Origin of the sequence: Pseudoxanthomonas spadix BD-a59 (assembly GCF_000233915.3) — a bacterium.
Taxonomy (GTDB): domain Bacteria; phylum Pseudomonadota; class Gammaproteobacteria; order Xanthomonadales; family Xanthomonadaceae; genus Pseudoxanthomonas_A; species Pseudoxanthomonas_A spadix.
The window spans coordinates 2668150-2898835 of record NC_016147.2; the positions used below are offsets into that span (position 1 = coordinate 2668150).

Genomic DNA, 230686 nt, shown 5'->3' on the forward strand with positions numbered 1-230686 from the left:
TCCTCGCCGGTGATTTCGTCCACGGCCGCGACGATGGCCTCGTTGGTCGTCAGGCCAGGACCGGGGACTCGGGACTGGGGACCCGAAGAAGCGCGAGAATCCGAAAATTCCTCGCTTTCTGCTGTTCCGAGTCCCGAGTCCCGGGTCCCGGGTCCCGGTTCCAACGGCCGGTACCGCACTTCCACCGGATAGGTGCGCCCTTCCACGCTGACCACCGGGGCATCGCCGAAATGCGCGGCAAAGCGGGCGGTGTCGATGGTGGCCGAGGTGACGATCACCTTCAGGTCCTGGCGCCTGGCCAGCAGCTGCTTCAGGTAGCCCAGCAGGAAGTCGATGTTGAGGCTGCGTTCGTGGGCCTCGTCGACGATGATCGTGTCGTAGTTGGACAGCCAGCGGTCACTGGCGATTTCCGCCAGCAGGATGCCGTCGGTCATGAACTTGATGCGGGTGTCCGGGCCGAGGTTGTCGTTGAAGCGCACCTGATAACCGACTGCCCCGCCCATCGGCACGGCCAGTTCCTCGGCCACGCGCCTGGCCACCGCACGCGCGGCGATCCGGCGCGGCTGGGTGCAGCCGATCATCCCGGCCACCCCGCGCCCGGCCGCCAGGCACAGCTTGGGCAGCTGGGTGGTCTTGCCCGAGCCGGTTTCGCCGGCGATCACCACCACCTGGTGGCTACGGATCAGTTCGACGATCCGCCCGCCCTCGCGGGCGATGGGAAGCGAGTCGTCCAGCGTGATCGCGGGCAGCGAAGCGGCGCGCTGCTCGAAGGCCTGGACCGAGGCCTGCAGCGCCTGGCCGAAGCGTTCGCGCAGCTGGGCATCGTCGGGCCTGGCCTTCCAGCGCGCCCACAGGCCATGCAGGCGGCCACGGTCGCGGCTCAGCGCGCCATCGATGGCACGCCGGGCGGCGTCAGGATGTTGGGGGATCGCTGCGATTGGATGCATGAATCGATTGAACGGAGTCTTTTGATTACCAAACTTCATCCACAGCGTTTATTGTGACCCATCGCCACTGACCAGGAGCCCGACATGGCCAAGACCAAGACCAAGACCCCGTCCAAGAAGCAGTCCACCCCGCTGGCCGCGGCTGCTGCCAGTGCGCCGAACGTGGATATCGGCATCACCGCCGGCGCCCGCAAGGAGATCGCCCAGGCCCTGTCGCACTTTCTGGCCGACGCCTACACGCTGTACCTGAAGACCCACAACTTCCACTGGAACGTCACCGGGCCGATGTTCAACTCGCTGCACCTGATGTTCGAGACCCAGTACACCGAGCAGTGGGGCGCCCTGGACGAGGTGGCCGAGCGCATCCGCGCGCTGGGTTTCAACGCGCCGGGCTCGTACCGCGAGTTCGTCGCCCTGACCTCGATCCCGGAAGAGCCTGGCCTGTCCGACAGCGCCGACTGGAAGGAAATGGTCCGCCAGCTGGTGGTTGGCAACGAGGCGGTGTGCCGCACCGCCCGGGCCACGCTCAAGACCGCCGACAACGGCAGCGACGACCCGACCGTGGACCTGATGACCCAGCGCCTGAACACCCACGAAAAGTACGCCTGGATGCTGCGCTCGCTGCTGCAGTAGGCTTCGGCGCGGCGGGGGCGCTGCCGTGCCCCTTCTCCCCCGCCTGCGGGGGAGAAGATGCCCGCAGGGCAGATGAGGGGGGCTTTTCGCGCGTGCCGCGATGGTGGGTCCAGCGATGGTGGGTCAAGACCCACCCTACCGGGTCCGGCGGCCTTGCCGATGGCCCGGTATCCTGTGCGCATGCAAGCACGTGCGTTGGAAATCCTGCACCGGGTCTTTGGACACCCGGGTTTTCGCGGTGAACAGGCCGCCATCGTCGAGCATGTCGCCAGCGGCCACGACGCCCTGGTGCTGATGCCCACCGGCGGCGGCAAGTCGCTGTGCTACCAGGTCCCGGCGCTGCTGCGCGAAGGCACCGCGATCGTGGTCTCGCCGCTGATCGCGCTGATGCAGGACCAGGTCGAGGCGCTGCGCCAGCTCGGCGTGCGCGCCGAATTCCTCAACTCCTCGCTCGAATCGGGGGAGGCGGCGCGGGTGGAGCGCGAACTGCTGGCCGGGCAGATCGACCTGCTCTACGTGGCGCCCGAGCGCCTGCTCACGCCGCGCTTGCTGTCGCTGCTGGACCGCGCCCGGATCGCCCTGTTCGCCATCGACGAGGCGCACTGCGTGTCGCAGTGGGGCCACGACTTCCGCCCCGAATACCGCCAGCTGACCGTGCTGCACGAGCGCTGGCCCAACATCCCGCGCATCGCCCTGACCGCCACCGCCGATCCGCCGACCCAGGCCGAGATCGCCGAACGCCTGCAGCTGCAGGGCGCGCGCCGCTTCGTCAGTTCCTTCGACCGGCCCAACATCCGCTACACCGTGGTCCAGAAGGACAACGGCCGCCGCCAGCTGCAGGACTTCCTGCAGGACCACAAGGGTTCGGCCGGCATCGTCTACTGCATGTCGCGCAGGAAGGTCGAGCAGACCGCCCAGTTCCTGTGCGAGAAGGGCTTCAATGCCCTGCCCTATCACGCCGGCCTGGACGCGCAGGTGCGGGCCAGCAACCAGCGCCGGTTCCTGCGCGAGGACGGCATCGTCATGTGCGCCACGATCGCCTTCGGCATGGGCATCGACAAGCCGGACGTGCGCTTCGTGGCCCATACCGACCTGCCCAAGTCGCTGGAGGGCTACTACCAGGAAACCGGCCGCGCCGGCCGCGATGGCGAACCCGCGCAGGCCTGGCTGGCCTACGGCCTGGGCGATGTGGTCCTGCTCAAGCAGATGATCGAACAGGGCGAGGCGTCCGAGGAGCGCAAGCGCCTGGAACGGCGCAAGCTCGACCAGCTGCTGGGCTACTGCGAATCGATGCAATGCCGGCGCCAGGTGCTGCTGGCCGGGTTCGGCGAGAACTATCCAAAGCCGTGCGGCAACTGCGACAACTGCCTGACTCCAGCGGCCAGCTGGGATGCGACCGATGCGGCGCGCAAGGCGCTCAGCTGCGTCTATCGCAGCGGCCAGCGTTTCGGTGCCGCGCACCTGATCGATGTGCTGCGCGGCGCCGACACCGAGCGCATCCGCCAGCTCGGCCACGACAAGCTCTCCACCTACGGCATCGGCGCGGACCTGGACGCGGCGATGTGGCGCGGCGTGTTCCGCCAGCTGGTCGCCGCCAGCGTGCTGGAGGTCGATGCCGAAGGCTACGGCGGCCTGCGCCTGACCGCTTCAGCCAAGCCGATCCTGCAGGGCCAGCAGACGGTCATGCTGCGCAAGGATTCGCCCCGGCTGCGCCAGCGCGAACGTGGCGGCAGCCCGGCCGCGGCGGAAGTGGCCGAGCTCGACCTGCCGCTGTTCCAGGCCCTGCGCCAGCTGCGCGCACAACTGGCCAAGGAACAGAACGTGCCGGCCTACGTGATCTTCCACGATGCCACCCTGCGCAACATCGCCCAGCAGCGCCCGGCCGACCTGCGCGCCCTGGCCAGGGTCGGCGGCGTCGGCGGCAGCAAGCTGGAGCGCTACGGCCCGGCGCTGCTGGACGTGGTCCGCCAGGCGGGTTGAGCAAGCGGCCGGACTGTTTTGAACCCCACCCTTTCCGGAGCTGACGCTTGAGCGGCTACTGCGCCATCGCCCCCGGCCACCCGGTCCACGGCCCTTACCACGACACCGAATACGGCTTCCCGCAGCGCGAGGAAGCGGTGTTGTTCGAACGCCTGCTGCTGGAGATCAACCAGGCCGGGCTGAGCTGGGAAACCATCCTGAAAAAGCGCGAAGGTTTGCGCGCCGCATACGGCGGCTTCGAGGTGGACACCGTCGCCGGCTACGGCCAGGCCGACATCGCCCGGCTGATGGGCGATGCCGGCATCATCCGCAACCGGCTCAAGGTGCTGGCGGCGATCCACAACGCCCAGGTCATCCAGACCCTGCGCGCCTCGCACGGCGGCTTCGCCGGGTGGCTGGATGCGCACCATCCGCTGGAAAAGGCCGACTGGGTGAAGCTGTTCAAGCAAACCTTCCGCTTCACCGGCGGTCAGATCACCGGCGAGTTCCTGATGAGCCTGGGCTATCTGCCGGGGGCGCATCATCAAGGGTGTCCTGCGTTCGCCCTGGTCGCATGCCGGCAGCCGGCCTGGATGCAGGCGCGCTGACGCCTCCGTCCGGCCGCGCTGCCCGCCGGCACCCGCCTTCAGACCCGGCTGCGCCGCAGGCGCAGCGAATTGCCGACCACCGAGGCCGAGCTCAGGCTCATGGCCAGTGCCGCGATCATCGGCGAGAGCAGCCAGCCGGTGAACGGGTACAGCACCCCGGCGGCCAGGGGGATGCCCAGCCCGTTGTAGAGGAAGGCGAACATCAGGTTCTGCTTCATGTTGCGGACCGTCCCCACCGACAGCGCGCGCGCGGTGGCAATACCGCGCAGGTCGCCCTTGACCAGGGTGATCTGGGCGCTGTTCATGGCCACGTCGGTGCCGGTGCCCATGGCGATGCCGACATCGGCCCGGGCCAGCGCCGGGGCGTCGTTGATGCCATCGCCGGCCATGGCCACCACCCGCCCTTCGCGCTGCAGGCGCTCGATCAGGGCCAGCTTGTCGGCCGGTTTGACCTCGCCGTGGACCTCGTCGATGCCCAGCCGCGTGCCCACCGCCTGGGCGGTGGTCAGGCCATCGCCGGTGGCCATGATCACGCGCAGGCCGGCGGCCTTGAGCGCGGCCAGCGCCTCGGGCGTGCTCGCCTTCACCGGGTCGGAGACCGCCAGCAGGCCGGCCAGTTGGCCGTCCACCGCCAGGTACATCACGCTTGCCCCTTGGCCGCGCAGGGACTCGGCCTGCGCCACCAGCGGCTGGACCGTGACCCCTGCCTGTTCCATCAAGGCGGTGTTGCCCAGGGCCAGCTGGTGGCCGGCCACCTGCCCGCGCACGCCGACGCCGGAGCCGGACTCGAAGTTCTCCGGCTTGTCCAGCGCCAGCCCCTGGGCGCGCGCGGCCTGCACGATGGCATCGGCCAGCGGATGTTCGCTGCCCTGGTCCAGGCTGGCCGCCAGGCGCAGCACATCGGCCTCACTGAAGCCTGCGACCGGCACTGCGCGCTCGAACGTCGGCCGTCCTTCGGTCAGCGTCCCGGTCTTGTCGATCACCAGGGTATCGACCTTGCGCAGGTTCTCGATCGCCGCCGCGTCACGGAACAGCACGCCCAAGGTCGCCCCGCGGCCGGTGGCGACCATGATCGACATCGGCGTGGCCAGCCCCAGCGCGCACGGGCAGGCGATGATCAGCACCGACACGGCGTTGATCAGGCCGTAGACCCAGGAGGGCGCCGGCCCGAACAGGCCCCAGGCAAGGAAACTGGCGATCGCGATGGCGACCACGATGATCACGAAATAACCCGCCACCACGTCGGCCATGCGCTGCATGGGGGCCTTGGAACGCTGGGCCTGGACCACCATCTGCACGATCTGCGAGAGCACGGTGTCCGCGCCGATGCGCTCGGAGCGCATGACCAGCGCGCCGCTGGTGTTGAGCGTGGCGCCGATGACCTTGTCGCCCTCGCGCTTGCCGACCGGCAGCGGCTCGCCGGTCAGCATCGACTCGTCCACCGAGCTTGTGCCCTCGACCACCACCCCGTCGACCGGCACTTTTTCGCCCGGGCGGATGCGCAGCAGGTCGCCGACGTGGACATGGGTCAGCGGCACGTCTTCCTCGCCACCGTCGGCGCGGATGCGGCGGGCGGTCTTGGGCGCCAGGCCCAGCAGTGACTTGATCGCCGCCGAGGTCTGCGAACGCGCCTTGAGTTCCAGCAATTGCCCCAGCAGGGTCAGCGAGATGATGACCGCGGCGGCCTCGAAGTAGACGCCAACCCGGCCCATCGACACGAACGAGGCGGGAAACACCCCCGGCGCGACGGTCGCCACCACGCTGTAGACAAAAGCCGCGCCGGTGCCCAGGCTGATCAGCGTCCACATGTTCGGACTGCGGTGCAGCAGCGAGCGCCAGCCGCGCACGAAGAACGGCCAGCCGGCCCACAGCACGATCGGCAGGGACAGCACCAGCTCCACCCAGCTCTGGGTGGCCATGTCCATCAGTTGCAGGCGTTCACCGAACATGGCCAGGGCGAGCACCACCAGGGTCAGCGGCAAGGTCCACCAGAACCGCCGGGTGAAGTCGCGCAGTTCCGGGTTGTCTTCCTCCAGGTCCGGCAGCAGCGGCTCCAGGCTCATGCCGCACTTGGGACAGCTGCCGGGGTGATCCTGGCGGATTTCCGGATGCATCGGGCAGGTGTAGATCGTGCCGGCGGGCGCGGCCTGGGCCGGGCTCGCCGCCGCTGCCGACTCGGTCTGCCCGTGGTCGTGCCCCTGGTGCTGGTCGTGGCCGGGCACTGTGCCGCCGCCGGCCGATGCCTGGTCGTGCGTCTGCCCCGCGGGCACCGGCTCGAGTGCCATGTTGCACTTGGGACAGCGCCCCGGGTGATCCTGGCGGATTTCCGGATGCATCGGGCAGCTGTAGACAGGGCCGGCCGAAGCCTGCGGCCCGGCCGACTCGGCACTCGCGTAGCGGGCCGGGTCGGCCTCGAACCTGGCCTTGCAGCCTGCGCTGCAGAACGCATAGGTCCGCCCCTGGTAGGAGGCCCGGTGCGCCGCGTCCGGGCCGACCCGCATGCCGCAGACCGGATCGGTCAGCGCGGCGCCGGCCGGCGCGGCCGGGGCCTGCCCGTGCCGGTCATGATCGTCGCCCGATGCTGGCGCTGGCTGCCGGGGCTGATCCGGTGCGGACGGTGTTGCCGGTGGCTGATGCATGGTCTATCTCCGAATGCTTGGGGGCAGGCATGACATTGGCGATGCGCAAACCGGCACACTCTTCGCCGTTGCGCTCGCGCATGCCAACCGGGCCTTATCCGCCGCGGCGGCGCCGATGATGGTCGCCGCCGCCGCGCCTGCCCGGCCCGTGGTCAGGGTTTACGTCGCTGCCTTCACTTGGCTGGTGTGGCCGGCAGGCGGTCCATCATCATCTGCATCATGGTTTCCATCATCTCCATGCGCTTGGCCATCATCTGGTGATGGGCCGCCATGTCCGAGGGCATCTTGCCGTTCATGCCGCCCTTGCCGGCTCCACCCATGCTGCCCATGCCAGCCATGCCGCCCTTGCCGGCTCCACCCATGCTGCCCATGCCAGCCATGCCGCTCATGCTGCTCATCATCGCCATGCCGTCCTGCATGGTTTTCATGTGTTCGGCCATGAGCGCCTGGCGCGCTTCGGGTGTCTTGGCGTCCATCATCTTCTGGTGCATCTGGCGCATGGCCGCGATCTGCGCGTCCATGCGCTGGCTGTTGTCCCCGGCCGTCGCGGCGCCGGAGTCGGGGGTGGCGTTGGCCGGGGTCGTCTGGGTGGGAGCGGGATTGGCTTGCGCGGCCGGCTGGGCGGCCCAGGCGGTGGCGCCGGTGAGGGCGGCGGTCGAAGCCAGGACGAGGGAATGAAGGAATTTCATGATGTAGGTCCTCTCAAGGATTGAAGTTGAACCAGTCACCGACTCGGCGATCCGGCGTGGCTGACGCATTCCCCGGTTGCTGCCTGGCCGGCGGCAGCCGGTCGAGCTGGCGGCCTCCTTCACCGCCTGGGTCTGGATGACCAGTGGATGTGGACGATGCGCCAGCCGTCCGCGGTGCGTCGCAGCACCATGGTTTCGGTGGCCAGCAGGGTCAGCGGCTTGCCGTCCCGGCTCACGTGGACCTCGCTCTCGCTGCCAACCCAGGCCAGATCGCCCGATGCACGGGCCGTGCGCTGCTTCGGCTGGACCTGCGCGTCCTTGAGGAACTGCGCGTCGTGCCTGGCGTGGCCTTGCAGGTATTGGGCCCTGGAGCGCTCGGCGCCGCCGCTTTCCAGGACCAGCACGTCATCGGCCAACCAGCGACCGGCAGCGCTCAGGTCGCCGGCCTGCAGCGCAGCGGAAAAGGCATCGACGGCATCGACGGCCGGCTGGGCTGCAACCGCGACGGCAGGGGCAGCTGCCCCGGCAGGCGGCGCCGGAGCCTGTCCCTGCGAAGCCAGCGGCAGCCATAGCAGGCCGAAAAACACGATTGGACGCAGGATCGGGGTTGCCATCAGTGCTTCCTCAGAACCAGGTGCGCAGGCCGACGACGATGCGGGTGTCATCGCGCGGTTCGGCTGCGTCGCGACGCAGCTCGGCGGTATTGCCGAAGGCGCGCTCGTGGACCAGGCCAACGTAGGGGGCAAACCTGCGGGTGAATTCGTAGCGCAGGCGCAGGCCCAGCTCGGCCGTGGCCAGGCCCGAGCCGATGCCGCGGGAGGCATCGCCCTTGCCCCAGGCAGTGACTTCCAGGCGCGGCTGCAGGATCAGCCGGTTGCTGAACAATAGCTCGTACTCGCCCTCCGCCCGGGCCGCGCTCTGGCCCCGTTCGCCAAGATAGGCCGTGGCCCGCACCTCGAACTTCTGCGGCGCCAGGCCCTGCACGCCGATGGCGGCAAAGTTCTGCGACTGGCCGGGCTTGAAGTCGTGGCGCAGCCCGCCGACCAGGTCCCACCACCTGCTCACGCTGCGGCCGTAGAGCAGCTCCAGATCGGCACTTTCGGTGCGCCCATCGCTGCGCTCGCCCTCGGTACGCCACCAGAAGCGGTCCAGGTCGGTCCCGATCCAGCCTTCGCCCTCCCACGCCAGCGCCGTGCCGGGATCGGCATCCCAGGCTTCCAGGCGGTTGAGCAAGCTGTAGCTGTGGATCGCATTGTCGGTGGTGGCATGGACCATCGAAGGCGGCACGGCGGCGGCGCGATCGGCCTCGGTCAGCGCCGGGATCGGCGTGCGCGGCGCGGCGGGCGCCATCGACATGCCGGCGTGGCCGGGCTGCGGGTGGTCGCTGCCTGCCATCGGCTGCGGCGCGCGACCGGGCACGGTGCCCATGTCGTGTCCCATCGCCGAATGGTCCATGCCCTGCATCGGCGCATCGTGGCCCATGGCGGCGTGGTCAACCGCTGGCGCGGACGATCCTGATCCTGCAGGCCGCTGGTGTCCGGCATGCGAAGGTGTCGCCGCTGGCCCGGCCTGTTCCTTGGCCGCGGCGGGCCTGGCGTCGGTGGGCGTTTCCACCGCAGGCGTCTGCGCCCCGGGCGGCGGCATGTCCATCGACATGGACATCTTCGAATGGTCCATTTGCTGTGCCATCGCCACGGGCAGGGCCGAACCCAATGCCAGGGCCAGCATCCCGATCCGCACCGGCAGGACGCTCATGCTCATGACTTGCCCTCCTCGACCTGCACCGCCCGCATCATCCCGGCTTCCATGTGCATCAACAGGTGGCAGTGGTAGGCCCAGCGGCCCAGCGCATCGGCGCGCACCCGATAGCTGCGCCTGCTGCCCGGCGGCATGTCCAGCGTGTGCTTGCGCAGCATGAAGCGGCCGTGGTCGTCTTCCAGGTCGCTCCACATGCCGTGCAGATGGATCGGATGGGCCATCATCGTGTCGTTGACCAGCACGATGCGCACGCGCTCGCCGTAGCTGAGCCGGATCGGTTCGGCCGCGGAGAACTTCACGCCATTGAATGACCAGGCGAACTTCTCCATGTGCCCGGTCAGGTGCAGCTCCAGGTCGCGGGAAGGATCGCGCCCGTCCGGATCCTCGAACAGGTTGCGCAGCATCGAATAGCTGAGCACCTGGCGGCCGTTGCCGCGCAGGCCGTTGCCCGGGTCGTCCAGCCGCGAGCGCGGTGACATCGCCTGGTTGTCCACCAGGGGATTGCCCCGTTCGCTGGCCGGGTGCGCCTGCATGCCGCCGCCGGCGTCCATGCCGGGCATGCCCATGCCCGGCATCTCGTGGCCGGCATGTCCGTCGGCCGGCTGGCCGTGCTCCATCCCGGCCGTGCCCTGGACCGGGCCGGCGTCATGGCCGTCATGGCCGCTGCCGGGCTGGCCTTGGTCCATGCCCATGTCGGCCATGGTCAGGATGGGCCGCGGATCGACCGGCGGAACCGGCGCGCGCAGTCCCTCGCGCACCGCCAGCGTGCCACTGACGTAGCCGGTGCGCGCGGCGTCCTGGGCGAAGAGGGTGAAGGCGTCCTGCCCCGACGGCTGAACGACCACATCGAAGGTTTCGGCGACCGCAATCCGGAACTCCTCGACCGTCACCGGATGCACGTACTGGCCATCGACGGCGACCACGGTCATCTTCAGGCCGGGGATGCGGACATCGAAGTAGGTCATGGCGGCACTGTTGATGAAGCGCAGGCGCAGCTTCTCGCCCGGCCTGAACAGCGCGGTCCAGTTGCCCAGCGCGGTCGTGCCATTGATCAGGTAGGTGTAGGTGTGGGCGTTGACGTCGGACAGGTCGGTTGGCGACATCCGCATCGCACCCCACATCCGGCGGTCGGCCAGGGTCGCCTTCAGGCCGTCCTCGCGCACGTCCTGAAGGAAGTCACCGACGGTACGCTTGTAGTAGTTGTCATGGCTGGACATCTTCTTCAGCCGCGCAAACAGCGCCTGGCCGCTCAGATCGGTCCAGTCCGAGAGCTGCACCACGTAGTCGCGGTCGTAGGCGAACGGCTCGGGCTCGATCGGATCGATGATCAGCGCCCCGTACAGCCCGTCCTGCTCCTGGAACCCGGAGTGGCTGTGGTACCAGTAGGTGCCGGCCTGGCGGACGTGGAAGCGGTACAGATAACGCTCGCCACGGCCGATGCCGTTGAAGCTCATCCCCGGCACGCCGTCCATGTTGGCCGGCAGCAACACGCCATGCCAGTGGATCGAGGTCTCCGCGCCATGGATCGAACCGGCCGGCAGCGCGTTGGAGACGCGAAGGTTGACCGTGCTGCCTTCGCGCCAGCGCAGGATCGGCGCCGGCAGCGAGCCGTTGACGGTGATCGCAGGCCGGGTGCGGCCAGTGAAATTCACCGGGGTTTGGCCGATGACCAGGTCGAACTCGGTCCCGGCCAGGACGTTGGCGTTGCCGGGGCCCTTCAGCGCCCAACTGGGCCTGGGCCACAGCCCCAGACCCAGCGCCGTACCGCCGGCGGCCAGGCCCTGCACGAAACGGCGTCGCGACAGCCCGCCCGGGGCGCCGAAGCCGAAGGAATCGGATGACATGCAAACTCCATTGAAAGCGTCAACAACGGCCGGCGCAAGGATGCCGGCCCTGGCCGATGCCCTGACACGGCCAAGGCCGTTGGTCGGGCACGGGAAGATCGGCATCGCAGGGACGCCGATGGGGACGCTTAGCCGATGGGAGGTCGAATCAGATGCGGCACGGCCGGGTTGGGATGCCCGACCGCCAGGGCGCCGATGCCGGGCGCAAGCAGCCCCACCACCGGAGCCTGGGACCGCAGCGGCAAGGCGGCACAAGGGCCTTGCGCGCAGCCGCAGTGGCAGGCACCGGACTTGCAGCAATCGGCGCCGTCCGCGGCTTTGTCCTTGTCCGGCGCCTGCGGCACGGCAGCGCCGGGTTCGCTGCCCGCGCCATGCATGGATGCCATCGCCTCATGGCAGGAGGCATCAGCGGCGGCGGCCATTGGCTGCCCGTCCATGGCCGCCATCTCCTGACCCGTCGCATGGACCAACGCCGCCGCCGACCCCGCCCCGTTGAAGACCAGGGCAAGGATCAGGAACAGTCGCAGCAGGACGGATCCGGTGGGCATGCGCATACTCTACTCCGTCGGCCACCGCGCAGGTAACGCACACTGGCGCCGGCGGCACCAAGTCCCAGAACCATCGGCAACCGGGGAGTCACTCCCCCCGGTACCGGTGCGGCCGATGGTTGAACATCGACACCAGACCCGGCACCACCGCACCCGGCGCCGAAGACCGCGGCGCCATGTGCGTGTCGTCGGCCCAGCGCCGCAGCAGGGAGCACGCCTGGGAGCCGATGCACTGCCCAGGCGATGCGGGCATCGCCGGCAAGGCCGGGGAATCGCGGCCGCAACGGTCCCGGCAAGATGCCGGTCCGCCCCGCGCGCGCCGCCGGTCGGCGGCTTTTGTCTGGACCTGACGATGCGGCGCTCGATCAGCGCATTTCGGCCACTTCGACCCCGTCCAGGCCCTGCGCCAGGGTGCGGGCATCGCCGCCCTGGGCCAGCTTGATGCGCAGGCGCACCTCGTTCTGCGAGTCGGCATGGCGCAGCGCGTCCTCGTAGGAGATCTCGCCGGCCTGGTAGAGCTCGAACAGGCTCTGGTCGAAGGTCTTCATGCCCAAGTTGGTCGATTCCTTCATGACCTCCTTGAGCTTGTGGATCTCCCCTTCGCGGATGTAGTCCTGGATCAGCGGCGTGCCCAGCATGATCTCCATCGCCACCCGGCGGCCCTTGCCGTCCGGCGTGGGCACCAGCTGCTGGGCGACCACGCCCTTGAGGTTCAGCGACAGGTCCATCAGCAGCTGGTTGCGGCGGTCTTCGGGGAAGAAATTGATGATCCGGTCCATCGCCTGGTTGGCGTTGTTGGCATGCAGCGTGCACAGCACCAGGTGGCCGGTTTCGGCGAAGGAGATCGCATGGTCCATGCCTTCGCGGGTGCGCACCTCGCCGATCATGATCACGTCCGGCGCCTGGCGCAGGGTGTTCTTCAGCGCGTTCTCCCAGCTGTCGGTATCGATGCCGACCTCGCGCTGGGTGATGATGCAGCCCTCGTGCTTGTGCACGAATTCGATCGGGTCCTCGATGGTGATGATGTGGCCGGTCGAGTTCTGGTTGCGGTAGCCGATCATCGCCGCCAGCGAGGTCGACTTGCCGGTGCCGGTGGCGCCCACGAACAGGATGATGCCGCGCTTGGTCATGGCCAGGGTCTTGACCACCGGCGGCAGGTTCAGCTCGTCGATGCTGGGGATCCTGGTCTCGATCCGGCGCAGCACCATGCCGACCTGGTTGCGCTGGTAGAAGCAGCTGACGCGGAAGCGGCCGACGCCGGCCACGCCGATGGCGAAGTTGCACTCGTGGGTCTTTTCGAACTCCTCGCGCTGGGCCGGGGTCATCACGTTGAGCACCAGGTCGCGCGACTGCTGCGGGGTCAGCGGCGTCTGGGTGATCGGCGAGAGCTTGCCGTGCACCTTGATCGAGGGCGGCATGCCCGAGGTGATGAACAGGTCCGACGCCTTCTGGTGCGCCATCAGCTTGAGGAACGAGGTGAAGTCGATGGTGCTCATCTGGGAGTCTCCGGGACCCGGGACCCGGGACCCGGGACCCGGCTCAGCCACAGCTGACACCGCTCTCGGATCCGGGATCATCCTCGTCCCTGTCGTGTGGGAAATCTCGCAAAAATCCGTTGGTCGCCTTTGCCGGTCGCAGGTCCACGCCCGGCCTCACTCGAACAACCGCTTGTCCTTGGCGTATTCCCTGGCCTGGTTGCGGGTGACTTGGCTGCGCTTGACCAGGTCCTGCAGGTGCTGGTCCAGGGTCATCATGCCGTACTGCTGGCCGGTCTGGATCGCCGAATACATCTGCGCCACCTTGTCCTCGCGGATCAGGTTACGGATCGCCGGGGTGCCGACCATGATCTCCCAGGCCGCGGTGCGGCCGCCGCCGACCTTCTTCAGCAGCGCCTGGGAGATCACCGAGCGCAGCGACTCGGACAGCATCGAGCGGACCATCGGCTTTTCGCCGGCAGGAAAGACGTCGATGATGCGGTCGATGGTCTTGGCCGCCGACGAGGTGTGCAAGGTGCCGAACACCAGGTGGCCGGTTTCGGCGGCGGTCAGCGCCAGGCGGATGGTCTCCAGGTCGCGCAGCTCGCCGACCAGGATGTAGTCGGGGTCCTCGCGCAGGGCCGAGCGCAGCGCCTCGTTGAAGCCGTGGGTGTCGCGGTGCACCTCGCGCTGGTTGATCAGGCACTTCTGCGAGGTGTGGACGAATTCGATCGGGTCCTCGACGGTGAGGATGTGGCCGTATTCGTTCTTGTTGATGAAGTCGATCATCGCCGCCAGGGTGGTCGACTTGCCCGAACCGGTCGGGCCGGTGACCAGGATCAGGCCCTGCGGCTGCTGGATCATCTCGCGGAACAGCGGCGGGCAGCCCAAGTCCTCCAGGCTCAGCACCTCGGAGGGGATGGTCCGGAACACCGCGCCGGCGCCGCGGTTCTGGTTGAACGCGTTGACCCGGAAGCGGGCCAGCGAGGGAATCTCGAAGGAGAAGTCGACCTCGAGGAACTCTTCATAATCGCGGCGCTGCTTGTCGGACATGATGTCGTAGACAAGGGCGTGGACCTGCTTGTGGTCCAGCGCGGGGATGTTGATGCGGCGAACGTCGCCGTCCACCCGGATCATCGGTGGCAGGCCGGCGGACAGATGCAGGTCCGAGGCCTTGTTCTTGACCGAGAAGGCCAGTAGTTCGGCGATATCCATGCGCTGGGTATTCCCCCTGAAAGGTGCTGCCAACTGGAACCGTACATCCCCAAAAGGCAGTATAGCCTCCTTCCCGCAGCAGCCAACGGCCCTGTTTACGTGCTTTCCCAGCGTCTTGCCGAGCTCCGCAACGCACTGCGCAAGGCCGCCGCCGCGGCCGGCCGGCCCATGCCCACGCTGGTGGCGGTGTCCAAGTTCCAGCCGGCCGCGGCCGTGGCCGAGCTGGCCGACGCCGGCCAGCGGGCGTTCGGAGAGAACTACGTCCAGGAAGCGCAGGCCAAGCGGGCCGAACTGGACAGGCCGGGACTGGAGTGGCACCTGATCGGCCACCTGCAGTCCAACAAGGCCGCGCTGGCGGCCGAGCTGTTCGACTGGGTGCAAAGCGTGGACCGGACCAAGCTGGTGGACGCGCTGGCCGCGGCCCGCCCGCCCGGGCGCGCACCGCTGAACGTGCTGCTCCAGGTCAACATCGATGACGAAGCCGGCAAGCACGGCTGCGCGCCGGAGCAGGTCCAGGCGCTGGCGGCATGGGTGGCGGCCCGACCGACCCTGGCCCTGCGCGGGCTGATGGCCATTCCCGCCCCGCATGCAGATCCGGCGCTGCGGCGCGCGGCCTTTGCCCGCATGAAGGCGCTGTTCGACGCGCTGGCGGCCGCGCATCCGGGCGTGGACACCTTGTCGATGGGCATGAGCGGGGACTTCGCCCTGGCCGTGGCCGAAGGCGCGACGATGGTCCGCATCGGCACGGCGTTGTTCGGAAGCCGCCCGGCGCCGGGGAGCCGGGACCGGGCCAAGGCCGGATGACCCGCTGGCGCCTGCTATTTTTGCCCACCCTTTAGCCGCTGCAGATCGCCATGACCGCCCCGAGTCCCCCATCCCCGGTCCCCACGTCCGAATCCACGATCGCCTTCATCGGCGGCGGCAACATGGCCCGCAGCCTGATCGGCGGACTGATCGCGCGCGGCACCGACCCGGCCACGATCCGGGTGGCCGAACCGGTGGCCGAGCTGCGCCAGGCACTGGCCGGCCAGTTCGGCGTGCAGGTGTTCGATGCGGCGGCCGAGGCGGTGCAAGGCGCGGGGCTGTGGCTGTTCGCGGTCAAGCCGCAGGTGATGCGCGCGGTGTGCCAGGCGCTGGCTTGGGCAGCCTCGCAGGACAGGCCGCTGCTGGTGTCGATCGCCGCCGGGATCACCGCCGCCCAGCTCACGCGCTGGCTGGGCGGCCAGGCGGCGGTGGTGCGGGCCATGCCCAATACGCCGGCCATGCTGGGCGCGGGTGTGACCGGGCTGTTCGCCACCGCGCAGGTGGACCAGGCCGGCCGTGCGCGCACCGAGGCGCTGCTGTCCAGCGTCGGCGAGACGGTATGGATCGAGCAGGAGGCACAGATGGACGCGGTCACCGCCGTGTCCGGCAGTGGCCCGGCCTACGTGTTCCTGCTGGCCGAGGCGATGGAGGCGGCCGGCATCGCCCAGGGCCTGCCGGCCGAAGCCGCGCGCGCCCTGACCCTGCAGACGGTGCTCGGCGCGGCGCGGATGCTGACCGAATCGGGCCAGGCCCCGGCCGAACTGCGCCGCCAGGTCACCTCGCCGGGCGGCACCACCCAGGCCGCGATCGAGGTGTTCCAGGCCGGCGGTTTCGAAACGCTCACCGCTGCGGCCATCGCCGCGGCCACCGCCCGCGGCAGGGCGCTGTCGGCGGCCAACGATTGAGGCCATGGCCGCGTGCGATGGCGCATGGGCGGGTGGCCCGCCGCGCTTGCCATCCGGGTGCTGCTGGTCGGGTGTTCAGTCCATACGCGCGCGGTGATGTACCGCGATGGCGGGTCAAGACCCGCCCTATGGTTTTCCTGCGAGGTGGGGTGGGATCCCGTGTCGACGCCGTTGCACGCGGCAGTGCGGCCATACCGAACCGTCGCCACGCCCGGGGCACCGTTTTCGCTGGCTTCGATCCGTGGGTGCGTGGGGAGCCGGCTCGGCGCCGGCGCCTAGGAGCCTGTCGGACTTTGGCCGGCCGGGCTGCAAATTCGGCTGTGCGGTCCATATTTCCGTCGCTTCTTGCCCCATAGAACCACTATGGGGCGGCGAATCGGCGAAAATCTGTCCTCGCACAGCCGAATTTTCGCCTCGACCGCCAAAGCCCGACAGACTCCTAGGGAAACAGCATCCGCTTGGACCAGGCGCCGTCCGGGGCGCGTTCGTAGCGCCAGCGCTGGTGCAGGCGGAACCTGGCGCCGTACCAGAACTCGAAACTGTCCGGCACCACGCGAAATCCGGTCCAGCCGTCCGGGCGCGGCACCTGCATGCCGGCGAACTCGGCCTCGACCTGGGCCAGGCGCTTGTGGAAATCCTCGATGTGCTCCAGCGTGTGCGACTGCGCCGAGGCCCAGGTGCCGAGCTGGCTTTCGCGCGGCCGGGTGGCGAAGTAGGCATCGGCCTCGGCGTCGCTGACCTGCTGCACCGCGCCTTCGACCCGCACCTGGACACCGGCCTCGCGCAAGGTGCGCCACAGCAGCAGCAAGGCCGCGCGCGGATTGGCCTGCAACTCGCGGCCCTTCTGGCTGTCCAGGTGGCTGTAGAAGACCAGGCCGCGGGCGTCATGCGACTTCAGCAGCACCGTGCGCAGCGAAGGATGGCCGGCCAGGGTCGCGGTGGCCAGGTTCATCGCGTTGTATTCGGGCTCGGCCGTGCTGCGGCTGGCTTCCTCGTACAGCGCGGAGAAGGTGGCCAGGGCTTCGGCGTACAGATCGACGTCGGTCATCATCGGTGGATGCGCAAGGCGCCCGCGGGCGGTGCGCTATTGTCGCCCGATGGGCACACCCGCGCAGCAACCGCGCCCCGGCTTTCCGCACACCCTGGTCCAGGAGGCGCTGGCCTGCGCCCGCGCGCTGCCGCAGGCGGTGCCGGTGTGGGGCCTGTCGGCGCTGCAGGGCACCGGCAAGTCCACCTTCGCCGCGCAGCTGGCCCAGGCCGCGCAGGACGCCGGGCTGCCTGCGGCGGTGTTGTCGCTGGACGATTTCTACCTGACCGGCGATGCGCGCCGAACGCTGGCCCGGCAGGTGCATCCGCTGCTGGAAACCCGCGGCCCGCCCGGCACCCATGACCTGCCATTGGCACTGGCGACGCTGGATGCACTGGGTGCGGGTGAACCGGTCAAGCTGCCGCGCTTTGACAAGCTGGCCGACGAGCGCGTGCCCGAGTCGCAGTGGCCCACGCTGGACGCGCCGGCGCGGCTGGTGATCTTCGAGGGCTGGTGCCTGGGCACACCGGCCCAGGAGCCGGGCGAGCTGGCACTGCCGATCAACACGCTGGAGCGCGAGGAAGACCCCGACGGCACCTGGCGCACCTTCTGCAATGACGCGCTGGCGCGCGACTACCCCGCGCTGTGGAACACCTGCCACGCACTGTGGTTCATCCAGCCGCCGGGGTTCGCGAACGTGCTGGCCTGGCGCTGGCAGGCCGAGCAGCAGCTCCAGGCCGCCCATCCCGGCCGCACCGGCATGAGCTGGCCGCAGCTGGAGCGCTTCGTCCAGCACTACGAACGGGTCAGCCGCCAGGCGCTGCGGACCCTGCCCGCGCTGGCCGACCGGGTGGTGCGCGTGGATGCGCAGCGTCGGCTGCTGGCAGATTGAAGCCGGTTTCAGCGGCACTTGCGATACGGCGAGCCGTCGACCAGCGCGCGGTACTGCGCAGGCAGCCTCGGCCCGCCGCGATAGTCGTAATCGTGGGCCTGGATGGTGACCTCGCCGGGTTTTTCGTCGGCATTGAAGACCACCGAGATCGGATCCTGGCCCTGGCCCTGGAACCAGGGCGCGAACCACACCGCGATGCCGCTGTAGCCGTCACCGAAGTAGCTGGCGCCATATTCGGGGCGGTCGGCCAGCAGGGGGCCGCCGGGCAGCTCGAAACGCATCCCCGCCCGGTCCACGGTGAACTGCGGATGGCGCGCGCATTGCCCGCCCGGCGCGTAGGTCCCAAACAGCGCGGGAAACTCGCTCATGCCCGTCAGGGTCACCGCACCGGCACCAGCCGCTGCCGGCAACGCCAGCACCAGCAGCAGGCGCAGGCCAACAGCACGCATCAGCCCGGCACCACCAGTGATGCCCCACCGGAGGTGAACTCCCGGTAGGCACCGTCGATCACCTTGAGGTTGGCGCGCGCTTTCCACTGCACCCAGCCGGCGATGGCCAGCATCGGCAACCCGACGAACGCGCCGATCACTGAGATGGTCATGATCGCCCCGATGACCAGGAAGGCCAGCGAGCCCAGCTTGAGCGGCTGTTGTTGCTGGATCAGTTGCTGGCGGCGCGATTCCAGGACCTGCGGGTCCTGGCTGGCCAAGGCCTTGAGCTGGCCGATGACGAAGTCGTGGGTGACGGTCAGCATTGCGGACTCCTGGTGGGAATGAAGGGACCGCCGCGCCTGCTGGCGCGGCTTGAATCGCTGTCAGCATGGCCGGGGCGGCAGTGAAGGTCCTCACCGAATGCTCAAGAAACCTTCAAGGATCATCCACGGCCGGCGGTCGCTGCGACGCACAGGCTGCTGCGAGGTGTCCTGACCTATGATTCAGGCCCACACCCCGCATGTCACCGGCATGAGCCTGCCCCTTTATCGCTGGCGTTTTGGTCTGGTCGAGTACAACGAAGCCCGGCGCGAACTGCGCGTGGCCGGGCTGGTGGTGGAGGTGGAGAACCGGCCGCTGGATGTGCTCTCGCTGCTGCTGCGCCACGCCGGCCAGGTGGTGACCAAGCAGCAGCTGTTCGACCAGGTCTGGGCCGGACGGATCACCGTGGACCACGTCCTGGCCACCGCCGTGGGCAAGCTGCGCAAGGCCCTGGACGCGGCCGGGGAAAGCCGGATCGTCACCGTGCCCCGGCTGGGCTACCGCTTCGACGGACCGGTCGAACGCAGCGCGGCCGGCGGCCTTGACGACCATCGGCTGGCGCTGAAGCCGGGGCAGCCGGTGCCTGGGCGCCCCCGGATGCTGCTCGAACAGCAGCTCGGGCGCACCCTGGGCAGCGAGGTATGGCTGGCCCGGCATCCGCGCAGCGGCCAGGTGCGGGTGTTCAAGTTTGCCCTGGACAGCGACTGCGTGGCGGCGATCAAGCGCGAGGCCACCTTGTCGCGGGTGCTGCGCGACAGCCTGGGCGAACGCCCCGACTTGGTCCGGGTGACCGACTGGAACTTCGAATCGGCGCCGTTCTTCCTGGAATGCGAATACGGCGGCCAGGCGATGCCCGCATGGGCCGCCGCGGCGCTGGAGCGGCTCGACCGCGCGGCCCGGATCGACCTGTTCCTGCAGGTGGCCGACGTGGTGGACGCAGCGCACGGCGTGGGCGTGCTGCATCGCGACTTGAAGCCCTCCAACATCCTGCTGTCGGCGCGGGCCGATGGCTGGCAGGTCCGCCTGACCGACTTCGGCAGTAGCCGCCTGCTGCAGCCCGAACAGCTGGCAGCCCCGGACATCAGTCTGCTTGGCTTCACCCGACCAGACCAGACGGCCGACAGCGCCGGCACGCTGCTGTACCTGGCGCCGGAACTGCTGGCTGGGCATGCCTCCACCGTGCGCAGCGACCTGTATGCGCTGGGCCTGCTGCTGTACCAGCTGCTGGTGGGCGACCTGCAACGTCCGCTCGCACCGGGCTGGGAGCGCGAGGTGGGCGACCCGCTGCTGTGCGAGGACATCGCCCTGGCCACCGACACCGATCCGGCGCGGCGCCTGGCCACCGCCGGCGAGCTGGCCACGCGCCTGCGCAGCCTGCAGGCACGCCGCGCGGCGCTGGCCGAACGCCAGGCGGCCGAACGGGCCACGGCGGCACTGCACCGATCGCTGGACCGCGCCCAGGCCCGCCGCCCCTGGATGATCGCCGCCGTCGCGGTGCTGGCTTGCGGCGCGGTGGCCTGCGCAGGCCTGTGGTACCGCAGCGAGCACCAGCGGCAGGCCGCCCTGCGCCAGGCTGCGCGGGCCGAGGCGGTGGTGCGGTTCCTCAGTGACGACCTGATCGGCGGGCTGAGCCCGGGCGGCGGTGGCTTCGAGCGCAACCCCAGCATCCGCGACATGCTCCAGTACGCCTCCGAACACCTAGACGCGCGCTTCGGCGACGATCCGGCCACCCGCGGCAGCGTCGAGGCGGCATTGGGAAGCGCCTGGCGCACGCTGGGCCAGTACGACCGCGCCACCTTCCATCTGCGCCGGGCCGTGGCCGAGGACACACGCGCCTTCGGCGCCGACGACCCGCTGACGCTCAAGACCCGCTACAGCCTGGTCCGCAGCCTGGCCTACGCCGGCAGCGCCGATGCCTTCCAGGAAGCTGCGCGCCTGATTGATGCCACCGACAGGGCCGCGGCCGCGCACCTGCAGGCCGAGGACGAGATCGCCCTGTATGCGGCCATCGCCCGGGGCCAGTTCCATTTCCAGCAGCTGCAGATCGCGCCGGCGCTGCAGGCCTTTGCCCAAGCCGACCGCCTGCAGCGCCGCTGGCGGCCGCAGGACGGACAGATGGCCGGGGTCATCCGCGCCAGCATCGCCGATGCCACCCTGCGCCAGGGCAAAGTCCAGCAGGGCATCGGCCAGCTGAAGGCCCTGCTGGCCGATCCACTGCTGGCGCCCGCCCGGATCGGCGAAGCAACCGTGGCAGGCTACCAGGCAACGTTGGCCCGCGCCCTGCGCAACGATGCGCGCTACGCCCAGGCACTACCCCTGGCGCAGCAAGCCGTGGCCACCAGCGCGCGCGTGCTGGGCCAGGACGATTACCTCACGCTCACCCGGCTCTCGATCGTGGCCAGCATCCAGGACCTGGCCGGCGACTGCGCCGGTTCGCTGGCTACCATGCGCACGGTGCGCGCGCGCATGGCCGCTCGTTACGGCGCCGAGCGCCAGTTCACCCTGGTGGAAACCGGCAACCTGGGGCTGAAGGAATACGACTGCGGCGACCGCGCCGCTGGCCTGGCCTACCTGCAGCAGGCCGAGCGCGAACTGCGGGCGCGCTATGGCCAGGGCAACGTGGCCGCGCACAGTTTCCGCTATGCCCTGGCCGGGGCGCTGGCCGACCAGGGCCGCTACCGGCAGGCCCTGGACATGGTCGATGGCCTGGACCTGGCGGCACTGGTGGCAGGGGATTCCTCGCCCGCCTGGTCCGACCGCATCCGCGCACTCAGAGGCCGGGTCCTGGTGCTGTCCGGACAGGTCGAACCGGGCCGCGCCCTGCTGCGCCAAGCACTTCCCCGCCTGGCCACCTCCGGCACCGAACCTGCGGACCAGCTGCGCCGCCTGCAGGCCCTGGCCGGCCTGGAACCGCAACCAGCCGCGCCTGCGCCAACCCCGGCCACCCTGATCGCCGGCCAGCAGCGCCCGACACCCTGAACGCTTGCGCCGCCGCCTGCTGCCAGGCCACGGCAAACCCCTGGCGTGCCAGCGTGCTGCGGGCCGTTGCGCCTGCAACCGCGTTGGCGGCGTGCGAGCGCGCACGGCTATCATCGGCGGCGATGAATCCCGCCCCCAATCTCGTGATGGTCGGCCCGATGGGCGCCGGCAAGACCTCCATCGGCCGCCGCATCGCCGAGCGCTTCAGCCTGAAGTTCGCCGATGTCGACCAGGCGGTGGTCCAGACCTGCGGGATCAGCATTCCGGCCATTTTCGAGCAGGTCGGCCAGGCCGGGTTCCGCGAACGCGAGCGCGCCGCGCTGGCCACGCTGCTGGCCGGCCAGGGCCAGGTGGTGGCCAGCGGCGGCGGCGCGGTGCTCGATGCCGACAGCCGTGCGCTGATGAAGGCACGCGGCTTTGTGATCTACCTGAAGGTGGACGTGGAGACCCAGCTCAGACGGGTGGCCCGCGACCGCAACCGTCCGCTGCTGCTGACCGGCGACCGCCGCCAGGTCCTGACCGAGCTGATGGAGGTGCGCGAGCCCCTGTACCTGGAGGTGGCCGACCTGGTCCTGCAAGCCGATGAGCTGACCCCGGGCGAGGCCACCGCCGCGCTGGTCGGCCGGCTGGCCCGGCAATGGCAGCGCAGCGGGGTCAGCGCGGCATGAGCCAAGCGATGCAGACCGTCCATGTTGGCGGCGACACCCCCTACCAGATCCGCATCGGCGCCGGCCTGCTCGGCGATGGCGCGGCGCTGGCCGCGCACGTGCGCGGCCGCCACGTGCTGCTGGTCAGCGATGCGCATGTCGCCCCGCTCTACGCCGACACGGTCGAGCAGGCGCTGCGCGCGGCCAGGCCGCAGATCGAGCTGGCGCGCCTGGTGCTGCCGGCCGGCGAGCAGTCCAAGACCCTGGCCAGCTTCGGCGCCGCGATCGAGGCGCTGGCCACGCTGGGCGCCAGCCGCGATGCCTGCGTGTTCGCCCTGGGCGGTGGCGTGGTCGGTGACCTGGCCGGTTTCGCCGCGGCCTGCTGGATGCGCGGGGTGGATGTGGTGCAGCTGCCGACCACGCTGCTGTCGATGGTCGATTCCTCGGTCGGCGGCAAGACCGCAGTGGACATCCCGCAGGGCAAGAACCTGGTCGGCGCGTTCCACCCGCCGCGCGCGGTGTTCGCCGATACCGCGGTGCTGGCCACGCTGCCGCCGCGCGAGCTGCGCGCCGGGCTGGCCGAGGTGATCAAGTACGGCGCGCTGGGTGACCGGCTGTTCTTCGAGTGGCTCCAAACCCAGCACCAGCCGCTGCTGGCCGGCGACGCGCACGCCCTGACCACGGCCATCGCCCGCAGCTGCGAGGCCAAGGCCGCCATCGTCGCCCGCGATCCGCTGGAAAAGGGCGAACGCGCCCTGCTCAACTTCGGCCATACCTTCGGCCACGCCATCGAGACCGAACAGGGCTATGCCGCGGTGGCCAATGACAACCTCAACCACGGTGAAGCGGTGGCCGTGGGCATGGTCCTGGCCGCGCGGCTGTCCGCGCGCCTGGGCCTGAGCGCGGCGCAGGACACCCAGCGCCTGATCGACCTGCTGGACGCCTGCGGCCTGCCCACGCAACTGCCCGCCGGCCTGTCGCCGCATGCCCTGTTGGGGCGCATGCGCCTGGACAAGAAGAACCTCGCCGGCCGCCTGCGCCTGGTGCTGTGGCGCGGCATCGGCCAGGCCGAAGTGGTGCCCGACGTGGATGAAGCGCAGGTGCTGCAGGTACTGGCCGATATGCCCTGAGCGCATGGGCGGGACGCGGGCGCCACACCGGGCTGGGATAAACTTCCGGCCATGCGCCTGTTCCTGCAACAACATCCCAGCGCCGGCGAACCGCCCCGCTACCTGCAGCTGACCCTGCAACCGGACCTGTTCGGCGGTTGGGAGCTGCTGCGCGAGACCGGCCAGATCGGCGGCCGCGGCCAGCTGCGCCGCGAGCAGTACCCGGCCCAGCCCGAGGCGACCGCGGCATTCGAGAAAGTCCGCGACGCGCACCTCAAGCGCGGCTTCCAGGTGATGTTCGTGCGCGGCGCCGACGCCCCGCGCTGAGCTGCGCGCTTCCCCTTCCTTACCCTCGAAACCTGCCATGACTGCGCTCAAGAACGATCGCCTGCTGCGCGCGCTGCGCCGCCAGCCCACCGACCGCACGCCGGTATGGCTGATGCGCCAGGCTGGCCGCTACCTGCCCGAGTACCGCGCCACCCGAGCCAGGGCCGGCAGCTTCCTGGGCATGGCCAAGAACCCCGAAATCGCCTGCGAGGTGACCCTGCAGCCGCTGGCGCGCTTCCCGCTGGATGCGGCGATCCTGTTCTCCGACATCCTGACCATCCCCGATGCGATGGGCCTGGGGCTGTATTTCGTCGATGGGGAAGGCCCCAGGTTCCGCCACACCGTGCGCAGCGCGGCCGAGGCGGCCAGGCTGGCGGTGCCGGACATGGAAACCGAGCTGCGCTATGTGATGGACGCGGTGCGCCTGATCCGCCGCGAGCTGGACGGCAGCGTGCCGCTGATCGGCTTTTCCGGCAGCCCGTGGACCCTGGCCTGCTACATGGTCGAAGGCGGCGGCAGCAAGGACTTCGCCCGGATCAAGGCGATGGCGCTCAACGATCCGGACACACTGCACGCGCTGCTGAAGGTCAACACCGACGCGGTGATCGCGTACCTGTCGGCGCAGCGCGCCGCCGGCGCGCAGGCGCTGCAGGTGTTCGACACCTGGGGCGGCGTGCTGAGCCCGGCGATGTACCGCGCCTTCTCGTTGCCCTACCTGCAGCGCATCGCCGCCGAGCTGGAGCGCGGCGAAGGCGACGATCGCACGCCGCTGATCCTGTTCGGCAAGGGCAACGCGGCGCACCTGGAAGCCCTGGCCGCCACCGGCACCGACGCGGTCGGCGTGGACTGGCTGGTGGAGCTGTCCGATGCCGCGCGCCGCACCGGCGGCAAGGTTGCCCTGCAGGGCAACCTGGATCCGGCGGTGCTGTACGGCTCGCCGGCGGCCGTCGATGCGCAGGTCAGGCAGGTGCTGGACAGCTACGCCTGTGGCACCGGTGGCAGCCGCGAGGGACACGTGTTCAACCTGGGCCACGGAATGTCGCCGGACATGGATCCGGACCACGTCGCCGCGCTGGTCGAGGCGGTGCATCGCCACAGCGCGCGCTGAGCGTCGAAACACGCGTGCTCCAGCGGCATGCGCAGGCCTTTGGGCCGGCGCCGCGTTTCAGGCCTGGCGCTGTTGCGCGGCGGCGATCGCCGCGGTGATCGCCTCGGCCAGCATCTGGCCGGTGACCGGCTTGCGCAGGAAGCCGTCGAAGCCGGCCGCCTGCGCCAGCGCCTCGGCATCGCCATCGGCGCGGGCGGTCACCGCAAGCATCGGCAAGGTCAGGCCCTGGGCGCGCAGCTGGCGGGCCAGCGCCAGGCCATCGATGCCCGGCAGGTCCAGGTCCAGCAGGGCGATGTCGAAGTGTTCCAATGCCAGGGCCGTCAGCGCGGCCAGCCCGTGCGACACCGCCTGCACCGCATGTCCGCGTGCCTGCAGCAGGCCGGTCACCACCTCGGCGATGGTGGCATCGTCCTCCACCAGCAGCACCGACAGGGGCGAGCCTTCGCCTGGGGCCGGCGCGCTCGGCAACGCTGGAACGGCGCCGTTGCCGGCCGGCAACGGCAGCGATACCAGAAAGCGCGTGCCCTGCCCCGGGGTGCTTTCCACGCTGATCGTGCCGCCCATGGCCACGGCCAGTTCCTGGCAGATCGCCAGGCCCAGGCCGCTGCCGCCATAACGCGAGGCGGTGCGTGCACCTTCGGCCTGCTCGAAGCGCTGGAACAGCCTTGCCTGCTGCTCGGCATTCATGCCCGGGCCGGTGTCGCTGACCACCAGCATCACGCCTGCCTCGGCCAGCGGCAGCGCCTGCAGGCGCACCGCGCCGCGCTCGGTGAACTTGACCGCGTTGCCCAACAGATTGAGCACGATCTGACGGATCCGCAGCGGGTCGCCACGCAGGGCAGGCGGCACGCCGTCGGCGACGTGGCACGAGAACGCCAGCCCGCGCTGCTGCGCACTCGGCGCGATCAGCGCGGCCACGCCATCGAGCAGCTCGCGCAGATCGAAGTCCTGCGCGTCCATTTCAAGTCGGCCAGCCTCGATGCGGGCCAGGTCCAGGGCATCGTTGACCAGCCGCAGCAGGTGGCTGCCGGCGTTCTGGATCGCGCGGGTGTAGCGGCGCTGGCGCTCGTCCAGCGGCGTGGCCAGCAGCAGTTCGCTCATGCCCAGCACGCCGGTCATCGGCGTGCGCACCTCGTGGCCGAGCGTGGCCAGGAAGTGGGTCTTGGCCTGCGAGGCCTGTTCGGCCAACTCGCGCTTGTGCTGGGCCAGCTGCCAGGCGCTGCGGCGGCGCAGCCGCAGGCGGTACAGGTGCAGCGATCCACCGGTCAGCAGCAATGCCAGCAACGCCCACGACGCCAGCCCCCAGGGGCTGCGCCACCACGGTGGCAACACGCGAAAGTGCAGGGTCTTGACCGGCGACCACACCCCGTCGCTGCTGCGGCCCTGGACCTCCAGTGCGTAGCGTCCGGCCGGCAGGCGCGAGAACAACCGCTCGCCGCTCACGCCCACCTCCACCCAGTCCGGGTCGTAGCCGCCCAGTCGGAAGCGATAACTGCTGTCGTCCGCGCCGGAAAATGACAGCAGCCGCGCCGCCACGTGCAGGTCGCGGTCCTGGCTGTCCAGCACCGGCTCTGCAAGGTGGGTCAGGTCCAGGCCATCGTCGCCGCGACGCACGCCGACAAATTCGATCTGCAGCGCCGGTTGCCGCCTGGACGGCGTCAGCAGCCCCGGGTCGAACAGCACCAGTCCGTCGGGGGTGGCGCCGGAGATCTGCCCGGTGCTGGCCTGGACCAGGCTGTGCTCGCGGATCTCCGGGCTTGGCAGGCCATCACGCACGCCATACTGGCGCAGCTGCCGGCTTTTGGGATCGGTGCGCGTCAGGCCGCGCGAGGAGCCGGTCCAGACGATGCCCTGACGGTCGACCAACAGACTGGTGGGCGCCGTGGCAGGGAAATCCTGATCGGCACCGATCCGCTGCAGCAGGCGCAGACGCTGGCCATCCCAGCGGTAATGCCGGAGCTGGCCCATCGCGCCCAGCCAGAGGCCATGGTCACCATCGAAGGCCATCGAGAACAACGCATCGCCCGAAGCGCCCGGGATGGGTTCGACCCGTTGCTCCTGTTCGCGCCACCGCATCAACCCGCGGTCGGTCACCAGCCATGGCTGTCCGTCCGGACCACACTGCAGATCCTGCACGAAGACGTCTCGGGGAAAGGCCGGAGAACCTGCCGGCACGCGCCGCACCACGTGGCCGTCCAGGTCGCGCACCTGCAGGCCCACGGTGCGCACGTAGAGCCACAGCTGCGCGCCACAGGCCCTGGCCAGAGACACGCCGCCCGGATCGACCGCATCGACCGCATCCTTCTCGCTCCAGCGCTGGAGCTGGCCATTGGCCGGGTCGTAGCGGTAGAGCAGGCCGTTGAGCCCGATCCAGACCCGGCCCTGGTCGTCCTCGGTCATGCTCTGCGGCCAGAACACGGGGTCGATCACCTTGAGGTGGTGCTTGACCTGGCCGGTGGCCGGGTCCAGCCAGTCCAGCGCACCGCGGGTGCCGGTCAGCCACAGGCCGCCCTGGCTGGAAGGAGCGGTGGCCAGCACGTAGGGGTTGCGCATCGTGGCCGGGTCGCTGTCGTCGTTGCTCAGCACCGCGAACTGCCGCCAGTTGGCAGGCAGGTGCCACAGGTTGGCGTTCATGCTGGCAAACCACAGTCCGCCGTCGCGATCCTGGTAGGCGGTGACCCAGTTGGGCTTGACCAGGCCATGGGCCGAGACGCTGTACAGCGGCACATTGCGGACAGTGGCCTGGTCCTGGTAGCCCAGGCCCGAGGCGGTGTCGAGCCAGTAGGTGCCGGCGCTGTCGTGCAGCAGGGTCTGCAGCACCGGGATCGCAGAGGCGCTGCGCCAGGGCTGGTTGACGAAGCTGCCATCGGGCTTGCGCAACACCACGCCCAGGTTGGTGGCAATCCACAGGCCGCCATCGGGTTCGGGCGTGAGCCGGTTGACGTCGACGCGCTGCAGGGCCTGGTTGGGCGCCCGTTCGAAGTCATGGCCGGTCCAGCGCGCGAGCCCACGCTTGGTGCCGATCCACAGGCTGCCGTCGGCGGTGGTGGCCATGTGCACCACGCTGCTGTTGGGCAGGCTGCGCGGATCGCCTGCGATGGGCATGTAGCGCTGGAAATGCCCGTCAGCAAACCGCCGGGTCAGGCCGCCGCCGGCGGTGCCAAACCACAGGCTGCCGTCGGCCGTGGCGGCGATCGACCAGATCGTGTCGCTGCCCAGCGCCGGCGTGTTGCGGCGGTTGTAGAAGGTAAAGCTCTTGCGGTTGGCGTCCATCACCGCGACGCCGGCGTTCTCCGTGCCAACCCACAGCCGGTTGTCCGCATCCACGTACAGCGCCCAGGTCAGGTTGTCGCGCAGACCATCTTCGGTCCGCCAGATCCGGAACCCGCGGCCGTCATAGCGGGCCAGGCCATCGTAAGTGGCCATCCATAGATACCCCAACCTGTCTTCGGCAAAGGCGTTGACCCGGCCGCTGGGCAGACCGTCGGCCACGCCCATCTGGCGGGGCTGCGGGGTCAGCGGCACGGCCGCCGCGGCCAGGCCGGTCCAGCCCAGCAGGCTCCACAGGAACAATCGTCGTGCCCACATCTGCTGTTGCCCTCATGGCATTGGCGCATGCACGGCTGCGGCCGTCCGGGGCGTGCGGCCTGTGCGCAGCGCCATCGTGCAAGCAAGCATGGAGGCCTGGCAACCGTTGCATGGCGTGTGCGAACCCCGCGCCGGCGACCGCGGCACGCCGCCGTGGGCGTGGACCGTGTGCAGCTTCGGCAGCGCCAGCGGGCAGGGCTGGCAGGTGTCTACAATCCGCGCCATGCCTCGATCCGCCACCCTGCTGCGCCTGATTCCCGCCGCCTGGCTGTGGGCCGCGCTGTTGCCCTGCGGCCCGGCCTGGGCGACGCCTGCGGCCTACCAGCTCGATCCGGTCCATACCCGGGTGCTGTTCGCCGTCCCCCATGCGGGGTTCTCGCAAGCGATGGGCACGATCTCGGGCAGCACCGGCGTGCTGGAATTCGACCCGGACGACTGGTCCAGCGCGCGGGTGGAAGTGGCCGTGCCACTGGACCGCGCCGACCTGGGCGATGCGGCCTGGAACAAGGCCGTGGCCGCCGGCAACCTGCTCGACAGCGACGACCATCGGCAGGCGCGCTTCGTCTCCACCGGGGTGGTCGCCCACGATGCCAGGCGCGCGCAGGTCACCGGCAACCTGACCCTGCGCGGGGTGACCCGGCCGGTCACCCTGGAGGTGGTCTTCAACCAGCTCAAGCGCCATCCGCTGCCGCCATTCCGGCGCACCGCCGGGTTTTCGGCCACCGCCACGATCAGCCGCGCCGACTTCGGCATCACCGCATGGAAATCGGTGATCGGCGACACCGTGCAGCTGATTATCCAGGCCGAGGCCACCCGCACCGGCCAGGACCTGGACACGCCGATGCCCGATGCCACGCAGATGCCGGCCACCGCTGCCGCCGAACCCGGCGTAGACTCACAGCCAGCACAGTCCACGCCACAGGATTCCACGCCATGACCAGACCCAACGCCGAACGCTGGGGCGCCGTCAGCCAGGCCCTGCACTGGCTCATCGTGCTGATGATCTTCGGGCTGGCGGTGGTCGGCCTGACCCTGGACGAGCTGCCCAGGACGCCGAGCTACTTCTGGGTGTACACCGCGCACAAGTCGATGGGCATCACCGTGCTGGCGCTGGTGCTGGTGCGCCTGGCCTGGCGCCTGTACGCCGGTGCGCCGCGGCCGGTGCCGGGCACGCCCGGCTGGCAGCACGCCACCGCCGTGGTCACCCACGTGCTGCTGTACGCGGTCATGTTCGCCATGCCGCTGTCGGGCTGGCTGTACGACTCGGCCAGCGGGCTGCGTCCGTTCAAGCTGTTCGGCCTGTTGGAGATGCCCAAGCTGGTCGCGCCCGATGAGGCCATCGCCGCGACCGCCCACGAGATCCACGAATGGGGCCTGTACGTGCTGATCGTGCTGGTGATGGTGCATGCCGGCGCCGCGCTGTACCACCACCTGTTCCTGGGCGATGCCACCCTCGCCCGCATGCTGCCGCGCGGCTGGCTGCGCGCGTCCGCTCCCGCGGCGCCGGGCAAGGAGCCCTGACCATGTCCGGCAAGTTGCTCTCCCCCGCGCTGACCGCTGCCGCGCTGGTGGTGATGTTCTGCACCGCTGCGGCCAGGGCCGCCGACTACGTGCAGGCGCCGGGCTCGACCCTGGCATTCGCCAGCAGCTACGACGGCGAGGCCTTCACCGGCACGTTCGGCAAGTTCGACACCACGGTCAGTTTCGACCCGATGCGCCCGGACCAGGGCTCGATCGAGGTCACCATCGGCCTGGCCAGCACCAATACCGGCAACGGTGACCGCGACGCGACCCTGGCCGGCGCGGACTTCTTCGACGTGGCCAGGTTCGCCCAGGCCACCTACAGGGCCAAGGGCTTCAAGGCGCTCGGCGGCAATCGCTACAGCACCGACGGCACCCTGACCCTGCGCGGGGTGTCCAGGCCGGTGACGCTGACCTTCCTGTGGACGCCCGGCCCGCAGCCGACGCTGGCCGGCAAGGCCGCGCTCAAGCGCCTGGACTTCGGCGTGGGTGGCGGCGACTGGAAAGACACCGACACCATCCCCGATGCGGTGGCAGTGAGCACCAGGGTCATCCTGAAGCCAGCCAGCTGATTGCCGCGCTGATCCGGGATCGTGCGCAGGCGCCGGGCGCGCGACACTCGCGCACGGCCGCTCAGCGGCCCAGGAACGCGGCCACCGCCTGCACATCGAACGGCCAGTCCAGCTCACGGCCGCTGCGTGGATCGCACAGCACCGGGACACGCGTGCCATAGCGCGCTTCCAGGGTGGGGTCCTCGTCGATGAACACACTCTCCAATGCCGGCGCGCGTGCCGTGGCCAGCACCTCCAGCGCCAGGTCGCACAGGTGGCAGTCATCGCGCTGGTAGAGGATCAGGGACATGCGGCAAGCCTGCACGAAAACCGGTCTGTTGCGCCGCGCAGCAAGCCTGACGGGCGCGGCTAGAATAGGCCCATGGCGGTCAGCACCTTTGATTTGTTCAAGATCGGCATCGGGCCCAGTTCTTCGCACACGGTCGGCCCGATGCGGGCCGCGGCGCGTTTTGTCTCGCGCTGGCTGGGCGAGCCCGGGCGCCTGCCCGAGGTGGCCCGGATCCGCGCCGAAGTCTACGGCTCGCTGGCGCTGACCGGCCGCGGCCACGGCACCGACAAGGCCGTGCTGATGGGCCTGGAAGGGCACCTGCCGCAGCTGATCGATCCGGACATCATCCCGGCCACGCTGGCGCGCGTGCGCGGTGAACAGCGCCTCATGCTGGGCGGCAGCCACGCCATCGCCTTCGAGGAAAAGCGCGACCTGGTGATGAACAAGCGCCAGAAGCTGCCCTTCCACAGCAACGGCATGCGCTTTACCGCCTTCGATGCAGCCGACCAGGTGATCGCCACGCGCGACTACTACTCGGTTGGCGGCGGCTTCGTGGTCAATGCCGATGAAGCCGCCGATGACCGCATCGTCGCCGACCAGACGCCGCTGCCGTATCCATTCCACAGTGGCGATCAATTGATCGCACGCAGCGCGCACAGCGGCCTGTCGATCGCCCAGCTGATGTTCGAGAACGAAAAGAGCTGGCGCAGCGAGGCGCAGATCCGCGCCGGCCTGCGCCAGATCTGGACTGCGATGCAGGCCTGCGTGGCCCGCGGCATCGTCCAGGAGGGCACCCTGCCCGGCGGCCTGCAGGTGTCGCGGCGCGCCCCGGCGCTGCATCGCGAACTGTCGGCCAAGCCCGAGGCGGCCATGCGCGACCCGCTGACCACCCTGGACTGGGTCAACCTGTACGCGCTGGCGGTGAACGAGGAAAACGCCGCCGGCGGGCGCGTGGTCACCGCCCCCACCAACGGCGCGGCCGGAATCATTCCCGCGGTGCTGCATTACTTCGACCGGTTCTGCGCCGGCAGCGACGAGCAGAGGATCTTCGATTTCCTGCTGACCGCCGCGGCGGTGGGCATCCTGTACAAGGAGAACGCCAGCATCTCCGGCGCCGAGGTCGGCTGCCAGGGCGAGGTCGGCGTGGCCTGTTCGATGGCCGCCGCCGGCCTGACCGCCGCCCTGGGCGGCAGCACCAGCCAGATCGAGAACGCCGCCGAGATCGGCATGGAGCACAACCTGGGTCTGACCTGCGACCCGATCGGCGGGCTGGTGCAGATCCCGTGCATCGAGCGCAACGCCATGGGTTCGGTGAAGGCCATCAACGCCAGTCGCATGGCCATGCGCGGCGACGGCAAGCACAAGGTTTCCCTGGACAAGGTGATCCGCACCATGCGTGACACCGGCCGCGATATGCGTGACAAATACAAGGAAACCAGCCGGGGAGGCTTGGCGGTCAACGTCATCGAATGCTGAGTCGCTTCAGCCACTGACATCGCCGCCGTTAACCGGATCAGGGGAAAAGGCGACGTCAGCATGGGCGAGGCGGTTCCGGGATTGCATCAGCGCACGCGCGGCGGCCACTGGCTGCGGCGCAGCTTGCTGTGCGCGTTGGCCGCCTGCGCCCTGCCCGGGCACGCGCTGCAGCCGGACAAGCGCTTCCAGGACTACGTCACCAGCAACTGGTCGGTCGAACAGGGCCTGCCGCAGCTGAGCGTCACCGCGCTGGCCCAGGACAGCACCGGCTATGTGTGGATGGGCACCCAGGCCGGACTGGCGCGTTTCGACGGCATCCAGTTCACCAGCTACGACGGCCACGCCTGGCCGGGCCTGAACAGCGGCGACATCCGCGCGCTGCTGCCCGAGGCCGATGGCCGGCTGTGGGTCGGCACCAGCCGGGGGCTGGCGGTGTTCGCACAGGCCCGCTTCCGCCAGCTCGATCCGCAGCCGGCGCCGGGCGGCCCGTTCGAAGTCACCGCCCTGTCCCACGACCCGCAGGGCCGGGTGCTGGTGGCCTCCAACCAGGGCGTGTACCGGGTCGACGGCGACCACCTCACCCGCCTGCCCGGCCTGGAAAAACCCGCCACCGCCCTGTTGCACGAGACCGGCACGCTGTGGGTCGGCGGAGTCGGTCAGGTCCAGCGGATCGACGCGCAGGGCCAGCGCACCACCCTGGCCCTGCCCGATCCGGCCACCACGGCCTCGGTGCACCTGCTGCAGCGCGCGCAGGACCGGCTGTGGGCCGGCACCAGCGCCGGGTTGTATGTCCTGCAGGCCGGGCGCTGGCAGCCGTATACGGCCGATCCGCTGCTGCGGCGCGCGCCGGTGGAGGCCATGCTGCTGGACCGCGACGACAACCTGTGGATCGGCACGGCCGATCACCTGATGCGCCTGCGCGCAGGCCAGGTGGTCGAACGGATCACCGGCGATGTGCGCCTGGCCGCGCGCAGCCTGATGCAGGACCGCGAGGGCAACCTGTGGATCGGCACCCTCACCTCTGGCGCCACCCGGGTGTGGAATGGCACCACGCGCCGCTATTCGCGCAGCGACGGGCTGAGCGACCCGCTGCTGTGGTCGGTTGCACCCGGCCGCGATGGTCAGATCTGGGTGGGCAGCAACGATGGCGTGTCGCTGTTTGACCAGGGCCGCTTCCGCACCCTGGTCACCGGCCGCCAGCTGCCACATCCGGCCGCCTACACGCTGCTGGTGGAAAGCGAGCGCACCTGGATCGGCACCCGCGCCGGGGTGGCGGTGCTGCGCCAGGGCGTGGTCCAGCGCCCTGCCGAGCTGACCCCGATGGACGGCGCGCAGATCAACGGCATCATTCGCGACGGCCGGGGCACGCTGTGGTTTGCCACCTCCAACGGGCTGTTCCGGCTCAGGGGCCAGGCCCTGACCCGCTACGGCATCGCCCAGGGCCTGGCCGACCCGCGCGTGCGGGTGCTCCATGTCACCGGCGACGGGCGCCTGCTGGTCGGCACCTACAGCGGCCTGTACCAGTGGCGCGACGAGCGCCTGGTGCCGCTGGGGCGCGACACCGGCTTTCCGGCCCAGACCCACGTCACCGCCCTGTACGAGCTGCCCAACCACCAGCTGCTGGTCGGCAACCTCTCGCGCGAAACGCTGCTGCTGTTCGACGGCCGGCGCTGGATCGAGCTGGGCCGCGAGCGCGGCGTGCCGGCCAATCCGGTGTTCGCCATCGCCGCCGATGCGCGCGGCCAGCTGTGGCTGGCCGGCCTGCGCGGCATCTACCGCTTCCCGTTGAGCGAGATCGCCAGGGTCCAGGCCTCGCCCAGCGCCAGCCTGCAGATCCGGCAGCTGCTCAACGAACGCGGCGACCGCCACGGCGGCCAGAAGGGCGACTGCTGCAACGGCGCCGGCAACGCCCGCGGCCTGCTGCGCGATGGCGCGTTCTGGCTGCCCACGCGCGATGGCCTGCTGGCCATGGAGACGGCCCGGGACCACAGCAACCCGGTGCCGCCGACGCCGCGCGTGGAGCGCGTGCAGGTGCAGGGCCAGTGGCGCGATGTGGAAGCCGGCGGCGACTGGACCCTGCCGGCGCAGGCCCGCGACCTGCGCTTCCAGTTCACCGCGCTGAGCTTCCAGGCGCCCGAGCACATCGACATCCGCTACCGCCTGCGCGGCTACGACGCGCAGTGGATGACCCTGGAGAACATCGCCCAGCGCAGCGTCAACTACACCAACCTGCCGGCCGGGCAGTACGTGTTCGAAGTGATCGGCGTGAACAACAGCGGGGTGCAGAGCCTGCAGCCGGCGCAGCTGGCCTTCCGGATCCAGCCGTTCTTCTACGAGCAGCTCTGGTTCGGCCTGGGCGCCGGGCTGGGCGTGCTGCTGCTGATCGCGCTGGGCTACGGCTGGCTCTCGCGCCGCCACGCGCGCCAGCGCGCGGTGCTGGAAGCCCTGGTCCAGCGGCGTACCCAGGCCCTGCAGGATGCAAACCAGCGACTGGAGGCGCTGACCGTCACCGACCCGCTGACCGGCCTGCACAACCGCCGCTACCTGGGGCGGCAGATCCCGCTGGACCTGGCCTTCTACGAGCGCGACACCGGCGTGGACATGCAGCGCGACGCGCTGATGTTCGGCCTTCTGGACCTGGACCACTTCAAGCAGATCAACGACCGCTTCGGCCACGACGCCGGCGACCGGGTCCTGCAGCAGGCGGCCCAGTGCCTGCGCCAGCTCACCCGCGAGGGCGACTACGTGGTGCGCTGGGGCGGCGAGGAATTCCTGCTGGTGTTCCGGCCGATGCCGCGCGCGCAGCTGCATGCGCTGGGCGAACGGGTCTGCCAGGCCATCGCGCAAAAGCCCTTCGCGATCGGCCAGGGCCGGACGCTGCAGGTCACCGTGTCACTGGGGCTGATGGAGTACCCGCCCTTCCCCGAGGCGCCGCACCTGCTGGGCTGGGAACAGATGGTCACCCTGGCCGACCGCGCGCTCTACCACGTCAAGACGCATGGCCGCAACGGCTGGGCCGCGTATCGGCGCGCCCCGCACGCCACCCAGGCCGGCATTGAAGCGTGCAATGGCAATCCCGCGCAGCTGGTTGAAACCGGGCAGCTGGTGCTGGTCGGGTCCAGCCCGCAGGTGGACCAAGCAGCCCCGCCAAGTTAGCCATCGGCGGGATCAAGCCGCCCGCCGCTGCGCCCATGCACGGCGCAGCCTGCGTTGCGCAGCGCGGCGTGTAACCGCTTCCAATCGCCGCTAGTGTAGTGTTCCATTCTGTTTGGAACTTAAGCGCTGATTGGCGCGGATCACCTTCTGCAGGATGTCGCGGGCGCTTCTGGTCCAGATGAACGGCTTGGGTTTGGTGTTGTGATGCGCCAGGTACTCATCGATGGCGGCGATCAGTTCGGGCACGCTGGTGAACACCCCGCGGCGCAGCCGCTCGGTGGTGATGTCGCGGAAGAAGCGCTCAACCATGTTCAGCCACGAGGCGGAGGTGGGCGTGAAGTGCATGGTGAAGCGCGGGTGCTTGGCTCACGCCCAGCTCGGCGGCCATCTTGCGCGTACTCCAGTGCGTGGCCGCCGCCGGCTGGCTCTGCGTGGTCAACTCCACCAGCCGCGCCGCGTCGACCTTGGCCGGCGGCGCTCCGCGCGGCAAGTCGCGCTCGATCCCGGCCATCCGCGACTGCGCATATCGCGCGCGCCAGCGCGAGACCTGTACGCGCCCCACCCCTACTTGCTCGGCGATCTCCTTGTTCTGCATGCCGTCCGCAGCCAGCAGCACCATGCGGGCGCGCTGCGCCAGCCTCACGCTCGTGCGCTTGGAGCGAACCAGTCTCGTCAACTCCGCTCGCTCCTCGTCGCTCAGCACAATCTCAGGGGCAACTCGCACTTGCACTCTCCACACTTCGCCCTCGTAGAGTGTTGGAACGATGGATTTCATATAAGTTCCATCAAGAATAGAACAGTACACCTAGGATGGACAGCCCCCCGCGCGGTCACGCCGACGGCCGCGCCCACACCCGGGAGCCGCCCATGCCTTCACGCTTCAACCGTCGCACCGCCCTGCAGCTGCTCGGCGCCGGCACCGTCCTGCCGCTGGCCGCGCGTCTGGCCGCCGGCACGCCGGCCGACGACGCGCCGCGGCGTAGCGCGCCCAAGGGCGCGCCGAACATCATCTTCATCATGACCGACGACCAGGCGCAGGACGCGCTGGGCATCTATGGCAATCCCATCCTCAAGACGCCGAACATGGACCGGATCGGCCGCGAGGGCATCCGCTTCAACCGGGCCTTCGTCACCACCTCGGTGTGCGCGCCCAGCCGCGCCTCCTACCTGACCGGGCTGTACGCCCACAGCCACGGGGTGACCAGCAACGGCGAGGAGCCGGGCTGGTACCAGCAGATGGGCCTGCGCCACGACCAGATCACCTACCCCATGCTGCTGCGCCGGGCCGGCTATCACACCGCGATGGTGGGCAAGTGGCACATCAAGTCGATGCCGACCGGCTTCGACCATTGGGCCATCCTCCAGGGCCAGGGCAGCTACTTCGACCCGCAGTTCATCGTCAACGGTGCGCCGGTGCGCTTCCGCGGTCACACCGACGATGTGATCGGCGACCAGGCCATGGCCTATCTGCAGCAACGCCCCACCGACCGGCCGTTCTGCCTGTGCTACCAGTTCAAGGCCCCGCACGGGCCGTGGGAGCCGGACGCGCGCTTCTACGATGCCTTCAAGGACGTGCAGATGCCGATCCCGCCGGGCTTCGGCCAGCCGCAGCCCGAAGGCGCCCCGGAGGCCTTTTCCAGGACCACCCAGCAGGTCATCCCCAACATGCGCGACTTCTTCCACAAGGCCGAGCGCAGGCCGCCGCAGGTGGACCAGAACCTGCCGCGCCCCGAGCGCGACCACGCGGTGCTGCAGGCCTTCCTGCGCAACTACTACCGGGTGCTGCTGGGCGTGGACGAGAACGTCGGCCGGGTCCTGGATTTCCTGGACCAGAACGGGCTGGCCGAGAACACCATCGTGATCTACACCTCCGACAACGGCATGTTCCTGGGCGAGCACGGCTTCTACGACAAGCGGATGATGCTGGAGCCCTCGATCCGCGTGCCGATGCTGGTGCGCTGGCCGGCCCGGATTCATCCTGGCCGGGTCAATGACCAGGACATGGTGCTCAACATCGACGTGGCTCCCACCCTGCTGGACATGGCCGGGCTGACGCCGCCGGACTGGATGCAGGGCCGCAGCTGGCAGAAGATCGCCCTGGACCAGGGCAACGCCGGCTGGCGCCAGGATTTCCTGTACGAGTGGTTCAAGTACCCGGCCGTGCACTGCGCACGCAAGCACCGTGGTGTGCGCACCCAGCGCTGGAAGCTGATCCACTTCTGGGAAACGCCGGAGGAATGGGCGCTGTACGACCTGCACGCCGATCCGGGCGAATTCCACAACGTGGTCGACGAACCCCAGCACGCCGAGCTGGTCGCCCAACTCAAACAGCGCATCACCCAGTTGCGCGCACAGACCGGCGATGTCGACCCACCCGGCGACGTGCCGCCCCGGCGTGAAACCGGCAAGTGCCCGGCCTGAGAGGCTGAGTCGGCTCACTGCGACAGCACGAACACCCCGCGCTGCTGGCGCTTGGCCTGGCGCTTGGCGCTGGCCGCCAGCGAGGCGATCTCCTCTGCACTGGTGAATTGCCCCGGCAGTGGATACACCACGCCGATGGCCAGCGTGGTCAGGGCAAAGGTCGCATAGCGGCCGCTGCGGTCCTCGCCTTCCAGCGAACCGCGCGCGGCATCTTCCGGGTCGAACAGCGCTATGGCCGCGGCGTTGAACTCGGCCACGATGCGCTCGCAGCGCACCTGCCAGTCCTCGCTCTGCAGCAGCACCACGAAATCATCGCCACCCACATGGCCGACGAAATCCCAGCGCGGGTCAGTGTGCCGGGCCAGGGTCGTGGCGACCAGCTGGATCATGCGGTCGCCACGGAAATAGCCGTACTGGTCGTTGAACGGCTTGAAGCTGTTGAGGTCGCAGTAGGCCGCGGCAAAACTCTGCCCGCTCTCCAGCAGCCGGCCGATGTGCTCGGTGATCGGGATGTTGCCCGGCAGCAGGGTCAGCGGATTGGCGTAGCGCGCCGCCTCGATGCGCAGCTCGGTGACCCGGCGCACCAGTGCCTCGGACGCGCCCACGCCCCGGTACCTGCCGTCCTCGACGATGATGAAACCGTCGGACAGGTAACGCTGGTCCTCGCCCAGCAGGATCTCGGACATCGCATCGATGCTCTGGCCGATATCGCACACCACTGGCGCGCTATGCATGTACATCGTGCAGGGCTTGCGCCCGCTCAGCTCGCGGGCGAAGGGCATCGCCATGCGCTCGTTGAACACGCGCCGGTTGAGCAGGCCCAGCGGGATGCCCTGGCTGTCCACGACCGGTAGCGCCGGCAGCTGCGGGTTGTTGCGAAACAGCTGCTCGGCCTCGGCATTGCACGCATCGTGCAGCAGGTATGGCGCCTCGATCATCAGGTGCTCGGCGGTGATCCGGCGGAAACTGCTGTTGCGCGTACTGCGCGGCAGCACCGGCAGCTTGCCGCCCTCGGTATCGAAGGCGCCACTGCTGACCTGGGTAGCCACCTGCACGTGCGGGCGGCCGAGCAGATAGCCCTGCGCGTAGGGAATCCCCAGGTCCTGGAGGATGCGCAGGTCCTGCACGTCTTCCACCCCTTCGGCCACCAGCTCGGTGCCCAGGCTTTCGGCGACCTGGACCAGCGCCTTGACGATGCTCAGGCGGCCGGCGCTTTCGTGGATGCGATGGACCAGGTAGCGATCGAGCTTGACGAATTCCGGCGCCAGCTCGTGCCACAGCTCGAAGTTGGAATGTCCGTTGCCGAAATCATCCAGCGCGATGCGCACGCCGGCCGCGCGCAGGAACCCCAGCGCATGCGCCAGCCGGGCCGAATCCTCGACGATGTCGCGCTCGGTGATCTCGATGACGAACCGGCGCAGGTCGTAGCCGCAGGACTGCAGGCTTTCCAGCACCTGCTGCGGGCGACGTGGACTGTGCAGCACGGCGTGCGCACTGAGGTTCAGGAACAGCAGCCCGCCGTGGGCGAAATCGAAACAGGACGTCGCCCGGCGCACCGCCAGGGTTTCCAGCTCACCCAGGCGGCCGACATCGCGCGCCGCATCCAGCAGCGCCAGCGGCGACTGGCCATCGTGCGGCCGCATCAGGGCTTCATGCGCAATCACCCGCTGGCTGTCCAGGCGCACGATCGGCTGGAACACCATGCCGAATGCCTGCGCGCCCGGTTCCAGCGGCGACGCGGTGGTCTGCAGCTCAAGCACGGCGACCTCCGCCCATGGCATGGGCAGCGAACAGGACATCGTTGAATGGCGCGAACAACTTCGCGCGAGGGCAGGCAGAGGCAGGCATTGCAGGTTCCAGGCAGGTAGAGGAAACGCGCCGACCTGGCCGGGGGATGTTTCAGGCCCGGGGCATCCCGCCCCCGCAATGCGGTCCGTTGCAATCGCGCGATTAGACATGTTCAACATGACGCCCGCAAGACACTCCTCCCTGACCGTGGCCTCACCCGAGCTCGGCGCCGACGCCGCTAGCCTGAAGGCCCTCCGCCGTTGCAAGGAATCCCCGTGCGTCCGATCCTCACCGCCCTGGCACTGGCCATCGCCCTGCCCGCCTCCGCCGCCGAACAGCCCGCCTATGGTCCGCGCCTGGAAGGCTTCGACTATCCGCATCCGGTCAGGACCCATGCGTTCAGCTCGCAGCGGCAGGACCTGGAAATGGCCTACATGGACATCGCCCCGACCGGTCCGGCCAATGGCCGCACCGCGCTGCTGCTGCACGGCAAGAACTTCTGCGCGGCCACCTGGAAGGACACCATCACCGCGCTGGCCGGGGCCGGCTACCGGGTGATCGCGCCGGACCAGGTCGGCTTCTGCAAGTCCTCCAAGCCTGCCCATTACCAGTTCTCGCTGGCGGGGCTGGCCGACAACACCCATGCGCTGCTGAAGGCGCTGGGCATCGACAAGCCGGTGGTCATCGGCCATTCGATGGGCGGCATGCTGGCGATCCGCTACGCGCTGATGTTCCCGCAGGAGGTGCAGCACCTGGCGCTGGTCAACCCGATTGGACTGGAAGACTGGAAATCAGTCGGGGTGCCCTACCAGAGCGTGGACCAGTGGTACGCCAGCGAGCTGAAGACCAGCTTCGAGCGCATCAGGCAGTACCAGATGGACGTCTACTACGCCGGCACCTGGAGGCCGGAATTCGAACGCTGGGCGCGCATGCAGGCCGGGCTGTACGCCGGTGCCGGCAAGCAGGTCAATGCCTGGGACCAGGCGCTGACCGACGACATGGTCTACAGCCAGCCGGTGGTCTACGAGTTCCCCCGGATCGCGGTGCCCACCACGCTGTTGATCGGGCAGCTGGACCGTACCGCCATCGGCAAGGCCGCCGCGCCGGCCCAGATCCGGCCCACGCTGGGCAACTATCCGGTGCTGGGCAAGCGTGCGGCCCGGGCGATCCCGGGCGCGCGGCTGGTCGAGTTCGCCGAGCTGGGCCACTCGCCGCAGGTCCAGGACCCGGCGCGGTTCAACGCCGCCCTGCTGCAGGCGCTGGCCACGCCGTGACGGCGGGCGCGGCGTGGGCCCACGCCGCGCCAAACCGTGGCTGTCACGGCGTCACGGACGATTTTTCAGGCGAGGTCACAGTTTCACAGGCGGATTTGGCACGCACCATGCGCCAGGGTATTGCAGGCATCTGCAATTCCAGGGAAACACCCGTCATGCAACCCGAATCACTGACCGCCGCATGCTTCTGCTGCGACACAAAACTGCATTTCACGCCAGATTCTGACGCCGGGCAGGTCATCGAACGCTACGGCGTCGTCGTCTGCACGCCGTGTTTCCAGGCCAATGCCGCCGGCTGGGCGCCCAAGTACGAGGAAAAACTGCTGCGCCAGCTGCAGCGCAGCCACATTGCGCCGCCGGCGCGCAACCGGTCCGGCCGGCTGCCGCTCGACTGAACAGGACGGCTGTCAATTCCACACCGTTGCCGTCCCGCATCGAGCCGGACCACGCGCTTCATGCATCGACCAGCTTCCGCTGCCCCTGGACCTGCACCGCGCGCGCGCGGGCCAGGCCGGCCTGCAGATCGGCGACCAAATCGGAGGTGTGCTCGATGCCCACCGACAGGCGCAGCAAGCCATCGCCGATGCCGGCCTTGGCGCGCGCCTGGGCACTCATCGCCGCGTGGGTCATGGTGGCCGGGTGGGCGACCAGGCTTTCCACGCCGCCCAGCGACTCGGCCAGGGTGAAGTACTTCAGGCCATCGACAAAGGCGCGCACGGCCGCCTGGCCGCCGTCCAGCTCGAAGGAGATCATCGCGCCGAAGCCACGCTGCTGGCGCGCGGCCACGGCGTGGCCCGGATGCGCGGCCAGACCGGGGTAGTAGACCTGCGACACCGCTTCATGGCCGTCCAGCAGCGAGACGATGGCCGCGGCGTTTTCCTGGTGCACGCGCAGGCGCGCATCCAGCGTGCGCAGGCCACGCAGGGTCAGGAACGCATCGAACGGCGATCCGGTCAGGCCCAATGCATTGGCCCACCACACCAGCTGCTCGTGCAGCCCGGCATCGCGCGCGATCACCGCGCCGCCGACCACGTCGCTGTGGCCGTTGACGTACTTGGTGGTCGAGTGCAGCACCAGGTCGGCACCGAATTCGATCGGCCGCTGCAGCGCCGGCGACAGGAAAGTGTTGTCCACCACCACCAGTGCGCCGACCTTGTGCGCGGCCTCGATGACAAAGCGCAGGTCGGTGATGCGCAGCAGCGGGTTGGACGGGGTTTCGATCAGCACCAGCCTGGGCGAGGCGGCCAGCGCATCAGCCAGCGAGCGCGGATCGGTCAGGTCGGCGGTGATCAGTTCGAAGTGGCCCTTGTCTGCCAGCGCGTTGAACAGGCGCCAGCTGCCGCCATAGGCATCGTGCGGCACCACCAGCTTCTGGCCCGGCTGCAGCAGCGCGTTGAGTACCAGGTTGATCGCGCCCATGCCGGTGGCGGTGATCACCCCGCCAGCGCCGCCTTCCAGCTGCGCCAGCGCCTCACCCAGCAGGTCGCGGGTGGGATTGCCGCTGCGCGTGTAGTCGTACTGGCGCTTGTTGTTGAAGCCGTCGAAGGAGAAGTTGGACGACAGCACGATCGGCGGGGTGACCGCGCCGTAGGCGGGATCGCAGTCGATGCCCGCGCGCACCGCGGTGGTGGCAGCGCTGCAGGGGATGTCGTGGTGGCTGGAACGGCTCATGCGGTGTCTCCGGTGGAGCGAAGGGCAGTGGCGAGGATCGCGTCGATGCGATCGGTTTCTTTCAGGAAGGCGTCGTGGCCGTACGGCGAGCGCAGCACGCGCAGGTGGCCGTTGGGCCCCAGGCCTTCGACCAGCGTGACCAGGTCGGCCAGCGGCACCAGCCGGTCGCCTTCGACGGCCACCACGGTGGTGGGCACGGCAATCGTGGCCGGGTCGATGCGGTGCAGGTCGATCGATTCGGACAGGCGCAAAAAGGCGGTGACCGGGGTGCGCGCCACGTACTGCGCGCCGGCGGCATCCAGATAATCCTCGGCGGCCACGCGCACCCGGCCGTTGACCAGTTCCGGCGCGGCGTCGAAGCGCTCGCCGAATTCTTCCGGGGTGCGGTAGCTGAGCATTGCGAACTGGCGCGCCAGCGACAGGCCCTGCTGCTCGGCGCACTGGAGCTGGCCCAGCGCCACCGCGTGGCGCTGCAGCGCGCGCCAGGCCGAAGCGAACGGATGCGGGCGATGTGCGCCGCTGACTGCGACCAGGCGCTCCAGGCGCTGCCGATGGCGCGCGGCCAGGTGCTGGCCGACCAACGCACCGTAGGAGTAACCGACGAAGGCGCGCAGCCGCGGGATGTCCAGCGCATCGAGCAGGGCGGCGATCGCGTCGGCCTGGTCGGCCGGATCGATCGGTGCATCCAGGGTCCCGTCGGCGCCGATGAAATCGAACGCCAGCACGCGCACGCGCGCCGGGTCCAGGGTGCGGCCGGCGCCGACCAGCGCGTTGGCCCAGCCGGCTTCGGGGAACTCGACGCTGGCGGCGGCATGGCGATGGGCGGAGATGCCGCCGGCCAGGAACACCACCGGCGCATCGCCCGGCCCCTGCAGCTCGTAGCGCAGGGTCAGCGTGTGCACGCCGGCATGGCGCAGCGCCAGCGCCACCGGCAGCTCGCCGCGCATCGCGCGGGCACGGCTGGCCGGCGTCGGCGACGCGGCTTCATCGAAGCGGGGGGCAGTGGCGGTGGCGGTGTTCACGAGGCGCATGGCGGATCCGGGAGGAACGGCCATCGAGCCTTCGCGGGGAAGCTCGCGTTCGTCGTGCAGGCAATCCACTGCTGCGCGGGACGAACCATCTTTCGGTCAAAACGCAAACGCGTCGCCGCAGGATTTGGCACCGACACGACACGCTGGACTGGGTCGCTGGCTGCCCCGGCTTCAAAGGGCCTGTCCCTCTGCCGGTCTCGATGGTGGCGCAAGGTTGCCAGCCTCCGGGGGTGATGTCAATCGCTCCATCAAGATGGAGCGATGGTTGCTGCAGAAACCGCTGTCAGGCCCGTGCCAGGTGCACTTGGCGGCGACATGGCACGCGCATAATCGTGTTCCATGATCCGCCTTTCCTCGTTCAGCACCGCCGCCGCGCTCCTGCTGCTGGCCGGCTGCGCCAGCCTCGCCCCACCGGCCGCCGCGCCGGTTGCCGGTCCCGCCCTGCCCGCTGCGCGCGCCGACGCGGTGGTCGAGGAGGCCTGGATCTCCGAGCAGATCCCGGACGCCGGGCTGGACTCGCTGGCGGTCTGGCCGACCGAGGACGGCGGTGCCTGGCTGATCGCCACGGCCAAGGCTGCCGACCAGCTGGTCGTGTTCGACGCCGACACCGGCCAGCATCTGCGCACCGTCGGTGGGCCAGGCGAGCAGCCCGGGCAGTTCAGGCGGCCCAACGGGATCGCGGTGTGGGGCGACCTGGCGTTCGTGGTCGAGCGCGACAACCACCGCGTGCAGGTACTTGGGCTGCCCGACTTGCGCCCGCGCGGCTTCATTGGCGCCGACACGCTCAGGGTGCCCTATGGCCTGTGGCTGCAGGAGACCGCGCCGGGCGAACTGGAACTGCTGGTCACCGACAGCTTCATGACCGATGTCCAGGCCGGCGTGCTGCCGCCGCGCGCGCAGATGGACCAGCGCGTGCGCCGCTTCAAGGTGCAGCTGGACCAGGACGGGTCGATCACCGGCACCGACGCGGGCAGCTTCGGCGACACCGGCGAGGCGGGCATGTTGCGCCTGGTCGAATCGATCGGCGGCGACCCGGCCCACGACCGCCTGCTGATTGCCGACGAAGACCGGCGGGTCGGCTCGACCCTGCGCGACTACACCCTGGCCGGGCGCTTCCGCGGCGGCAGCCTGCCGGTCTTCAGCGCCGATGCCGAAGGGGTCGCGCTGTGGGACTGCGACATGGACAGCGGCTGGTGGATCGCGGTGGATCAGCTGACCCCGACCCTGTTCCGGGTCTACGACCGGGTCAGCCTGGCGCCGCTGGGCACCTTCACCGGCGAGCGGGTCAGCCAGACCGATGGGATCGTGCTTTACGCCGCGGGCACGCCGCGGTTTCCCGCCGGGGCGCTGTTCGCCCAGCACGACGATCGGGCCGTGGCCGCCTTCGACCTGCGCGATGTGGCCCGCGCCCTGCAGCTGCACGGCCACTGCCTGCCGTGACTCCACGCGCGGCCGCCGCGCTGGCGCTGGGCGCGCTGCTGCTGATGGCCGGGATGTCCGGCGCGCAGGCCCAGTGGCTTGAGCGGTGGAAGCCGGCCCGGCAGGCCGCAGGCCCGCCTGCGCGCCAGCCCGGCAGGGCCGGCGATGCCATCGCGTTTCCATCCGCCGCCGGCGCGCTGGTGCGGCTGCGTCTGGAGAAGACCCCGACCCGCTACCGGGCCTGGGCCGACAACCCGCTGCCCGGTCCGGTCCAGGTCGAACTGCGCGCCATGCGCAGCAGCGGCGTGGTGGCCTCGCCGGCGCTGCCGGTGCGCACACGGGTGCCGGCGCGCGGCAGCGTGCTGCTGGCCACGCTGATCCTGGCCGATCCACGCGCCGCCAGCGACTTCCAGCTGCAGCTCGACGCCGTGCCCGGCGAGCCCGGCGCCAAGCCGCTGGGGGTGCGCTACCAGCTGCCGTTTGCCGCGCCGGTGCGGGTGGACCAGGGGCCGGGCGGGCATTTCAGCCACGACGATGCGCAGAACCGGGACGCGGTCGATTTCGCCCTGGCCGAAGGCACGCCGGTGCTGGCCGCGCGCGATGGCGTGGTACTGCAGGTCGAAGGCGACTTCAACCAGGCCGGCCTGGACCGGGAAGCGTTCGGCGGGCGCAGCAACTTTATCCGCATCCTGCACGGTGACGGCAGCATGGCGCTCTATGCCCACCTGCAGCCCGACGGGGTGCTGGTCCGCCCGGGCCAGTCGGTGCGCGCCGGCGAGCGCATTGGCCGCTCGGGCAACACCGGGTTTTCCAGCGCGCCGCACCTGCACTTCGTGGTCCAGATCAATGCAGGGATGCGCCTGGTGTCGGTGCCGTTCCAGCTGCGCGGGCCGTTGGGCACCCTGCACTTGCCGCGCTGAGTTGGCCCGCAGATCGCAGGCCGGCCGGCATCTTGTTGCGATTGCCAGCTGCGAAATTTATTACACAAGTGTAATATCGGCCGGTGAATCGACCCGCCCCTGCCGCCAGCCGCTTCGATGCGACCCAATTGCGCCTGCAGGCCACCTGCCGCAAGCACCGCAACTTTCCCAGGCCGGCGGCCACGCTGGTGCGGTTGGTCAAACTCCTGCACCGGCTCGCCGTGGACCATGGCAACGAGCTGCTGCGCGCACACGGGCTGGGCTACCCCGAATACAACGTGCTGATGATGATCGATGCCAGCCCGGACGGCGCGCTGAGTCCGTCACTGATCGCCGAGGCCGCCGGCGAAAAATTCGCCAACGTCACCCGCCTGACCAACCAGCTCGTCGACAAGGGCCTGCTCGCGCGCGCGGCCAGCGCGCACGACCGGCGGATGTCGCTGCTGCGGCTCACCCCGGCCGGCCATTCGCTGATCGCCGCGTTCCTGCCCCAGGTCAGCCGCCAGCTGCGCCACTACACCCGGCACCTGGACCCCAGTGAACAGGCCCAGCTACAGGCCCTGATGCTCAAGCTGCTGCGTGGCATGGAGGAGCCGCTGTGAATGCCACCAGCCCGCAGGCCGCCGCGGCCGCGCGCGTGTCCTGGCCTGACCAGGTGCGCCAGGCCCTGCGCGGCGAAGGCGCGGCGTGGATGTTCGTGTTCAAGGTGCTGCTGTCGATCTACCTGGCCGGGATGATCGCCATGCGCATGGGCTTCTCCTCGCCGTCCACCGCGATGATCACGGTGATCGTGGTGATGAACCGGCAAAGCGGCATGGTCCTGGCCAAGGCGTTCTATCGCATCCTTGGCACCATCGTGGGCAGCATCGCGGCGGTGGTCATTACCGCGCTGTTCCCGCAGCAGCCGGTGTTGCTGCTGCTGGCCACATCGATCTGGGTGGGCCTGTGCGCCGGCGGGGCGCTGATGTTCCGCAATTTCCTCTCGTATGGCTTCGTGCTGTCCGGCTACACGGTGGCCATCATCGCCCTGCCCGCGGTCAACCAACCCACCGAGGTGTTCGACCTTGCCGTCTCGCGCCTGACCGAGGTGCTGCTGGGTCTGTTGGTCAGTGCGGCGGTGTTCGACGTGGTGTTCCCGGCGCGCCTGCGCAACAGCCTGCGCACGACCACCGAAGGCCTGATCGCAGGCTTCCTGGATTTCGTCCGTGACGGCACGCGCGGTGCGCTGCCGCGCGAGAAGATGGAGCAGGCGCACCTGCGCTTCGTGCGTGGGTCGATGGCGCTGGAGGACCTGCGCGCGTCGGTGGTGTTCGAAGACCCGGAGGCACGGGTGCGCAGCCGGCGCATGCGTCTGCTCAACCAGCGCTTCATGGCCGCCTCGACCCGCTTCCAGTCACTGCACCACCTGATCAACCGCCTGCTGCGCGGCGATCCGGATGATGCCGTGGCCGGCGCACTGATGCAGCTGTACCGGCCACTGGGTGATGCCCTGGCCGCGCGCCAGGCCGGCGACCACGACGATGTGACCGTACGCCTGGACGCGGTGCTCGCCGCCCAGCCGGCACGGGCGGCGGCGCTGCGCGCGACGCTGCCGGCGGTGCGTCTGGACGACTTCGAGACCGGCGCCTCGCTGCTGCTGCGTTTTACCAGCGAACTGCGCGACATGACCCATACCGCCGCCGCATTGCGGCGCCCGGGACTGAGTGGCCCGTTGGCGCGGGCCAGCGAGAAGGTGCGCTTCAGCTATGCCACCGACTACTTTTCGGTGGGCGTGACCGTGCTGCGCAGCTTCCTGGTGTCGCTGATCCTGGGCCTGGCGTGGATCCAGAGCGGCTGGGCCAGCGGCGCCAACGCGATGGCCAACGTCATCGCCTTGACCGCGATCCTGGCGGCGGTGCCAAACCCCCACGTGACCGCTGCACAGATCGCCAAGGGCTTTTCGATCGGCCTGGTCTTCGCCTTCCTGTGCCTGACCCTGGTGATGCCGCGCATCGACAGCTATCCGATGCTGGTGCTGGGCACTGCGCCGTTCCTGATGCTGTCGGTGTACCTGTCCACGCGTCCGCCGCTGTTCGGCCTCAGCCTGGGAATGTGCCTGGGCACGCTGGTCCCGCTGGGGGTGGGGCTGGAGCCCAATTTCGACGTGGCTGCCTTTCTCAACAACGGCGTGGCGTTCCTGGTCGGCGCGGTGCTGGCGCTGGTGGCCTTCCAGCTGATCCCCTCGGTGATCGGCACGCTGGGCCAGCGCCGTCGCCTGCTCACCGAACTGCGCCACCAGGTGGCCCTGGCCGCGCGCGCGCCGCTGGACGGCCTGGCACCGCGCTTTGAGAGTGTCAGCCGCGACCTGTTCCTGCAGGTGGTCAACCACACCCCGCCGGGCAGCGCCGAATCACGCACCCTGCTGGCCTGGGCGCTGGCCGTGCACGAAATCGGCCGGACCCTGATCGAACTGCGCCACGACAGCATCGACGCCGCAGTGCCGCGCGCGATCGAGGCGCACATCGACGCGGCGGTTTCGGCGATCGCCCGCCTCTACGAGCACCTGGATCCCGCCGACCACGAAGCAGCGCTGTCGCACCTGGACGCGGCCCTGGCCGACACGCTCGTCCAGGGCGCGGTGCCGGCGGCGCTGCGCGCCGTGCGCCAGCACCTGCACCTGCTGCGCAGCGCACTGCGCGATGCCGACTCGGTCCTGGCCGTCGCTGCCGGCGGCGACATTCATCTCCCCGCGGAGCCATCGCATGCTGCCTCCTGAAATTTCCATCGGCGGCGTCTACGCGCCGGGCCTGCTGATCCTGGCCATCGCGGTGTTCGTCCTGTTCTGGATCCTGGACGGCATCGCCGGCCACATCGGCCTGTACCGCCACGCCTGGCATCCCCCCCTTTTCCGCCTGGCCCTGTATGTCTGCGTGTTCGGGCTGCTTGGCCTGACCCTGCTCAACTGAACGATGACCATGAACCCCCAGTCCCTGATCCGCATTGCACTGACCACGGTCGTGGTGGCCGCCGCCGCCCTGATCGGCTATGCGCTGTGGAAGCACTACATGTATTCGCCCTGGACCCGTGATGGCCGCGTGCGCGCCGAAATCGTGCACGTGGCACCGGATGTCTCCGGCCTGGTGGCGGAGGTCCAGGTGCATGACAACCAGCTGGTGAAGGCCGGCCAGGTGCTGTTCCGCATAGACCCGCGCCGGTTCCAGCTGGCCCTGGCCCGTGCCGAGGCCGACCTCGGTGCGGCGCAGGCCGCCGCACGCGCCGCTGGCGCCAGCATCTTCGCCGCCAGTGCCGGCACCGCTGCCAGTCAGGCCGACTACGAGAAATACCGGGCCCAGGCCGAACGCCGCGAGCGCGCGGCCTCGGTGATCTCCGCCGAGGCCCGCGCCGATGCCGTGGCCACCGCGCGTGCAGCCCAGGCCGCGGTCGAGCGTGCCCGCGCCAACCGCGATGCCGCCACCGCTTCGCAGGCCCAGGCCCTGGCGGCAGTCGAACAGGCCCAGGCCGCACTGGAGCTGGCCAAGCTCAACCTGGAGCGCGCCACCGTGCGCGCCAGCGCACCGGGCTATATCACCAACTTGAACCTGCGCGTGGGTGACTACGCCAGCGCCGGCAGCGCGCGCCTGGCGTTGGTGCGCAGCGACAGCCTGTGGGTCTACGGCTACTTCGAGGAAACCAAGCTGCCGCGGATCCACACCGGCGACGCGGCCGAGGTGCGCCTGATGAGCGGTGGCCGCGCGCTGCACGGGGTGGTGGAAGGCATCGCCCGTGGCATCACCGATGCCGACAACCCCACCAGCAGCGATGACCTGCTGGCCTCGGTCAGCCCGACCTTCAACTGGATCCGCCTGGCCCAGCGGGTACCGGTGCGGGTCCGGATTGACCCGGCCAGCATCCCCCAGGACATGGTCCTGGCCGCCGGCATGACCGTCTCGGTCAGCGTGCATCCGGCAGACAGGAGCACCAGCGGCACCAAGGCGGACTGACCGCCTGTCAGGAGCAACCTCGTGGAGCGGTCGAGCCCCTTCACTTCTTTCATCGCAAGCTTCGACCAGCCCCGCAGGAGCGGCCCACGGCCGCATCGCTGGGATTTGCCCCCTCTCCCCCGCTCGCGGGGCGAGAAGGCACGGCTTGCGCGCCACTGGCGCGCAAGCCTTGGAGCGCCCGCGCCGCTGGCGCGGGCCGGGGTGCGAAGCAGAGGGTCGGGGTGAGGGGGATAGGGGTGACGGCGATGCCGACGACGACACATCAACGTTCCGGAGCCGGCTGCGGTTTGCTGGGCTTCAAGCAAAAGCCCCCCTCACCCCAGCCCTCTCCCCCGCAAGCGGGAGAGAGGGAGCCCCCGAACGCGTCGAGCAGAAAGTTGCTCCCACCCAGCCAGGCTGCGATCAGCCCCTGGTGTAGTCGCGGCTCGGCGAGCCGGTGTAGATCTGGCGCGGACGGCCGATGCGCGCTTCCGGATCGGTCTGCTGTTCCAGCCAGTGCGCCACCCAGCCCGGGGTGCGGCCGATGGCAAACATCACCGTGAACATCTCGGTCGGGATCTTCAGCGCCTTGTAGATGATGCCGCTGTAGAAATCCACGTTCGGGTAGAGCTTGCGCTGGACGAAGTAATCGTCCTGCAGCGCGGCTTCTTCCAGCTTCATCGCCACTTCCAGCAGCGGATCGTTGACGCCCAGCTCGCCCAGCACCTTGTGGGTCATCTCGCGGATGATCTTGGCGCGCGGGTCGAAGTTCTTGTACACCCGATGGCCGAAACCCATCAGGCGGAACGGGTCGTTCTTGTCCTTGGCGCGCTCGACCGCCTTGGCCACGTGCCTGGCATCGCCGATCTCGGCCAGCTGCTTGAGCACGGCCTCGTTGGCGCCGCCATGGGCCGGGCCCCACAGCGCGGTGATCCCGGCGGCGACCGAGGCGTACGGGTTGGCGCCGGTGGACCCGACCAGGCGCACGGTCGAGGTCGAGGCGTTCTGCTCGTGATCGGCGTGCAGGATGAACAACAGGTCCATGGCCTTGGCCACCACCGGGCTCAGCTCCAGCTCCTCGCTCGGCACCTCGAACATCATGTGCAGGAAGCGCTCGACGTAGCCCAGGCTGTTGCGCGGATAGCGGATCGGCTGACCGGCGGTATAGCGGTGCGCGGCGGCGGCCAGGGTCGGCATCTTGGCGATCAGGCGGATCGCGGCCAGGCGGCGCTGCTCGGGATCGTTCAGGTCGAGCGTGTCGTGGTAGAACGCCGAGAGCGAGGCGACCGAGGCGGCCAGCATGGCCATCGGATGCGCATCGTGGCGGAAGCCCTGCAGGAAGCTCTTGAGCGACTCGTGCATCATCGTGTGATGGGTCACTTCGTCTTCGAACTTGCCCAGCTCCGCTGCGCTGGGCAGCTCGCCGTGCATGAGCAGGTAGGACACCTCGGTGAAGCTCGACCTGGCGGCCAGCTGGTCGATGGGATAGCCGCGATACAGCAGCACACCCTGGTCGCCGTCGATATAGGTGATGGCCGATTTGCAGCTGGCGGTCGCGCCAAAACCGGGGTCGTAGGTAAACAGCCCCGTTTCCTTGGTCAGCTTGGAAATATCGACACAGTCGTTGCCAAGGGTGGGTTTCAGTACAGGCAGGGCCACCGCTTTTTCGCCGGCGGTCAGCGTGACCTGGTCAAGTTCGGACACAGTGCACTCCTTCGTGGGGAAGCGCCAAAGCCTGTCGGCCGTGGCACAGGACAGGATCCGCAGCAACAGCCGCTACGGAGTCCGAGAATTATCGCATACGGCCCCGCAGCGATGCCTGTCTTGAAAGACCGGCAGCAAGCCCCCCGATGACGTTCCGGCCACGATGGGCAAACGAAAACGGCCGCGCCCCAAGGGGACGCAGCCGTGGTCCGGACTGCGGGAATGAACCGTTCGCTCAGCGCGCGTAGCGCTTCTGGAACTTGTCGATGCGCCCGCCAGTGTCCATGACCTTGTGCTTGCCGGTGTAGAACGGGTGCGAGGCGGAGGACACTTCAACCTTGACCAGCGGGTATTCGTTGCCGTCTTCCCACTTGATGGTGTCCTTGCTGGCAAGGGTCGAGCGGGTCAGGATCTTGAAGTCGGAAGTGACATCGTGGAAGACGACGTCACGGTACTGCGGATGGATGTCGGCTTTCATGCGGCACCAGGAAGATGGAAAATTCGAGCCGGGCATTCTAGCGGCCTGGCCGAGCCCGTGCAAGCCAAAGCCAACGCTCAGGTCGCGGCCAGGGCCGCCTGGACCAGCGCCTCGAAGCGCCTGCGATCGTAGGCCAGCAGCAGCCGCGCGTTGTCCGGACGTCCGGTCTGGCGATTCCAGTCGGTGACGGTGGCGCCGCGGGTCAAGATGCCGGCCAGTTCCACCGCCAGCGGGCGCTCGGCCAGCGAGCTCGCGCCTTCCGGGTGCAGGGCCAGCGCCATGGCCAATGCATCGGCGCTGTGCCAGTGGTCGCCGCGGCGGTCGGCCGACCACAGCCGGGTCTGGCGCGAGATCTGCTCGTAGAAGGCCGCCCGCGGTGAGGGCGCAGCCAGCCACTGCTCGACGCTGGCATGGGGCAGGCCGTGGGCCAGGGTCGCCTCCCAATCGACCACGTCGAATGTGGGAAAGGCATCGAAGACCAGGTGCGCCGCCTCCGGATCGAAGGCCACGTTGAACTCGGCCGCCGGGGTCAGGTTGCCGTGCGCCGACACCGCCCCGCCCATCACCACCAGCCGTGCCACGCGATGGGGCAGGGTCGGGTCCAGCTTCAGCGCAAGCGCCAGATTGGTCAGCGGACCCAGGGTCACCAGCAGCAGCCTGCCGGCGTGCACGTGCGAGAGGCGCAGGATCGCCAGCGCCGCATGCTCGGCCTGGGTGCCATGGGCGGCCGGCGCGTAGCCGACATCGCCAAAACCGTCGCGCCCGTGCACGTCGGCCGCATCCGGGGAGGGATGCAGCAGCGGGCCGGGACAGCCGGCGTAGACCGGCACGTCGCTGCGGCCGGCAACTTCGCACAGCTTCAAGGCATTGCGCACGGTGCGGCCCAGGCCGACGTTGCCGGCGGCCACGGTCAGGCCCACCACTTCGTGCGCGGTGTCGTTGAAGGCCATCAGCAGGGCGAGCGCGTCATCCACGCCTGGGTCGGTATCGATCAACAGCGGAATCTTTTCGGTCATTGCCCATTATCGCCGGTCACGCGCCACCACTGTCCAACGCCGCGGGCATGCGCCGCCAGGGCGGCAACTGGCGCTTGGCCGCGGCCAGTGAGGCATGGGCGGGTCGGCCCCGGCTCAGGCGCTGGCATAACGCGCGGCGCCGCCGGTCCAGCGCTCGCTGATGCGCTCGGCCAGGGCAGGTGATGAAGCCAGCAGCGTGTCGGCCAGCGCGTGCACCTGCGGCAACAGGTCCGCATCCCGTGCCAGGTCGGCGACACGGAACGCTGCCAGGCCGGTCTGGCGGGTGCCGAGCAGCTCGCCGGGGCCGCGCAGTTCCAGGTCCTTTTCGGCGATGACGAAGCCGTCGTTGGTCTGGCGCATGGTGTCCAGGCGCTGACGGGCCAGCGCAGACAGCGGCCCCTGGTAGAGCAGCACGCACGAGGAAGCCGCCGCACCGCGCCCGACCCGGCCGCGCAGCTGGTGCAGCTGGGCCAGGCCCAGACGCTCGGCGTTTTCCACCACCATCAGCGAGGCGTTGGGCACGTCCACGCCGACCTCGATGACGGTGGTGGCCACCAGCAGATCGGCCCGACCGTCCTTGAAGGCGCGCATCACGGCCTGCTTCTCGGCCGGCTTCATGCGCCCGTGCACCAGCGCCACGCGCGCCTGCGGCAGCGCCTGGGTGAGCTGCTCGAAGGTGGTCTGCGCGGCCTGGGCTTCGATCCGCATCGCAGGACCACCGCGCGTAGCGGGTGCGGCCTTGGGGTCGTCCTCGGCTTCTTCGATCAGGGTGCAGACCCAGTAGACCTGGCGGCCTTCGGCGCAGGCGGCGCGGATGCGCTCGATCAGCTCGGGCCGGCGCTCGGCGCTGAGCGCGATGGTCTGTACCGGCGTGCGGCCCGGTGGCAGTTCGTCGATCGCCGAGACATCCAGGTCGGCGTAGGCGGCCATCGCCAGGGTGCGCGGAATCGGGGTGGCGGTCATCACCAGCTGGTGCGGAAACAGACGCCGAACGGATGCTTGATCACCGTCCCCGGCGCTTTGTCGCTCGCCCTCCATGGCACCCGGTGCTGAAGTCGACGCACCGCCTGCCAAACCTTCTGTGGGGCATGGCCGCTCGCCTTCCATGGCGCTCGGTGCTGAAGTCGACGCATCGCGTGCCAAACCTTCCGTGGTGCATTGCCGCTCGCCATCCATGGCACTCGGTGCTGAAGTCGACGCATTGCCTGCCAAACCCTCCGTGGTGCATGGCCGCTCGCCCTCCATGGCACCCGGTGCTGAAGTCGACGCATCGCGTGCCAAACCTTCCGTGGTGCATGGCCGCTCGCCATCCATGGCTCGCCCGGACGGTGCCTGCGGCTCCGCCCGACCCTTGTCGCGCAGCGCCAGGCGCTGGTGCACGCCGAAGCGGTGCTGCTCGTCGACGATCACCAGGGCCAGGTCGTGAAAGGCGACCGATTCCTGCATCAGCGCATGGGTGCCGACCACCACCTGGGCATGACCGCAGGCCACTTCCTCCAGCACCCTGGCCCGGGCCTTGCCGGTGACCTTGCCGGCCAGCCAGGCCACGCGCACGCCCAGCGGTTCCAGCCAGCCGCGCAGGGTGACCAGGTGCTGCTCGGCCAGCAGCTCGGTGGGTGCGGCAAGTGCCACCTGCTTGCCGGCTTCCACCGCCAGCATCGCGGCCAGCGCGGCGACCACGGTCTTGCCACTGCCCACATCGCCCTGCACCAGCCGCAGCATCGGCCGCGGCCGGGCCAGGTCGGCGCGGATCTGGGCGAAGACCTTCTGCTGGGCGCCGGTGAGCTGGAATGGCAGCGCCTGCAGCAGTTGCGCCACCAGCCTGCCCGGCCCGGCCAGGGCATGGGCGCCGTGCTGCTGCAGGGCGATGCGCTGGCGACGCAGGCTCAGGTGATGGGCCAGCAGTTCCTCCAGCGCCAGACGCCGCTGCGCCGGATGGGTGCCGGCCGCGAGCGCGGCGACATCGGCATCGCGCGCGGGCCGATGCATGGTGAGCAGCGCCTCGCGCAGGGTCGGCAGCTGCAGCGCGCGCAGCAGGTGCTCGGGCAGCAGCTCCAGCGTGGCCTGGTCGGGCAGCCGATCCAGCGCCTGGGCAATCAGCTTGCGCAGGATCGCCGCAGGCACGCCTTCGATCGCCGGATAGACCGGCTCCAGCGTGTCGGCCAGCGGCGCCTGGCCAGCGGCGCCGATCAGCTTGTAGTCCGGATGGACGATCTCCAGGCCCTGCTGCCCTGGCCGCGGCGTGCCGTAGACGCGGATCCGCGCGCCCGGCGTGAACTGCCCGACCTGCGCGGGGCGGAAATGGAAGAAGCGCAGCACCAGCGTGCCGCGCGCGTCATCGCCGATGGCCACGCGCAACACCGGCCGATAGCGGAAGCCACGCTCGACCGCCTCGATCGTGCCTTCCACCTGCGCCGCCACGCCGGGCCGCAGCTGGGCGATGGGCGTGAGCCAGGTGCGGTCCCGGTAGCGCAGCGGCAACTGCAGCCACAGGTCCTGCAGGGTCGAAAGGCCGCGCGCGGCGAGTTTTTCGGCAATCTTCGGGCCCACCCCGGACAGGCTGGTGATGGGCTGACCGAAGGTGGATTGCAGGCTGCGGACGAGCGCGGGCATGCCACTAGTACCGCAACCCGAAGATATCGAAACGTGAAAGCGCGGCTTCAAGCCCAGGGCGGCGTTGCAAGCCTTGCCAAGGCGGCCAGCCTTGGCGGCAGCTTGCGCCTTGCCCTGGACTTGAATCCATCACTTTCACCATGTTCCGTTATCTCCGGGCTACGGTACTAGGATGCCGGCCGTGCCGCGGCTTTGCCACTCAATCCAGCGCATGTGGTTGTCGGAAAACACCGCGCACGGCCTCGCTCGCGGCTCGATCGCTCCGCCGGCCCGCGGGATCGGCAGGCAAGGACCGACGTCGATTTCATTGATCCTGATCAAGGCCGGCCGGCGCGCGCGCCCCGACACTGTCGGCCGGGGATCCTGACCATGGCATTGCCCAATCCCAGGAGAGGACCATGATCGGTACTGGACGCACGGATCTGATTCGGCACGCGGCCTGCGCCGCGCAACGGGCTTCCACCATGCAGGCGGCACTGCGCAGCAGCGCCAATCGGCTCGGCCACGCCAACGCGCGCGAACCCATGCCGGCCAGGCTCCTGGTCATCGTGGATGACTTCCGCAGGCGGATGCTCGATGCGCTGGGCCAACTCACCGTTGCCGATGCGGCCCAGCTGGATTCGGCGTGGTGCCGGTTCCTGGTGCGCTATGAAGACCACATCGAAGCAATTCGACAGGCCCGCTGCGAACTGGCCCAGGATGAATATGGCCAGATGCCCGCGCCCGGTTCGCGCGCGGAGTGCCGACGCGACTGAGCCCGGGCTTCACTGCATGCGGGTGCCTGATGAGAGACACCGCGCACGTCGGCCGTGGCCCAGGCTCAGCCCAGCACCATCACCGCATCGACCTCGAACAGCGCGCCCTTGGGCAGGCCGGAGACCTCGATGGTGGAACGGGCCGGGAACGGGGCGATGAAGTATTCCTGCATCACCGCGTTGACCGCGGCGAACTGGCCCAGGTCGGTCAGGTACAGGCCCAGACGCACGATCTCGCCCAGCGAACCACCGGCGGCTTCGGCCACCGCCTTGAGGTTGTCGAACGAGCGGCGCGCCTGCGCACTGATGTCGCCTTCGACCAGATTGCCGGTGGCCGGGTCCAGCGGGATCTGGCCGGAAAAATACACGGTGTTGCCGGCGCGCACGGCCTGCGAATACGGGCCGATCGCGGCTGGTGCCTGGGTGGTGTGGATGATCTGGCGGGACATTGAGGCTCCGGGTAAGGGAAATGGCCGTGCATTGTAGGGCGGGTCTTGACCCGCCATTGCGACGCCGGCTGGACCGGCGCGGCGGGCTTGGACCTGCCTATGTTCCTGTCCCGCCAGGCATGGCCGTGCCGAAGACCATGGCAATGGCGGGTCAAGACCCGCCCTACGCCCGTCGTACCCCCAGCACCGCCGGCAGGCGGCGCAGGCGACGCATCACCGCGGCCAGATGGCTGCGGTCGCGCACCTGGATGTTGAAGCGCATCACCGCCGCGTTGATGTCGCGCTCCAGGTATTCCACCCGCTCGATATTGGACTGGGCCTGCGCAACGGCCGCGGCCACCTGGGCCAGCGCGCCGGGGCGGTTTTCCACTTCGATCAGCAGGCTGGCGTCGTAGTCGCCGCTGACGCTGGAATCCCAGTCGATCGGCACCCAGCGATCGGGCGACTTGCGGAACTCGACCACGTTGGGACAGTCCAGCCGGTGCACCACGATGCCCTTGCCGGCGGTGTGGAAGCCCATGATCTCATCGCCCGGAATCGGCTGGCAGCAGTTGGCGAAGCTGATCACGCCGCGCTCGCCGCCGGTGATCAGGATCTTTTCCTGCGAGTGTTTGGAATGACCGCCGCCGCGCAGCTCGGCGAAGGCCATCATCGCCTGCGCGGCCTGGGCCGGCATCCAGTTGCCCAGCGCCACGTCTTCCAGCAGGGCCTCAAGGCGCGGGTATTTGTGTTCGCTCAGGAACGCCTCCATGCGCTGTGCCGGCATGCCGTCCAGCGAGCTGTCGAGCTCTTCCAGCGCGCGGTCGAGCATGCGATGGCCCAGCTGCACCGCATCTTCGTGGCCGAGCTGTTTGAGCTGGTGGCGGATGGCGGTGCGCGCCTTGCTGGTGACCACAAATTCCAGCCACTGCGGCTTGGGTGCGGCCGACTTGGCGGTGATGATCTCCACGCTCTGGCCACTGCTGAGCTTGGTGCGCAGCGGCACCAATTTCTTGTCCACGCGTGAGGCCACGGCCTGGTTGCCCACGTCGGTATGCACCGCGTAGGCAAAATCCAGCGCGGTGGAATTGCGCGGCAGCGAGAGGATCTTGCCCTTGGGCGTGAACAGGTAGACCTCGTCGGGGAACAGGTCGATCTTGACGTTGTCCAGGAATTCCAGCGACGAGCCGGCCGATCGCTGGTTTTCGATCAGTTCGGAAATCCACGCGTGGGCCTTGCTCTGCGCGCTGCTGGGCATCTGCGTGCCGAACTTGTAGGTCCAGTGTGCGGCGATGCCGCGTTCGGCCACCAGGTCCATCTCCTCGGTGCGGATCTGCACCTCGATCGGCGAGCCATAGGGACCAAACAACACCGTGTGCAGCGACTGGTAGCCGTTGGCCTTGGGGATGGCGATGAAATCGCGGAAGCGCCCGTCCAGCGGCTTGTACTGCGCGTGCACGGCGCCCAGGGCGTGATATGCCTCCGGCACCGAAGCCACCACCACCCGAAAGCCGAACATGTCCATCACCTGGTCGAAGCTTTTCCCCTCGCTGCGCATCTTGGTGTAGATGCTCCAGGCGGTCTTGACCCGGCCGACCAGGCGGTGGGGGATGCCCTCGCGGTTCAGGCGCTGGGACAGCTCGGTCTCGATCTGGGCCAGCGCCTCGCGGCGCATCACCGGCTGGCTCTGGATGTGCTTGCGGATGACCGCATGGCGCCACGGATACATCGCGGCGAAGCTCAGGTCCTGCAGTTCGGACTTAACCAGGCTCATCCCGAGGCGCTGGGCAATGGGCGCGTAGATGTCCAGCGTCTCGCGGGCGATGCGCGCGCGCGCCTCCGGACTCTGCGCACCCAGGGTGCGCATGTTGTGCAGGCGGTCGGCCAGCTTGATCATGATCACGCGCAGGTCGCGCGACATGGCCAGCAGCATCTTGCGGAACGATTCGGCCGCCGCTTCCTTGCGGTCGCGGAACTTGAGCTTGTCCAGCTTGGTGACGCCATCGACCAGCTCGGCCACCGCCTCGCCGAATGCGCCGGCGATCTCCTCGCGGGTCAGCGGGGTGTCTTCCATGGTGTCATGCAGGACCGCGGCGATCAGCGTCTCCACGTCCATGCCCAGCTCGGCCAGCACCTGGGCCACGGCCACCGGATGGGTGATGTAGGGCTCGCCCGACTTGCGGGTCTGGCCTGCGTGCGCGGCCGCGCCGACTTCCCAGGCCCGGCGCAGCAAAGGCCGCTGGTCGGCAGGCAGGTAGCTGGCAGCGGCCTCGAAACGGCGCACGTACTCTGGCACCTCGTCCTGTGGCGGCGGGGTGCGGATGGCCTTGCGGGAACGCCCGGGGTTCATTGTCGAAGCCTATGCCAGTGGCGTGATTGCGGCAACGCGGCAACGCCACGGTGGCGTGGCCTGCCCAGCCGCGAACGCCCGCGGCTAGCGCTGCCAGGCGATCAGAGGCAGCTCCAGCGGCACCGCCAGCCCGCAGGCGTCGGACGGGATGACCCGCGCGGTGTAGTGCTCCACAGGGCGGTCGCCGGGGATGCTGCCGCGGTAGCGCGTCGGCGCACCGGCCTGGCCGCCCGGCACCGCCTCCAGCGCCAGCACCCGTGCCGGCTGCCCGGCGATGCCGTCCGCATACATCTGCACCTGCAGCCACTCCGGCGCGATTGCGCCGGTCTCGAGCGACAGTTCGACCTGGTGGGCCGAGGCGCCCGGCTGCACCTGCACCGATCCGAACCGGATCTGCGGCCAGTGCTGGCGCAGCTGCTCGGACACCTGTGCCAGCCGGCCGGCCCGCCCGGGATCGAGCCTGGTCCGGGCGAGATAGGCGCTGGCCCCGGGCAGGTAATAGCGCTCGGTGTAGTCGCGCACCGCGCGTTCGGCGGTGAAGCGTGGGACCAGTTCGGACATGCTGTGGCGCATCCGTCGCAACCATGCCTGCGGCAGGCCCTCGGCATCGCGCTGGTAGAAGGCCGGGACGACCTCCTCCTCCAGCACCGTATAGAGCTGCTCGGCATCGATGGCGTCGTGGGAAGCGTCGTGCTCCTCGCCGTCGCCGATGCTCCAGCCGACTTCTCCTTCGCAGGCCTCGGCCCACCAGCCATCGCGCTGGGACAGGTTGAGCCCGCCATTGGCCAGGACCTTCATGCCGCTGGTCCCGCTGGCCTCCCAGGGCCGGCGCGGCGTGTTCAGCCACAGGTCCACGCCCTGGATCAGATGCCGGGCCAGGCGCACCTCGTAATCCTGCAGCAACACGACCCGACCCTGGGTCTGGGCCTGACGGGTGAATGCATGCCAACGCTGCAGCATCTGCTGACCTTCGAGATCTGCCGGGTGGGCCTTGCCCGCCACCAGCAGTTGCAGCGGACGCTTGGGGTGGTTGAGCAGGCGCAGCAGGCGCTCCGGATCGGACAGCAGCAGGTTGGGCCGCTTGTAGCTGGCAAAGCGGCGGGCAAAGCCGACGGTCAGGCGATGCGGATCCAGCCCCTGCCCGGCCGAGGCAATGCGTTCGGGCGTGTCGCCGTGTGCGGCCCGGCTCCGGGCCTGATGGGCCCGGGCGAACACGATCAGCCGGGTCCGCGCCTGGTTGCGCAGGTCCCAGAGCCGCCCGTCGCTGGCCTGCGCCACGGCATTGGGGACATCCACCGCCCCGTCCCCGATGCAGTCCTCGGCCTGCGCCCCGGGGGACAGCGCGGCGCGCATCCGCCAGGACATCCACATCGGCAGGTGGACACCGTTGGTGACATGGCCCACCGGGACTTCCGGCGTCGGCCAGCGCGGGAACAGACCCTGGAAGATATCCCGGCTGGTCTGCCCGTGCAGGCTGCTGACCGCATTGACCGCCCCGGCGCAGCGCACCGCCAGATAGGCCATGTTGAACGGCTCGGCGTCGGCCTCGGCGTGCTGGCGGCCCAACGCCAGCAATGCCGGCAGCGACAGGCCCAGTTCCTGCTCGGCGTAGCCGCCCAGGTAACGGGCGATCAACGCCGGCGCGAACCGGTCGAAGCCGGCCGCCACCGGGGTATGGGTGGTGAACAGGTTGCCGGGCCGGGTCGCGGCCAGGGCCACCTGGAAGGACACGTCGTGGGCCTGCATGTAGCTGCGGGCGCGTTCGAGCACCGCCAGCGCCGCATGGCCATCGTTGAGGTGGCAGATGTCCGGCTCCACGCCGGCCGCCAGGAGCATCCGCCAACCGCCAATCCCCAGGACCAGTTCCTGGCGCAGGCGCATCTCGCTGTCGCCGCCGTACAGCTGGCCGGTGGTCAGACGGATCGGCACCGGATTGGCCGGGTCGTTGGTATCCAGCAGCAACAGCCGGGTGCGACCGACCCGGGCCTGCCAGCCGCGGATCCAGATGTCCAGGCCGCGCAGGTGCATGGTCAGGCGCACCCGGTTGCCGTTGGCATCCAGCAATGGCTCGACCGCCATCTCGTGCGCATCGTTGACCGGATACAGGGCGTGCTGGCGACCCTCGCCGTCGATCTCCTGGCGGAAATAGCCCTGCTGCCAGAGGATCCCCACCGCGGTCACCGGGACGCCCAGTTCGCTGGCGGCCTTGAGCTGGTCGCCGGCGACATTGCCCAGGCCGCCCGAATAGATCGGCAGCGACTCGCCGAGCATGTACTCCATCGAGAAGTAGGCCACCGACCGCAGCGCCGGGGCCGCCGGCAGCCCCTGCAACCAGGATGGCGCCGCCAGCGCGCGCTGGCGCCCGGCCATCATGGCCTGGACCAGGGCGCGGAATTCGGGAACCTCGCATTGCACCCGCAACGCCGATGCCGAAATGGTGTTCAACACCAGGGTAGGATTGCGCGTGAGTCGCCACAGCTGCTGGTCCAGGGTGCGCCAGATGCCGTCGTTGGCACCGGTCCAGTGAATGGACAAGTCGCCGGCCAACTCACGCAGGCACAGGCTGATGTCGTCGAAGTTGCTGCCTGGAACGTGGGCCATGCGGATCGCTCATGTAGGGAGGGGACGGATGCCGGGCCGGGCTGCCGGTCCGGCCGCACTGGATCCTCGTCCAGCCGGTTGCCCTCTTCGGGCCATTGTCGGCGATGTTCTTGACAGGTGGGCAGATGCCGGCATGGGCAGTGTGCTGCAAACCTGCCCACGGATGCACCCGGTCCCGGGCGCACCAACGCAAACGGCCCGCACAAGGCGGGCCGTCGGCTCAGGCAGCGCGGAAGGGTCCGCCAGCGATCAGTCGTCGCCCTTGGACATGTCATCGTCGGCGACCACTTCGGCGGCGGCCCATTCCAGCGCTTCGCGTTCGGCGCGCTCACGCTCGGCCTTCTCGACGCGGTCGATCAGCGCGTTGTCGATCTTGCGGGCGGCAATCTCGCGCAGCGCCAGCACGGTGGGCTTGTCGTCGGTGTCGTTCTCGATGGTCGGTTCGACGCCGTTGGCCAGCTGGCGGGCGCGCTTGGCGGCCATCATGACCAGCTCGAAACGGTTGTCGACGACTTGCAGGCAATCTTCTACGGTGATGCGGGCCATGTGGGGCTCCAGGCGGACTGCCACCGGCAAGGTGGGCCGCACGACTAGCGAAAGGGACCGGCGATTGTAGGCCTGTGCTGGCCAGCTTGCAATCCGTTCCTTTGAAATCAACCGGTTAAGCAGGCCGGGCGCCCATCTGCCCCCCGCTGGTAACGCGGCATGGGCACAAGCGGTTCGACGGCCAAGCCCGATGCAGACGGACAGCAACGTTCAACGCGTGGGGCCGGTGGGTCGGCTTCAATCGTCCAGCAGCGCCTGGATCAGGTCGCGATGCTCGGCCGCCTGCCGCTCACGGCGCAGGCGGCTGGCGGTGAAGATCGCGCACATCTCATCCACGGCCGTATCGAACACCTCGTTGACGATCAGGTAGTCGAACTCGTCGTAATGGGACATCTCCTCGCGCGCGGCGGCCAGGCGCCGGGCGATGACCTCCTCGCTGTCCTGGCCGCGCTTGCGCATGCGCTGCTCCAGCGCCTGGCGCGAGGGCGGCAGGATGAACACGCTGACCGCATCGGGCACCTTCTCGCGCACCTGGCGCGCGCCCTGCCAGTCGATCTCCAGCAGCACGTCCTGGCCGGCGGCCAGCTGCGGTTCCACCGACTGGCCGGCGGTGCCTTTCCAGTCGCCGTGGACGAGCGCGTACTCGAAGAAATCGCCCGCCTCGATCATGCGCCGAAACTCCTGCGCGCTGACGAAGTGATAGTGCTGGGCGTGGCGCTCGCCCGGACGTGCCGGGCGCGAGGTGAACGAGATCGACAGGCTGATGCGCGGATCGCGCGCCAGGGTGGCGTTGACGATGCTGCTCTTGCCGGCGCCCGAAGGGGCCGCGACGATATAGAGGGTGCCGCGCATGGACGAAGGTGGCCTTGGCATCGCCGCGCGAAAGCGGCGGTTGCGGAAAAAGGCGGGCAAGTCTAGCAAAGCCGCACCGGGCCGCCAGCCCCCACTCCCGCAAGACGCACATGCCCCCAAGAGTTCGACTGTTTTAATTACGCCTGCCGTGAAAGCAAACCAAGGCAGATTGATTGGTGAGCCGACACTTCACAGAGCACGTCGGACCCCACCGGCACCTTCGGGGCGATGACGACACACGTAGTCCGATAGCCGAGATTTTCGCCGTGAGAGGCCCGGAGGTGATCCTTCAGTGCGTGCGTTGCATCGCAGCGCCTGAACGCAGGGGTTCCCGACATTCTTTCAGGCGCTCTCCGACACGTGTATCTGCCAGAGGCCATTGACCTTGCCGCGGACACGACGCGAGAAATACTTTGCTTCGATAACCAACGTCGGGGGAATCGGTGGCGACCAGAAAATCAATCTGGCGGCCACCGATGTGGATGTTGGCAAAGATGGCTGCCCAGCCGCCGATATTCGACAGGTGCTCGATGGGCACGGCCAGCACCTCTCGCTCCGATGCCTGCTCTATGGCCGTGCCGACATTGAGTCGATCGCAGCGGCGCCCATCATTTCCATCTCGCCTTAGCTGCGGCCGGTTTTACGTCGGACAAGATAGCGGCATGGCACGCCGCTGATGCCCACCATCGGTTCCGCCTCTTCGAACTCCTGCGCCTTGCCCCCTTGCAGATGGCGGCCTCATGCAACTCCCTGGCGGCCGTGACCCTGCCTTGAGGGGCTTAAAACCGCATTGATAGGCAACGCAGACGAGCGCGTCTCGCATCTCGCTTGGGGCGTCCTGCCGGATGGTAATTTCCGCGTCGGGCCGAGAGAGTCCATGCCTTGTCGAGAATGTAGTCATGGCGCCGGTCTCACCTGTCAGATGGTTTCCGCATCACGCATTCATTGGAATGTGCCGGCGTCAGGATTCCAGGCCTGCCTGCAATACCCGCATTCGGCGCTGGACGCCTGCGTTGACGGATTCATGCAACGCTGGTGGGAACCCCGCTGGCAACTGGCCTTCGAGCGATGCCAATGCACCCTCCATGCGGGCAGCGATGTCCTCGATGGCGCCCCTGACCAGCGAAGGCGGAAGGCCCGCTGCTTCACCTGTCTGGAAGAAGTGCCGGGTCTGAATTTCATCGATGCGATAGTGATTGTTGTTGCCGACCGACATGGCAAGCTTCATTTTTTTTCGTTCGATCTGGCGTGCATCGAGGCTGGGCTGCGCGCTCAGCACATCGTACAGCGGCGTCAGCGCGTAGCCTCCACCAGGATGCAGGAAGACGCTGAAGTTCTTGGCATGTCCATCGGCCGCGCCGATCAGCCAGAAGACCACTTGCGCCCGGAGCAATGTGCGGTGATCGTCGGCGGGCGAGTCGGCACCCTTGAGAAGTTCCGCGATTTCCCGAATGCCGGGGCCGCCGTGGCTCTGGTACTTGCGCGCCGGCGGCACGGACAACGCTTGGCAGCAATCCTCCTGCGGCAGGCGGATCAAACGGCCATTGCTCCAGACCCGGTCGAAGCGCTCCACGACCAGCACCTTGGCCTGGCCGAACGTCGCGATCTCGGCGTGGTTCACTGGCAGGCCGAGGTGCCTCAGCAGTTGCAGGCAATAGAACTCGTTCTCGACGCTGTTGGAGAGGTCGATGCCGTTGGGCAATTTGCCGATCTGCGGTTTGAACAAATGCGTTGTCGGGGTCGTGCCATGTGGCTTGAGCCATTGGCCGTCCAGCCAGAGCAACGCGGTCTTTTCCTGAGCACCTGCGATCGAAATCCTGAAGTCGTCGTCCCGGCTCAAGCCCAGCGGGGCCTGGGCCAGCGATTTGAGCAGTCGTTCGATGGCCTCGTCGTCGACCGGCTCTCCGGAGAGAGTCGACGTGCCTTCCGGCGCCGCATCGCCGGCGATGAATTGCAAGGCACCGATGCAGTCCCTGCCAATGGCAGCCAACAAGCTGTAGGCGTCGGCGCCGGCCGCGCCGACCTTCTCGGCCACGCGTTTTCGCAGGTCATCCGAGTCCGGCAACAGGTTCTCGAAGACCGCGACGACCGGCTCGCCCCGCCAGGGTTCCTCGCGCAGCGGAAGCGACAGCGACACCGGAAACGCCCTGCTGCGCTCCAGCCACTGGCGGTCGTAACGGAACTCGATCGCACCGCTGCGCTCCTTCAGCAGATGCCCGACCAACCGATCATTCTGGTACACGCGCAGCGGCGGATGTCGACGCGTCCTGGCCATGATCAGATCAGGTCCTGGGGATCGGAACCGCGGCTGCGGGCGGCGATCTGGAATTCCAGCTCAAGAGCAGCCAACACCGACAGCATCGTGTCCAGCCGGGTTGCCGGATTGCCGGTTTCGATCAACGAGATCGTTTCCTGTCGCAAGCCGACGCGATCGCCCAGCTCGCTCTGGCTCATGCCCAGGCGCTTGCGGTTGCGGCGGATAATGGTGCCGATCTGCTTGGGCGTGCGGGCAAGGTCATGCATGACTATCTCCTCGCCGACGAATATGCGCCAATTCTTATAATCGGTCAATATGGAATTTGGCACATATTTCTTTCTCATGCGCCATCCTCGATGAATGTACTTTATAGGCTTTGGCGCATAAATCTCACCACGCCCTCCGCCTGCCAAGGCGCGCCTACCGGCCCCGGGACGCGATGACGCCGCTGGACAAGCCCTCAAGCATGCCCGAGGCGGCCAAGTTCCTGCGCACGGGCGTCACGCTCCAAGACCTGCAGCAGCTCGCCCGAGCGCACAGCGACGTGGAGGCGGCCCAGGCACTCAACCAGGCGCGCGCAGCGCTGTTCCGGCGCCTGGCCGCTCGCGCGTAGCCAACGCGCAACAGCATCGGGCCGCGCAGGACCGCAGCAGGCTGCAGGCAATGCATGGGCTGCTGCGCAGCAGGGCCAACGAGCAGGGGGAAAGCCTTCCCCCGCCTGGCGCCACTCACAAGGTGGGCGGCGGTGGACAAAGCTCAAGCAGGCCTGCCCGACGCTGGGATCGCCTGCTACATGACGAGATAAAAAGCCACTGTAAAAAAGGATTTTTCTCGTGTATTCCGGATGGCATGCGCCCCCGTGAAGCACTACTCCAGGTTCTGGACCTGCTCGCGGATCTGGTCGATCAGCACCTTCAGCTCCACCGCAATGTTGGTGGTGCGGATGTCCACCGACTTGGAGCCCAGGGTGTTGGCCTCGCGGTTGAACTCCTGCAGCAGGAAGTCCAGGCGCCGGCCGACTGCACCGTCCTGCTTCAGGGCGCGGCGGATCTCCTTGATGTGGCTGCCCAGGCGGTCCAGTTCCTCGTCCACATCGAGTTTTTGCAGCGACAGCACCAGCTCCTGTTCCAGCCGGCCCGGGTCGGCCGGCTGGGCCAGCTCGGCCAGGCGCGCTTCCAACTTCTGGCGCTGGCTGCTGCGGATCTGCGGAATCAGTTCGCGCGCCTGCGCGGCGCAGGCCTCGATGGCGTCCACGCGCTCGGCAATGGCTTCGGCCAGCTTGCTGCCTTCGCGTTCGCGGGCAGCGGTGAACTGGTCCAGCAGCGCCTCCAGCAACACCAGCGCCTGGGCCTGCAGCACCTGCGGATCGATGTCGCGGCTGCGCAACACGCCGGGGAACTGCAGCAGTTCGGTCAGGCTGGTGGACAGGCCGGGAAAGCGCGCGGCCAGGCCGGCATTGACTTGCGCAAGTTGCTCGACCATCGCCTGGTCCAGATGCAATCCGCCCTCGCCTTCGGCCGCGCGCAGGCGCACCACCAGCTCCAGCTTGCCGCGCGCCACCCGGGCGGCGACCCGCTCGCGCAGCGCCGGTTCCAGGGCGCGCAGTTCATCGGGCAGGCGCAGGCCCAGTTCCAGGAAGCGGTGGTTGACCGCGCGCAGTTCGGCGCTGAGCGCGCCGCCTTCGATCGGGCGCTCGACGGTGGCGTAGGCGGTCATGCTGCGGATCACGGCGGGCGGCTTTCCGGGGGAAAAAGGGGCGTGGATGGTACCCTAGGAGCCTGTCGGACCGGCACCTCACGCCGACGCGACCCACTCCTGCAAGCGATCCTCCATGACCTTTTCCCGTCCCAGCGGTCGCGCTGCCGACCAGCTTCGTCCCGTGTCGATCCAGCGCGGTTTCACCCGCCATGCCGAGGGCTCGGTGCTGGTGTGCTTCGGCGAGACCCGCGTGCTGTGCACGGCCAGCGTGGAAAACCGCGTGCCGGCCTTCCTGCGCGGCAAGGGCGAGGGCTGGGTGACGGCCGAGTACGGCATGCTGCCGCGCTCGACCCATACCCGCAGCGACCGCGAAGCCGCGCGCGGCAAGCAGGGCGGGCGCACCCTGGAGATCCAGCGCCTGATCGGCCGCTCGCTGCGCGCCTGCGTGGATCGCGGCGCCCTGGGCGAACGCACCATCACCCTGGACTGCGACGTGCTGCAGGCCGATGGCGGCACCCGCACCGCCGCGATCACCGGCGCCTATGTGGCCCTGGCCGATGCGGTCAACGGCCTCAAGGCCCGCCGCGAGATCAAGCGCGATCCGATCTTCGGCGCGATCGCCGCGGTGTCGGTGGGCATCTACAAGGGCGTGCCGGTGCTGGATCTGGACTATGCCGAAGACAGCGACTGCGACACCGACATGAACGTGGTCATGAACGATGGCGGCGGCTTCATCGAGGTCCAGGGCACCGCCGAAGGGCACGCCTTCCGCCGCGAGGAAATGGACGCGCTGCTGGGCCTGGCCCAGGCCGGCATCGACCAGCTGGTGCAGGCCCAGCGCGACGCACTGGCTGACTGAAGCCTTGGGCATGCTGGCGATCAGACGCACCTTTGCCGATCACCCCGCACGCGGCGTGCAGACCGAGCAGGCACCGCGCCATGCATGCTGCGCCGCGCTCGCGGTGTTCGGCGATGCCTACGCAAACCAGTGGGACCTGCTGGAGCCCGGGAGATGAAACGTCTTGTCCTGGCCAGCGGCAACGCCGGCAAGCTGGCCGAATTCAACGCCCTGCTCGCCCATCTGCACTGTGAAATCCTCGCGCAGAGCACCCTCGGCGTTGAAGAGGTGGCCGAGACCGGCCTGAGCTTCGTCGAGAACGCGCTGATCAAGGCGCGCCACGCCTGCACGGTGACCGGATTGCCGGCGCTGGCCGACGATTCGGGCCTGATCGTCGATGCCCTGAACGGCGCGCCGGGCCTGTACAGCGCACGCTATGCCGGCCAACCCGGCGACGATGCAGCCAACAACGCCAGGCTGCTCGAGGCGATGCGCGATGTGCCCGATGGCCAGCGCCACGCGCGCTTCTACGCGGTGATCGTGCTGCTGCGCCACCGCGAAGATCCGCAGCCGCTGATCGCCCAAGGCGTCTGGGAAGGCCAGCTCCTGCGCGAACTGCGTGGCGATGTCGGCTTCGGCTACGACCCGTTGTTCCTGGACCCCGACTACGGCCTGACCGCGGCGCAGATGGACACCGCGCTGAAGAACCGCCTGAGCCACCGCGCGCGTGCCCTGGCAACGCTCAGGGATTCGCTGGCGGCGCTGTTCGCCCACGCCTGAACCGCCAGGCGGTCACGCCGCCACAGCCCCTCATGTCCGTCGCCCTCATCCCGCCTCCTTTATCGCTGTACGTGCACCTGCCCTGGTGCGTGCGCAAGTGCCCGTACTGCGACTTCAACTCGCATGAAGCCAAGGGTCCGCTGCCTTTCGATGAGTACGTGGATGCGCTGATCCGCGACCTGGACCAGGACCTGCCGCTGGTCTGGGGCCGCAGCGTGCACAGCGTGTTCTTCGGTGGCGGCACGCCCAGCCTGTTCCCGGCCGACCAGATCGACCGCTTCCTGCAGGCGGCCAGCGCGCGGCTGCGCTTCGCGCCCGGCTGCGAGATCACCCTGGAGACCAATCCTGGCACCGCCGAGCACGGGCGCTTCGATGGCTATCGCGCGGCCGGCGTGAACCGGCTGAGCTTCGGCATCCAGAGTTTCGATGATGGTTGCCTCAAGCGGCTGGGCCGGATCCACGACAGCGCCCAGGCGCAGGCCGCGGTCAAGCTGGCCCAGGACGCCGGTCTGGACAACCTCAACCTGGACCTGATGTACGCCCTGCCCGGCCAGGACCTGGACATGGCCCTGGCCGATCTGGAGCGCGCCCTGGCCCTGCAACCGGCGCACATTTCGCACTACCAGCTCACCCTGGAACCGAACACGGTGTTCTTCGCCCGCCCACCGCAGGGCCTGCCTGACCAAGACGCCGCCTGGGACATCCAGGAAGCCTGCCAGGCGCGCCTGGCCCAGGCTGGCTATGGCCACTACGAAGTCAGCGCCTACGCCAAGCCGGGCCGCCAGTGCGCGCACAACCTGGGTTACTGGCGCTACGGCGACTACCTGGGCCTGGGCGCCGGCGCCCACGGCAAGATCACCTCCGGCGGCGAGCAGACCATCCTGCGCCGCTGGAAGGTCAAGCACCCGACCCGCTACCTGGCCAGCGCCGGCACCGCGGCCAGCATCGGGGGTGACGAGCTGATCGCCCCGCAGCGGCGCCCGTTCGAGTACATGCTCAACCTGCTGCGGCTGCGCGAAGGCTTTGCCCTGCGCGATTTCCAGGTGCGCACCGGCGTGCCAGCCGCGCACATCGCCCCGACGCTGGAGCAGGCCGCCGAACGCGGCTGGCTGCAAGTCACCGACCGCCAGGTGACCCCCACCGCGCTGGGATTACGTTTTGCCAACGACGTGATGGAGCTGTTCCTGGACGCGTGAGCGCGCCACCACGCCGGTGCTGCACCTCGGTGCAATTGACAAGTGTGTTAGAAATCGGTGGCAGAGCATCAAGGCCGAAACGGAATCCAATGGCTGCTTCAGGGGCTGCTTCACCCATCGACACCACCACCGATACGCTGGCCGCGTCGTCGCTGCCGGCGCGCGTGCGCCACATCCTGGAGAGCCTGCTGGCCCGGCTGCAGCCGCATCTGGCCACGCGTCTGGAAGCGACGGCCGATGCCTTGGAGCAGGAATTGTTCGCGCAGGCCGAACGCGCCCGCAGCAACGAGCTGCAGGGCACCCACATGGCCAACCTGCAGCAGCTGCGCAAGCACCGCGCGCGCCTGCTGCCGCGCATGGCGGCGGTGCTGGAGAGCGAGCTGGCCAACCTGCGCAGCCCGCGCCAGGCGCCGCAGGAGCCGGCCGGGATTCCCTCGATGCTGACCCTGGTGGCCGACGAGGACATCGACCAGGACATCGTCCTGCAGGACATCGCCCGCCGCCTCGAAAACCGCCACCACCAGGCGCTGCACCTGTTCTCGCAGCGCCTGGGCGTGCTGGCCGGGAGCCCGGCGCTGGAGGAAACCCTGCAGCCGCTGTCGCCGCAGTCGCTGTGCCGTGCCCTGCGGGCGGCCTCGGCCGAACTGGACCTGGACCTGCCGACCCAGCTGCAGCTGTATCGCAACTTCGAACAGCGCGGCATGGCCAGCTACGGCCGGATGCTGGAGGAGCTGAACGATCTGCTCGGCCAGCAGGGCGTGCTGCCCGGCCTGGTGTTCGCGCCGCAGCGTGCCCGCACGCCGTCCGGCCGCGTGCCGGTGACCCGCGACACCCAGTCGCCGGAAGTGGCCGCATCGCAGGCGCCCCCCACCCGGCCGCCGCCGGGACAGGACAGCACGCCCAGCTGGGCGCGTCCGCCTGCGCCGGCGCGCCCGCAGCAGGCCCCTGCCACCTTTGCCTCGCTGCAGCGCCTGCTCTCGGCCGGGCACGCGCGGGCCCGGGGGAACTCGCAGGGACAGGCCGATGGCAGCATTCCCGGGTGGCCGGCTGATCCGGCCAGGACCGGGCCTGCCGCTGCTTTTCCCGCATCGGCGCCTGTCGGCGGCGCGCATCCGGCAGCCGGACCGGGCTCGGCTTCGCCGGCACCGGGCGCAGCCGGGCCGGGGGCCAGCCCCGGTGCCGTCGGCGCGCACGCCACGCCACTGCCCACCGGCAAGCTGCTCGACACCTTGCAGGTGCTGCAGCTGCAGGTCGCCCAGGGCCAGGTGCCGCTAGCACCGACCTCGCTGGCGGAGGTGCGCGAGCGCACCCTGGCCGGCCTGCGCCGCGCTCACGGCCCCGATGCGGCCCTGACGCGCGAGGACCAAGACACCTTCGAACTGCTGGACCTGCTCTACCACGAGATCGGCCGCGAGGTGCGCAAGGGGCCGGCCTCGGACCTGCTCGGCCAGCTGCAGGTGCCGGTGGTCCAGGCCGCGTTGAAGGACCGCGAATTCTTCCTGCGTCCACAGCATCCGGCGCGCGAACTGCTCAACGCGGTGGCCGAATCCGGGGCCAGCTGGCTGGGCGAGGACGAGATCGATCCGGTCCTGCTGCACAAGCTGCGCGCGGCGGTGGCCAAGGTGCTGGCCGAATATACCGGCGAGGAGGCCGTGTTCGAGCAGGCCCAGCGCGAGGTCCAGGACCACTTCCAGGTGGCCGCGCGCAAGGCCGAGGTCGCCGAACGCCGACACGTGGAGGCCGCCCGTGGCCGCGACCGGCTGGAGCTGGCCAAGCGCAGCGCCACGGATCTGATCGCCAGCACCCTGGACGGACGCCAGCCGGCGCCGTTCGTGCAGGCCCTGCTGACCCAGGCCTGGGCCGATGTGCTCACCCTGACCCACCTGCGCAATGGCCAGGACTCGGCCCAATGGCAGGAAGTGGCCAGCATCACCGGCCGGATCGCGCAGGCCATCGGCGGCGCCGACGCCACGCCCGAACCGGCGCTCTCGCCACGGATCGAACGGGCGCTGGTGCAGCTGGGCTACCACGGCGACGAGGCGGCGGTGATCGCCCAGCGCCTGTCCGGTGCCGATGTCGAACCGCCCGGCGCCGCCGACCTGGCCGCGCGCCTGCAGGCCCGCGCCAGGACCGCCGCGGCCGAAGCCTCGGTCAAGGTGGCGCTGCCGCCACGCACCCTTGCCGAACAGGCCAGCTACGACACCCTGCGCAAGCAGCCATTCGGCACCTGGTTCGAATTCGTCCACAACCAGCAGGGCGACGTGCGCCGGCTGCGCCTGTCCTGGTTCAACCCGACCAGCGACCATGCCCTGTTCGTCAACCAGCGTGGCCAGAAGGTCGGCGAGCACACCCTGGACAGCGTGGCCCGGCTGATGGCGCGCGACCAGGCACGGGTGCTCACCGAGGACCGCGGGCGCCTGATCGACCGCGCCTGGCAGGCCACGGTGGGCCGGCTGCGCGAGATGGCGGGGATGGCATGAGCATCACCGACGCCCGCCGCGCCCAGCGGCGCAATCCGACCGGGGTCATCGTCGTCAGCGACGTGATGACCGCGCAGGTGATCGGCCGGATCGGCAACGTCTCCGAGACCGGCATGCTGCTGGTGGCCAGCGAGCACCTGCGCGAGGACGCGCTGTACCAGTTGCAGTTCACCCTGCCCGGCAGCAGCAGCACGCGCGAGGCCAGCATCGACGTCGGCGCGCACCTGCTGTGGACCGGCGCGGCGCACACCCCCGGGCAATCACTGGCCGGGCTGCGCTTCCTCACCATTTCGCCGGCACACTTGGCCGCGTTGCGGGACTGGTTGGGGCGCTGATCCAGCGCTGCACAAGCGATCCTTCGACGAAGCGCAGCGCCCGAAGCCCTCATCGCCTCGTTCGTGGCACCGAGGGGCCTGCACGGCGCGCGCAGGCCGGCACCAGACCAACGCCAGCATGGCGATTGCGGCAAGATTGCAGGCTCATCCTCACTACGAGCCTTCGCCATGACCTCCCTGCCCGATCCCGCCGCGTTGTATGCCGCCCACCTGGCCGGGTTGAAGGCGCACGCGGACCAGGCCCTGGCCCGTGGCGGCCTGGATCACCTGGTCATCCCCAGCGGCCGCCTGCACTACCAGGCCTTCGACGACCAGGCCTATCCGTTCCAGGTCAGCCCGCAGTTCAAGGCCTGGCTGCCGCTGACCCGGGTGCCGGACAGCTGGATCGCGTACACGCCGGGGAAGCGCCCGCAGCTGATCTTCCTGCAGCCGCGCGACTACTGGCACGCGGTGCCGGACGCGCCCGGCGGCTGGTGGCTCGAGCACTTCGACATCCACATCATCCGCACGCCCGATCAGGCCCTGGCCCTGCTGCCCAAGCCGGCCCGCCTGTGCGCAATCCTGGGCGAGGCACACAGCGCGCTGGGCGAATATGCCCCCAACAATCCAGAAGCGGTGATCGATTACCTGGCCTGGCAGCGCTCGTACAAGACCCCCTACGAAATCGCCCTGATGCGCCAGGCACAGGCGCGGGCGGTGCGCGGCCATCGCGCAGCCGAGGCCGCCTTCCAAGGCGGTGCCAGCGAATTCGACATCCACCTGGCCTACTGCGGCGCGGCCGGCCAGGATGCCAGCCAGCTGCCCTACGCCAACATCGTCGGCCTCAACCAACACGCCGCGGTGCTGCACTACACCGAGCTGGAGCGCAGCGCGCCGGCGCAGCGGCGCAGCCTGTTGATCGACGCCGGTGCCAGCGCGGCCGGCTATGCCAGCGACATCACCCGCACCCATGCGGCCGAGGTCGGCAGCGAGTTCCAGGCGATGATCGAGGCGGTCGATGCGGCCCAGATCGCGATGGCGCAGGCCGTGGCCCCCGGCGTGGACTACAGGCAGCTGCACCTGGATGCACACCTGGCGCTGATGGGCATCCTCAGGGACTTCGGCCTGATCACCGTCTCGCCCGAAGCGGCCCTGGAAAGCGGCGTGTCGGCCGCGTTCTTCCCGCACGGCCTGGGCCATCTGCTGGGCCTGCAGGTGCACGATGTGGCCGGCTTGGCCGAATCGGACCGCGGCGGCCGGATCCCGCGCCCGGCCGGACATCCCTACCTGCGCATGACCCGCGTGCTGGAACCGGGGATGGTGGTGACCATCGAGCCGGGCCTGTACTTCATCGACATGCTGCTGGACCAGGCCAGGGCAAACGGTCACGGCGCCGCCATCGACTGGGACCGGGTGGCGCAGTTCAGGCCCTTCGGCGGCATCCGCATCGAGGACAACGTGCTGTGCACCAACGACGGCGCCGACAACCTGACCCGTCCGGCGTTCGCAGCGGCGTGAGCGGCTGCTGCTCGCGCCCGGGCTGAAGGTCCACCGCTGCGCGCATGGCAGCGGCCCCGGGTCAGTCCTGGGGCGCCAGCACCAGCACCCCCAGCGGTGGCAGCACCAGCGGCAATGACGTCGATTGGCCATGCAGCGCCTGCGGCTCGGCCATCACCGCGCCGCCATTGCCGACGTTGGAGCCGCCGTAGCACGCTGCATCGCTGTTGAACAGTTCGCGCCACAGTCCGGCCCGCGGCACGCCGACGCGATAGTCGCGGTACACCACCGGGGTGAAATTGATCAGCACCAGCAGCGGCGCATCATCGCCGCCGCCCTTGCGCAGGTACGCCACCACGCTCTGCGCGGCGGCATCGCCGATCACCCAGGAAAAGCCGGAGGGATCGTCGTCGTGCGCGTGCAGTGCCGGGTATTCGGTGTACAGCCGATTGAGGTCGCGCACCAGGCGCTGCACGCCCCGGTGCGCGGGCGCATCGAGCAGGTGCCAGGGGATGCCGATGTCATGGTTCCACTCGCTGGGCTGGCCGATCTCGCAGCCCATGAACAGCAGCTTGCGTCCCGGATGGGTGAACATGAAACCCAGGTAGGCGCGCAGGTTGGCGAAGCGCTGCCACTCATCGCCGGGCATGCGCCCGAGCAGCGAACCCTTGCCGTGCACCACCTCGTCGTGCGAGATCGGCAGCACGAAGCGCTCCGAATACGCATAGATCATGCTGAAGGTCAGTTCGCCGTGGTGGTAGCGGCGATAGATCGGGTCCAGCGCGATGTAGTGCAGGGTGTCGTGCATCCAGCCCATGTTCCACTTGTAGTGGAAGCCCAGCCCGCCATGGGCCACATCGGCGGTGACGCCCGGCCAGGCAGTGGATTCCTCGGCGAGGGTGACCGCACCAACGGAGTGCTCACGCACCACCTGGTTGAGCCGGCGCAGGAAGGCGATGCTCTCGTAGTTCTCCCGGCCGCCATGAATGTTGGGCACCCATTCGCCGGCATTGCGGCTGTAGTCGCGGTACAGCATCGAGGCCACCGCATCCACGCGCAGCCCATCGACGTGATAGCGCTGCAGCAGTTCCAGTGCGCTGGCGATCAGGAAGCCGGACACTTCGCGCCGGCCGTGGTTGTAGACCAGCGTGTTCCAGTCGCGATGGAAGCCTTCGCGCGGGTCGGCATGCTCGTACAGGGCGGTGCCGTCGAAGTGCGCCAGCCCGTGTGCGTCGGTGGGGAAATGCGCCGGCACCCAGTCGACGATGACGCCGATGCCTTCGCGGTGGCAGCGGTCGACGAAGCGGGCAAAACCCTCCGGCGCACCGAAGCGCGCGGTCGGCGCGAACAGCCCCAGTGGCTGGTAGCCCCAGGAGCCGCCGAACGGGTGCTCGGCGATCGGCAGCAGCTCCACGTGGGTAAAGCCCATGTCGACCACGTACGGGATCAGCCGCTCGGCCAGCCCATCCCAGTCCAGGTGCACGCCGTCCTCGCGCAGCCAGGAGCCGGCGTGGACCTCGTAGATGCTCATCGGCGCGTCGGTGGCCTGGCGCCGCGCGCGCATGGTCATCCAGCCATCGTCGTTCCACCTGTACGGCGTCGGGTCGGCGACGATGGAGGCGGTGCCAGGCGCCAGCTCGGCTTGGCGCGCCACCGGATCGGCCTTGGCCGGCAACTCCTGGCCATGTGGCCCGCGCAGCGCGTACTTGTAGCGCGCACCCGGCGCAACGTCGGGGATGAAGATCTCCCACACCCCGGCCTGGTGGCGCAGCCGCATCGGGTGGCGGCGCCCATCCCAGCTGTTGAAGTCGCCGATCACCGCCACGCGCGCGGCGTTGGGCGCCCATACCGCGAAGCGGGTGCCACCCACCCCGTCGATTTCCATGGGATTTGCGCCCAGCGCATCGGCCAGCTGCAGGTGATGGCCCTCGGCGATCAGGTGCAGGTCGAAGTCGCTCAGCAGCGGCCCGAAAGCGTACGGGTCCGCGGTTTCCTGCACCCCGCCGGGCCAGTGGATGCGCAGCCGGTAGCCACCGGTGGCCGGCAGCATCGCGGCGAACAGGCCCGGTTCCGGGCCCGGCTCCAGCGCGATCTCGCGCCCGTCCTCGAGCACCGCGCTCACCGCGCTGGCGCCTGGCTGATAGCTGCGCAGCAGGCGCCCGCCTTCCATCGGGTGCGGACCGAGCAGGGCGAACGGATCGCCGTGGCGCGCCTCCACCAGGGCACGTACCGCGCCGGGATCCCATCGACTGGTCACCGCATTCACCGCTTCGTTCATCATCCATCCCCTGCTTCGGTGTCCGAACCCTGCAAGAGGCGCAGCAGGCCCTGGACGGGCACCAGCAACCAGGTCGGCCGGTTGGCCGCTTCGTAGCGCACCTCGTAGCAGGCCTTCTCGACCAGGAACAGCAGGATCGCCGCGTCCAGCGCCGCCGGCGCGATCCACGGATGGGCGCTGGCCTGGAGCACCTTGCGGTAGGCGTCGAGGAACGCGGCGGTGGCACGGCGACGGAACCGCGCCAGGAACTCCTCCAGGTGCGCATCCACGCCCACGCCCGAGCGCGCGGCGGTGCCTTCCTCGCCGCGCGCGGCCACCACGCTGGCGTAGTCGAGCGAGCGCAGGAAACCGGCCACGTCGCGCAGCGGACTGGCCTTGGCGCGACGTTCGGCCAGCGGCTTGGCCGGTTCGCCCTCGAAGTCGATCAGCACCACGTCATCGAACGCCACCAGGATCTGGCCCAGGTGGAAGTCGCCGTGCACGCGGGTCAGCAGCGAGCCGGTGAGCGCTTCGGGCGCATGCGCCAACAGCGCATCCAGCTGTGCGCGCCCGGCCAGCAGGGCCTCCAGCGCAGTGCGCTCGGCGGCGTCCTCGCTGCTTTGCAGCCGCGCCGACAGCGTCGCCCACGTCTCCTCCACCTGCCGCGCCACCGCCTGGGCCACCGCCCTGGCGGTGGCCGGCTCGACCTGCTGTGGCGCGAAGTCGGGATCGTCGGTTGGACCCGACAGCACCTCGTGCAGCTCGGCCAGGCGCTTGCCGACCACAGCGGCGAAGGTGCCATAACCGTCCACGCTCTCGGCGCGGGCCTGGTCGCTTGGGGCGGTGGCGAACTCATCGAAGCTGCGCGCCAGGTGGTCCAGGGTCCAGCGCCAGGCATCGCCCTGGTTGCGCACGAAGCCTTGCAGCAGCGCGATCGTGGTGACGTTGCCTTGGGCATCGACGTGGCTGACGCTGCCCAGCAGCGGTGCGGCATTGGCGTAGCCGGCCTCGGTCAGGCGCCGGCCGATCTCGATTTCCGGATTGATCCCGGAGACCGCGCGCCGCAGCAGCTTGAACACGGCCTTGTCGGCGACCACCAGCGAACTGTTGCTCTGCTCGGCCGACAGCCAGCGCACCTCCGGATCGTCGGCGATCTCCACCGCCGCCAGCGCCGCGGTCGCCTCGAAGCGGATCTGCCCCTGCGACGCGGCATCCTGCTCGCCCTGGACCTCCAGCACGGCGTTCTGCCGCAGCGCCGCGATGATCCCGCGCACCATTGCCTTGAGCGCGAATGCATCGGTCAGGTAGCCGACCTCGCGGCCCTGCCGCACCCGCGCCAGCGCCAGCTGCTCGGCCAGCGTGCTGGGCTGCTCGCGCTCCCAGACGATGCCCACCGGCAGCATGTAGCACTCGTGATGGCCGTCCTCCAGCTCCACATCCAGCTCCAGCAGGGTGATCGGCTCATCGCCTGGCAACGGCGTGCGTCGCCACACCCGCACCCGCTTGACCGCCCGGTCCTTGGCCGAGAACCAGCGTCGCGCAGCCAGCCAGGCCGGCAGGATCTCCCGTTCCAGGGTCGCCAGGTGCGGCAGCAGCGCGCTGCTTTCGTCCACGCCGCTGCGCAGCACCAGGGTGCGGTAGTCCGGCAGCGGCACCGGGCTGGGCACGTGCCAGTCAGGCATGGCGCCCTCGCTGACCAGTTGAAATGCGTAGAAGCCAAATGCGGGCACGGTGAGCAGATAGGTGAGCCGCCCGATCGGCGGGAAACTGCCACCACCGACGAGGTCCACCGGCACCCGACCCTCGAATTCGGACAGGTCCAGCTCGACCGCCTGCAGCGTGTGCGAGAGGCTGGCCACGCACAGCACGATCTCGTCCTGGTAACAGCGCAGATAGGCCAGCATGCGGCGGTTGCCCGGGTAGAGGAATCGCAGCGAACCGCGGCCGAAGGCGTGGTAGCGCTTGCGCACGCTGAGCACCCGCCGGGTCCAGGTCAGCAGCGAATGCTGGTCGCGCATCTGCGCCTCGACATTGACCGCCTGGAAGCCGTACAGCGGATCCATGATCGGCGGCAGCACCAGCGCCGCCGGGTCGGCGCGCGAGAAGCCACCGTTGCGGTCGATCGACCACTGCATCGGCGTGCGCACGCCGTCGCGGTCGCCCAGGTGGATGTTGTCGCCCATCCCGATCTCATCGCCGTAGTACAGCACCGGGGTGCCGGGCATGGTCAGCAGCAGCGAGGTCATCAGTTCGATGCGGCGGCGGTCACGCTCCAGCAGCGGGGCCAGGCGCCGGCGGATGCCCAGGTTGATGCGGGCGCGACGATCCGAGGCGTAGGTCTGCCACAGGTAGTCGCGCTCGGAGTCGGTGACCATCTCCAGGGTCAGCTCGTCGTGGTTGCGCAGGAAGATCGCCCACTGGCAGGACTCCGGGATTTCCGGCGTCTGGCGCATGATGTCGGTGATCGGGAAGCGGTCCTCGCGCGCGATGGCCATGTACATGCGCGGCATCAGCGGGAAGTGGAACGCCATGTGGCATTCGTCACCATTGGCGCCGAAATACTGCTGGGTGTCCTCCGGCCACATGTTGGCCTCGGCCAGCAGCATGCGGTCGGGATATTCGGCGTCCACGGTGGCACGGATCCGACGCAGGATCGCGTGGGTTTCAGGCAGGTTCTCGTTGGAGGTGCCGGGGCGCTCGATCAGGTACGGCACCGCGTCCAGGCGCAGCCCGTCCACGCCCATGTCCAGCCAGAAGCGCATCACCTCCAGCACTGCTTCCAGCACTGCCGGGTTGTCGAAGTTCAGGTCCGGCTGGTGCGAATAGAAACGGTGCCAGAAGTACTGCCCGGCGACCGGATCCCAGGTCCAGTTGGACTTCTCGGTATCGCAGAAGATGATCCGGGTGCCGGCGTATTCCTGGTCGGTGTCCGACCACACGTAGAAGGCGCGCTCCGGCGATCCCGCCGGCGCATTGCGCGCGCGCTGGAACCAGGGATGCTGGTCGGAGGTGTGGTTGATCACCAGTTCGGTGACCACGCGGATCCCGCGCGCGTGCGCCTGCTCGACGAAGCGCTGGAAGTCGGCGATGCCGCCGTAGTCGGGGTGCACCGCCATGTACTCGGCAATGTCGTAGCCGTCATCGCGACGCGGGCTGGGATAGAACGGCAGCAGCCAGACCGTGTCCACGCCCAATTCGGCGATGTAGTCCAGCTTGGAGATCAGCCCGGGAAAATCGCCGATGCCATCGTCGTTGGAGTCGAAGAACGACTTGACGTGCACCTGGTAGATGATCGCGTCCTTGTACCAGAGCGCATCGGCCACGAGCGCGGAAGTCTCCGCCTCGGGCGCAAGGGAGCGAACCGCGTTCATGCCTGGTCTCCGGCGCGGATGCGCCATATCGCGAAGGGCCGCGCAGCCTCGAGCCGGATGCGCTGGAATTTTCCGTGCCAGTGGAAGCTGTGCCCGTCCCACAAATCCTCTGCCGCCACCGCCGCGTGGTCGGGCAGGCCCAGCTCCCACAACGGGATCTCCACGTCCGCTTCCTGCGGCGCATGCGGGTCCAGGTTGATCGCCACCAGCACCATGCTGCGGCTGCGCGCCAGATAGCCGGCATCGAGCAGCTTGCCGAAGTACAGCACCTGGTCGTTGTGCGCCAGATAAAAGCGCGTGCCCAGGTGCGACTGCAGCTCCGGGTGCAGGCGGCGCAGCTGGTTGAGCCGGGTGATCTCGTCGACGATGTCGCCCGGTGCACGTTCGGGCCAGCTGCGCAGCTGGTATTTGTCCGAATCCAGGTATTCCTCCTTGCCCGGCTGCAGCGCGGTGGCCTCGCACAGCTCGAAGCCCTGGTACATGCCCCACAGCCCGGACAGGGTGGTGGCCAGCGCGGCGCGGATCAGGTGCCCGTTGCGCCCGCCGGTCTGCAGGAACGGCGGATTGATGTCCGGGGTGTTGACGAAGAAGTGCGGGCGGAAGCACTCGCGCGGCACACCCTGGTTGAGCTCCTCGACATAGGCCTGCAGCTCGGCCTTGTGGTTGCGCCAGGTGAAGTAGGTGTAGGACTGGGAAAAGCCGCACTTGGCCAGGCGATACATCATCTTCGGCCGGGTGAAGGCCTCGGACAGGAACACCACGTCCGGACGACGTCCACGCACCTCGGCGATCATCCACTCCCAGAACGGGAACGGCTTGGTGTGCGGATTGTCCACGCGGAACAGGCTCACCCCCTCGGCGACCCAGAACAGCACCACGTCGCGCAGCGCGATCCACAGGTCGGGCACCGCGCCGCTGGCGTAGAAGTCGACGTTGACGATGTCCTGGTACTTCTTCGGCGGGTTCTCGGCGTAGGGGATCGAACCATCGGCGCGCCAGGTGAACCAGTCCGGATGCTCGCGCAGCCACGGGTGGTCGGGCGCGCACTGGATCGCAAAGTCCAGCGCCACCTCCAGGCCCTGATCGCGGGCGGCACGGACCAGCCGGCGGAACGCCTCCAGCCCGCCCAGCTCGGGGTGGACCGTGGTGTGACCGCCCTCGGGCCCACCGATTGCATACGGGCTGCCCGGCTCGCCCTCGGTGGCAGCGACCGCGTTGTTGCGGCCCTTGCGGTTGCGGTGCCCGATCGGGTGGATCGGCGGCATGTACAGCACGTCAAAGCCCATCGCGCGGATGTGCGGCAGCCGGCCAACGACGTCGTCGAAGGTGCCATGGCGCTGCGGATCAGGGCTCTGCGAGCGCGGGAACAGCTCGTACCAGCTGGCAAAATGCGCCGCGCGGCGCTCGGACTCGACCCGGAAGGTCACCGGATACTCGGACCGAAATGGCTTGTCATCGGCCAGCGCCATCACCTGCGCAGTGTCCGGTTCCAGCACCACGGCCAGTCGCTGCAGCGGGTCGGTGTGCGCGTCGATGCGCGCCAGCAGCGCCTGCAGCCGTTCGCGCAGCTCGCCCTGGCTGCGCGCCTGCGCGCGCTCGATCAGGGCGAGCGCCTCCTGTACGTCCACCGGCACCACCGTGTCGGCGGCGCGCTTCTTTTCCAGGTCCTCGTGCAGGGTGGCGAACACGTCGCGCCAGGCCTCGATGCGGAACTGGTAGGTGCCGATCCGCTCAAGCGGGAACTCGGCCCGCCAGCGGTCATTGCCCAGCGCCCGCATTGGCGCGCTGGACCAGTCGCGGGTATCGGCCGCACGCCACAGCACCGCCATCGCGATGCGGTCGTGGCCGTCGCAGAACGCGTCGGCCTCCACGCACACGCGCTCGCCCACCGTGCGCTTGACCGGGAAGCGGCCGTTGTCCACCGCCGGGCTCACCGACTCGATGCACACCCGTGGCCAGGCGGCCGCGCTCGCCGCACGCACGCGCATCCGCGGCGCGGTGAGCACGTGGCGCGCCGGCACGGCCCGATACGTCCGCACCTGGCCCGGGTCCAGCGACTCGAACGCGGCGCCGGGCAGCAGCTGCTGCCCGTCCTCGTCGATCAGCGCCTCGGCATCACCGAGCAGCCGCAACAGGTCGGTGGCCGGAACCGGCACCACGTGATCGGCATTGCTGTTGATCAACACCAGCGAGGCGGGACCTGCCACCGGCTCGATCGCCAGCGCGGTCAGCCCGGTGGCCTCGCGCAGCAGCGGCCGCATGCGCAGCAGGCCGGCCTCGGCCTGGTCGGGGGCGGCCTGGCGCAGGCCGCCGGGCACCCCACCAAGCTGTCGTTCCCCGACCAGCCAGGCATCGCCCAGTGCCACTGCCAGCCTCCAGTGCCCGGGCCGCGGCGCGGTGGCACCCTCGTCGGCATCGACCACCGCCACCACGCGCTGGGCCAGCGAACGCAGCGCCGCATCCTCGTCGAAGAACCAGCTGGCCTGGCCGTCCCACCATGCCAGCGAGGAGAACGCAGCATCAAACCCAGCGCCGGCCAGCCCGTGCAGCCCCTCACGGCCCACACCCGGGGTCCAGGCCGCGAACACCGTGCCCGGTGCCTGGGCATGCACCCGCGCGATCAGCTCGCGCCAGCGCGGTGCCGGCACCTGCTGCGGCTGCAGGATGCGAAAGCCGGCCACGCCCAGCGCGGCCCATTCAAGCAGGCGCCCGGCCCACCATTGCACCAGCGCCGCGCCTTCCTGCGCGTAGGCAAACCGCGCCTGGGCCACCTCGCCGGTGGCGCGCGGCATGCGCGGATCGGGCACCGCTGAACTGCGCGCGCGGAACCAGTGCGGATTGTCCTGCGCCACCGGGCTGGCGCCGCCGATTTCGTCCAGGCGCAGGTCGATCAACAGCTTCAGCCCCGCCTGCTGTGCGGCCTGCACCTGTTGACGCAGGCGCTGGACCTGCTCGTCGCTGCCGCTGGGCGGCTCCAGCAGGCGATCCTCGCTGTCGCGCGCGAACGGCGGCGCGATCAACACGTAGTTGCAGCCGGCCTCGCGCGCCGCAGCGCAGCGCGCCTGCAGCCCGTCCAGTGGGCCGGCGCCGTCCTGGTGCAACCGGCAGATCCGCATGGCGCTCACTGCTGGCCTGCCGCGGCGCGTGCCGGGCAGCGGGAGCTGCGGCCGCGCACGTACTGGCGGCCACGGCCGTGCATGCGCCCATCGCTCCCGGTATTCCGGAGCCGGGGATGCAGGAGCGTTCCTGCCCTGACTGTACTCATTACGCGCCTCCGCCTCGATGGCTCTGGGCCACTACCCAAGCACCAAGCCTGCGAACACCGCGTGTCGGCCGCATTGACGCTGCGCGAACATGTAGCGCCACGCGCGGGCCGGATGGCCATGCAGCGCGCCAACATGAGGGTTCCCGCATCTGCGCAGCCCGCCACCCGCACCCAACAGCCACCGTCGCCGCCGAGGTGATCGACACACCTGCGCGTTCAGCCGTTTGCCGACATCACCGCTTCGATCTCGTCGGCACTGCGCGCCAGCGCCCCGGTCAGCACCCGATGGCCCTCGGCGGTGATCACCACGTTGTCCTCGGTGCGGATGCCGATGCCGCGCCACCTGGCGTCCACGCTGGTGTCATCGGCGCCGATGTACAGGCCCGGTTCGATGGTGAACACCATGCCCGGCTCGAGCAGGCGCGACTGGCCATCGATGCGGTAGTCGCCCACATCGTGCACGTCCAGGCCCAGCCAGTGGCCGGTCTTGTGCCGATAGAAGCGCCTGTAGCTGCCATCGGCGATCCGCGCCTCCAGCTTGCCCTTGAGCAGGCCCAGCCGCAGCAGGCCCTCGGTCAGGGTTTCCACCGCGGCGTCATGGCCGGCTTCGTATGCCAGGCCCGGGCGCGTCTGCGCCATGGCCGCAGCCTGCGCTGCGCCGACCAGGTCGTGCAGCGCGCGCTGGGCCGGACTGAAGCGGCCATCGACCGGAAAGGTGCGGGTGATGTCGGCGGCATAGTTGCGGTATTCGGCACCGGCATCGATCAGTACCAGCTCGCCGGCCCGGGCCTGGGCATTGTTGGCCACGTAGTGCAGGGTCACCGCATTGGCGCCGGCACCGACGATGCTGCCGTAGGCCGGCCACGCATCCTGGCTGCGGAACACCCATTCCATCAACGCCTGCAGCTGGTATTCGTGCATGCCGGCGCGCACGCCACGCATGGCGGCCAGATGCGCCTGGACGCTGATGTCGGCCGCGCGCTGCATCAGCTTGAGCTCGTCCCTGGACTTGAACAGGCGCTGCTCGTGCAGCAGATGGCCCAGTTCCAGGAACTCGTGCGGCGCCTGCGCGCCGCTGCGCACCTGCGCGCGGACCTGGTTCACCCAGCCGATCAGCTTGAGGTCGAACTCGGTATCGCGGCCGAAGTGGTAGTAGACCCGCGAGCGGCCTTCCAGCATTCCCGGCAGGATCTCGTCCATGTCCTCGATCGGATAGGCATCGTCCATGCCGTAGTGGTCCACCGCGCCCTGCTGGCCTGCACGCGGGCCGTCGTAGACCTCGCGCGCCGGGTCGCGATCGCGGTTGAACAGGATCGCCTCGCCATGGCGGCGGCCCGGGATCAGCACCAGCACCGCATCGGGCTCGGGGAACCCGCTCAGGTACCAGAAATCCGAGTCCTGCCGGTAGGGGTAGTGCGTGTCGTTGCTGCGCACGCGCTCGGGTGCGGCGCGCAACACCAGGATGGCGTCCTCGCCGGCCATGCGCATGAGCTGCTTGCGCCGGCGTGCGAACTCGGCGGCGCTGATCCCGCTCGCCGCCCGCATCAGTTCAGGCTCTTGCGGTGTCTGGGGCCCAGCACGCAGTCGCCATGCAGCAGCAGCACGGCCACGCGCACGAATTCCTCGATCTCGGCCAGGGCGTCTTCGTCCTCCTCGCCCTCGCTCAGCTCCGGGCTGGCCTGGGCCAGCCTGGCCAGGTCGGCCAGGGCTTCCTGGCCATCCTCGGACAGCGGCGGGCTTGCGCCGGCGGCCAGACCGAAGCCGCCCAGGAACGCCCGGCACCAGTCGAACAGGCCCTGGGCGCGCTCATCCAGGCCGGCATCGCCCTGCGGCAGCAGCAGGTCGAAGCCGAAGCCACGGTCCTCCAGCTGCGCGGAAGTGGCGCTGCGCAGCTGCTCCAGCGGGCTGTCGGCGGCAGGCGTGGCCGCCGCCCGATCGGCCAGCACCCGCGCGGGCCAGTCGGTGACATTCTCGCCACCGCCGGCCAGCCAGCCACACAGGCCGCCATGGAGTTCGAAGGGCGTGGCGCCAAGGCCCAGGCCGCGCGCGGCCTGGTCGACGTCTTCGGGGGTCGGCAAGGTCATCGCCAGGCGGCCTGCGGGCGGTCAAAGGCATCAGGGTGCATGGCCAAAATTGTAGAACGAAAGCCGTGCAACCGCTTGTTGGGTGACGCTTGGCACGCCTACACTCGGGCGCATTCCCGACGCTGGCGAACGGGGCGGAGCCGTTCCGACAGTCATGCCAACGTTCCCCCCTTCCCTGCTGCTGGGCGCCGTGCAGATACCGCCCAGCATGCGCCTGGCGCTGCTCGCCGTGGCCGGCGTGGTCCTGGCCGGGGTGGTGGTGGCCGCCTTGCGCCGTCACTGGCTGCCGCTGCTGCGCCGGCGCCTGCCGCGCGCCGCGCCGGTGCGCGAAGCCGACGACCACCTCAAACTGGCGCTGTGGGGCTCGGGCGAAGTGTTCTGGGACTATGACCTGATCGGCCGGCGCATGCACCAGATGCGCGCCGACGAGCAGTCGCCGTCGAGCAACGCCATCACCATGCTCACTGGCGTGGGGCAAATGCCGGCGATCCATCCGCAGGACCTGCCGCTGGTGGTCCAGCGCCTGCGCAGCCACCTGCGCGGCGATGCGCCCCAGTTCACCTCCGAACACCGCATGGACATGGCCGGCGACGGCACCTGGTCGTGGGTGCGCGCACGCGGGCGGGTGGTCGAATCCGACGCCAGCGGCCGCGCCCTGCGCCTGGCCGGCACCGCGCGCGACATCACCGCCAGCCGCAACGCCGAGTACGAGCACCGCGTGGCCAGCCAGGTCATGCGCAGCATGAGCGAGGCGGTGGCGGTGCTGGATTCGGAATACCGCTTCATCACCGTCAACCCTTCCTTCAGCCGCATGACCGGCTACGACGGCGCCGAAGTGGCCGGCCAGCCGCTGTCGCTGCTGGACGGCCGTCAGCACCCCGGCGACGGCGCCGCGGGCATGAGCGCCCAGCTGCAGCGCGAGGGCCGCTGGTCGGGCGAAGCCTGGAAGGTGCGCAAGGACGGCGAGGAAATCCTCTGCCGGATCGAGGCCAATATGGTGCCCGATGCCAGCGAGCAGCGGCTGATGGTGGTGCTGGTGCTCAACGACATTACCGAGCACAAGCGCGTCGAGCAGGAGCTGCGCTACCTGGCCAACTACGACACCCTGACCAGCCTGCCCAATCGCTCGCTGCTGTTCGAGCGCCTGGCACGCGCGGTGGTGCGTGCGCGTCGCGAACGCAGCCGCGTGGCGGTGCTGTTCATCGACCTGGACCGCTTCAAGGACATCAATGACTCGCTGGGCCATGCCACCGGTGACCGGATCCTGCGCGCGGCCGCCGCGCGCGTGCAGCAGACCGTGGGCACCCAGCACACCGTGGCACGGCTGAGCGGCGATGAATTCACCGTGGTGCTCGAAGGCATCGCCTCGCCGGCCGATGCCGAGCGGGTGGCCGAACGCATCATCCAGGCCTTCACCCAGCCGCTGTCCTTCGGCGACCGGCTGGAACTGGCGGTATCGCCTTCGATCGGCATCAGCCTGTATCCCGACCATGCCCAGGTCCCGACCGAACTGCTCAAGCACGCCGACACGGCCATGTACCAGGCCAAGGCCGCCGGGCGTCACACCTGGGCGGTGTATTCCGAAGCAATGGACGAAAAGACCCGCCATCGCGCGATCCTGGCCAGCGCCCTGCGCCGGGCCCTGGAGCGCGACGAACTGCGCGTGGTCTACCAGCCCCGCCTGTCGCTGGCCAACAACCGGATCACCGGCACCGAGGCGCTGCTGCGCTGGGACAGCCACGAGCTGGGCGAGATCTCGCCCGCCCAGTTCATCCCGCTGGCCGAGGAAAGCGGCCTGATCGTGGATATCGGCATCTGGACCCTGCGCCAGGCCTGCCAGACGCTGCGCCAGTGGCACGCGGCCGGGCTGGATCACCTGAACGTAGCGGTCAACGTCTCCTCGTTGCAGCTGCAGCGCGGCGACCTGGCCGACGTGGTCGCGCGGGTGCTGGCCGAGACCGGGATCGACGCTTCGCTGCTGGAACTGGAACTGACCGAAAGCGTGCTGATGGCCAACCCCGACCACGCCAGCGGCGTGCTGCGCGACTGCCGCGCGCTGGGGGTGTCGATCGCGATCGACGACTTCGGCACCGGCTATTCCTCGCTGGCCTACCTCAAGCGGCTGCCGCTGAACACGCTGAAGATCGACCAGGCATTCGTCCGCGACATCGACCACGACCTCGAGGACGAGGCCATCACCAGCGCCATCATCGCCATGGCCCGGTCGCTGGACCTCAAGGTGGTCGCCGAAGGCGTGGAGACCTCCGCGCAGCTGGCCTTCCTGCGCCAGCGCGGCTGCGAGGAGGTGCAGGGCCATCATGTCTCGCGTGCGCTGGAGCCTGCGCAGTGCATGGCCTTCATCCGCGATTTCGACCCGCGGCCGGCCACCCTGGCCAAGGCCTGAACCGGCACCCCCGGCCGGCCCTTGCGCCGCGCTTGACCGGCCGCCGGGCGCGTGCCTATCGTGCCGCTCATGGACCCGTCCTCGATCGAACAGCTACGCGCCCTGGCCGCACGCCTGCAGGAACTGGGCGATCGCTGCCAACGGCTGTCCGAGGAGAACCGCAGCCTGCGCGTGCAGCAGGAACAGCTGGCCAGCGAGCGCTCGCAGCTGCTGGCCAAGAACGAACTGGCCCGCTCGCGCGTGGAAGCCATGATCACCCGACTGCGCTCGCTGGAGCAGCACACGTGAGCAGCAGTGAACCGGTCAACGTCCACATCCTGGACCGCGAATACACCATCGGCGTGGAACCGGGCGAACGCGGCAGCCTGATGGCCGCCGCCAAGCTGCTGGACACCCGCATGCGCGCAGTACGCGGCGCGCACCGCATGGCCTCGGCCGATCGCATCGCGGTCCTGGCCGCGCTCAACCTGGCCCACGAGCTGCAGCAGCTGCGCGACCAGCAGGCCGCGCAGGACAGCGAGCTCGCGCGCACGCTGGGCGATCTGCATCGCCGGCTCGACGGCTGGCTGGGCTAGCGATCCCCCGGTCGGAGCGGCCGCATCGCGAGGATTTTGCCCCCTCTCCCCCGCAAACGGGAGAGAGGGGGCCCCGAATGCGTCGAGCAGACAGTTGCTCCTACGGCGGCGAACCCGTGCACGCCATCCTCGTTTTCACCACCGCGCACTGAACCGCGCCGACAGACGGGCTAGGCAAGAAAAGAGCCAGGGCTATACTGGCCGCACATCCTCTGCTGTGTGCGACAGCGTCAAAACATTCGCCTTGTCCCTTAATGACGACTACGGGGCATCAACGGAAGCCGGGAGCGCAAGTCCGCCTCGCAGCGGGAAGCCCGATGGCCCCCAAGGTGTCCCACTTGAACCCCGGGTTCAAGGTCGTTTCGAAGCATCGCCATTGGCGGAGGATGTCTTGTATCTTCTAGAATGCCGCGCCCTGCACCAGGACGCGGCATTGTTTTTTTCATGAGCGAAAACGACGCCCGCGCAGGCCTGCGCCGCGACCTGCGCCAGCGCCGCCGCGCATTGCCGGCTGCCCAGCGCATCGCCGCGGCCGAGGCCCTGGCCCAACGCCTGCTCGCCCTGCCGTTCCTGCCCGCCAGCGGCCATGTGGCCGGCTACTGGGCGATGGATGGCGAGATCGGCCTGCACGTCTTCCAGCTCAGGCTGCCGGCCGGGCTGGTGTACTGCCTGCCGGTGCTGCATGGCGAGGAACTGCGCTTTGCACCCTGGCGCGCCGGCGATGGCCTGGTCACCAACCGCTTCGGCATTCCCGAACCCGACGTGGCGCCGTCCTCGGCGCTGGCGCCGGAACAGATGGCGCTGGTGGTGATGCCGCTGGTGGGCTTCGATGACCAGGGACACAGGCTGGGCATGGGCGGCGGCTGGTACGATCGCAGCTTCGCCTGGCGCATCGCCGCGCCCGCGCCGCCCTGGCTGGTGGGGGTGGGCTTCGAGGTCCAGCGCACCAGTGCCCTGGACGTCCAGGACTGGGACGTGCGCCCCGATGCGATCTGCACCGAATCGGACACCTTGCTGGCATACCTTCGATGAGCACGCGCACCCGCTACTGGTTGATGAAGTCCGAGCCTGGCGACTTCTCCATCGACGACCTGGCGCGCGTGGGCACCGAGCCGTGGACCGGCGTGCGCAACTACCAGGCGCGCAACTTCATGAAGGACGGCATGCAGGTCGGCGATGGCGTGCTGTTCTACCACTCCAACACGCAGGTCCCAGGCATCTACGGCATCGCGCGGGTGGCCAGCACGCCGTATCCGGACCCGACCCAGTTCCAGAAGACCTCCAAGTACTTCGACCCCAAGGCCACGCCCGAGCAGCCACGCTGGTTCCTGGTGGACGTGGCCTTCGAGCGCAAGCTCGCTGGCGGCATCGCGCTGGACACCATCCGCCAGCATGCCGAGCAGCTGGGCGAGGACTTCGCCCTGATCCGCAAGGGCACGCGCCTGTCGGTGCTGCCGGTGAGCGCGGCGCAATGGAAGCTGCTGCTGTCGCTTGAGACCCCGTAGGAGCGCACCGCAGGGGCGCGATGGGGCTCTGCCAGGAAAGCCCCTGCGCCAACGGGGCAAGTGCGCCAAGGTCGCCATCACCGCCTGCATGCGGGTGCTGCTCACCCGCCTCAACGCCATGGCCAGAGACCAAACTGAATGGAGAATGACAGGCGCCTGAGAAGACAGTTGCTCCTACCCAACCGAGAACGATGTCCATGCCCCAGAACGAACACAAGCGCCTGGCCGCCGAGAAAGCCATGGATTACCTCGAAGACGGCATGATCGTCGGAGTGGGCACCGGCTCGACCGTGGCCTGGTTCATCGATGCGCTGGGCCGCGAACCGGGGCGCATCAAGGGCGCGGTGTCCAGCTCCGAGCAGAGCACCCAGCGGCTGAAGTCGCACGGCATCGAGGTGCTGGACCTCAACTACGCCGGCACCCTGTCGCTGTATGTGGACGGGGCCGATGAGTGCGACCCGCACAAGCGCCTGATCAAGGGCGGTGGCGCGGCGCTCACCCGCGAGAAGATCATCGCCCAGGCCAGCCGGCAGTTCGTGTGCATCATCGATGCCAGCAAGCAGGTGCCGGTGCTGGGCAAGTTCCCGCTGCCGGTGGAAGTGATTCCGATGGCGCGCAGCCTGGTGGCGCGCGAGATCCTGACGCTGACCGGCGGGCAGCCGGTCTGGCGCGACGGGGTGACCACCGACAACGGCAACCTGATCCTGGACGTGCACAACCTGACCATCACCGATCCGGTGGCGATGGAAACCGCGCTCAACCAGATCCCCGGCGTGGTCACCGTGGGCCTGTTCGCCCGTCGCCCGGCCGACGTGGTGATCGTCGGCGGCGACACGATCCAGGTGCTGTAACCGGCTTCGGTCCCTCCACGCGCCGCCATTGAAGGAAACGTCCATGTCCGCACGCTGCCTTGCCCTCACCGCCCTGCTGCTGGTCAGTGCCAGCGCCTGCGCACGCACGCCGTGGGTGGAGCTGGACGGCCACCGCTACAGCATCGAGATCGCCGACGAGCAAGCCGAGCGCCAGCGCGGGCTGATGTTCCGCGAGCAGATGGCCGCCGACCACGGCATGCTGTTCATCCACGAGCAGGAAGAACCGCTGGCGTACTGGATGAAGAACACCCGCATCCCGCTGGACATCCTGTATTTCGACCACGACCTGAAGCTGGTCTCGCAGCAGCGCGACGTGCCGCCGTGCACTGCCGGTGATGCATGTCCCAGCTACCCCAGCAACGCCCCGGCGCTGTACGTGCTGGAACTCAACGCCGGCCAGGCGGCCGCGCTCGGCGTGGAAACCGGCGATGCGCTGAAGGTAGATCCCAAGGTCGCGTTGAAGGCCAAGGCGCCGTAGCGCGCCAGGGCTTGATCGGGCGCCCGAATCCCTGCAGTCTTGGGTCATGGGGGCGCGACTGACATTGCCGGCGTGGAGCGAGTTGGCCAGCCAGGCCGACGAGGCCGTGCCGCTGCTGGGCACCGCGTTGCTGATCGCGCGCGATGAGTATCCCGAGCTGGATGCGGACCTGTACGAGGCGCTGGTGCAGGGTCATGTCGAGCACCTGCGCCAGGAGACCGACCGGATCGACGCCTGGCCGCTGAAGATGGCGGCCATCAACCGGCATCTGTTCGAGGAGCTGGGCTACGCCGGCGACCACGACCAGTACTACGACCCGCGCAACAGCTACCTCAACGAGGTCTTCGAGCGGCGCCTGGGCAATCCCATTTCGCTGGCGGTGGTGCAGATCGAAGTCGCGCGCCGGCTGGGCGTTCCGCTGGACGGGGTGTCTTTTCCCGGACACTTCCTGGTGCGCCTGCCGGTGGATGACGGGATCCTGGTGATGGATCCGTTCAACGGCGGTCGCCCGCTGGGTGCCGACGAACTGCGCGAACGGGTCAAGCCGCACCTGGGTGGCGATGTGCCCGACGACAACGCCCTGCTGCAGATCCTCGATCCGGCCCCGCACCGCGCGATCCTGGTGCGCGTGCTGCGCAACCTGTACGGCGTCTACGCCGAGCGCGAGGAATGGGACCGTGCCGCACGCAGCGCCGACCGGGTGCTCAAGCTGGTGCCCGACCAGCCCGATGCGCTGCGCGACCGCGGCCTGGCCTACCTGAAGATCGACTACCGCCGGGGCGCGCTGGCCGACCTGTCGCGCTACCTGCACCTGGCGCCCAGGGCCGCCGACGCCGAAGCCATGCGCCAGTCCCTGATCGGGCTCAACCTGGGCCGCACCCACACGCACTGAACTTCAGCGCCTGGCCGGGCCCTGCGTTGCCGGCCGCAGGTCCTGCGCCAGCATCGCCATCGTGCGGGCCAGCGCACCACGGCCGCGTTCGACCAGCAGCCGGCCTTCTGCGGCCATGTGCGCGCGGCGCGCGCGGTCGGCCAGCAGCGCCTGGATCATCGTGCCCACCTCGTCGGCGTTGCGGCCGATCTCCAGCGCCCCGGCCTCGCGCAGGCGGCGCGCGATTTCGACGAAATTGTGCAGGTGCGGACCGGTGACCATCGCCGTGCCCACCGCGGCCGGCTCGAGCAGGTTGTGTCCGCCGATGGCCTGCAGGCTGCCGCCGACGAAGGCCACCTCCGCGCAGGCGTAGAAGGGCATCAGTTCGCCCAGCGTATCGAGCACGAACACCGCATCGCCGGCTTGCGGCCAGCCGGCGCTGCTGCGCCGTCCCACCTGCCAGCCGGTGGACCTGGCCAGTTCCACCACGCGGCCGAAGCGCTCGGGGTGGCGCGGCGCCCACACCATCAGCAGGTCGGGAAAGCGCGCCAGCAGCCGCTGGTGGATCTCCACCACCAGCGCTTCCTCGTCCGGATGGGTGCTGGCCGCGATCCACACCGGGCGCGAGCCGACGTGTCGGCGAAACTGTGCGACCAGCGCCTCCAGTCCGGCGGGCACGGCGATGTCGAACTTCAGGTTGCCGGTGTCCACGATCGCCTCCGGCGCCGCCCCCAGTTGCACGAAGCGCTCGCCGTCGGCCACCGACTGGGCACCGATCCGGTGCACGCTGGCCACCACGCGCCGGATCAGCGGCGCCAGCACCCGGTAGCCGCGCAGCGAGCGCGCCGACAGCCGCGCGTTGAGGAGATAGCTGCGGATGCCGCGCGCCTTGCAGCCCAGCAGCAGGTTGGGCCACAGCTCGGTTTCCATCACCAGCGCCACCCCGGGGCGGAAATGGTCCAGGAATCGCCCGACCGCGCCAGGCAGGTCATAGGGCGCATACACGTGCAGCAGCGAATCACCCCACAACGCGCGCACGCGGTCCGAACCGGTGGGGGTGATGGTGGTGATCAGCAGCTGCAGGTGCGGATGGTCGCGGCGCAGCGCATCGACCACCGGCGCGGCGGCATTGACCTCGCCCACCGACACCGCATGCACCCACACATCCACCTGGTGCGGCGCACCGCGCCAGGCCGCGTAGCGCTCGCCCCAACGCTGGAAATAGCCCGGTACGCGGAAGCCGCGCCAGATCAGGTGGTAGACCGTGGCCGGCGTCAGCACGTAGAGCACGGCCGAATACAGGGCACGCAACCAGGTTTCAGTCAGGTCACGACGCATTGCGCGCAAGGATACGAAAAAGGCGGCTGCCAAGGGCATGGCATCGCTCCCGGCAGGGTCGCGGGTTGGACCTGAAGGCCTGATGCGAGCGGCCGGTGATGTGGTGACACGCCCTACAATGCCGGCATGACCGATCGCCCCGCACGGGCCGCTGCGCGCCAGGCCACGCCCTTCGATCCCGGCCCTGCGCCGATCCAGCCCTCGACCTGGCCGGTCTGGCTGGGCGTGGGCGTTGCCGCGCTGGCCGCGCGCCTGCCGTGGTCGGCCCAACGCGCGCTGGGCCGGCCACTTGGCGCGGTGCTCAAAGTGGTGCTGGGCACGCGCCGTAAGGTGGCTGCGCGCAACCTGGCGCTGTGTTTCCCGGACATGTCCACCGCCGAGCGTGCACGCCTGCTGGACCAGGCCTTCACCGCGCTGGGCGTGGCGCTGTTCGAGTTCGCCCGCGCCTGGTGGGGCGATGTGGCGCCGATGCGCAAGGGCCTGCGCGTGGAAGGCCTGGAGCACCTGAAAGCGGCGCAGGCGGGCGGACGCGGGGTGATCGTGATCTCCGGCCACTTCACCACCCTGGAGCTGTCGGCACGGCTGATGTGCGATTACGCGCCGCTGGCCGGCATGTACCGCCCGCATGCGACCAGCGCGATGGAATGGGCGGTCAAGCGCGGCCGGCTGCGCTATGCCACGGCGATGTTCGGCCGCGACGAACTGCGCCCGGCGCTCAAGCACCTCAAGCAGGGCGGGCTGCTGTGGTTCGCACCCGACCAGGACACGCGCCGCGGGGAGAGCGTGTTCGTCCCGTTCTTCGGCCGGCCGGCCTACAGCCTGACCTCCACCCACCAGCTGGCGCGGTTGTCCGGCGCGGCGGTGGTCACCTTCGCCCACGAGCGCCGACCCGATGGCGGCTACACCCTGCGGCTGTCGCCGGCGCTGGAGGATTTCCCGTCCAATGACGCCACCGCCGACACCGCGCGGGTGATGGCGGCGATCGAGGCGATGGTGCGCGCGGTCCCGGCGCAGTACCTGTGGATCCACCGGCGCTTCAAACGCCAGCCCGAGGGGCGAGGACAGCTATACAAGTAGCCACCTGGAAGTGGTCACCTGCCGGAGGTCAACCGCTCCGAAAAAACGGCATCGTCGCCGCGCGCCGGCTAACGTTTAAATTTAGCCGACCGGCGAAGCCAGGTCGGCTTGAAGGAATTGGTAGGTCCCCATCGAGCCTGAGGACGCCATGAAAAACGGAGCCACATTGTCACCATGCCGAACCTACCGCTACGACCTGTGGCGCACATGGATCGGAGGGAATGGCTATGCAATGTTTGTGGGCCTTAACCCAAGCACAGCCGATGAAACGCAGGATGACCCAACAATCAGGCGTTGCATTGCGTTTGCCAAATCTTGGGGATACGCCGGGCTCTGCATGACCAACTTGTTCGCGTTTCGGACAACAAACCCAGGGGACATGAAGCGAGCAGCTGATCCCATAGGGCCGCAGAACGACTATGTGTTGAAAGAACGGGCGAGCCGCGCGGGCATAGTGATCGCTGCATGGGGTCGGCATGGAACCCACAAGGATCGCGCGTGGTGGGTTCGGATGATGTTGCCGCAATTGCACTACCTACGCCTGACGAAAGACGGTCATCCAGGCCATCCGCTATACCTGCCAAAGGAACTGGTGCCAGTCGAGTGGGCATGGAGGTCTAACGCAGATATGGCGAAACCTGGCCTTCAGGGCGGGTCTTGAAGCGCCGGTGCCACCACAGGTACTGCGCAGGCGCCTGGCGGATCGCCGCTTCCAGTTCGCGCATGTAGCGCGCGGCGAAGGCGGCCGGGTCCTGGCCACTGGACTCCGGCCACGGCGCCTCCACGCGCACGCGGTAACGGCCATCGGCCAGGCGCTGGCACCAGTACGGCACGATCGCCACGCCGGCCCGGCGCGCCAGCTCCGGCGGCGTGGTCAGGGTGGCTGCCTGGACCCCGAAGAACGGCACGAAGGCGCTGTTGTAGGTGAAGTTCTGGTCGGCCAGGTAGACCACCAGGCGGCCGCGCGACAGCGCGCGCAGCAGGCCGCGCACGTCCTTCTTGCCGATCACCTCGGCAAACACCCGCCGCCGGCCGGCCTGCATGAACCGCTCGCCGCAGTTGCCGCCCACGCGCCGGACCATGCACGACAGCGGCTGGCCCAGCGCCTGGCCCAGCAGGCGCGCGCCCAGGTCCATGTGCGGAAAGTGCGCGGTGAGCAGCAGCACGCCCCGGCCCTGCGCCTGGGCTGCGCGCAGATGGTCCAGGCCTTCGATCTCGGCCAGCCCGGCCAGCGCCGGGGAAGGTGCGTACCAGGCCCGGGCCATCTCCAGCAGGCCGATGACGCTGGCGCGGGTGTTGGCGCGGACCAGGGCCTGGCGCGCCGTAGCGTCCAGTTCCGGGAAGCACAGCGCCAGGTTGATGCGGGCGATGCGCCGGCGACTGGCCAGCAGCGGCGTCAGCAGCCAGGCCAGCGCCGCGCCCAGTGCCAGCAACCGTCGCTGCGGCAGCCGGGCGATGCGCGCGCAGGCCCAGCGCAGCGGCGCGGCCAACCAGCAGCCTGGCTCAGGGGGCGAGGGCATCGTGGCGGGCCAGCAGGCTGCCGGAATAGAGCGCGGCCAGCAGCAGGGTCAGCCCGCCCCAGAACGTGGAATAGAAAGCCAGATGGGTGTTGAACGGGAACACCGTCACTGCCAGCGCCAGCATCGCCGGCCGCGCACGCTCGCGCGCTTGCGGCGACGCATAGCGCCAGGCGCGCCAGGCCAGCGCCGCGCCGGCCAGCCACAGCAGCAGGCCGACCACGCCGGTCTCGGCCAGGATCTCCAGCACGATCTGGTGCGCATGCAGCGCCGGGCCGTGGCCCCAGGCCGGGGCGACGGCCGGGGTGGGATCGCACTGGGGAAACACGTCGCGGAAATTGCGCACCCCCACCCCGTTGATGGGGTGCTTGCCGATCATGCAGCCGGCGGCCTGCCAGATGCGCGCGCGCCCGGACAGGGCGACATCCAGGCCGGCCTCGTCGGCGGCCATCGCCACGGTGGTCAGCTGCACGCGCCTGGCCAGCTGCGGCGAGGCCAGCGCCAGGCCGACCAGCAGGATCGCGGCGCTGGCGAACACGCCCAACAGCTGTTTCCAGCCCAGCAGGCGCCAGCCGGAAAACACCAGCACCAGCGCATAGGTGAGCCAGGCCGCGCGCGCGCCGGCCAGCAGGATCACGATCCCGATCGCAGCGGCGGCGAGCAACCAACCGACCAGGCCGAAGCGGCGCCCGGCGGAGAACAACCCGAACGGCGACAGACTCGCCAGCACCAGGCCGAGCTTGAGGTTGCACGGCCCCAGAAAGCCGCTGAGCCGATCGACCGAGGCCGCTTCTGCGGCCGAACACATCGAGTGGCCGCTGATGGCCTGCTTGAGCATGTCGATGCCGAAGAACAGCGGGCTGGTGCCTGACACCGCCTGGGCCAGGGCGTCGAGCGTCCACACCGCCACGATGATCGCCAGGCCGCCGAAGGTGACCCGGCGGCCGCGTTCGTTGGCCACCGCCGAGGCGACCAGCCACAGAAACGGCAGGTAGCGCAGGTCGGTGGCGGCCTCGCCCCAGGCCCGGCCATGGTCGAGCGCATCGAAGGCCGAGATCAGTTCCGGCATCCAGTAGGCGAAGAACATCACGCTGGTCAGGGCCCAGGCCTGGTTGCTGAGCAGCTGCTCGCCACCGCGGAACCGGCGCAGGACCAGCTGGAACAACGCCGCCAGCGCGCCCAGCGCCAGCACCCCTTCGGCATAGCCCGGCGCCGGCCACAGCGCCACGAACAGCAGGATCCACGCCGGTGCCCAGCGCCAGCCTTCGGCGCGCGGTGCAGGGCGGAATTCGGCAGCAGGCAGGCTCATGGGCGGGCAAGTTCCTGGTAGAGCGACAGCGTGGCGGCCTGCATGGCCGCCAGCGTGTAGGGCATGGTAGCCGGCGGGGCGGGCGGGGCGGCCAGCAGCGCGCGGGCGGTGCCGGCCAGCGCGACTTCATCGAACGGGGCCACCGCGCCGCACGGCTGCAGCTGCGCCAGCAGTTCGCCGACCCCGCCATGGGCCCAGCCCAGCACCGGCCGGCCCACCGACAAGGCCTCGATCACGGTGCGGCCGAACGACTCGGGCTTGCGCGAGAGCTGCAGGACCAGATCGCTGGCGGCATAGGCCTGGACCATCTGCGCGGTCGGCGCGGTGAAGGCCACCGCATCGGCGATGCCCAGGCCGGCGGCCAGCGCCTGGAGCTCGGCGATGTAGGCTTCGCGCCCGGGCTGGCGCGCGCCGGGCAGCCACAGGCGCGCATCCAGGCCATCGCCGCGCAGGGCCGCAAGCAAGCGCAGGCCATCGGCATGGCCTTTCAGGCGCGTGCCGCGGCCCGGCAGCAGCAGCAGCGGGCCGGCGCCATCGAGTTGCGGGAATCGTTCGGCAACCTGGCTGCGCATGCCCGGATCAGGCCACGGCCTGCGTGGGAATTGGGTGGGATCCAGCCCGCGCGCAATCACCCGCAGGCGTGCCGGATCGGTCCCGGGATAATGCTCGAGCACATGCCGGCGCACGGTCTCGGACACGCAGATCACCCGCTCGCCGCCGGTCATGATGGCGCTGTAGCGCCCCGGCGAATTGAGCCCGTGCACGGTGGTGACCCAGTGCGGCCGCGCCTGCGCGGGCAGGCTGCGCAGCGCGGCCCAGCCCAGCCAGGCCGGCAGCCGCGAACGCGCATGGACGATGTCCGGCCGCTCGCGTTGCAACAGCCGGCGCAGCGGCAGCAGCTGGCCGAGCGTGCGCGGCGACTTGCGGCCGATGTCCAGGGTCACATGGACCGCGCCGCAGGCTTCCAGGGTCGGCACCAGCCGCCCACCGGCCGAGACCACGATGGCCCGGTGTCCGGCCGCGACCAGCGCCGCGGCGATCTCCAGGGTGGAACGCTCGACGCCGCCGGACTGCAGCGCCGGCAGCAGTTGCACCACCGTCAGCCGGCGATGCACTGCCGCGGACTGCTCAGTCGGCAAGGACGAAGTGCGCGCCGCAGTACGGGCAGTCGGCCTCGCCGTTGGGCTCGTCTTCGATGGGCAGGTAGACCCGCGGATGCGAGTTCCACAGCGCCATCGACGGCAGCGGGCAGCTCAGCGGCAGGTCGGCGCGGGTGACGGTGTAGCGCTTTTCGGCATTGGCCGGCGCGGTGGCGATTTGGCTCATGGCGGTGGATGCACGCAGACCGTGGGAGCGCGCAAGTCTAACAGCCACACCCGCCCGTTCTAAGCATCCACGCGCCTGTGTCCACGCGTCCCGACCCCGGGGCACGTGGGCGCCGCCATGGCGGCGATGTCGATGTGGCACGCCACGAAAACGCCCTTGGCCGCCGTGGCGGCCCCGCCTTGCCGATCAGCGCGCGGCCAGCCAGGCGCGCAAGGCCTGCTCCAGGCGCCAGAGGCCTTCGGCCAGCTCCTCGCCGGTGATGTTCAGGGCCGGCACGAAGCGCAGCACGTCCGGGCCGGCCTGCAGCAGCAGCAGGCCATGGGCAGCGCACTGGTCCAGGATCACGCCGGCCTGGCCGGCGTATTGCGGACGCAGCACCGCGCCCAGCATCAGGCCGCGCCCGCGCAGCTCGGAAAACAGGCCCAGTTCGGCATCCAGCCGGGCCAGCGCCGCACGCAGGGCCGCGGCCTGGCGCTGGACGTTTTCGGCGATCGCCTCCGAGCCCAGCTTGGCCAGGGCCACGCGGGCCACGGCCGCGGCCAGCGGATTGCCGCCGAAGGTGGTGCCGTGCGCGCCGAACTGCATGACCTCGGCCACGCGCGGGCCGGCCAGCATCGCCCCGATCGGCATGCCGCCGCCCAGCGCCTTGGCCAGGGTCACGATGTCCGGGCTCACCCCGTCCTGCCAATGGGCAAACAGTGTGCCGGTGCGGCCCATGCCGCACTGGATCTCGTCCAGCACCAGCAGCGCATCGTGCTTGCGGCACAGCGCCTGGATGGCCTGCAGGTACCCCGGCGCGGCCGGCACCACCCCGCCCTCGCCCTGCACCGGCTCGATCATCACCGCGGCCACGTCGCCGGCCGCCATCGCCGCTTCCAGCGCGGCAATGTCGTTGAAGTCGACGTAGCGGAAACCGCCGGGCAGCGGCTCATAGCCTTCCTGGTACTTGGGCTGGGCGGTGGCGGTGACCGTGGCCAGGGTGCGGCCGTGGAAGCTGCCGCGAAAGGTGACGATCACGCGGTTGTCCGCGCTGCGGCCCTGGTCGGCGGCCCACTTGCGCACCAGCTTGATCGCCGCCTCGTTGGCCTCGGCGCCGGAGTTGCACAGGAACGCGCGGCTGGCAAAGCGCGAGGATTCCACCAGTTCCTGCGCCAGGCGCAGCGGCGGTTCGCTGTAGAAGATATTGCTGGTGTGCCACAGCTTGCCGGCCTGTTCGACCAGCGCGGCGACCAGGTCCGGATCGTTGTGGCCCAGGCTGCACACGGCGATGCCGGCCGACAGGTCCACGTACTGGCGTCCTTCGGTGTCCCACACGCGCACGCCCTGGCCTCGCTCCAGCACCAGTTCGCGCTGGCGGTACACCGACAATGTGTAGCGCTTGGCACAGGCGATGAGCTCGGAAGCGGCGGTCATGAGGGCAAACCCTGGGTGGCAGGCGAGCCTTGCATTGTCGCCCATTGCCGCGGCCGGTGGGTGGCATCACCCTGGCCGCGTCCTGCCGCCGGCCTTGGCCCGCGTCCAGGGCGGGCGGGCATGTGCCGGGATTCCAGGCTGGATGGATCAAGCCGGTGTGAGGTGACGCCTCCACTTCCCTCGCGCCACAATGCCCGGATGCGACTGCTCTCCAATCCCCAGCTCAATCCCGCCTGCGACGCCGGCTGGCGCAGGCGCTGGTTCGACATCATCTACCGCCACGATGATGCGCCTTCGCGCAACTTCGACCTGCTGCTGGTGGTGGCCATCATCGCCAGCGTGGTGGTGATCATGCTCGACAGCGTGCAGGACCTGCATCGCCGCCACGCCCAGACGCTGTACGTGATGGAGTGGGTGTTTACCGCGCTGTTCACCGCCGAATACCTGCTGCGGCTGGCGGTGGTGCGCCGGCCGCTGCGCTATGCAACGAGCATCTGGGGGGTGATCGACCTGCTGTCGATCCTGCCCAGCTATGTCTCGCTGCTGGTGCCCGGGGCGCAGAGCCTGCTGGTGGTGCGGGTGCTGCGTATCCTGCGTCTGTTCCGCATCCTCAAGCTGACCCGGTACGTGGAAGAGTCCGGGGTGCTGATGAGCGCGCTGTGGCGCAGCCGACGCAAGGTCCTGGTGTTCATCACCACGGTGCTGACCCTGGTGGTGATCTTCGGCGCGCTGATGTACCTGGTGGAAGGCCCCGAGCACGGCTTCACCAGCATCCCCACCAGCATGTACTGGGCCATCGTCACCATGGCCACTGTCGGCTTTGGCGACATCGCCCCGCAAACCACGCTGGGACGCGCCATCACCTCGCTGCTGATCCTGATCGGCTACAGCATCATCGCCGTGCCCACCGGCATCTATACCGCCGAGCTGGCTGCCGGCCTGCGCGAGGCCGGCAACCCCCACGACCAGCGCGCCTGTCCGCAATGCCGCCTGGAAGGCCACGAACCCGACGCCAGCCACTGCCGCGGCTGCGGCCATGTCCTGCACGCACCGATACCCTGACGGCAGCCGCGCCAGCTTCACCTGCTGCCGGTGCCGATTGCAGGCGCGATGTGGCCGCGCCGGATCGGACATTGCACACGCGCGCCGGCTCCGCTCAGAGGCTGAGAAAAATTCGACCGCCGTAGCGAGAGCGCCGCCAAGCGTTCGTGACAAGGTGCGTTGGGGGCAAATCCGGGGAGTTTGGTGAGCCAAATGACCCGGATTTGCCCGCAGCGCGCCGCCGGCACGGGCGTTTGGCGACGGTCGCAGTAGGCGGGCGATTTTTTCTCAGCCTCTCAGTCCAGGAACAGGTCCGGCAGAAGCGGCTGCGAAGGCTCGATGGCATAGCCGGACAGGTCGGTGATGCCGGCCTGCGCCAGGACCTGGTCATCGATCAGGAACTGTCCACTGAAGCCGGCCGCCTGGCGCACCAGCACCGCGTGCGCCGCATCGGCCATCACCTCCGGCTTGCGGCCGTTGGCCATGGACACGCCGGGGATCATGTTCAGGGCGTCGGTGGCGATCAGGGTGCGCGGCCACAGCCCGTTGACCGCCACGCCCTGCGGGCCGAACTCGGCCGCCAGCCCCAGTGTCACCAGGCTCATCCCCATCTTGGCCAGTGTGTAGCCCAGGTGCGGACCCCACCACTTGGGGTCCAGCGACGGCGGCGGGCACAGGGTGAGGATGTGCGGGTTGGGCGCCTGCAGCAGGTGCGGCAGGCAGGCCTGCGCGCACAGGAAGCTGCCGCGGGCGTTGACCTGCTGCATCAGGTCGAAGCGCTTGATCGGCGTGTCCAGGGTGCCGCGCAGCCAGATCGCGCTGGCGTTGTTGACCAGGATGTCGATGCCGCCAAAGGTGTCCACGGTGGCGGCCACGGCGGCACGCACCTGGTCTTCCTCGCGAATGTCGCATTGCAGGGCCAGGCCCTGGCCACCGGCCTCGGTCACCGCGCGGGCGGCGGTGTGGATGGTCCCCGGCAGCTTGGGGTTGGGCACGGCCGACTTGGCGGCGATGGCCACGTTGGCGCCGTCGCGCGCCGCGCGCAGGGCGATGGCCAGGCCGATGCCGCGCGAGGCGCCAGTGATGAAGAGGGTCTTGCCTGACAAGGTCGTCATGGGGCGTGCCTGGTAGCGCGGGCGCGGGGTTTGGCCGCAGGGGCTGGAAGTCTAACGGCCAGACAGGCGCCGGTTCCTATAATGCCGGCGATGAATTCCTGGTTCGATGGCCTGCTGGACTGGTTCACCGCCCATCCGGTTGCCGCCGGCGCGGTGGTGTTCCTGATCGCATTGTCCGACGCGTTGATCCTGGTCGGGGCGATCGTGCCGGCGCTGCCGCTGCTGATCGGCGTGGGCGTGCTGATCGGCCTGGGCCAACTGTCCGGCCCCTACGCGGTCGCCTGCGCGGCGCTGGGGGCCTTCGTCGGTGACGGGGTGAGCTTCTGGGTCGGCCGGCGCTGGGGCAGCCAGCTGCGCGGGCACTGGCCCTTCAGCCGTTATCCGCAACTGCTGGAGCGCGGCGAGCGGCTGTTCCGGCGCGACAGCGTCAAGGCCATCTTCGTGGCCCGCTACGTCGGGCCGATCCGGCCGTTCGTGCCGGCCGTGGCCGGGATGCTGCACATGCCGCTGCGGCGCTATCTGCCGGCCAGCGCCGCAGCGGCCCTGTCCTGGGCGGTGCTGTTCCTGCTGCCGGGCTGGGCGCTGGGCCAGGCCTATGACGCGGTGGCCGCGGTGGCCGGGCGCCTGTTGATCGTGCTGGCACTGCTGCTGCTGGTGCTGGCGCTGATCTGGGCGGTGGTGCTGTACAGCTATCGCTGGTTCGCCGCCCATGCCGATGCGCTGCTGGCCCGCGCGCTGGCCTGGTCGCGTGCGCATCCGGTGCTGGGCCGGCATTCGGTGGCCATCTTCGACCCCAACCGCCGGGAAACCGTCCCGCTTGCCCTGCTGGCGGCGGTCTTGCTGGTGCTGGCCTGGGTGCTGTTCGGCTTCCTGGCGCTGGTGGTGGGTCATGGCCAGCCGCTGGCGCTGGACCTGTGGCTGTTCGAACTGATGCACAGCCTGCGCAACCCGCTGGCCGATCGCCCGCTGGCCGCGCTGGCCGCGATCGGCGACGCCCAGGTGCTCACCCCGGCCACACTGGCGGTGCTGGGCTACCTGGCCTGGCGCAGGCGCTGGCTGGCCGCCGGCCACTGGCTTGCGGCGATCGCCTTCGGCCTGGCCCTGACCGCCTGGCTGGGCGCGGTGATCGACATTCCCAAGCCGCCCACGGTCGCAAGCGGCTTCGGCTTTCCCTCGATCGCGGTGACCATGACCACGATCATCTTCGGCTTCTTCGCAGTGCTGATCGCGCGCGAGCTGCCGGGACGCGACCGGGCCTGGCCATACCTGGTGGCCGGCGCGGTAGTGGCGGTGATCGGCTTTGCCCGCGTCTACCTGGGCGCGCACTGGCTGAGCGATGTGGTCGGCGGGACCTTGCTGGGCGTGGTCTGGCTGCTGATCCTGGGCGTGGCCTATCGCCGGCGCAGCGCGCGCTCGATGTGGGTCAAGCCGCTGGGATGGATGTTCTATGGCGTGTTTGCCCTGGCCGCGCTGTGGCATGGGCCGCGCGCAGTGGACCGCATGCTGTCGCAGTTCGAGGCGCCCATTTCCAGCGCCTCGCAACCTCTGGACGCGTGGTGGAACGAAACCTGGCGCCTGCTGCCGGCCACCCGCAACGAATTCGACGACAAACAGCGCTGGCCGCTGGATGTGCAGCTGGCCGGCCCGCTGCAGCCGCTGGTCCGCAGGCTCCAGGCCGATGGCTGGCGCCTGCAGCCCCAGGCCGGCTGGGAACGCGCCCTGCGGCTGCTCGATGCGGGGGTGCCGCCGCAGCAACATCCGGTGCTGCCGGCCACCCTGGACACGCGCGCCGAGAGCCTGTTGATGCTCAAGCCCGGACCCCGCCCCGACCAGCAGTACGCCTTGCGCCTGTGGGCCACCCCGCTGCTGCTGCAGCCCAACCAGACGCCACTGTGGATCGGCGGTGCGCAGACCCTGCGCCACCAGAGCCTGTTTGGCCTGATCGGGATCTGGCGACCGCTTGCCGATGCCGACGCCTCGCTCGACGTGGTCCGGGCCGGCGCGGGCGACCTGCCGCAGGCGCTGAGTCCGCATCCAGCCACCGGCCTGCCGGTGCTGCGCCTGCGCACCGACCAGGGCGTGCTGGCGCCGGAACCGCAGCGCGTGATGCCGGTGAGGCCGCCGTCTTCGCCGCCCTCGCCCTGATCGGCGACGTCCAGGCGTTGGGCGAAGTCGCCGGTGGGCACTGCGCCGAATCGAGTGGGGCTGCATGGCCCCCGCAGGCAAGCCGCCGCTGCGGCCGGCGCGCAGGCCCGAGGTCAGGCCATCATGGCCAGCAGGCGATCCAGGCGCGCATGCGGGTCGTCTTCCTGCAGCACCGCCAGGCGCTGGGCGTCGCTGAGCGGCAGCAGTTCGGCCAGGCGCCAGCCAACCCAGGACGCACTGTCCAGGTCACTGCTGCGCATGCCGGGCGGGGTCGCACCGGCCTTCTCGAAGATCTTCTCCAGCACCGTGGCCAGCAGGCTGTGCTCGGGGCGCAGTTCGTCGTCTTGCTCGGGTGGGCACCAGTCCACCTCGCCCATCACCACGCCGTTGTCGCGCACGCGCGTGCGCTGCACGTGGAAGCGGCGACCGCCGCGCAGGCGCAGGTTGAGCAGGCCGTCCTCGCCGGTGGCGAAATCCTCGATGGTCGCCTCGGTGCCGTAGGCCGCGGGCGTGGCCGGCCGGCCGCTTTCCTCGCCTTCCAGGATCAGGCACACGCCGAAGCCGCCGCCGCTGCGGCCGCATTCGCGGATCAGGTCCAGGTAACGGCGTTCGAATACACGCAGGCCCAGGCCGGCACCGGGCAACAGCACGGTGTGCAGCGGGAACAGCGGCAGGGTTTCGGAAGCGGGCATGGCGGCAGTGTAAACACGGCCGTGCGGGCGGGCCTGCACACGATTTACACGTCTTGCGGTCAGTCCTGCAGCGCCGCCAGGAAGCGCCGCGGCGCGCCGTCGAAGCCGCCGTTGGACATGAAGACCACCTGGTCGCCGCTGCGCACCAGCGCCCGCAGCGCCGCGATCAGCGCATCGGTGTCGGCCACCGCGCGCGCATCGCCACGCACCTGCGCGATCACCTTGCCCGCATCCCAGGCCAGTTCCGGGCGATGCAGGAACACCACCGCATCGGCGCCGGCCAGCGACGGCGCCAGCGCGTCGGCGTGTGCGCCCAGGCGCATCGAATTGCTGCGCGGCTCCATCGCCACCACGATTCGCGCATCGCCCACCTTGGCGCGCAAGCCTTCCAGCGTGGTCGCGATTGCGGTGGGGTGATGGGCGAAGTCGTCGTACACCGTGATCCCCCGACGGGTGCCGATCACTTCCAGCCGGCGCTTGACGCTGCGGAAGTGCGCAAGCGCGGGCATCACGCTGGCGATCTCCACGCCGACCGCATTGGCCGCGGCCAGTGCGGCCAGGCCGTTGAGCACGTTGTGCCGGCCGACCAGCGGCCAGTGCACTTGACCTAGCTCAACCCCTTTTTTGCGCACTGCAAATGCACTGCCATCGGCGCTGAGCAGGCGCGCACTCCAGTCCAGCGACGCATCGAAACCAAAGCGCTCCACCGGCGTCCAGCAGCCCATCGCCAGCACTTCCTCCAGGCGCGGATCGGCACCGTTGACGATCAGCCGGCCATTGCCGGGCACGGTGCGCACCAGATGATGGAACTGGCGCTGGATCGCGGCCACGTCCGGAAAGATGTCGGCGTGGTCGTATTCGAGATTGTTGAGGATCGCCACGCTCGGGCGGTAATGCACGAACTTGCTGCGCTTGTCGAAGAACGCGGTGTCGTATTCGTCGGCCTCGACCACAAATTCGGCACCCTGTCCCAGCCGCGCCGAGACGCCGAAATCCTCGGCCACCCCGCCGATCAAAAAGCCTGGCGCACGGCCAGCGGCTTGCAGCAGATAGGTCAGGATCGTGGTGGTGGTGGTCTTGCCGTGGGTGCCGGCCACCGCCAGCGTGGTCCGCCCGGGCAGCACGGCATCGCTCAGCCACTGCGCCCCGGAGGTATAGCGGCGGCCGTCGCTCAGGACCGCTTCCACCGCCGCGTTGCCACGCGAGAGCGCATTGCCGATGATCACCGCATCGCAGTCGGGCGAAATATTCTGCGGCAGGTAGCCCTGCGCCAGGGCGATGCCCAGCTGCTCGAGCTGGATGGACATGGGCGGATAGATGGCCTGGTCGCTGCCTTCGACGGTGTGGCCCAGCTCGCGGGCCAGGGCGGCCACCCCGCCCATGAAGGTGCCGGCGATGCCCAGGATATGCAGTTTGCTCATGGGCGCAGATTGTCGCCGATCACGCCGCCGCACACGACCGGCAGACACGAACAAGGCGCCCGCAGGCGCCTTGCTCGGTCACCGCCTGGCACGGCAGCTCAGGCCTTGGCCGGGGCCAGGGCCTTGATCAGGCGATCGGTGACCTCGTCCAGCTCGCCCACCCCGTCGACCACGGTCAGGCGGCCCTGCTGCTTGTAGAAGTTGATCACCGGCGCGGTGCTGTCTTCGTACACCTGCAGGCGCTTGCGCACCGACTCGGGATTGTCGTCGGCGCGGCCCTCGGCCTTGGCCCGGCCGGCGATGCGTTCAACCAGCAGCTCAGTCGGCACCTCCAGCTGCACGGCCGCGTCCATCGGCTGGCCAATGCGCTGCAGCAGCTGGCCCAGCGCGTCGGCCTGGGCCAGGTTGCGCGGATAGCCGTCCAGGATGAAGCCATTGGCGACATCGGCCTGCGCCAGGCGCGATTCCAGCATGCCCAGCAGGATTTCATCGGACACCAGGTTGCCGGCATCCATCACCGCCTTGGCCTGCTTGCCCAGCTCCGTGCCGGCGGCCACTTCGCCACGCAGCAGGTCGCCGGTGGAGATGTGCGGGACCTTGAGGAAGTCCTTCAGCCGGGTGGCCTGCGTGCCCTTGCCCGAGCCGGGCGGTCCCAGAAGTACCAGTCGCATCGTGTCACTCCAAAGCATTCAATGAGGAAACCGTGGGGAGCGGGCCGGGCTGCCAGCCTGACGGCGGCGCCGACGCGGCCATCGCATCGATATGGGAAGCTTACCCCATCCGGTCCAGACCCCAAGGCGAGACGATGGTGCAATCCACGCTTCTGTATGCCCAGTCCGGCGGCGTCACCGCCGTGATCAATGCCACCGCTTCTGCCGTGATCAGCGAGGCGAGGCGCCGCAAGGTCAAGGTCCTGGCCGCCCGCAACGGCATCCTCGGCGCGCTGCGCGAGGAACTGATCGATACCTCCAGGGAGTCCATCTCCGCGATCAGGGCGCTGGCCCACACCCCGGGCGGTGCGTTTGGTTCGTGCCGGGTCAAGCTCAAGTCGCTGGAAGCCGACCGCGACCGCTATGCGCGCCTGCTGGAGGTCTTCAAGGCGCACAACGTGCGCTGGTTCCTCTACAACGGCGGCAACGATTCGGCCGACACGGCGTGGAAGGTCTCGCAGCTGGCCCAGGCCTTCGACTATCCGCTGACCTGCGTGGGCGTGCCCAAGACCATCGACAACGACCTGGCGGTGACCGATACCTGTCCGGGCTTCGGTTCGGCGGCCAAGTACACGGCCGTGTCGGTGCGCGAATGCGCGCTGGACGTGGCGGCGATGGCGCAGACCTCGACCAAGGTGTTCGTCTACGAGGCCATGGGCCGCCACGCCGGCTGGCTGGCCGCTGCCGCCGGCCTGGCGGGCGCAGCGGCCGATGAGGCCCCGCACATCATCCTGTTTCCCGAGCGTGCCTATGACCAGGCCGCGTTCCTGGCCCAGGTCGACAAGGTGGTCAAGCAGGTCGGCTACTGCGTGGTGGTCGCCAGCGAAGGCATCCGCAACGCCGATGGCACTTTCGTGGCCGATGCCGGGGGTGCCGCCGACGCCTTCGGCCATGCCCAGTTGGGCGGCGTGGCGGCGTCTCTGGCCGGCACGGTCAAGGCTTCGCTGGGCTACAAGGTGCACTGGGCGCTGCCGGACTACCTGCAGCGCTCGGCACGGCACATCGCCTCCAAGACCGACTGGGCCCAGGCCCAGGCCGTGGGCAAGGCCGCGGTGCAGTACGCGCTGAAGGGCATGAACGCGGTGATGCCGGTGATCGTGCGCAGCGCCGACGCGCCGTACCGCTGGAAGATCGCGCCGGCGCCGCTGTCCAAGGTCGCCAACCACGAGAAGACCATGCCGGCCAGCTTCATCCGCAAGGACGGCTTCGGCATCACCGCCAACGCGCGCAAGTACCTGGCCCCGTTGATCAAGGGCGAAGCGCCGCTGCCCTACGGCGCCGACGGCCTGCCCAGATATGTGACGCTCAAGAACGTGGCGGTCAAGAAGAAGCTTCCGGCCTGGGAAGACTGAACAGCTTCACGCCAAGGGCGCAGGCGCGATCGTGCCTGCCCTGCAGCGTCAGCTCAGCGGCAGGCGTTGCCTTCCACTTCCAGCACCGCCGCATAGGCAGGCAGTGCCGCCAGCCTGCCGGCGGCGGCCTGCTGCCTGGCATCTTCCAGATAGATGCGGGCCCGGTCCTGGCCATCGCGCTGCATGGCCGCTCCGGCCGGCTTGCGCCACACGTGCACGATCGCCTGCTGACCACTGCAGCTGGCCGAAGGCACGCGGATGATGTCGTTGAGCTTCCAGCCCATCGCCGCGCTCGGCTGGATTTTGGCGTCAGCCATGAACACCGCCCGCGCCGGGCAGCTGGGGCTGGTCCGCACCGGCTTCATGTCATAGGGCTTGGCCGGATCGCCGGTGAAGGTGCCTTCCAGCCGGGTGCAGGCCTCGGGAATCTGCCGCAGCGTGTGCACCACGCCCACTGCCTGGGCGATGCCCACCGGGCGCTGGATCTCGGGCTGTTGCTGGGCCAGCGCCGCCAACGGCAACCAGACCAGGCAGGCGAGGGCAAGACGGGCGACATTGACGCACATGGCGATTTCCTGGCGGCTGAAGACGGGCGGGAGGGTGCCACTTTCTTGCTGAACCGGCCGCCTGCGCCGTTGGTCAGCGCGCAAGCCGTGAACGCGAAAATCACACTGTACTGCCGTTTTTTTTGTGACCGGTTGCAGATGAATCCTGCGTAACAGGGACAAACAGGGCGGCCCCGGCGCGCAAACGCTGCCGGAGCCGAGCCCGGTTGAATCCCTCAAGACTCCAGGCAGGCGGTGCGCAGTGAAGATCGTAATGTTGACGGTGCACGAGGCCACATCGGCCCGCAAGGTGGACTTCCATTTCTGGGCCGAGGTGCTGGCCCAAGCGGGGAACCAGGTCGACTTCGTCACCATCGGCATGAGCCCGCTGACCCGGCTCAAGCCCCAGGCCCGCCAGTTCCAGGGGCCGTTCAATACCTGGACCGAAGTCGCGCCGCGGGTGCGCAAGTACCTGTGGCGGCCGCTGTTCCACCCGCTTTCGCTGGGCAAGGCCGCGATCGATGCACTGACCAAGCCGTTGTTCGCGCTGTATCCGTCGCTGCTGTCGCACAACCTGCTCGACGGAATATCGGACGTGGACATGTTCATCGTCGAGAACGGCGCCGGCCTGTGCCTGGTGCCGACCCTGGCGCGCAAGTTTCCCAGGGCGCGTTTCATCTACAGCGTGTGCGACCGCATCGCCACGCTCCACTATCACCCGATCATCCTGGAGGCCGAACGGGCGGCGATGCCGTTCTTCGACCTGGTCCGCGTCCCGGCCGAGGTGATGGTGGCCGACTATCCCGACGCTCGCAACGTGCAGTACATCGCGCACGGACTGGACAAGGCACTGTTCGATGAAGCCAGCGTATCGCCCTACCCGCCCAACACGTGCAACGTGGTCAGCGTCGGCGACATGCTGTTCGACGCCCACGCCGTCACCTGCATGGCCCAGTCCTCGCCTGCAGCGACCTTCCACCTGTTCGGCCGCAAGGCCTGCCTGGAGACGGCGCTGCCCAACGTGGTAACCCATGGCGAACGGCCGTTCGCGACGATCGTGCCGTACATCCAGCACGCCGACGCCGGCGTGGCCCCCTACCGCCCCGCGCCCAATGCCGATTACCTCAGCCAGTCGAGCATGAAGATGATGCAGTACACCTACAGCCGCCTGCCGATCGTGGCGCCGGCATTCGCCGCCAACGGCGATCACGTGTCGGTCTACACGCCCGGGGCGGCGCACACCATCGCGGCCGCCGTGGACCGTGCACTGCAGTACGACCGCACCAGCATCGACAACAGCGATGTGCTCAGCTGGCAGGGCGTGACCCAGAAGATGCTGGCCCTTGCGATGGCGTCGCCGGCGACCAGCGGGGTCGGGCTGCCCGCACCTGCGCTATCGACGCCGTCGCTTGCGCCGGAACTGGGCATGACCGCCGGCGCCTGATCCGGGCAACGTCGAAGGCAGTGGCAGATGGACCGGCCCCCTGATGCCGGTCCATCTGCGTTTGCCTGCTCCCCCGCCCCGGGGCGTGGCCGCGCGCGGCACTGCGTCATGCACCTGGCCGGCATCGGCCTACACTCAGGGCCGGCAGACGTCCCGCGGGCCTGGCGATGGATGCCGATCGCGCGGTGCGGATCTTCATCCGCACCGGCCACATTCATCAGCCTTGGGAGGGGTCATGCTGCAACATTACGGACTTGCGCTGGCACTGGCGTGCGCGGCCATTGCCATCGTGTACGGGATCGTGTCGGCGCGCTGGGTGCTCTCGCGCCCGGCGGGCAATGCACGCATGCAGGAAATCGCCGCCGCAGTGCAGGAAGGCGCGCGCGCCTACCTCAACCGGCAATACCTGACCATCGCCATCGTCGGCGCGGTGCTGTTCGTGCTGGTCGGGGTGTTCCTGAGCTGGCTGACGGCGATCGGCTTCGCGCTGGGCGCGGTGCTGTCCGGCGCGGCCGGCTACATCGGCATGAATGTCTCGGTACGCGCCAACGTGCGCACCGCCGAGGCCGCGCGCCACGGCATCAGCGCGGCGATGGACGTGGCCTTCCGTGGCGGGGCGATCACCGGGATGCTGGTGGTCGGGCTGGGACTGTTCGGCGTGGCCGGGTACTGGGCGGTGCTGACCTACCACCTGGGCGTGGCCCGCGAATCGGCGCTGCACGCGCTGGTCGGGCTGGCGTTCGGCGCCTCGCTGATCTCGATCTTCGCCCGCCTGGGCGGCGGCATCTTCACCAAGGGCGCCGATGTCGGCGCCGACCTGGTCGGCAAGGTCGAGGCCGGCATTCCCGAGGACGACCCGCGCAATCCGGCGGTGATCGCCGACAACGTCGGTGACAACGTGGGCGACTGCGCCGGCATGGCCGCCGACCTGTTCGAGACCTACGCGGTCACCGTGATCGCCACGATGCTGCTGGGCGCACTGATGGCCAGCCAGGCCGGCCCGAACGCGATCCTCTATCCGCTGGTGCTGGGCGGGGTGTCGATCATCGCCTCGATCATCGGCGCACTGTTCGTCAAGGTGAAGCCGGGCGGCTCGATCATGGGCGCGCTGTACAAGGGCGTGATCGTCTCGGCGGTGCTGGCGGCCATCGCCTTCTATCCGGTCACCACCGCGCTGATGGGCGACTCGGCCATCGGCGCGCTCCGGCTCTATGGCTGCGCGCTGATCGGGCTGCTGCTCACCGGCGCGATCGTGTGGATCACCGAGTACTACACCGGCACCCAGTACAAGCCGGTGCAGCACGTGGCCTCGGCCTCGACCACCGGCCACGGCACCAACATCATCGCCGGCCTGGGGGTCTCGATGAAATCCACCGCCATGCCGGTGATCGCGGTCTGCGCCGCGATCTGGGGCGCGCATGCGCTGGGCGGGCTGTACGGCATCGCCATCGCCGCCACGGCGATGCTGTCGATGGCCGGCATGATCGTCGCCCTGGACGCCTATGGGCCGATCACCGACAACGCCGGTGGCATTGCCGAGATGGCCGAACTGCCGCCGGAAGTGCGCGCGGTCACCGATCCGCTGGACGCGGTCGGCAACACCACCAAGGCGGTGACCAAGGGCTATGCGATCGGCTCGGCCGCGCTGGCCGCGCTGGTACTGTTTGCCGACTACACCCACAACCTGGCCGCCGCCCATCCGGGTTCGGTCTACACCTTCGACCTGTCCGACCACCGGGTGATCATCGGCCTGCTGATCGGCGGCCTGATCCCGTACCTGTTCGGGGCGATGGCCATGGAAGCGGTCGGGCGCGCGGCCGGCAGCGTGGTGGAGGAAGTGCGCCGCCAGTTCCGCGAGATCCCCGGGATCATGGACGGCAGCGGCAAGCCGCAGTACCACACCGCGGTGGACCTGCTGACCCGCGCGGCGATCCGCGAAATGGTCGTGCCCTCGCTGCTGCCGGTGGTGGTGCCGGTGGTGGTTGGCCTGGTGCTGGGCGCGCAGGCGCTGGGCGGGCTGTTGATCGGCACGATCGTCACCGGGTTGTTCGTGGCCATCTCGATGACCACCGGCGGCGGCGCCTGGGACAACGCCAAGAAGTACATCGAGGACGGGCATTTCGGCGGCAAGGGCAGCGAGGCGCACAAGGCCGCGGTCACCGGCGATACGGTCGGCGACCCGTACAAGGACACGGCCGGGCCTGCGATCAACCCGCTGATCAAGATCATCAACATCGTGGCCCTGCTGCTGGTGCCGCTGCTGCCGGCGGCCGGCGCCGGCTGAGCGCAAGCTGTCATGCTCCATTCCCGATTCGCGATGACACCGCCAGCCCGGGAGATGATCAAGATCATGAGCATTGATCGCCCTGCCGCTGGTGCTGCCGGCGGCCGGGTGCGCGCAGGACCGCGCGGGAACCGGTTTCCTGACCGGTTCCCGGCGGCCTCCACTGCTGCCCCGCAACAGCCCTGGGCTAGAATGCCGGCCACTTTCACGCATCGACACTGGAGCAGTACATGGGCCTTGGCAGCGTCCCCACCGGCAAGAATCCGCCGGAAGAAATCAACGTGGTCATCGAAATCCCGAAGGATTCCGAGCCGGTGAAGTACGAAGTGGACAAGCAGTCCGGCGCGATCTTCGTCGACCGCATCCTGTCCACGCCCATGCGCTATCCCTGCAATTACGGCTACGTGCCGCACACCCTGTGCGGCGATGGCGACCCGGCCGACGTGCTGGTGGTACTGCCGCTGCCGCTGGTGCCCGGTTCGGTCATCCGCTGCCGCCCGGTCGGGGTGCTGCGCATGAGCGACGAAGCCGGCAGCGACGAGAAGCTGCTGGCCGTGCCGGTGGACAAGGTCTTCAGCGGCTACGCCCACATCAATGACATCGCCCAGGTCAGCGGCCACTGGCTGGAGCGCATCGGCCATTTCTTCGAGCACTACAAGGACCTGGAGAAGGGAAAGTGGGTCAAGCTCGATGGCTGGGGCGGCGCCGAGGAGGCCAAGAAGCTCCTGCTGGAAGCCATCGAGCGCGACGCGCAGCAGAGTCAGCAGTAGGTTTGCGCAGGACGTGGAAGAACAGGCGCCCATTGCGGCGCCTTTTTTGCGCCTGCTCATTGCTGCAGCAGGGCTCGCCGCTCACGTGCGCGGCACGGCTTCAGGATCGCCGGCACCGGCACGCCCGCGATCCAGCATCGGGAACGGCCCGATGGCAACGCTGCGCCGGCACAGGACGATGCTTGCCAAAGAAACAAAATCCGTGCTTGACACGGCGTGCGCGGGCGTGTTTTCCTGCCGGCCTCATGGATACCTCCCGTCCCTCGACCACCCGACTGCAGACCGCGCCGCACGCGGCCGCCGCGCTTGTGCTCGTACTTATCACCTCGCCAGCAGGTGCGGGACGTACGGCCGTGTAAGCAGCAACCACACGAGAATCCTACGAAACCCCGCACTGCGAAGTGCGGGGTTTCGTGCTTTCAGCCCCTGCGAAAAGTTTCACCCCCAACCTTCAAATCCACAGGACTGCCACAGATGACTGCTTCGACCCCCAATCTCCCCCAGCCCACCATCACCATCGTCGGTTACGGCAGCCAGGGTCGCGCGCACGCGCTGAACCTGCGCGAGTCGGGCTTTGATGTGACGGTCGGCCTGCGTCCGGGCGGCCCGACCGAAGCCAAGGCCAAGGCCGATGGCTTCCTGGTCAAGTCGCCGGCCGAGGCGGTCAAGGACGCCGACCTGGTCGCGGTGCTGACCCCGGACATGGTCCAGAAGACCCTGTACTACGACGTGCTGGCGCCGAACATGAAACAGGGCGCGGTGTTGCTGTTCGCCCACGGCCTGAACGTGCATTTCGGCCTGATCGAGCCGCGCGAAGACCTGGACGTGGTCCTGGTCGCACCCAAGGGTCCTGGCGCGCTGGTGCGTCGCGAATACGAGATCGGCCGCGGCGTGCCGTGCATCTATGCGGTCCATCAGGACCGCAGCGGCAAGGCCGAGCAGTTTGCGCTGAGCTACGCCGCCGGCCTGGGCGGGGCCCGCGCCAACCTCATCAAGACCACTTTCAAGGAAGAAACCGAGACCGACCTGTTCGGCGAGCAGGCGGTGCTGTGCGGCGGCGCCTCCTCGCTGGTCCAGGCCGGCTTCGAAACCCTGGTCGAAGCCGGTTATCAGCCGGAAATCGCCTATTACGAAGTGCTGCACGAGCTGAAGCTGATCGTGGACCTGTTCTACGAAGGCGGCATCACCCGGATGCTGGAATTCATCTCCGAGACCGCCCAGTACGGCGACTACGTCAGCGGCCCGCGCGTGATCGACGCGGCCACCAAGGCACGCATGAAGGACATCCTGACCGACATCCAGGACGGCACCTTCACCAAGAACTGGGTCGCCGAATACGAAGCGGGCCTGCCGAACTACAAGAAGTTCAAGCAGGCCGACATGGAGCACCCGATCGAAGTGGTCGGCAAGCAGCTGCGATCCAAGATGGTGTGGCTGGCCGAAAACGCACCCAAGCCCACCTCCCAACAGGCCGCCGCCGCATGAACGCCACCACCGCCACTGCCCCACGCAATGGCGCCCGCTGGATCGCCCACGCCCTGGAAGCCGAAGGGGTCCAGACGATCTTCGGCTACCCGGGCGGCACCATCATGCCGTTCTATGACGCGCTGGTGGATTCAAAACTCAAACACATCCTGGTGCGCCACGAACAGGGCGCCGCGCTGGCCGCCAACGGCTACGCGCGCGCATCGGGCAAGGTCGGGGTGTGCGTGGCCACCTCCGGCCCGGGCGCGTCGAACCTGGTCACCGGCATCGCCGATGCGATGCTCGATTCGGTGCCGATGGTGTGCCTGACCGGCCAGGTCGCCACGTCCCTGATCGGCACCGATGCCTTCCAGGAGCTGGACGTGTTCGGCATGACCATGCCGATCGTCAAGCACAGCTTCCTGGTGCGCAGGGTCGAAGACCTGCCGCACGTGCTGTCCGAGGCCTTCCGCATTGCCCGCGAAGGCCGTCCCGGCCCGGTCCTGATCGACCTGCCCAAGGACGTGCAGGTCAACGATGCCTCGCACCTGCCCGATCACGTGCCGGCCGCGGTGCAGCCGCCACCGGCCCCGTCCGCGGCGGCCATCGCCGAGGCCCTGGCCGCCATCGCCGGCGCCGAGAAGCCGGTGGTCTACGGCGGCGGCGGCATCGCCCTGGCCGGCGCGGTGGACGCGTTCCGCCAGTTCGTGGAGGCCAGCGGCATCCCGACCGTGCTGACCCTGCGCGGGCTGGGCGCGCTGCCTGCCAACCACGGCAACTACCTGGGCATGCTGGGCATGCACGGCACCCGCGCGGCCAACATGGCGGTGCAGGACAGCGACCTGCTGATCGTGGTCGGCGCGCGTTTCGACGACCGCGCCACCGGCAAGCTGGCCGAATTCGCCCCGTTCGCCCGGGTCATCCACCTGGATGCCGACGCCTACGAGATCTCCAAGCTGCGCACGGCCGACATCGCCATCCCCGGCGATGTGGCCACCGGCCTGCAGGCCCTGACCGGCGCGCGCAGCACCTGCTATGCGTGGAAGGCGCGCTGCGCCAGCAACCGCGAGCGGTTCGGCTTTCGCTACGACGCCCCGGGCACCGACATCTACGCCCCGGCCCTGCTCAAGCGCCTGAGCGAGGTGGCGCCGGCCGACACCATCATCGCCTGCGATGTCGGCCAGCATCAGATGTGGGTGGCCCAGCACTGCAAGTTCAACCATCCGCGCAACCACCTGACCAGCGGCGCGCTGGGCACGATGGGCTTCGGCCTGCCGGCGGCGATGGGCGCGCAGTTCGCCTGCCCGGACCGCACCGTGGTGCTGGTCTCCGGCGACGGCAGTTTCATGATGAATGTGCAGGAGCTGACGACCATCGCCCGCACCCGCATGCCGGTGAAGATCGTGCTGCTGGACAACTCGGCGCTGGGCATGGTCCGTCAGTGGCAGGAGCTGTTCTTCGCCGAGCGCTACAGCGAGATCGACCTGTCCGACAACCCGGACTTTGCCGCGCTGGCCAAGGTGTTCGGCATTCCCGCACGCCGCATCGAGCTGCGCGACCAGGTCGATGACGCCCTGGCCGAACTGCTGGCCACGCCCGGCCCGGCGCTGCTGCACGTGGCCATCGACATCAAGGCCAACGTCTGGCCGCTGGTCCCGCCCAACCACGCCAACAGCGCGATGCTGGAAGCCAATCCGGCCAAGGCCGTCACGGAGCCCACGTCCCATGCAATACCGGCTTGACCTGATCGTGAAACCGGCCGAAGGCGCCCTGGTGCGCGTGATCGGCATGGTCGAGCGTCGCGGCTTCGTCCCGCGCGGCGTGCAGGCCGTGCCGCACGCCGATGGACGCTGGCGCCTGCAGCTGCTGGTGGAAAGCCCGCGCTCGATCGAAACCCTGCGCCACCAGCTGGAAAAGGTCTACGACTGCGAATCGGTCAGCGTCGGCGTGGATGCGCCGGAGCAGGCGGTCACCGGGGCGGCGGCATGAACGCGGTCAAGCCGGGACCGGGGACTCGGGACCCGGGACCCGTAAAAGCGCTCACGTCGCGTCGGAGGCGTCTTCTTCGACCCACAGCGGCGCCATCCCGGCGCAGCCGGTCCCGCAACGCGCGCAGGGTGCTCGTCCGCCTCTGCCGTGGCGCTCCCGTTCCCGCTCGCCGGTCCGGCCGTCGTGTCTGACGCGCCGCGCCCCGCGCAGGAACCGGACGTAGCCGGTGCCCTCCCGGTGGCCGTGGCCGCCATGCCGGCCGCACCGGCATGCGCGCGCCGCGCCGCCGACACCCGGTTGCACCGAGATCGCACCGATGCGGCCGTGACCGCGCCGCGGCCCGCCATGCCGTGGCCAGCGCCGACACATCGGTCGCGATGCGGCATCATCGCCCGCCACGGCCCCCGCCAGGCATGCACCCGGCGTCCTCCCGACATCACCGCCCCGCACCAGACACCACGCCGCCCCGCCGCCGTCAGGACGGCCGAAGCCGTAGAGGAATCCATCGCATGACCACCAACACAGACAACGTACGCATTTTCGACACCACCCTGCGCGACGGCGAGCAGTCCCCCGGTTGCAGCATGTCGCCGCAGCAGAAGCTGGTCATGGCCCGCGCCCTGGCCGAGCTGGGTGTGGACATCATCGAGACCGGCTTCCCGGCCAGCTCGCAGTCCGACCGCGAAGCCATGGCCCTGATCGCGCGCGAAATCCGCAGCCCGACCCTGGCGGTGCTCTCGCGCTGCCTGCCTGGCGACATCGAGGCCTCGCTGCGCACACTGGAGGCCGCCGCCCGGCCGCGCCTGCACCTGTTCCTGTCCACCAGCCCGCTGCATCGCGACCACAAGCTGCGCATGACCCGCGAGCAGGTGCTGGAATCGGTGGACCGGCACGTGCGCCTGGGCCGGGCCAGCGTTGACGATGTCGAGTTCTCGCCCGAGGACGCCACCCGCACCGAGGAGGACTTCCTGGCCGAAGTGGTCAAGATCGCCATCGCCGCCGGCGCCACCACGATCAACCTGCCCGACACGGTGGGCTTCACCACGCCGGAGGAGATCCGCGGCATGTTCTCGCGCCTGATCGCCACCGTCCCGGGCGCCAGGGACGTGGTCTTCAGCACCCACTGCCACAACGACCTGGGGCTGGCCGTGGCCAACTCGCTGGCCGCCATCGAGGGCGGCGCGCGCCAGGTGGAAGGCTCGATCAACGGCATCGGCGAGCGCGCCGGCAACTGCGCCATCGAGGAACTGGTGATGGCGCTGAAGGTACGCAACGCTTTCTACCGGCTGGACACGCGCGTGGATACGCGCCGCATCGTGCCCACCTCGCAGCTGCTGCAGCGCCTGGTCGGCATGCCGGTCCAGCGCAACAAGGCGATCGTCGGCGCCAACGCGTTCGCGCACGAGTCCGGCATCCACCAGCACGGCATGCTGCGCCACAGCGGTACCTACGAGATCATGCGTCCGCAGGACGTGGGCTGGCCGGACACGCAGATGGTGCTGGGCCGTCACAGCGGCCGTGCCGCGGTCGAGGCACGCCTGCGCGCGCTGGGCTACCTGCTGGAGGAAGACGAGCTGAAGCTGGTGTTCGAGCAGTTCAAGGCACTGTGCGAAAAGCAGCGGGTGGTCAACGATTCGGACCTGCAGACCCTGATGCAGGATGCCAGCGTGAGCCAGGGCTATCGGCTGGCGTCGATGACCATTTCCGATGTCGGCGGCCGCGCCAACGCCCTGGTGGAGCTGTCCGATCCGGAAGGCAAGCGCGTGTCAGAAACCGCGCAGGGCAACGGCCCGGTCGACGCCCTGTTCGGCGCGCTGTCCTCGGCCACCGGCGTGCAGATGACCCTGGACAGCTACCAGGTGCACAGCGTGGGCATCGGCACCGATGCGCGCGGCGAAGCCAGCCTGTCGGTGCGCGCCGAAGGCGTGGAGTACGAGGGCACCGGCACCGCGGCGGACATCATCGAAGCCAGCGCGCTGGCCTGGCTGGACGTGGCCAACCGCCTGCTGCGCCAGCGCCAGGCCAGCCCCGCGCGGTCCGAAACCGCCGCCGCCTGAGCCCGCCACGCGCATGACCGCCCGCGCCGGATCGACCACGTTCAGTGCCAGCCAGTCCCCGAGCGTGCGCCTGGTCGCGCGCCCGGCCATTTCCGATTCCAAGCAAGGCCATCCGCAATGAGCCCAGCCCCAGCTCCCCGTACACTTTTTGACAAACTGTGGGACGCGCACGTCGTCGTGCCCGAAAGCGACAGCGCACCTGCGGTGCTGTACATCGACCTGCACCTGATCCACGAAGTCACCTCGCCGCAGGCCTTCACCGAACTGCGCGCGCGCGGCATCGCGCCGCGCCGTCCGGACCGGACCAAGGCGACGATGGACCATTCCACACCGACCCTGCCGCGCGACGCCGATGGCCGCCTGCCCTACTCCAGCGCCGCCGCCGAGAAGCAGGTCCAGACACTGGAAGCCAACTGCGCCCAGTACGGCATCGAGCTGTTCGACATGGGCTCGGACAACCGTGGCATCGTCCACGTGATCGCGCCGGAACAGGGCTTCACCCAGCCGGGCATGACCATCGTCTGCGGCGACAGCCACACCTCCACCCATGGCGCGTTCGGCGCGCTGGCCTTCGGCATCGGCACCAGCGAAGTCGGCCATGTACTGGCCACCCAGTGCCTGCTGCAGCGCAAGCCCAGGACCATGTCGATCACCGTCGAGGGGCCGCTGGCCCCCGGCGTGGGCGCCAAGGACGTGGCGCTGCACATCATCGGCACGATCGGGGTCAACGGCGGCACCGGCCACGTGCTGGAATTCCGCGGCTCCACCATCGAGGCGATGGACATGGAGCAGCGCATGACCCTGTGCAACATGTCCATTGAAGCCGGCGCGCGCGCCGGCATGGTGGCCCCGGACCAGGTGACCTTCGACTACATGGCGGCCACCCCGCGCGGGCCCAAGGGCGCCGACTTCGATGCCGCGGTCGCCTGCTGGAAGACCCTGCGCAGCGATGACGGCGCGCACTTCGATGCGCAGGTGGCGATCGATGCCAGCGACATCCGCCCGACCCTGACCTGGGGCACCCATCCGGGCACGGCGATCGCGATCGACGCGCCGATCCCGGCCGCCCACGATGCCGCCGCGCGCAAGGGCCTGGCCTACATGGGCTTCGATGCAGGCCACCCCGTGGCCGGCGCCAGGGTCGATGTGGTCTTTGTCGGCTCCTGCACCAACGGCCGCCTGCGCGACATGCGCGATGTCGCGCGCGTGCTGGCCGGACGCAAGGTCGCCGACGGCGTGCGCATGCTGGTGGTGCCAGGGTCGGAAATCGTCAAGCGCCAGGCCGAGGCCGAGGGCATCGATGCCATCGTGCGCGCCGCCGGTGCGCAGTGGCGCGAGCCGGGCTGCTCGATGTGCATCGCCATGAACGGCGATCTGGTCGCGCCGGGCGAGCTGGCCGTGTCCACCTCCAACCGCAATTTCGAAGGCCGCCAGGGCCCGGGCTCGCGCACCGTGCTGGCCTCGCCGCTGAGCGCGGCGTGGTCGGCGGTCCAGGGCCGGGTGGCCGATGTCCGTGAATTCTTTGCAGCAACCCCGCAGAAGGAAGTGGCCTGATGCCCAGCCCCGAAACCAGCCAGGCCGCCAGCATGGCCTTCACCGCCACCGTGGCCAGCGCCCTGGCCCGCAGCATCCGCGACACCCCGCTGCGTCCGCGCGCCGAGTGCGCGCCCCAGGCGCTGCCCACTGCGGAAGTCACCGACGTCCCGGCCGAGTTCGCGCTGGACGACGGCGAGGAGGCGGCGTGATGACCACCCTGTCGCCATCCCTGTCGCAGAACCCGGCCATCCAGGCCCGGACCGTTCAGATCAGCTCGCGGTCGGTGGTCCTGCGCTCGACCAACATCGATACCGACCAGATCATCCCCGCGCGCTTTCTGTCCACCACCGAGCGCGCCGGCCTGGGCCGGTTTGCGTTCAACGACTGGCGCTGGATCTCCGAGGGCGTGCCGAACCCGGAATTTGCCTTCAACCGGCCGGAAAACGCCGGCCGCCAGATCCTGCTGGCCGGGCGCAATTTCGGCTGCGGTTCCTCGCGCGAACACGCGCCCTGGGCGCTGACCGACCTGGGCCTGAAGGCGGTGGTCTCCAGCGAGATCGCCGACATCTTCCGCGGCAACAGCCTCAAGAACGGCCTGCTGCCAGTGGTCCTGGACGAGGCCGACGTGCAGACACTGATGCAGCGACCGGACGATGAACTGACCATCGACGTGGCCGCACGCGAGCTGCGCACGCCCGATGGCCGCATCTACACCTTCCCGCTGGACGGGTTTTCGCAGACCTGCCTGCTGGAAGGCGTCGACCAGCTCGGCTACCTGCTGGCCCGCGCCCCCGACATCGCACGCTACGAGGCAACCCATGCACGCTGACATCGTCGTCCTGCCCGGTGACGGCATCGGCCCGGAAGTGGCCGCCGCCGCGGTCACCGTCCTCAAGGCCGTGGCCAGCCGCTACGGCCACAGCTTCACCTTTACCGAGCACGACATCGGCGGCATCGCCATTGATCGCCATGGCGTGCCGCTGCCCGAGTCCACCACCGCCGCCTGTCAGCAGGCCGACGCGGTGCTGCTGGGCGCGGTCGGCGGGCCCAAGTGGTCCGATCCAGGCGCCAGGGTGCGGCCCGAGCAGGGCCTGCTGGCGATCCGCAAGGCGCTGGGGCTGTTCGCCAACCTGCGCCCGGTGCGTCCGCACGCCGCCGCGCTGGATGCCTCGCCGATCAAGCCGCACCTGCTGACCGGGGTGGACATCATGGTGGTGCGCGAGCTCACCGGCGGCATCTACTTCGGCGAAAAGACCCGCACCGCCGAGGCGGCCAGCGACCTGTGCAGCTACTCGGTGGCCGAGATCGAGCGCGTGCTGCGCAGCGCCTTCGCCCTGGCCAGGGCCCGCCGCGGCAAGCTCACTTCGGTGGACAAGGCCAACGTGCTGGAAACCTCGCGCCTGTGGCGCGAGGTGGCCACGCGCATCGGCCGCGAGGAATTTGCCGAGGTCGAACTGGAACACCAGCTGGTCGACTCGATGGCCATGCACCTGCTGGCCAAGCCGCGCGAGTACGACGTGATCGTGACCGAAAACATGTTCGGCGACATCCTCACCGACGAGGCCTCGATGCTGGCCGGCTCGCTGGGCCTGCTGCCGTCGGCCTCGCTGGGGCCCGATGGCACGCTTGCGCACCGTCCTATCGACGGTGCGCGTGCCGCCGGGCGCCCGGCCATGGATGGCCGGGCCGGGGTCTCTTCAAGCGACGCAAGCCGCGCCACGGACAGCAGCAGGAAACTGCGGATGGGCATCTACGAGCCGATCCATGGTTCGGCCCCGGACATCGCCGGCAAGGGCATTGCCAACCCCTACGCCACCCTCCTGTCGGCGGCGATGCTGCTGCGTCATTCGCTGGGGCTGGAAGCGGAGGCCCAGTGCATCGAGCGCGCCGTCGATGCCGCGCTGGATGCCCACGCCTTCACCGCCGACCTGGCCGGCACAGGCAAGGCCCTGTCCACCGCGCAGGCCGTGGAGGTCGTGCTGGAACAGCTGGAGACTTCCTGCTTCGTGGCCGAGCTGCGCGATTGACCCGGCCGCCGGCGGCCAGGCCGCCGGCGCCTGGGGGACAAGCTGACAGGGCGATGACGGGCGCGCCAGCCGGGGGCGTGAGGCTGTAAATATCGAACCGCCTAGTCTAGTATTGACCCATGGCTGAGCACGCCCCCGATTCCAGGACCGCCGATCCGGACCGCACCGCCCGTGCGCCGTCCGGCCCCGGCCGTCCCAAGGATCTGGCCAAGCGCGCCGCCATCCTGCAGGCAGCCAAGGCCCTGTTCGCCCGCGAAGGCTTTGCCGGGGTCAGCATGGACCGCATCGCCGCCGAGGCCGGCGTGTCCAAGCTGACCGTCTACAGCCATTTCGGCGACAAGGAATCGCTGTTTTCCGAGTCGGTGCGCATCCTGTGCGAGGACATGCTGCCGGACGAATTCTTCAAGGTGCAGGCCGATGGCACCCTGCGCGGCCAGCTGCGCCACATCGCCGAAGGCTTTTTTGACCTGATCGTCAGCGATGAGGCCATCCGCACCCACCGGATCATGGTGACCCCGGGCCAGGCCGACCAGAGCCTGCGCCGGATCTTCTGGGAAGCCGGCCCCAAGCGCACCCACGACAGTTTTGTCGCGTTCCTGCGCACGGCCGTGGATGAAGGGCACCTGGAGATCGACGACCTCGACTGCGCGGCCAAGCAGTTCTTCACCCTGCTCAAGGGCGAGCTGTACAGCCGGATGATGTGCGGGGTCTGCGACCAGCCCGATGCCGACGAAGTGGCCGCCCACCTGGATGCCACCGTCGAGATGTTCCTGCGCGCCTATGCCCCGCGCTGACATGACCGCGTGCCTGAACCTCGGCCTGGCCATGGCCTGCGGTCCGATGACTTCCGGCACTGCGCCCGTCGCGCGGTGCGGCACCATCCTGCCCATGCCCGACCCGCCTGGCATGGCTAGAATGCCCGGCGCTGCGCTCCCAACACCCCCCTTCGAAGCACACCCATGACGATTGATTACGCCCAAGCCCGCGAGAACATGGTCGAACAGCAGATCCGCCCGTGGGACGTGCTGGACAACCGTGTCCTGGAAACCCTGGCGACCCTGCCGCGCGAGGCGTTCGTGCCTGCCGCCTACCGCGCGCTGGCCTATGCCGACCTGGAGCTGCCGCTGGGCCATGGTCAGCACATGATGAAGCCGGTGGTCGAAGGCCGCGCCCTGCAGGCGCTGGAAGTGCAGCCAGGCGAGGACGTGCTGGAAATCGGCACCGGCAGCGGCTTCCTGACCGCCTGCCTGGCCGAGATGGGCCGCGAGGTGGTCAGCCTGGAGCTGTACCCGGAGCTGGCTGCGCAGGCGCGCGCCAACCTGGACAGCACCGGCCTGGGCAGCAACGTGCGGATCGAGACCGCCGATGCGATGACCTGGACGGCGCAGCGCCAGTTCGACGTGGTCTGCGTCACCGGCGCGGTCGACAGCCTGCCGCCCGGCTTCCTGCAGTGGCTGCGCCCGGGCGGGCGCCTGTTCGTGGTGTGCGGCCGCTCGCCGGTGATGGAAGCGATGCTGGTGCACAACCAGGCGTCCGGCCCGCACTTCCAGTCGCTGTTCGAAACCGACCTGGCCTATCTGGTCGGCGCCGAACCGGTCGCGAAATTCGTTTTTTAAGCATTGTAACCCTTCAAGGAAAGCCCCTAGATGATCCGTCTTCCCCTCGTTCTCGCAATCGCGTTGGCGCTGCCATCGACCGCCTCGGCGGCCGACCTGATGCAGACCTACGAAATGGCCCGCAACGGCGACCCGACCCTGGCCCAGGCAGAGGCCGGCCGGCTGGCGCAGAAGGAAGGTGTGGTCCAGGCCCGTGCCACCCTGCTGCCGCAGGTCAGCGGGACCGCCTCGCTGGGGCGCTCCAGCGCCAAGGTCACCGATGGCGGCGACTGGATCGACAGCCCGCGTTCGCGCGACTACAGCGTCGGCGTCAGCCAGACCCTGGTGAACTTCGGCTCCTACGCCACCGTCCGCGCCCAGCGCGCGCTGAGCCAGTCGGCGGATTTCGATCTGGAATCGGCCAATGACTCGCTGATCACCCGCACCTCGGCGGCCTACTTCAACGTGCTGATCGCGATCGAAACGCTGGCCTCGGCCGAAGCGGCCGAAGCGGCCTTCCAGAAGCAATTCGATTACGCGCAAAAGCGTCTGGACGTGGGCCTGGCCCCGATCACCGACGTGCACGAAGCCCGCGCCTCCTACGACAGCGCGCGCGCCACGGTCATCACCCAGCGCAACGCGCTCAAGGACGCCTACGAAGCGCTGGCCGAGATCACCGGCCAGCCGGTTGCCAACCTGCGCGGCCTGCCGGACGACTTCAAGCCACAGCTGCCGTCCGAATACGGCGCCGACGGCTGGGTCGATACCGCCGTCGCCCAGAACCCATCGCTGAAGTCCCTGCAGCTGCAGGTCCAGTCGGCCGAAGCCGGCGTCGCCGGCGCCCGCGCCGGTCACCTGCCGACCCTGAGCCTCAACGGCAGCTACGGTCGCAGCGCCAGCTGGGGCGGCGACACCGACACCAGTCTGGACGGCACCAACCGCCGCGGCGAATATGACTCGCGCGCGGTGAGCCTGTCGCTGAACGTGCCGATCTTCTCCGGCGGCGCGGTCCAGTCGCAGGTGCGCCAGGCCATCGCCCAGCGCGATTCGGCCCAGGATGCCTACGAGCAGCAGCGCCGCGCGGTGGTACGCAACACCCGCAACGCCTACCAGGTGCTGGAAGCGGGCATCAGCGAGATCGAGGCTCGCCGCTCCGCCCTGATCTCGGCCCGCAGCGCCTACGACGCCTCGCAGGTTGGCCTGGAAGTGGGGACCCGCACCGTCCTGGACGTGCTGACCAACCAGAACAACCTGGTCTCGGCCCAGCAGCAGTACTCGCTGGCCAAGTACAACTTCCTGCAGAACCGCCTGCTGCTGGAAGCCGCCGCCGGCACCCTGGACGCAGCCGACCTGCGCGACGTCAACGCCCTGCTCAGCGCCGATGCCAATGCCCGCCTGAACAGCACCGACATGCAGGCCATCGGCACCCCACGCGCGCAGTAGCGGGCCGTCGAGCCGCAGACGAAAGCACCCCGCTTGAAGCAGCTGTTTTTTTGCGCTCCCGCGCAGGGCGCACAGGTCAGGCCGACAGGTCGCTGCCACTGGCTGCGGGAAGCGCCGGCGGAACCTCGGCTTCGCCCAGGCTGACATGGGCGCGCGGGAACCACAGGGTCATCACCGTGCCCACGCCCACCGCGCTGTCCACATCGATGAAACCGCCAGCCTGGCGCATCAGTGCGTAGACCTGGGCCAGGCCCAGCCCGGTACCGCGGCCTTCGGGCTTGGTGGTGAAATAGGGCTCGAACAGCCGCGACATCGCGGCCTGGTCCATGCCGCTGCCGGTGTCGGCCACCGACAGGGTCACATAGTCGCCGGCCGCGCGCAGGTGGGTCGCCCAGTCCTGGCTGACCTGGCCCTGGTCGCAGCGCAGGGTGATGCGGCCAGTGCCCCCGCAGGCGTCGCGGGCGTTGATGCACAGGTTCATCACCGCCTGGCCGACGCTGTGCCGGTCGGCGATCACCGGGAATGGCTGCGACTGCCGTTCGACCACCAGTTGCAGGTCCGGCGCCAGGCTCTGCTGCATCAGCTCGGCCATTTCCAGCGCCACCTCCTGCAGATCCATCGGCTCGGCGCGCACTGGATGCTGGCGGGCGAAGCCGAGCAGCCGCTTGGCCACCGCAGTCGCATGCCCCAGCGCCTCGTTGCCGCGCCCAAGCAGCTTGCGCTGGATCGGAGTCAAGGTCTCCGGAGCGTCGGTGACCATGCTGATGGCGGCCACCGCGGTCTGCAGCATGTTGTTGAAATCGTGGGCGATCCCGGCCACCAGCTGGCCCACCGCCTCGCCCTTCTGCGCCTGCATGGCGGTGTGTTCGGCCATGGCCCGGGCGGCCTCGGCAATGTCGCGTTGTTGCAGCGCGGCCAGCTCCAGGTGACGGCGGCGCTCGCTGATGACCTGGGCCTGGGTCAGGGTGGCTTCCAGGTATTGGTTGTGCTGGCTGGCGGCCATGACCTGGCTTTCGGCACCCTGCAGCTGCGAAGACAGGCTGGCGTTGAGCGTGCGCAGGGCCTGCTCGACACGGCGCATTTCGGTGATGTCGCGACCGACCACCACCAGCGACTCGACCCGCCCGGCGGCGTCGCTGAGCGGGGCGATGGACACCGACCACTGGCGCTGGGCCCCACGCAGCGTGGTCAGGGTTCCCGTGTATTGGCTGGACTGGCCTTCCAGCCCGCGCCGCAGGGCCTGGTGCACCACCGGATGCAGGGCCGGTGGCCAGAAGTCCTGCCAGGCCCGGTGCAGTACATCGCTGCGCTCGAAGGCCTGCAGCAGGTCCAGGCCATGGCGGTTGACCGAGGCAATCCGGCCGGTCGCGTCCAGCTCCAGGATGCAGTCCTCGGAGAGCTCGATGATCTGGCGGTAGTGGTCGCCCGGTGACATCTGACGCCATTGTAGGGGCAAGCGATGACAGACACGCACGGGTCACTCCGATTTCACGCCGCCGCTGGCAGGCTCGGGCTGTCCTTTGTCTCCGGTACTCCCATGTCCACCGCCACCATGCCCATGATCCTCGTCGTCGAGGACGATCAGGGCGCCAGGGAGATCGCCGCCATGATCCTGGAAGCCGAGGGTTACCGCGTGCTGGCCGCCAATGGCGGCATGCAGGCCCTGGACCTGCTCTCCGGCAGCGAACAGGTGGACCTGATCTTCAGCGACATCAACATGCCCGGTGGCATGGATGGCATCCAGTTGGCGCGCCGCATCGCCGATCTGGCTGGCCAGCTCCCAGTGGTCCTGACCTCGGGGCATTCGCTCAACAGCTTCCGCGACTTCCCCACCAACGCCGCATTCCTGGCCAAGCCCTACAACCGTCAGGCACTGCTGGGCGCGATGCGCCAGCACCTGTCGGCCTGACAGGCAACAAGGCAGGGCGAGGCCCGGCGCCCATGACGGCGCCGGCGCAAACGTCTACGCTCCCGGCGCCAGGAGGGGGATGATCTGGATGATGACGGTTGACCCGGCGCGCCGGCGCCTGCTGCTGCCCAATCTGCTGCGTGGTTTTGTGCTGACGGTGTGCCTGGTGTTTGCCGGTGCCGAATACTGGCATGGCCTGGAGACCCGCGCGGAAGCCCGTGCCCAGATCCAGCTCGATGCCGCCAACCTGGCCCGCGCGGTCAGCCAGCATGCCGAGGACTCCTTCCAGCTGGCCGACGCCACCTTGTCGGGCATTGCCGAACGGCTGCACGTCTACGGCACCGGGCCAGGCAACCTGGAATCGCTGAGCCGGTACATGCGCCGGGAAGCGGCGCGGTCTCCACGCATCCATGCGCTGTACGTCTACGACGCCAGCGGCAACTGGATCGCCTCCTCACTGGCGACGCTACCGGCGAGCAAGAACAACAGTGACCGCGCCTACTTCCGCCATCATCGGGAGGTGGACGATGGCTTGTCATGGCTGGGGCCACCGGTGCGCAGTCGCACCGACAACAGCTGGATCATCACGCTTACCCGCCGCTACAACGATGCCCGGGGCCGATTCGGCGGCGTGGTCCTGGCCAGCATCCGCTCGCGCTATTTTTCCGATTATTACCGCGGCTTCGAACTCGGCAGGGAAGGCGCCGTGGCGCTGGTCAACGAGGCGGGCATCGTCTGTGCCCGGGCGCCAGACGATGAAGCCAATGTTGGCCGCGACCTATCCAACACGACGCTGTTCGCCGACATCAAGGCCGCCCGCAGCGGGACGCTCACCTATGTCTCGCCGGTGGACCAGATGCGCCGGATCAGCGGCTTCCACCACGCCGACCACTTTCCACTGATCGCCGTGGCCGCGCTGTCCGAATACGAAGCGCTGGCTGCCTGGCGGCGCTCGATGCGCACCCACGCGCTCCTGACCCTGGTCACCATCGCGCTGCTGGCGGTGCTGGGCGAATGGCTGCGGCGGCAGCTGCTCGCACGCCAGGCGGTGCAGGACCAGCTCGAAGCCCTGGCCCGGACCGACAGCCTGACCGGCCTGGCCAACCGCCGTGCGCTGGATGAATACCTGGCCGACGCCTGGCCACGGGCATTGCGCGAAAGCGCGCCGCTGGGCCTGCTGCTGGTGGACATCGACCACTTCAAGGCGTTCAACGACACCTACGGCCACCAGGCCGGCGATGCCTGCCTGCGTCAGGTGGCCGAGGCAGTCAAGCACTGCGCGCGTCGGCACGGCGACATGGCCGCCCGCTATGGCGGCGAAGAACTGGCCCTGGTGCTGCCCGGCTGCGACAGCAATACCGTGCGCGAGCTGGCCGAGGCGGTCTGCCGCAACGTGCGCGCGCTGGGCATCCCGCACGCGGAGAGCTACACCGCGCCGGTGGTCACCATCAGTGTCGGTGGCGCCTCGCTGTGGCCGGCCCGCATGGGCGCCGAAGAAGGCCCGGCCAGCCTGGTCAAACTGGCCGACCTGGCGCTGTATGACGCAAAGGCCGGCGGCCGCAACCGTGCCGCAGTGCGGAGCTGAGCGCAGCTCGGGCTTGCTTTGAGGATGCTGTCCTGGATCGCAGATCGCGTGGCGCTTCGACAATCTGCACCGCCACGCCGATCCAGGTGCTGCCGCGCGATGCGGGCGGGCGCTGGTCGTTCGATTGAACAGCCCCTCGTGCTGCCCATGCACGCAAGCCGCGGTACAGGCTGTGCTGGCGCTCAGGCGGCGGCCGTGCCCAACGGCGGCGCGGCGCAGTAGCGGTCGATGAACTGCTGGTGGCCGGGCATGGCCTGGGCGCAATGGTCGATGGTCTTCTCGACACTGGCCAGGAACGCCTTCAGGTCGGCTTCGGGCACCTGGTCGACCAGCGGGTGGTAACTGGCCGGCATGATCCCCTGTCCCACCATCACCTGCACCCAGCTGATCTCGGCGAACATCTCATCGCCATTGCGATAGAAGCGCCCGCTGTCGCCGAACAGCTCCAGCGTGGACTGCAGCTCGGCCGGGATCGCCATGTCGCGGCATTGCCGCCAGAAACCGGTGTCGTCACGCTCGGTGGCGTGGTAATGCAGCACCAGAAAGTCGCGGATGCGTTCGAACTCGAACGCCAGCCGGTCGTTGTAGCGCTGTACCAGCACCTGGCTGATGCCCTCGCGCGGGAACAGCTCCAGCAGCTTGGAGATGCCGGACTGGATCAGGTGGATGCTGGTCGATTCCAGTGGCTCCATGAAGCCGCTGGCCAGGCCAAGCGCGACCACGTTCTTGTTCCAGCACAGCTTGCGCCGGCCGGTGGTGAAGCGCAGCGGGCGCGGATCGCCCAGCGCCTTGCCATCCAGGTTGGCCAGCAGCGTGGCGGCGGCTTGGTCCTCGCTGATGTGCGCGCTGGAATACACATAGCCATTGCCGGTGCGGTGCTGCAGCGCGATGCGCCACTGCCAACCGGCCTGGCGCGCGGTGGCGCGGGTATACGGCGTGGGTGGGCCGACCTTCTCGCAGGGCACGGCCAGCGCGCGGTCGCACGGCAGCCAGTGCGTGTAATCGTGGTAGCCGGTGTGCAGGGTCTGCTCGATCAGCAGACCGCGGAAGCCGGAGCAGTCGATGAACAGGTCACCGGCGATCACCGTGCCGTCCTGCAGGCGCAGCGACTGGACATCCCCCGATTCGGGATGCTGGCTGACCTGCTCGACGATGCCCTCGATCCGGCGCACGCCGCGCTGTTCGGAATAGGTCCGCAGCAAGCGCGCATACAGCGCCGCATCGAAGTGGTAGGCGTAGGCGATGTTGGCCAGCGGCGATTGCGCCGGCACGTCCCTGGCTGAGGTCATGAAGCGGTTCATCGGCGCGGCCACGGTATTGAGCGTATAGGCGCCCAGTGGCTTGGCCCAGCCGGCGCGGTGAGCCTTGATCCAGTACTGGTGGAACGGCAGCAGCCCGAGCCGATGGCCGATCTCGGTGCCGAAGCCATGCAGGTACGAGGCGCCCTTGCGGCGCCAGTCGACGAATTCGATGCCCAGCTTGAAGGTGCCCTGGGTCTGGCGGACGAACTCGGCCTCGTTGAGACCCAGCAGGTTGTTGAAGGCCTTGATGTGCGGGACGGTAGCCTCGCCCACGCCGACCGTGCCGATCTGCTCGGACTCGACCAGCGTGACCTTGTAGGTCGGTCCGAGCACGCGCGCGAGCGCGGCAGCGGCCATCCAGCCGGCGGTGCCGCCGCCGACGATGACGATGCTGCGGATGGAACAGACGCTCATCCTGAAATCCTTGCCTGGCGCTGCCGCGCAGCTTGCCACTTCAAAGACGAAACGGAGCCACAGGACCCCGTCCGAATCGACCCGCGCGGGCCGACGGGAGCGCCGGCCCGCACGGTACTTCGTGGGATCAGAACTTGGCACCGATTTCGAAGGTCACCGTGCGCGGGAAGTAGTTGATGTCGCCGGTCTTGTTGATCGAGATGTCCGGGTCGAACTGGCCGTTGCTGCCAAAGCCGTTGTACGAGTACGCCGAGTAGTTCTTGAAGTCGAACGCATTGAGCAGGTTGATGCGCGCGGACAGCTTGAAGTCCTTGTAGACGGTGAAGTCCTTGCTGGCCTGGAAGTCCACCGTGCGGTAGCCCCAGATGTCGCCACCGAACAGGAACTTGCCCGCACCGGGCGGCGTGGCACCCACCTGCTGGCAGGTCGCGCCGTGGCTGTCGGTATAGCCGTAGCAGGCGATGGTGTTGATCGGCTCGGGCGTGGCCAGGACCAGCTTGGCGCCGAAGGTCATGCCCCAGAAACCATCGATCGAACCGGAGGCGACGAAGCGGTGCGCGGCCACGGCATCGGACTTGACGAACGGATAGTCCTCGATGGTGGCCTGGTCGAACGCGAACGGCTCGTCGATGTTGCGATTCTGACGCGCGCTGGTATGGGTGTAGGCCAGGGTCAGGCCCCAGCCCGACTCCCTGGTGTAGGGCTTTTCGGCCGACATCAGGATCTGGGTGCTGCGTGACTCCAGGCCGTTGTTGCCCATGATGGTGTTGTTGTAGCCGGGCACCGGATGGCCCCACGGCGCACTGCCATTCTGGAAATAATCGCCATTGGGGTAGCGGTTGATCAGGGTCATCGCAAAGCCGTCGTAGCTCAGGTTGCGCTGCACGGTCACGTCGGTCAGCCAGTCGCCGACCAGATTGCTCACACCGATGCTGTACTGGTCGCTATAGGGGGTCTTGAGGTGATTGTTGAAGACGAACAACTCACCGCTGCCCTTGACGTCGGCGATGGCATTGAGCTCGTCGATGTTCTGGTACCTGGGGTCGTAGTCGATGCACAGCCGATCCTGGCGATAGCAGCCGTTGGCGGTTCCGTAGTTGCCCTTGAAGAACACTGCCACCGGCGACAGCGCGGCCTTGCTGGTTTCATAGGCCAGCTGCTCGAACAGATTGCGGTCGTAGGAACGGCCGGCGCCGCCGTGCAGCACCATGCTCTCATCGCCGAAGAAGTCATAGGCGAAGCCCAGGCGCGGCTGCCAGGCGTCCTTGAAGTTCTCGCGGTTATGCCCGTTGGAGATGTAGTCGTGGTAGTCCAGGCCACTGGCGGCCAGGCGATTGCCCCAGGGCTGGCCGGGATTGGCCGGGTCATCCGCATTCAGCGCGGCGACGAAGCCCGGTGCGGTGACGAAGTCGGTGTAGGCCGGGTTGTCCTCGTAATCCCAGCGCACGCCGATGTTCAGCAGCAACTTGTCGGTGACCGCCCAGTCATCCTGGATGTAGATGCCGTACTGCTTGGCGTCGGTCTCCACCAGCGCCTTTTGACCCGGGGTGGCAAAGGGCGAATAGAAGTCCACGCGATAGGGCGTGGCCGCCACGCCATTGGCGTCGACCTGATAGCTGAACTGGGGATTCAACGAGGCCGCGTCCTGTGCGGTCAGGGTGATGTCCTTGTAGTTCACGCCCATCTTGATGGTGTGCTCGCCATGCCAGTCGAAGCTGGTGAAGGTCAGATCGTCCTGCAGGCTCCAGCCATCCTGGCTACGGCGCTGCAGGCTGGAACCACCGGCAGGCCCGGTCGCCAGGAAGGTCCACTCATCGATATCGGTGGACGGCGCCGGTCGGTAGTTCAGATAGTTGTAGATGGCGCCCGGGCCGATACCCATCGGTCGCGGGTTGTTCTCGGACTTCTCCTTGGACACGATCAGCTCGTTGTACCAGGCATCGGCGCTGTGCTGCCAACGCAACGCGACACGCCTGTCCTTGTTGATCTTGTCGGTGCCGTGGTCGGTGGCGTTCTGCCCGCCCACGTTGTCCACCTGGGTTTCATCGCGATACTGGCCCGACAGCTCGATGCGGTCGTTGTCGGTGATTTCCCAGTCCAGCTTGCCGAAGTACAGGTCCTCGGTGAACGGCAGGTTGGCTGCACCGTACTGCGATGCCAGGTCGGACGGCAGCAAGCCGACGTAGGGCGCGGCATCGGCGCTGGGCTGGATGCTGCGTGGCACGACGTTTTCCTTGCCCTCGTAGGCAAAGAAGAAGTGCATGCGGTCCTGGATGATCGGGCCGCCGAGGGCAAACCCATATTCCTTGACCTGCGAATCGACCTTGCCATTGCCCTCGTCGGGCCGCTCTTCGCGCAGCGACTCATCGGTGTAGCGGTAGAACAGCTCGCCGTGGAACTCGTTGGTGCCCGACTTGGTTGCCGCGGTGATGGCCGCGCCGCTGACCTGGCCGAACTCGGCCTTGTAGTTGGAGGTGATGACCTTGTATTCGCCGATGGCCAGCTGCGGAAATGGATTGCCCTGGCTGTCCTGCTGACCGGCAATGCCACCCTTGGCCACGTAGCTCTTCTGGCTGACGCCGTCGATGTACAGGTTGCCGGCGCTGGAGTTGGAGGCGCCACCGCGCAGGGTGGTGTGGCCCTGGGCGTCGACGTTGAACACCATGCCCGGCACGGTGTCGGCAAACTCCAGGAAGTTGCGCGTGGCCTGCGGCAGCTGCTGGATCTGGCGCAGCGAGACGATGTTGCCGACCTCCGAGGTCTTGACGTCCCGGGTCAGCGGCGCGGTCACGCGCACCGCGCCCAGCGTGGTGGCATCGCCGGCCGGCGCGGAGGTTGGCGCCTCCAGGTCCACGGTCGAGGAGGAGGCCACCTGCAGGGTGACATCGCGGGCCACGCCACCGGCCTGGACCGTGTAGGTGCCAGGCTGCAGGCCGACGATGGTGTAGGTGCCGTTCTGGCTGATGATCGCGCGGCGCACCGCACCGGTGGCCTTGTTGGTGACGGTCACTTCCTGGCCGGCCTCGGCCGAGGTCACGGTGCCGCGCAGGATGGCGGTGGAGGTCTGGGCAAAGCTCGGCACCGAAGCGGCCATGCAGCCAGCCAGGGCCATGGCCAGCACGCTGCGCGACGGGGTGGGACGGAATGAACGCTTGCTCTTCATGACTCTGCCCTCCTTGGGGCCGTCGGAACACTGACTTGGGACGTCGTTGCGAAAATCGGGAACTTCGAAAGTGCGGTACTGCGTGATCCGGCAGCAGGCGGAGGCTCAGCCCGTGCGACGCTCCGGCATGGCGCTGGAATCGCGCACGACCAGATGCGGCACCAGGGCCGTGGTATCCACGACTGCGGCGGCATCGCCACCAAGCCCCGGGTGTTGGAGCAGCAGCTGCAGCGCGCGTGCACCCAGGCTGGCGATGTCCACGCGCATGGTGGTCAGGGCCGGATTGACGTAGCGCGCCATCGGCACGTCGTCGAAGCCGGCCACGGCGATGTCCTCGGGCACGCGCAGGCCGGCCCTGCGCAGCGCGAACAGGCAGCCCAGCGCCATCATGTCGTTGGCGGCGAACACCGCATCGGGCCGCTGCCCGGTGGCGAAGGTTTCCCCGGCCGCGTAGCCGGAGGCCTCGTCGAAGGCGCCTGCCATGGTCCATTCCGGCCCGGCATCGGCCACGGTGGCCAGCGCGTCGCGATAGCCGCGCAGGCGCTCGCAGGCATCGAAGTTGTCGGCCGGCCCGCAGACAAAGGCAATCCGGCGGTGGCCCACCTCCAGCAGGTGGCGGGTCATGGCATGGGCGCCGCCGTAGTTGTCCACGTTGAGCACGGTGGCGCGCGGGCTGCCGGCGCAGTTCATCAGCACCGCCGGCACCTCGGGCGCCAGGACCTGGTCCAGCGCCTCCTCGCTGCCCAGGAACGGCGACATCACCAGCACGCCGTCGACGCGGCCGGGGGTGGCGCGCAGCGCATCGCGCTGTTCGGCCAGGCTGCCGTGGCAGCTGGACACCAGCAGGTGCAGGCCGCGCTCACGGGCGGCATGGTCGATGCCGCGCATCAGCTCGGAGAAGAACTCGCCGTGCAGGTCCGGCAGCACCACGCCGATGGTGTGGGTGCGGCGGCTGCTCAGCGCACGCGCGGCGTGGTGCGGGCTGTAGCGCAATTCGCTGGCGACCCTGACGATCCGCGCGCGCACCTCTTCGGCCACGTATTGACGGCCATTGAGCGCGCGCGACACCGTGGCCGCGGACACTTCGGCCACGCGGGCGACATCCTTGATCGTGACGTTCATTGCGAGGTCCTTGAGCCGTGCCCGGGCACAGGAAGCGCCGCTGCCAACGGCACGCGCTGTTGGTCGCCGGTACGGCGATGGACCGGTGCCGCCTTGCGCGACATCGGCGAATGGTGTCCGGCTTGCGGCACTGGAAAGCCCCTCCCAAGGCACCCTGCCTCTTTTGGCGGGCGGCACCGTAGCAGGACTTGCAAGCGTTTACATGCTGCGCCGCAAGGTGCGCGGTGCACGCACTTGCTGATAGCGAACCCGGGTGACCGTCGGGTTGGCCAGATAACGGTTCCTGAAGGTTCTGGCGCGCGTCTGCGGACGGCTGCTGCGCAATGGCGTCGCACGCCCGCTCTGGTCCGCTGCGCTGCGCCATGTCATTGCGCGAAACGGAGCGTGTGCAGCACAGCCGATGACCGCCGCCGGCGAGTCATCACACACTCGCATGCCGCAATGCTGACGCGGGGCCGTTTGCCAGCCTCGACCGGCGGCACCAGGGCGGCGCCTGCACGGGAGTGCGACCAAATTCGCTCCCATGCCGCGCTTGCGCAGTTCGGCGGATTGCAGCCGATGTACGGTGATCTGCCAGGCGCCGAAGACAGCTAAGCTTGCAGGTCAAGCCGCTGGGGGAGCGGCGCCGTCAGGCGGCCGGGAACACATGTCGCACATCCACAAGGAACTTGTCCAGGAACGTATTTCCGGCGTGGCCGTGCGTCTGGCCTGCCACGCCAGCGACGACCACGCCGATCGCACTGCCTGGGCCGCCGCCCTGCTGCTGGCCGCCACCCGCGACCTGGCCCCGCCTGATCGCTCGGCCGTACGCCGCGGCGTGCACGATGTGCTGGAGATGTTCGAGCCGAGCTGGATGGATTGAAGCTGCGCGGCACGCCTGCCGCGGCTCACGCCTCGGCCATCAGCCCGGCAATGAGGCCGAGGCGGTCTGCCCGATGGTCGCAGCGCCCGCAGCGCCGAGGTATTCACGCCGCACGCGCTTGATCCCGCACAGCAGCGCATAGCCGCTGGTGCCACAGGCCTGGGCGATCTGCGACGGTGTCGGCAGGGGTTGAGGGCCCCAGAGCACGACCTGGCTGCCGACGCCGGCCTGCGGCAGTTCGGTGATATCCACCGTCAGCATGTCCATCGACACCCGGCCGACCAGGCGCGTGGTCACGCCATCGACCACCACCGGGGTGCCGTTGGGCGCCAGCTGCGGATAGCCGTCGGCATAGCCCAGCGCCACCACCCCGATCCGCATCGGCACCGGCGCGGTGAAGCGGGCGCCATAGCCGACCGCCTCGCCGGCCGCCAGCGCGCGCACCGCGATCAGCCTGGACTCCAGCTGCATCACTGGCCGCAGCACATGCCGGATCGGCGCCTCCAGCGGAAAAGGGCTTGCCCCGTACAGCATCAGCCCCGGGCGCACCCAGTCGCTGCGGATGCCCGGCCAGCCCAGCAGCGCCGGCGAGTTGCCCAAGCTGGTCGGGCCGTGAAAATCGCGCGTGGCCGCTTCGAACACGGCGCGCTGGATGTCGGTGAAGTCGCTGTCCAGCTCGTCGGCGCGGGCCAGGTGGCTCATCGCCACGATCGAAGCGATCCTCGGGTCGGCCGACAGCTGCTGCAGCGCGCGGGCGAAATCGTCCGGCGACAGGCCCAGCCGATGCATGCCGCTGTCCAGCTTCAGCCACACCTGCAACGGCGCGGCCGGCCGGTAGCGCGCCAGCGCGTCCAGCTGCCAGGGCGAGGCCAGCACGGTCCACAGCCGGTGACGGTCGATCAGCGGCAGTTCGTCGGCTTCCAGGAAACCTTCCAGCAGCAGGATCGGGGCGCGGATGCCGGCCTGGCGCAGTTCGAGCGCTTCCTCGATGCAGGCCACCCCGAAGGCGTCGGCGATCGGCTCCAGCGCACGTGCGCAACGGACCGCGCCGTGGCCGTAGGCGTCGGCCTTGATCACCGCCACGGCCTTGCCACCGCCCAGGCGCCGCGCCAGCAGGTAGTTGTCCTGCAGCGCGCCCAGGTCGATCAGCGCGCGGGCTGGGCGCATTGCGTGGCCTCCTGTGCGGCCGGTGCAGCGCTCCGGTAGCGGAACATGTCCAGCCCTTCAGGATCGATCGCCGGCGCCTGGCCCGCCATCAGGTCGGCCAGGTAGCGGCCCGAGCCGCAGGCCATGGTCCAGCCCAGCGTGCCGTGGCCGGTGTTGGTGTAGAGGTTGGACAGCGGCGTGGCGCCGACGATGGGCGTGCCATCGGGCGTGGCCGGGCGCAGGCCGGTCCAGAACTGGGCCGCCTCCAGCGCGCCGCCCTCCGGATACAGGTCGCCCACCACCCGTTCCAGGGTCTGGCGCCGGCGCGGGTTGAGCGACAGGTCGTAGCCGGCCACTTCGGCCATGCCGCCAACGCGGATGCGCGCATCGAAACGGGTGATGGCGACCTTGTAGCTTTCGTCCAGGACCGTGGACACCGGCGCCATCGCCGCATCGGTGATCGGCAGGGTCAGCGAATAGCCCTTGAGCGGATACACCGGCAGGTCCAGGCCCAGCGGCGCGACCAGCTGCGGGGAATAGCTGCCCAAGGCCAGCACGTAGCGGTCGGCCTTCTCGAGCTTGCCATTGAGGCGCACGCCGCTGACGCGGTGGCCATCGCCTTCGATCGCCTCCACGCGGGTGTTGTAGCGGAACTCGACGCCGGCCTGGCGTGCCATCGCTTCCAGGCGCTGGGTGAACAGGTTGCAGTCGCCGGTCTGGTCGTTGGGCAGGCGCAGCGCGCCGACCAGCTGCACCGGCGCCTGGGCCAGCGCCGGCTCGTAGCGGGCGATACCGGCCGGATCCAGCAGTTGGTAGGGCACCCCATATTGATCCAGCACCGCCACGTCCTTGGCCGCTCCATCGAGCTGGGCCTGGCTGCGGAACAACTGGACCGTGCCCAGGCGGCGGCCTTCGTAGGCGATCCCGGTGGCCTGGACCAGTTCGTCCAGGCAGTCGCGGCTGTACTCGGACAGGCGCACCATGCGCGCCTTGTTGCGTGCGTAGCGCGCGCTGGTGCAGTTGGCCAGCATCCGCAGCAGCCAGGTGTACTGGCGTGGGTCCAGGCCCGGCCTGATCGCCAGCGGCGCGTGCTGCTGGAACAGCCACTTGAACGCCTTCAGCGGCACGCCCGGCGCGGCCCACGGCGAGGCGTAGCCCGGCGAGACCTGGCCGGCATTGGCAAAACTGGTCTCCAGCGCCGGCCCCGGCTGGCGGTCCACCACCGTGACCTCGAACCCGGCCCTGGCCAGGTACCACGCCGTGGTGGTGCCGATCACACCGCTGCCCATGACCAGAACGCGCACTGTCTCACCTGACTGCCAAAGGCCACCGCGGCCCTGCAAAACCTTACCCGATCCGCCCTGACGGATTGGCGGAATTTTTCGCCGGCCGGATTGAAACCTTCAGTTCTGGCGTGGATTGGCCGCAGGGCGCTGCGACGGCAGCGGGCGGGGCAAAGCCGCGCCGATGGCCGAAAAGAACCGGGCTTGTGCGCCTCAAGGCACGCCTGCCTCCCCGGAGGATTCCCTCGTCTTGGCCGGCATCGGCCTGCCCTCCATGGACCGGGCACAAGGCCGGCGGCGATGCCGTGTAAAATGACGTTTTTAGCCTTCCCCATGCGCACACCCCCTCAACGGACGCTTCTGCCGGGCCCGGCGTTCATCCGCCTGCTTGCCCGGCTGACCGACGTTGACGTGCCGCCCTCGCCACACAGCCTGCCTGAACGGCTGAGCCAGTGGCTGGACTGGAACCGCGCCGTGGCGCTGTCCAGGGCACTGGACGCCAGCCCCGCCAGCCCGGTCGCCGCCACCTCGGACCCCCAGGCCGAAGCCGCCGAAGCCGCGCGCCTGCGCGGCGCGTTGACCCGAGCCATCGTGGACATGCCGGAACTGGCCGCCACCTCCGATATCGAAGAGCCGCGCCCTGCACCGCCGGACTATGCGCTGTTCCACAAGCGCTACCTGGCCCGCCAGCAGGCCATGCAAACCGCCACCGGCATGCTGCGCGGACGCCTGCGCGAACAGCTGGCCACTTGCTCGCCTGCCCTGGCCCGCCTGGCCGAGGTCGATGCGGTCATGGAACTGACCCTGGGCCCGCGCGAACACACGCTACTGGCCGCCGTGCCCACCCTGCTGGGCGAACATTTCCAGCGCCTGCGCCAGGCCGCGCCTGCGTGCAACGCCTGGCTGGACCTGTTCCGCCACGACATGCAGCAACTGCTGCTGGCCGAACTGGACGTGCGCTTCCATCCCATCGACGCCCTGCTTGCAGCGCTGCCGCCCCCGCCAACTGGGACTTCATGAAGAGCCTGCTCAACCCCATCGTCTTCCTCCTGGGCCTGCTGGCCGTGTGCTGGGTCGGCATCGGCTCCCTCGGCTCAAACCCGCTGGGCGCGGCGATCGCGCTGCTGATCGGCGCCTGCTACCTGGCCGGCGCGCTGGAGCTGTACCGCTATCGCCAGGCCACCGCCACGCTCGAGCGCGCCCTGGCCGACCTGGCGCCGGCCCGGTCCGACCTGGGCGCGTGGCTGGGCGGCGTGCATCCGAGCCTGCGCAACGCGGTGCGCCTGCGCATCGAAGGCGAGCGCCTCGCCCTGCCGGCGCCGGCGCTGACGCCGTACCTGGTCGGCCTGCTGGTGCTGCTGGGCATGCTCGGCACCCTGCTGGGCATGATGGCCACCCTGCGCGGCACCGGCCTGGCCCTGGAAAGCGCCAGCGACCTGCAGGCGATCCGCGGCGCGCTGGCCGCGCCGGTCAAGGGCCTGGCCTTCGCCTTCGGCACCTCGATCGCCGGGGTGGCAAGCTCAGCGATGCTCGGCCTGCTTTCGGCGCTGTGCCGGCGCGAGCGGCTCGAGGCGGTGCAACGGCTCGACCTGCAGATCGCCACCAGCCTGCATGCCCATTCGGCCGCGCACCAGCGCGCCGAAGCCTTCAGGCTGCTGCAGCAGCAGACCGCCTTGATGCCGACCCTGGTCGAGCGCCTGCAGGCGATGATGGCCACCCTGGAAACCCGCAGCGCCAGCGCCGAGACCCAGCTGGCCGCGCGGCAGGAGCACTTCCACGCCCGCACCGAAGCGGCCTACACGCGCCTGGCCGCCTCGCTGGAGCAGTCCCTCACCGCCGGCGTGGCCGCCAGCGCACGCACCCTCGGGGCGACCCTGCAGCCGATCGTGGAAGCGACCATGGCCGGCGTCGCGGGCGAAACCAGCGCGCTGCACGCGCGCATCCAGCAGGCCGTGCAGGGTCAGCTCGAAGGCCTGGCGGCCGGCCTGGACACGCTCAGCGCCCGCACCGCACGGAGCTGGGACACCGCGCTGGCCAGCCAGCAGCAAGCCAACGATGCGCTCACCCGGGACCTGCGCGGCACGCTGGAAGGCTTTGCCGCCCGCTACGACCAGCGTTCGGCCGAACTGGTCGATGCGATCGCCGCACGCCTGGAGGCCAGCGCCGAGGCCACCACGCGCGCCTGGAACCAGGCGCTGGCGCGCCAGCATGACGCCCACATCCGGCTGGCCGGCCACCACCAGCAGGCGCTGGAAACGGCCGCGGCCACCTTCCAATCGCACGCAGGCGCCCTGGTCGGCACGCTGCAGCAGTCGCACGCCGACCTGCAGACCGCGCTGGAGACGCGCGACGAGCAGCGCCTGACCCTGTGGAGCGCGCACCTTGCCCGCGTGACCGAGGCCCTGCACGCGCAGTGGCAACGGATCGGCGATGAGGTGGCCAGCGGCCAGCAGCAGATCTGCGACACCCTGGCGCGCACCGCCAACGACATCACCGCGCAGGCCCAGCGCCACGCCGGCGACACCATCGCCGAGCTCTCGCGCCTGGTGCAGGTGGCCTGCCAAGCCCCCAGCGCTGCGGCCGAAGTGATGGCCGAGCTGCGCCAGAAGCTCTCCGACAGCATGGTCCGCGACACCGCCATGCTGGAAGAACGCAGCCGCCTGCTGGCCACGCTGGACACCCTGCTCGAGGCGGTCAACCACGCCTCCAGCCAGCAGCGCAGCGCGGTCGATGCCCTGGTGAGCACCTCGGCCGACCTGCTCGAGCGGGTCGGCACCCGCTTCACCACCCAGGTCCAGGCCCAGACCGGCAAGCTGGAAACCGTGGCCGCGCAGGTCAGCGCCAGCGCGGTGGAAGTGGCCAGCCTGGGCGATGCCTTCGGCGCGGCCGTGCAGCAGTACGGCAACTCCAACCAAGTGCTGATCGAGCGCCTGCAGCAGATCGCCGGCGCGCTGGACAGCTCGCTCTCGCGCAGTGACCAGCAGCTGGCCTACTACGTGGCCCAGGCCCGCGAGGTGGTCGACCTGAGCGTGCTGTCGCAGAAGCAGATCATCGAGGAGCTGCATCAGCTCGCCGGCCGCCAGGCCAGCACCGGCAGCGCAGCGGCATGAGCGACCAGGTCGAGTTCGAAAACGACGCCAGCACCTCGATCTGGGCCGCCTTCGGCGACCTGATGTCGGTGCTGCTGGGCGCGTTCGTGCTGATCCTGGTCGGGGTGATCGGCGTGCAGCTGCAGCTGTCGAGCAGGCTCGACGAGGCGCTCAGGCAACAGCAGGTCGAAGCCCAGCGCCGCAGGACGCTCGAGCAGGCCCTGGCCGCGCCGCTGGCCGCAGGGCGCATCACCCTGGTCGACGGCCGCATCGGCATCCGCGGCAGCGTGCTGTTCGCGCCGGCCTCGGACCAACTGCAGCCGGAGGGGCGCCAGGTGCTCAAGAGCCTGGCCGCGCCGCTGGCGCAATACCTGCACGCGCGCCAGGAGATCCTGATGGTCAGCGGCTTCACCGACGATCGCCAGGTGCGCGAGGGCAACGGCCGGTTTTCCGACAACTGGGAACTGTCGGCCCAGCGCGCGCTGACCGTGACCCGCACCCTGATCGCCGAGGGCGTGCCGGCGCCGTCGGTGTTCGCCGCCGCGTTCGGTTCCCAGCAGCCGGTCAGTTCCAATGCCGATGGCGCAGGCCGGGCCAGGAACCGGCGCGTGGAGATCGCGCCGATCCCACGGCCGCAGCCGTCCGATGCCATCCATGCCCGATGAGGTCCTGCGTGCACGCGCGCTGCTGGCGGCCTGGCGCACCGGGCACGCCGGACAGCCGCTGCCGATTGGATTGCACGTGATCGAAGCCCTGGCCACGCGCACCGAAGCGCATGCCGGCCAGACCCGTGCGCTGCTGGAGGCGCGCCTGGCCGCGCTGCTGGATGCGCAGGCGCCTGCAGCCACGCCCATCGAACGCGGCGGGCGCGCCCGCGCCAGGCCGCAGACCCCGGCGCACAGCCCGCTGGGCGGCCTGCTGCAGCAACTGGCCGGGCACGGCCAAGCCCATGCCGGCCCGCTCGCCAGCACCGGGCCGCCTGGCGCGTTCCCGGTGCTGCCGGCACTGGAGCAGTTTCGCCGGATCTGGGCCAGGGTGCGCACCGACAGCCAGCTGCGCCAGTGGCCGGCCGCTGTCCCCGAACAGGCCGGTCCGCTCCACTCCAGCGTGCTGGTGCACCGGGCGATCCGGCTGATGGCCCAGGCCGCACCGGGCTACCTGCAGCACTTTCTGGCCTATGTCGATGCGCTGGCGTGGATGGAACAGCTGCAGCACCAAGGCATCCTGGCCACCCAGGACGCGCCGCCGGCCACGCGCGCGCGCAGGCCCGCACGACGCGCGCCGCGCAAGGGCAGGCAGAGGCAGCCCTGATCGGCGCGGCCTGCCGCGTGTACGTGTGCGCTGGCGCCGGCCCCGCCGGGCGCCGGGCCCCACCTGGGGTTTCAGCCTGCGCCCAGGACGTGATAGCTGCGGTCGAACCACACCAGGCCACCGGCCTGGGCGGCCATCGACGCGCCGACCACTTCGCAGAAGAACACGCTGTGCGTGCCCACATCGCTGACCTGGGTGATGCGGCAATCCAGTGCCGCGCTGGCATCGGCCAGCACCGGCGCGCCGGTCACCAGGGTGGTCCAGGCATCGTGGCCGAAGCGCGTGGCCGCATCGGTCGAGGTCGCAAACCGCCTGGACAGCGCCTGGTGGTGACCTGCGAGCACGTTCACGCACAACACCCCGTTGTCGCGGAAGCGCCGGTGTGAGCCGGAACGCCGGTTCATGCACACCAGCAGCGTCGGCGGGCTGTCGGTGACGCTGCATACCGCCGTGGCGGTCATGCCATGCCGCCCGGCAGGGCCGTCGGTGGTGATCACATTCACCGCTGCGGCCAGGCGCGACATGGCGTTGCGGAATTGTTCGTTGGTGATGGTGTCGATGCGTCTATGGTCGCCGCGATGCCCACGCAGGTCCAGTGGCGGGCCTGGTTCCCCGGTACTTTTGCCGCCAGCTGCGGCATGCCCTGCCCTGGCCGCTGTGCAGCCCGGCCTGCGCAGCGCCGGACAAGCTGACGCGGCGGGCAAAGCCCCACCCGGGGAGACTCAGTGACCACCCGCGGCGGCGATCCGTCCTTCCTGATGGGTGCCATGCGCGTCGACGATCGTCGCGCTCGCGGCATTGAGCCCGCGAACCTCCACTGAACTGCCATGTGCCCTGAATTTGAGCACCACCCTGTCCAGTGCAGCGACCGCGCTGATGTCCCAGAAGTGAGCGGCGGTCACGTCGATCACGACCCGCCCTGGCGCGTGGGCGAAATCGAAGCCGCTGAAAAACTGCGCGGCCGAGGCAAAGAAGACCTGTCCGGAGACCAGGTAAAAGCGGGTGCCGTCGCGTTCGATGATCTCCACCTGCAGCATGCGCCCCACCTTTCTGGTGAAGAAGACCGCCGAGAGCAGCACGCCGGTCAGAACGCCCTTGGCCAGGTCATGGCTGGCCACGGTCACCACCACCGTGCCAATCATGACCACCGAAGAGCTCTTCGGGTGAACACGCAGGTTGGCGATCGAAGCCCAGCTGAACGTGCCGATCGACACCATGACCATCACCGCCACCAGCGCCGCCATCGGAATCTGCCTGACCAGCGCTGCGCCGTAGACGACCAGCAGCAGCAGGACCACGCCGGCGACCAGGGTGGACAATCGCCCGCGCCCGCCGGACTTCACGTTGATCACCGACTGCCCGATCATCGCGCAGCCTGCCATCCCACCGATCAGACCCGATGCGATGTTTGCAAGCCCCTGGCCGGCGCATTCGCGGTTGCGCTGGCTCGGGGTGTCCGTCATGTCTTCCACGATCTGGGTGGTCAATAGAGTCTCGAGCAGTCCGACCACGGCCAGGGTCGCCGAGACCGGCAGGAGCAAGCGCAAGGTGTCCCAGGTCAACGGGACCTCGGGAAACAGGAACCTCGGCAGGCTGTCCGGAAGCTGTCCCTTGTCGCCCACCGTCGGCACGTCGATCCGCAGCCACATGGCCATTGCGGTGATGACGGCAATGGCCACCAACGGCGCCGGAACCACCTTGGTGACCCGTGGCAGGCCGTAAATGATGGCCAGGGCCCCCAGGAACAGCGGATACACCGCCCAAGGCACATGGATCAGTTCGGGCAGCTGTGCGAGAAAGATCAGGATGGCCAAGGCGTTCACGAAGCCGGTGATCACTGACCGGGACACGAACCGCATGAGCGAGCCCAGTTTCAGCAGGCCCGCGAAGATCTGGAGCACGCCAGTCAAAAGCGTTGCCGCCAACAGGTACTGGAGGCCGTGGTCGCGGACCAGATCGACCATCAGCAGCGCCATGGCACCGGTGGCCGCCGAGATCATCGCCGGGCGCCCGCCCGCAAAGGCAATGACCATGCAGATGCAAAAGGAAGCGTACAGCCCGACCTTCGGGTCTACGCCGGCGATGAGGGAAAAAGCGATGGCTTCAGGAATGAGGGCAAGTGCCACGACAACGCCTGAGAGGATGTCGGCACGCACGTTGCCGAGCCACTGCTGACGTAGCGGCGTATCGAACTGCATAGGGAGGAACTCCTGGGCCCAGCACACGACCTGGCTGGCGCGATCACAGAGAAAAACGCAAGGACAGAACCTGACCACATCGCGCGATGCGGCCCAGGGTGCAGGTTCAGGGTGGGAGAGTGACCAAGGAGAGACCAAAGATGGCAGACGGCTTGCTCGGATTTTAGCCGAGAAGCAAGCGCCTTCCCAGCCCGGATTCGGCTTCGTCCGGTTTTCCCGGACACCTGCGTTGGTACCAGGACACGCCGTCAAGGCACGCATCGCTTCCTGCGTCGATTCGGTCTTTCTTTTACAGGACAAGGCACATGGGACTGGCCACGCCACCCTGATAGCAACCCGCGATCGTGCCCATGCCCGGCCTCGCCGGGGGTTGCCGTGCCCGCAAGGAGCTCACGCCATGAACGTTTCACCGCACCCACGCGCGGCAACTGCCGTGCCGCACTCGCGATCCACCATCCGCATCCTTCAAGCAGGACGTGCCATCGCGGCACTCGCCGTGGTGGCAAGCCACACCCTGCCGGCCACCGACACCTTCGTTGCGCAGGTGCCCGGCCCACTCCGGGCGGTGCTTGCGAAGGGATACCTGGGCGTTGATTTCTTCTTCGTACTGTCCGGCTTCATCATCTACTACATCAACCAGGACATCATCGGCAAACGCGGCTGGCTGGGGACCTATGTGGAAAGCCGCGTCACCCGCATCTACCTGCCGTACCTGCCGGTGGCGGTGGCGCTGGGGGTGTTCTACACGCTGGCGCCGGGAGTCGGCAATGCGGGCGTGCCCTGGTCCTGGTGGAGCACGCTGACCCTGCTGCCCAACGGGCCGCACTCCACGCTCGGCGTCGCCTGGAGCCTGTCCTTCGAACTGTGCTTCTACGCGTTGGCAATGCTGTTCCTGCGATCCGGACGGCCGCTGCTGTGTGCGTTCCTGTGGGCCTGCCTGATCGTAGTGCGTCAGCTGACCCAGCCGGCCTTCGAGACGCCGTTTGATCTTTCGCCTGCGTCCATCCTGCTGAACCCGATCAACCTGGAGTTCGTCTTCGGCATGTTCGCCGCGCACCTGGCGCTGCACGGGCGAGGCCGCAATGCATGGCTGTGGCTCGGCGCGCTGGCCTGCTTGGCCGGCGCGGCGGCGCTGGAATTCGACCGGGTCTATTCACCGCTGTTCGGCCTGGCACTGGCCTTGGCCCTGGTGCCGATGATCCGGGCCGAGTGGAGCGGCCATGTGCGGGTGGGGCGCTGGCTGATGGTGCTGGGCAATGCGTCCTACGCCATTTACCTGGTGCATTTCCCGCTGCTGTCGGTGATCGCACGGGTGGTCGGGCATGCAGGCCCGCTGGCCACCTACCACGTCAGCATCCTGGCCGGACTGGTGCTGTCGATCGCCGCAGGCATCTGCTATCACCTGGTCTACGAAAAGCCGGTCCTGAAGTGGGTCAGGACGCAGATCGGGCGGGCGTTCTGCGCACACCACGCCTGGACGCGCCGCATTCACGCGAAAGAACACTTCAACTGACTGGACGCAGCATCGCAAGACCAGTGCCGCGCCGCTGTCCGGCCTAAAGCAGCTTGTCCAGGGTGATCGGCAGGTCGCGGATGCGCTTGCCGGTAGCGTTGTAGATGGCGTTGGCCACGGCCGCGGCGGTGCCGGTGATGCCGATCTCGCCCACCCCATGTGCGCCCAGCGGCGAATGCGGATCGGGCGCATCCGTCCACATGATCTCGATGCGCGGCACGTCCAGCTGCACCGGCACGTGGTACTCGGCCATGGTGGGATTCATGATCCGCCCGGTGCGCGGGTCGAACCAGGTGTCCTCGCTCAGCGCCAGGCCCAGGCCCATGACGATGCCGCCGCGGAACTGGCTGGCTGCGGTCTGCGGATTGAGGATCCGACCGGTGTCGAACGAACCCAGGAAGCGGCTCACGCGCACCTCGCCGGTGACCTCGCTCACCCGCACCTCGCAGAACTGCGCGCCGTAGGAATGCATGGAGTACTTCATCATCTCCATCGGCGGCGGTGCGCTGGCTTCCGCTTCCACGTGCGCCTGGCCGGCACCGCGCAGCAGGTCGACGAAGCTCTCGTAGGCGTCGTCGCGGTCGACCCCGGCCAGCCCGCCATCGCGCAGTTCCACCTGATCGGGCTTGAGGCCATGCAGCGGCGAATCCTTGGGCGCCAGCTTCAACAGCGCCTTGACCAGCGCCTGGCTGGCTGCCTCGACCGCGGCCAGGGTGCCGGCGGTCTGCGAGGAACCGCCCGCCATCGCGCCGGCAGGCAATGAAGTGTCGCCGTACTCAAATGCCACCTGCTCCAGCGCCAGACCGAGCCGGTCCGCTGCGTGCTGGGCCTGCACGGTCGCCGTGCCCATGCCCATCTCGTGGCCGGCGGTGGAGACCGTTGCACTGCCGTCGGCGTCGATGCGCACGCGCGCGGCGCTGCCGGGCATGCGGTAGTAGGGGTAGGTCGCGGTGGCCACGCCCATGCCGATCAGCCACTCGCCGTCGCGACGCGCACGCGGGGTGGGCGAACGCTGGTCCCAGCCGAACGCCCTGGCTCCATCGGCGTAGGCCTTGAGCAGGTGGCGCGAGGAAAACGCGCTGCCGCTGGTGGGGTCCTTGTCCGGCTCGATCCGCCGACGCAATTCGATCGGATCGAGCTGCAGCTGTTCGGCCAGTTCGTCCAGGGCACTTTCCAAGGCAAAGGTGCCCACCGATTCACCCGGGGCACGCATGTAGGTGTTGGCCAGCATGTCCATCTCGGCGACCTGCTGCTCCAGGTAAAAGTTGTCGGCGGCGTACAGATGGCGCGCCGGAAAGGTGAACTGCTCCGGCACGTTGTTGTGCGCGGTCATGGCCACCACGCCGGTGTGGATCAGCGCGGTCAGCGTGCCGTCGGCGTTGGCCCCCAGTGCCACGCGCTGTTCGGTCAGGGTGCGCCCGCCAATCAACCGGAACACCCCCTCGCGCGTGAGCGTCAGGCGCACCGGCCGGCCCACCAGCCGCGCTGCGGCCGCGGCCAGCATCTGGGGGGTCCACAGGCCCTTGCCACCAAAGCCGCCGCCGACGAACGGCGACAGCACGCGCACCTGTTCGGGCTTGAGGTCGAACACCTTGGCCAGGGTCTTGGCCGTGCCGTTGAGCATCTGGGTGGCGTCGTGCACGACCAGCGTGCCCTGGTCCCAATGCACCGTGACCGCATGCAGTTCGATCGCGTTGTGGTTGTGGCGCGGGGTGCTGTAGCGCTGGTCGACCTTGAACGGCGCCTTGGCCAGCGCAGCGTGCGCATCGCCTTTGTCCACGACTGTCGATTCGCCCAGCACCGTGTCCGGATGGTGCGCGTGTTGCTTGGCCTGCTGGAAGTCAGTGACGGCATCGGCCGCAAGCGCGTACTCCACCTGGACCCGCCCGGCGGCAAAGTCGGCCTGCTCCTGGGTCTGGGCCAGGACCACGGCCACCGCTTCACCATTCCAGTGGATGCGCTCGTCCTGCATCACCGGCAGGGCGCTGCCGGCCACTTCATCGCCCTCGCCAAATGCGCCGGGTGTCTTCATGCGCGGGGCATTGCGATAGGTCATGACCTGGACCACGCCCGGCGCGGCCTCGGCGGCGCTGGTGCCCAACACCGTGATCCGGCCGCGTGCGATGGTGCTGTGGACGATGCAGGCGTAGAGCAGCCCGTCAAGCGCGACCTCGGCGGCAAAGCGCGCCTTGCCCTGCACCTTCAACGGCCCGTCCAGGCGCGGCGTGGCCGCTCCGATGTGGGTCCGCCTGCCATCCAGCTGTTGCGGCTCGGTGCCGGGCAGCACCCTGGCCGGGACGTGCCGGATCACGGTCTTCATCAATTCCTGCATGGTCATGGGGCCGCTCCAGCCAGTTCGGCCAGCACGGCCGTGGTGGTCCGGCGGACCAGGTCGATCTTGAAGGCGTTGTCGCGCAGCGGCTGCGCCTGGGCCAGTTCCAGGTCCAGGGCATGCGCGATCGCGGCCGCGTCCGGCCGCTGCCCGCGCAGGGCGGCCTCGGCCTTTGATGCGCGCCAGGGCTTGTGCGCCACCCCGCCCCAGGCCAGGCGCAGGTCGGCGATGCGGCCGGCCTCATCAAGCTGCACCGCCGCGGCCACCGACACCAGCGCGAAGGCATAGCTGGCACGATCACGCACCTTGCGGTAGCTCGAGCGCATGCCCTCGGCCAGTGCCGGCACGGTGACCGCGGTGATCAACTCACCGGCGGTCAGCACCGTGTCCTGTTGCGGCGCCTGCCCGGGCAGGCGATGGAACTCCACCAGCGGGATCGCGCGCGCGCCTTGCGGGCCCTGGCAGTGCACCACCGCGTCCAGGGCGGCCAGGGCCACACACATGTCCGACGGGTGTGTCGCCACGCACGCCGGCGAGGCGCCGAGGATGGCGTGCATGCGGTTGAAGCCTTCGCGCGCATCGCAGCCCGCGCCTGGGGTGCGCTTGTTGCAGCGCGCGGCCTGGTCGTAGAAGTACGTGCAGCGCGTGCGCTGCAGCAGGTTGCCGCCGACGGTGGCCATGTTGCGGATCTGCGCCGAGGCACCGGCCAGGATCGCGCGTGACAGCAACGGCGCATGCCGGCGCACCGTCGGATCGACGGCCACGGCGGTGTTCTTGGCCGCCGCGCCCAGCGACAGGCTGCCGTCAGCGCCCAGGCGGATGTCGGCCGACAGCGCGGTCACATCGACCAGCGCGTCGGCCTGCTCCACGCCTTCGCGCATCAGGTCGACCAGGTTGGTGCCGCCGCCCAGGTAACGGGCGCCGGCCAGGGCCGCACCACGGATGGCCGCCTGTGGATCGGCGGCCAAGGTATAGCTGAAGGGGTTCATGCCGATTGGGCCTCCAGGGTGTGGCGGATCGCATCGACGATCCCGTTGTAGGCACCGCAACGGCACAGATTGCCGCTCATGCGTTCGCGCAGCTCCTCATCGCTGGGCGCGATCGGCGCACTGCACAGGTCGGCGGTGACATGGCTGGGCTCGCCCCGCGCCAGCTCATCGCCCATCGCCACCGCCGAACACAACTGGCCCGGGGTGCAGTAGCCGCACTGGAAGCCATCGTGGGCAATGAAGGCCTGCTGCAGCGGATGCAGCGCGTCCGCATCGGCCAGGCCCTCCACCGTGGTGATCGACCGGCCCTGGTACTGCACCGCCAGGGCCAGGCAGCTGTTGATGCGCATGCCATCGACCAGCACGGTGCAGGCGCCGCAGGCACCCTGGTCGCAGCCTTTCTTGGTGCCGGTCAGGTGCAGGTGTTCGCGCAGCAGGTCCAGCAGCGAAGTGCGTGGGTCGAATTCGGCCTGGACCGGCGCGCCGTTGATGATGAAGTCCATGGTGTTCTCCGCTGGCATGGGGCAAGCCCGTCCGCTTGCGTGGGTTCTTTTATCGCAAGGCGAATGTTGCCGATGCGTCGCTCTTGCGTGCACGGCTCGATCACATGCGCCCGGGCCGGCCACTTGGCGGGCACCCGGGTTTACCAGTACTCGCGGCAGTCCAGGCCATGGCGCTGCAGCACCGGCTGTACATGGTGGTACCAGCCGGAGGGCGCCTTCATTGGCATGATCACCATCGGCCCATCGCGATCGTCGGCCACCGTGGCGGCCAGCTGGAACATCTCCAGCTTGTGGCCGCCTCCGGCCAGCTCATTGAGCGCGGCCACGACGTTGTTGAACAGCGCGCTGCCCTCACCTGGCGCCGATACACCACAGGTGCGAAACAGATACGACTTCATCTCCATGGAGTGCTCGCGGACGCAGAAATTCATGAAGCATCAGCGTGCACAGGGCCCACTCATGCCCACGTGAAGCCGCTGAGTGGGCCGATGGGATGCACAGGGCGGACCTCGGCGCCCGGCTCACGCTTCAGGCCGGCTGCGCATCGGCATGCGCGCGGATCCGCACCGGCACGCCCTTGGAGGCCGGCGTCTTGGAGGCCTGGTCGTGGTACCACAGCGGCACCAGCGCATTCATCTCCGGGTAATAGCCGCCCACACAGCCATCGGGCAGATTGAACGGGGTGACCGTCAGCCCGGCCACCACCCGCGTGGCACCATCGTCGGCATCACCGAGCAGATCCACCAGCTGGCCTTCGCGCAGGCCCTGGCACTGCATGTCGGCAGGGTTGATCAACAAGATGGCGCGCGCGCCCTCCAGCCCGCGCAGGCGGTCGCTGAACCCGTAGATGGTGGTGTTGAACTGGTCGTTGGAGCGCATGGTGATCAGGTGGAAGCGGCCCGGCGCATCGCCCACTCCCAGCGCCGAGAGCACCGTCGGGGTGGTGAACTGCGCCTTGCCGCTATCGGTCTTCCACACCCGCTCACGGGCCGGGTTGCCGCGATAGAAGCCACCGGGCTGGAACATGCGTGCGTTGTAGTGGCCGAACATCTCCGGCCAGGTCTGTTCGATCAGGTCGCGCACCCGGCCGTAGTCGGCAGTCCAGGCATCCCACTGCCATTTCGGATGCGCCGGCAGGGTCGCCTTGGCCAGGCCCGCAACGATCGCCAGCTCCGAGCGCAGATGCTCACTGGCTGGCTTGCGCCGCCCGATCGAGCCGTAGATATGGCTGAAGCTGTCCTCCATCGAGACCGACTGCGCCGCGCCGGCCTGCAGATCCTGTTCCGAACGCGCCAGGCACGGCAGCAGGTAGGAGGCGCGGCCATGCACCAGGTGGCTGCGGTTGAGCTTGGTGGCGATGTAGACCGTCAGTGCCTGCCCGGCCCAGGCCGGTTCCATCACATCGCGATCGGGAATGGCGCGCACGAAGTTGCCGCCCAGGCTGACGAAGGCGCGGACCGTGCCTTCGCACACGCCTTGCACACCTCGACCGTGGTCATGCCGGTCTCGCGCGGTGGCTCGAAGTCGAACAGCTGCCTGAGCCGGTCCAGCGGCACCAGCTCGGGCTTTTCGGTGATGCCGACCGTGCGCTGGCCCTGCACGTTGGAATGTCCGCGCACCGGCGACACGCCGGCGCCGGGCCGGCCGATGTTGCCGCGCATCAGCAGCAGGTTGACCAGCATGGCCACGCTCTGCGAACCACGCACATGCTGGGTCAGGCCCATGCCGTACACGCCGATCACCCGCTCGGCCGCCAGATAGACCTCGGCGGCCGCTTCCAGCTCGGCCCGGGCCAGGCCGCTGGCCTGCTCGATCGTGCTCCAGTCGGCGGCCCGCGCACAGGCGGCAAAGGTCTCGAAGTCGTGGGTGTGTTGTGCAATGAAGTCGCGTCCAGCACCCCGGCCGAGCCCTCGGCGCGGCGTGCATCGTCCACCGCCAGCACGTGCTTGCACAGGCCCATCAAGGCGGCGATGTCTCCGCCCGGGCGCACCTGCAGGTATTGGTGCGCCAGTTCGGTGGTATGGCCGGTCAGCACCTGCGCCGGGTTCTGCGGATCGATGAAGCGCACCAGCCCCTGCTCGCGGACCGGATTGAACACCACGATCTTGCAGCCACGCTTGACCGCCTCCTGCAGCGGGTGCAGGAAGCGCGGGCTGTTGGTGCCCGGGTTCTGGCCGAAGTAGAAGATCGCATCGCAGTGCTCGAAGTCCTCCAGCGTGCAGGTGCCCACTGGCGAGCCGATCACCTTCTTCAGCCCCACCGAGGTGGTCTCGTGGCACATGTTGGAGCTGTCGGGCAGGTTGTTGTGCCCATACATGCGCGCGAACAGGCCATACAGATACGAGGTTTCCAGGCTGGCCTTGCCCGAGGCATAGAACACCACCGACTTTGGGTCGAGCTGCTTGAGTTCAGCGGCAATGCCGGTGAAGGCCTCATCCCAGCTGCAGCGCAGGTAGCGGTCGCTGGCCGGGTCGTAGCGCAGCGGTTCGGTCAGCCGCCCCTGGATCTCCAGGTCGTAGTCCTGCCACTGGCGCAGTTCGGCCAGGGTGTGCTGCTCGAAGAATGCTGGCGTGCAGCGATCGCGGGTGAGTTCCCACAGGGTCGACTTGGCGCCGTTTTCGCAGAACTCGAACACGTGCGGCTTGGCCGGCTTGCCCCAGGCACAGGAGCTGCACATGAAGCCACCAGGCTTGTTCTGTTTGGCCAGCGTCTGCAGCGCCCCCGGCGAGGCATGATCGTGCAGCGCAACCAGGGCCATGCCCCGCAGCGAACCCCACCCGCCCACCGGCCCTTGCGGCTGCGGGCCGTGCTTGCCGTTATCCATCGTATGCACTCCCTTGATTCAATCGATTCACAGCACCGCCTGCGCGCCGGCGATGGTGATCAGTGCGCCAGAAGTGTAGCTGGCCGTGTCGGTGGCCAGCATCACGTACGCCGAGGCCAGCTCGGCCGGCTGGCCCGGACGCCCGAACGGCGTCTGCGAGCCGAAGGTCTTCACCTTTTCCTCGGCCATGCCGGCAGGAATGAACGGGGTCCAGATCGGCCCGGGCAACACCGCATTGACGCGGATGCCGCGCTCGGCCAGCAGCGAGGCCAGGCCCAGGGTCATGTTGGCCACCGCACCCTTGGTGGTGGAGTACGGCAGGATGTTGGGCGTTGGATCCTTGGCATTGACCGAGGCGGTGTTGATGATCGAGGCCCCTGGCTGCAAGTGCGGCACCAGTTGCTTGATCAGGTAGAACGGGGCATGGACGTTGGTGGCAAAGGTCCGGGTCCACTCGTCCAGGGTGATCTCCTCGAAGGACTGGAAATAGCGCTGATAGGCCGCGTTGTTGACCAGCACATCCAGCCCGCCGAACGCTTCCAGCACGCCGGCGGCCAGGGTTTGGATCTGCGCCGGGTCACGCAGGTCGCAGGGAAACGAATGCCCCTGGACGCCGGCGGCCTTGATCTGCGCAAGGATGTCGACTGCATCGTCCTGCTCCTCGGGCAGGTGCGCGATGGCCACGCTGGCGCCTTCCCGGGCAAAGGCAATGGCCACTGCCGCACCGATGCCGCTGTCGCCCCCGGTGATGAGCGCGCGCTTGCCTTCCAGGAGCCCGTGGCCGACGTAGCTGTCCTTGCCGATATCGGGCACCGGATCGGTCCTGGCACTCTTGCCGGGGAAGGGCTGCTGCTGCGGCTTGAATGGAGGACGCGGGTAGTCGGGAATCGGCATGGGCATGACTCCAGGGAGAAAGGCAAAAGCGTGCCGGCCCTGCGGACAGAAGCAGGTGAACTGCACGCGCTGCCCCCGTGCACGCGGCATGAACGTTCCGCGGTCCCGGCGGGCGCCTACTTGCCGGTTCTGGACGGCGCCTGGACCTGCACCCAGGTGGGGGCGTGGTCACTGGCTTTTTCCAGGTCGCGCACCCAGCGGTCCACGCCTGCATCGCGCAGGGCCGCGGCCAGCACCGGATTGAGCAGCAGGTGGTCGATGCGCAGGCCGCGGTCGCGCGGCCAGTGCTGGCGGAAATAGTCCCAGAACGTGTAGATGCGGGCATCGCCATGGACCTGCCGCAGCGCGTCGGTCCAGCCCTGGGCCAGCAGCTCGGCGAAGGCCTGTCGACTCTGCGGCTGCAGCAGCGCGTCGCGGCGCCAGCCCTTGGGATCGTAGATGTCCGCGTCGGTGGGCACCACGTTGTAATCGCCGATCAGCGCCACTGGATGCGGCAGCTCCACCAGGGTCCTGGCATGGCGCGCCAGTCGCGCCATCCACTGCAGCTTGTAGTCGAACTTCGGTCCCGGCTGCGGATTGCCGTTGGGCGCGTACAGGCAGCCGACCACGATGCCGTGGATCGCCGCTTCGATGTAGCGGCTTTGCCCATCGCCCGGGTCCCCGGGCAGCCCGCGCCGGCTTTCCACCGGATCCTGGCCGCGCGCCAGCAGGGCCACCCCGTTCCAGGCACGCTGGCCCTGCCAGATCGCGCCGTAGCCGGCCTGGGCGATGGCTGCCTGGGGAAAGGCGTCCTGGCTGCACTTGAGTTCCTGCAGGCCGACGATGTCCGGCTGCTCGCGCTGCAGCCATGCCAGCAGGTGCGGCAGGCGCGCGCCGATCCCGTTCACGTTGTAGGTGGCGATCTTCAACAGCCTGGCCGGCATGACGTGCTCCTCGCAGTCCCCCACCAAGGTGGGTGAGCGGTTCTGCGCGCAGCGTGAAGGCTGTGGCCGGCAGGACCTCACCGTGCATTGATCCACCGGTGCGCATCTTGGGCCCTTCCGTTTCCAGGCAGGATCACCATGACCGACCACCCGCCGGACCTGCGCTACCAGCCATATCTGCAGGCCATGGCCGTGCCCGGCCCGCACGAGGCGCAGGTCGCGCAGGAACTGGCCGAGGCGCTGCTGTCCATCTCCGAGCAGACCTGGCGCGACGGCCACCACGCGCTGCGCAGCGTGCATGCCAAGCGTCATGGCCTGCTGCAGGCGCACCTTGAAGTCTTGCCCGACCTGCCCGAGCCGCTGCGCCAGGGGTTGTTTGCCCGGCCCGGCCGCTTCGAGGCGGTGCTGCGCCTGTCCACCACGCCAGGGGACCTGCTGCCTGACCGGGTCTCCACTCCACGCGGCGTGGCGCTGCGTGTGCTTGAGGTGCCGGGCGAGCGCCTGGAAGATTCTGAAGCGCAGCGCGGTCAGGACTTCATCATGGTCAACGGCCCGCGGTTCAACGCGCGCGATGGCCAGGCATTCCTGCGCAGTCTCAAGCTGCTGGCCATGACCACCGACCGGGCCGAGCGCGCCAAGGAGCTGGGCTAGGCGCTCCTGCGCGGCACCGAGCGCGCCCTTGAAGCCGTCGGCGGCCAAAGCGCCACGCTCAAGGCGATGGGCGGCGAGCCGGCACACCACATCCTGGGCGAAACCTTCTACACCCAGCTGCCGCTGCGCTATGGCCACTACGTGGCCAAGTTGCAGCTGGCACCGGTGTCGCCGGCGCTGCTGGCCCTGCGCGATGCACCGATCGAGCTGAAACAGGACAACGCACTGCGCGAGGCGGTGGCTGCTGCAGGAGCGACGCTGCCCGGCGTGATCAACCGCTGCACGTCCAGGGATGGATTGTGCTTGCACCGCGCATTGCCCCACCCGCCGGTAACGCGCGACGCCGCACGAACCCCTGCAACTGCGCAGCTTCGGCATCCGCGCGTTCGAGGAGCGCCTCGGGTTTTGCATCGCGCCATCTTCTGAGGAATGGCGCGCGCAGAAGCATTGTTTATGCCAGGTATTCTTGAAGGCAAACCCAGCTAGATACCAAGGTATGCCCGCTTAACTTCTTCATTGTCGCGCAGTGCCCAGCCTTCCCCGGAGTGGGTGATTTCCCCGGACTCCAGTACGTACCCGATGTCCGCCAGAGCCAGCACCGCGGCCGCGTTCTGCTCCACGATCAGGATGGTGATCCCCTCGTGCTGGAGGCGCTTGATGACTTCGAAGACCTCCGAGACCAGGAGCGGTGAGAGCCCCATGCTCGGTTCGTCCAGCAGCATCAGTCTGGGTTTGGCCATCATGGCACGACCGATGGCCAGCATCTGTTGCTGTCCGCCAGACAATGTCCCGGCCGGCACTTTACGCTTGTCCCGCAGCACCGGGAATATGTCGTAGATGTGGTCAATTTCACGGCGAACGGCGGACCCTTTTTCGGTCCGGCTATATGCGCCCAGCACAAGATTGTCCTCAACGCTCAACGGCGCAAACACTTGACGACCCTCCGGAACGTGCGCGATGCCGTCGGCGACCCGTTGCGCCGGCTTGATTCGACACAGGTCGCGGCCCTCAAAAATCATCTCCCCGCCACTGGGCGCCTGCAATCCGGAGATGGTCCGCAGCAAGGTCGTCTTCCCGGCTCCATTGCTGCCTACGAGGGCCACCAGTTGGCCCTTGCCGACCTGAATGGACACATTCCGCAAGGCGGCGATACGCCCATAGTGGGCACTCACACCCCGCAACTCCAACAGAGGTTGCGCATCGGCTTTGATGCGTGTGACCGAAGTACCTCCCAAACCCAGCGGTGGTTGGGCCTGGGCCGTAATATGCGAACGCAAAAGGGCGTACTTCTCGTGCGCCTGTTCGCCAAACAAGGGATCCTTGTTATTGGCGAAGGCATCGTCGATGGCCTGCCAGTCCGACCCTGTCAGATGCTCGCGTGCCAACCGAAACAATTGGTCCTCCTCCTGGCGCATATGCGCGCGCTGAAAACCAATGTAATCATCAGCCAACTTGGCGTACGTGCCCAGATCCAGGTTCCCATCAGACAGCGCGGCCCGCAGGCGACCCAGCCGCTGCGCCTCTTGCTGGTGCTGCTGCTGGAGATCAGCGATCAGGGTGCGCGCGTCATCAGTGCGCGCGAGCAGCGCCGTAAACAGGTATCTGTCCTCCTTCGGGTGGTGCACCTGGTCGATATAGCTCTCCAAGTAATCCAATTCCAGCTCCACCAGGCCTCGTTGTAGCACGCCACTTTCACGCGCTGCGCGTGCAGATTCCTCCAGGACATTAAGGATCTGCCACATACCGCGATGTTCCGCCTGAATCTTTTCCAATGCCTTAATCATCATCGCTTGCCCAACCCATTCGGCTTGCTGGTTATATGGCGCTGCCCAGATAGGCTGCCACGACATCCGGATTGCACCGCACCTCAGCCGGCTTCCCCTCGGCGAGCTTCTTGCCATAGTTGATCACCAAGATATGCTGAGAGATTCTCATCACCAGCTTCATGTCGTGTTCAACCAATATTATGGTCAGACCGTCTCCGCACAGCTTCTCGATCAGGCTGGTTAAATCCGCCTTCTCCGATGCCCCCAGACCGGCGGCCGGCTCATCGAGCAAGAGCAGCTTCGGTTCGCAGGCCAGCGCTCGAGCAACCTCCAGACGTTTGAGCGCGCCATACGGCATCGAGCCGGGGTGGTCGTTTATATAGCCCTGCAGGCCCACGTATTCCATCAGCTCGGCGGCCCTGTCGCGCGCCTCCCGCTCGCCGTCGCGGATGCGCGGCAACCGCAACACCGACGGCAACAGCCGACTTTCCAACTTGAGATGCCGGCCCAACATGACGTTCTCCACCGCGCTCATGTTCATGCAGACCTGCGGGGTCTGGAAGGTGCGCCCCAGACCCGCACTAACCCGGGCCTGGACCGGCTTACCTATCAGGTTGTCTCCAAAGAAGCGGACCTCGCCGTGTGTCGGCTGATAGATTCCGGTAATCAGATTCAAAAGGGTCGTTTTTCCCGCACCATTGGGGCCAATAATGGAGTGTATGGAACCTTGCGTGATCCCAAAAGACAAACCGTCAATGGCACGCACGCCTCCAAACTCCTTGCTCAGAGAAACAACTTCCAGCGCGTTCAACGCTTGATCCTCCGCCAGATATTCACCAACGAAGGCTGCAAGCCTCGCGGCATGAACATCATCACACCGATGAGGATGAGGCCAAAAACCAGCGTCTCGTATTCCTCAACGACAGTCAGCACCTGCGGCAGAAGAGTAATGAGAGCGGCGCCGATGATCGCGCCCACCACAGAACCCAGACCGCCGACCAACACCATCAGCACCAGTTCAATGGAATGCATGAAGTCAGCAAGCGATGGCGAAATGAACCCTGCATACAGTGCAAGAAACCCGCCCATCAATGCAGCCACCAAGGCCGACAGGGTAAACACAAGAAGTTTACTCCAGGCGACATTTATTCCCACCGAGCCAGCGACCGCATCCGGGCCCTCCAAGGCACGCAACGCTCGCCCCAACGGGGAATTGATCAAGTTGGTCGACAGCCAGAAAACCAGAAGCAGCAGAATGGCAACCAGCCAGTACCAATGTGCGGGGTCGGTCAGGGTGACGGCAAACAGCTCCAATCCAGGAACTGCCATGCCTTCAGGCCCACCGGTGAGCCAAACTTCGTTGCTGATCACCAGATAGATAATCATACTGAGCGCCAACGTCGCGAGTGCAAGATAATAGCCCTTCAGACGCAGGATTGGCCGTCCCACTATAAAAGCGATGAACGCGGCGCCGGCCGCGCTACCCAGCAGTGCCAAAGGGACCGGCCAGCCATAACGCGACGACAGGATGGCTGTCCCGTATGCGCCCAGTGCGACGAACCCTGCATGGCCCAGACTGATTTGTCCGGCGTAACCCATAAGCAAATTCAGGCTTATCGCGATAGTGGCATTGATGCAAATCATCACTGCCACGTGATAGTGAAACCCCGACTCTAGCGCCAGTGGCAGGAGAGCCAGAAAAATAGCCAGGACCGCAACATTGACGACCGGCCGCCGTAGAAATATCCCAGCAGTACTGCGTTGGTTTTCATTTTTCCCGCCAGTGGAGGCGACATTTCGTTTTACCTTTACCTGCGTCATCAAACACGCTCCCCAGCCCGAGCAATGCCACCAAAAAGACCGCGGGGCATAAAGATCAGAATCAATATAATCAATAAATAGGCTATTGCGTCCTTATAATCCGAGGAGCCGTAACCCGCCATCATGGACTCAGCCACGCCCAGGGCCAGACCGCCGAGCAAGGCACCGCGAAAACTGCCCAGCCCGCCCAGCACAGCTGCCACGAACCCCTTCAAACCCAATACCAGGCCCGCAGCTGAATGGGTGAACGCGATTGGCGCGATCAGCACCCCCGCCACAGCTCCCAACAGCCCGGCCAGGCCAAAAGTGAACAGTTGCATTCGTCCAGTGTTGATGCCCATCAGGGTGGCCGCGTCGCGATCCAGCGAAGTCGCAACGATCGCCTTCCCCGTCAGGCTGCGGCTAAAAAAATACGCCAACAGCACGACCACCACTGCGGTCGATCCGATCACCCATAGGCTCTGCGGAACGACCGTGACGCCTCCCAGCCGTATGACCTCGTCACCGCTAAACGATGGCAACGAATAAAAGCCCTTGCCCCACACCAACTCAGCAGCGCCGCGTAACACCAAGCCGACACCCAGCGTGATGATCACCAGCCCCAGCGGTCCGGCTTTGCGGGCCGGCTCAATGGTGAACTTGAACATCAGCAATCCCACCAGCCCGCCGGCGAGGACCCCGAGTGACAATGCCAGCGGCAGCGGCAGGCCAGCGCCCAGACAGGCGACGGCCGACATGCCACCGAGCATCTGCAAATCCCCTTGGGCAAAGTTCACCACATGACTCGCGTTGTGGACAAGCACGATGCCCAGGCCAATCAGGCCGTACATGGAACCAATGGTCAAGCCAGTAATCAAATACTGAAAGAACTCAGACATAGATATAACTTCCTGCGTGATTTCGCTGCCGCTGGAATCTCCAGCCGTCACAGCGACTAGACCCGATCACCGCTCCGTAGCACCAAGTTTGGACCGGCCCCGGCAACGATCGCCGAAGCCGGTCCCACATACAAAGATCAGCCCCCGAAGTCATACCTGGCAGAGAACTGAAGCCGCGTCTGATTTCCTCCTGCGCCATCGACGAGCTCCCGCGCACCATGCTTGACCTCAGCGCCGACCGTGACAGCCTTCGTCGGTGAGTACAGGAGATTGACCAAGGCGCTCCAGGACTTCTCAGAGAGCCTTTCACCGTCAAGATCTGCGTTTTCCATGCCAAAACCGAAATTCGTTCTCCACTGGGGACTGAAACGGTGTGCGATGCCCGCATTGAGCGACACATGCTTCACAGCGTCGATTTTGGAGCCGTCGTCCGCGACCTCCACATCTGGCGCAAACGCCAGTCCGGTGTAACGACCTACCCCGCTACCAGCCAGGGCCATGAATTTCAGGCTGGTAGCGTCGCCTAGCGGCACATTACCGGCCACACCAATGCCGTAACCTGTTGCGGTCTCCCCGCTCAGAGTCGGCGTGGCCGTTGCACCAAAATTCGCCACCCTTCCATCCACCTCGAGCCGCCGCAAAATCCCCGTGACCGCGAATTGGGCTTTACCCGCGTTGAACGAATAACGGGCCACGAGATCGGGGACCACCCCATTAGTGTATTCGCTCTTCAGGCTGGCCAGCGATGTATCAGAGCCGCTGACCTGAGCGGTCGTTGTAGGGCGCTCCAGGGAGATGGCAAATGGCCCACTCGTATAACGGATTTGCGGCTGACGCGGCGTGAACATACCCTCGCTAAGAGCAAAGAAATTCAGCGACTCCAAAATGGCCGGTCCAAATAGCCCTGTGCTCCAGGTCTGCCCAAAACCCCATGAGCCGTACTGGAAGTAAGCATGACGCATGTTTACCCCCTGGTTGTTGGTGGTGCTGGTCCCGTTCAACACCGCCCGACCCGGGCCAAAATCCATCTCTATCAGTCCCTTTAACGGCGTTCCCGTGCCTACGTCGGTATCTGTCCGGAATGAAAAGCGCGACTCTTTTGCATGCATGGTCAGGCTCTCCTCAGAGTCCCGATCCCCTATCGGCGTAGCGCTAGGGACATAAAAGTCCCGCAGCTCTTCTGCCGGGAAATTGCCATCGCTTGTTCGGACCGCAATCGTATCAAGCTTGATGAAACCGTCCATCGTGATGGTCGTGTTTCCCATCTTGAAGCCGTTCTCCTGCGCCATCAGCGGGGCCGAAGCGAGCACTCCCGCACAACTCGCTGCTGAAACGCCAGCTGCAAAAATTCTAGACATAAACATAAATTTCCCCTCCCTATCTATTGGTTAAGTGATTCATATACCGCTTAGCCACTTACTTATCCCCTGCTTTACTTGCGGCCCTCCGCCGCCTAACCGAGACCGCTGCCAGTCAGTCAATGAGGACGAAACCACCGTTGCGGATCTCAACCATTCGTAGACTGCTTTGCTCAAACACACCTCCGTGGTTATTGGGAGCAAACGTAAGGGTGCTGGTCACGCCTACCAGGCCGCGGGTCTTCTCCAGGGCATCGCGGATCGCGGCAGGATCGGTACTTCCCGCACGACGGATGGCGTCCGCCAGCAGAACCAACGCATCGTGGCCATAGCCGGCAAAGGTATTAGGCACCCGGCCATAACGATCTTGGTAGAGCTTTCGGAATGCCATGCCCAGCTCACGCTCCTTCGAACCCTGCGGCATCTGTTCCGCTACGAGCATGGTCGGCGCATTCATACGTATACCCTCGGCGGAGCGTCCCGCCAGGCTTGGAAATTCGGGAGCTGCCATCGAATGGCTCATGTATAGCGGCACCTTGATCCCCAAAGCAACGCGATTGCGGGCCACAATGGCCGGTTGATTTCCTGCGTCCAGGTTGATGATGGCCTGCACCTCCTTGTTACCGCGAATGCGGGTCAGCTGCGCGGTCATGTCAGAGTCCCCGACAGCATAGGTTTCGTCCATGACGATCTTGATCTTGAATTTTTGCGCCTCCTCGATGAATATTTCTCGCGCGGCGCGCCCATAACCTGTGGTGCTGGAAAGCAGCGCAAGCTTTGCAATGCCTTTCTCATTCATATGCTTGTAGATCACCCTGGCGGACATCACGTCGCTCTCGGTGACGGAGAAAAGCCATTTTTTTACCGGATCGGTGAGGATGCGCGCTCCCGCCATCGTGATCTGGGGCACGCCGTGACGGGCAGCCAGCGCCTCCATCGCCAAGGAACTGGCAGTGATGCTGCTGCCCATCACCGCACTCACACGGTCCTGGGTAAGGAGCCGCTGCATCATTGTCCTGGCTCGCTCAGCGTTGCTGGCGTCGTCGTAAAGCACCAACTCCAGCGGGCGCCCGAGCACACCACCTTTCTTGTTGACTTCTCCTACCATGAACTCGAGCGCATTCTTCTCGGGCTCGCCGAGATAGGAGGCGGGCCCGGTAACCGACGTGACCGCCCCTATTCGGATCGCATCCTTGGCCGTGGCCGGTATCGCGGTGAAACCCAAAACCGCGACGATAGCTAATGTCACATATCTGGCCCCTTTGGCCAGGTCCATCAAAGATTGAAGTAGCAGTTTCATTCCTATCCTCCCTTAAGGTCATTGTCTTCAAGTAGACAGCTTGCGTGCATGTCAGCACCGCCACATCGGTGCCTTATCCTCCCCGCGATCAAACGACTCATTTACGTTACAAAGTGGCCTCCTGTGGAGCAGCCCGTGGTAGATCTTGGTCGCGCCCTCCGACATGGGCACCAATCGCTGGACTTGTGGCTCGCAAAGCATCCATCTCATATCTCTAGCAACTTCGCCTGCGTAAGCCAGAGCCCGTCGCGCGCCATAACCAAGCCCACTGCCAGCCTGGGAAAACCTCCGCGATGTTCTCGGGACCACCGAGAAATAGCTTAATTGCCGGGACCTTCCCAAAGCGTCGGATTTGCATGCTTTGCGGTAATTGCGGTTATCAAATCTTGACTTCTTGGACCAACTTTGGCATGTCCGCCGACTGCTTGCCATCGTCTCGTTGCAGGCATGGTTACTTTATGCGCCATGCCCGGGTAACAGGGCAGCGCGACCGGCGCATGCTGGCATGACTAGGGATTTTCTGCTGGGATTTCTCTAATGCCAACGTGACCGCTGCTTCCATTCAGTCTACGAGAACGAAGCCGCCGTCCCGAATCTCAAGCAGACGCATCCCTCGATTCTTGAAAATGCCGCCGTGGCTATTGGGACCGTAGGTGAAGGTACTGGTCACACCCACCAGATCGCGGGTCTGCTCAATCGCATCACGAATTGCGGCGGGATCAGTGCTGCCCGCCCGGCGAATCGCGTCTACCACAACCGTTACGGCATCGTGGCCATAGCCTGCGTGCATGTTCGGTACCCGGCCATAACGCTTCTGATAGAGGCTCCGAAACGTCATTCCCATGTCGCGAACCTTCGATCCCTGCGGCAGTTGCTCGGCAACAACCATGGCCGGTCCGGGAACCCGAATACCCTCGGAGGCCCGTCCAGCCAGTTCCGGGAACTCGGCAGCAGCCTGGGAATGCAGGGTATAGAGTGGCAATTTAATCCCCAGGGCAGCGTAATTTCGAGCCACGATCGCCGGCTGATTACCGGCATCGAGATTGATAATGGCCTGGACGTCCCGATTGCCGCGAATGCGGGTGAGCTGTGCACTCATGTCCGAGTCGCCCGCTGCATAGGTTTCGTCCATGACAACTTTGATGTTGTATTTTTTTGCCTGCTCTATGTAAGTCTCTCGTGATGCACGACCAACACCTGCAGCACTGGAAAGCAAGGCAATCTTGCTGATTCCACTTTTCTTCATGCCCTCATAAGACACATGAGCAGCAATCACGTCGCTTTCGGGGATGGTGAACAACCATTTTTTTACCGGATTCGTGAGCACGCCTCCCCCAGCCAGGGCGACCTGTGGTACGCCGTGGCGGGCCGCCAGGGTTTCCATTACCATGGAATTGGCGGTGAGGCTACTGCCGATCACCACGCTCACCCGATCCTGGGTAAGCAGCCGCTGCATCATGCTCCGGGCTCGCTCCGGGTTGCTGGCGTCATCATAGAGCACCAGCTCCAGCTGGCGTCCAAGGACACCACCTTGCTGGTTGACCTGTTCGATCATCAGTTTCAGGGCCTTCGACCCAGGGTCCCCGAGGAAGGATCCGGGGCCGGTGGCCGACGTCACCGCCCCTATGCGGATGGGATCCTTGGCAATGGCGGGCATCGCGATGAAACCCAAGGCCGCGACTACGACTAAAGAGGCACTGCCAGCCCGTTTGGCCAGTTTCGTTAGAGATTCCAGTAGGTTCATTATTATTGCCTTTTTAAGGTCAATCGTCTTTAGGAGAACGCTCGCATGTAGCTCGAGGCGTACATCACCGATGTTTGACGTTCGTCCCTGAACCAGGCGCTTCGTTTCCTTGTCTCCTCAACGCTAGAAAATCAACAATGTGCTGACTGCGCTGGCCAAAAGCCTCCCCTCCACCTTCAGGGATGCTTCCAGATAGGCCGTCCGTCGACCGACCCGCACCACTTCCGCGCGCGCCTCCGCGGTCTCCAGATGGAGCGGGCGGTGGTATGTCACAGACAGACTCACCGAAGTAAAGCCTTCAGCGTTCTCCAGGCGGGACGCGAGGGCATAGCTCATGGCTGCGTCACAGGCTGCTGCAATATAGCCGCCCTGCACGACGCCATTACCGTTGAGTGCACGCTCGCGGGGTAACCAAATGAACCGAGCAATACCGTTCTCCGCTTCCAGGAGCTCCAGGCCAAGATCTCCATTACAGGGGACGACGACCCCCGAATCCATATCCACCAGTAATGGGTGTCTCATGACTGTTCCGCAATCAGGCTCAGGCCTCTTCCATCGTCCAAGGGACAAGGCTCGGGTTATCCAGAACCCAACTGCGAATATCCTTCTTGCGCAGCTTCGAGGAGAGGGTCTTGGGCAAAGGTTCGTCGACGAACAGCACGAGCTTTGGAATTTCCGGCTTTCCCAGCCGTCGCTCGCACACCTTTAGGACACCCGCTTGCGTCAAATCCGCGCCCTCGCGCGCCCTGACCACCGCCACCACAGCCTCGCCCCATTCGGGATGTGGCACGCCAACCACGGCAACTTCCTCGATATCTTCATGCAGACTCAATACCGCTTCGACACTGGATGGAAAAACATTCACTGCACCAGTGATGATCAAAAAGCTCTGTCGGTCAAGCAGGTAGATATAGCCGTCTTCGTCCCTTCGTGCGATGTCGTTTGTCCGCAGCCAACCATCACCCGGAAACACCTCCGCGGTCTTCTCTGGCAGGTTGAGATACTCCTTCATGACCGGGCCACGCACCCACAGCTCACCCGGCTCGTTAGCCGCCAGTTCCATCCCATCATCGCTGCGGATGCTTAGCTCAAAATGCACCCGACAACGACCGACGGACTTCAGCCGCTCAGGATGATCCGCCAGCGCCTGGCGGTAGTCCTTCGGAGTCATGATCGTGATCCAGACACCGCCAGCCTCGGTCAATGTGTAGGACTGCATGAGGTCACAATCGAAGGTCTCGCTGGCCTCGCGGATCAACGCTGGGCTGGCTGGCGAGGAACCAAACAAAATCAACCTTACCGACGAGAAATCGTAATTACCGGTGGCATATTCCCGGGCGACCCAACGCATCATGGTGGGGACCATGAATACGTTTGTGACACGATAGCGCGGAATATCCTGCAAGAACTCCGCAAGATTGAAGTCACCATCGGGCAGCACATGGGTCATGCCGTTGGCCAGCCCCCACAGGTTCAATACAACCACGATCCAGGCGGAAGCACCGGGAACGTAGAAGACATCATCCGTGGTAAATCCGGTGGATACCACGTCCTGTATGATGGCGTCATGTAATCCATGATGGGTAAGCACCACGCCCTTTGGGAGACCGCTGGTGCCGGAGGTATAGCTTACGAGCAGGGCGTCAGCGGCAGCGATAGCCGGATACTGCGGCACATCATTGACACCTCGCTCGATCACGGCTTCGTAATCCAGCTCCAGCCCGTGATCGCCGCCAAAGCCGATCACCAGAACGCCTGCCCTGGCAAGGTCCGGCAACAACGGCTCGATCATCTCCCTGCAGCTGGCTTGGACGATCACCGCCCTTGCGTTGCTGTCCTTGAGAACGTGGCGCATCTCCTCCGCAGCGTAGCGCCAGTTGAGGCCAACTCGCACTGCACCCATCTTCATGCAGGCGAAGAAATGCTCGTAGACCTCGATGGTCTCGTGGGTCAGAATGGCAATCGTATCGCCCTGACCGACACCCAATTGCTGCAGCGCGGCGGTAAGCTGATCGGCGCGACGGTTGATCTGCGACCAGGTCGCCGAACGGTCGCCGCAATGATAGGCGACCTTGTTCGGAAAATTCTGCGCACAACGTACAAGCAAGTCGCGAGGCAACATTGCTACCCTCCCATGATGTCACGGGCCTTAAAGGGGCCCGCCTCCGCCAGCGTCGTCGCTGGCTGTTTATTATTCGGCGACGAACAACAGTTCCTCATTATCGATCTGCGCCCGTACCCGCGCCCCTGCCATGATCGAGTCGGCCTCCACCGACAAACGACCTAGCAACCTGGGGCCCTCGTCCAGCTGCACAATCACTACGTTGTAGGGCGCGGGCAGGTCCTCGCGGTAACTACGATGGTAGGTCGCCCGTGCCCGCACCTCTCCGCGGCCGGCACTGGGCTCCCAGCCGATGGTGGACTCCGGACAGTGCGGGCACAGACCCGCGCCGTACGGCAAGGCCCGAGCGCAAGTGTCACAGCGCAGATACAGCAACCTGCCCCGGTGCAATCCCTGATAGAAGGGATGATCCTTGACCAGCAAGCTTTCAACGCTCATAACATTATCTCCGGCGGGCCAGCTTCACAGGCGCGGCTCCGACCCGAGCAGCAAAGCGGCGTGATAGTCGAGGCAACCGCCGTTGCCCGTCACCAGTTGCAAAGCCACATTATCGAGTTGGCGTTCCCCGCCCTGGCGTCGAATCTGGATCAGGGCTTCAGCCAATGGCGTCATCCCCTGCAGGTAGTAGCCTGACAGATGCCCGCCACCTGTATTACAGGGCAATCGACCGCCGGGTGAAGTCTCGCCCGCCTTGACGAAGGCCCCCGCAGTACCTGGCTCACAGAAGCCGTACGCTTCCAAGCCAAGCAGCGTCGTGATCGAGAAAGCCTCGTAGAACTGGCAGGCCGCAATATCCCCAGGCTCTACTCCAGCCATGTGGTAGGCAATCTGACCAGCAAGCCTGGCACCCAAGGGCGGCAAGCCACCCTGCGCCTCGGCCTGCGCCGCGCTGCCCGCGTGCCCCTGGCCCATACCGTGAACGTAGGCGGGCCGCTCGGTGAGGTCCGGGGCACGTCGAGCCGAAGTAACCACCACTGCGACGGCACCATTGACCGGATAGGCGCAATCCAGAACCCGAAATGGCTCCACCACCCAGGGAGATGCCCGATACTGCAGAAGATCCAGAGGCTTGCGCAAGAACGCCTGGGGGTTGCGCATCGCCCATGCCCGATCGGCCACAGCCACCGCACCCAGGCAGTCTCGGTCCAGGCCGTAATGGGAAAGGTACTCATCGGCAGCCAGAGCATAAGCACCAGGCGCCCCATAGAGACCGCACCGCGCCTCCCACCCCGGAATGCCGCTGATTGCCAGCGGCGCTGCAAAGGCCTGCCCCCCTCCCTGTGACTGGACGGGCGTGTCGGCAAACACACACACCACGGTAGCAGCCATCCCGGCTTCAATGGCACCGGTAGCATATTGAATCATCTGCACCGCAGAAGAGCCCTGCCCTTCGATACCCGAAAGAAGGCGCAGGTTCGCCAGCTGAAGGTCGTCCTGCAAGGTCAAGGGCATGCTGTCCGGATCGGCCAACGGACTCCGGTTGATCAACAGGCCATCAACATCGCAAGGACGCAGCCCAGCGTCAGCCATGGCATCGCGAACCGCGTCGGCAGCCAGTTTCCGGGAACTACCGATCGATTCGCGAGAGAGCTCACTGAGCCCCAGCCCGACGATCGCCGACTTGGCACTCCCTTGTTTCCCCATTACCTCCCCCCAAGCTGCTTTCAGCACAAAACTCCGGCCGACCAGAGCGCTAGCGGCTCAGGTCGACCCCACTACGACTTTATTTTAAATTATGAAGCCCAACGTGGAAAGCGGCTCGGACGCGTGAACCAACATGACCTTCTTGGAGAACATCTTGAAGTCGCCGGCGTCGCCCGCCCGCAGGCCGTACTCTACCCTTCCGGGCCAGACCTCCATTTTGTGAGTGGACTGGGCACGAAGCTCATAGAGTACGAAGTTGGCACCCACCCGGTACTCACGAGCGCCTGATTTGACGGGATCTTCGACCGCCTCAATCTCGATATTCGACAGCACCCGACGCATGGGGGAAACTGGCAGCTGGGAGTGACGCATTCCGGTCTTGAGCTGAGCGATGCGGGTCGCCAGGCGCTGACGGTTGTCAGCGGTCACAGAGACCTGAAAACCACCTCCCTCTTTATTGTCGCCCGTGGGCACCCAGTAGTACATGTCGTCATCGACCAGGGCTTCCCATGCCTCATAGCGTGATTCATCGGCCAACCGCGCCTCGCGATAGAGGAAGGCCTCAATCTGACGCTGCTCATCATTTGACACTAATTGCATTTCGGCTCCTTCTTGGACTCTCTGTTCGGACGATTCATCGCCCTTAACGACTCATGACGCTCTGGTAGTGACGCCAAAAGCCCCGATTGGTCGTTTCGTCGGTAATGTGTCCGATGATCGAGCCGTCCTCACGTGCTTGTTCGCGCTCTTCACCGCGGCTCAAATCCAGCCAGGCCCGACCATCGGCCAGCGCCATCTGCTGCCGCTCAGCGATAACCCCGTCATCGGCCAGCAAGAACGCCGAAGGCCCCATCGCCGCTTCTGACTGACGCAAAATGCGGTCATTGAGCGCGTCAGAGACATCACCGAGCAACAGAGGCGTGTGCCATTGCACGCATTCGTTGGGGCCGGCGGGCTGAAAAATCACGATATTCATTTCACCCAGGAACAGGTTCGGAAAGATCACCGCATGCGGCGGACCTGCGCGCAGGATTTCGTGTGCGCGCTCATGCCCATAGGCATCCTCCAGCTGCTTTACGTAGTCTGGGAAGCGGGAGGCGTTGGGAAGACCCAGCCATTGGCACTCGCTGGTGTAGCTCGGCGCAAAATTAAGCTCGGTGTGACCATTGCCCCAGTCGATGGTTTGGGACTTGACGTCGTCCTCGGCGATCATCGTGGCTTCGTCATACTGCGAACGAATGACCTTGGCGAAGGAGGCGTGCACGTAGTTGACGTGGTAGCCGTCGGTATCGTTTTCGGGCAACATTTTCCAGTTGGCGGCAAACTTGTGCTTCACCCAGCCCGCAGTCAGCCGCAGGTCGCCGGAGGGCGACATCTCGACGGCGCGGTCAAGGGCGTCTGTCGCGTTGCCGAGGTGATCAGCCAGGGTGCCGGCATCGGGATTGAAGCTTGCGAAGACAAAACCCCGGTAGCTCTCGACCAATGGCAAGGCCTGCAGGCCGAAGCTCTCGCGGTCCTTGGTAAAGCCTTTCGGGTACGGCACATCGAGCAGGCTGCCGTCCAGGCCGTATATCCAGCCGTGGTAGGGGCACATGAAGTTCTTCGCCTTGCCCGTCTGCTCACTGCACACCAGGTTGCCACGATGGGCACAGCGGTTCTTCAGCACCATCAGCTCGCCACTCTTGCCACGCACCAGCAAGACCGGCTCTTCGCCGATATTGCGCCGCACGAAACTGCCCTTTTCGGGAATTTCCGATTCGTGGCCAACGTACACCCAACCGCCGTAAAAAATCCGCTCCAGCTCGTCTCGGTAAACCGCCGCGCTGGTGTAGAGGGAACCGTGCACGCGATCCCTGCGGATCAGATCACGATAGTTGGGCACCTCGTCAACATTGATCGCGGGAATTGGTAATGACATGACGTTCTCCAGATGTAATCTAAATTTACCAAGCAACCGCTTGGTCAAATTAGTCAATCACGAAATCCGGGGTGAGTCAAGAGCAACCGCAGGGTCGGCAGACCCGTTGCCCGGCGCCCGCTGAATGGCCCGATCGAGCAGCCAGCGCCGCATGCCGGCTATGTTCCGAGCGCTTCGGGCCTGGCTGGCAGACCAGCTGCCGCGTCGGCACGCACGATCAGCCCAGGCCTGGTGATATCGGCCCCCGGCCCGATCCGGGCGGCCGGGATCGAACTGCAGGTGGCCAGCCCCGGCAGAGCCGTACCGCCCGCCGGGGGGATCGCCTGCCGGGGGGATGTGGACCCAACGCGCGCTCGATGGGGATGCGCGCCAGTCGCGGGTCCACTCCGCCGGTCCACCACGCAAGCGCCTCCCGCAAAGGCCGGACGGCGCAGCAGCCGGCGGGTGACCGCGGGAGCATGAACCGCGGATGATCGAGGCCTCGCCCGGCGTGCAGGGAGCACGCCAGCGGGCGTGCCGCCGCCCTGCATTGATCGCACGGCATCCAGCACCACCACAGCGACATCGGCCACATAAGCCCGCAACAGCGCCAGGCTGGCGGGATGCGGCTCTCCTCCAGGCTCGCCCAGGCGCTGTACCCAGCAAGCAGGTCAGGTCAGCCCGACACGTTGGAGCGTTCGAACCCGTAACTGACGTCGCATCACGCGGTGGCGTTGAATCCCGACAGAGAAAAGCAGTCGTCGCGACGAGCGACCGAAGCTCAAAAAGCCGCATCAATCATGCGACAACCGGCTTGACATGCGGCACTCGCGGAAATCACCCGGTCGTGGGGCATCCGCTTCACATCCTGAAGAACCACGTACGGCTTAATCTGACTCCAGATATATCACTGAAAGGAGCATCGAAAATGAGCTGTGAGAGATTGAAGGAGCATGTCGCCCTTGTCACCGGAGGCGGCCGAGGGATCGGCAAGGCCATTGCACAGCGCCTTTATCAGGAAGGCGCCAACGTGGTCATCTGTGGTACGTCCGAGGACGTGCTGAGGCAGGCGGCTGAAGAAATTGCAACCGAAGATCGCCAGGTGATGCCGATCGTGTGCGATGTCTCCAATGCCAGCCAGATAAAAGAGATGGTGGGCAAGGCGCGGGAACGTTTCGGCAAGGTCGATATTCTGGTCAATAACGCCGGCATCATGTTGCGGCACATCGGGCTGGAACGGGCCGCGCGTCCGTTTTACGAACTGGACGAAGCGGACTGGGACAAGGTCATGTCCGTCAACGTCAAGGGAATGTGGATGTGCGCCCGTGAGGTCTTCCCGGACATGCGTTCGCAGAACTGGGGCCGCATCATCAATATCTCGTCAGACACGGTATACATGGGGCGCGGCAACGGCCTGCAGTACGTGACCTCCAAAGCCGCCGTCGTGGGTCTTACCAGGGCCCTTGCCTTTGAAGTGGGCCGATTCGGCGTGACAGTGAATGCAATCTCTCCTGGTCTGACCCAAAGCGAAACGGTTCAGGAGCACGACTTCAAGCAGATGAGCGAGGAGCTGGCAAAGGTGTCGGCCATCCCAAGGCTCGAACACCCCCAGGATCTGGCGGGAACGGCGGCCTGGCTCGCCTCCGAGGACGCCAGCTTCGTCACCGGGCAAACGATCAGCGTCTCCGGAGGCTTGAGCCTGCACTGAGCGCGCTGTTTGGCGTTTCAGTGCCCCGGCCAGCGATGGTGAATGGCTGGCCGGGCTGCGAGGGACCGGTTTCGGGGTGGGGAACCCACCCGAATGGGGAAGCAAGCTGTACCTACCCCTGCGCGCGCCGCCAAGCGCCGGCCGACGTCGCCCCACGGAACCGGCTTTGCAGTGACCACTGCGGCTGCGAGAACTCCCGGAACATGTGCTTGATCAGATGGTTGGGCCCTCATGAAAACGTGGGATACCTCAGACTCTGCCTCGGTTTTGCAGAACTCTGGTCTTTAAATCGGTTCACACCCCGCCCCTACCCTAGACGATTCCGAGCTCCTCCAGCCGAATCGCCATCGTTTCAACGGTTACGCTAAAGCGCTCCGCCATCGAGTAAAAATTTAAACCGTTGTAGGATTTTGCCGATGCCAAATATCGAGACAACTTCCGCCGATTCCCCAGGAGCTTCCCAAATTCATGAGAAGGCTTTCCCAACAACGCATATGCAGTTTCTTCAGTCAAGAAAAATGCGTTCGTGATAAAGCTTGATTCGAACTCTTTCCTCACCAACTTCTCTGGAAGCAGGAAATAAACAGCGAATTTATCGGCCTCTAACTCGACCCTATCGCGCGCCACACCAAAGCCATTTAAGCCACGATCACGATGCAGATGATTAAGGTGAGGATGGAGCAACAGGTGTCCAACCTCATGAGCTGCCGTAAACATCTGAACAGGCGTGTCGAACTCTGCAGAAATTCGGATCTGCCTCTTAATCCTATCGATCTGACCCGCAACAGCGATCTTGCCCGGACGATCTGAGTAAACACCAAGTGTATCTGCAACTTCAAATTCGTAACCAAGAAATGCGGAGGCTTTGGATGGATCTAACATTGCCATTGCGGATTTCGGTACGCCGTTCGGCCAAAGGCGATTACGCTCATGCCAAATATTCCGCTGAAGGTCTATCGCAATGCGCTCAACGTTCTCAAATGAGTCCACAGAACGCCTCGCCTCACCAGCGAATGGACTTGTCGCAGACAAGCGACCATCGCCGTCCAACTGTGCATACTGGTTTTTGGGCGACCTACGACTAGCGGAGACCACATCAGCCTCCGTCGAGTACATTGGAATGGGATCTTCCAGTTGCTCTAAATGAGCATAGGGATTTTCAAGCAAGGATCGGCGAGCATTTAGTTTTGACCCCTTGAAATATTTCATCTTGTCAGCCCCATTTCGTTCCAGATCAATTCTCAAAGAATTTCAGCTTGGACAATTTCGAAATTACGTCCATTGAACTCCGAATTACCCGCACTTCGAATACCCACAATTCAGACACGTCGCACACCCATCCATGATCACCAGCGCCTTGGTATTGCACTTGTGGCACATGGTGGCGCTGGGCGGGAAGCTGGCGCCTTCGCCGGTGACGGCGATGTCCTCTTCGTGGTCGGCGGTGCTGTTGGGGAGGGGCGCGGGCGCAGGAGCGACCCCTCCCCGGCCCTCCCCTTCGCTGCGTGAAAGGGAGGGGGCAGCCGCGGCGTTGCCGGGGACTGCTGTTACTTCAGGGTTTTTTTTTGAGCGGTCTTCGTACTGCTTGCGCTTTTCGGCCAGCATGGCGCGGGTGTGGTCGCTCATTTCCGGGTCGTGCAGCAGGCCGATGGACTTCATGTGTTCCTCGACGATGGCGCCCAGTTCGGCCACCAGTGAGGGCATGTACACGCCGCCGGCCTTGAAGTAGCCGCCGCGCGGGTCGAACACGGCCTTCATCTCATCGACCACGAAGGTCACATCGCCGCCCTTGCGGAACACGGCCGACATGATGCGGGTCAGGGCCACGATCCACTGGAAGTGCTCCATGGACTTGGAGTTGATGAAGATCTCGAACGGGCGGCGGTGCTCGTGCTCGGTGCCGGCGTTGAGCACGATGTCGTTGATGGTCACGTAGAAGGCGTGCTCCACCATGGGCGACTTGATCTTGTAGGTGCTGCCGATCAGCACGTCCGGGCGCTCGATGCGCTCGTGCATCTGGATGACTTCGGCCTTCGGCAGCTCGGCCTCGGCGGCGGTGCGGCTGACCGACTCGGCAGGCACCTGGGGCGCGGCATCCCGCGCCTTGTCTTCTGGGCTTAGCACTGCGTAGCCCTTGATTTTCTGGTCGATCTTGATGGCCATGGCCTGGTGTCCTGAATGCTTTGGATGATGCGAAGAAACTGAAAGGGGCCGGCGGCGCGGGTTGTCAGAACTTGCCGTAATACCCTTCCTTCAAGGCATCGAACAGGTTGGCGGCGGTGTGCATCTCGCCGTCGTATTCGATCTGCTCGTTGCCCCTGGCTTCGACGAAGGAGCCGTCCTCCAGCTCGAAGCGATAGGTGGTGTTCTCAAGGTCGGCTTCCTTGACCAGCACGCCCTGGAAGGCGGCCGGGTTGAAGCGGAAGGTGGTGCAGCCCTTCAGACCCTGCTGGTGGGCGTAGCGGTAGATGTCCTTGAACTGCTCGTACGGGTAGTCGGTGGGGACATTGGCGGTCTTGGAGATGGAGCTGTCGACCCATTTCTGCGCGGCGGCCTGGACATCCACGTGTTCCTTGGGATGGATGTCGTCGGCGGCGATGAAGTATTCCGGCAGTGCGGCGTCGGGGTCCTCGGCAAACGGCATGGCGCGGGCGTTGACCAGCTCACGGTAGGCCAGCAGCTCGAAGGAGAACACGTCGACCTTTTCCTTGGACTTCTTGCCTTCGCGGATCACGTTGCGGCTGTAGTGGTGGGCAAAGCTGGGCTCGATGCCGTTGGAGGCGTTGTTGGCCAGGCTCAGCGAGATGGTGCCGGTCGGGGCGATGGAGCTGTGGTGGGTGAAGCGCGCACCGACCTCGGCCAGTTCCTCGACCAGGTCCGGAGCCACGGTGGCGATGCGCTGCATGTAGCGGCTGTACCTGGCGTGCAGCACCTTGCCTTCGATCTGCTGACCGATGCGCCAGCCGTCCTTTTCCATCTCCGGGCGCTGGCGCAGCATGGCCGCGGTCACCTCGAAGCGCTCTTCCATGATCGGGGCGGCGCCCTTTTCCCGGGCCAGGGCCAGGCCGGTTTCCCAGCCGGCCACGGCCATGTCGCGGGCGACCGCTTCGGTGAATGCGCACGACGGCGCGCTGCCGTACTTCATGCGCAGCATGGTCATGGCCGAGCCCAGGCCGAGGAAGCCCATGCCGTGGCGACGCTTGCGCAGGATCTCGTTGCGCTGCTGTTCCAGCGGCAGGCCGTTGATCTCGACCACGTTGTCGAGCATGCGGGTGAACACGCGCACCACTTCCTTGTATTCCTCCCAGTCAAAGCGCGCCTGGTCGGTGAACGGATCGCGCACGAAGGTGGTCAGATTGACCGAGCCCAGCAGGCAGGCGCCGTACGGCGGCAAGGGCTGCTCGCCGCAAGGATTCGTCGCGCGGATGTTCTCGCACCACCAGTTGTTGTTCATCTCGTTGACCCGGTCGATCAGGATGAAGCCCGGCTCGGCGAAGTCGTAGGTGGAGACCATGATCATGTCCCACAGGTGGCGGGCGCGGATCTGCCCGTACACCTTGCAGGCGACCAGGCCGTCGTCGCGGCTGATGTACTGGTCGGCATTGGGCCATTCGCGCCAGACGACCTTGGCCGGGTCGGTCAGGTCGAACTCGGCTTCCTCCTTCCTGCTCAGCGGGAATACCAGCGGCCACTCGGCATCGCTGTCGACCGCTTGCATGAAACCGTCGGTGATCAGCAGCGACAGGTTGAACTGGCGCAGGCGGCCGTCCTCGCGCTTGGCGCGGATGAAGTCCTTCACGTCCGGGTGCGACACATCGAAGGTGCCCATCTGCGCGCCGCGGCGGCCACCGGCCGAGGACACGGTGAAGCACATCTTGTCGAAGATATCCATGAAGGACATCGGGCCGGAGGTGTATGCGCCGGCACCGGCGACGAAGGCGCCCTTGGGCCGCAGGGTGCTGAATTCATAGCCGATGCCGCAGCCGGCCTTGAGGGTCAGGCCGGCTTCGTGGACCTTTTCCAGGATGCCGTCCATCGAGTCGGTGATGGTGCCCGAGACGGTGCAGTTGATCGTGCTGGTGGCCGGCTTGTGTTCCAGCGCACCGGCGTTGGAGGTGATGCGGCCGGCCGGGATCGCGCCGCGGCGCAGCGCCCACAGGAAGCGCTCGTACCAGTAGCTGCGCTTTTCGGCCGTGGGCTCGGCATCGGCCAGGGCCCGGGCCACGCGCTGGTAGGTGCCGTCGATGTCGGCGTCGATGGCCACGCCCGCCTTGCTCTTCAGGCGGTACTTCTTGTCCCAGATGTCCTGGGACGCCGGCTGCATCGGAATGACACGTGCCGGTTCTTCTTTCTTGACCGCCTCAAGGCGCACCGTGCTCATGGGTTGAAGCTCTCCCTAGTGAAAATGATGCCGCCGCGCCGCAAGGGCACGGGAGCGAAAGTGGGTTTTGCCGGGCCGGCGGCGCGTGCGTGGTCGCCGCGCGCCGGGCCGGATGTGAGGGGCTGCGAAGGTGATGCCGATTGTGTGCCCGGGACCGGCCCGGCAATCACGACCTGCTGCATGCGCCGGTTCCCCTGGGGCGCCTGTGTTCCCAAGCCAAACCCTATGGCTTGGGGCCGTCACGCAGCCCCGTCGCTAGATCTTGGGGCCAGGTGGACGAAGTTAGCCTTGGCCCCGGGCGCTGTCAACAGCGGATTTCCGGTTCTGCGTAGAACCCGGCCGGACCCCGCGGATGGAGCCCAGATGGGGCTCTGGGTGCCGGTTTCACCACGGGTTTAGGCACGTTTGAGCACACTCGTTCAGCTTTGTTCCGCCGACGGTCGCGCGTATTTGGCGCGGTGCCGCACCGGTTGCCGGTCACTTACTCTCTTGTCTTGCCCATCGCCCGATGCCCGCCATGCGCCCCTTGCCGACCCTGCTAGCCCTGACCGCTGCCGCCGCCTTTGGCGGATTTGTCGCCCTTGGCCTGTTCCAGGGACTGGACCAGCCGGCCCAGGCACGCGAAGACGTGCCGCCGACCAGCGCAGTCCTGTCGGCGACCGCGGGCGCGGCGCTGCCGGCAGCGGCCGGTCAACCGGTGCCGTCGCTGGCGCCAATGCTAAAGCGCGTCACCCCGGCGGTGGTCAGCGTCTACAGCCGCCGGACCGTGCGCGTGGCCAGTCCGCTGGGGCCGTTTGCCAACGACCCGATGTTCCGGCGCCTGTTCGGGATCCCGGACATCCCCCAGGAGCGGGTCGAACGCGCGCTCGGGTCGGGGGTGATCATCGACGCCCAGCGCGGCCTGGTGCTGACCAACCACCACGTGGTCGAGAACGCCGACGGGGTGTCGGTCAGCCTGGCCGACGGGCGCACGCTCGAAGCCGAATTCCTGGGTTCGGACCCGGACACCGACGTGGCCCTGATCCGGATCCCGGCCAAGGACCTGACCCAGATCCCGCTGGGCGACAGCAAGCAGCTGCAGGTCGGCGATTTCGTGGTGGCCGTGGGCAACCCGTACGGGCTGGGGCAGACCGTGACCTCGGGCATCGTCTCGGCGGTGGGCCGTACCGGCATCCCGGTCGCCAGCTTCCAGAACTTCATCCAAACCGATGCCTCGATCAACCCTGGCAATTCCGGTGGCGCGCTGGTCAACCTGCAGGGCCAGCTGGTGGGCATCAACACGGCCAGTTTCAATCCGTCCGGCTCGATGGCGGGCAACATTGGCCTGGGCTTCGCCATCCCGATCGACCTGGCGCGCAACATCGCCGAGCAGCTGTACACCAACAAGGGCGTGGTCAGGCGCGGCACCCTGGGGGTGGCCACCCAGGACGTGACCGAGCGCCTGGCCGAGGGCCTGGGCCTGGACGCCCCGCGCGGGGCGCTGGTCACCGGCGTGTATCCGGGCTCGGCCGGCGCGGCCGCCGGCCTGCAACCGGGCGATGTGATCCTGCAGGCCAACGGCCAGCGCATCGACAACGGCGCGGCGCTGCACAACTTCGAAGGCCTGCAGGGCGTGGGCAGCAAGGTGACGCTGGATGTGCGGCGGGCCGGCAAGCCGCTCAAGCTCACCGCCACCCTGAAGGAACAGTTGCGCCAGGTGGATGGCGGCGGGCTGGACCCGCGCCTGGACGGGGCGACCTTCGAGGAGCTGGACGAGGCCACCCGCCAGACCCTGCGTGCCAACGGCGCCGCCGGCGGCGTGCAGGTCGGCGAGGTCAGGTACGGCAGCCGCGCATGGGCCGCCGGGCTGCGCCCGGGCGACATCGTGTTTGCCGGCAGCAACGGCAACTTCTCCGATCTGGCCGGCTTCCGCTCCAGTTTCGGCAAGCGCCCGGCGCAGCTGGTGCTGGTCATCTGGCGAGAGGGCGTCGGCGAGATCCGGTTGCTGATGCGCTGAGGTGACTCGGCCCTGATCGGCCCGCGCAAACTAACAGGGCGTTCATGCCCACCTGGGATAAGGTCGCCCAGTCCAATCGATCCATTTCCCAGGAGATACCCCATGACCATGCCAACTGCTGCAGACAACCTGAAGAGCACCCTGGGTGAGGCGGGTGACCACCTGAAATCGGCTGCGACCGCCGCCACCGAGGCCGTACGCGGCGCCGCAGGCGTGGCCGGCGAAGAGCTCAAGGCCGGCAGGGCCCAGGTCAAATCGGAGCTGTCCGAGAGCGTCCAGGCCGGCAGGAGTGCCGCCGAGCTCGGTAGCGAGGCCGCCCGTGAGCAGATGGATGCGCTGATGGACAAGGGCCGCGACCTGATCGACAGCGCCTCCGAGCTGATCCGCGAGCGCCCGCTGGCCTCCTTCGGCATCGCCCTGGCGGCCGGCTGGGTGATCGCCAAGCTGGGCCGCAGCAGCGGCGAATAAGCCGCAGTCTGCGCGGGGCAACGCGTGCGCGACGACGCCAACACCGACCGGCCCGCGCCGCAGCCGCCGCCATCGCTGGAAGAAAGCCTGCGCCGGGTTGGCAAGAGCGGCAAGGACGGGTTTGCTTCGGCCGTTGCCACTGCGCGTGCCCTGCGCATGCTCATGGTGGCCGACTTCGCGCTGGCCCGCGGGGCCCTGGCTCGGGCGATGGTGTGGCTGTCGGTGGCGGCCGTGTTTGGGGTTTCCAGTTGGCTACTGCTGATGGGCGCGCTGATCGCGCTGCTGCAACGGGTGGTCGGCCTGTCCTGGCTGTCCTCGCTGTCCGTCGCTGCCGGCCTGAGCCTGGCCATCACTGCGCTCGGCGTATGGCGCACGCTGCACTATTTCGAGTTCACCCGGATGGAAGCCACTCGCCGCCAGCTCAAGGCGATGGGGTTTGGCGAAGAGGAAGAGGCCGCCGAACCGGACATGCCAACGGCACCGACGCCGGCGCCATTGGCCGAGGGTGCGGACCGATGAAGTTCCAGCAACTCCAGCATCGGGTGGGTCGGGCCGAAATGCTGGTCGAAGGCCGTCGCCAGCAGACCGTCGAACACGCCGGCGCACTGGTCCGCCACTGGAAGCAGGGCTGGACCCCGTGGCGCATCGTCGCCGTCGGCTTGGGACTGGGCTTGGTGGTCGGTCGGACCCGGCCGACCCATGCCATCGGCGCGACCAAGTGGCTGCGTGTGGTCAGCACGGTGTCGGGCATGTTCACCTCGCTGCAGGCGGCCGTGGCCGCATGGCAGGCCGATCAGGCCGCGGATAAAGCCGACCAGGCCGCTGACAGCGCCCAGGCCGCTGCCGGGGCCACCCACCACGCCGCGGCTGCGGCGCGCGAGGCTGCCGGCACGACCGAAGATCACGACGCCGCACAGGCCGCGCGCCATGCCGCCACCGCGCGGGCGGCCGGGATGGCCACCGCCGGCGATGGCGGCCACGGCCCACACGGGTCATCCTATCCGCGCGCTTCGGAAGCGCGCGGCGAAACCGAACCCTGGGCGGCGCATCCGCCGCGCCCGGCCGAAGCAGCAACCGACGTTTCCGAACGCTGAGACGCTGTTTCCATGAGCCAGCCGGTTCCTGACCTGTCCGCCGCGCCGGACGCCGCTGCGGTCGCGCCGATCGCGCCGCGTCCGCGTGGACCGTTATCGCTGGTGATCCTGGCCTTGCTGGCCTGCGGCTACACCCTGTGGGCGGCGCAGGCGGTGATCCTGCCGGTGCTGCTGGCCGGTTTCCTGGCGCTGGTGGGCAATCCGCTGATCCGTGGCCTGCAGAAATTCCACCTGCCGCGCTTCCTGGGCGCGGCGCTGGTCCTGATCGTTGGATTGGCGGCCGCTGCCACGCTGACCTACCAGCTGGTGCCACCGGCCGCGGCCTGGGCCAAGGCCGCGCCGCGCGAGCTGCGCCAGCTGGCGCCCAAGCTGCGGGCGCTGACCAAGCCGGTCCATGACGCCAACGAGGCCGCGGAGAACTTCGCCCGCGCCGCCGCCGGCGATACCGGGCGCCGGCCGCAGGCCATGCGCACGGCCGACGATCCGTTCCGCGCGCTGACCACCACCCCGCGCATGGTCGCCTCGGTGCTGGCGGTGGTGCTGCTGACGTTCTTCTTCATGGTCTATGGGGCCACGCTGCAGCGGCACGCCATCGCCCTGCTGCCGCGCCGGCAGCAGCAGAAGCTCACCGTCGGCATCCTGCAATCAATCGAGCGCTCGGTTTCGCGCTACGTGCTGACCATCAGCAGCATCAACGTGCTGGTGGGGCTGCTGTTCGCCGGGGCGCTTTTCCTGCTGGCCTTCCCGCTGGCCGACGCGCTGCTGTGGGGCACGGTGGTGGCGCTGCTGAACTTCGCCCCGTACGTGGGCCCGCTGATCGGCATGGTGATGATGCTGGTGGTCGGCCTGACCGCTTTCGACGACGGATTCAAGCCACTGCTGCCGGCGGCGCTCTACCTGGGCCTGCACACCCTCGAAGGCCAGGTGGTGACCCCGATCATCCTGGGCCGGCAGATGCGGCTCTCGCCACTGATCCTGATCCTGGCGCTGATGGTGTTCGGCTCGCTGTGGGGGATCATCGGGCTGCTGCTGGCAGTGCCGATGCTGGTGTGCATCAAGCTGATCCTGGTGCAGGTGCAGGGGATGGAGGGCTGGGCGCGGTTGATGGAGTGATCCATCGCTGTGCACTCCTTCGCTCTCGCTTGTGCTGTTGCTCTCGCTGTTGCTGTCGCTCCTGCTGTTGCTGTCGCTCGTGCTGTTGCTGTCGCTCGTGCTGTCGCTGTCGCTTGTGCTGTTGCCGTTGCAGTCGCTTTTGCCTTTGCCCCTCTGACCGAGCCGTAAAGCACGCCGAGCACCGGAGCCTGGTCGGGCCGAAGAGGCGCCCTGTCTGAGCGAAGCGAGTTTGGGCGCCGTGCCCGAGCAGGCGAGGAGCGCAGGGGACCGATGCGCAGCATCGGCGTGCGTCCGGCGAGAAGCGGTTTTGCTTCCTTTTGCCAAGACAAAAGGAAGTCGCGCTGCAAGCGCGAAAGCTTTGCTCTTGATTCAAGATTTTCTTGGCTGGACCAGTGGATCACAGGCAGGATCAAGAGCTTTCGCGCCGCTGACAGAAGGAAGTCGTGCTGCAAGCACGAAAGCTTTGCTCTCGATTCAAGATTTTCTTGGCTGGACCAGTGGATCACAGGCAGGATCAAGAGCTTTCGCGCCGCTGACAGAAGGAAGTCGTGCTGCAAGCACGAAAGCTTTGCTCTTGATTCAAGATTTTCTTGGCTGCACCAGTGGATCACAGGCAGGATCAAGAGCTTTCACGTCGCTTCGCGACGCGAGCTACTTTTGTCTTGACAAAAGTAGCCAAAACCGCTACTCGCCGGACGCGATCCGCCGCTGCGCGGCGGTCCCCTGCGCTTCTCGGAAGTCCGGGCACGGCGCCCAAACTCGCTACGCTCAGACAAGGGCGCCTCTTCGGCCCGGACTTCCTGCGATGCTCGGCTCGCTTTACGGCTCAGACAGGAAAGCGAAAGCAAAGCCAGAGCCAGAGCCAGAGCCACAGCCACAGCCACAGCCACAGCCACAGCCACAGCCACAGCCAGAGCCAGAGCCAGAGCCAGAGCCAGAGCCAGAGCCACAGCCACAGCCACAGCCAAGGCAACACCAACAGCCAAGCCAACAGCAACGGCAACGGCAACGGCAACGGCGGAAGCCCGGTTCGGGCAGGCGCGCTAAAATACCTGGATGAATTTCGACATCCGCGCCGTCACCCTGGACCTGGATGACACCCTATGGCCGTTCGCGCCGATCGGCGCCCGGATCGAACAGAAGATCCATGCCTGGCTGGAACAGCACAGCCCGGCCACCGCGGCGCGGTTTCCGATCGCCGTCATGCGCACCCTGCGCGAGCAGGCCTTCGCTGCCAACCCGCACCTGGTCCACGACCTCTCCGCGTTGCGCAGGCTGACCCTGGAACACGCCCTGCGCGAAAGCGACGCGGACCTGGCGCTGCTCGATCCGGCGCTGGAGATCTTCCATGCCGAACGCAACAAGGTCGAATGCTATCCCGACGCGCTCGACGCGCTGACCCGCATCGCCGCGCGCGTGCCGGTGGCAGCGCTGACCAACGGCAATGCCGATCTGGCGCGCTGCGGGCTGGACGCGCACTTCGTGTTCCAACTCGGTGCGCGCGAACACGGCGCGGCCAAGCCGCAGGCCAGCATCTTCCACGCCGCCTGCGCGCGCCTGGCACTGCCACCGGCGCAGGTGCTGCACGTGGGCGACCATCCGCTGATGGATGCGGCCGGTGCGATGGGCGCGGGCCTGCGCGCCTGCTGGCTCAATCGCCAGGGCCTGGCCTGGCCGCTGGACCAGGCCCGGCCGGACCTGGAATTTGCCGACCTCACGGCCCTGGCCGACTGGCTGGACACGCACCTGGACACCAAGGACACCGCTGCCGCATGAACCTGCCCGCCTTTCTCGACACCGCCGATGCCAGCACCCGGCCCTTGCACGTGCTGCAGCGCGAACAGTTCGCCGACTGGAGCGCGCAGCAGCCGGCGCCGGTGCGGGCGTGGCTGCAGGCGCAGGGCTTTGCGGCCACGCCCGGTTCGCTGGTGCTGCTGCCCGGCGATGAGGGCATCGCCGGGGCGGTGATCGGCATCGGCGATGCGGCCGATCCGCTCAGCTACGGCCACGCGCCGACCGGCCTGCCCGCCGGCACCAGCTGGCGCGCCGAAGGCGGGTTGTCGGCCGAGGCGCGCGCCGCGCTGCAGCTGGGCTGGGGCCTGGGCGCGTACCGCTTCGACCGTTACAAGACGCCCTCGCGCGCGCCGGCCCGGCTGCTGCTGGAGGCGGCAGATGCCCAGGCTGCGGCACTGCTGGACGCCTGCCTGCGCGTGCGCGACCTGGTCAACACACCGGCCGAACACCTGGGCCCGGCCGAGCTGGAAGCGGTGGTCCGGCAGATCGGCGACGACCACGGCGCGCAGGTCGAGGTGTTTGCAGGCGATGCGCTGCTTGAACACAACTTCCCCGCCATCCACGCCGTGGGCCGCGCTTCGCACCGGGCGCCGCGCCTGATTGCGCTGCGCTGGGGCGCGCAGGATGCGCCGAAGGTGTCGCTGGTGGGCAAGGGCGTGTGCTTCGACAGCGGCGGCCTGGACCTCAAGCCGGCCGACGGCATGCGCAACATGAAAAAGGACATGGGCGGGGCGGCGCATGCGATCGCGCTGGCCGAGCTGGTCATGCGCCAGCGGCTGCCGGTGCGCCTGACCCTGCTGGTGCCGGCGGTGGAAAACGCGATCGGCCCGGATGCGTTCCGCCCGGGCGAGGTGATCGCCACCCGCAGCGGGGTGAGCGTGGAGATCGACAACACCGACGCCGAAGGCCGGGTGGTGCTGGGCGATGCGCTGGCCTACGCCGGCGAGGATGCACCCGAGGTGCTGCTGGATTTCGCCACGCTCACCGGCGCGGCGCGCATCGCGCTGGGGCCGGAGGTGCCGGTGCTGTTTGCCAATGACGACGCGCTGGCCAATGCCTGGCTGGAAGCCGGCGAACGCACCCGCGACCCGCTGTGGCGGCTGCCGCTCTGGCGCCCGTACCTGCGCTACCTGACCAGCACGGTGGCCGACCTGGCCAACTCCGGCTCGCGCATGGCCGGGGCGATCACCGCCGCGCTGTACCTGGAGCGCTTCGTGCCGGCCGGCACGCGGTGGGCGCACCTGGACGTGTACGCCTGGAACGACAGCGATCGCCCGGGCCGTCCGGCCGGTGGCGAGGCGATGGCGCTGCGCGCGGCCTTTCAGATGCTGCGCAGCCGCTATCCCGGCTGATCGGCGCCGCGGCCATGCCGCTGCGCGCCCGGCAGCGCGTGCACGGCGTGGCCGCTTTCGACCCGGTTGCGGCCGCGCGCCTTGGCCCGGTACAGGGCGCGGTCGGCGTGGCCCAACAGCGATTCCGGATCGGTCCCGTCATGCGGGGCCACCGCCACGCCGATCGACACGGTGACCGGCGGCAGGTCCTTGCCCATGTGCTGGACGCGCATGGCCTGGACCGCGGCGCGGATCTGTTCGGCGCGTTCCAGGGCCAGTTCGGCGGTGGCTTCGGGCAGGATCAGGGTGAACTCCTCACCGCCATAGCGGCAGGCGATGTCTTCCGGGCGCGACAGGCCCTGCAGCAGCTTGCCCAGGCCGGCCAGCAGCGCATCGCCGCCGGGATGGCCGTGGGTGTCGTTGAAGCGCTTGAAGTGGTCCAGATCCAGCATCATCAGCGCCAGCGGCAGGCCGCGGCGTTCGCAGCGCGACAGTTCGCGCGCCAGCGACTCTTCCAGATAGCGGCGGTTGAACAGCCCGGTCAGCGGCTCGCGGATGGACTGGATGCGCAGGCGCTCCTGCAGCTGCAGGTTGGACAGGGCCATGGCCAGCTGCTCGGCGGCGGTCTCGATCAGCTGCACGCGCGCCAGGAACCCGTCATCGGCCGCCGACACGTACAAAAAACCCAGCTGGTGGCCCTGGGCGCTGAGCGGAATGCACGCGGTGGCCCCGCTGCCGCTTTCCAGATGACGGCAACGCACCGCCTCGCCCGGCCCGTGCACCAGTTGCGGCTTGCCACGGCGCAGCGCCCAGCACTGGTCCGGCGGCAGCAGCTGCGCGCTGCGCACCGGCGGCACGCCCCAGTGCGCCATGGCCTCGGTGTAATCGTTCGAGGCGCGGATCCGGTACACGCTGCCGCCGGTGCCGGGCAGCAGGCGCTGCATCAGCTGGGTAGTCAGGGCCAGCGCTTCCTCGGCCTGCACGCAGCTCTGCAGCATGCTGGCGAAATGGCTCAGCTCGCGCAGGTCCGCGCCGGTGTGCTCCAGCTCGGCCACCGAGGCTTGCAGGCGCGCGTTGGCAGCCAGGGTCTGGCGCTCGGCGGCGCTGCGCCCGCGGATCTCGCGCAGCATCAGCACGTAGACCATGGCGATCACGGCGATGCCGAACGGGATGCCGGCCACCGCCAGCGCCTTGAGCAGGTTCGCGCTGCGGTCGCTGGAGGCAGCGCGCTGGACCAGCAGCGTCCGCTCGGTATCGCCCATCAGCCCCGCCTGGCGACGGATGGCATCGGAGGTGATGCGCGCATCGTCACCGATTGCCGCCTGCGCGGCGGCCAGCCCCTGGGCGTCGTAGATGCGCAGGGTGTTGTCGGCCTGGCGCAGGCGGTGGTCGATCAGCGTGCGCAGCTGCACGATGCGCTGCTTCTGGCCGGGGTTGTCCCGGACCAGGTTGTCCAGTTCGGCAAACAGCTCCGGCAGCTGGGTCTTGCCGGCCTGATAGGAGGCCAGGTAGTCGACCTGGCCGGTCAGCAGGTAGCCGCGCTGGGCCGATTCGGCATCGCGCAGGCGCGCCTCGATCTCTTCGATCCGGGCAATCACCTCGTTGGTGTGCGACACCCAACGCGCATCGGTGGCGAAGCGGTCGGTGCCCTGCAGGACGCCGACGCCGATGGCGACGAAGATCAGCGCCGCAAGCAGCGGGCCGATCTGGTTGGCGATGCGTCGTGTGGTGAGCATGGGTAACGTCAATGCAAGCTGTGTGCCATGGTAGCGTCTTGCCGGACCGGGCACGCCGCAGCAACGCAGGGCCCGGCCCTGGGGTTCCGCCGCGCGGCTACAGCCAGCCCTTCTGCCTGGCCAGGCGGTGGGCCTCGATCCGGTTGCCCACGCCCAGCTTGCTGATCGCCTCGGAGAGGTAGTTGCGCACCGTCCCGTGCGACAGGTGCAGCTGCCTGGCGATCTCTGCCGCGGTGGCGCCATCGCCGGCCAGGCGCAGGACCTGGCGCTCGCGTTCGTTGAGTGGATCCGGTTCGGACCAGGCCTCCAGGGCCAGTTCCGGTGCGATCGCGCGGCCGCCGCGGTGCACGCTGCGCAGCGCCTGGGCCAGGTGTTCGGGCGGCGCATCCTTGAGCAGATAGCCGGCCACGCCGGCCTCCAGCGCCCGGCGCAGGAAGCCGGGCCGGGCGAAGGTGGTCACGATCACCACCCGGGTGGGCAGTTGCTGGCGCTGCACGCGCTGGGCCAGTTCCAGGCCGGACAGGCCGGGCATCTCGATGTCGGTGACCAGCACGTCCGGCCGCAGCCGCTGCAGCTCGCGCCAGGCCGCTTCGCCATCGGCCGCCGCGCCCAGCACGTCGATGTCGTCCTCCAGGCCCAGCAGCGCGGCCAGCGCGCCGCGGACCATGGCCTGGTCTTCGGCCAGCAGGACCCGGATCACGGACGGGCCGGTGCAGTGGTCATGGCGATCATTCCAGTGCGGCCGACGCCGCGAGCGCTGCAAGTGCATCGGCCTGGTCGAGGCAGGCCGGCCACGGCGCGCTTGCGATCACGCTGGTGCCGCGACCACGCGCCGAGTCCAGCTGCAGCACGCCGTCCACCGCCTGCAGCCGTGCGCGCATGCCCTCCAGGCCGTTGCCAGGCACCAGATCGCCGCCGCGCCCATCGTCGTCGATGCGCAGCTGCAGCGCCGCGGTCCCGGCGCTGACCTGCACGTGCACCTGGCGGGCCCGCGCATGCCGCTGCACGTTGGTGATGGCCTCGCGCAGGATCAGGGCGAAGGCGGTTTCCACCGCCGGCGGCAGCGGCACGTCATCGACCTGGTAGTGCAGCGCGATACCGTCGGTTTCCAGCAGCAGCTTGCCCGCTGCCAGCTCGGCGGCCAGCTGCGCCGAACGGATCCCGCTGACCGCGCGCCGCACCTGCGCCAGCGCCTGGCGCGCCACGCGGCTGACCTCGTCCATTTCGCGATGCGCGGCGGCCGGATCGCGCTCGACCAGCCGCCGGGCCAGATCGGATTTCAACGCCACCAGCGACAGCGTATGCCCGAGCAGGTCGTGCAGGTCGCGGCCGATGCGTTCGCGTTCGGCTACCGCCGCCAGGCGCCGGACTTCGTCGTGGCTCAGGCGCAGGGCGGCGTCCTTGTGCCGATTCAGCCGCTGCACCGCGATGGCCAGCCCGGTGCCCAGGGTCGAGACCGGCAGCCAGACCAGCATCTGCCACGGATAACCCAATGCCAGCGAGAAACCCAGGAACGCCGCGTTCAAGGCCAGCAGCCACAGCAGGTAGCGCCGCAGTGCGTGGCGACCTTCGGTACGCAGGGTCAGGCAGCCGAACACGAAGTAGCTGATGCCGGACGGAAACACCGGCAGCAGCGCGGTGGCCAACACGATCATGCCCAGCGCGTAGCGGTTTGCCAGGTGCCGTGGCGCCAGCATGGTCCGCGCGTACAGCAGCACGAACGGCGGATAGGACGCCAGCGTCCACAGCAGCCAGGTGCGGTCGTAGCCCTGCGGAGTGAACACCGGCACCACGAACACCCACACCGACCACACCAGGTGCACCGCCTCGGTCCAGGGCGACTTGCCCTGTCGCAGGCGCTCGGCGGCCTCCGAACCGGGCGCAGGGCGCAACCATGCGGGCAGGGACAACCTCATGTCGGCAGATCCTTGTTCACGCCATGATCTTGCCACCGGCGGGGCGGGTTCACCCGCGACGCAACCGGCGCTGGGCCAGCGCGAAGCAGGCCACGGTCACCGCCCCCAACACCGACACATGCAGCCAGAGCGCGTGGCCGCTGTCCTGGCCCACCACCTTCAACGCCAGCTGGGCCAGGTGCCAGGCCGGCCACAGCGGTGCGATCTGGGCGAACAATGGCGGCAGCATCGACAGCGGCAGCCACAGGCCAGAGAGCAGCGCCAGCGGCAGGTAGACCAGGTTGACCACCGCCGGCGCGCCGCTGCCGCTGACCAGGGTGCCGATCAGCAGGCCCAGCGCGCAGAACGGCAGCACGCCCAGCACATCGACCAGCAGCAGCGTGCCCATCTGCGCCAGCGTCAGCGGCACGCCGCCGAGCAGGCGCCCGGCCAGGATCAGCAGCACCCCGATGCACACGGCGAACACCATCGCCATCACCATCTTGGCCACCAGCGGTGCGCCGGCCGGGACCGGCAGCGCGCGCTTGAGTGTGAGCAGGCCGCGCTCGCGGTCCAGCGCCAGGCTCACCCCGAAGCCGAACAGGCCCGGTCCCATCACCCCGAACACGCTGTAGCTGGCCATCAGGTACTGACTGGCGCCAGGATTGCCGTGGTGGAGCAGCACGCCGAACAGCAGGTAGAACATCAGTGGGAAGATCATCGTCGGCAGTGCAAACGAGGGCGTGCGCAACAGGCGGATGAATTCATAGCGCGCCTCGCGGGCGTACACGCCCAGCAGTGCCGGCGCGCGCGGCGCGGACGCAGTGAAGGTATTCATGCAGCCTCCTGCGAATCGGTGATGGCAAGGAACGCGTCGGCCAGGCCGGCGCGGCGGACTTCCAGGCCGTGCAGCTGCGGATCGGCCTGCAGCAGGCGCGCGACGATGGGCTCGGCCGGCTCGGCCTGGATCTCCAGCACCGCGCCATCGCGCCGGGCGCTGCGCACGCCGGGCCACTGCGCGATCGCTTCGGCACTGAGCTCGGTCTGCGCGCGAATGCAGCGCTGCAGCACGCTGGCGCGGATCTGGGCAACGCTGCCGCGTGCCACGATCCGGCCGGCCTGCAGCACCGCCACGTCGTCGGCCAGCGCTTCGGCCTCTTCCAGATAATGTGTGGTCAGCAGCACCGCGCAACCGGCGGCGGCGCGTTCGCCGATGGCCGCCCACAGCTGGCGGCGCGCCTGGATGTCCATGCCGGTGGTGGGCTCGTCCAGGAACAGCACCTGCGGGCGCCCGCAGATGGCCAGGGCGAACTGCACCCGGCGCTGCTGCCCGCCGGAGAGCCTGCCGTAGGGACGGGCGAGCAGGCCCTGCAGGCCGGCGATGGTCACACACTCGGCCACGCTCAGCGCATCGGGGTAATAACCGCGGGTCTGCGCGATCAGCTCGCCCACCCGCAGGGTGTCAGGCAAGGCCGCGTGCTGCAGCATCACCCCGATCCGGCGCCGCGCGTCCAGCGCTTGGGGCGACTGGCCAAACAGCAAGGCGTGGCCCGCATCGGTGCGCTGCAGGCCCAGCAGCAGCGACACCGCCGTGCTCTTGCCTGCGCCATTGGGACCCAGCAGCGCCAGCACGCGGCCGGGCTGCAGGGCCAGATCCACGCCCTCCAGCGCGGTCAGCGCGCCGTAGCGCTTGTGGACCTGCGCCAGCTGCGCTGGCACGGCCGGGGAAAAGCGCGGTTGCATCGGGGGTGTCTGTGCCATTGCCTGGATTGCGCTCAGCCTGCGCCGGGCGCAAGGGGCTGCGGCAGTGGCCGTCATCAGGCCATGCAGGTGACAGCTGCCACTGGCTGCGCGCGCCCTGCCAGCCCATGCTGCGGCCCACCGAAGGCGCGGCCCGACTTTGCTGGTGACTTCCGCCGGCTTGGTGCCAAGCACCGGGTTGGTCACACTTGCGGCCCGACGACGCCACTGATGGATCCATGAACGCCTCTGCCGAACTGCTCAAGGAACTGCGTATCGACCGCAAGGCCCCGCCGCCGGCGCCGCAGCGGCGCTGGCTGTGGATCGTGCTGGCCGTGATCGTGCTGCTGGCGCTGGCCGGCGGCGCCTGGTTTTTCCTGGGCAGGGCCAGGCCGGTGGAAGTGCGCACCGCGCCGGTGGTGTCGATGGACAGTGCCGGCGCCGGCGCCTCGGTGCTGGATGCAACCGGCTACGTGGTCGCCCGGCGCATCGCCACGGTGTCGGCGCAGATCACCGGCCGGGTGGAGGAAGTGATGATCGAGGAAGGCCAGCGGGTCGAGCAGGGCCAGGTGCTGGCGCGGCTGGATCCGATCAGTGCCGATGCCGAGCGCAGCCTGTCGCAGTCGCAGCTGGCCTCGGCGCAGAGCCAGGTCAACAACGTGCAGGCCCAGCTGACCCGGGCCGAAGCCGAGGCCGGGCGCCTGGATGCGCTGGTGGCCCAGCAGCTGGTCTCGCGCTCGCAGTACGACCAGCAGGTGGCCGACCGCGACGCGCTGCGCGCGCAGCTGGAAACCGCGCGCCGCAACGTGCAGGTCGCCCGCGACCAGCTGAGGATCTCCGGCATCGGCAGGGACTACACCGTGGTGCGCGCGCCGTTCGCCGGGATCGTCACCGCCAAGTCCGCCCAGCCCGGCGAGATCGTTTCGCCGCTGTCGGCCGGCGGCGGCTTCACCCGCACCGGCATTGGCACCATCGTCGACATGGATTCGCTGGAAGTGGAAGTGGATGTCGGCGAGGCCTACATCGGCCGGGTGCAGCCGAAGATGCCGGTGCAGGCCACCCTCAACGCCTACCCGGACTGGAAGATCCCGGCCGAGGTGATTGCCATCATCCCCGCCGCCGACCGCGGCAAGGCCACGGTCAAGGTGCGCATCGCGCTCAAGCTCAAGGACCCGCGCATCGTCCCGGACATGGGCGTGCGGGTGAGCTTCCTGGAGAAGGAACCACCCACCCAGGCGCAGCAGCCCAAGGGCGTGCGCGTGCCCAACGCGGCCATCACCGAGCGCGACGGCAAACCGGTGGCCTTCGCCGTCAGCGACGACAACACCGTGCGCCAGCGCGCCATCCAGCCCGGCATCGCCCTGGCCCAGGACCGCCAGGTGCTGAGCGGCCTGAGCGCCGGCGAGACGGTGGTACTGGATCCGACACCGGAACTGAAGGAAGGCACCCGGGTGATCGAAGCCGGCAGCGAGGCCAAGTGAGCCAGTGCGATCGGACATGAGAAGAGCAAGGCACGAGCACCCCTCCCAACCCTCCCCTGCGCGCAGGGGAGGGCTATAAACCAGCCCAGAGAGACCACGCCCATGTCCACCCTCGTCACCCTGCGCAACATCACCAAGACCTACCAGCGCGGCCCGGAGCAGGTCAAAGTGCTGCACGGCATCGACCTGGACATCGCCCGCGGCGATTTCGTCGCGCTGATGGGCCCGTCCGGCTCGGGCAAGACCACCCTGCTCAACTTGATCGGCGGCCTGGATTGGCCCAGCTCCGGGCAGATCGAGATCGAAGGCGAGCGCATCGACCGCATGAGCGGCGCCCAGCTGGCGACCTGGCGCAGCCACCACGTCGGCTTCGTGTTCCAGTTCTACAACCTGATGCCGATGCTCACCGCGCAGAAGAACGTGGAGCTGCCGCTGCTGCTGACCCACCTCAACGCGGCCCAGCGCAAGCGCAACGCGCAGATCGCCCTGACCCTGGTGGGCCTGGCCGAGCGTCGCGACCATCGCCCCAGCGAACTGTCCGGCGGCCAGCAGCAGCGCGTGGCGATCGCCCGGGCGATCGTGTCCGACCCGACTTTCCTGATCTGCGACGAACCGACCGGCGACCTGGACCGGCAGTCGGCCGAGGACGTCCTGGGCCTGCTGCAGCAGCTCAACCGCGAGCACGGCAAGACCATCATCATGGTCACCCACGATCCGAAGGCGGCCGAATACGCCACCCACACCGTGCACCTGGACAAGGGCGAGCTGGCCACCGAAGCAGCTCACTGAGGGAGCACGGCCATGAAATACTTCTCGCTCGTCTGGGCGCAGCTGTTTCGCAGCAAGACCCGCACCGCGCTGACCCTGCTATCGGTGGTCGCGGCATTCCTGCTGTTCGGCATGCTCGATTCGGTCCGCGTGGCATTCAGCTCCGGTGGCAGCGTCGATGGGGCCAACCGGCTGGTGGTGGCCTCGCGCCTGTCCATCACCCAGTCGCTGCCGGTCAGCCTGCAGTCGCAGATCCGCAACGTGGCCGGGGTGCGCGATGTGACCTATGCGATGTGGTTCGGCGGCATCTATCGCGATCCAAAGGACTTCTTCCCCAACTTCTCGGTCGCGCCGAACTTCTTCGACGTCTACACCAACTACGAATTACCGGCCGACCAGCGCAAGGCCTTCGCCGCCAACCAGACCGGCGCGATCGTCGGCGAGAGCCTGGCCAGGAAATTCGGCTGGAAGGTCGGCGACACCATCCCGCTGCAGGCCACCATCTTCCCGCGCGGCGGCAGCAACGACTGGCCGCTGCAGGTGTCCGGGATCTTCCGTTCCAGGGACCGCGCCGCGGCGGCCAACGAGGAAAACCAGCTGATGATGCACTGGAAGTACTTCGATGAGTCCAACGACTACATCAAGAGCCAGGTCAGCTGGTTCACCGTCAAGCTGGCCAACCCGGACAACGCCTCGCGCGTAGCCAATGCGATCGACGCGCTGTCGGCCAACTCCGACCACGAAACCAAGTCCCAGACCGAATCGGCATTCCAGCAGGCCTTCGTCAAGCAGTTCGCCGATATCGGCCTGATCGTCACCGCGATCATGGGGGCGGTGTTCTTCACCCTGCTGCTGCTTACCGGCAACACCATGGCCCAGGCGGTGCGCGAGCGCATCCCGGAGCTGGCCACGCTCAAGACGCTGGGCTTCCAGGACTCCACCGTGCTGACCCTGGTGATGATCGAATCGGTGCTGCTGATCGTGCTGGGCGGCCTGATCGGCATGGGCCTGGCCTCGGTGGTCATGCCGATCCTGGGCAAGGCCAGCGGCGGCATGTTGCCCGGCGGCGGCGTGCCGGCGCAGACCTGGCTGATCGGGCTGGGCCTGATGGTGGTGATCGGCGTGGTGGTCGGCGTGCTGCCGGCGCTGCGCGCGCGGCGCCTGAAGATCGTCGACGCACTGGCCGGACGCTAAGGGGAGGCCCTGATGAAAACCAGACTCTGGAACCTGTTGAGCACCGTGCTGCTGATCGTGGCGCTGGGCGCGTGGATCGCCCTGCCCTGGCAAGGCGTGCTGGCCGTGGCGGTGGTGCTGGCCCTGTGGCTGGTGCTGACCCGCAGCGGCAGGCTGGCGCTGGCGGCCGCGCGCATCGGCATCGCCAGCCTGCCGCAGCGCTGGGGCGCCTCGTCGGTGATCATCGTGGGCATCGCCGGGGTGGTCGGCGTGCTGGTGGCGATGCTGGCGATGGGCGAAGGCTTCAAGGCCACCCTCAACGGCACCGGCGATGACAGCACCGCGCTGGTGCTGCGCGGCGGCTCGCAGGCCGAGACCAACTCGGTCATCACCCGCAACCAGGTGCCGCTGGTCAGCACCCTGCCCGGCGTGGCCAGGGGCGCGGACGGCAAGCCGCTGATCTCGGCCGAGCTGTCGCAGGTGGTCAACCTGCCTTCGATGGCCGACGGCACCGACACCAACGTGCAGTTCCGCGGCATCGGCGACGCCGGCTGGGCGGTACATCCGTCGGTGAAGATCGTCCAAGGCCGCCCGTTCAGGCCCGGCCTGCGCGAAGTGGTGGTCGGCAAGGGCGCGCAGGGCCAGTTCCGCGGGCTCAAGCTCGGCAATACGCTGGATCTGGGCAAGCAGCAGTGGACGGTGGTGGGCACCTTCGCCTCCGGTGACGCGCATGAGTCGGAGCTGTGGACCGACGTGGAGACCCTGGCCAGCACCTACAACCGGCGCGCCTTCCAGTCGCTGACCGTGCGCACCGATGGCACCGATGGCTTCGCCCGGTTCAAGGCCGCCATGGCCGAAAACCCGCAGCTCAAGCTGGACGTGGAAACCACCCGCGCCTACTACGCCAAGCAGTCCGGCCAGCTGGCCACCATCATCCGGATCCTGGGCACGGTGATTGGCGCGATCATGGCGGTGGGCGCGGTCTTCGGCGCGCTCAACACCATGTACGCCGCGGTGGCCACCCGCGCCCGCGAGATCGCCACCATGCGCGCGATCGGCTTTGGCGGCCTGCCGGTGGTGGTGGCGGTGATGCTGGAAACCATGCTGCTGGCGCTGCTGGGCGGGGTGCTGGGCGGGCTGATCGCCTGGGCGGTGTTCAACAACTACGCCGTGTCCACGCTGGGCGCCAACTTCAGCCAGGTGGTGTTCCAGTTCAGGGTCTCGCCGGAACTGCTGTGGAGCGGCCTGAAGTGGGCGCTGGGGATCGGCCTGGTCGGCGGCCTGTTCCCGGCCCTGCGCGCCGCGCGCCTGCCGATCACCGTGGCCCTGCGCGAGGTGTAAGGCCTGCGCCAGCGCCGGGCGAAAGGCGCCCTGGGTCCTTCCGCCCATCGGCGCTGTCATCGCGTTGTCATGCTGGTGCGATAGCACCGCCAGGGGTGGCCACGCTAGGCTGCGCGGCCGCATCATTTCGTCCCAACGCCGATGTCCCGCCTGTTCCTGCTGGTCTGCCTGTGCTGCCTACTGCTGGTCGCCTGCATTCCCCCCACCTCCACATCGCTGAGCACCCGCCTGGTCGCGCCTGGCGGCGTCTCGCCGCTGCTGGACAGCGCGCATGTGGAATCGTTGATGGCGCGCCTGCCCGCGCGCAGCGGCCGGCTGCCCGGCGAGGGCGGCGTGCCGATCTTCTGGCAGGCGCTGGATCCGGGCGATTACCAGCTGGACTACCGCTACACCGGCGACCCGGACGGCACGGCGCTGCAGCAGGTGGCCTTCGATGTGACCTTCACCAGGCCCACGGCGACCGCGGCGCCGCGCGGCACGGTCGTGCTGCTGCACGGCTGGATGATGGACGGCGATTCGCTGATGCCCTGGGCGCTGCGGCTGGCCCAGGCCGGCTACCGCACCATCAGCCTGGACCTGCGCAACCACGGGCGCTCGGGCAGCGGCCGGTCCGGCTACGGCACGCGCGAAGGCCAGGACGTGGCGCGGGTGGTGGGCGAACTGCGCGCCCGCGGCGAGATCGCCGGGCCGCTGTACCTGTTCGGCGTGTCCTATGGCGCGGCCACGGCGATCTTCGCCGCGCACGAGCTGGGCCAGCAGGTCGCCGGGGTGGTGGCGATGGAGTCCTTCGACAACGCCGGCCGCGCCATCCGCGACATGGTCCCGCACATGCTCTCAAGCCCGCCGGACACCTGGAAGAGCGCGGCCGCGACCCTGATCGCGCAGGCCACCTATGGCCGCCAGAACCTGGACGCGGTGATCGCCGCGGCCGACGCGCAGCTGGGGCTCAACCTGGACCAGGTCGACGTGGCTGCAGCCCTGCGCACCACCCCGGCGTGCGTGCTGCTGGTCCATGGCAGCAACGATCGCCATATCCCGGTCGCGCATGGCCGCATGCTGGCCGCGGCCGCACCGCGCGATGCCTACCTGGAAGTGCCCGGCGAAACCCACCTGAGCCTGCCGATGCAACTGGAGCGGCTGGGGCCGAGCGTGGACCAGTGGTTCGCCGAAACCGCTACACCCGGTGCCACCTGCCCGGCCGCGCGCGCACTGGCGCCGCAGCCGCACGCGCCGCTGGTCGCCGCCGCGCGTTAGCGGCTCAGATTGGCGGGTCGATCCAGCCGCGGCGCGCGGCATCGGCCAGGTCCGCCGGGGTATCCAGGTCCAATGCCAGCTCGGGCGCCTGCACCCGCCCGACCTGCGCGGGCGGCAGGGCGTTGAGCAGCTCGCGCAGGCCCGCATCGCCCTGCGGCCGGGCCGTGAGCAGGCGCGCCATCGCCACCACCGCCGGCACGCCCATGCGCGTGCCGTGCACGCTGCCCGCACAACCGGAAGCAGCGCCGTCGGCGGCCTGCAACAACGCCTCAAGGTGCGCGCGCTGCAGCGCCGGCTGATCGCAGGCCAGCAGCAGGCAGCGGCTGGCCCCGGCGGCGTCCACGGCCAGGACCTCGCACGCGGCGCGCACGCTGGAACCCAGGCCCTGGCGCCAGTGGCCATTGAGCACCACTTGCACGTCGTCGGCGCGGCCAGCGGCGGCGATCTGGTCTGCGTGGGCGCCGACCACCAGCAGCAGGCGCGCAGGCGCGGTCTCGCGCGCCAGGCGCAGCGCGCGCTGCACCAGGGTTTCGCCGTCGCGCTCGATCAGTTGCTTGGGTCGTCCGCCCAGTCGACGGCTGCCGCCGGCGGCCAGGACCACGGCCACGTGGCCGCTCACCCCGTGCGCCCGTGGCGCCAGGCCTGCAATTGCGCGGCGATGCTCAGGGCGATGGCCTGTTCGCCACGGCCGCCCAGGTCCAGGCCCACCGGCGAACGCAGCCGCTTGCCCAGCGCATCGACGGCAGCAGGCGGCAGCAGGCGGAACAGGTCCTCACGCCGCCGATGCGGACCGAGCAGGCCGATGAAGGGGATGTCGGTGGCCGCCAGCGCTTCCAGCGCCTCGCGGTCCAGTTCGAAATTGTGGTGCATGACCAGCGCCACATCGGCGTCGGCCAGGGCCGGCAGCATCGCCGCGGTGGCCGGCGCGATGGCCTGCCAGTCGTCGGCCGGCAACGGGCGTTCGGGCGAAGGCGACCAGCGCGGGCGACGCTCCACCAGGGTGGTCATCCAGCCGCCATCGCGCAGCAGCGGCAACAGGTGCGGCAGTTCGGGACCGGCGCCGAACAGCACCACCTTCGGCGGCGCCTTGAACAGCAGGGCGATCGTGCGCTGCACGCCCGCAGGCGCAGCGGTGGCCGGCAGCTTCCACTGCCGATCGCCCAAGGCCAGCGCCAGCGCGCCCTCGCCCAGGGGCTGCAAGGTCAAGGTCAGGTCTGTGCCGCTTCGCCACGCACGCACCGCCTGGTCCCAGCCGGGCAGGCGCGCGAGCGGCAGCAGCGCCAGGACCAGTCGCCCCCGACAGCCCACGGCCGAACCAGACAGCAGATCCTCGTCGTCGCGGGTGTCCACCTCCATCCAGTCCAGCTGGCCGGCACGCGCGGCGGCCAGGGCCCGGACTTCGATCTCCGGCTCCAGGCAGCCGCCGCTGAGCCAGCCGACCTGCGCATCGGGCCCGTCGAACAGCGCCATCGCGCCACTGCGCACGTAGGTCGAGCCCTCGGTCTGGACCACCAGCGCCAGGGCGACGTGGGCATGGACCGCGCGCGCGCTGGCGTCCATGACACCGCGATGGACCTCGGCCTGCTGCAGCGTGGGGGCCAGATCGTCTTGCATGGGCCGATGATGCCTGGCGCCGCTTCAGAAGCTCGTGATGCCCAGGCGCCGGGCGCTGATCTGCAGCGCCAGCAGCCGCCGGAACACCGGCAACGGGTCCCACGCCACGAGCACGCCGACCGTGGCCGCCGCGCCGTGTCGACCCGGCATCGAGGCCACCATGTTCACCTGGTCCGCAACCGCGCCAGGTTGATCACCACCACGCCGGCCAGGATCAGCGCCATCGCACCCAGGTCGTGGACCGTGAAGCGCTCGTGTGCCAGCCATGCGCCCAGCGCCACGGCGATGACTGGATTGACATAGGCATAGCTGGCGGCCAGCGCCGGGCGCACGTGCTGCAGCAGCCATACATAGGCGGTGAACGCGACGACCGAACCGAACATCGCCAGGTAGGCCACCGCCAGCACGCCTTCCCACCGCGGCCAGGCGTTGATGCGCTCGCCATGCAGCATGCCGGCGACCACCAGCAGCACGCCGCCGCAGAGCATCTGCGCCGCGGCGGCCATGAACGGCGAAGGCAGGTCGCGGCCACGCGACCACACCGAGCCGAATGCCCAGGCCAGCGGCGACAGCAGCAGGTACAGCAGTCCCATCGGGCTACCGGTCAGGGTGCCGCCGGCATTGAGCCAGACCACGCCGGCAAAGCCCAGCACGATGCCAAGCCATTCCCCGTGCGTGGCGCGTTGCCCGCGCAGCATGCCGAACAGGCCCATCCACACCGGCATCGAGGCCACCGCCACCGCGGCCAGGCCGGAGGACACCGTGGTTTCGGCCAGCACCACCAGGCCGTTGCCCAACCCCAGCAGCAACGCCCCCATCACCGCCAGCGTCTTCCACTGCGCGCGCGAGGGCGCGGCAACGCCCTTCAGCCGCAGCACCGCGAACATCAGGGCGCCGGCCACCACGAAGCGCAGGCCCGAGATCACCAGCAGCGGCGGCATGCCGTGATCCAGGGCGATGCGGATACCCAGATAGGTCGAGCCCCACACCACGTACACCGCCAGCAACGCGGTCAGGACCGCCAGGGCTTTGGGCGAAGACGGAGTGGGCGTGGACGAGGCCATGGAGCCAGACACCTGCACAAAAGGCCGCACAGTCTAGGCGAGCACCGCCGCGCGCGGATGGAAACCGGCGCTGCAGCTTCTGACCGTTCCACGTCCGTGGCCGGTCTGCGCCATGCAAAACAAGACGGACGCCTGCAGGGCGCCCGTTCGGATCATCGGGGCCGAGCCCTCATCAGTCGGCCCAGCTGCTGGGCGTGGTCGACTCGGGCAGCACCTGGGCCGAGAGCGTCTTGTCCTGGCTCAAGACAGTGATCGCATCGCCGAGGATCGCGGCCGATTCGCGCAGCAGCGGATCGGGACGCTTTTCGGCCAGCTTCTCGCGCGCGACGTCCTTGATGATGTCGCGCTCGCTGGCACCCAGTCCGTCGTCGGACAGGTCGGCGGCCAGCGGGTCCAGCGGCAGGCCCAGGCGCTTGCGCTCCTCCTGGCGCTGCTTGCGCAGGGTCTCCTGCCGGTCACGTTCAGCGCGGCGCTCGGCCTCATTGAGCGACACGTACTTCTTGGCCGCCTGATCCCGGAAATAGGCCACATCCTCCAACCACCACTGAAATTCCTTGTCGGTCCTGGCCCGCGCCTGGTGCAGCGTCTCCAGCCTGGGCAGCAGCGGGGCGAAGTTGCCGTACTGGGTATGCGAGACCCCGGCGATCCTGGTCCATGGCAGCGCGTTGGGATAGGTGTCCTCGCCGTACTCGGTGGCATCGATGCTGGCGGGAAAGGCAATGTCCGGCACCACACCCTTGTGCTGGGTGCTGCCGCCGGCCACGCGGAAGAACTGGGCGATGGTCAACTTGAGCTGGCCGAAGCGCCGCCTGCCTTCGTTGGCCGGCCAGCGGTCCAGGTCGACCAGGTTCTGCACGGTCCCCTTGCCGAAACTGTTCTCGCCGATCACCAGGCCGCGGCCATAGTCCTGAATGGCGCCGGCGAAGATCTCCGAGGCCGAAGCCGAAGCGCGGTTGATCAGCACCGCCAGGGGGCCATCCCAGGACACCCCCTGGGCGGTGTCACCACTGACCGAGACCCGCCCCCCGGATTCGCGTACCTGCACCACCGGGCCCTGATCGATGAACAGGCCGGTCAGATCGACCGCCTCGTCCAGCGAACCGCCGCCATTGGCGCGCAGGTCCATCACCACGCCATCGATGTTCTGGGTCTTGAATCCGTCCAGCAGGCGACGCACGTCGCGCGTGGCCGAGGTGTAGTCGTTGGGGTTGCGGCGGCGACCTTCGAAATCCTGGTAGAAGGTTGGCAGCTTGATCACCCCGATCCTGCGCTCGGGTTCGCGGCCGCTGGCCGGCAAGGTCATGATCTCGCTCTTGGCGGCCTGCTCGGCCAGCTGGACCTTGTCGCGCACGATGGTCACGGTGCTGGGTGGGCCATCCACCCCGCCTTCCGGCGGAATGAATTCAATCCGCACCCGCGTGCCCTTCTTGCCGCGGATCAGCTCGACCACATCGTCGATGCGCCAGCCGACCACGTCGGTAAGGGCGCCATCGCCCTGGGCCACGCCCACGATGCGCGCCCCGGGCTGCAGCTTCCTGGACAGGTCGGCCGGGCCGCCGGGCACGATCTCGCGGATCACCACCATGTCGTCCTGGCGCTGCAGAACCGCGCCGATGCCTTCCAGCGACAGGGACATTTGCTGATTGAACTGCTCGGCGGTCTTGGGGGTGAAGTAATCGGTGTGCGGATCCACCGCCGAGGTGTAGGCATTGAGAAAGGTCTGGAAGACGTCCTCGCTGTCCAGCTCCTCCACGCTGCGCTGCAGGTTGGCATAGCGCTTGTCCAGGGTCTGGACGATCGCCTCGGGCTTCTTGCCGGCCATCTTCAGGCGCAGCCAGTCGTTCATCACCGACTTGCGCCACAGCTCATCGAGCTCGCCGCTGTCCTTGGCCCAGGGCGCCTGCTCGCGATCGTATTCCCAGCGCTCATCGGTGGTGAAGTCGAAATGGTCGTCCTTCACCAGGCTGCGGGCATGGGCCACCCGCTCGCCGACGCGCTTGCGGTAGACCGAGAAGATGTCATACGCCGGAGTCAGCTGGCCGCTCTTGATCGCCTCGTCCAGGCGCGTGGCCAGCGGCATGAAGCCTTCGATGTCCTTGGCCGTGAAGAACTGCTTGCTCGGGTCCAGCGCATCCAGGTAGTGCTTGTAGACGTCCTGCGACAGCGCATCGTCCAAGGGCAGCGGCCGATAGGCATAGCGGCTGTCCGAGAGGATCCCGTAGACCAGTTTGGCGGCCGTGGACTGATCGGCGGTCGGCCCCATCGGCACCACGCCCGCGTCGGCGCGGGTGGCCACCCGGTCTCCGTCCGGCCGCGCCAGCAATGCAATGGGGGCCAGCAAGGCCAGGGCCAAAAGGAGGTAGGAGCGCTTGGCTTTCATTGGATGGGCTCGCGGCCGGCAGGGCCGCCTAAGGCGTGTGGAGGGGGATGTTGGCGAGGCACATGGACCGCATCACAGTGTCGAAAGTTGCGCAGGCTGTCATGTGCATTTCAGCCTAGCGGCGCGCCGGTATCGCAATGTGAACGCAGGACCCGGATACAACGACGCCGCCGGGCCTTCGGCCAGACGGCGCGTGAACGGATCGATGCGCGCCAAGCGTGCTCAGCCGGCAACACCGGCCTGGAGCGCCTGACGATCGGCATGGTAGGACGAGCGCACCATCGGGCCGGAGGCGACATGGCTGAAGCCCAGGGCCAGGCCGTAGCGCTCCAGCTCGGCAAATTCCTCCGGGGTCCAGTAGCGCAGCACCGGATGGTGGTGCGCGGTGGGCTGCAGGTACTGGCCGATGGTGACCATGTCCACATCATGCGCACGCAGATCGCGCAGCGTGCCCTGCACCTGCTCCAGGGTCTCGCCCAGGCCGAGCATGATCCCGGACTTGGTCGGCAGGGCCGGATGCTGGGCCTTGAACTTCTGCAGCAGGGTCAGCGACCACTGGTAGTCGGCGCCCGGACGGACGTTTGGATACAGGTCCGGCACGGTCTCGATGTTGTGGTTGAACACGTCTGGCGGGCTGGTCGCCAGGATCTCCAGCGCGCGGTCCATGCGGCCCTTGCCGCGGAAGTCCGGGGTCAGGATTTCCACCCGGGTGCCGGGCGAATGGCTGCGGATGGCGCTGATGCAATCGGCGAAATGCTGGGCGCCGCCGTCGCGCAGGTCGTCGCGGTCCACGCTGGTCACCACCACGTATTTCAGGCCCATCTCGGCCACGGTGGTGGCCAGGCTCAGCGGCTCGCCAGGCTCGGGCGGCTTGGGCCGGCCATGGGCCACGTCACAGAACGAGCAGCGCCGCGTGCACACCTCGCCCAGGATCATGAAGGTCGCCGTGCCGTGGCCGAAGCATTCGTGGATGTTCGGGCAGCTGGCTTCCTCGCATACCGTGACCAGGCGGTTCTCGCGCAGCTTGGCCTTGAGGTTGGCCACCGCGTTGCCGGACGGAATGCGCACCCGGATCCAGGACGGCTTGCGCAACACGGGCGCCTTGGCGAACTGGACCGGGGAACGAGCAATCTTGTCATTGCCCAGCTGCTTGGCACCGGGCTGCGGCGCAGAGCTCACGACTTGGATCTGGATGGCGCGGGAATCAGGCATGGCCCCATTCTACCGCCTGCCCGGCACCTGCTGCGTGCCTGGCCAGGGAAGACAAAAAAGGCCGCCGGTGAACAGGCGGCCCTGGTTGCAGCGATGGGACGCTCAGTACTGCACGGCACGCGCCGCGTTCACCCGACCGGCGCCGTAGGCATCGTCGTTGCCCGGCTTGCCCAGGTCGTCGGCGGAGGCACGCAGGATGCGCTCCACCTCGCTCGGGGCCAGGGAGCCGCCGTGCTTGCCGATGATCAGCGCGGCCACGCCGGACACGTGCGGCGCGGCCATGCTGGTACCTGCCGACCAGCCATAGCTGGCGATACCGGAGGTTGAGCTGATCACCATGTCGAACACCCAGCACGGGCGGGTGATGCCCTTCAGCGTGCAGTTCTCCTCGCCCGGGTAGTCGAAATTTCCGCCCGGCGCGGCGAAGTCGATCGCCGACTGCCCATAATTGCTGTAGCTGGCAAGGATGTCGAAATCCGGGTTGGCCGGATCCTTCAGCCAGCCCACCGGGCCAAGCGCACTGACCGCGAGCACCCCCGGCAGCTGCGCCGGGAACGCGCGCAGGTTGTCGGTGGTGCAGACCCCGTCGGTATCGCAGACCTTGCCGCTGTCGTGGTCCAGGTCACGGCCATCGTTGCCGGCCGAGGCCACCACGGTGACGTCCTTGGCATAGGCATAGCGGGTGGCGCGGGCGGTGGCGTTGATCAGTTCGGCCACCTCCTTGCCGCCCACCGGCAGCCCACCGCCCACGCCCAGGCTCATGTTGATGACATCGGCGCCGGCGTCGGCCGCGTAGACGATGCCCTGGATGATGCCGCCGAAGCTGCCGCTGCCGCTGGCCGCGCTGAGCACCTTGACCGCGATCAGCTTGGCTTCCGGCGCCACGCCAATGGTGCCGATGCCGTTGTCGGCGGCCAGCACGGTGCCCGAGGTGTGGGTGCCATGGCTGCTGCCGGAGGTGTTGCAGTAGGCCTCGCCGGGGACGAAGGAGGCTGACAGTGGCGCCAGCAGGTTGGGGGTGATGTCCAGGTGCTGGCAATAGATGCCCGAGTCCAGCACCGCCACGGTGGCGCCGGCCCCTCGGTACCCGGCATTCCAGGCGCCGGCCGCGTCGATGGCCGCATGGCCCCATTGCAGGTCGAAGAAGGCGTCGTCATCGCCGGAATAGGGAGGATTGGCGTAGTCGGCGTCGAGTTCCTCGCGGCCACCCTCCAGATCGAACTGGATCACCACATCCGGCACTGCCGAACGCACCCCGCTGAGCCTGGAGGCGCGGCTGCCGAAATCGGCGTCGGCCTCGACGATGGCCACCCCGATCTGCGGCAGGCGCGCGGTGATGGTGGCGCCGGCCGCCTGGAGCCTGTGCTCGAACTTGCTGTCGAAGGTCTTGCTCTTTGCGGTCACCACGTAACTCGTCGCGTGCGCAGTGGCGGCGGTTGCCAGGGACATGGCCACGGCGATGGCCAGGGAAATCTTCTGCATGACGGGGGATCTCATGAAGGATGACGGGATAAATATGGGCTGAACATCACACTCGGCGAGCCTATTCCACCGTCACCGTCGTCGCAAGCGCTGTCCGCAACCGCGTCACGCGACAGGCCAGGGCTCCCACCCCCAGACACTAAAAAGCCCGTAACGGCTTGCGCCAGTTACGGGCCCTGCTCCCTCCCCCACGTCGGGATGCAGGGCGATCTTGCGCCTGCTTTTTCGGCTTTGCACGCTGCACTGCAAAAAGCCGCGCTGGCAAGCCGGACAGGCCTCACTCCAGATACGGCGGCTGGGCCTGGTACCAGCGCTTGGCGCCCAGCAGGTGGAACTGATGCTCGCCCTGGCGCAATTCCACCGCCGCGCCCAGCACACCCCAACGGGCATACAGGTCACCTTGGGCCTTGTCATCGCCACGCAACCGGAAGCGCCCGACCAGGTCGAAGCGGTCGTTGCTGGCGTCGATGTCTTCCACTACCAGGTCCTTGCGCTGCCAGCGCACCCGGGCCGAGGCCTGCACGGTGCCCACGTCCACCAGCTTGACCATCCACTGCGGGTAGTCGCTGTCCTGGGAAAACAGGTCCAGCAGAAAACCCACGTCCTTCATCCGGGTGCTGACCCGGCCGTCCACCGCCAGGCGCTGGTCGGTCACGTCCAGCTGCGCGCGCGGCAGGCTTGCCTGGGCCCACCAGCCGCTGCCGGCATTGCCGGGCTGGGCAAAACTGACATTGCTCAGCGCCAGCTTGCTGCCACCGATGTGAAAGCGCTGGCGCTGCAGGTCGGCGCGCTGCAGTTTCAGGTCGATGTCCACATCGCTGCGCAGGGCCAGGCCCGCAGCATGCACCTGCGCCCCGCGGCCGGCGATGCGCACCCGGCCATTGCCCGCGTTGCCTGCCGCGTCCAGCGCAAGTTGCCCGGACAACGTGCCGGCGCCGCCGTCGAAGCGCAGATGATCATTGGGCAGGAAGCGGTTGTAGGCGCGCAGGTCCGGCACCTGGGCGTCGGTGAACTCGGCCTGGGCCTGCAGCGACATCCGGGCCTTGGCCAGGTCCGGGTCGGTCCTGGTGTACAGGCGCAGGTCGTTGCCGCGGATGTAGGGACGCTTGAGATCGTCCAGTGCGGCCACGCTGTATTGGCTCAGGGCCACGTCCACCCGCGAACGTGCGCGCCCGGCCTTGTCCGCTTCCAGCTGGGCGTGGGCCCTGCCGCTGCCGGTCACGCGCTGGCCCAGGACATCGGCCCGGGCCTGCACCCGCGGCACAGCCAGGCGACTGCCCGGTTGCAGCACGCCGTGGTCCAGGGTGATGTCGCCCTCCACCCGGCCGGACCCGTCCAGGGTCAGCCAGGGCACATGCACGAACAGCGCCGTGACCCATTTCAGCGACGAGAACTGCCACTGCCCGGCCACCCGGCCCGAGGTGCGGGGCAACAGCGAACGCATGTTCTTCAACGGGATCCCGGTGCCGTCTGCGTGCACGTCGGCGCTCAGCGCCAGCACCCCCTCGACCTGGGCCGGCATGTCCGCCTTCAGATGCAGATCCTGGTCGACCGCGAGCTGCGCGGCCAGCGTGCTGCGGTGGAGCTGGCCACCGCGATCGGTGATGGTCACCGGCATCCGCCACGACAGCGCGCCGCCGGACTTCAGTGCCGCGCGCTCCATCGCCAGCGTGCCCTGCACATGCCCCTGGCCGGGCTGCAGCTGCAGCTGCAGCTCGCCAGAATCATCCTGGCGTGCCGACAGCGCGGGCGTGTCACCGTCAACGGTAACGCCGATGCGCATGTAGCGCAGTTTCTCCACGCCCCTGGCCTGGGCATAGGTGACCGGCGTCATCGCAAACCGCGCGTCCAGCGCCGCATCCTGCAAAAAAGCGGTGTCACCCTGGGCCAGGCGCGCCGCATCGAAGTGGGCGGTCGATTCCAGCAGTTCCGCCGGTCCGCCGCGCAGGCGCTTGCTGAAGCCGACCCTGGCCTTGCCCTGCCCGGTCAGCACCAGCCTGTTGAAACGTCCCCCACGCACGCTGTCGCTGGTGATCGAAGGGAAGTTCAGCAGCCAGCCGCCGGGGCGCTGTGGCGGTGGCGGAATCTCATCGGCAACCCGTTCAACGCTGCCTGTGACATCGGTGGCACGCACGCGCGGCACATAGAGCTGCTTGCCCAGCACCCCGAACACCGAAATGTGTCCGCTGGTGCGCCTGGACTGCAGCGACCACACCGTGCGTCCGACGTGGCCGCGCATCGACACATCCCACAGCACCACTTCGCCCGGCCACCAGGTCAACCCGCGCCCCCATTGCATGGTGAACTTCTCGGGCTTGCGGTTGATGCTCCACGGCCCCAGGGCGGTGTTGAGGTACACATTGCCCAGCGCCAGGTAGCCCAGGTAGCAGGCCAGCAACGTCCAGGCGGTACGGCGCAGCCAACGACGATGTCGCGGCGACAGGCGCGCGGGTCGGGCCGGTTGCGAAGTGGCGTCCTCCATCCGCACCAGCATGCCCGATCGGGGTGATCAGGGCGTGTGACCGAGACCTGACCGGGACCTGACCTGCCTGGCGATCCGGTCCCGGTCGATGAATCAGGCCGCCTGCGACACCGCGCGCAGACGACGGGCGCGTACCGCCGCGGCCAGACGCTCAAGCACGGCCACCGATGCGTCCCAGCCAAGGCAACCGTCGGTGATGCTCTGGCCATAGGTCAGCGGCTGGCCCTGAACCAGGTCCTGGCGACCGGCGACCAGATGGCTTTCGACCATCACCCCCATGATGCGCGACTGGCCGGCCTCCAGCTGGGTGGCGATGTCCTCGATCACGGCCGGCTGGTTTTCCGGCTTCTTGCTGCTGTTGGCGTGGCTGGCGTCGACCATCAGCCGTGGCGTCAGGCCATTTTTTTCCAGCACTTCGCTGGCCGCCTGGACGCTGGCCGCGTCGAAATTGGGCGTCTTGCCGCCACGCAGGATCACGTGGCAGTCCGGGTTGCCGGTGGTCGAGGCAATCGCCGACTGGCCGTCCTTGGTGACGGCCAGGAAATGATGCGGGTGCGAAGCCGCCCCGACTGCGTCCACTGCAATCTTGACATCGCCGCTGGTGCCGTTCTTGAAGCCCACCGGGCACGACAGGCCACTGGCCATCTCGCGATGGATCTGGCTCTCGGTGGTACGCGCGCCGATCGCGCCCCAGGCCACCAGGTCGGAGATGTACTGCGGCGAGATCACGTCCAGGTACTCGCAGCCGGCCGGCAGGCCCAGCGCGTTGATGTCGCGCAGCAGCCCGCGCGCCAGCGCCAGGCCCTCGTTGATACGGAAGCTACCGTCCAGGTGCGGGTCGTTGATCAGGCCCTTCCAGCCCACGGTGGTGCGCGGCTTTTCGAAGTACACGCGCATGATGATTTCCAGCTCGCCGCCGAGGACATCGCGCAGCGGGCGCAGGCGCCGGGCGTATTCGATCGCGGCCTCGGGGTCGTGGATCGAGCACGGGCCGATCACCACCGCGAGGCGGTCATCGCGCCCGTGCAGGATCCGGTGCAGCGCGCTGCGCGCTTGGGAGACGGTGGCGGAGACCGCCTCGTCGCAGGGGAACTCCTCGATCAGCTCGGCCGGTGTGGTGAGCGGTTCGATCTTGCGGATGCGCAGGTCTGAGGTCAGCGGGGCCATCTTGAGAGTCTCTGGTGTCTTTGAGTGGAAGTTGAAGCAGGCTGGCAACAAAAGATTGCAGGGAGGCATTTTTTGACGTCGCGCAGCGAAGGGCCGAACAGTGGCGGCCAGGGATGGCCAGCTACAAAAAAAGCCGCCAGGGTCGCTGGCGGCTTTCCGGATGCGTCTGAAGGGTTTCTTCAGGGTGAACGCGCTCCTTCCTCCGCCGTGGGCTTTGGAAACCAAAAGTAATAGCGGGCGCGGTCGGTGTTCATTGAGCGGCAATTGATAACACGACTTTTGCGAGCTTGCGAATGTTTCATGTGCAACCCGTGCGATGCACAGGCCCACAACAGAGAACCCCGCCATGCGGCGGGGTTCTCCTGACTCGGGTAGCGCGTGTGTGGCTGGCTTAGAAGCCCATGCCGCCCATGTCGCCCATGCCACCGCCGGCCGGCATCGCCGGCTCGTCCTTCTTCGGCGACTCGGCCACCATCGCCTCGGTGGTGATCATCAGGCCGGCAATCGACGCGGCGTTCTGCAGCGCAGTGCGGGTGACCTTGGTCGGATCCAGGATGCCGAACTGGACCATGTCGCCAAACTCACCGGTAGCGGCGTTGTAGCCGAAGTTGCCCGTGCCTTCCTTGACCCGGTTGAGGATCACCGACGGCTCTTCACCGGCGTTGGTCACGATCTCACGCAGCGGGGCTTCCATCGCGCGCAGGGCGATCTCGATGCCGTGGTTCTGGTCTTCGTTGATGCCCCGGATCTGGCCCAGGTTGGCCTTGGCGCGGATCAGCGCAACGCCACCGCCCGGGACCACGCCTTCTTCCACTGCCGCGCGGGTGGCGTGCAGGGCGTCTTCGACGCGGGCCTTCTTTTCCTTCATCTCGATCTCGGTGGAGGCCCCGACCTTGATCACCGCCACGCCGCCGGCCAGCTTGGCCACGCGTTCCTGCAGCTTCTCGCGGTCGTAGTCCGAAGAGGTCTCCTCGATCTGCGCCTTGATCTGCTTGATCCGCGACTCGATGCTGCCGGTATCGCCGGCGCCATCGATGATGGTGGTGTTCTCCTTGGAGACCTGCACCTTCTTGGCCCGGCCCAGATCCTTGATGGTGGCCTTCTCCAGCGACAGGCCCACTTCTTCGGAGATCACGGTGCCGCCGGTCAGCACGGCCATGTCTTCCAGCATCGCCTTGCGACGGTCGCCGAAGCCCGGGGCCTTGACGGCCACGACCTTGACGATGCCGCGGATGGTGTTGACCACCAACGTGGCCAGTGCTTCGCCTTCGACTTCCTCGGCCACGATCAGCAGCGGCTTGCCGGCCTTGGCCACGCCTTCCAGCACGGGCAGCAGGTCACGGACATTGGAGATCTTCTTGTCGTGCAGCAGGATGAACGGGTCTTCCAGGTCGGCCGACTGGCTCTGCTGGTTGTTGATGAAGTACGGCGAGAGGTAGCCGCGGTCGAACTGCATGCCCTCCACCACGTCCAGCTCGTTGTCCAGGCCCGAACCTTCCTCGACGGTGATCACGCCTTCCTTGCCGACCTTCTTCATGGCCTCGGCAATGATGTTGCCGATCGACTCGTCCGAGTTGGCCGAGATCGTGCCGACCTGGGCGATGGCCTTGTCGTCGGCGGTGGGCTTGGAGATGTTCTTCAGCTCGGCCACCGCAGCGGTCACGGCCTTGTCGATGCCACGCTTGAGATCCATCGGGTTCATGCCGGCAGCGACGGCCTTCATGCCTTCGCGGATGAAGGCCTGGGCCAGCACGGTCGCGGTGGTGGTGCCGTCACCGGCATTGTCGGAGGTGCGCGAGGCGACTTCCTTGACCATCTGCGCGCCCATGTTCTCGAACTTATCGGCCAGCTCGATTTCCTTGGCGACCGAGACGCCATCCTTGGTGATGGTCGGGGCGCCGTAGCTCTTCTCGAGCACGACGTTGCGGCCCTTCGGGCCGAGGGTGGCCTTGACGGCATTGGCGAGTACGTTGACACCGCGCACCATGCGGGCGCGGGCGTCTTCACCGAAACGAATGTCCTTGGCAGCCATTGGGTATTACCTCAGTTGTCTTGATGTGTAGGGAATGAAGAAGTCAGACAGACACCGCGCGGGCTCAGAGCGTCGCGAAGATGTCCTCTTCCTTCACCACCAGGTAGTCGGTGCCGTCCAGCTTCACTTCCGTGCCGCTGTACTTGCCGAACAGGACCTTGTCGCCAACCTTGACCTGCGGAGCGCGTACGGTGCCGTTGTCCAGGACCTTGCCGGGACCCACGGCGACGACTTCGCCCTTGATCGGCTTCTCAGCAGCCGAGTCGGGGATCACGATGCCGCCCGCGGACAGCTTTTCTTCTTCCATACGCTTGATGACCACGCGGTCGAACAGCGGCTTGATATTGCTCATGTCAATCCTCTTAAGTGATTGATTGTACTGGGAAAGGGCCGGCCATGTTAGCACTCGCCCATGACGAGTGCCAGCGCGGCGGCGACAAAGAACCCGTGCATCGCAAGATGCGGTGGGCTGACACGGCAGATGGGGGCACGGGGCGGGCTTTCAAGGGCGGCCGCGACATTTTTTGCCCCGACACGATAGCGCGCGCGGGCCGCGGCGCTGCAGAAAGCACATAAAAAAGAAGAGCACGCATGTGCGGCATGCGTGCCCTCCAGGGGATGGTGAAGAAGTCCTGATCCGTGAGCCGTGACCTGCGCCAACTCCCCGGCGACGTCCTGTCTGTCGACGTCCCTGCCAACGGGCACAGGGATACCAGCGAAGCAGCGGCGAGGCAAAGCCTGAACTGCTCCAAAATAATGGAAACACAGTGAGCACAGGTAACCTGCGCCTTGAAAAAATCATGCCTGCCCTGAACTCTCAGCAAATCAGTTACCAAAAGCGGGCAATCTCTGCCTATTTTCGGTCAACACGTTAGTAATGGTGTCGCTTTCCATTCCGCTCCGTGGAATGTTTGGCTATGGTCACAGAAGTTCAGCATGGCGGTCGCCACGGAGAGGTTTGATGGATGCACCCGAGCGAGTCCGCATGGCACGACGCCTGGCGGGTCTTTCGCAAAGTCAGTTGGCAGAAGCGGTTGGGGTGCAACGAAGCGCGGTCAGTCACTGGGAGTCACCGAAGGGCAAAAGCCCCAGCGTGTCGCACCTGCGCGAGGTCGCCCTGGCGACCGGCACCCAGTTCGAATGGCTTGCCACCGGGCGCGGGGCGATGACGCTTTCGCGCGACGCGGAGCTGGATTCGATCGCCACCGCCGAGGCGATCCTGGTCGAGGATCCGCTGGAGTTCCGCCTGGTCCGCGCATTCAGGGAGGCGCCGCTGAAGGCGCGGCTGTCGCTGCTGGAAGTGATGGAGACCCTGGCTTCCCAGCGCACCGGGCGGACCCGCCCGCACGGTACTGCGCGGACGACCGGGTCCCGCCGCAGCTGACGCCGGCGGACTCGGCCTGCGGGGGAAGTCCGCTACCGGAAGCGCACATGGACCTGCCCGGACCGGTCGAACGAGGGGTTCGGCTAAGCTATGCGCCATGTCGCTGATCGCCCGTCTGGCCAGTGTGCTGGTCCTGCTCTGCCTTGCCCTGCCCGCCGCAGCCGTCGATGAATCCGGCCTGCTGCCGGTGGACCAGGCCTTCGTGCCGACCGCCGAGGCCACCGGCCAGGGCATCGCCCTGCGCTGGAAGATTGCCGACGGCTATTACCTGTACCGGCACCGCACCGCGGTGACCGCCGAAGGCGCCGGTTTCAAGGCGGGCGAGCTGCAGATGCCGGACGGGGAAAAGCACACCGACCCGTATTTTGGCCCGGTGGAAACCTACCGCGGCCGCCTGGACGCGCTGTTGCCAGGCACGGCCGCCGCTGCCGGCCAGGTCACGTTGAAGGTGCGTTACCAGGGCTGTGCCGACGCGGGCGTGTGCTACCCGCCGCAAAGTCGGACCCTGCAGGTGGCGGTGGCCGCGGCACCGGCCAGCGCAACGTCGCCCGGCGGCCTGGGCGTTGCCCCGGCCGCGCGCAGCGGCCTGGCCTTGTTCGGCCCGCCAGCCACCGGCGCCGGCACGACCGATGCTGTGCCGCTGGCGCAGGAGCAGGCGTTCGGCTTCGAGGCCATTGCCGGCCACGGCAACCAGCTGCTGCTGCGCTTCACCCCGGCCAGGGGCTACTACCTGTACCGCGATCGCACCCACATGACCCTGACCGGGGCCGACGGGCTGTCGCTGGGCAATCCGCAGTGGCCGCCGGGCCAGTCCCATCGCGACGCGCATTTCGGCGAGGTCACGGTGTACTTCGACCAGGTCGAGGTGCCGGTGCCGGTGCTGCGTGACCGTCCCGAAGCAGCCAGGGCGACCCTGCAGGTGACCTTCCAGGGCTGCCAGACCGATGGCATCTGCTATCCGCCGATGACCCGTGAGGTGGCGCTGTCCATTCCCGCCGGCACGCGCACGCCTGCAGCCGAGCGTGTCGCCGCCGCTGCGCAGGCCGCCGCGCCGATCGCGCTGGAGAACGACCGCGCCGTGCCGTCGGCCGCTGCCAGCGCAGCGGCGCAGGTGCCGCGCTCGACCCCGCCGCCGGAGCTGCTGGCCCGCGCGCAGCGCAGCGGCGGCGGGACTTGGCTGCTGGCGCTGCTGGGCGCGCTGCTGGGCGGACTGATCCTCAACGTGATGCCGTGCGTGCTGCCGGTGCTCTCGCTCAAGGCGCTGTCGTTGGCCGAAGGCGGGCGCGGCAGCCAACACGCGCGCGCCAGTGCGCTGTCCTATGCGGCCGGGGTGATGCTGAGCTTCCTGGTGGTCGGTGCCGTTGCGCTGGGGCTTCGTGCGACCGGGCAGGCACTGGGCTGGGGCTTCCAGCTGCAGCAGCCATTGATGGTCGCGGCGCTGGTGTACGTGATGTTCGCCGTGGGCCTGAGCCTGTCGGGCGTGTTCGCGGTCGGCTATGGGCTGGCCGGAGCCGGCCGCGGGCTGGCCGCACGCGGCGGCCTGAGCGGCGACTTCTTCACCGGCGTGCTGGCGGTGGTGGTGGCCGCGCCGTGCACGACGCCGTTCATGGGCACCGCGCTGGCGTTTGCCTTCGCCGCGCCGCTGCCATTGGCACTGGCGGTGTTCGCCCTGCTCGGGGTGGGCATGGCGCTGCCGTTCCTGCTGATCGGGCTGGTGCCGGGGCTGGCCAGGCGCCTGCCGCGCCCGGGCGCGTGGATGGACACGCTCAAGCAGGTGCTGGCCTTCCCGATGTACCTGACCGCGGTGTGGCTGCTGTGGGTGCTGGGCAAGCAGCGCGGCATCGATGCGGTCGCGCTGGCCCTGGCCGGGCTGGTGGTGCTGGCGCTGGGGCTGTGGGCCCTGCAGCGGGTGCGGTTCCAGGCCGCGCCGCTGCGCCGCACGCTGGCGCTGGCGCTGCTGGTGTTGTCGATCGTGCCACTGGTCCTGCTGCCGCGATTGCCGGCGCCTTCCGTTGCCGCGACGACCGCCCCGGCCGACGGCAGCGAGCCCTACTCGCCTGCGCGCCTGGCGCAGCTGCGCAAGCAGGGCCGGGTGGTGTTCGTGGACATGGGCGCGGCCTGGTGCGTGTCGTGCAAGGCCAACGAGAACGCAGTCCTGGACCGCGAGGCGTTTCGCGCCGCGCTGCGCAGCGCCAATGCCGTGCGCATGCGCGGCGACTGGACCAATGTCGACCCGACCATCACCGCCTTCCTGACCCGCTACAACGCGGTCGGCGTGCCGCTGTACGTGGTGTTTCCCGGCAGTGGCGGCGAAGGTGAGGTGCTACCCACGATCCTGACCCAGCAGATGGTCAGCGACGCCCTGCAGCGCGCCGCCCGGCAATGAACCGCAGCGGCATCGCCTTGCTGTTGGCCGCACTGGCCGCCGGCGTGCTCGGGGTGCTGGCGGGCCTGTGGTGGCAAGCACGGCCTGGCCACATGCCCGCAGTCGAAGCCATCACCGCGCCAGACCCACCGGTTCCCAGTGGCGTGACGCCGGCCGCGCCTGGCGACCTGCTGCCGGCACTGACCCTGCCCGATCTGGAGGGCAACCCCGTCAACCTGCGCAGCCTGGCCCAGGGCCGCCCGCTGCTGATCAACGTCTGGGCCAGCTGGTGCGGGCCGTGCGTGGAGGAAATGCCGGCGCTGGATCGCTTTGCCGCCGCGCAGGGCGCCGAAGGCGTGCAGGTGCTTGGCCTGGCCCTGGACACGCCCGAAGGCGTGCGCGCCTTCCTCCAACGCACCCCGGTGCGCTATCGGCTGGTGCTGGAACAGCCCGGGCCGTCCGATGCCAGCGTCCGGCTGGGCAACCGCGCCGGCGTGCTGCCCTACAGCGTGCTGGTCGGGGCCGACGGGCGCGTGCTGCGGCAGAAGACCGGCCCGTTCGCGCCGGACGAAATCGACGGCTGGGCCGAGGCACCGGTCGCGGCACCGGCCGGAATTCAAACGCGCGATTAAATCACCTGAAAGTTCGGCGAACTGGACAGCATTGCCGGCTTCCTCCAGACTGCCGCCTTCGCCGTGGAGCGCCCGATGGCCAACCTGCTGCAGCCGAACGCGCCGCTGGCTCCTGTCCTGGCCGTCAGCCCGCCGCGCCGGCGTGCCGCCCGCATCATCGCGCCGGCCGTCACTGGCACCGCCACCCGCTGACGCGCCCCGGCCGCCCCTTTCCCTTTGTCACTGACGCAACCCCAGAGGCCTTTCATGGACCTGCGCAAGATCAAGAAGCTCATCGACCTGCTGGAAGAATCCAATCTCGCCGAGATCGAGATCAAGGAAGGCGAAGAGTCGGTCCGCCTGGCACGCGTGCCGCAGGGCCACTACGCCGCCGCGGCCGCGCCGGTGCAGCACGCCCTGCCCGCTGCCGCGCCCGCCGAGCCCAGGCCGATGCCGATGGGCTCGCCCACCGAAGCCTCCACCGGCGGCAGCGCCAGGCCAGGCAACGCCCCCGGATCAAGTCCGGGGCAGGCGCTGCCCGACGGCCACGTGGTGCGTTCGCCGATGGTCGGCACGTTCTACACGGCGCCGGCGCCGGACAAGCCGGTGTTCGTCACCATCGGCCAGCAGGTCAAGGCCGGCGACACCCTGGCCATCATCGAGGCGATGAAGATGTTCAACCCGATCGAAGCCGACGCCTCCGGCACGATCGTGGCGATCCTGGCCGAAACCGGGCAGCCGGTCGAGTTCGACCAGCCGCTGTTCGTGATCGGCTGAAAGCGGGGACCCGGGACCCGGGACCGGGGACCCGGAAGAGCAGAGGCCAGGCGCAAGCGCTTTTTCGGCCTTTTCTTTTCCGGGTCCCCGGTCCCGGGTCCCGGGTCCCGAAAACACCCCGTGCCTCGGAACCTCCCCATGCTAGATAAAGTTGTCATCGCCAACCGCGGCGAGATCGCGCTGCGCATCCTGCGCGCGTGCCAGACCCTGGGCATCCGCACGGTCGCGGTGCATTCCACCGTCGACCGCAATCTCAAGCACGTGGCCATGGCCGACGAGTCGGTCTGCATCGGCCCGGCCCCCTCGAGCGGGAGCTACCTCAACATCCCGGCACTGATCGCCGCGGCCGAGGTCACCGACGCCCAGGCCATCCACCCCGGTTACGGCTTCCTGTCGGAAAACGCCGACTTCGCCGAGCGCGTGGAGGAATCCGGTTTCATCTTCATCGGCCCCAGGGCCGAGACCATCCGTCTGATGGGCGACAAGGTCGAGGCCATCCGCGCGATGAGCGCGGCCGGGGTGCCGTGCGTACCCGGCTCGGGCGGCCCATTGGGCGATGAGATCGTCACCAACACCAAGATCGCCCGCGAGATCGGCTATCCGGTGATCATCAAGGCCGCTGGCGGCGGTGGCGGGCGCGGCATGCGCGTGGTCCACGCCGAAGGTGCGCTCAAGGCCGCCATCGAGACCACCAAGTCCGAGGCCAAGGCCGCTTTCGGCAACGACCAGGTCTACATGGAGAAATTCCTGGAGAACCCGCGCCACGTGGAGATCCAGGTCCTGGCCGACGGCCAGGGCAACGCCATCCACCTGGGCGAGCGCGACTGCTCGATGCAGCGCCGCCACCAGAAGGTGGTCGAGGAAGCCCCGGCCCCGGGCATCACCATCGAGCAGCGCAACGAGATCGGCAAGGTCTGCGTGGAGGCCTGCCTGCGCATCGGCTACCGCGGTGCGGGCACCTTCGAGTTCCTCTACGAAGCCGGCCGCTTCTACTTCATCGAAATGAACACCCGCATCCAGGTCGAGCACCCGGTGACCGAGCTGGTGACCGGCATCGACCTGGTCTGCGAGCAGCTGCGGATCGCCGCCGGCCAGAAGCTGTCTATCAAACAGCGCGACATCGTGCTGACCGGCCACGCGATCGAGTGCCGCATCAACGCCGAGGATCCGGAGACCTTCATGCCGCATCCGGGCCTGATCCAGCACTTCCACCCGCCGGGCGGCCCCGGCGTGCGCGTGGATACCCACATCTACGAAGGCTATCGGGTACCACCGAACTACGACTCGATGATCGGCAAGCTGATCGTGCACGGCCCGGACCGGGCAACGGCGATCGCGCGCATGCAGGTGGCGCTCAACGAGACGGTGATCGAAGGCATCAAGACCAACGTGCCGCTGCAGCAGCGCATCATGCGCGACAAGGGCTTCCAGGCCGGCGGCCAGAACATCCATTACCTGGAAAAGCGCCTGGCCGAACGCAAGATCAAGGCCATCTCGCTGAGCTGACGTCCCCAAAGCGTCAGGGGCGTTGAAGAAGAAAAGGCGGGGAACTCCCCACCTCCTCGTGTCCGGCATGTCCGCCCGGGGTTACACCTGGGCACCATGACCTGGGTGCCGCGCATCGGCTGGGCGCCGACGGTGGAGGTGGGATCGACGATCCGCAGGGTCTCGGTCGGGCCAGCGGGCCAGACGATCTGGAAGGACGAGCCGGCCGGCAGCGTGGAAAACGGCATGTCGCCCTGCACGCGGTAGACCGCCGCCACCTGCGCGGCGCTGGCGCTGCGCTGCGCTGGGCGCGGCCGCTGGCCACGGTGGTCAGCTGCGCCTGGGAGAGATTGCGCAGCTGCGCATCGCGCGCATCGCGCGCATCGACGATCACGATGCCCACGGCCAGGGCCGGGTAGGCCACCGACAACAGCGCGCCCAGCCAGAACTTGGCGCCATGCATCCAGCGACGGTATTTCATGTGCTTGCTCCCGAGCCCTTGACCAGCAGCCACCATGTCATCGACTTGCCTGGCTCCCTGTCGCGGGATGGCGGCATCAAGCTCGAAGGTTGCGAAATCCTGCGAGGCACCTTGCGAGCAGATGCCGCCGTTGGCGCAGTAGCTGGTCATCAGCGCGCTGCCGGCGCGGCATCCAGCCCCAGCCGGCGGGCCGCCAGCCAGGCCAGCTGGCTGATCAGGCTACCGGCCACTTAAGTAACCGCGATAGGCCACATCGCCACTGGTGGCCACGCCCATGGCCGGCGACAGTGCCAGGTCGGCCTCCGGATCGCGCGAAGCCAGCACGCGCTGGACCCGTTCGCGGCGATAGGCCGGCGAGTCCTCAGCGGCCTGCCCTGGGCCGCCAGGGGCGCTTCGGCCGCCAGGCTTCCGGCCTCGGCCGGGCGCAGCCGCCGCTGCAGGGTGATGACCTAAGCGTCCAGGCCATCGCTTCCGGGAAAACCCGCGCAGCACCGGCCCACGCGCTGGCGGGCGGCCAGCATGGCGCGCACGCCTGGGGAATCGCTGTGGCCGATCAGCAGGTCGTCAGCCTGGTAGCCGGCCGGGTCCAGCGCGTCGCCGGCGCAATAGTGGTAAACGCGACTGAGCAGCCAGCTGGCCTGGGCAGAGCCGCCCTGGCGGCCGGCCTGAGCTGCAGCGCATCGTGGTACAAGTCCGATTGCGTTCCGAAGGCCTCGCGCTGGCCGACCGGCGCCGCCTCGCTCGGCGGCAGGTACGATCAGCCAGCAGTGCCGGGCCCGGAGTGGCAATGAGAAAGTTCCCTTTTGAATCAATACCCTGCTGATTAACAAGGAAAGCTGGCGCTAGCCTTTGTCAGCAGGTTTTACTTGCAGGTCAATAACTAGCGTTAGCTTGTTGCAATTAAGGAGGTCAATCGCCTCGTCGAGCTGGAACAGGTCGGCCATCAGCTCGACGAATTGCGTTCGGGCTTGCTTAAATCGGTCACGGGTTCATTCCTGGTGCGGTGGCGCGACGTGGTAGCCGGCTCACGGGCAGATAATTTCCAGCTTGGAATAGTAGGTGCGATACCGCTTCGCGTCCCGCGTCAGCAGCGCCATGCCCTCGATGGCGGCATGCGCACCGATGTAGAAATCAGGCAGCGGCGAGCTCCGTGCGCCCTTGGCGCGGCGGTATTGCAGGAAGACCTTGCCGGCAAGGAAGCCGGCTTCCCATGGCAGCTCCAGCCGGGTGAAGGCATCGGCCGGCAGGGCGGCGTCCAGCTCCTCGATGCGCTCGAAGCCGACCGAAACCTCGGCGTAGATGATGGGGTTGATGCACAGCTCGGCCCCGTCGGCGCAGGCATCGAGCTGCGCCGCCGACCATTCGTACCAGTCCGGATCGTCCGTCAGCACGTCCAGCAGGACATTGGCGTCCACCAGTACGCGCCTGCCTGCGGCCGGCGTCGCGGCGGGCGCATCAGGCGCCACGGGTCAGCTTCATGATCTCGTCGGTGCCCATCTGCGCCGTCGCGCGTCCGCGCAGACGGGAAGCCAGGCTGCCTCGGCGGGCCTTGGGCGGATGGGCGATGGTGGCCTCGGCCTCGCGCAGGGCGGCTTCGCGGACAAAGGTGGCCACCGGCAGGCCGTGCAGCTCGGCGGCGCGGCGCAGGCGGTTCTTGTCCTCCACGCTCAGGCGCAGGTCGAGACGGTCGGCAATGGCAGTCATGTCGGGCCTCCTTGTACGGTAGCGTACCGTACCGGAAGCTGGATCGCCAGCCGGGGTAAAGCGTTGACGGAAGGCCAGCGAGCAGGCTTGGCGCTCCGCCGGGGTCATCGTCCACACTGTACTCGGTGTTCCCGGGAACCATCTGAGGCAGGTCCAGCCGCTCCAGCCTCTCGGCCGAGAGCGATACGCAGACCAGCCCGCGCCCCTGCGTGGCCATGAAGTTGATGTCGGCCGGAGTGACCGCGTCAGCGGCCATGATCAGGTCACCCCTCGTTCTCGCGGTCGGCGTCGTCCACCACGATCACCATCTCGCCCCGCGCGATCGCCGCGATCGCGTCCTTCACCCGGTCAAGCGTGGTGGGCGGGACGCGCTCGCACTCTGGCAGGTCCAGGCAAGGCAGTTTTCATCATTGTGCTCATCGAGTCACCTCGGCAATTCCGGCGCGATAGCGGTCTGTCTGTCGGCGTTGCTCGCGACATCCACCGCACCGTGCCTGTCAGAGCGCCCGCACCAGGCCGCCATCCACAAGCAGGCCCTGGCCGGTGATGTATCCGGCTTCTTCGGAGAGCAGGAACGCGATCGTGGCGCCCAGCTCGGCCTCGACTGCTGCGTAACGGCCCAGGGGAATCCTCGCCAGCACTTCGGGACTGGCCGGATAGTTGTCCACGAAGCCGGGAAGCACCGCATTGATTCGCCAGCCCTCGCCGCCGTGGCGGGCCACGCAGAGCTTGAGAAAAGCGGACAGTGCCGCCCGAAACACCGCCGACAACGGATAGGTCAGTTCGGGCTCGCGCGCTGCGTAGGTCGATATCGACACGGCCGCGCCCGACTTCTGGCGGGCAAAAACCGGCGCGAGGCACCGCATCGCCCTGACCGTGGGCATCAGGATGATCTCCATCGCCTTGTGCCAGTCCTCATCGACAATCTCAAGGATCTCGCCCTTGGGCGGATGGCCGGTGTTGATCACTGCGCCATCGATCCGGCCGTGGCGCTCCAGCGCCGTTGCCACCAGCCGCGCCAGGTCGTTCTCGCTCGTCACGTCACCGCGCAGCCCAGTCGCACCCAGTTCCGCCGCCACCGCCTCGATCTTCTCCGAACGCGACATCAGCACCAGCGACCAACCGCGTGCGGCCAGGGCACGGGCGGCGCCGAGCCCGATGCCCGAGCTTGCCGCCGTCACCACGGCAATCCTGCCGCCATGTCTTTCGTGGCTTGCTGTCTCTTGTTCAAGCATTGCTGCCTCCTGTTGGCTGGGTGTAATCCACCGCGCCCCTCGCACCCAATATTAGATTTCGGGGATCCACAAATACCATCGCGGGGCGAGGTTGAAGTAGTAGGCAGGCTGCACCGACACCGACCAGCGGTTTGTGCCCAGGCCGGAGACGTTGGCGTCGTCATGGCCGGTGGGCAGCGTCAGCCAAGTGGCCACCGCGAAGTAGCGGTTGCGCTCCGGATCGTTGATCGGCCAGAACGTGGCGACGATCGAGGTATCGCCCAGACTGAAGTCATCGCTGGCAAGGCGCTGGCCTCCGATCGACATGTTGCTGAGACCGCCGAAGGGCTGCACCACGTTGATGTCCGCGCGCGTGTCCCCGACATCGAAAAAAATAAACGTAACGAGCGATGCCGATATTGGTCTCAAGCCCGGATCCGGGAACCTTGTCGCCGTTGGAGTCCACAAAGGTGTCGGACGAACCGTGGAGATAGTAGAGCATCCCCACATGTGTCCCCGCCGGGGCGGGAAAGAAATCGCGCGGCTGCCCATCGGCAGCCAGCGCCGCGCCAGCGGCCAGCGGCCAGCGGCCCCAGCGCTGCCACCAACAGGAGCGTGAGCGTACAGCGCCGGTTTCCATCCACCGCCGGCTGGTGGGCAAGACCCGGCCTGCGCTGCGCTCGGCGCTCGGGCTCGCACGCGCGTGAAGGCTGGAGAGTTGTCGATGTTCACCGGGCAGATACCAGAGAACTGCTTGCGGACAGGGCCTGCCATCAGCGCCCGTCACCACACCCGGCCCGGAGCGTCGTCTGCGTGCAGGCTGCATGGCGCGGCGCGTCGAATCGATGGGCCGCTATCGCGGCGCCGCCAATTCCGCGCGCAATCCGGCAGCGACTTGCGCTGGCAGGGCGGCAAGGCTTTGAGTAAGGTGGCGCGCCCTGATGCCGGCGATGTTCCTGCCGGGCCCGAGTGCGCCATGCCCTTCCTTGAACTGTCCATTGCCTGCAGCCAGGCCCAGCAGCCGCGCTACGAACACGCGCTGGAGGACGTCGGCGCGCTGGCGGTGACCCTGGTCGATGCCGATGCCCAGAGCAGCAACGAACGCGCGATCCTGGAGCCGGGCGTGGGCCAGACCCCGTTGTGGAACGCGCTGGTGCTGAGCGCGCTGTTCCCGGCCCAGGCCGATGCGCTGGTATTGCTGGCCGCGCTGGAGGCCTTCGACCCGGAGCTGGACTGGACCGGCGCGAGCTTCCGCGGCGTGCAGGACCAGGACTGGGAACGGGCCTGGATCGACCAGTTCGCACCGATGCGGTTCGGCGCGCGCACCTTCATCGTGCCCTGGAACCACGACATCCCGGCCGAGGCCCGGACCGCGCAGGCGGCGGTGGTGCGGCTGGACCCGGGCCTGGCGTTCGGCTCGGGCACCCATCCGACCACCGCCCTGTGCCTGACCTGGCTGGACGGCCTGGCCGAAACCGGCGTTCTGCAAGGCCAAGCCGTGCTGGATTTCGGCTGCGGCTCGGGGATCCTGGCCCTGGCTGCACTGAAGCTGGGCGCGGCGCAGGCGGTTGGCGTGGACAACGATCCGCAGGCGTTGCTGGCCACCAGCGACAACGCCGCGCGCAATGGCGTGGAAGACCGCCTGCAGGTGTTCCTGCCGGCCGCCGAGCCAGTGCGCACCTATCCAGTGGTGGTGGCCAACATCCTGGCCTCGGCCCTGGATGCGCTGGCCCAGACCCTGGCCGCGCGCGTGGCCCCGGGCGGACGCATCGCCCTGAGCGGCATCCTGCACGGGCAGGAAGACGCGCTTCTGCAACGCTACGCGGCCTGGTTCGATGAACTGGTTGCCACCGGCCAGGAGGACTGGGTCCGGATCGACGGCGTGCGCCGCGCCGACTGAATCGGCCGCGGCCGGCAGCGCGCACGTGCGCGTTCATGCTTGAATACGCCGATGCCCGACTGCCCGCATTGCCAGCATGCGCTGCCGAGCGACCCGGCCAGCGGGTTGCCCCCGGCGCGGTGTCCGCATTGCGGCGCGGCCAGCGGCGATCCCCGCCCGGGCGGACCGAGCCTGGCCAGTTTCCTGCGGCCCGGCGCGCCGGGCGCAAGCCAGGCGGCGCCAGCGGCCCGTTACAACCCGATATTGATCGACCCTGCTGCGGCGTCCCCCGGGCCGCAGGCGCAACCCAAGACAGCCAACGGGGCTTGTGTGCCACAGACCACTTCGACGCTGGAACCGGACCGGTCGCAGGCGCCGGCACTGCCACCGCCAGGCGATGCCGCCGCGCCGGCACGCACCGACGGCACGCACGTCCTGCACGATGCAGGTGCATCGTCTGCAGCGACCGTGCCGGGTCAAGCCGCGCACGCCGCTGCCGATGCCCGGGCGGCCGCATCGACCGAAGCCGACCTCGACCCATACGCCGAAGACCGCACGCCCAGCTTCATCGGCGTCGTGCCAAGGCCGCAGGCACGGCGCGTGCCGGGCTGGCAGTGGACCGTGCTGGCGCTGCTGGTGGCCGCGCTGGGCGTGCAGATGCTCGTCGCCGATCGCGCGCGCCTGGCCCAGGATGCACGCTGGCGCCCGCTGCTGGAACGCACCTGCGCAGTGCTGCGCTGCAGCCTGCCGGCATGGCACCAGCCGCAGGCCTACACGATGCTGGCGCGCGAGGTGCGCCCGCTGCCGGGCGCGGCCGGCGTGCTGCAGGTGCACGCCAGCTTCCGCAATGATGCGCGGTGGCCGCAGCAGTGGCCGGCGATCGCGGTGTCCCTGTCCGATGCCGATGGCCGCACCCTGGGTGCGCGCGTGCTGCTGCCAAAGGACTATCTGGAACCTGACCTGCGCCAGACCACCCTGGCGCCGGGCCAGAGCGCACAGATGACGGTGCAGGTGCGCGAGCCGCCGGGCGGGGCGGTGGCATTCGCCTTCGAGTTTCGCTGAACGCGGCGCATCTGCCTTCGGAGGATGCGCGGCTGCCTGCCACGCGCTAGACTCGCTCCCCCCCGCCACGATCGGCCCCCGCGCGTTCGATCAGCGGCCGGGGGCTTCTTCTCGCCGCATCGACACCCCGGGGACGCCTTGAACGCAGCATCGACCCGCCAGGACGCCAGTCGTGGTACGCCCAAGTCGCCGCTGCGCGAACACGTTGCCCAGTCCGTGCGCCGCTATCTGCGCGACCTCAACGGCTGCGCTACCAATGACGTGTACGAGATCGTCCTGCGCGAGATGGAAATCCCCTTGTTCGTCGAAGTGTTGAACCACTGCGAAGGCAACCAGAGCCGCGCCGCGGCCCTGCTGGGGATCCATCGCGCCACCCTGCGCAAGAAGCTCAAGGATTACGGGCTGGTCTGAGCCTGCGTTCGGCCATCAGCGGCCGGCACCTCGCATCACCGGCCCACATCGGCGTCGCATCACCCACGCAGCAGCCCGGTCTCACCCGACAACGCTTGCGCAGGGCCGGGCGCGGCAGCGCGCGCCGACCCCTTCCAATGCGCTGATCGGCTCGCTGCAACCTCTCCAGCCCGTCTTGCGGGCACTGGGGCCTACAATACCGCCCCCGCGTCGCTTCCCAGCCAGCCCACACCGATGTCCTCCGACTTTCTGCCCGTGCGCCGGGCTCTGCTGTCCGTTTCCGACAAGACCGGCCTGATCGACCTGGCCCGCGCCCTGGCCGCCCGCAACGTCGAACTGCTCTCCACCGGCGGCACCGCCAGGGCGATTCGCGAGGCGGGCCTGGCGGTGAAGGACGTCTCCGAGCTCACCGGCTTCCCGGAAATGATGGATGGCCGGGTCAAGACCCTGCATCCGCTGGTGCACGGCGGCCTGCTCGGCCGCGCCGGCACCGATGATGCGGTGATGGCCCGGCACGGCATCGCCCCGATCGACCTGCTGGTGCTGAACCTGTATCCGTTCGAGTCGGTCACCGCCAGGGCCGACTGCACGCTGGAAGACGCCGTGGAAAACATCGACATCGGTGGCCCGGCGATGCTGCGCAGCGCGGCCAAGAACTTCGCCCGGGTGGCGGTGGCCACCTCGCCGGACCAGTACCCTGCACTGCTGGCCGAACTGGACGCCAACGACGGCCAGCTCTCGGCGGCCAGCCGCTTTGCGCTGTCGGTGGCTGCCTTCAACCGCGTAGCCCAGTACGACGCGGCGATCAGCAACTACCTGTCGGCGGTGATCGACACCACGCAAGGCGTACCGGTACGCAGCACGTTCCCGGCGCAGGCCAACGGCAGCTTCATCAAGGTCATGGACCTGCGCTATGGCGAGAACCCGCACCAGCAGGCCGCGTTCTACCGAGACCTCCACCCCGCCCCCGGTTCGCTGGCCACCTTCACCCAGCTGCAGGGCAAGGAACTGAGCTACAACAACATCGCCGACGCCGATGCAGCCTGGGAATGCGTGCGCCAGTTCGAGGCGCCGGCCTGCGTGATCGTCAAGCACGCCAATCCGTGCGGGGTGGCGGTCGCGGTGGCCTGCGGCGATGCCTATGAGCTGGCGTATGCGACCGATCCGACCAGCGCCTTCGGCGGCATCATCGCCTTCAACCGCACCCTGGATGCGGCCACGGCCAAGGTGATCCTGGATCGCCAGTTCGTCGAGGTGCTGATCGCCCCGGACTATGAACAAGGCGCGCTCCAATACGCGACGAAGAAGGCCAACGTGCGCGTGCTGCGTATCCCGCTGGCGCCGCCCTCACCGCATTTCATCGACAGCAAGCGCATCAACTCGGGCCTGCTGATGCAGACCGCCGATGACCGCGTGGTCACGCGCGAGGAACTGAAGGTCACCACGAAGCTGGCGCCAACCGAAGCGCAGTTCACCGATCTGCTGTTCGCCTGGAAGGTGGCCAAGTTCGTCAAGTCCAACGCGATCGTCTACGCCAAGGACAACCGCACGATCGGGGTGGGCGCCGGCCAGATGAGCCGGGTGTACTCGGCCCGCATCGCCGGGATCAAGGCCGCCGACGCGCACCTGCAGGTGCCCGGTTCGGTGATGGCCTCCGATGCGTTCTTCCCGTTCCGCGATGGCATCGATGCGGCGGCTGCGGCCGGCATCACCGCGGTGATCCAGCCGGGCGGCTCGATGCGCGACGGCGAGGTGATCGCTGCTGCGGACGAGCACGGCATTGCGATGGTGTTCACCGGCGTGCGTCATTTCCGCCACTGATCGGCGGTCCCGATGACCTTGGTGCTGCTGATCGCCGGCCTGGTCCTGCTGCTGGCCGGTGCCGAATTGCTGGTGAGGGGCGCCTCGCAGCTGGCCGTGTCCCTGGGGATCTCGCCGCTGGTGGTCGGCCTGACCGTGGTGTCCTACGGTACCAGCGCGCCGGAGCTGGCCATCGGTATCGGCGCGGCGCTGGATGGTCAGCCGGACATCGTGCTCGGCAACGTCATGGGCAGCAACATCGCCAACGTGCTGCTGATCCTGGGGCTGGCGGCGCTGGTCGCGCCGCTGGTGGTGACCCGCCGGCTGGTATGGCTGGATGTCCCGGTCATGGTGGCGCTATCGCTGCTGGTCACGCTGCTGGCGCTGGATGGACATCTGGAGCGGTGGCTGGGCGCCGCGCTGCTGCTGGGAAGCCTGACCTATACCTGCCTGCAGGTCGTGCTGGGACGCCGTGAAGGAGCGGCCATGGCCCGGTCCGTCGAGGCCCCCGAACCGGCGTCTTCGCCGCGCTGGCGCAATGTCCTGTGGCTGCTGCTGGGGCTTTGTCTGCTGGCGCTGGGGGCGCAGTGGCTGGTGGATGGCGCGGTGAGCATCGCCCAGGCCCTGGGCGTGAGTGAACTGGTGATCGGCTTGACCGTGGTGGCAGTGGGCACCTCACTACCGGAGATCGCGACCACCCTGCTCGCGGTGCGGCGCGGCCAAAGCGACATGGCGGTCGGCAACATCGTCGGCAGCAACCTGTTCAATCTCATGCTGGTCCTGGGAAGCGCGGTGGCGATCTCTCCGGGGGGCTTTGCCGTCAGCGGCGCTGCAGTGCATTTCGACCTGCCGGTGATGACCGCGGTGGCCGTAGCATGCCTGCCGATTTTCTTTACCGGCCACCGCATCGGCCGCCGCGAGGGCGCGCTGTTTCTGGGTTACTACGTCGCCTACATCGCCTTCCTGGTGCTGAGCGCGACCGGGCACCCGGCGCTGCCGGCCCTCAGCAGCGTCATGATGCTGTTCGTGGTGCCGCTGACCGCGCTGACCGCGCTGACCCTTGGCCTGGCGGCCATTCGCGCGCTGCGCGCAGAACGTCGTGCAGGCCGGCGCTAGGAGTCGGCACCCTTGGCGGTCCGGTGCGGCCGGCGGCCGCTAGAATCATCAGCCACCTCGGCGGAAGCGATCCTTTGAAAATCCTCGTCATCGGTGCCGGCGGCCGCGAGCACGCGCTGGCCTGGAAGCTGGCCCAGTCCCAGCGCGTGACCGAAGTGCTGGTCGCGCCCGGCAATGCCGGTACCGCGACCGAGGCGAACTGCCGCAACGTCCCGGTCCAGGTCACCGACATTGCCGGACTGCTCAAGCTTGCCCAGGACGAAGGCGTGGAGCTGACCGTGGTCGGCCCGGAAGTGCCGCTGGTACTGGGCGTGGTCGATGCCTTTCGCGCCGCCGGCCTGCGCATCTTCGGACCGAGCGCCGCCGCGGCACGGCTGGAAGGCAGCAAGGCCTTCGCCAAGGAGTTCCTCAGCCGCCACCGCATCCCGACCGCGTTCTACCAGGTCCACACCGAGGTCGATGCCGCGCTGGCCTACCTTCGCGACAAGGGCGCGCCGATCGTGGTCAAGGCCGACGGCCTGGCCGCGGGCAAGGGCGTGATCGTGGCGATGACCCTGGCCGAAGCCGAAGCGGCGGTGCGCGACATGCTCTCGGGCAACGCCTTCGGCGATGCCGGCGCGCGGGTGGTGATCGAGCAATTCCTGCAAGGCGAGGAAGCCAGCTTCATCTCGATGGTCGATGGCCACCACGCGCTGCCGATGGCCACCAGCCAGGACCACAAGCGCGTTGGCGATGGCGACACCGGACCCAACACCGGCGGCATGGGCGCCTATTCGCCGGCGCCGGTGGTCAGCCCCGAGGTGCATGCGCGGATCATGCGCGAGGTGGTCGATCCGACCGTGCAGGGCATGCTGGCCGATGGCGTGCCGTTCACCGGCTTCCTCTACGCCGGGCTGATGATCGATGCCAGCGGCGCGCCGAAGGTGATCGAGTTCAACGTGCGCTTCGGCGATCCGGAGACCCAGCCGGTGATGCTGCGCCTGCAGTCGGACCTGGTCGAGCTGCTCGAGGCGGCGATCGACGGCAGGCTCGACGCGGTACAGGCCCGGTGGGATCCGCGTCCGGCGCTGGGCGTGGTGATCGCCGCGGCGCCATACCCGGACACGCCGGTCACCGGCGAGGTCATCACCGGCCTGGACCAGGTCCCGGAGACGGCCAAGGTCTTCCACGCCGGCACGGCCTTGAACGCCCGCGGCGAGGTCATCAGCGCCGGCGGTCGCGTGCTGTGCGTGACGGCGCTGGGCGACAGCGTGGCCCAGGCGCAGGCCAACGCCTACGCCGGGGTCGATGTGATCGCCTGGAAACACGCCTTCCACCGCCGCGACATCGGCTGGCGCGCCATCGCCCGCGAGCAGGGCCGGTGAGCGACGGCCGGGACGCTGAGCAGCGTTCCATTGGCGCCGGCCCGATCCACCTGGAAACCAGGCCCGGCGACACCGGCCTGCATGGGGTTGCGGCACACTGGCACCGGCTTTCCGCAGCTCCCATCGCCCCGCGCATGTCGTCCGCGTTCGAATCCCGCCTGAGCCGGCTCTGGGCCCACGAGAAGGCCAGCTACGGCCTGCGGGTGTTCATCGCCCTGGCCGTGGTGATGGGCCTGTGCTGGCATCGCAACGCGCTGCCGGCGATCCCGACCCTGTTCCTGGGCATCATCGCCAGCGCGCTGGCCGAGACCGACGACAACTGGCTGGGCCGGACCAAGTCGGTGCTGCTGTCGCTGCTGTGCTTTGCCCTGGCCGCCGTCGCGGTGAAGCTGCTGTTTGCCACCCCGCTGGTGTTCGTGTGCAGTCTGGCGCTGGCGACCTTCTGCCTGACCCTGCTGGGGGCGCTGGGCGAGCGCTATGCCTCCATCGCCACCGGCACGATCAGCTTGTCGATCTACGCGATGATCGGCATGGAGCACGGCACCGGCAGTGCCGCGCCGGGGACCGTGGACAGCTGGCGCGACACCGGCCTGCTGTTGCTGGGGGCGGCCTGGTACGGAGCGCTGTCGATCCTGTGGACGGCGCTGTTCGCCAACCGCCCGGTGCGCGAGCGGCTGGCGCGGCTGTTCTGGGAATTGGGCAGGTTCCTGCGCCTGAAGGCCGAGCTGTTCGAGCCGGTACGCCAGCTCGACCAGCACACGCGCCGGCTGGCGCTGGCCCAGCAGAACGCACGCGTGGTCGAGGCACTGAACGCAGCCAAGACCGCGATCCTGGCGCGCTTCGGCCGTTCCGGCCGGCCCGGGGTGCAGTCGGGCCTGTACTTCCGCCTGTACTACATGGCCCAGGACCTGCACGAGCGCGCCAGCTCCTCGCACTACCCGTACGAGGCGCTGACCGAAGCGTTCTTCCACAGCGACGTGCTGTACCGCTGCATGCGCCTGCTTGCCCTGCAGGGCAAGGCCTGCGCGGCGCTGGGCCAGGCCATCGGCATGCGCACGCCGTTCGAATACGGCGAGCAGACCCGGATCGCCACCGCCGACCTGCGCCAGTCGCTGGATTTCCTGCGCGACCAGCACAACCAGCGCTGGAACCGGCTGCTGGGCTCGCTGGAACTGCTGGCCACCAACCTGCAGGCCATCGAGCGCCAGCTGAGCGAAATCGCGCTCTCGGACACCACCAGCGAGGGGCTGGACACGCGCCTGCGCGATTCGGCGCCGCACACCCTGGGCGAGATGGCCACGCGCCTGCGGGCCCAGCTGACTCCCAAGTCGCTGCTGTTCCGTCACGGCCTGCGCATGGCCATCGCCCTGGCGGTGGGCTATGGGGTGCTGCGCCTGGTCCATCCCGAACAGGGTTACTGGATCCTGCTGACCACCGCGTTCGTGTGCCGGCCCAGCTACGGCGCCACGCGCCTGCGGCTGGTCCAGCGCATCGCCGGCACCCTGGTCGGGCTGGGCCTGGCCTGGGCGCTGATGCAGCTGTTCCCGGCCACTGAGCTGCAGCTGCTGATCGCCCTGGCCGCCGCGCTGGCGTTCTTCATCACCCGCACCGACCGCTACCTGGTGGCCACCGCGGCAATCACGGTGATGGCCCTGCTGTGCCTCAACCTGCTGGGCAACGGCTTCGTGCTGCTGTGGCCGCGCCTGTTGGACACCCTGATCGGCTGCGCGATCGCCGCCGCTGCCTCCTTGCTGATCCTGCCCGACTGGCAGGGCCGGCGCCTGCACCTGGTGATGGCCACGGTGGTTCAGGCCTGCGCACGCTATCTGGACGAAGTGCTCGATCATTACCGCGCTCGCGGCGGCGACGACCTCAGCTACCGCATCGCCCGGCGCGACATGCACAACGCCGACGCGGCACTGTCGGCAGCCCTGGGCAACATGATGCGCGAGCCGGGATTCCTGCGCCGCAACCTGGAGGCGGGGTTTCGCTTCCTGGCCTTGTCCAACACCCTGCTGGGGTATCTGTCCGCGCTGGGCGCGCATCGGGCGCCGCTGCCGGCGCATGCAGACGATGCCCTGGTGGACCAGGCCGGCACGCGCCTGCGCGCGGCGCTGCAGGCGATCGCGCAGGCGCTCGCGGCGCGCAAGCCGCTGCCGCCGGAGCTGGACGCCGGCGTCGGCGCACTGGCCGACACGCTGGAACAGGTGCCCGACCGGATCGACGACAAGCAGCGCCTGCTGCGCACCCAGCTGGCGCTGCTGCTGCGCCTGCTGCCCAGGCTGCGCGCGGCGGCCGATGAAGTGATCGCAGGCCCGGCCCACGATGCCCCCACCCTTGCCCCCTCACCCGCCGGCGCCGGCTGAAACCTCGTTTTCCGCCACCCGGTCCGGGCGCTGTACCGGATCGCAACAGGCTGGCGCGCACACTGCGTGGCTGCGGCTGCGCGTGTTCGCCAGCCCTTCCCTTGTCCATTTCCAAGGAGCTGTCCATGAAGATCGATCTGTCCGGCAAGACCGCGCTGGTGACCGCCTCGACCGCTGGCATCGGCCACGCCATCGCCCGTGGCCTGGCCGGCGCCGGCGCGCACGTGGTGATCAATGGCCGCAGCCAGGCCAGCGTGGACAAGGCCCTGGACGCGCTGGCCAGACAGCTGCCGACCGCGCGCTTCACCGGCATTCCGGCCGACCTGTCCGATCCGGCACAGACCCAGGCGCTGGTCGATGCGCTCCCGGCCATCGACATCCTGGTCAACAACGCCGGCATCTTCGGCCTGGTCGATTTCTTCCAGACCGACGATGCCCAGTGGGACCACTACTGGCAGACCAACGTGCTCTCCGGCGTGCGCCTGTCCCGCGCGCTGCTGCCGGGCATGGTCGAGCGGGGCTGGGGCCGGGTGGTGTTCATCTCGTCCGAGTCGGCGCGCAACATCCCGGCCGACATGATCCATTACGGGGTCTCCAAGACCGCCCAGCTGGCGCTCTCGCGCGGCCTGGCCAAGCGCGTGGCCGGCAGTGGCGTGACCGTCAACGCGGTGCTGCCCGGGCCCACCCTGTCCGACGGCTTTGCCACGATGATGGCCGAGGAGGTCAAGCGCACCGGCAAGTCGCTGGAAGCCCTCGGCAAGGAATTCGTCATGGCCCACCGGGCCTCCTCGGTGATCCAGCGCATGGCCAGTGTCGATGAGGTCGCCAACCTGGTGGTCTACGTCTGCTCGCCGCAGGCCTCGGCCACCTCCGGCGCGGCGCTGCGCGTGGATGGCGGGGTGATCGACGACATCGTTTGAACCTCGTGCCGGCGCCAGCCACCCACGCGCCTGTGGTCAGAACCTGCCGCTGACGCTGACGCCGTAGGTGCGCGGCAGGCCCTGGATGAAGGTCGGCGTACCGAACAGGCGACCGGTGTTGCCGGCGTCGATCAGGTAGTCCTTGTCGGTCAGGTTGTTGCCGTACAGGCCAAAATCCCAGCGCCCGCCCTCCAGGGTGAAGCCCAGCCGCAGGTTGTACAGCGCGTAGCCGGCCTGCTCGATGCCCGGGGTGTTGTCGTCCTCGAAGTACACCTGCGAGCGCCAGTTCCAGCTCGGCCGCAGATAGATCCGCGCACCGCCGGAGACATCCCGGCCCAGGTCGAAGCCGGCCGAGGCGCTGTGCTTGGGCGTGAGCCGGAAGCGGTTGCCGGCCAGTTCCTGCCGGTTGCCATCGTCATCGTGCTCATCGAAGCCGGCATCGATGAAGCCGTAGGTCAGGAAGCCGGAGAAGTCGCGGTTCGGGCGCCAAGTCAGCGACAGCTCGGCGCCGTCGGCGCTGGCATTGCCGCCGTTGCCGGCGATGTAACGCAGCGTGTCCGGGTCCTGGATGGTGGTCTGGAAGTCGCTGTAGTCGTAGTGGTAAGCGGCCAGGTCGTAGACCAGCCGGCCGCCGCCGAAGTCGCCCTTCAGGCCGATCTCGTAGCTCCACACCAGCTCCGCCGGCACCACCTGGGACGAATCGGCGTCGACCTGCACCACCGCCGGCCGCCGTCCGCGCGAGACCGACACGTAGCCATTGTGGTGGGTGTTGAAGTGGTAGCCCAGCACCGCCCGGCCGACCGCGCTGTCGAAGGATTCCTCGCGCGTGCGCCAGCCATCGGTCGGGGCGAACAGGATGTTGGTCGGCCTGGACG

199 protein-coding genes, 1 other RNA gene, 4 pseudogenes and 1 riboswitch (2 of these 205 running past the window's edge) are annotated in these 230686 nt (G+C 68.2%); of the genes and pseudogenes, 100 read left to right on the forward strand and 104 right to left on the reverse strand.

Translation table 11 applies throughout. The features are described from left to right. Positions 1 to 947, reverse strand: the 5' portion of a protein-coding gene (gene hrpA / locus DSC_RS12115) for an ATP-dependent RNA helicase HrpA (protein WP_014161456.1). Its footprint begins 3280 nt before the window's first position; 947 of the gene's 4227 nt are visible here — the first part of the coding sequence; it begins with the start codon at positions 945 to 947; its stop codon lies beyond the left edge, outside the window. An 84-nt stretch (positions 948 to 1031) separates the two neighbouring features. On the opposite strand from hrpA, the gene DSC_RS12120 reads away from it, so the two are divergent. The 3 genes from DSC_RS12120 to DSC_RS12130 all read left to right on the forward strand — a co-directional run bounded on the left by DSC_RS12120 (position 1032) and on the right by DSC_RS12130 (position 4147). Continuing rightward, positions 1032 to 1580 carry a Dps family protein gene (locus DSC_RS12120; protein WP_014161457.1) on the forward strand — a complete coding sequence of 183 codons (549 nt, stop codon included), beginning with the start codon at positions 1032 to 1034 and terminating at the stop codon, positions 1578 to 1580. A 180-nt stretch (positions 1581 to 1760) separates the two neighbouring features. Further along, positions 1761 to 3560 carry a DNA helicase RecQ gene (gene recQ, locus DSC_RS12125; protein WP_043290622.1) on the forward strand — a complete coding sequence of 600 codons (1800 nt, stop codon included), beginning with the start codon at positions 1761 to 1763 and terminating at the stop codon, positions 3558 to 3560. 47 nt (positions 3561 to 3607) lie between these two features. Then, on the forward strand, positions 3608 to 4147 hold the full coding sequence (locus DSC_RS12130; protein WP_014161459.1) for a DNA-3-methyladenine glycosylase I: 540 nt from the start codon (positions 3608 to 3610) through the stop codon (positions 4145 to 4147). A gap of 38 nt (positions 4148 to 4185) precedes the next feature. Here the strand turns inward: DSC_RS12130 and DSC_RS12135 are convergent, their stop codons facing one another. From DSC_RS12135 to DSC_RS12170, 8 genes are all read right to left on the reverse strand, one after another. Beyond that, on the reverse strand, positions 4186 to 6786 hold the full coding sequence (locus tag DSC_RS12135; RefSeq protein WP_014161460.1) for a heavy metal translocating P-type ATPase: 2601 nt from the start codon (positions 6784 to 6786) through the stop codon (positions 4186 to 4188). Between the two features lie 173 nt (positions 6787 to 6959). Next, positions 6960 to 7598 (reverse strand): hypothetical protein, encoded by a 639-nt coding sequence (locus tag DSC_RS12140; RefSeq protein ID WP_202944881.1) that lies wholly within the window; start codon positions 7596 to 7598, stop codon positions 6960 to 6962. Continuing rightward, positions 7595 to 8089: a YybH family protein gene (locus DSC_RS12145; protein ID WP_014161462.1), complete on the reverse strand. Its 495-nt coding sequence runs from the start codon at positions 8087 to 8089 to the stop codon at positions 7595 to 7597. The genes DSC_RS12140 and DSC_RS12145 overlap by 4 nt, the downstream gene beginning before the upstream one ends. A 10-nt stretch (positions 8090 to 8099) precedes the next feature. Further along, complete coding sequence (locus tag DSC_RS12150) at positions 8100 to 9236, reverse strand: copper resistance protein B (RefSeq protein WP_014161463.1); 1137 nt, start codon at positions 9234 to 9236, stop codon at positions 8100 to 8102. After that, positions 9233 to 11077, reverse strand: coding sequence for a copper resistance system multicopper oxidase (locus tag DSC_RS12155; RefSeq protein ID WP_014161464.1), 1845 nt, complete (start codon positions 11075 to 11077; stop codon positions 9233 to 9235). The genes DSC_RS12150 and DSC_RS12155 overlap by 4 nt, the downstream gene beginning before the upstream one ends. Positions 11078 to 11205: 128 nt before the next feature. Then, a complete protein-coding gene (locus tag DSC_RS12160) occupies positions 11206 to 11631 on the reverse strand; it encodes a CopL family metal-binding regulatory protein (protein WP_014161465.1) in 426 nt (141 codons plus the stop codon). Between the two features lie 359 nt (positions 11632 to 11990). Next, complete coding sequence (locus tag DSC_RS12165; protein ID WP_014161466.1) at positions 11991 to 13121, reverse strand: PilT/PilU family type 4a pilus ATPase; 1131 nt, start codon at positions 13119 to 13121, stop codon at positions 11991 to 11993. 156 nt (positions 13122 to 13277) lie between these two features. After that, entirely contained in the window at positions 13278 to 14315 is a 1038-nt protein-coding gene (locus DSC_RS12170) for a type IV pilus twitching motility protein PilT (RefSeq protein ID WP_014161467.1), read from the reverse strand. A 99-nt stretch (positions 14316 to 14414) separates the two neighbouring features. Between DSC_RS12170 and DSC_RS12175 the strand changes: the two genes are divergently transcribed. Next, a complete protein-coding gene (locus tag DSC_RS12175; RefSeq protein ID WP_014161468.1) occupies positions 14415 to 15119 on the forward strand; it encodes a YggS family pyridoxal phosphate-dependent enzyme in 705 nt (234 codons plus the stop codon). Positions 15120 to 15169: 50 nt separating this feature from the next. Then, the gene (proC, locus tag DSC_RS12180; RefSeq protein ID WP_043290625.1) at positions 15170 to 16024 is read left to right on the forward strand and encodes a pyrroline-5-carboxylate reductase; all 855 of its coding nucleotides are present in this window, start codon (positions 15170 to 15172) and stop codon (positions 16022 to 16024) included. 439 nt (positions 16025 to 16463) lie between these two features. Here the strand turns inward: proC and pdxH are convergent, their stop codons facing one another. Then, positions 16464 to 17072 carry a pyridoxamine 5'-phosphate oxidase gene (gene pdxH, locus DSC_RS12185; protein WP_043291337.1) on the reverse strand — a complete coding sequence of 203 codons (609 nt, stop codon included), beginning with the start codon at positions 17070 to 17072 and terminating at the stop codon, positions 16464 to 16466. 49 nt (positions 17073 to 17121) lie between these two features. Between pdxH and DSC_RS12190 the strand changes: the two genes are divergently transcribed. Next, positions 17122 to 17943 (forward strand): hypothetical protein, encoded by an 822-nt coding sequence (locus DSC_RS12190; protein WP_014161472.1) that lies wholly within the window; start codon positions 17122 to 17124, stop codon positions 17941 to 17943. A gap of 8 nt (positions 17944 to 17951) precedes the next feature. On the opposite strand, the gene DSC_RS12195 is transcribed toward DSC_RS12190, so the two are convergent. Further along, positions 17952 to 18392, reverse strand: a complete 441-nt coding sequence (locus DSC_RS12195; RefSeq protein ID WP_014161473.1) for a hypothetical protein — start codon at positions 18390 to 18392, stop codon at positions 17952 to 17954. Beyond that, a complete protein-coding gene (locus DSC_RS12200) occupies positions 18392 to 18697 on the reverse strand; it encodes a hypothetical protein (RefSeq protein ID WP_014161474.1) in 306 nt (101 codons plus the stop codon). The genes DSC_RS12195 and DSC_RS12200 overlap by 1 nt, the downstream gene beginning before the upstream one ends. Positions 18698 to 18905: 208 nt before the next feature. On the opposite strand from DSC_RS12200, the gene DSC_RS15745 reads away from it, so the two are divergent. From DSC_RS15745 to hemE, 5 genes are all read left to right on the forward strand, one after another. Continuing rightward, positions 18906 to 21674, forward strand: a complete 2769-nt coding sequence (locus DSC_RS15745; RefSeq protein ID WP_052299804.1) for a protein kinase domain-containing protein — start codon at positions 18906 to 18908, stop codon at positions 21672 to 21674. Between the two features lie 122 nt (positions 21675 to 21796). Beyond that, the gene (locus tag DSC_RS12210) at positions 21797 to 22342 is read left to right on the forward strand and encodes a shikimate kinase (RefSeq protein ID WP_043290628.1); all 546 of its coding nucleotides are present in this window, start codon (positions 21797 to 21799) and stop codon (positions 22340 to 22342) included. 8 nt (positions 22343 to 22350) lie between these two features. Next, a complete protein-coding gene (aroB, locus tag DSC_RS12215; RefSeq protein WP_014161477.1) occupies positions 22351 to 23451 on the forward strand; it encodes a 3-dehydroquinate synthase in 1101 nt (366 codons plus the stop codon). Between the two features lie 51 nt (positions 23452 to 23502). Next, positions 23503 to 23757: a WGR domain-containing protein gene (locus DSC_RS12220; RefSeq protein WP_014161478.1), complete on the forward strand. Its 255-nt coding sequence runs from the start codon at positions 23503 to 23505 to the stop codon at positions 23755 to 23757. A 37-nt stretch (positions 23758 to 23794) separates the two neighbouring features. After that, positions 23795 to 24865 (forward strand): uroporphyrinogen decarboxylase, encoded by a 1071-nt coding sequence (gene hemE, locus DSC_RS12225; RefSeq protein ID WP_014161479.1) that lies wholly within the window; start codon positions 23795 to 23797, stop codon positions 24863 to 24865. A gap of 57 nt (positions 24866 to 24922) precedes the next feature. On the opposite strand, the gene DSC_RS12230 is transcribed toward hemE, so the two are convergent. Next, positions 24923 to 28453, reverse strand: a complete 3531-nt coding sequence (locus tag DSC_RS12230; RefSeq protein WP_043290632.1) for a sensor histidine kinase — start codon at positions 28451 to 28453, stop codon at positions 24923 to 24925. Between the two features lie 223 nt (positions 28454 to 28676). Here DSC_RS12230 and DSC_RS12235 point away from each other — a divergent pair, with 223 nt between their 5' ends. Genes DSC_RS12235 through DSC_RS12245 form a run of 3 tightly spaced genes read left to right on the forward strand, consistent with a single transcriptional unit; the run spans position 28677 to position 30546 of the window. Then, positions 28677 to 29390 (forward strand): YceI family protein, encoded by a 714-nt coding sequence (locus DSC_RS12235; RefSeq protein ID WP_043291341.1) that lies wholly within the window; start codon positions 28677 to 28679, stop codon positions 29388 to 29390. After that, positions 29387 to 29974, forward strand: coding sequence for a cytochrome b (locus tag DSC_RS12240; RefSeq protein ID WP_014161482.1), 588 nt, complete (start codon positions 29387 to 29389; stop codon positions 29972 to 29974). Before DSC_RS12235 ends, DSC_RS12240 begins: the two co-directional genes overlap by 4 nt. A 2-nt stretch (positions 29975 to 29976) precedes the next feature. Then, positions 29977 to 30546 carry a YceI family protein gene (locus DSC_RS12245; RefSeq protein WP_014161483.1) on the forward strand — a complete coding sequence of 190 codons (570 nt, stop codon included), beginning with the start codon at positions 29977 to 29979 and terminating at the stop codon, positions 30544 to 30546. A gap of 61 nt (positions 30547 to 30607) precedes the next feature. Here the strand turns inward: DSC_RS12245 and DSC_RS12250 are convergent, their stop codons facing one another. Beyond that, positions 30608 to 30835: a glutaredoxin family protein gene (locus tag DSC_RS12250; RefSeq protein ID WP_014161484.1), complete on the reverse strand. Its 228-nt coding sequence runs from the start codon at positions 30833 to 30835 to the stop codon at positions 30608 to 30610. 72 nt (positions 30836 to 30907) lie between these two features. Between DSC_RS12250 and DSC_RS12255 the strand changes: the two genes are divergently transcribed. Further along, entirely contained in the window at positions 30908 to 32290 is a 1383-nt protein-coding gene (locus DSC_RS12255; RefSeq protein ID WP_014161485.1) for an L-serine ammonia-lyase, read from the forward strand. Positions 32291 to 32350: 60 nt separating this feature from the next. Beyond that, complete coding sequence (locus DSC_RS12260) at positions 32351 to 35446, forward strand: ligand-binding sensor domain-containing diguanylate cyclase (RefSeq protein ID WP_014161486.1); 3096 nt, start codon at positions 32351 to 32353, stop codon at positions 35444 to 35446. Between the two features lie 90 nt (positions 35447 to 35536). Here DSC_RS12260 and DSC_RS17570 read toward each other — a convergent pair. Both DSC_RS17570 and DSC_RS17575 read right to left on the reverse strand, forming a co-directional pair. Beyond that, positions 35537 to 35809, reverse strand: a pseudogene (locus DSC_RS17570) (IS630 family transposase); the annotation flags it as partial. Next, positions 35748 to 36221, reverse strand: coding sequence for a helix-turn-helix domain-containing protein (locus DSC_RS17575; RefSeq protein WP_014161488.1), 474 nt, complete (start codon positions 36219 to 36221; stop codon positions 35748 to 35750). The gene DSC_RS17575 and the pseudogene DSC_RS17570, both read right to left, overlap by 62 nt. Positions 36222 to 36313: 92 nt before the next feature. Between DSC_RS17575 and DSC_RS12275 the strand changes: the two genes are divergently transcribed. Continuing rightward, positions 36314 to 37867 carry a sulfatase family protein gene (locus tag DSC_RS12275; protein ID WP_014161489.1) on the forward strand — a complete coding sequence of 518 codons (1554 nt, stop codon included), beginning with the start codon at positions 36314 to 36316 and terminating at the stop codon, positions 37865 to 37867. A 14-nt stretch (positions 37868 to 37881) separates the two neighbouring features. Here DSC_RS12275 and DSC_RS12280 read toward each other — a convergent pair whose 3' ends face one another. After that, complete coding sequence (locus tag DSC_RS12280; RefSeq protein WP_043291346.1) at positions 37882 to 39627, reverse strand: GGDEF domain-containing protein; 1746 nt, start codon at positions 39625 to 39627, stop codon at positions 37882 to 37884. Between the two features lie 312 nt (positions 39628 to 39939). On the opposite strand from DSC_RS12280, the gene DSC_RS12285 reads away from it, so the two are divergent. Next, the gene (locus DSC_RS12285; RefSeq protein WP_425476622.1) at positions 39940 to 40929 is read left to right on the forward strand and encodes an alpha/beta fold hydrolase; all 990 of its coding nucleotides are present in this window, start codon (positions 39940 to 39942) and stop codon (positions 40927 to 40929) included. 107 nt (positions 40930 to 41036) lie between these two features. Then, complete coding sequence (locus tag DSC_RS16695; RefSeq protein ID WP_147475063.1) at positions 41037 to 41324, forward strand: hypothetical protein; 288 nt, start codon at positions 41037 to 41039, stop codon at positions 41322 to 41324. A 58-nt stretch (positions 41325 to 41382) separates the two neighbouring features. Here the strand turns inward: DSC_RS16695 and DSC_RS12295 are convergent, their stop codons facing one another. Together DSC_RS12295 and metX are read right to left on the reverse strand one after the other, a co-directional pair. Then, positions 41383 to 42600 (reverse strand): O-succinylhomoserine (thiol)-lyase, encoded by a 1218-nt coding sequence (locus DSC_RS12295; RefSeq protein ID WP_014161493.1) that lies wholly within the window; start codon positions 42598 to 42600, stop codon positions 41383 to 41385. Continuing rightward, entirely contained in the window at positions 42597 to 43631 is a 1035-nt protein-coding gene (gene metX / locus DSC_RS12300) for a homoserine O-succinyltransferase MetX (protein ID WP_014161494.1), read from the reverse strand. The genes DSC_RS12295 and metX overlap by 4 nt, the downstream gene beginning before the upstream one ends. 82 nt (positions 43632 to 43713) lie before the next feature. After that, positions 43714 to 43838: riboswitch (SAM riboswitch) on the reverse strand. Between the two features lie 132 nt (positions 43839 to 43970). On the opposite strand from metX, the gene DSC_RS12305 reads away from it, so the two are divergent. The 6 genes from DSC_RS12305 to DSC_RS12330 all read left to right on the forward strand — a co-directional run bounded on the left by DSC_RS12305 (position 43971) and on the right by DSC_RS12330 (position 49950). After that, on the forward strand, positions 43971 to 45071 hold the full coding sequence (locus DSC_RS12305) for an NHL repeat-containing protein (protein ID WP_014161495.1): 1101 nt from the start codon (positions 43971 to 43973) through the stop codon (positions 45069 to 45071). Between the two features lie 44 nt (positions 45072 to 45115). Then, a complete protein-coding gene (locus tag DSC_RS12310) occupies positions 45116 to 45970 on the forward strand; it encodes a M23 family metallopeptidase (RefSeq protein WP_043291348.1) in 855 nt (284 codons plus the stop codon). Positions 45971 to 46053: 83 nt separating this feature from the next. Then, complete coding sequence (locus DSC_RS12315) at positions 46054 to 46572, forward strand: MarR family winged helix-turn-helix transcriptional regulator (RefSeq protein ID WP_043290635.1); 519 nt, start codon at positions 46054 to 46056, stop codon at positions 46570 to 46572. Next, positions 46569 to 48725, forward strand: a complete 2157-nt coding sequence (locus tag DSC_RS12320; RefSeq protein ID WP_014161498.1) for an FUSC family protein — start codon at positions 46569 to 46571, stop codon at positions 48723 to 48725. Before DSC_RS12315 ends, DSC_RS12320 begins: the two co-directional genes overlap by 4 nt. Then, positions 48712 to 48915, forward strand: coding sequence for a DUF1656 domain-containing protein (locus DSC_RS12325; protein WP_014161499.1), 204 nt, complete (start codon positions 48712 to 48714; stop codon positions 48913 to 48915). The genes DSC_RS12320 and DSC_RS12325 overlap by 14 nt, the downstream gene beginning before the upstream one ends. Positions 48916 to 48924: 9 nt before the next feature. Then, positions 48925 to 49950, forward strand: a complete 1026-nt coding sequence (locus DSC_RS12330; protein ID WP_014161500.1) for an HlyD family secretion protein — start codon at positions 48925 to 48927, stop codon at positions 49948 to 49950. 402 nt (positions 49951 to 50352) lie between these two features. Here the strand turns inward: DSC_RS12330 and DSC_RS12335 are convergent, their stop codons facing one another. The 4 genes from DSC_RS12335 to DSC_RS17280 all read right to left on the reverse strand — a co-directional run bounded on the left by DSC_RS12335 (position 50353) and on the right by DSC_RS17280 (position 55740). Next, positions 50353 to 51633, reverse strand: coding sequence for a citrate synthase (locus DSC_RS12335; protein WP_014161501.1), 1281 nt, complete (start codon positions 51631 to 51633; stop codon positions 50353 to 50355). A gap of 235 nt (positions 51634 to 51868) precedes the next feature. Then, positions 51869 to 52111, reverse strand: coding sequence for a type B 50S ribosomal protein L31 (locus tag DSC_RS12340; RefSeq protein WP_014161502.1), 243 nt, complete (start codon positions 52109 to 52111; stop codon positions 51869 to 51871). Between the two features lie 77 nt (positions 52112 to 52188). Further along, positions 52189 to 53127, reverse strand: coding sequence for a nucleoside hydrolase (locus DSC_RS12345; protein ID WP_014161503.1), 939 nt, complete (start codon positions 53125 to 53127; stop codon positions 52189 to 52191). 114 nt (positions 53128 to 53241) lie between these two features. After that, positions 53242 to 55740 (reverse strand): ATP-dependent DNA helicase RecG, encoded by a 2499-nt coding sequence (locus tag DSC_RS17280; protein WP_014161504.1) that lies wholly within the window; start codon positions 55738 to 55740, stop codon positions 53242 to 53244. 398 nt (positions 55741 to 56138) lie between these two features. Between DSC_RS17280 and DSC_RS12355 the strand changes: the two genes are divergently transcribed. Continuing rightward, positions 56139 to 56495 (forward strand): hypothetical protein, encoded by a 357-nt coding sequence (locus tag DSC_RS12355; RefSeq protein ID WP_014161505.1) that lies wholly within the window; start codon positions 56139 to 56141, stop codon positions 56493 to 56495. 65 nt (positions 56496 to 56560) lie between these two features. Here the strand turns inward: DSC_RS12355 and DSC_RS12360 are convergent, their stop codons facing one another. From DSC_RS12360 to DSC_RS12390, 8 genes are all read right to left on the reverse strand, one after another. Continuing rightward, the gene (locus tag DSC_RS12360; RefSeq protein ID WP_014161506.1) at positions 56561 to 56944 is read right to left on the reverse strand and encodes a RidA family protein; all 384 of its coding nucleotides are present in this window, start codon (positions 56942 to 56944) and stop codon (positions 56561 to 56563) included. A gap of 163 nt (positions 56945 to 57107) precedes the next feature. Further along, the gene (locus DSC_RS12365; RefSeq protein WP_014161507.1) at positions 57108 to 59273 is read right to left on the reverse strand and encodes a RelA/SpoT family protein; all 2166 of its coding nucleotides are present in this window, start codon (positions 59271 to 59273) and stop codon (positions 57108 to 57110) included. Between the two features lie 84 nt (positions 59274 to 59357). Further along, positions 59358 to 61874, reverse strand: a complete 2517-nt coding sequence (gene glgP, locus DSC_RS12370; protein WP_014161508.1) for an alpha-glucan family phosphorylase — start codon at positions 61872 to 61874, stop codon at positions 59358 to 59360. 249 nt (positions 61875 to 62123) lie between these two features. Further along, positions 62124 to 62420 carry a DNA-directed RNA polymerase subunit omega gene (gene rpoZ, locus DSC_RS12375; protein WP_014161509.1) on the reverse strand — a complete coding sequence of 99 codons (297 nt, stop codon included), beginning with the start codon at positions 62418 to 62420 and terminating at the stop codon, positions 62124 to 62126. A gap of 237 nt (positions 62421 to 62657) precedes the next feature. Further along, complete coding sequence (gmk, locus tag DSC_RS12380) at positions 62658 to 63272, reverse strand: guanylate kinase (protein WP_014161510.1); 615 nt, start codon at positions 63270 to 63272, stop codon at positions 62658 to 62660. Positions 63273 to 63561: 289 nt separating this feature from the next. After that, on the reverse strand, positions 63562 to 63819 hold the full coding sequence (locus DSC_RS16715) for a hypothetical protein (RefSeq protein WP_148268139.1): 258 nt from the start codon (positions 63817 to 63819) through the stop codon (positions 63562 to 63564). Between the two features lie 414 nt (positions 63820 to 64233). Then, positions 64234 to 65547, reverse strand: a complete 1314-nt coding sequence (locus tag DSC_RS12385; RefSeq protein ID WP_014161511.1) for a type II toxin-antitoxin system HipA family toxin — start codon at positions 65545 to 65547, stop codon at positions 64234 to 64236. A gap of 2 nt (positions 65548 to 65549) precedes the next feature. Then, positions 65550 to 65873, reverse strand: a complete 324-nt coding sequence (locus DSC_RS12390; protein ID WP_238527644.1) for a helix-turn-helix transcriptional regulator — start codon at positions 65871 to 65873, stop codon at positions 65550 to 65552. 95 nt (positions 65874 to 65968) lie between these two features. Here DSC_RS12390 and DSC_RS16900 point away from each other — a divergent pair, with 95 nt between their 5' ends. Further along, on the forward strand, positions 65969 to 66142 hold the full coding sequence (locus DSC_RS16900) for a hypothetical protein (RefSeq protein WP_014161513.1): 174 nt from the start codon (positions 65969 to 65971) through the stop codon (positions 66140 to 66142). A gap of 254 nt (positions 66143 to 66396) precedes the next feature. Here DSC_RS16900 and DSC_RS12400 read toward each other — a convergent pair whose 3' ends face one another. Then, positions 66397 to 67257 (reverse strand): YicC/YloC family endoribonuclease, encoded by an 861-nt coding sequence (locus DSC_RS12400; RefSeq protein ID WP_014161514.1) that lies wholly within the window; start codon positions 67255 to 67257, stop codon positions 66397 to 66399. A 103-nt stretch (positions 67258 to 67360) separates the two neighbouring features. Between DSC_RS12400 and rph the strand changes: the two genes are divergently transcribed. The 7 genes from rph (at position 67361) to pepQ (ending at position 74353) form a co-directional block, all read left to right on the forward strand. Continuing rightward, positions 67361 to 68086: a ribonuclease PH gene (gene rph, locus DSC_RS12405; protein ID WP_014161515.1), complete on the forward strand. Its 726-nt coding sequence runs from the start codon at positions 67361 to 67363 to the stop codon at positions 68084 to 68086. Between the two features lie 10 nt (positions 68087 to 68096). Continuing rightward, a complete protein-coding gene (locus tag DSC_RS16905) occupies positions 68097 to 68243 on the forward strand; it encodes a VOC family protein (RefSeq protein ID WP_014161516.1) in 147 nt (48 codons plus the stop codon). Then, positions 68240 to 68845, forward strand: coding sequence for an RdgB/HAM1 family non-canonical purine NTP pyrophosphatase (rdgB, locus tag DSC_RS12410; protein ID WP_014161517.1), 606 nt, complete (start codon positions 68240 to 68242; stop codon positions 68843 to 68845). The genes DSC_RS16905 and rdgB overlap by 4 nt, the downstream gene beginning before the upstream one ends. Before the next feature lie 32 nt (positions 68846 to 68877). After that, positions 68878 to 70041: a radical SAM family heme chaperone HemW gene (gene hemW / locus DSC_RS12415; protein WP_014161518.1), complete on the forward strand. Its 1164-nt coding sequence runs from the start codon at positions 68878 to 68880 to the stop codon at positions 70039 to 70041. A gap of 89 nt (positions 70042 to 70130) precedes the next feature. Next, the gene (locus DSC_RS12420) at positions 70131 to 72521 is read left to right on the forward strand and encodes a DUF1631 domain-containing protein (protein WP_014161519.1); all 2391 of its coding nucleotides are present in this window, start codon (positions 70131 to 70133) and stop codon (positions 72519 to 72521) included. After that, positions 72518 to 72856: a PilZ domain-containing protein gene (locus DSC_RS12425; RefSeq protein ID WP_014161520.1), complete on the forward strand. Its 339-nt coding sequence runs from the start codon at positions 72518 to 72520 to the stop codon at positions 72854 to 72856. Before DSC_RS12420 ends, DSC_RS12425 begins: the two co-directional genes overlap by 4 nt. 168 nt (positions 72857 to 73024) lie before the next feature. Next, positions 73025 to 74353 (forward strand): Xaa-Pro dipeptidase, encoded by a 1329-nt coding sequence (gene pepQ, locus DSC_RS12430; protein ID WP_014161521.1) that lies wholly within the window; start codon positions 73025 to 73027, stop codon positions 74351 to 74353. Between the two features lie 61 nt (positions 74354 to 74414). Here pepQ and glgB read toward each other — a convergent pair whose 3' ends face one another. The 5 genes from glgB to DSC_RS12455 all read right to left on the reverse strand — a co-directional run bounded on the left by glgB (position 74415) and on the right by DSC_RS12455 (position 85309). After that, on the reverse strand, positions 74415 to 76610 hold the full coding sequence (glgB, locus tag DSC_RS12435) for a 1,4-alpha-glucan branching protein GlgB (RefSeq protein ID WP_014161522.1): 2196 nt from the start codon (positions 76608 to 76610) through the stop codon (positions 74415 to 74417). Then, positions 76610 to 79960, reverse strand: a complete 3351-nt coding sequence (treS, locus tag DSC_RS12440) for a maltose alpha-D-glucosyltransferase (protein ID WP_014161523.1) — start codon at positions 79958 to 79960, stop codon at positions 76610 to 76612. The genes glgB and treS overlap by 1 nt, the downstream gene beginning before the upstream one ends. Beyond that, positions 79957 to 83076 carry an alpha-1,4-glucan--maltose-1-phosphate maltosyltransferase gene (locus DSC_RS12445; RefSeq protein WP_014161524.1) on the reverse strand — a complete coding sequence of 1040 codons (3120 nt, stop codon included), beginning with the start codon at positions 83074 to 83076 and terminating at the stop codon, positions 79957 to 79959. The genes treS and DSC_RS12445 overlap by 4 nt, the downstream gene beginning before the upstream one ends. Before the next feature lie 365 nt (positions 83077 to 83441). Then, positions 83442 to 84770, reverse strand: a complete 1329-nt coding sequence (locus DSC_RS12450) for an aminopeptidase P N-terminal domain-containing protein (protein ID WP_014161525.1) — start codon at positions 84768 to 84770, stop codon at positions 83442 to 83444. Next, positions 84770 to 85309 (reverse strand): UPF0149 family protein, encoded by a 540-nt coding sequence (locus tag DSC_RS12455; RefSeq protein WP_014161526.1) that lies wholly within the window; start codon positions 85307 to 85309, stop codon positions 84770 to 84772. Before DSC_RS12455 ends, DSC_RS12450 begins: the two co-directional genes overlap by 1 nt. A gap of 190 nt (positions 85310 to 85499) precedes the next feature. On the opposite strand from DSC_RS12455, the gene DSC_RS12460 reads away from it, so the two are divergent. From DSC_RS12460 to DSC_RS12495, 9 genes are all read left to right on the forward strand, one after another. Beyond that, a complete protein-coding gene (locus DSC_RS12460) occupies positions 85500 to 87713 on the forward strand; it encodes a putative bifunctional diguanylate cyclase/phosphodiesterase (protein ID WP_238527645.1) in 2214 nt (737 codons plus the stop codon). A gap of 69 nt (positions 87714 to 87782) precedes the next feature. After that, positions 87783 to 88001 (forward strand): TIGR02449 family protein, encoded by a 219-nt coding sequence (locus DSC_RS12465; RefSeq protein WP_014161528.1) that lies wholly within the window; start codon positions 87783 to 87785, stop codon positions 87999 to 88001. Further along, entirely contained in the window at positions 87998 to 88288 is a 291-nt protein-coding gene (locus DSC_RS12470; RefSeq protein ID WP_014161529.1) for a cell division protein ZapA, read from the forward strand. The genes DSC_RS12465 and DSC_RS12470 overlap by 4 nt, the downstream gene beginning before the upstream one ends. 206 nt (positions 88289 to 88494) lie before the next feature. Beyond that, positions 88495 to 88678, forward strand: a non-coding RNA gene (ssrS, locus tag DSC_RS16205) — 6S RNA. Between the two features lie 54 nt (positions 88679 to 88732). Next, positions 88733 to 89320 carry a 5-formyltetrahydrofolate cyclo-ligase gene (locus DSC_RS12475; RefSeq protein WP_014161530.1) on the forward strand — a complete coding sequence of 196 codons (588 nt, stop codon included), beginning with the start codon at positions 88733 to 88735 and terminating at the stop codon, positions 89318 to 89320. Next, the gene (locus DSC_RS12480) at positions 89317 to 89793 is read left to right on the forward strand and encodes an EVE domain-containing protein (RefSeq protein WP_014161531.1); all 477 of its coding nucleotides are present in this window, start codon (positions 89317 to 89319) and stop codon (positions 89791 to 89793) included. Before DSC_RS12475 ends, DSC_RS12480 begins: the two co-directional genes overlap by 4 nt. 197 nt (positions 89794 to 89990) lie before the next feature. After that, the gene (gene rpiA, locus DSC_RS12485; RefSeq protein WP_014161532.1) at positions 89991 to 90644 is read left to right on the forward strand and encodes a ribose-5-phosphate isomerase RpiA; all 654 of its coding nucleotides are present in this window, start codon (positions 89991 to 89993) and stop codon (positions 90642 to 90644) included. A 43-nt stretch (positions 90645 to 90687) separates the two neighbouring features. Then, on the forward strand, positions 90688 to 91143 hold the full coding sequence (locus tag DSC_RS12490; protein ID WP_014161533.1) for a DUF192 domain-containing protein: 456 nt from the start codon (positions 90688 to 90690) through the stop codon (positions 91141 to 91143). A 46-nt stretch (positions 91144 to 91189) separates the two neighbouring features. Continuing rightward, positions 91190 to 92035, forward strand: a complete 846-nt coding sequence (locus DSC_RS12495; RefSeq protein ID WP_043290646.1) for a SirB1 family protein — start codon at positions 91190 to 91192, stop codon at positions 92033 to 92035. 3 nt (positions 92036 to 92038) lie between these two features. On the opposite strand, the gene waaA is transcribed toward DSC_RS12495, so the two are convergent. Beyond that, on the reverse strand, positions 92039 to 93352 hold the full coding sequence (waaA, locus tag DSC_RS12500) for a lipid IV(A) 3-deoxy-D-manno-octulosonic acid transferase (RefSeq protein WP_014161535.1): 1314 nt from the start codon (positions 93350 to 93352) through the stop codon (positions 92039 to 92041). Positions 93353 to 93478: 126 nt separating this feature from the next. Between waaA and lpxL the strand changes: the two genes are divergently transcribed. After that, positions 93479 to 94429, forward strand: coding sequence for an LpxL/LpxP family Kdo(2)-lipid IV(A) lauroyl/palmitoleoyl acyltransferase (gene lpxL / locus DSC_RS12505; RefSeq protein ID WP_014161536.1), 951 nt, complete (start codon positions 93479 to 93481; stop codon positions 94427 to 94429). A 148-nt stretch (positions 94430 to 94577) separates the two neighbouring features. Then, positions 94578 to 95090, forward strand: a complete 513-nt coding sequence (locus DSC_RS17580) for a DUF1643 domain-containing protein (RefSeq protein WP_014161537.1) — start codon at positions 94578 to 94580, stop codon at positions 95088 to 95090. On the opposite strand, the gene DSC_RS12515 is transcribed toward DSC_RS17580, so the two are convergent. From DSC_RS12515 to DSC_RS12535, 5 genes are all read right to left on the reverse strand, one after another. After that, positions 95047 to 95949, reverse strand: coding sequence for a lysophospholipid acyltransferase family protein (locus DSC_RS12515; protein ID WP_043290648.1), 903 nt, complete (start codon positions 95947 to 95949; stop codon positions 95047 to 95049). The genes DSC_RS17580 and DSC_RS12515 overlap by 44 nt on opposite strands. Further along, complete coding sequence (locus DSC_RS12520; protein WP_014161539.1) at positions 95933 to 97255, reverse strand: O-antigen ligase family protein; 1323 nt, start codon at positions 97253 to 97255, stop codon at positions 95933 to 95935. The genes DSC_RS12515 and DSC_RS12520 overlap by 17 nt, the downstream gene beginning before the upstream one ends. Next, positions 97252 to 98370 (reverse strand): glycosyltransferase, encoded by a 1119-nt coding sequence (locus DSC_RS12525; RefSeq protein WP_014161540.1) that lies wholly within the window; start codon positions 98368 to 98370, stop codon positions 97252 to 97254. Before DSC_RS12525 ends, DSC_RS12520 begins: the two co-directional genes overlap by 4 nt. 13 nt (positions 98371 to 98383) lie before the next feature. Then, the gene (locus DSC_RS12530; RefSeq protein ID WP_014161541.1) at positions 98384 to 98581 is read right to left on the reverse strand and encodes a zinc-finger domain-containing protein; all 198 of its coding nucleotides are present in this window, start codon (positions 98579 to 98581) and stop codon (positions 98384 to 98386) included. 186 nt (positions 98582 to 98767) lie between these two features. Continuing rightward, positions 98768 to 99994 carry an acetylornithine transaminase gene (locus tag DSC_RS12535; RefSeq protein WP_014161542.1) on the reverse strand — a complete coding sequence of 409 codons (1227 nt, stop codon included), beginning with the start codon at positions 99992 to 99994 and terminating at the stop codon, positions 98768 to 98770. Between the two features lie 198 nt (positions 99995 to 100192). Here DSC_RS12535 and DSC_RS12540 point away from each other — a divergent pair, with 198 nt between their 5' ends. Beyond that, positions 100193 to 101056 carry an ion transporter gene (locus tag DSC_RS12540; RefSeq protein WP_014161543.1) on the forward strand — a complete coding sequence of 288 codons (864 nt, stop codon included), beginning with the start codon at positions 100193 to 100195 and terminating at the stop codon, positions 101054 to 101056. Positions 101057 to 101331: 275 nt separating this feature from the next. Here DSC_RS12540 and DSC_RS12545 read toward each other — a convergent pair whose 3' ends face one another. Next, a complete protein-coding gene (locus DSC_RS12545) occupies positions 101332 to 102150 on the reverse strand; it encodes an SDR family oxidoreductase (protein WP_014161544.1) in 819 nt (272 codons plus the stop codon). A 90-nt stretch (positions 102151 to 102240) separates the two neighbouring features. Between DSC_RS12545 and DSC_RS12550 the strand changes: the two genes are divergently transcribed. Then, a complete protein-coding gene (locus tag DSC_RS12550) occupies positions 102241 to 104295 on the forward strand; it encodes a bifunctional DedA family/phosphatase PAP2 family protein (protein ID WP_014161545.1) in 2055 nt (684 codons plus the stop codon). 113 nt (positions 104296 to 104408) lie between these two features. Here the strand turns inward: DSC_RS12550 and DSC_RS12555 are convergent, their stop codons facing one another. The 3 genes from DSC_RS12555 to DSC_RS12565 all read right to left on the reverse strand — a co-directional run bounded on the left by DSC_RS12555 (position 104409) and on the right by DSC_RS12565 (position 107079). Then, on the reverse strand, positions 104409 to 104987 hold the full coding sequence (locus tag DSC_RS12555) for an LON peptidase substrate-binding domain-containing protein (protein ID WP_014161546.1): 579 nt from the start codon (positions 104985 to 104987) through the stop codon (positions 104409 to 104411). Positions 104988 to 105046: 59 nt separating this feature from the next. Next, positions 105047 to 106408, reverse strand: a complete 1362-nt coding sequence (gene mpl, locus DSC_RS12560; RefSeq protein WP_014161547.1) for a UDP-N-acetylmuramate:L-alanyl-gamma-D-glutamyl-meso-diaminopimelate ligase — start codon at positions 106406 to 106408, stop codon at positions 105047 to 105049. 98 nt (positions 106409 to 106506) lie between these two features. After that, positions 106507 to 107079 carry an adenylate kinase gene (locus DSC_RS12565; protein WP_014161548.1) on the reverse strand — a complete coding sequence of 191 codons (573 nt, stop codon included), beginning with the start codon at positions 107077 to 107079 and terminating at the stop codon, positions 106507 to 106509. A gap of 134 nt (positions 107080 to 107213) precedes the next feature. On the opposite strand from DSC_RS12565, the gene DSC_RS12570 reads away from it, so the two are divergent. Then, positions 107214 to 108470: a 6-phosphofructokinase gene (locus DSC_RS12570; RefSeq protein WP_014161549.1), complete on the forward strand. Its 1257-nt coding sequence runs from the start codon at positions 107214 to 107216 to the stop codon at positions 108468 to 108470. A gap of 53 nt (positions 108471 to 108523) precedes the next feature. Here the strand turns inward: DSC_RS12570 and DSC_RS12575 are convergent, their stop codons facing one another. Then, a complete protein-coding gene (locus tag DSC_RS12575) occupies positions 108524 to 109036 on the reverse strand; it encodes a hypothetical protein (protein ID WP_014161550.1) in 513 nt (170 codons plus the stop codon). A 241-nt stretch (positions 109037 to 109277) separates the two neighbouring features. Here DSC_RS12575 and DSC_RS12580 point away from each other — a divergent pair, with 241 nt between their 5' ends. The 14 genes from DSC_RS12580 to DSC_RS12645 all read left to right on the forward strand — a co-directional run bounded on the left by DSC_RS12580 (position 109278) and on the right by DSC_RS12645 (position 125624). After that, the gene (locus tag DSC_RS12580; protein WP_043290651.1) at positions 109278 to 110459 is read left to right on the forward strand and encodes a GumK N-terminal domain-containing glycosyltransferase; all 1182 of its coding nucleotides are present in this window, start codon (positions 109278 to 109280) and stop codon (positions 110457 to 110459) included. Positions 110460 to 110694: 235 nt separating this feature from the next. Then, entirely contained in the window at positions 110695 to 112743 is a 2049-nt protein-coding gene (locus DSC_RS12585; protein ID WP_014161552.1) for a sodium-translocating pyrophosphatase, read from the forward strand. Positions 112744 to 112973: 230 nt separating this feature from the next. Further along, positions 112974 to 113513, forward strand: a complete 540-nt coding sequence (gene ppa, locus DSC_RS12590) for an inorganic diphosphatase (protein ID WP_014161553.1) — start codon at positions 112974 to 112976, stop codon at positions 113511 to 113513. Between the two features lie 474 nt (positions 113514 to 113987). Then, positions 113988 to 114998 (forward strand): ketol-acid reductoisomerase, encoded by a 1011-nt coding sequence (gene ilvC, locus DSC_RS12595; RefSeq protein ID WP_014161555.1) that lies wholly within the window; start codon positions 113988 to 113990, stop codon positions 114996 to 114998. Then, positions 114995 to 116719 (forward strand): acetolactate synthase 2 catalytic subunit, encoded by a 1725-nt coding sequence (gene ilvG, locus DSC_RS12600; RefSeq protein ID WP_014161556.1) that lies wholly within the window; start codon positions 114995 to 114997, stop codon positions 116717 to 116719. The genes ilvC and ilvG overlap by 4 nt, the downstream gene beginning before the upstream one ends. Further along, entirely contained in the window at positions 116703 to 116966 is a 264-nt protein-coding gene (locus DSC_RS12605) for an ACT domain-containing protein (protein ID WP_014161557.1), read from the forward strand. Before ilvG ends, DSC_RS12605 begins: the two co-directional genes overlap by 17 nt. 509 nt (positions 116967 to 117475) lie before the next feature. Next, positions 117476 to 119023 carry a 2-isopropylmalate synthase gene (locus DSC_RS12610; protein WP_014161558.1) on the forward strand — a complete coding sequence of 516 codons (1548 nt, stop codon included), beginning with the start codon at positions 117476 to 117478 and terminating at the stop codon, positions 119021 to 119023. A gap of 117 nt (positions 119024 to 119140) precedes the next feature. Then, positions 119141 to 120577, forward strand: a complete 1437-nt coding sequence (gene leuC, locus DSC_RS12615) for a 3-isopropylmalate dehydratase large subunit (RefSeq protein ID WP_043290653.1) — start codon at positions 119141 to 119143, stop codon at positions 120575 to 120577. Beyond that, entirely contained in the window at positions 120577 to 120768 is a 192-nt protein-coding gene (locus DSC_RS12620) for a hypothetical protein (RefSeq protein ID WP_014161561.1), read from the forward strand. Before leuC ends, DSC_RS12620 begins: the two co-directional genes overlap by 1 nt. Next, positions 120768 to 121388, forward strand: a complete 621-nt coding sequence (gene leuD, locus DSC_RS12625) for a 3-isopropylmalate dehydratase small subunit (protein ID WP_014161562.1) — start codon at positions 120768 to 120770, stop codon at positions 121386 to 121388. Before DSC_RS12620 ends, leuD begins: the two co-directional genes overlap by 1 nt. Then, on the forward strand, positions 121378 to 122586 hold the full coding sequence (gene leuB, locus DSC_RS12630) for a 3-isopropylmalate dehydrogenase (RefSeq protein WP_014161563.1): 1209 nt from the start codon (positions 121378 to 121380) through the stop codon (positions 122584 to 122586). Before leuD ends, leuB begins: the two co-directional genes overlap by 11 nt. A 119-nt stretch (positions 122587 to 122705) precedes the next feature. Continuing rightward, positions 122706 to 123380, forward strand: coding sequence for a TetR/AcrR family transcriptional regulator (locus DSC_RS12635; RefSeq protein ID WP_014161564.1), 675 nt, complete (start codon positions 122706 to 122708; stop codon positions 123378 to 123380). Positions 123381 to 123545: 165 nt separating this feature from the next. Next, positions 123546 to 124202, forward strand: a complete 657-nt coding sequence (locus tag DSC_RS12640; RefSeq protein WP_014161565.1) for a protein-L-isoaspartate O-methyltransferase family protein — start codon at positions 123546 to 123548, stop codon at positions 124200 to 124202. A gap of 30 nt (positions 124203 to 124232) precedes the next feature. Beyond that, a complete protein-coding gene (locus DSC_RS12645) occupies positions 124233 to 125624 on the forward strand; it encodes a TolC family outer membrane protein (RefSeq protein WP_014161566.1) in 1392 nt (463 codons plus the stop codon). Between the two features lie 76 nt (positions 125625 to 125700). Here DSC_RS12645 and DSC_RS12650 read toward each other — a convergent pair whose 3' ends face one another. Continuing rightward, on the reverse strand, positions 125701 to 127059 hold the full coding sequence (locus tag DSC_RS12650; RefSeq protein ID WP_014161567.1) for a two-component system sensor histidine kinase NtrB: 1359 nt from the start codon (positions 127057 to 127059) through the stop codon (positions 125701 to 125703). A 102-nt stretch (positions 127060 to 127161) separates the two neighbouring features. On the opposite strand from DSC_RS12650, the gene DSC_RS12655 reads away from it, so the two are divergent. Together DSC_RS12655 and DSC_RS12660 are read left to right on the forward strand one after the other, a co-directional pair. Further along, positions 127162 to 127533, forward strand: a complete 372-nt coding sequence (locus DSC_RS12655) for a response regulator (protein ID WP_014161568.1) — start codon at positions 127162 to 127164, stop codon at positions 127531 to 127533. A gap of 91 nt (positions 127534 to 127624) precedes the next feature. Further along, entirely contained in the window at positions 127625 to 129118 is a 1494-nt protein-coding gene (locus tag DSC_RS12660; protein WP_158308241.1) for a GGDEF domain-containing protein, read from the forward strand. Between the two features lie 182 nt (positions 129119 to 129300). On the opposite strand, the gene DSC_RS12665 is transcribed toward DSC_RS12660, so the two are convergent. From DSC_RS12665 to DSC_RS12675, 3 genes are all read right to left on the reverse strand, one after another. Beyond that, on the reverse strand, positions 129301 to 130833 hold the full coding sequence (locus tag DSC_RS12665) for a tryptophan halogenase family protein (protein ID WP_014161570.1): 1533 nt from the start codon (positions 130831 to 130833) through the stop codon (positions 129301 to 129303). Positions 130834 to 130960: 127 nt separating this feature from the next. Continuing rightward, entirely contained in the window at positions 130961 to 133996 is a 3036-nt protein-coding gene (locus DSC_RS12670; protein WP_014161571.1) for a TonB-dependent receptor, read from the reverse strand. Positions 133997 to 134101: 105 nt separating this feature from the next. Beyond that, positions 134102 to 135118: a LacI family DNA-binding transcriptional regulator gene (locus DSC_RS12675; protein ID WP_014161572.1), complete on the reverse strand. Its 1017-nt coding sequence runs from the start codon at positions 135116 to 135118 to the stop codon at positions 134102 to 134104. Positions 135119 to 135764: 646 nt separating this feature from the next. Here DSC_RS12675 and DSC_RS12680 point away from each other — a divergent pair. Then, positions 135765 to 135980, forward strand: a complete 216-nt coding sequence (locus tag DSC_RS12680) for a hypothetical protein (protein WP_014161573.1) — start codon at positions 135765 to 135767, stop codon at positions 135978 to 135980. Between the two features lie 39 nt (positions 135981 to 136019). Here DSC_RS12680 and alr read toward each other — a convergent pair whose 3' ends face one another. Beyond that, on the reverse strand, positions 136020 to 137147 hold the full coding sequence (alr, locus tag DSC_RS12685) for an alanine racemase (RefSeq protein ID WP_014161574.1): 1128 nt from the start codon (positions 137145 to 137147) through the stop codon (positions 136020 to 136022). Further along, on the reverse strand, positions 137126 to 138430 hold the full coding sequence (locus DSC_RS12690; protein ID WP_043290656.1) for a D-amino acid dehydrogenase: 1305 nt from the start codon (positions 138428 to 138430) through the stop codon (positions 137126 to 137128). The genes alr and DSC_RS12690 overlap by 22 nt, the downstream gene beginning before the upstream one ends. Positions 138431 to 138742: 312 nt before the next feature. Here DSC_RS12690 and DSC_RS12695 point away from each other — a divergent pair, with 312 nt between their 5' ends. From DSC_RS12695 to DSC_RS12710, 4 genes are read left to right on the forward strand one after another with little or no spacing between them, the layout of a single operon-like run. After that, a complete protein-coding gene (locus tag DSC_RS12695; protein WP_014161576.1) occupies positions 138743 to 139429 on the forward strand; it encodes a DUF3348 domain-containing protein in 687 nt (228 codons plus the stop codon). After that, positions 139426 to 141519 carry a DUF802 domain-containing protein gene (locus DSC_RS12700; protein WP_014161577.1) on the forward strand — a complete coding sequence of 698 codons (2094 nt, stop codon included), beginning with the start codon at positions 139426 to 139428 and terminating at the stop codon, positions 141517 to 141519. The genes DSC_RS12695 and DSC_RS12700 overlap by 4 nt, the downstream gene beginning before the upstream one ends. Further along, positions 141516 to 142163 carry an OmpA family protein gene (locus tag DSC_RS12705; protein WP_014161578.1) on the forward strand — a complete coding sequence of 216 codons (648 nt, stop codon included), beginning with the start codon at positions 141516 to 141518 and terminating at the stop codon, positions 142161 to 142163. The genes DSC_RS12700 and DSC_RS12705 overlap by 4 nt, the downstream gene beginning before the upstream one ends. Then, positions 142153 to 142809, forward strand: coding sequence for a DUF2894 domain-containing protein (locus DSC_RS12710; protein ID WP_014161579.1), 657 nt, complete (start codon positions 142153 to 142155; stop codon positions 142807 to 142809). The genes DSC_RS12705 and DSC_RS12710 overlap by 11 nt, the downstream gene beginning before the upstream one ends. A gap of 71 nt (positions 142810 to 142880) precedes the next feature. Here DSC_RS12710 and DSC_RS12715 read toward each other — a convergent pair whose 3' ends face one another. Then, positions 142881 to 143333 carry a flavin reductase gene (locus DSC_RS12715; RefSeq protein WP_014161580.1) on the reverse strand — a complete coding sequence of 151 codons (453 nt, stop codon included), beginning with the start codon at positions 143331 to 143333 and terminating at the stop codon, positions 142881 to 142883. A 198-nt stretch (positions 143334 to 143531) separates the two neighbouring features. After that, positions 143532 to 145007 carry a SulP family inorganic anion transporter gene (locus tag DSC_RS12720; protein WP_014161581.1) on the reverse strand — a complete coding sequence of 492 codons (1476 nt, stop codon included), beginning with the start codon at positions 145005 to 145007 and terminating at the stop codon, positions 143532 to 143534. A 397-nt stretch (positions 145008 to 145404) separates the two neighbouring features. Between DSC_RS12720 and DSC_RS12725 the strand changes: the two genes are divergently transcribed. After that, entirely contained in the window at positions 145405 to 146520 is a 1116-nt protein-coding gene (locus DSC_RS12725) for an acyltransferase family protein (protein WP_083833553.1), read from the forward strand. A 43-nt stretch (positions 146521 to 146563) separates the two neighbouring features. Here the strand turns inward: DSC_RS12725 and DSC_RS12730 are convergent, their stop codons facing one another. From DSC_RS12730 to DSC_RS12760, 9 genes and pseudogenes are all read right to left on the reverse strand, one after another. Continuing rightward, entirely contained in the window at positions 146564 to 148858 is a 2295-nt protein-coding gene (locus DSC_RS12730; RefSeq protein WP_014161583.1) for a xanthine dehydrogenase family protein molybdopterin-binding subunit, read from the reverse strand. Then, positions 148855 to 149841 (reverse strand): FAD binding domain-containing protein, encoded by a 987-nt coding sequence (locus tag DSC_RS12735; protein ID WP_014161584.1) that lies wholly within the window; start codon positions 149839 to 149841, stop codon positions 148855 to 148857. The genes DSC_RS12730 and DSC_RS12735 overlap by 4 nt, the downstream gene beginning before the upstream one ends. Next, positions 149838 to 150365 (reverse strand): annotated as a pseudogene (locus tag DSC_RS12740) (2Fe-2S iron-sulfur cluster-binding protein); the annotation flags it as partial. The gene DSC_RS12735 and the pseudogene DSC_RS12740, both read right to left, overlap by 4 nt. Before the next feature lie 119 nt (positions 150366 to 150484). Then, complete coding sequence (locus DSC_RS12745; protein ID WP_014161586.1) at positions 150485 to 150775, reverse strand: hypothetical protein; 291 nt, start codon at positions 150773 to 150775, stop codon at positions 150485 to 150487. A gap of 97 nt (positions 150776 to 150872) precedes the next feature. Next, the gene (locus tag DSC_RS17105) at positions 150873 to 151817 is read right to left on the reverse strand and encodes a molybdopterin dinucleotide binding domain-containing protein (RefSeq protein ID WP_014161587.1); all 945 of its coding nucleotides are present in this window, start codon (positions 151815 to 151817) and stop codon (positions 150873 to 150875) included. Then, positions 151742 to 152068 carry a hypothetical protein gene (locus tag DSC_RS17435; RefSeq protein WP_202944883.1) on the reverse strand — a complete coding sequence of 109 codons (327 nt, stop codon included), beginning with the start codon at positions 152066 to 152068 and terminating at the stop codon, positions 151742 to 151744. The genes DSC_RS17105 and DSC_RS17435 overlap by 76 nt, the downstream gene beginning before the upstream one ends. A 14-nt stretch (positions 152069 to 152082) precedes the next feature. Then, the gene (locus tag DSC_RS17440) at positions 152083 to 153168 is read right to left on the reverse strand and encodes a molybdopterin-dependent oxidoreductase (protein ID WP_014161589.1); all 1086 of its coding nucleotides are present in this window, start codon (positions 153166 to 153168) and stop codon (positions 152083 to 152085) included. 27 nt (positions 153169 to 153195) lie between these two features. Beyond that, the gene (locus DSC_RS12755; RefSeq protein ID WP_014161590.1) at positions 153196 to 154062 is read right to left on the reverse strand and encodes an SDR family oxidoreductase; all 867 of its coding nucleotides are present in this window, start codon (positions 154060 to 154062) and stop codon (positions 153196 to 153198) included. 134 nt (positions 154063 to 154196) lie between these two features. Continuing rightward, a pseudogene (locus tag DSC_RS12760) lies at positions 154197 to 154985 on the reverse strand (exodeoxyribonuclease III); the annotation flags it as partial. A gap of 138 nt (positions 154986 to 155123) precedes the next feature. Between DSC_RS12760 and DSC_RS12765 the strand changes: the two are divergent. Both DSC_RS12765 and DSC_RS15755 read left to right on the forward strand, forming a co-directional pair. Next, positions 155124 to 155636 carry a catalase family protein gene (locus DSC_RS12765; protein ID WP_014161592.1) on the forward strand — a complete coding sequence of 171 codons (513 nt, stop codon included), beginning with the start codon at positions 155124 to 155126 and terminating at the stop codon, positions 155634 to 155636. Between the two features lie 66 nt (positions 155637 to 155702). Then, complete coding sequence (locus DSC_RS15755; RefSeq protein ID WP_014161593.1) at positions 155703 to 156062, forward strand: catalase; 360 nt, start codon at positions 155703 to 155705, stop codon at positions 156060 to 156062. A 56-nt stretch (positions 156063 to 156118) separates the two neighbouring features. On the opposite strand, the gene DSC_RS16215 is transcribed toward DSC_RS15755, so the two are convergent. The 13 genes from DSC_RS16215 to DSC_RS12830 form a co-directional block, all read right to left on the reverse strand. Then, entirely contained in the window at positions 156119 to 157420 is a 1302-nt protein-coding gene (locus DSC_RS16215; RefSeq protein ID WP_083833612.1) for an ATP-binding cassette domain-containing protein, read from the reverse strand. 31 nt (positions 157421 to 157451) lie between these two features. After that, positions 157452 to 158213 carry an ABC transporter ATP-binding protein gene (locus DSC_RS12775; RefSeq protein WP_043290666.1) on the reverse strand — a complete coding sequence of 254 codons (762 nt, stop codon included), beginning with the start codon at positions 158211 to 158213 and terminating at the stop codon, positions 157452 to 157454. Beyond that, a complete protein-coding gene (locus DSC_RS12780; RefSeq protein ID WP_148268140.1) occupies positions 158210 to 159223 on the reverse strand; it encodes a branched-chain amino acid ABC transporter permease in 1014 nt (337 codons plus the stop codon). Before DSC_RS12780 ends, DSC_RS12775 begins: the two co-directional genes overlap by 4 nt. Next, positions 159223 to 160101, reverse strand: a complete 879-nt coding sequence (locus DSC_RS12785) for a branched-chain amino acid ABC transporter permease (protein ID WP_014161597.1) — start codon at positions 160099 to 160101, stop codon at positions 159223 to 159225. Before DSC_RS12785 ends, DSC_RS12780 begins: the two co-directional genes overlap by 1 nt. Before the next feature lie 137 nt (positions 160102 to 160238). Continuing rightward, the gene (locus DSC_RS17285; RefSeq protein WP_238527646.1) at positions 160239 to 161390 is read right to left on the reverse strand and encodes a DcaP family trimeric outer membrane transporter; all 1152 of its coding nucleotides are present in this window, start codon (positions 161388 to 161390) and stop codon (positions 160239 to 160241) included. Between the two features lie 184 nt (positions 161391 to 161574). Next, complete coding sequence (locus DSC_RS12795; RefSeq protein WP_052299810.1) at positions 161575 to 162759, reverse strand: ABC transporter substrate-binding protein; 1185 nt, start codon at positions 162757 to 162759, stop codon at positions 161575 to 161577. 562 nt (positions 162760 to 163321) lie between these two features. Continuing rightward, the gene (locus tag DSC_RS12800; RefSeq protein WP_014161600.1) at positions 163322 to 164503 is read right to left on the reverse strand and encodes an ABC transporter substrate-binding protein; all 1182 of its coding nucleotides are present in this window, start codon (positions 164501 to 164503) and stop codon (positions 163322 to 163324) included. Positions 164504 to 164626: 123 nt separating this feature from the next. After that, positions 164627 to 165001 (reverse strand): PaaI family thioesterase, encoded by a 375-nt coding sequence (locus DSC_RS16220; protein ID WP_014161601.1) that lies wholly within the window; start codon positions 164999 to 165001, stop codon positions 164627 to 164629. A gap of 43 nt (positions 165002 to 165044) precedes the next feature. Further along, positions 165045 to 166625 carry a class I adenylate-forming enzyme family protein gene (locus DSC_RS12810; RefSeq protein ID WP_014161602.1) on the reverse strand — a complete coding sequence of 527 codons (1581 nt, stop codon included), beginning with the start codon at positions 166623 to 166625 and terminating at the stop codon, positions 165045 to 165047. Positions 166626 to 166694: 69 nt separating this feature from the next. After that, the gene (locus DSC_RS12815) at positions 166695 to 167063 is read right to left on the reverse strand and encodes a Zn-ribbon domain-containing OB-fold protein (protein ID WP_014161603.1); all 369 of its coding nucleotides are present in this window, start codon (positions 167061 to 167063) and stop codon (positions 166695 to 166697) included. A 24-nt stretch (positions 167064 to 167087) separates the two neighbouring features. Continuing rightward, the gene (locus DSC_RS12820) at positions 167088 to 168269 is read right to left on the reverse strand and encodes a thiolase family protein (RefSeq protein WP_014161604.1); all 1182 of its coding nucleotides are present in this window, start codon (positions 168267 to 168269) and stop codon (positions 167088 to 167090) included. A gap of 84 nt (positions 168270 to 168353) precedes the next feature. Then, entirely contained in the window at positions 168354 to 168869 is a 516-nt protein-coding gene (locus tag DSC_RS12825; protein WP_014161605.1) for an aromatic-ring-hydroxylating dioxygenase subunit beta, read from the reverse strand. A gap of 43 nt (positions 168870 to 168912) precedes the next feature. After that, the gene (locus tag DSC_RS12830; protein ID WP_043290670.1) at positions 168913 to 170187 is read right to left on the reverse strand and encodes an aromatic ring-hydroxylating oxygenase subunit alpha; all 1275 of its coding nucleotides are present in this window, start codon (positions 170185 to 170187) and stop codon (positions 168913 to 168915) included. A 907-nt stretch (positions 170188 to 171094) separates the two neighbouring features. Between DSC_RS12830 and DSC_RS16915 the strand changes: the two genes are divergently transcribed. Next, positions 171095 to 171874, forward strand: coding sequence for an SDR family NAD(P)-dependent oxidoreductase (locus DSC_RS16915; RefSeq protein WP_014161607.1), 780 nt, complete (start codon positions 171095 to 171097; stop codon positions 171872 to 171874). Positions 171875 to 172186: 312 nt separating this feature from the next. Here the strand turns inward: DSC_RS16915 and DSC_RS16230 are convergent, their stop codons facing one another. The 3 genes from DSC_RS16230 to DSC_RS12850 all read right to left on the reverse strand — a co-directional run bounded on the left by DSC_RS16230 (position 172187) and on the right by DSC_RS12850 (position 176255). Next, the gene (locus DSC_RS16230) at positions 172187 to 173083 is read right to left on the reverse strand and encodes an ImmA/IrrE family metallo-endopeptidase (RefSeq protein ID WP_014161608.1); all 897 of its coding nucleotides are present in this window, start codon (positions 173081 to 173083) and stop codon (positions 172187 to 172189) included. 84 nt (positions 173084 to 173167) lie between these two features. After that, positions 173168 to 174037: a TSCPD domain-containing protein gene (locus DSC_RS12845; protein WP_014161609.1), complete on the reverse strand. Its 870-nt coding sequence runs from the start codon at positions 174035 to 174037 to the stop codon at positions 173168 to 173170. A 64-nt stretch (positions 174038 to 174101) separates the two neighbouring features. Beyond that, the gene (locus DSC_RS12850; RefSeq protein WP_014161610.1) at positions 174102 to 176255 is read right to left on the reverse strand and encodes an adenosylcobalamin-dependent ribonucleoside-diphosphate reductase; all 2154 of its coding nucleotides are present in this window, start codon (positions 176253 to 176255) and stop codon (positions 174102 to 174104) included. A 517-nt stretch (positions 176256 to 176772) separates the two neighbouring features. Here DSC_RS12850 and DSC_RS12855 point away from each other — a divergent pair. The 6 genes from DSC_RS12855 (at position 176773) to DSC_RS16920 (ending at position 181592) form a co-directional block, all read left to right on the forward strand. Then, entirely contained in the window at positions 176773 to 178251 is a 1479-nt protein-coding gene (locus tag DSC_RS12855) for a Do family serine endopeptidase (protein WP_043290673.1), read from the forward strand. A gap of 102 nt (positions 178252 to 178353) precedes the next feature. Beyond that, positions 178354 to 178719 (forward strand): ElaB/YgaM/YqjD family protein, encoded by a 366-nt coding sequence (locus tag DSC_RS12860; RefSeq protein WP_014161612.1) that lies wholly within the window; start codon positions 178354 to 178356, stop codon positions 178717 to 178719. 24 nt (positions 178720 to 178743) lie between these two features. Beyond that, positions 178744 to 179238, forward strand: a complete 495-nt coding sequence (locus DSC_RS12865) for a hypothetical protein (protein ID WP_014161613.1) — start codon at positions 178744 to 178746, stop codon at positions 179236 to 179238. Continuing rightward, positions 179235 to 179813 carry a hypothetical protein gene (locus tag DSC_RS17005; protein WP_014161614.1) on the forward strand — a complete coding sequence of 193 codons (579 nt, stop codon included), beginning with the start codon at positions 179235 to 179237 and terminating at the stop codon, positions 179811 to 179813. Before DSC_RS12865 ends, DSC_RS17005 begins: the two co-directional genes overlap by 4 nt. A 12-nt stretch (positions 179814 to 179825) precedes the next feature. Beyond that, positions 179826 to 180926: an AI-2E family transporter gene (locus tag DSC_RS12875; RefSeq protein ID WP_014161615.1), complete on the forward strand. Its 1101-nt coding sequence runs from the start codon at positions 179826 to 179828 to the stop codon at positions 180924 to 180926. Positions 180927 to 181196: 270 nt separating this feature from the next. Beyond that, the gene (locus tag DSC_RS16920) at positions 181197 to 181592 is read left to right on the forward strand and encodes a hypothetical protein (RefSeq protein WP_158308242.1); all 396 of its coding nucleotides are present in this window, start codon (positions 181197 to 181199) and stop codon (positions 181590 to 181592) included. Between the two features lie 160 nt (positions 181593 to 181752). Here the strand turns inward: DSC_RS16920 and DSC_RS12880 are convergent, their stop codons facing one another. Beyond that, positions 181753 to 181941, reverse strand: coding sequence for a hypothetical protein (locus DSC_RS12880; RefSeq protein ID WP_148268141.1), 189 nt, complete (start codon positions 181939 to 181941; stop codon positions 181753 to 181755). A gap of 41 nt (positions 181942 to 181982) precedes the next feature. Here DSC_RS12880 and DSC_RS12885 point away from each other — a divergent pair, with 41 nt between their 5' ends. Next, on the forward strand, positions 181983 to 182702 hold the full coding sequence (locus tag DSC_RS12885) for an HAD family hydrolase (RefSeq protein WP_014161618.1): 720 nt from the start codon (positions 181983 to 181985) through the stop codon (positions 182700 to 182702). After that, the gene (locus DSC_RS12890; protein ID WP_014161619.1) at positions 182699 to 184072 is read left to right on the forward strand and encodes a leucyl aminopeptidase family protein; all 1374 of its coding nucleotides are present in this window, start codon (positions 182699 to 182701) and stop codon (positions 184070 to 184072) included. Before DSC_RS12885 ends, DSC_RS12890 begins: the two co-directional genes overlap by 4 nt. On the opposite strand, the gene DSC_RS12895 is transcribed toward DSC_RS12890, so the two are convergent. From DSC_RS12895 to DSC_RS12915, 5 genes are all read right to left on the reverse strand, one after another. Further along, on the reverse strand, positions 184060 to 185787 hold the full coding sequence (locus DSC_RS12895) for a sensor domain-containing diguanylate cyclase (protein ID WP_014161620.1): 1728 nt from the start codon (positions 185785 to 185787) through the stop codon (positions 184060 to 184062). The genes DSC_RS12890 and DSC_RS12895 overlap by 13 nt on opposite strands. Before the next feature lie 97 nt (positions 185788 to 185884). Then, positions 185885 to 186487 (reverse strand): response regulator transcription factor, encoded by a 603-nt coding sequence (locus DSC_RS12900; protein WP_014161621.1) that lies wholly within the window; start codon positions 186485 to 186487, stop codon positions 185885 to 185887. 28 nt (positions 186488 to 186515) lie between these two features. After that, positions 186516 to 187703, reverse strand: coding sequence for a sensor histidine kinase (locus tag DSC_RS12905; protein ID WP_014161622.1), 1188 nt, complete (start codon positions 187701 to 187703; stop codon positions 186516 to 186518). Between the two features lie 49 nt (positions 187704 to 187752). Further along, entirely contained in the window at positions 187753 to 188520 is a 768-nt protein-coding gene (locus DSC_RS12910; protein WP_014161623.1) for an ABC transporter permease, read from the reverse strand. Then, a complete protein-coding gene (locus tag DSC_RS12915) occupies positions 188517 to 189443 on the reverse strand; it encodes an ABC transporter ATP-binding protein (RefSeq protein ID WP_238527647.1) in 927 nt (308 codons plus the stop codon). Before DSC_RS12915 ends, DSC_RS12910 begins: the two co-directional genes overlap by 4 nt. A 218-nt stretch (positions 189444 to 189661) precedes the next feature. Here DSC_RS12915 and DSC_RS12920 point away from each other — a divergent pair, with 218 nt between their 5' ends. The 5 genes from DSC_RS12920 to DSC_RS12940 all read left to right on the forward strand — a co-directional run bounded on the left by DSC_RS12920 (position 189662) and on the right by DSC_RS12940 (position 195439). Beyond that, on the forward strand, positions 189662 to 190903 hold the full coding sequence (locus tag DSC_RS12920) for an efflux RND transporter periplasmic adaptor subunit (RefSeq protein ID WP_014161625.1): 1242 nt from the start codon (positions 189662 to 189664) through the stop codon (positions 190901 to 190903). Between the two features lie 102 nt (positions 190904 to 191005). Continuing rightward, positions 191006 to 191692 (forward strand): ABC transporter ATP-binding protein, encoded by a 687-nt coding sequence (locus DSC_RS12925; protein ID WP_014161626.1) that lies wholly within the window; start codon positions 191006 to 191008, stop codon positions 191690 to 191692. Positions 191693 to 191704: 12 nt separating this feature from the next. Beyond that, positions 191705 to 192865 carry an ABC transporter permease gene (locus tag DSC_RS12930; protein ID WP_014161627.1) on the forward strand — a complete coding sequence of 387 codons (1161 nt, stop codon included), beginning with the start codon at positions 191705 to 191707 and terminating at the stop codon, positions 192863 to 192865. Positions 192866 to 192877: 12 nt separating this feature from the next. Then, positions 192878 to 194185: an ABC transporter permease gene (locus DSC_RS12935; RefSeq protein ID WP_014161628.1), complete on the forward strand. Its 1308-nt coding sequence runs from the start codon at positions 192878 to 192880 to the stop codon at positions 194183 to 194185. Positions 194186 to 194326: 141 nt separating this feature from the next. After that, entirely contained in the window at positions 194327 to 195439 is a 1113-nt protein-coding gene (locus DSC_RS12940; protein WP_014161629.1) for an alpha/beta hydrolase, read from the forward strand. Between the two features lie 4 nt (positions 195440 to 195443). Here the strand turns inward: DSC_RS12940 and DSC_RS16730 are convergent, their stop codons facing one another. The 11 genes from DSC_RS16730 to groES all read right to left on the reverse strand — a co-directional run bounded on the left by DSC_RS16730 (position 195444) and on the right by groES (position 209224). Further along, positions 195444 to 196046, reverse strand: a complete 603-nt coding sequence (locus DSC_RS16730; protein WP_238527648.1) for a nucleotidyltransferase family protein — start codon at positions 196044 to 196046, stop codon at positions 195444 to 195446. An 8-nt stretch (positions 196047 to 196054) separates the two neighbouring features. Next, positions 196055 to 197053, reverse strand: coding sequence for an XdhC family protein (locus tag DSC_RS12950; protein WP_014161631.1), 999 nt, complete (start codon positions 197051 to 197053; stop codon positions 196055 to 196057). A 24-nt stretch (positions 197054 to 197077) separates the two neighbouring features. Then, positions 197078 to 197203 (reverse strand): hypothetical protein, encoded by a 126-nt coding sequence (locus DSC_RS17370; protein ID WP_274377824.1) that lies wholly within the window; start codon positions 197201 to 197203, stop codon positions 197078 to 197080. A gap of 14 nt (positions 197204 to 197217) precedes the next feature. Further along, a complete protein-coding gene (gene yedA, locus DSC_RS12955; protein ID WP_014161633.1) occupies positions 197218 to 198117 on the reverse strand; it encodes a drug/metabolite exporter YedA in 900 nt (299 codons plus the stop codon). Positions 198118 to 198289: 172 nt separating this feature from the next. Then, a complete protein-coding gene (locus DSC_RS12960) occupies positions 198290 to 200497 on the reverse strand; it encodes a carboxy terminal-processing peptidase (RefSeq protein WP_014161634.1) in 2208 nt (735 codons plus the stop codon). Positions 200498 to 200719: 222 nt separating this feature from the next. Then, positions 200720 to 201709 (reverse strand): lipoyl synthase, encoded by a 990-nt coding sequence (gene lipA / locus DSC_RS12965; RefSeq protein WP_014161635.1) that lies wholly within the window; start codon positions 201707 to 201709, stop codon positions 200720 to 200722. Positions 201710 to 201811: 102 nt separating this feature from the next. Next, on the reverse strand, positions 201812 to 203191 hold the full coding sequence (locus DSC_RS12970; RefSeq protein WP_014161636.1) for a S8 family peptidase: 1380 nt from the start codon (positions 203189 to 203191) through the stop codon (positions 201812 to 201814). 277 nt (positions 203192 to 203468) lie between these two features. Beyond that, a complete protein-coding gene (locus DSC_RS12975; protein ID WP_014161637.1) occupies positions 203469 to 205685 on the reverse strand; it encodes a hypothetical protein in 2217 nt (738 codons plus the stop codon). Positions 205686 to 205766: 81 nt separating this feature from the next. Continuing rightward, on the reverse strand, positions 205767 to 206840 hold the full coding sequence (locus DSC_RS12980; RefSeq protein ID WP_014161638.1) for a 3-deoxy-7-phosphoheptulonate synthase: 1074 nt from the start codon (positions 206838 to 206840) through the stop codon (positions 205767 to 205769). Positions 206841 to 207231: 391 nt separating this feature from the next. Beyond that, complete coding sequence (gene groL / locus DSC_RS12985; protein ID WP_014161639.1) at positions 207232 to 208872, reverse strand: chaperonin GroEL; 1641 nt, start codon at positions 208870 to 208872, stop codon at positions 207232 to 207234. Positions 208873 to 208936: 64 nt separating this feature from the next. Continuing rightward, a complete protein-coding gene (gene groES, locus DSC_RS12990; protein ID WP_014161640.1) occupies positions 208937 to 209224 on the reverse strand; it encodes a co-chaperone GroES in 288 nt (95 codons plus the stop codon). 633 nt (positions 209225 to 209857) lie between these two features. Between groES and DSC_RS16245 the strand changes: the two genes are divergently transcribed. From DSC_RS16245 to DSC_RS17585, 6 genes are all read left to right on the forward strand, one after another. Further along, positions 209858 to 210256: a helix-turn-helix transcriptional regulator gene (locus DSC_RS16245; protein WP_158308243.1), complete on the forward strand. Its 399-nt coding sequence runs from the start codon at positions 209858 to 209860 to the stop codon at positions 210254 to 210256. Positions 210257 to 210353: 97 nt separating this feature from the next. Further along, positions 210354 to 212642, forward strand: coding sequence for a protein-disulfide reductase DsbD family protein (locus DSC_RS13000; protein ID WP_014161642.1), 2289 nt, complete (start codon positions 210354 to 210356; stop codon positions 212640 to 212642). Next, positions 212639 to 213253 (forward strand): TlpA family protein disulfide reductase, encoded by a 615-nt coding sequence (locus tag DSC_RS13005; protein WP_014161643.1) that lies wholly within the window; start codon positions 212639 to 212641, stop codon positions 213251 to 213253. Before DSC_RS13000 ends, DSC_RS13005 begins: the two co-directional genes overlap by 4 nt. A gap of 246 nt (positions 213254 to 213499) precedes the next feature. Further along, positions 213500 to 214009, forward strand: coding sequence for an acetyl-CoA carboxylase biotin carboxyl carrier protein (accB, locus tag DSC_RS13010; RefSeq protein WP_014161645.1), 510 nt, complete (start codon positions 213500 to 213502; stop codon positions 214007 to 214009). Between the two features lie 138 nt (positions 214010 to 214147). Continuing rightward, entirely contained in the window at positions 214148 to 215515 is a 1368-nt protein-coding gene (gene accC, locus DSC_RS13015) for an acetyl-CoA carboxylase biotin carboxylase subunit (protein ID WP_014161646.1), read from the forward strand. Between the two features lie 96 nt (positions 215516 to 215611). Continuing rightward, the gene (locus DSC_RS17585; RefSeq protein ID WP_014161647.1) at positions 215612 to 215761 is read left to right on the forward strand and encodes a hypothetical protein; all 150 of its coding nucleotides are present in this window, start codon (positions 215612 to 215614) and stop codon (positions 215759 to 215761) included. 1239 nt (positions 215762 to 217000) lie between these two features. Here the strand turns inward: DSC_RS17585 and DSC_RS13025 are convergent. From DSC_RS13025 to DSC_RS17590, 5 genes and pseudogenes are all read right to left on the reverse strand, one after another. Then, a complete protein-coding gene (locus tag DSC_RS13025) occupies positions 217001 to 217441 on the reverse strand; it encodes a type II toxin-antitoxin system VapC family toxin (RefSeq protein ID WP_014161649.1) in 441 nt (146 codons plus the stop codon). After that, a complete protein-coding gene (locus tag DSC_RS13030) occupies positions 217431 to 217679 on the reverse strand; it encodes a type II toxin -antitoxin system TacA 1-like antitoxin (RefSeq protein ID WP_014161650.1) in 249 nt (82 codons plus the stop codon). The genes DSC_RS13025 and DSC_RS13030 overlap by 11 nt, the downstream gene beginning before the upstream one ends. Before the next feature lie 124 nt (positions 217680 to 217803). After that, positions 217804 to 217987, reverse strand: a pseudogene (locus DSC_RS16260) (3,4-dihydroxy-2-butanone-4-phosphate synthase); the annotation flags it as partial. A 189-nt stretch (positions 217988 to 218176) separates the two neighbouring features. After that, entirely contained in the window at positions 218177 to 218863 is a 687-nt protein-coding gene (locus DSC_RS13040; protein WP_202944884.1) for an SDR family oxidoreductase, read from the reverse strand. Positions 218864 to 218965: 102 nt separating this feature from the next. Further along, positions 218966 to 219667, reverse strand: coding sequence for a transporter (locus tag DSC_RS17590; protein ID WP_083833558.1), 702 nt, complete (start codon positions 219665 to 219667; stop codon positions 218966 to 218968). Between the two features lie 202 nt (positions 219668 to 219869). On the opposite strand from DSC_RS17590, the gene prmA reads away from it, so the two are divergent. The 8 genes from prmA (at position 219870) to DSC_RS13085 (ending at position 229811) form a co-directional block, all read left to right on the forward strand. Beyond that, a complete protein-coding gene (prmA, locus tag DSC_RS13050; protein WP_014161654.1) occupies positions 219870 to 220793 on the forward strand; it encodes a 50S ribosomal protein L11 methyltransferase in 924 nt (307 codons plus the stop codon). Positions 220794 to 221102: 309 nt separating this feature from the next. Next, positions 221103 to 221834: a DUF3426 domain-containing protein gene (locus DSC_RS16275; protein ID WP_014161655.1), complete on the forward strand. Its 732-nt coding sequence runs from the start codon at positions 221103 to 221105 to the stop codon at positions 221832 to 221834. A gap of 138 nt (positions 221835 to 221972) precedes the next feature. Further along, entirely contained in the window at positions 221973 to 222245 is a 273-nt protein-coding gene (gene fis, locus DSC_RS13060) for a DNA-binding transcriptional regulator Fis (protein WP_014161656.1), read from the forward strand. A gap of 234 nt (positions 222246 to 222479) precedes the next feature. Continuing rightward, positions 222480 to 224066 carry a bifunctional phosphoribosylaminoimidazolecarboxamide formyltransferase/IMP cyclohydrolase gene (purH, locus tag DSC_RS13065; RefSeq protein ID WP_014161657.1) on the forward strand — a complete coding sequence of 529 codons (1587 nt, stop codon included), beginning with the start codon at positions 222480 to 222482 and terminating at the stop codon, positions 224064 to 224066. A gap of 12 nt (positions 224067 to 224078) precedes the next feature. Continuing rightward, positions 224079 to 225161 (forward strand): calcium/sodium antiporter, encoded by a 1083-nt coding sequence (locus DSC_RS13070; protein WP_014161658.1) that lies wholly within the window; start codon positions 224079 to 224081, stop codon positions 225159 to 225161. A 74-nt stretch (positions 225162 to 225235) separates the two neighbouring features. Beyond that, a complete protein-coding gene (purD, locus tag DSC_RS13075) occupies positions 225236 to 226525 on the forward strand; it encodes a phosphoribosylamine--glycine ligase (RefSeq protein WP_014161659.1) in 1290 nt (429 codons plus the stop codon). 134 nt (positions 226526 to 226659) lie between these two features. Beyond that, positions 226660 to 228891 (forward strand): YccS family putative transporter, encoded by a 2232-nt coding sequence (gene yccS, locus DSC_RS13080; RefSeq protein WP_043291377.1) that lies wholly within the window; start codon positions 226660 to 226662, stop codon positions 228889 to 228891. A 125-nt stretch (positions 228892 to 229016) separates the two neighbouring features. After that, entirely contained in the window at positions 229017 to 229811 is a 795-nt protein-coding gene (locus DSC_RS13085; RefSeq protein WP_014161661.1) for an SDR family NAD(P)-dependent oxidoreductase, read from the forward strand. Positions 229812 to 229847: 36 nt separating this feature from the next. Here DSC_RS13085 and DSC_RS13090 read toward each other — a convergent pair whose 3' ends face one another. Beyond that, positions 229848 to 230686, reverse strand: partial view of a TonB-dependent receptor gene (locus DSC_RS13090; RefSeq protein WP_014161662.1) — the end only. The gene runs 1471 nt beyond the window's last position; only the last 839 of its 2310 coding nucleotides appear in the window; its start codon lies off the right edge, out of view; it ends in the stop codon at positions 229848 to 229850.

Coding starts and splice junctions, on each gene's coding strand:
- gmk (WP_014161510.1), bottom strand. CDS start 63,272: ATGCGCGGCACCCTCTATATCGTCGCGGCCCCTTCGGGCGCCGGCAAG.
- DSC_RS12445 (WP_014161524.1), bottom strand. CDS start 83,076: ATGCGGATCTGCCGGTTGCACCAGGACGGCGCCGGCCCACTGGACGGG.
- DSC_RS12610 (WP_014161558.1), top strand. CDS start 117,476: ATGACCACCAACACAGACAACGTACGCATTTTCGACACCACCCTGCGC.
- DSC_RS12545 (WP_014161544.1), bottom strand. CDS start 102,150: ATGACGACCTTGTCAGGCAAGACCCTCTTCATCACTGGCGCCTCGCGC.
- DSC_RS12745 (WP_014161586.1), bottom strand. CDS start 150,775: ATGAATTTCTGCGTCCGCGAGCACTCCATGGAGATGAAGTCGTATCTG.
- proC (WP_043290625.1), top strand. CDS start 15,170: ATGACCGCCCCGAGTCCCCCATCCCCGGTCCCCACGTCCGAATCCACG.
- DSC_RS12360 (WP_014161506.1), bottom strand. CDS start 56,944: ATGTCCCGCCAGATCATCCACACCACCCAGGCACCAGCCGCGATCGGC.
- DSC_RS12720 (WP_014161581.1), bottom strand. CDS start 145,007: ATGCAGTTCGATACGCCGCTACGTCAGCAGTGGCTCGGCAACGTGCGT.
- DSC_RS12305 (WP_014161495.1), top strand. CDS start 43,971: ATGATCCGCCTTTCCTCGTTCAGCACCGCCGCCGCGCTCCTGCTGCTG.
- DSC_RS17435 (WP_202944883.1), bottom strand. CDS start 152,068: ATGGGCCTGACCCAGCATGTGCGTGGTTCGCAGAGCGTGGCCATGCTG.
- DSC_RS16905 (WP_014161516.1), top strand. CDS start 68,097: ATGCTGGCGATCAGACGCACCTTTGCCGATCACCCCGCACGCGGCGTG.
- DSC_RS12135 (WP_014161460.1), bottom strand. CDS start 6,786: ATGCATCAGCCACCGGCAACACCGTCCGCACCGGATCAGCCCCGGCAG.
- DSC_RS12950 (WP_014161631.1), bottom strand. CDS start 197,053: ATGCAAGACGATCTGGCCCCCACGCTGCAGCAGGCCGAGGTCCATCGC.
- DSC_RS12230 (WP_043290632.1), bottom strand. CDS start 28,453: ATGTGGGCACGACGATTGTTCCTGTGGAGCCTGCTGGGCTGGACCGGC.
- DSC_RS12655 (WP_014161568.1), top strand. CDS start 127,162: ATGTCCACCGCCACCATGCCCATGATCCTCGTCGTCGAGGACGATCAG.
- rpoZ (WP_014161509.1), bottom strand. CDS start 62,420: ATGGCCCGCATCACCGTAGAAGATTGCCTGCAAGTCGTCGACAACCGT.
- pdxH (WP_043291337.1), bottom strand. CDS start 17,072: ATGACCGACGTCGATCTGTACGCCGAAGCCCTGGCCACCTTCTCCGCG.
- DSC_RS12665 (WP_014161570.1), bottom strand. CDS start 130,833: ATGAGCGTCTGTTCCATCCGCAGCATCGTCATCGTCGGCGGCGGCACC.
- DSC_RS12800 (WP_014161600.1), bottom strand. CDS start 164,503: ATGAACCTACTGGAATCTCTAACGAAACTGGCCAAACGGGCTGGCAGT.
- DSC_RS12570 (WP_014161549.1), top strand. CDS start 107,214: ATGGTGCAATCCACGCTTCTGTATGCCCAGTCCGGCGGCGTCACCGCC.
- lpxL (WP_014161536.1), top strand. CDS start 93,479: ATGACCGATCGCCCCGCACGGGCCGCTGCGCGCCAGGCCACGCCCTTC.
- pepQ (WP_014161521.1), top strand. CDS start 73,025: ATGACCTCCCTGCCCGATCCCGCCGCGTTGTATGCCGCCCACCTGGCC.
- DSC_RS12345 (WP_014161503.1), bottom strand. CDS start 53,127: ATGACCGAAAAGATTCCGCTGTTGATCGATACCGACCCAGGCGTGGAT.
- glgP (WP_014161508.1), bottom strand. CDS start 61,874: ATGGCCCACGTTCCAGGCAGCAACTTCGACGACATCAGCCTGTGCCTG.
- DSC_RS16915 (WP_014161607.1), top strand. CDS start 171,095: ATGAGCTGTGAGAGATTGAAGGAGCATGTCGCCCTTGTCACCGGAGGC.
- purH (WP_014161657.1), top strand. CDS start 222,480: ATGTCCTCCGACTTTCTGCCCGTGCGCCGGGCTCTGCTGTCCGTTTCC.
- DSC_RS13030 (WP_014161650.1), bottom strand. CDS start 217,679: ATGACTGCCATTGCCGACCGTCTCGACCTGCGCCTGAGCGTGGAGGAC.
- DSC_RS12705 (WP_014161578.1), top strand. CDS start 141,516: ATGAGCGACCAGGTCGAGTTCGAAAACGACGCCAGCACCTCGATCTGG.
- DSC_RS15745 (WP_052299804.1), top strand. CDS start 18,906: ATGAGCCTGCCCCTTTATCGCTGGCGTTTTGGTCTGGTCGAGTACAAC.
- yccS (WP_043291377.1), top strand. CDS start 226,660: ATGTCGTCCGCGTTCGAATCCCGCCTGAGCCGGCTCTGGGCCCACGAG.
- DSC_RS12325 (WP_014161499.1), top strand. CDS start 48,712: ATGCTGCCTCCTGAAATTTCCATCGGCGGCGTCTACGCGCCGGGCCTG.
- DSC_RS12245 (WP_014161483.1), top strand. CDS start 29,977: ATGTCCGGCAAGTTGCTCTCCCCCGCGCTGACCGCTGCCGCGCTGGTG.
- DSC_RS12425 (WP_014161520.1), top strand. CDS start 72,518: ATGAGCATCACCGACGCCCGCCGCGCCCAGCGGCGCAATCCGACCGGG.
- DSC_RS12850 (WP_014161610.1), bottom strand. CDS start 176,255: ATGAGCACGGTGCGCCTTGAGGCGGTCAAGAAAGAAGAACCGGCACGT.
- DSC_RS12605 (WP_014161557.1), top strand. CDS start 116,703: ATGCAATACCGGCTTGACCTGATCGTGAAACCGGCCGAAGGCGCCCTG.
- DSC_RS12150 (WP_014161463.1), bottom strand. CDS start 9,236: ATGAGCATGAGCGTCCTGCCGGTGCGGATCGGGATGCTGGCCCTGGCA.
- groES (WP_014161640.1), bottom strand. CDS start 209,224: ATGAGCAATATCAAGCCGCTGTTCGACCGCGTGGTCATCAAGCGTATG.
- DSC_RS12645 (WP_014161566.1), top strand. CDS start 124,233: ATGATCCGTCTTCCCCTCGTTCTCGCAATCGCGTTGGCGCTGCCATCG.
- recQ (WP_043290622.1), top strand. CDS start 1,761: ATGCAAGCACGTGCGTTGGAAATCCTGCACCGGGTCTTTGGACACCCG.
- DSC_RS12675 (WP_014161572.1), bottom strand. CDS start 135,118: ATGAACGTCACGATCAAGGATGTCGCCCGCGTGGCCGAAGTGTCCGCG.
- DSC_RS12860 (WP_014161612.1), top strand. CDS start 178,354: ATGACCATGCCAACTGCTGCAGACAACCTGAAGAGCACCCTGGGTGAG.
- DSC_RS12735 (WP_014161584.1), bottom strand. CDS start 149,841: ATGAACCCCTTCAGCTATACCTTGGCCGCCGATCCACAGGCGGCCATC.
- DSC_RS12935 (WP_014161628.1), top strand. CDS start 192,878: ATGAAAACCAGACTCTGGAACCTGTTGAGCACCGTGCTGCTGATCGTG.
- DSC_RS12940 (WP_014161629.1), top strand. CDS start 194,327: ATGTCCCGCCTGTTCCTGCTGGTCTGCCTGTGCTGCCTACTGCTGGTC.
- DSC_RS17280 (WP_014161504.1), bottom strand. CDS start 55,740: ATGCCCGCGCTCGTCCGCAGCCTGCAATCCACCTTCGGTCAGCCCATC.
- DSC_RS12530 (WP_014161541.1), bottom strand. CDS start 98,581: ATGAGCCAAATCGCCACCGCGCCGGCCAATGCCGAAAAGCGCTACACC.
- DSC_RS12980 (WP_014161638.1), bottom strand. CDS start 206,840: ATGGCCCCGCTGACCTCAGACCTGCGCATCCGCAAGATCGAACCGCTC.
- DSC_RS17585 (WP_014161647.1), top strand. CDS start 215,612: ATGACCTGGGTGCCGCGCATCGGCTGGGCGCCGACGGTGGAGGTGGGA.
- DSC_RS13070 (WP_014161658.1), top strand. CDS start 224,079: ATGACCTTGGTGCTGCTGATCGCCGGCCTGGTCCTGCTGCTGGCCGGT.
- ppa (WP_014161553.1), top strand. CDS start 112,974: ATGGGCCTTGGCAGCGTCCCCACCGGCAAGAATCCGCCGGAAGAAATC.
- DSC_RS12910 (WP_014161623.1), bottom strand. CDS start 188,520: ATGAATACCTTCACTGCGTCCGCGCCGCGCGCGCCGGCACTGCTGGGC.
- DSC_RS12960 (WP_014161634.1), bottom strand. CDS start 200,497: ATGAAAGCCAAGCGCTCCTACCTCCTTTTGGCCCTGGCCTTGCTGGCC.
- ilvG (WP_014161556.1), top strand. CDS start 114,995: ATGAACGCCACCACCGCCACTGCCCCACGCAATGGCGCCCGCTGGATC.
- treS (WP_014161523.1), bottom strand. CDS start 79,960: ATGAACGCGGTTCGCTCCCTTGCGCCCGAGGCGGAGACTTCCGCGCTC.
- DSC_RS12785 (WP_014161597.1), bottom strand. CDS start 160,101: ATGTCTGAGTTCTTTCAGTATTTGATTACTGGCTTGACCATTGGTTCC.
- DSC_RS12620 (WP_014161561.1), top strand. CDS start 120,577: ATGCCCAGCCCCGAAACCAGCCAGGCCGCCAGCATGGCCTTCACCGCC.
- DSC_RS12875 (WP_014161615.1), top strand. CDS start 179,826: ATGAGCCAGCCGGTTCCTGACCTGTCCGCCGCGCCGGACGCCGCTGCG.
- groL (WP_014161639.1), bottom strand. CDS start 208,872: ATGGCTGCCAAGGACATTCGTTTCGGTGAAGACGCCCGCGCCCGCATG.
- DSC_RS12815 (WP_014161603.1), bottom strand. CDS start 167,063: ATGAGCGTTGAAAGCTTGCTGGTCAAGGATCATCCCTTCTATCAGGGA.
- DSC_RS12635 (WP_014161564.1), top strand. CDS start 122,706: ATGGCTGAGCACGCCCCCGATTCCAGGACCGCCGATCCGGACCGCACC.
- glgB (WP_014161522.1), bottom strand. CDS start 76,610: ATGAACGAAGCGGTGAATGCGGTGACCAGTCGATGGGATCCCGGCGCG.
- DSC_RS12200 (WP_014161474.1), bottom strand. CDS start 18,697: ATGCTGACCGTCACCCACGACTTCGTCATCGGCCAGCTCAAGGCCTTG.
- DSC_RS12480 (WP_014161531.1), top strand. CDS start 89,317: ATGAGCACGCGCACCCGCTACTGGTTGATGAAGTCCGAGCCTGGCGAC.
- DSC_RS12540 (WP_014161543.1), top strand. CDS start 100,193: ATGCGACTGCTCTCCAATCCCCAGCTCAATCCCGCCTGCGACGCCGGC.
- hemW (WP_014161518.1), top strand. CDS start 68,878: ATGTCCGTCGCCCTCATCCCGCCTCCTTTATCGCTGTACGTGCACCTG.
- DSC_RS12925 (WP_014161626.1), top strand. CDS start 191,006: ATGTCCACCCTCGTCACCCTGCGCAACATCACCAAGACCTACCAGCGC.
- DSC_RS12820 (WP_014161604.1), bottom strand. CDS start 168,269: ATGGGGAAACAAGGGAGTGCCAAGTCGGCGATCGTCGGGCTGGGGCTC.
- rdgB (WP_014161517.1), top strand. CDS start 68,240: ATGAAACGTCTTGTCCTGGCCAGCGGCAACGCCGGCAAGCTGGCCGAA.
- DSC_RS12825 (WP_014161605.1), bottom strand. CDS start 168,869: ATGCAATTAGTGTCAAATGATGAGCAGCGTCAGATTGAGGCCTTCCTC.
- DSC_RS12355 (WP_014161505.1), top strand. CDS start 56,139: ATGATCGGTACTGGACGCACGGATCTGATTCGGCACGCGGCCTGCGCC.
- DSC_RS17005 (WP_014161614.1), top strand. CDS start 179,235: ATGAAGTTCCAGCAACTCCAGCATCGGGTGGGTCGGGCCGAAATGCTG.
- aroB (WP_014161477.1), top strand. CDS start 22,351: ATGCAGACCGTCCATGTTGGCGGCGACACCCCCTACCAGATCCGCATC.
- DSC_RS17440 (WP_014161589.1), bottom strand. CDS start 153,168: ATGGATAACGGCAAGCACGGCCCGCAGCCGCAAGGGCCGGTGGGCGGG.
- DSC_RS12905 (WP_014161622.1), bottom strand. CDS start 187,703: ATGAGGTTGTCCCTGCCCGCATGGTTGCGCCCTGCGCCCGGTTCGGAG.
- DSC_RS12575 (WP_014161550.1), bottom strand. CDS start 109,036: ATGTGCGTCAATGTCGCCCGTCTTGCCCTCGCCTGCCTGGTCTGGTTG.
- DSC_RS12550 (WP_014161545.1), top strand. CDS start 102,241: ATGAATTCCTGGTTCGATGGCCTGCTGGACTGGTTCACCGCCCATCCG.
- DSC_RS17370 (WP_274377824.1), bottom strand. CDS start 197,203: ATGCCGGGTCGACACGGCGCGGCGGCCACGGTCGGCGTGCTCGTGGCG.
- DSC_RS12640 (WP_014161565.1), top strand. CDS start 123,546: ATGACGATTGATTACGCCCAAGCCCGCGAGAACATGGTCGAACAGCAG.
- DSC_RS12700 (WP_014161577.1), top strand. CDS start 139,426: ATGAAGAGCCTGCTCAACCCCATCGTCTTCCTCCTGGGCCTGCTGGCC.
- DSC_RS12725 (WP_083833553.1), top strand. CDS start 145,405: ATGAACGTTTCACCGCACCCACGCGCGGCAACTGCCGTGCCGCACTCG.
- DSC_RS12160 (WP_014161465.1), bottom strand. CDS start 11,631: ATGCGCATGCCCACCGGATCCGTCCTGCTGCGACTGTTCCTGATCCTT.
- DSC_RS12680 (WP_014161573.1), top strand. CDS start 135,765: ATGTCGCACATCCACAAGGAACTTGTCCAGGAACGTATTTCCGGCGTG.
- DSC_RS12210 (WP_043290628.1), top strand. CDS start 21,797: ATGAATCCCGCCCCCAATCTCGTGATGGTCGGCCCGATGGGCGCCGGC.
- DSC_RS12220 (WP_014161478.1), top strand. CDS start 23,503: ATGCGCCTGTTCCTGCAACAACATCCCAGCGCCGGCGAACCGCCCCGC.
- DSC_RS15755 (WP_014161593.1), top strand. CDS start 155,703: ATGGGCGGCGAGCCGGCACACCACATCCTGGGCGAAACCTTCTACACC.
- DSC_RS17590 (WP_083833558.1), bottom strand. CDS start 219,667: ATGGCAGGCCCTGTCCGCAAGCAGTTCTCTGGTATCTGCCCGGTGAAC.
- rph (WP_014161515.1), top strand. CDS start 67,361: ATGACCTTTTCCCGTCCCAGCGGTCGCGCTGCCGACCAGCTTCGTCCC.
- DSC_RS12780 (WP_148268140.1), bottom strand. CDS start 159,223: ATGACGCAGGTAAAGGTAAAACGAAATGTCGCCTCCACTGGCGGGAAA.
- DSC_RS16900 (WP_014161513.1), top strand. CDS start 65,969: ATGACGCCGCTGGACAAGCCCTCAAGCATGCCCGAGGCGGCCAAGTTC.
- DSC_RS16245 (WP_158308243.1), top strand. CDS start 209,858: ATGGCACGACGCCTGGCGGGTCTTTCGCAAAGTCAGTTGGCAGAAGCG.
- DSC_RS12795 (WP_052299810.1), bottom strand. CDS start 162,759: ATGAAACTGCTACTTCAATCTTTGATGGACCTGGCCAAAGGGGCCAGA.
- prmA (WP_014161654.1), top strand. CDS start 219,870: ATGCCCTTCCTTGAACTGTCCATTGCCTGCAGCCAGGCCCAGCAGCCG.
- DSC_RS13085 (WP_014161661.1), top strand. CDS start 229,017: ATGAAGATCGATCTGTCCGGCAAGACCGCGCTGGTGACCGCCTCGACC.
- leuD (WP_014161562.1), top strand. CDS start 120,768: ATGACCACCCTGTCGCCATCCCTGTCGCAGAACCCGGCCATCCAGGCC.
- DSC_RS12450 (WP_014161525.1), bottom strand. CDS start 84,770: ATGCGGGCGGCGAGCGGGATCAGCGCCGCCGAGTTCGCACGCCGGCGC.
- DSC_RS17285 (WP_238527646.1), bottom strand. CDS start 161,390: ATGGCGCAGGAGAACGGCTTCAAGATGGGAAACACGACCATCACGATG.
- DSC_RS13000 (WP_014161642.1), top strand. CDS start 210,354: ATGTCGCTGATCGCCCGTCTGGCCAGTGTGCTGGTCCTGCTCTGCCTT.
- DSC_RS12420 (WP_014161519.1), top strand. CDS start 70,131: ATGGCTGCTTCAGGGGCTGCTTCACCCATCGACACCACCACCGATACG.
- DSC_RS12155 (WP_014161464.1), bottom strand. CDS start 11,077: ATGTCATCCGATTCCTTCGGCTTCGGCGCCCCGGGCGGGCTGTCGCGA.
- DSC_RS12715 (WP_014161580.1), bottom strand. CDS start 143,333: ATGTCGCGCCTGGCCGCAGCGGTGAATGTGATCACCACCGACGGCCCT.
- DSC_RS12885 (WP_014161618.1), top strand. CDS start 181,983: ATGAATTTCGACATCCGCGCCGTCACCCTGGACCTGGATGACACCCTA.
- DSC_RS12855 (WP_043290673.1), top strand. CDS start 176,773: ATGCGCCCCTTGCCGACCCTGCTAGCCCTGACCGCTGCCGCCGCCTTT.
- DSC_RS16920 (WP_158308242.1), top strand. CDS start 181,197: ATGCGCAGCATCGGCGTGCGTCCGGCGAGAAGCGGTTTTGCTTCCTTT.
- DSC_RS12260 (WP_014161486.1), top strand. CDS start 32,351: ATGGGCGAGGCGGTTCCGGGATTGCATCAGCGCACGCGCGGCGGCCAC.
- DSC_RS12765 (WP_014161592.1), top strand. CDS start 155,124: ATGACCGACCACCCGCCGGACCTGCGCTACCAGCCATATCTGCAGGCC.
- DSC_RS12970 (WP_014161636.1), bottom strand. CDS start 203,191: ATGCAGAAGATTTCCCTGGCCATCGCCGTGGCCATGTCCCTGGCAACC.
- DSC_RS16215 (WP_083833612.1), bottom strand. CDS start 157,420: ATGATTAAGGCATTGGAAAAGATTCAGGCGGAACATCGCGGTATGTGG.
- DSC_RS12145 (WP_014161462.1), bottom strand. CDS start 8,089: ATGGCAACCCCGATCCTGCGTCCAATCGTGTTTTTCGGCCTGCTATGG.
- DSC_RS12240 (WP_014161482.1), top strand. CDS start 29,387: ATGACCAGACCCAACGCCGAACGCTGGGGCGCCGTCAGCCAGGCCCTG.
- DSC_RS12235 (WP_043291341.1), top strand. CDS start 28,677: ATGCCTCGATCCGCCACCCTGCTGCGCCTGATTCCCGCCGCCTGGCTG.
- ilvC (WP_014161555.1), top strand. CDS start 113,988: ATGACTGCTTCGACCCCCAATCTCCCCCAGCCCACCATCACCATCGTC.
- DSC_RS12975 (WP_014161637.1), bottom strand. CDS start 205,685: ATGCTGGTGCGGATGGAGGACGCCACTTCGCAACCGGCCCGACCCGCG.
- DSC_RS12695 (WP_014161576.1), top strand. CDS start 138,743: ATGCGCACACCCCCTCAACGGACGCTTCTGCCGGGCCCGGCGTTCATC.
- DSC_RS12920 (WP_014161625.1), top strand. CDS start 189,662: ATGAACGCCTCTGCCGAACTGCTCAAGGAACTGCGTATCGACCGCAAG.
- DSC_RS12455 (WP_014161526.1), bottom strand. CDS start 85,309: ATGACCTTGCCGACCCCCGAAGACGTCGACCAGGCCGCGCGCGGCCTG.
- DSC_RS16695 (WP_147475063.1), top strand. CDS start 41,037: ATGCGCCAGGGTATTGCAGGCATCTGCAATTCCAGGGAAACACCCGTC.
- accC (WP_014161646.1), top strand. CDS start 214,148: ATGCTAGATAAAGTTGTCATCGCCAACCGCGGCGAGATCGCGCTGCGC.
- DSC_RS13005 (WP_014161643.1), top strand. CDS start 212,639: ATGAACCGCAGCGGCATCGCCTTGCTGTTGGCCGCACTGGCCGCCGGC.
- DSC_RS12250 (WP_014161484.1), bottom strand. CDS start 30,835: ATGTCCCTGATCCTCTACCAGCGCGATGACTGCCACCTGTGCGACCTG.
- DSC_RS12585 (WP_014161552.1), top strand. CDS start 110,695: ATGCTGCAACATTACGGACTTGCGCTGGCACTGGCGTGCGCGGCCATT.
- DSC_RS12120 (WP_014161457.1), top strand. CDS start 1,032: ATGGCCAAGACCAAGACCAAGACCCCGTCCAAGAAGCAGTCCACCCCG.
- DSC_RS12915 (WP_238527647.1), bottom strand. CDS start 189,443: ATGGCACAGACACCCCCGATGCAACCGCGCTTTTCCCCGGCCGTGCCA.
- DSC_RS12295 (WP_014161493.1), bottom strand. CDS start 42,600: ATGAGCCGTTCCAGCCACCACGACATCCCCTGCAGCGCTGCCACCACC.
- DSC_RS12475 (WP_014161530.1), top strand. CDS start 88,733: ATGAGCGAAAACGACGCCCGCGCAGGCCTGCGCCGCGACCTGCGCCAG.
- DSC_RS12890 (WP_014161619.1), top strand. CDS start 182,699: ATGAACCTGCCCGCCTTTCTCGACACCGCCGATGCCAGCACCCGGCCC.
- rpiA (WP_014161532.1), top strand. CDS start 89,991: ATGCCCCAGAACGAACACAAGCGCCTGGCCGCCGAGAAAGCCATGGAT.
- DSC_RS12390 (WP_238527644.1), bottom strand. CDS start 65,873: ATGAGAAAGAAATATGTGCCAAATTCCATATTGACCGATTATAAGAAT.
- DSC_RS12385 (WP_014161511.1), bottom strand. CDS start 65,547: ATGGCCAGGACGCGTCGACATCCGCCGCTGCGCGTGTACCAGAATGAT.
- metX (WP_014161494.1), bottom strand. CDS start 43,631: ATGCGCCTCGTGAACACCGCCACCGCCACTGCCCCCCGCTTCGATGAA.
- waaA (WP_014161535.1), bottom strand. CDS start 93,352: ATGCGTCGTGACCTGACTGAAACCTGGTTGCGTGCCCTGTATTCGGCC.
- DSC_RS17575 (WP_014161488.1), bottom strand. CDS start 36,221: ATGAAATCCATCGTTCCAACACTCTACGAGGGCGAAGTGTGGAGAGTG.
- DSC_RS12165 (WP_014161466.1), bottom strand. CDS start 13,121: ATGAGCACCATCGACTTCACCTCGTTCCTCAAGCTGATGGCGCACCAG.
- DSC_RS12565 (WP_014161548.1), bottom strand. CDS start 107,079: ATGCGACTGGTACTTCTGGGACCGCCCGGCTCGGGCAAGGGCACGCAG.
- DSC_RS12495 (WP_043290646.1), top strand. CDS start 91,190: ATGGGGGCGCGACTGACATTGCCGGCGTGGAGCGAGTTGGCCAGCCAG.
- DSC_RS12755 (WP_014161590.1), bottom strand. CDS start 154,062: ATGCCGATTCCCGACTACCCGCGTCCTCCATTCAAGCCGCAGCAGCAG.
- DSC_RS12535 (WP_014161542.1), bottom strand. CDS start 99,994: ATGACCGCCGCTTCCGAGCTCATCGCCTGTGCCAAGCGCTACACATTG.
- DSC_RS12830 (WP_043290670.1), bottom strand. CDS start 170,187: ATGTCATTACCAATTCCCGCGATCAATGTTGACGAGGTGCCCAACTAT.
- DSC_RS12845 (WP_014161609.1), bottom strand. CDS start 174,037: ATGGCCATCAAGATCGACCAGAAAATCAAGGGCTACGCAGTGCTAAGC.
- DSC_RS12730 (WP_014161583.1), bottom strand. CDS start 148,858: ATGACCATGCAGGAATTGATGAAGACCGTGATCCGGCACGTCCCGGCC.
- DSC_RS12490 (WP_014161533.1), top strand. CDS start 90,688: ATGTCCGCACGCTGCCTTGCCCTCACCGCCCTGCTGCTGGTCAGTGCC.
- DSC_RS16230 (WP_014161608.1), bottom strand. CDS start 173,083: ATGAAATATTTCAAGGGGTCAAAACTAAATGCTCGCCGATCCTTGCTT.
- DSC_RS12660 (WP_158308241.1), top strand. CDS start 127,625: ATGACGGTTGACCCGGCGCGCCGGCGCCTGCTGCTGCCCAATCTGCTG.
- DSC_RS12275 (WP_014161489.1), top strand. CDS start 36,314: ATGCCTTCACGCTTCAACCGTCGCACCGCCCTGCAGCTGCTCGGCGCC.
- DSC_RS12195 (WP_014161473.1), bottom strand. CDS start 18,392: ATGCGTGCTGTTGGCCTGCGCCTGCTGCTGGTGCTGGCGTTGCCGGCA.
- hemE (WP_014161479.1), top strand. CDS start 23,795: ATGACTGCGCTCAAGAACGATCGCCTGCTGCGCGCGCTGCGCCGCCAG.
- alr (WP_014161574.1), bottom strand. CDS start 137,147: ATGCGCCCAGCCCGCGCGCTGATCGACCTGGGCGCGCTGCAGGACAAC.
- accB (WP_014161645.1), top strand. CDS start 213,500: ATGGACCTGCGCAAGATCAAGAAGCTCATCGACCTGCTGGAAGAATCC.
- DSC_RS12710 (WP_014161579.1), top strand. CDS start 142,153: ATGCCCGATGAGGTCCTGCGTGCACGCGCGCTGCTGGCGGCCTGGCGC.
- DSC_RS12810 (WP_014161602.1), bottom strand. CDS start 166,625: ATGTTGCCTCGCGACTTGCTTGTACGTTGTGCGCAGAATTTTCCGAAC.
- DSC_RS12515 (WP_043290648.1), bottom strand. CDS start 95,949: ATGCCCTCGCCCCCTGAGCCAGGCTGCTGGTTGGCCGCGCCGCTGCGC.
- leuC (WP_043290653.1), top strand. CDS start 119,141: ATGAGCCCAGCCCCAGCTCCCCGTACACTTTTTGACAAACTGTGGGAC.
- DSC_RS12650 (WP_014161567.1), bottom strand. CDS start 127,059: ATGTCACCGGGCGACCACTACCGCCAGATCATCGAGCTCTCCGAGGAC.
- DSC_RS16220 (WP_014161601.1), bottom strand. CDS start 165,001: ATGGATTCGGGGGTCGTCGTCCCCTGTAATGGAGATCTTGGCCTGGAG.
- leuB (WP_014161563.1), top strand. CDS start 121,378: ATGCACGCTGACATCGTCGTCCTGCCCGGTGACGGCATCGGCCCGGAA.
- yedA (WP_014161633.1), bottom strand. CDS start 198,117: ATGGCCTCGTCCACGCCCACTCCGTCTTCGCCCAAAGCCCTGGCGGTC.
- mpl (WP_014161547.1), bottom strand. CDS start 106,408: ATGAGCAAACTGCATATCCTGGGCATCGCCGGCACCTTCATGGGCGGG.
- DSC_RS12895 (WP_014161620.1), bottom strand. CDS start 185,787: ATGCTCACCACACGACGCATCGCCAACCAGATCGGCCCGCTGCTTGCG.
- DSC_RS12310 (WP_043291348.1), top strand. CDS start 45,116: ATGGCCGGGATGTCCGGCGCGCAGGCCCAGTGGCTTGAGCGGTGGAAG.
- DSC_RS12465 (WP_014161528.1), top strand. CDS start 87,783: ATGGACCCGTCCTCGATCGAACAGCTACGCGCCCTGGCCGCACGCCTG.
- DSC_RS12670 (WP_014161571.1), bottom strand. CDS start 133,996: ATGAAGAGCAAGCGTTCATTCCGTCCCACCCCGTCGCGCAGCGTGCTG.
- DSC_RS12520 (WP_014161539.1), bottom strand. CDS start 97,255: ATGAGCCTGCCTGCTGCCGAATTCCGCCCTGCACCGCGCGCCGAAGGC.
- DSC_RS12555 (WP_014161546.1), bottom strand. CDS start 104,987: ATGCCCGCTTCCGAAACCCTGCCGCTGTTCCCGCTGCACACCGTGCTG.
- DSC_RS17580 (WP_014161537.1), top strand. CDS start 94,578: ATGAAAAACGGAGCCACATTGTCACCATGCCGAACCTACCGCTACGAC.
- DSC_RS12365 (WP_014161507.1), bottom strand. CDS start 59,273: ATGAACCCCGGGCGTTCCCGCAAGGCCATCCGCACCCCGCCGCCACAG.
- DSC_RS12330 (WP_014161500.1), top strand. CDS start 48,925: ATGAACCCCCAGTCCCTGATCCGCATTGCACTGACCACGGTCGTGGTG.
- DSC_RS12255 (WP_014161485.1), top strand. CDS start 30,908: ATGGCGGTCAGCACCTTTGATTTGTTCAAGATCGGCATCGGGCCCAGT.
- DSC_RS12190 (WP_014161472.1), top strand. CDS start 17,122: ATGGGCACACCCGCGCAGCAACCGCGCCCCGGCTTTCCGCACACCCTG.
- DSC_RS12170 (WP_014161467.1), bottom strand. CDS start 14,315: ATGGATATCGCCGAACTACTGGCCTTCTCGGTCAAGAACAAGGCCTCG.
- DSC_RS12340 (WP_014161502.1), bottom strand. CDS start 52,111: ATGAAAGCCGACATCCATCCGCAGTACCGTGACGTCGTCTTCCACGAT.
- DSC_RS12930 (WP_014161627.1), top strand. CDS start 191,705: ATGAAATACTTCTCGCTCGTCTGGGCGCAGCTGTTTCGCAGCAAGACC.
- lipA (WP_014161635.1), bottom strand. CDS start 201,709: ATGCCTGATTCCCGCGCCATCCAGATCCAAGTCGTGAGCTCTGCGCCG.